The 230686-nt window shown below is 66.7% G+C and carries 203 protein-coding genes and 1 pseudogene (1 of these 204 cut by a window edge); 105 read left to right on the plus strand and 99 right to left on the minus strand.

Annotated features, from left to right (window positions below; all coding sequences use genetic code 11):
* Together N5D45_RS00005 and N5D45_RS00010 are read right to left on the minus strand one after the other, a co-directional pair.
* The coding region (locus tag N5D45_RS00005; RefSeq protein WP_279938343.1) for an AzlD family protein at positions 1–266 on the minus strand (266 nt) is incomplete at its 3' end.
* Complete coding sequence (locus N5D45_RS00010; protein ID WP_057503720.1) at positions 263–994, minus strand: AzlC family ABC transporter permease; 732 nt, start codon at positions 992–994, stop codon at positions 263–265. The genes N5D45_RS00010 and N5D45_RS00005, both read right to left, overlap by 4 nt.
* 126 nt (positions 995–1120) lie before the next feature.
* Here N5D45_RS00010 and N5D45_RS00015 point away from each other — a divergent pair, with 126 nt between their 5' ends.
* The 16 genes from N5D45_RS00015 (at position 1121) to N5D45_RS00090 (ending at position 29347) form a co-directional block, all read left to right on the plus strand.
* Positions 1121–1585, plus strand: coding sequence for an Lrp/AsnC family transcriptional regulator (locus N5D45_RS00015; RefSeq protein ID WP_005413654.1), 465 nt, complete (start codon positions 1121–1123; stop codon positions 1583–1585).
* 455 nt (positions 1586–2040) lie between these two features.
* Complete coding sequence (locus N5D45_RS00020) at positions 2041–2721, plus strand: STN domain-containing protein (protein WP_043396252.1); 681 nt, start codon at positions 2041–2043, stop codon at positions 2719–2721.
* A gap of 16 nt (positions 2722–2737) precedes the next feature.
* Positions 2738–3268, plus strand: coding sequence for a sigma-70 family RNA polymerase sigma factor (locus N5D45_RS00025; RefSeq protein WP_019337777.1), 531 nt, complete (start codon positions 2738–2740; stop codon positions 3266–3268).
* 69 nt (positions 3269–3337) lie between these two features.
* Positions 3338–4318 (plus strand): DUF4880 domain-containing protein, encoded by a 981-nt coding sequence (locus N5D45_RS00030; protein WP_279938344.1) that lies wholly within the window; start codon positions 3338–3340, stop codon positions 4316–4318.
* 58 nt (positions 4319–4376) lie between these two features.
* Positions 4377–4928 carry a hypothetical protein gene (locus N5D45_RS00035; RefSeq protein WP_049409471.1) on the plus strand — a complete coding sequence of 184 codons (552 nt, stop codon included), beginning with the start codon at positions 4377–4379 and terminating at the stop codon, positions 4926–4928.
* Positions 4929–5072: 144 nt separating this feature from the next.
* A complete protein-coding gene (locus N5D45_RS00040) occupies positions 5073–5633 on the plus strand; it encodes a hypothetical protein (RefSeq protein WP_227199361.1) in 561 nt (186 codons plus the stop codon).
* 57 nt (positions 5634–5690) lie between these two features.
* Entirely contained in the window at positions 5691–6128 is a 438-nt protein-coding gene (gspG, locus tag N5D45_RS00045) for a type II secretion system major pseudopilin GspG (RefSeq protein ID WP_164191067.1), read from the plus strand.
* 9 nt (positions 6129–6137) lie between these two features.
* Complete coding sequence (gspK, locus tag N5D45_RS00050) at positions 6138–7043, plus strand: type II secretion system minor pseudopilin GspK (RefSeq protein WP_197657047.1); 906 nt, start codon at positions 6138–6140, stop codon at positions 7041–7043.
* Positions 7040–8203, plus strand: a complete 1164-nt coding sequence (gene gspL / locus N5D45_RS00055; protein WP_164191072.1) for a type II secretion system protein GspL — start codon at positions 7040–7042, stop codon at positions 8201–8203. Before gspK ends, gspL begins: the two co-directional genes overlap by 4 nt.
* Positions 8200–8727, plus strand: coding sequence for a type II secretion system protein GspM (gspM, locus tag N5D45_RS00060; RefSeq protein WP_057502757.1), 528 nt, complete (start codon positions 8200–8202; stop codon positions 8725–8727). The genes gspL and gspM overlap by 4 nt, the downstream gene beginning before the upstream one ends.
* Positions 8724–11105, plus strand: a complete 2382-nt coding sequence (gene gspD, locus N5D45_RS00065; protein ID WP_164191075.1) for a type II secretion system secretin GspD — start codon at positions 8724–8726, stop codon at positions 11103–11105. Before gspM ends, gspD begins: the two co-directional genes overlap by 4 nt.
* A complete protein-coding gene (gspE, locus tag N5D45_RS00070) occupies positions 11102–12535 on the plus strand; it encodes a type II secretion system ATPase GspE (protein WP_057502759.1) in 1434 nt (477 codons plus the stop codon). The genes gspD and gspE overlap by 4 nt, the downstream gene beginning before the upstream one ends.
* Positions 12536–12542: 7 nt before the next feature.
* Positions 12543–13742 (plus strand): type II secretion system inner membrane protein GspF, encoded by a 1200-nt coding sequence (gspF, locus tag N5D45_RS00075; RefSeq protein ID WP_057502760.1) that lies wholly within the window; start codon positions 12543–12545, stop codon positions 13740–13742.
* A gap of 271 nt (positions 13743–14013) precedes the next feature.
* A complete protein-coding gene (locus tag N5D45_RS00080; protein ID WP_057502761.1) occupies positions 14014–15189 on the plus strand; it encodes a substrate-binding domain-containing protein in 1176 nt (391 codons plus the stop codon).
* A gap of 400 nt (positions 15190–15589) precedes the next feature.
* On the plus strand, positions 15590–16765 hold the full coding sequence (locus N5D45_RS00085) for a substrate-binding domain-containing protein (protein WP_057502762.1): 1176 nt from the start codon (positions 15590–15592) through the stop codon (positions 16763–16765).
* Between the two features lie 198 nt (positions 16766–16963).
* On the plus strand, positions 16964–29347 hold the full coding sequence (locus N5D45_RS00090) for a filamentous haemagglutinin family protein (RefSeq protein ID WP_279938347.1): 12384 nt from the start codon (positions 16964–16966) through the stop codon (positions 29345–29347).
* Between the two features lie 344 nt (positions 29348–29691).
* On the opposite strand, the gene N5D45_RS00095 is transcribed toward N5D45_RS00090, so the two are convergent.
* Genes N5D45_RS00095 through gspH form a run of 3 tightly spaced genes read right to left on the minus strand, consistent with a single transcriptional unit; the run spans position 29692 to position 31108 of the window.
* Positions 29692–30306 (minus strand): prepilin-type N-terminal cleavage/methylation domain-containing protein, encoded by a 615-nt coding sequence (locus N5D45_RS00095; RefSeq protein WP_057502807.1) that lies wholly within the window; start codon positions 30304–30306, stop codon positions 29692–29694.
* The gene (gene gspI / locus N5D45_RS00100) at positions 30303–30665 is read right to left on the minus strand and encodes a type II secretion system minor pseudopilin GspI (protein ID WP_057502764.1); all 363 of its coding nucleotides are present in this window, start codon (positions 30663–30665) and stop codon (positions 30303–30305) included. Before gspI ends, N5D45_RS00095 begins: the two co-directional genes overlap by 4 nt.
* A complete protein-coding gene (gene gspH / locus N5D45_RS00105; protein WP_049409494.1) occupies positions 30662–31108 on the minus strand; it encodes a type II secretion system minor pseudopilin GspH in 447 nt (148 codons plus the stop codon). Before gspH ends, gspI begins: the two co-directional genes overlap by 4 nt.
* A gap of 115 nt (positions 31109–31223) precedes the next feature.
* On the opposite strand from gspH, the gene N5D45_RS00110 reads away from it, so the two are divergent.
* Entirely contained in the window at positions 31224–31673 is a 450-nt protein-coding gene (locus N5D45_RS00110) for a hypothetical protein (RefSeq protein WP_057502765.1), read from the plus strand.
* A gap of 100 nt (positions 31674–31773) precedes the next feature.
* On the opposite strand, the gene N5D45_RS00115 is transcribed toward N5D45_RS00110, so the two are convergent.
* Entirely contained in the window at positions 31774–32109 is a 336-nt protein-coding gene (locus tag N5D45_RS00115) for a hypothetical protein (RefSeq protein ID WP_057502766.1), read from the minus strand.
* Between the two features lie 201 nt (positions 32110–32310).
* On the opposite strand from N5D45_RS00115, the gene N5D45_RS00120 reads away from it, so the two are divergent.
* The 6 genes from N5D45_RS00120 (at position 32311) to N5D45_RS00145 (ending at position 39095) form a co-directional block, all read left to right on the plus strand.
* Complete coding sequence (locus N5D45_RS00120; protein WP_164191083.1) at positions 32311–33927, plus strand: ShlB/FhaC/HecB family hemolysin secretion/activation protein; 1617 nt, start codon at positions 32311–32313, stop codon at positions 33925–33927.
* 38 nt (positions 33928–33965) lie between these two features.
* Positions 33966–35750 carry a MotA/TolQ/ExbB proton channel family protein gene (locus N5D45_RS00125; RefSeq protein WP_057502768.1) on the plus strand — a complete coding sequence of 595 codons (1785 nt, stop codon included), beginning with the start codon at positions 33966–33968 and terminating at the stop codon, positions 35748–35750.
* 10 nt (positions 35751–35760) lie between these two features.
* Positions 35761–36174 (plus strand): biopolymer transporter ExbD, encoded by a 414-nt coding sequence (locus N5D45_RS00130; protein ID WP_005409874.1) that lies wholly within the window; start codon positions 35761–35763, stop codon positions 36172–36174.
* A 39-nt stretch (positions 36175–36213) separates the two neighbouring features.
* Complete coding sequence (locus N5D45_RS00135) at positions 36214–36879, plus strand: cell envelope integrity protein TolA (RefSeq protein ID WP_164191084.1); 666 nt, start codon at positions 36214–36216, stop codon at positions 36877–36879.
* A gap of 42 nt (positions 36880–36921) precedes the next feature.
* Positions 36922–38667 (plus strand): putative porin, encoded by a 1746-nt coding sequence (locus N5D45_RS00140; protein ID WP_057502769.1) that lies wholly within the window; start codon positions 36922–36924, stop codon positions 38665–38667.
* Between the two features lie 98 nt (positions 38668–38765).
* The gene (locus N5D45_RS00145) at positions 38766–39095 is read left to right on the plus strand and encodes a hypothetical protein (RefSeq protein WP_049409507.1); all 330 of its coding nucleotides are present in this window, start codon (positions 38766–38768) and stop codon (positions 39093–39095) included.
* Positions 39096–39189: 94 nt separating this feature from the next.
* Here the strand turns inward: N5D45_RS00145 and N5D45_RS00150 are convergent, their stop codons facing one another.
* The 4 genes from N5D45_RS00150 to N5D45_RS00165 all read right to left on the minus strand — a co-directional run bounded on the left by N5D45_RS00150 (position 39190) and on the right by N5D45_RS00165 (position 41989).
* Positions 39190–39588 carry an OsmC family protein gene (locus N5D45_RS00150; RefSeq protein WP_049480979.1) on the minus strand — a complete coding sequence of 133 codons (399 nt, stop codon included), beginning with the start codon at positions 39586–39588 and terminating at the stop codon, positions 39190–39192.
* A gap of 84 nt (positions 39589–39672) precedes the next feature.
* Positions 39673–40314 carry a hydrolase gene (locus tag N5D45_RS00155; RefSeq protein WP_164191086.1) on the minus strand — a complete coding sequence of 214 codons (642 nt, stop codon included), beginning with the start codon at positions 40312–40314 and terminating at the stop codon, positions 39673–39675.
* Positions 40315–40369: 55 nt separating this feature from the next.
* Positions 40370–41050, minus strand: coding sequence for a hydrolase (locus N5D45_RS00160; RefSeq protein ID WP_164191088.1), 681 nt, complete (start codon positions 41048–41050; stop codon positions 40370–40372).
* 72 nt (positions 41051–41122) lie between these two features.
* Positions 41123–41989 (minus strand): pirin family protein, encoded by an 867-nt coding sequence (locus N5D45_RS00165; protein WP_197657041.1) that lies wholly within the window; start codon positions 41987–41989, stop codon positions 41123–41125.
* Positions 41990–42139: 150 nt separating this feature from the next.
* On the opposite strand from N5D45_RS00165, the gene N5D45_RS00170 reads away from it, so the two are divergent.
* The 11 genes from N5D45_RS00170 to N5D45_RS00220 all read left to right on the plus strand — a co-directional run bounded on the left by N5D45_RS00170 (position 42140) and on the right by N5D45_RS00220 (position 54409).
* A complete protein-coding gene (locus tag N5D45_RS00170; RefSeq protein WP_228354568.1) occupies positions 42140–43066 on the plus strand; it encodes a LysR family transcriptional regulator in 927 nt (308 codons plus the stop codon).
* Positions 43067–43219: 153 nt separating this feature from the next.
* Complete coding sequence (locus tag N5D45_RS00175; RefSeq protein ID WP_164191092.1) at positions 43220–43723, plus strand: RNA polymerase sigma factor; 504 nt, start codon at positions 43220–43222, stop codon at positions 43721–43723.
* Positions 43724–43805: 82 nt separating this feature from the next.
* On the plus strand, positions 43806–44762 hold the full coding sequence (locus N5D45_RS00180) for a FecR domain-containing protein (RefSeq protein ID WP_164191094.1): 957 nt from the start codon (positions 43806–43808) through the stop codon (positions 44760–44762).
* Positions 44763–44946: 184 nt separating this feature from the next.
* A complete protein-coding gene (locus N5D45_RS00185) occupies positions 44947–48066 on the plus strand; it encodes a TonB-dependent receptor (protein WP_279938349.1) in 3120 nt (1039 codons plus the stop codon).
* 27 nt (positions 48067–48093) lie between these two features.
* Positions 48094–48849, plus strand: a complete 756-nt coding sequence (locus N5D45_RS00190) for a Slam-dependent surface lipoprotein (protein WP_197657039.1) — start codon at positions 48094–48096, stop codon at positions 48847–48849.
* A 59-nt stretch (positions 48850–48908) separates the two neighbouring features.
* Complete coding sequence (locus N5D45_RS00195; protein WP_019659846.1) at positions 48909–49673, plus strand: Slam-dependent surface lipoprotein; 765 nt, start codon at positions 48909–48911, stop codon at positions 49671–49673.
* A 90-nt stretch (positions 49674–49763) separates the two neighbouring features.
* On the plus strand, positions 49764–51218 hold the full coding sequence (locus tag N5D45_RS00200) for a surface lipoprotein assembly modifier (RefSeq protein WP_228354566.1): 1455 nt from the start codon (positions 49764–49766) through the stop codon (positions 51216–51218).
* 136 nt (positions 51219–51354) lie between these two features.
* Positions 51355–51759, plus strand: coding sequence for a response regulator (locus N5D45_RS00205; protein ID WP_019337750.1), 405 nt, complete (start codon positions 51355–51357; stop codon positions 51757–51759).
* 9 nt (positions 51760–51768) lie between these two features.
* Positions 51769–53364, plus strand: coding sequence for a PAS domain-containing protein (locus N5D45_RS00210; protein ID WP_279938350.1), 1596 nt, complete (start codon positions 51769–51771; stop codon positions 53362–53364).
* Between the two features lie 70 nt (positions 53365–53434).
* Positions 53435–53776 carry a type II toxin-antitoxin system prevent-host-death family antitoxin gene (locus N5D45_RS00215; RefSeq protein WP_010485378.1) on the plus strand — a complete coding sequence of 114 codons (342 nt, stop codon included), beginning with the start codon at positions 53435–53437 and terminating at the stop codon, positions 53774–53776.
* Between the two features lie 3 nt (positions 53777–53779).
* On the plus strand, positions 53780–54409 hold the full coding sequence (locus N5D45_RS00220) for a hypothetical protein (RefSeq protein ID WP_057502780.1): 630 nt from the start codon (positions 53780–53782) through the stop codon (positions 54407–54409).
* A 99-nt stretch (positions 54410–54508) separates the two neighbouring features.
* On the opposite strand, the gene proP is transcribed toward N5D45_RS00220, so the two are convergent.
* The 3 genes from proP to N5D45_RS00235 form a co-directional block, all read right to left on the minus strand.
* Positions 54509–55996 carry a glycine betaine/L-proline transporter ProP gene (gene proP, locus N5D45_RS00225; protein ID WP_197657036.1) on the minus strand — a complete coding sequence of 496 codons (1488 nt, stop codon included), beginning with the start codon at positions 55994–55996 and terminating at the stop codon, positions 54509–54511.
* A 261-nt stretch (positions 55997–56257) separates the two neighbouring features.
* The gene (locus N5D45_RS00230; protein ID WP_256202341.1) at positions 56258–56386 is read right to left on the minus strand and encodes a hypothetical protein; all 129 of its coding nucleotides are present in this window, start codon (positions 56384–56386) and stop codon (positions 56258–56260) included.
* Between the two features lie 85 nt (positions 56387–56471).
* The gene (locus N5D45_RS00235) at positions 56472–56699 is read right to left on the minus strand and encodes a hypothetical protein (RefSeq protein ID WP_197657035.1); all 228 of its coding nucleotides are present in this window, start codon (positions 56697–56699) and stop codon (positions 56472–56474) included.
* 162 nt (positions 56700–56861) lie between these two features.
* Between N5D45_RS00235 and N5D45_RS00240 the strand changes: the two genes are divergently transcribed.
* The 3 genes from N5D45_RS00240 to N5D45_RS00250 all read left to right on the plus strand — a co-directional run bounded on the left by N5D45_RS00240 (position 56862) and on the right by N5D45_RS00250 (position 60055).
* A complete protein-coding gene (locus N5D45_RS00240; protein WP_019337746.1) occupies positions 56862–57278 on the plus strand; it encodes a host attachment family protein in 417 nt (138 codons plus the stop codon).
* A gap of 5 nt (positions 57279–57283) precedes the next feature.
* The gene (locus N5D45_RS00245) at positions 57284–57607 is read left to right on the plus strand and encodes a thioredoxin family protein (protein WP_019337745.1); all 324 of its coding nucleotides are present in this window, start codon (positions 57284–57286) and stop codon (positions 57605–57607) included.
* Between the two features lie 96 nt (positions 57608–57703).
* A complete protein-coding gene (locus tag N5D45_RS00250) occupies positions 57704–60055 on the plus strand; it encodes a GH92 family glycosyl hydrolase (protein ID WP_057502781.1) in 2352 nt (783 codons plus the stop codon).
* 127 nt (positions 60056–60182) lie between these two features.
* On the opposite strand, the gene N5D45_RS00255 is transcribed toward N5D45_RS00250, so the two are convergent.
* Positions 60183–61562, minus strand: coding sequence for a sensor histidine kinase (locus N5D45_RS00255; protein ID WP_197657034.1), 1380 nt, complete (start codon positions 61560–61562; stop codon positions 60183–60185).
* On the minus strand, positions 61555–62229 hold the full coding sequence (locus N5D45_RS00260) for a response regulator (protein ID WP_057502783.1): 675 nt from the start codon (positions 62227–62229) through the stop codon (positions 61555–61557). The genes N5D45_RS00255 and N5D45_RS00260 overlap by 8 nt, the downstream gene beginning before the upstream one ends.
* 62 nt (positions 62230–62291) lie before the next feature.
* Here N5D45_RS00260 and N5D45_RS00265 point away from each other — a divergent pair, with 62 nt between their 5' ends.
* The 3 genes from N5D45_RS00265 to N5D45_RS00275 are packed head-to-tail and all read left to right on the plus strand — an operon-like array spanning position 62292 to position 67818.
* Positions 62292–63539: a TolC family protein gene (locus N5D45_RS00265; RefSeq protein WP_057502784.1), complete on the plus strand. Its 1248-nt coding sequence runs from the start codon at positions 62292–62294 to the stop codon at positions 63537–63539.
* Positions 63536–64708, plus strand: coding sequence for an efflux RND transporter periplasmic adaptor subunit (locus N5D45_RS00270; RefSeq protein ID WP_057502785.1), 1173 nt, complete (start codon positions 63536–63538; stop codon positions 64706–64708). The genes N5D45_RS00265 and N5D45_RS00270 overlap by 4 nt, the downstream gene beginning before the upstream one ends.
* Entirely contained in the window at positions 64705–67818 is a 3114-nt protein-coding gene (locus N5D45_RS00275) for a CusA/CzcA family heavy metal efflux RND transporter (RefSeq protein ID WP_197657033.1), read from the plus strand. Before N5D45_RS00270 ends, N5D45_RS00275 begins: the two co-directional genes overlap by 4 nt.
* 139 nt (positions 67819–67957) lie before the next feature.
* Here N5D45_RS00275 and N5D45_RS00280 read toward each other — a convergent pair whose 3' ends face one another.
* Both N5D45_RS00280 and N5D45_RS00285 read right to left on the minus strand, forming a co-directional pair.
* Positions 67958–69781 carry a P-loop NTPase fold protein gene (locus tag N5D45_RS00280; RefSeq protein ID WP_057502787.1) on the minus strand — a complete coding sequence of 608 codons (1824 nt, stop codon included), beginning with the start codon at positions 69779–69781 and terminating at the stop codon, positions 67958–67960.
* Between the two features lie 110 nt (positions 69782–69891).
* Positions 69892–70635 carry an SDR family oxidoreductase gene (locus N5D45_RS00285; RefSeq protein WP_057502788.1) on the minus strand — a complete coding sequence of 248 codons (744 nt, stop codon included), beginning with the start codon at positions 70633–70635 and terminating at the stop codon, positions 69892–69894.
* A gap of 106 nt (positions 70636–70741) precedes the next feature.
* Here N5D45_RS00285 and N5D45_RS00290 point away from each other — a divergent pair, with 106 nt between their 5' ends.
* Positions 70742–71665, plus strand: coding sequence for a LysR family transcriptional regulator (locus N5D45_RS00290; protein ID WP_279938351.1), 924 nt, complete (start codon positions 70742–70744; stop codon positions 71663–71665).
* Here the strand turns inward: N5D45_RS00290 and N5D45_RS00295 are convergent.
* The 8 genes from N5D45_RS00295 to dkgB form a co-directional block, all read right to left on the minus strand.
* Positions 71654–73021, minus strand: coding sequence for a heavy metal sensor histidine kinase (locus tag N5D45_RS00295; protein ID WP_057502790.1), 1368 nt, complete (start codon positions 73019–73021; stop codon positions 71654–71656). The genes N5D45_RS00290 and N5D45_RS00295 overlap by 12 nt on opposite strands.
* Positions 73018–73716 (minus strand): heavy metal response regulator transcription factor, encoded by a 699-nt coding sequence (locus N5D45_RS00300; RefSeq protein ID WP_228354564.1) that lies wholly within the window; start codon positions 73714–73716, stop codon positions 73018–73020. Before N5D45_RS00300 ends, N5D45_RS00295 begins: the two co-directional genes overlap by 4 nt.
* A gap of 45 nt (positions 73717–73761) precedes the next feature.
* On the minus strand, positions 73762–74646 hold the full coding sequence (gene copD / locus N5D45_RS00305) for a copper homeostasis membrane protein CopD (protein ID WP_057502791.1): 885 nt from the start codon (positions 74644–74646) through the stop codon (positions 73762–73764).
* Between the two features lie 10 nt (positions 74647–74656).
* On the minus strand, positions 74657–75034 hold the full coding sequence (gene copC, locus N5D45_RS00310) for a copper homeostasis periplasmic binding protein CopC (protein WP_057502792.1): 378 nt from the start codon (positions 75032–75034) through the stop codon (positions 74657–74659).
* Between the two features lie 127 nt (positions 75035–75161).
* The gene (locus N5D45_RS00315) at positions 75162–75485 is read right to left on the minus strand and encodes a hypothetical protein (RefSeq protein WP_010485417.1); all 324 of its coding nucleotides are present in this window, start codon (positions 75483–75485) and stop codon (positions 75162–75164) included.
* Positions 75482–76420: a cyclase family protein gene (locus tag N5D45_RS00320; RefSeq protein WP_197657031.1), complete on the minus strand. Its 939-nt coding sequence runs from the start codon at positions 76418–76420 to the stop codon at positions 75482–75484. Before N5D45_RS00320 ends, N5D45_RS00315 begins: the two co-directional genes overlap by 4 nt.
* A 19-nt stretch (positions 76421–76439) precedes the next feature.
* Entirely contained in the window at positions 76440–77387 is a 948-nt protein-coding gene (locus tag N5D45_RS00325; protein WP_057502794.1) for a TIGR03571 family LLM class oxidoreductase, read from the minus strand.
* Positions 77388–77398: 11 nt separating this feature from the next.
* The gene (dkgB, locus tag N5D45_RS00330) at positions 77399–78202 is read right to left on the minus strand and encodes a 2,5-didehydrogluconate reductase DkgB (RefSeq protein WP_043396134.1); all 804 of its coding nucleotides are present in this window, start codon (positions 78200–78202) and stop codon (positions 77399–77401) included.
* Positions 78203–78320: 118 nt separating this feature from the next.
* Here dkgB and N5D45_RS00335 point away from each other — a divergent pair, with 118 nt between their 5' ends.
* Positions 78321–79223, plus strand: a complete 903-nt coding sequence (locus N5D45_RS00335; protein ID WP_010485424.1) for a LysR family transcriptional regulator — start codon at positions 78321–78323, stop codon at positions 79221–79223.
* Between the two features lie 97 nt (positions 79224–79320).
* Here N5D45_RS00335 and N5D45_RS00340 read toward each other — a convergent pair whose 3' ends face one another.
* Positions 79321–79794, minus strand: coding sequence for a MerC domain-containing protein (locus N5D45_RS00340; protein WP_049409545.1), 474 nt, complete (start codon positions 79792–79794; stop codon positions 79321–79323).
* Positions 79795–79826: 32 nt separating this feature from the next.
* Between N5D45_RS00340 and N5D45_RS00345 the strand changes: the two genes are divergently transcribed.
* The 8 genes from N5D45_RS00345 to N5D45_RS00380 all read left to right on the plus strand — a co-directional run bounded on the left by N5D45_RS00345 (position 79827) and on the right by N5D45_RS00380 (position 86460).
* Positions 79827–80360: a DUF2796 domain-containing protein gene (locus N5D45_RS00345; RefSeq protein ID WP_043396125.1), complete on the plus strand. Its 534-nt coding sequence runs from the start codon at positions 79827–79829 to the stop codon at positions 80358–80360.
* Positions 80357–81052: an ATP-binding cassette domain-containing protein gene (locus tag N5D45_RS00350; RefSeq protein WP_057502796.1), complete on the plus strand. Its 696-nt coding sequence runs from the start codon at positions 80357–80359 to the stop codon at positions 81050–81052. The genes N5D45_RS00345 and N5D45_RS00350 overlap by 4 nt, the downstream gene beginning before the upstream one ends.
* Positions 81045–82298, plus strand: coding sequence for an ABC transporter permease (locus N5D45_RS00355; RefSeq protein ID WP_043396122.1), 1254 nt, complete (start codon positions 81045–81047; stop codon positions 82296–82298). Before N5D45_RS00350 ends, N5D45_RS00355 begins: the two co-directional genes overlap by 8 nt.
* 2 nt (positions 82299–82300) lie before the next feature.
* The gene (locus N5D45_RS00360) at positions 82301–82852 is read left to right on the plus strand and encodes a DUF3299 domain-containing protein (protein ID WP_279938352.1); all 552 of its coding nucleotides are present in this window, start codon (positions 82301–82303) and stop codon (positions 82850–82852) included.
* Positions 82842–83462: a DUF3299 domain-containing protein gene (locus tag N5D45_RS00365; protein WP_057502797.1), complete on the plus strand. Its 621-nt coding sequence runs from the start codon at positions 82842–82844 to the stop codon at positions 83460–83462. The genes N5D45_RS00360 and N5D45_RS00365 overlap by 11 nt, the downstream gene beginning before the upstream one ends.
* The gene (locus N5D45_RS00370; protein WP_197656440.1) at positions 83462–84208 is read left to right on the plus strand and encodes a hypothetical protein; all 747 of its coding nucleotides are present in this window, start codon (positions 83462–83464) and stop codon (positions 84206–84208) included. The genes N5D45_RS00365 and N5D45_RS00370 overlap by 1 nt, the downstream gene beginning before the upstream one ends.
* 151 nt (positions 84209–84359) lie before the next feature.
* Positions 84360–85892, plus strand: coding sequence for an MFS transporter (locus N5D45_RS00375; RefSeq protein ID WP_053443116.1), 1533 nt, complete (start codon positions 84360–84362; stop codon positions 85890–85892).
* Positions 85893–85896: 4 nt separating this feature from the next.
* Complete coding sequence (locus N5D45_RS00380; protein ID WP_049409551.1) at positions 85897–86460, plus strand: TetR/AcrR family transcriptional regulator; 564 nt, start codon at positions 85897–85899, stop codon at positions 86458–86460.
* A 94-nt stretch (positions 86461–86554) separates the two neighbouring features.
* Here N5D45_RS00380 and N5D45_RS00385 read toward each other — a convergent pair whose 3' ends face one another.
* Positions 86555–87436, minus strand: a complete 882-nt coding sequence (locus N5D45_RS00385) for an AraC family transcriptional regulator (RefSeq protein WP_049455146.1) — start codon at positions 87434–87436, stop codon at positions 86555–86557.
* 106 nt (positions 87437–87542) lie between these two features.
* Between N5D45_RS00385 and N5D45_RS00390 the strand changes: the two genes are divergently transcribed.
* Positions 87543–88079: a peroxidase-related enzyme gene (locus N5D45_RS00390; RefSeq protein ID WP_109814220.1), complete on the plus strand. Its 537-nt coding sequence runs from the start codon at positions 87543–87545 to the stop codon at positions 88077–88079.
* 38 nt (positions 88080–88117) lie between these two features.
* Here N5D45_RS00390 and fdhD read toward each other — a convergent pair whose 3' ends face one another.
* A complete protein-coding gene (gene fdhD / locus N5D45_RS00395) occupies positions 88118–88966 on the minus strand; it encodes a formate dehydrogenase accessory sulfurtransferase FdhD (RefSeq protein ID WP_057502802.1) in 849 nt (282 codons plus the stop codon).
* 244 nt (positions 88967–89210) lie between these two features.
* Here fdhD and N5D45_RS00400 point away from each other — a divergent pair, with 244 nt between their 5' ends.
* Positions 89211–91496, plus strand: coding sequence for an FdhF/YdeP family oxidoreductase (locus N5D45_RS00400; protein ID WP_197656441.1), 2286 nt, complete (start codon positions 89211–89213; stop codon positions 91494–91496).
* 477 nt (positions 91497–91973) lie between these two features.
* Positions 91974–92513 carry a DUF411 domain-containing protein gene (locus N5D45_RS00405; RefSeq protein ID WP_010485452.1) on the plus strand — a complete coding sequence of 180 codons (540 nt, stop codon included), beginning with the start codon at positions 91974–91976 and terminating at the stop codon, positions 92511–92513.
* 115 nt (positions 92514–92628) lie between these two features.
* On the opposite strand, the gene blaL1 is transcribed toward N5D45_RS00405, so the two are convergent.
* From blaL1 to N5D45_RS00425, 4 genes are all read right to left on the minus strand, one after another.
* Positions 92629–93501 carry a L1 family subclass B3 metallo-beta-lactamase gene (blaL1, locus tag N5D45_RS00410; RefSeq protein WP_164191146.1) on the minus strand — a complete coding sequence of 291 codons (873 nt, stop codon included), beginning with the start codon at positions 93499–93501 and terminating at the stop codon, positions 92629–92631.
* Positions 93502–93596: 95 nt separating this feature from the next.
* Positions 93597–96026: a TonB-dependent receptor gene (locus tag N5D45_RS00415; RefSeq protein ID WP_279938353.1), complete on the minus strand. Its 2430-nt coding sequence runs from the start codon at positions 96024–96026 to the stop codon at positions 93597–93599.
* A 71-nt stretch (positions 96027–96097) separates the two neighbouring features.
* Positions 96098–96934 (minus strand): FecR domain-containing protein, encoded by an 837-nt coding sequence (locus N5D45_RS00420; protein ID WP_010485457.1) that lies wholly within the window; start codon positions 96932–96934, stop codon positions 96098–96100.
* On the minus strand, positions 96931–97455 hold the full coding sequence (locus tag N5D45_RS00425; protein ID WP_279938354.1) for an RNA polymerase sigma factor: 525 nt from the start codon (positions 97453–97455) through the stop codon (positions 96931–96933). Before N5D45_RS00425 ends, N5D45_RS00420 begins: the two co-directional genes overlap by 4 nt.
* Positions 97456–97656: 201 nt before the next feature.
* Between N5D45_RS00425 and N5D45_RS00430 the strand changes: the two genes are divergently transcribed.
* The 3 genes from N5D45_RS00430 to N5D45_RS00440 are packed head-to-tail and all read left to right on the plus strand — an operon-like array spanning position 97657 to position 99540.
* Entirely contained in the window at positions 97657–97923 is a 267-nt protein-coding gene (locus tag N5D45_RS00430) for a hypothetical protein (RefSeq protein WP_049448081.1), read from the plus strand.
* Between the two features lie 9 nt (positions 97924–97932).
* Positions 97933–99105 (plus strand): low temperature requirement protein A, encoded by a 1173-nt coding sequence (locus tag N5D45_RS00435; RefSeq protein WP_279938355.1) that lies wholly within the window; start codon positions 97933–97935, stop codon positions 99103–99105.
* Positions 99106–99147: 42 nt separating this feature from the next.
* Positions 99148–99540 (plus strand): DUF3224 domain-containing protein, encoded by a 393-nt coding sequence (locus N5D45_RS00440; RefSeq protein ID WP_057503983.1) that lies wholly within the window; start codon positions 99148–99150, stop codon positions 99538–99540.
* Between the two features lie 13 nt (positions 99541–99553).
* On the opposite strand, the gene N5D45_RS00445 is transcribed toward N5D45_RS00440, so the two are convergent.
* From N5D45_RS00445 to pip, 7 genes are all read right to left on the minus strand, one after another.
* Complete coding sequence (locus tag N5D45_RS00445; protein ID WP_197656443.1) at positions 99554–100195, minus strand: response regulator; 642 nt, start codon at positions 100193–100195, stop codon at positions 99554–99556.
* Positions 100188–101243: an ATP-binding protein gene (locus N5D45_RS00450; RefSeq protein ID WP_197656444.1), complete on the minus strand. Its 1056-nt coding sequence runs from the start codon at positions 101241–101243 to the stop codon at positions 100188–100190. The genes N5D45_RS00445 and N5D45_RS00450 overlap by 8 nt, the downstream gene beginning before the upstream one ends.
* A gap of 341 nt (positions 101244–101584) precedes the next feature.
* Positions 101585–102322 (minus strand): MgtC/SapB family protein, encoded by a 738-nt coding sequence (locus tag N5D45_RS00455; RefSeq protein WP_049430484.1) that lies wholly within the window; start codon positions 102320–102322, stop codon positions 101585–101587.
* 31 nt (positions 102323–102353) lie between these two features.
* Positions 102354–105113 carry a magnesium-translocating P-type ATPase gene (mgtA, locus tag N5D45_RS00460; RefSeq protein ID WP_279938356.1) on the minus strand — a complete coding sequence of 920 codons (2760 nt, stop codon included), beginning with the start codon at positions 105111–105113 and terminating at the stop codon, positions 102354–102356.
* Positions 105114–105176: 63 nt separating this feature from the next.
* Positions 105177–105476, minus strand: coding sequence for a hypothetical protein (locus N5D45_RS00465; RefSeq protein ID WP_005413574.1), 300 nt, complete (start codon positions 105474–105476; stop codon positions 105177–105179).
* 292 nt (positions 105477–105768) lie between these two features.
* Positions 105769–106068 (minus strand): hypothetical protein, encoded by a 300-nt coding sequence (locus tag N5D45_RS00470; protein WP_049437447.1) that lies wholly within the window; start codon positions 106066–106068, stop codon positions 105769–105771.
* 206 nt (positions 106069–106274) lie between these two features.
* Entirely contained in the window at positions 106275–107222 is a 948-nt protein-coding gene (pip, locus tag N5D45_RS00475; protein WP_197656446.1) for a prolyl aminopeptidase, read from the minus strand.
* Positions 107223–107336: 114 nt separating this feature from the next.
* On the opposite strand from pip, the gene N5D45_RS00480 reads away from it, so the two are divergent.
* Entirely contained in the window at positions 107337–108002 is a 666-nt protein-coding gene (locus N5D45_RS00480; RefSeq protein ID WP_134957677.1) for a TraX family protein, read from the plus strand.
* 250 nt (positions 108003–108252) lie between these two features.
* On the opposite strand, the gene N5D45_RS00485 is transcribed toward N5D45_RS00480, so the two are convergent.
* On the minus strand, positions 108253–110448 hold the full coding sequence (locus N5D45_RS00485; protein WP_197656447.1) for a TonB-dependent siderophore receptor: 2196 nt from the start codon (positions 110446–110448) through the stop codon (positions 108253–108255).
* A 244-nt stretch (positions 110449–110692) separates the two neighbouring features.
* Between N5D45_RS00485 and N5D45_RS00490 the strand changes: the two genes are divergently transcribed.
* The gene (locus N5D45_RS00490) at positions 110693–111277 is read left to right on the plus strand and encodes a TetR/AcrR family transcriptional regulator (protein ID WP_010485484.1); all 585 of its coding nucleotides are present in this window, start codon (positions 110693–110695) and stop codon (positions 111275–111277) included.
* 104 nt (positions 111278–111381) lie between these two features.
* Complete coding sequence (locus tag N5D45_RS00495; protein ID WP_057503990.1) at positions 111382–112470, plus strand: crosslink repair DNA glycosylase YcaQ family protein; 1089 nt, start codon at positions 111382–111384, stop codon at positions 112468–112470.
* Positions 112471–112638: 168 nt separating this feature from the next.
* On the opposite strand, the gene N5D45_RS00500 is transcribed toward N5D45_RS00495, so the two are convergent.
* From N5D45_RS00500 to N5D45_RS00520, 5 genes are all read right to left on the minus strand, one after another.
* Positions 112639–112917, minus strand: a complete 279-nt coding sequence (locus N5D45_RS00500) for a DUF3325 domain-containing protein (protein ID WP_057503991.1) — start codon at positions 112915–112917, stop codon at positions 112639–112641.
* Entirely contained in the window at positions 112914–114524 is a 1611-nt protein-coding gene (locus N5D45_RS00505; RefSeq protein WP_197656448.1) for a PepSY-associated TM helix domain-containing protein, read from the minus strand. Before N5D45_RS00505 ends, N5D45_RS00500 begins: the two co-directional genes overlap by 4 nt.
* Entirely contained in the window at positions 114521–114820 is a 300-nt protein-coding gene (locus tag N5D45_RS00510) for a DUF3649 domain-containing protein (RefSeq protein ID WP_057503993.1), read from the minus strand. The genes N5D45_RS00505 and N5D45_RS00510 overlap by 4 nt, the downstream gene beginning before the upstream one ends.
* A 52-nt stretch (positions 114821–114872) precedes the next feature.
* Positions 114873–117050 carry a TonB-dependent siderophore receptor gene (locus tag N5D45_RS00515; RefSeq protein ID WP_197656449.1) on the minus strand — a complete coding sequence of 726 codons (2178 nt, stop codon included), beginning with the start codon at positions 117048–117050 and terminating at the stop codon, positions 114873–114875.
* A gap of 195 nt (positions 117051–117245) precedes the next feature.
* Complete coding sequence (locus N5D45_RS00520) at positions 117246–118082, minus strand: siderophore-interacting protein (RefSeq protein ID WP_164191172.1); 837 nt, start codon at positions 118080–118082, stop codon at positions 117246–117248.
* Positions 118083–118252: 170 nt separating this feature from the next.
* Between N5D45_RS00520 and N5D45_RS00525 the strand changes: the two genes are divergently transcribed.
* Positions 118253–118867 carry a hypothetical protein gene (locus N5D45_RS00525; protein ID WP_057503996.1) on the plus strand — a complete coding sequence of 205 codons (615 nt, stop codon included), beginning with the start codon at positions 118253–118255 and terminating at the stop codon, positions 118865–118867.
* Between the two features lie 93 nt (positions 118868–118960).
* On the opposite strand, the gene N5D45_RS00530 is transcribed toward N5D45_RS00525, so the two are convergent.
* The 4 genes from N5D45_RS00530 to N5D45_RS00545 all read right to left on the minus strand — a co-directional run bounded on the left by N5D45_RS00530 (position 118961) and on the right by N5D45_RS00545 (position 122400).
* Positions 118961–119887, minus strand: a complete 927-nt coding sequence (locus N5D45_RS00530) for an ABC transporter six-transmembrane domain-containing protein (RefSeq protein WP_279938357.1) — start codon at positions 119885–119887, stop codon at positions 118961–118963.
* Between the two features lie 200 nt (positions 119888–120087).
* Positions 120088–121164, minus strand: a complete 1077-nt coding sequence (locus N5D45_RS00535) for an ATP-binding protein (protein ID WP_228354557.1) — start codon at positions 121162–121164, stop codon at positions 120088–120090.
* Between the two features lie 4 nt (positions 121165–121168).
* Positions 121169–121885, minus strand: coding sequence for a response regulator (locus tag N5D45_RS00540; protein ID WP_019337245.1), 717 nt, complete (start codon positions 121883–121885; stop codon positions 121169–121171).
* A 47-nt stretch (positions 121886–121932) separates the two neighbouring features.
* Positions 121933–122400 carry a hypothetical protein gene (locus N5D45_RS00545; protein ID WP_237707003.1) on the minus strand — a complete coding sequence of 156 codons (468 nt, stop codon included), beginning with the start codon at positions 122398–122400 and terminating at the stop codon, positions 121933–121935.
* Between the two features lie 326 nt (positions 122401–122726).
* Between N5D45_RS00545 and N5D45_RS00550 the strand changes: the two genes are divergently transcribed.
* The gene (locus N5D45_RS00550) at positions 122727–123908 is read left to right on the plus strand and encodes an efflux RND transporter periplasmic adaptor subunit (RefSeq protein WP_228354555.1); all 1182 of its coding nucleotides are present in this window, start codon (positions 122727–122729) and stop codon (positions 123906–123908) included.
* Positions 123909–123910: 2 nt separating this feature from the next.
* The gene (locus N5D45_RS00555) at positions 123911–125854 is read left to right on the plus strand and encodes a MacB family efflux pump subunit (RefSeq protein ID WP_279938358.1); all 1944 of its coding nucleotides are present in this window, start codon (positions 123911–123913) and stop codon (positions 125852–125854) included.
* Positions 125855–125881: 27 nt separating this feature from the next.
* On the opposite strand, the gene N5D45_RS00560 is transcribed toward N5D45_RS00555, so the two are convergent.
* The 3 genes from N5D45_RS00560 to N5D45_RS00570 form a co-directional block, all read right to left on the minus strand.
* Positions 125882–126475: a mechanosensitive ion channel domain-containing protein gene (locus N5D45_RS00560; protein WP_057504001.1), complete on the minus strand. Its 594-nt coding sequence runs from the start codon at positions 126473–126475 to the stop codon at positions 125882–125884.
* A 5-nt stretch (positions 126476–126480) separates the two neighbouring features.
* The gene (locus N5D45_RS00565) at positions 126481–127347 is read right to left on the minus strand and encodes a glucose 1-dehydrogenase (RefSeq protein WP_049450793.1); all 867 of its coding nucleotides are present in this window, start codon (positions 127345–127347) and stop codon (positions 126481–126483) included.
* Positions 127348–127447: 100 nt separating this feature from the next.
* Positions 127448–127831 (minus strand): sensory rhodopsin transducer, encoded by a 384-nt coding sequence (locus tag N5D45_RS00570; protein ID WP_279938359.1) that lies wholly within the window; start codon positions 127829–127831, stop codon positions 127448–127450.
* 59 nt (positions 127832–127890) lie between these two features.
* Here N5D45_RS00570 and N5D45_RS00575 point away from each other — a divergent pair, with 59 nt between their 5' ends.
* Positions 127891–128877, plus strand: a complete 987-nt coding sequence (locus N5D45_RS00575; RefSeq protein WP_164191178.1) for a TIGR03885 family FMN-dependent LLM class oxidoreductase — start codon at positions 127891–127893, stop codon at positions 128875–128877.
* On the opposite strand, the gene N5D45_RS00580 is transcribed toward N5D45_RS00575, so the two are convergent.
* Positions 128847–130433, minus strand: coding sequence for an alpha-amylase family glycosyl hydrolase (locus N5D45_RS00580; RefSeq protein ID WP_164191180.1), 1587 nt, complete (start codon positions 130431–130433; stop codon positions 128847–128849). The genes N5D45_RS00575 and N5D45_RS00580 overlap by 31 nt on opposite strands.
* A gap of 161 nt (positions 130434–130594) precedes the next feature.
* Here N5D45_RS00580 and N5D45_RS00585 point away from each other — a divergent pair, with 161 nt between their 5' ends.
* A complete protein-coding gene (locus N5D45_RS00585; protein ID WP_057504005.1) occupies positions 130595–131386 on the plus strand; it encodes an exodeoxyribonuclease III in 792 nt (263 codons plus the stop codon).
* On the opposite strand, the gene N5D45_RS00590 is transcribed toward N5D45_RS00585, so the two are convergent.
* The 4 genes from N5D45_RS00590 to N5D45_RS00605 all read right to left on the minus strand — a co-directional run bounded on the left by N5D45_RS00590 (position 131387) and on the right by N5D45_RS00605 (position 135087).
* Positions 131387–133105: a diguanylate cyclase gene (locus N5D45_RS00590; protein WP_164191183.1), complete on the minus strand. Its 1719-nt coding sequence runs from the start codon at positions 133103–133105 to the stop codon at positions 131387–131389.
* A gap of 120 nt (positions 133106–133225) precedes the next feature.
* Positions 133226–133420, minus strand: a complete 195-nt coding sequence (locus N5D45_RS00595; protein ID WP_134957701.1) for a hypothetical protein — start codon at positions 133418–133420, stop codon at positions 133226–133228.
* Positions 133420–134055: a DNA-3-methyladenine glycosylase gene (locus N5D45_RS00600; protein ID WP_164191189.1), complete on the minus strand. Its 636-nt coding sequence runs from the start codon at positions 134053–134055 to the stop codon at positions 133420–133422. Before N5D45_RS00600 ends, N5D45_RS00595 begins: the two co-directional genes overlap by 1 nt.
* Before the next feature lie 72 nt (positions 134056–134127).
* A complete protein-coding gene (locus N5D45_RS00605) occupies positions 134128–135087 on the minus strand; it encodes a cation diffusion facilitator family transporter (RefSeq protein WP_057504007.1) in 960 nt (319 codons plus the stop codon).
* 224 nt (positions 135088–135311) lie between these two features.
* Between N5D45_RS00605 and N5D45_RS00610 the strand changes: the two genes are divergently transcribed.
* On the plus strand, positions 135312–135566 hold the full coding sequence (locus N5D45_RS00610) for a hypothetical protein (RefSeq protein WP_057504008.1): 255 nt from the start codon (positions 135312–135314) through the stop codon (positions 135564–135566).
* Positions 135567–135613: 47 nt separating this feature from the next.
* Here N5D45_RS00610 and N5D45_RS00615 read toward each other — a convergent pair whose 3' ends face one another.
* On the minus strand, positions 135614–136258 hold the full coding sequence (locus tag N5D45_RS00615; RefSeq protein ID WP_057504009.1) for a TetR/AcrR family transcriptional regulator: 645 nt from the start codon (positions 136256–136258) through the stop codon (positions 135614–135616).
* Positions 136259–136372: 114 nt separating this feature from the next.
* Here N5D45_RS00615 and N5D45_RS00620 point away from each other — a divergent pair, with 114 nt between their 5' ends.
* Both N5D45_RS00620 and N5D45_RS00625 read left to right on the plus strand, forming a co-directional pair.
* On the plus strand, positions 136373–138670 hold the full coding sequence (locus N5D45_RS00620) for a TonB-dependent receptor (protein WP_279938360.1): 2298 nt from the start codon (positions 136373–136375) through the stop codon (positions 138668–138670).
* A gap of 17 nt (positions 138671–138687) precedes the next feature.
* Positions 138688–139584: a tyrosine-protein phosphatase gene (locus N5D45_RS00625; protein ID WP_197656453.1), complete on the plus strand. Its 897-nt coding sequence runs from the start codon at positions 138688–138690 to the stop codon at positions 139582–139584.
* A 98-nt stretch (positions 139585–139682) separates the two neighbouring features.
* On the opposite strand, the gene N5D45_RS00630 is transcribed toward N5D45_RS00625, so the two are convergent.
* From N5D45_RS00630 to N5D45_RS00680, 11 genes and pseudogenes are all read right to left on the minus strand, one after another.
* Positions 139683–139940, minus strand: a complete 258-nt coding sequence (locus N5D45_RS00630; protein WP_049409605.1) for a hypothetical protein — start codon at positions 139938–139940, stop codon at positions 139683–139685.
* Positions 139937–141289, minus strand: coding sequence for a TFIIB-type zinc ribbon-containing protein (locus N5D45_RS00635; RefSeq protein WP_197656454.1), 1353 nt, complete (start codon positions 141287–141289; stop codon positions 139937–139939). Before N5D45_RS00635 ends, N5D45_RS00630 begins: the two co-directional genes overlap by 4 nt.
* A 20-nt stretch (positions 141290–141309) precedes the next feature.
* Positions 141310–142449, minus strand: coding sequence for an SPFH domain-containing protein (locus tag N5D45_RS00640; protein WP_049455166.1), 1140 nt, complete (start codon positions 142447–142449; stop codon positions 141310–141312).
* Positions 142450–142550: 101 nt separating this feature from the next.
* Positions 142551–142979, minus strand: coding sequence for an NAD-binding protein (locus N5D45_RS00645; protein WP_306341177.1), 429 nt, complete (start codon positions 142977–142979; stop codon positions 142551–142553).
* A pseudogene (locus N5D45_RS00650) lies at positions 142968–143441 on the minus strand (NAD(P)-binding domain-containing protein); the annotation flags it as partial. The pseudogene N5D45_RS00650 and the gene N5D45_RS00645, both read right to left, overlap by 12 nt.
* A gap of 45 nt (positions 143442–143486) precedes the next feature.
* Complete coding sequence (locus N5D45_RS00655; RefSeq protein ID WP_197656456.1) at positions 143487–144779, minus strand: transporter; 1293 nt, start codon at positions 144777–144779, stop codon at positions 143487–143489.
* Positions 144780–144825: 46 nt separating this feature from the next.
* Complete coding sequence (locus N5D45_RS00660) at positions 144826–145575, minus strand: hypothetical protein (RefSeq protein ID WP_197656457.1); 750 nt, start codon at positions 145573–145575, stop codon at positions 144826–144828.
* A gap of 12 nt (positions 145576–145587) precedes the next feature.
* On the minus strand, positions 145588–146292 hold the full coding sequence (locus tag N5D45_RS00665) for a C39 family peptidase (RefSeq protein ID WP_019659781.1): 705 nt from the start codon (positions 146290–146292) through the stop codon (positions 145588–145590).
* 100 nt (positions 146293–146392) lie between these two features.
* A complete protein-coding gene (locus tag N5D45_RS00670) occupies positions 146393–147709 on the minus strand; it encodes a hypothetical protein (RefSeq protein ID WP_057504019.1) in 1317 nt (438 codons plus the stop codon).
* Positions 147710–147752: 43 nt separating this feature from the next.
* Positions 147753–148370, minus strand: coding sequence for a hypothetical protein (locus N5D45_RS00675; protein WP_134957719.1), 618 nt, complete (start codon positions 148368–148370; stop codon positions 147753–147755).
* Positions 148367–148897: a hypothetical protein gene (locus N5D45_RS00680; protein WP_228354551.1), complete on the minus strand. Its 531-nt coding sequence runs from the start codon at positions 148895–148897 to the stop codon at positions 148367–148369. The genes N5D45_RS00675 and N5D45_RS00680 overlap by 4 nt, the downstream gene beginning before the upstream one ends.
* A 396-nt stretch (positions 148898–149293) precedes the next feature.
* On the opposite strand from N5D45_RS00680, the gene N5D45_RS00685 reads away from it, so the two are divergent.
* Positions 149294–150649, plus strand: a complete 1356-nt coding sequence (locus N5D45_RS00685; protein WP_279938361.1) for a sigma-54 dependent transcriptional regulator — start codon at positions 149294–149296, stop codon at positions 150647–150649.
* On the opposite strand, the gene N5D45_RS00690 is transcribed toward N5D45_RS00685, so the two are convergent.
* From N5D45_RS00690 to N5D45_RS00705, 4 genes are all read right to left on the minus strand, one after another.
* On the minus strand, positions 150650–150958 hold the full coding sequence (locus N5D45_RS00690; protein WP_019337410.1) for a hypothetical protein: 309 nt from the start codon (positions 150956–150958) through the stop codon (positions 150650–150652).
* Positions 150951–151487 carry a DUF6151 family protein gene (locus tag N5D45_RS00695; RefSeq protein ID WP_228354550.1) on the minus strand — a complete coding sequence of 179 codons (537 nt, stop codon included), beginning with the start codon at positions 151485–151487 and terminating at the stop codon, positions 150951–150953. Before N5D45_RS00695 ends, N5D45_RS00690 begins: the two co-directional genes overlap by 8 nt.
* Positions 151488–151555: 68 nt before the next feature.
* Positions 151556–152437 (minus strand): hypothetical protein, encoded by an 882-nt coding sequence (locus N5D45_RS00700; RefSeq protein ID WP_228354549.1) that lies wholly within the window; start codon positions 152435–152437, stop codon positions 151556–151558.
* Entirely contained in the window at positions 152434–153474 is a 1041-nt protein-coding gene (locus N5D45_RS00705) for a hypothetical protein (RefSeq protein ID WP_010485551.1), read from the minus strand. The genes N5D45_RS00700 and N5D45_RS00705 overlap by 4 nt, the downstream gene beginning before the upstream one ends.
* A 92-nt stretch (positions 153475–153566) precedes the next feature.
* Between N5D45_RS00705 and N5D45_RS00710 the strand changes: the two genes are divergently transcribed.
* From N5D45_RS00710 to N5D45_RS00725, 4 genes are read left to right on the plus strand one after another with little or no spacing between them, the layout of a single operon-like run.
* Complete coding sequence (locus N5D45_RS00710; RefSeq protein ID WP_228354547.1) at positions 153567–154493, plus strand: LysR substrate-binding domain-containing protein; 927 nt, start codon at positions 153567–153569, stop codon at positions 154491–154493.
* Entirely contained in the window at positions 154490–154951 is a 462-nt protein-coding gene (locus N5D45_RS00715) for a helix-turn-helix transcriptional regulator (protein WP_049409629.1), read from the plus strand. The genes N5D45_RS00710 and N5D45_RS00715 overlap by 4 nt, the downstream gene beginning before the upstream one ends.
* 10 nt (positions 154952–154961) lie before the next feature.
* A complete protein-coding gene (locus tag N5D45_RS00720) occupies positions 154962–155387 on the plus strand; it encodes a VOC family protein (RefSeq protein WP_049409630.1) in 426 nt (141 codons plus the stop codon).
* The gene (locus N5D45_RS00725; protein ID WP_228354546.1) at positions 155384–155614 is read left to right on the plus strand and encodes a hypothetical protein; all 231 of its coding nucleotides are present in this window, start codon (positions 155384–155386) and stop codon (positions 155612–155614) included. The genes N5D45_RS00720 and N5D45_RS00725 overlap by 4 nt, the downstream gene beginning before the upstream one ends.
* A 7-nt stretch (positions 155615–155621) precedes the next feature.
* Here N5D45_RS00725 and N5D45_RS00730 read toward each other — a convergent pair whose 3' ends face one another.
* The 3 genes from N5D45_RS00730 to N5D45_RS00740 all read right to left on the minus strand — a co-directional run bounded on the left by N5D45_RS00730 (position 155622) and on the right by N5D45_RS00740 (position 158702).
* A complete protein-coding gene (locus tag N5D45_RS00730; protein WP_010485561.1) occupies positions 155622–156317 on the minus strand; it encodes an HAD family phosphatase in 696 nt (231 codons plus the stop codon).
* Positions 156318–156421: 104 nt separating this feature from the next.
* Entirely contained in the window at positions 156422–157162 is a 741-nt protein-coding gene (locus tag N5D45_RS00735) for a DNA/RNA non-specific endonuclease (protein ID WP_057504028.1), read from the minus strand.
* 289 nt (positions 157163–157451) lie between these two features.
* Positions 157452–158702 carry a hypothetical protein gene (locus N5D45_RS00740; RefSeq protein ID WP_231298656.1) on the minus strand — a complete coding sequence of 417 codons (1251 nt, stop codon included), beginning with the start codon at positions 158700–158702 and terminating at the stop codon, positions 157452–157454.
* Between the two features lie 208 nt (positions 158703–158910).
* Here N5D45_RS00740 and N5D45_RS00745 point away from each other — a divergent pair, with 208 nt between their 5' ends.
* The 3 genes from N5D45_RS00745 to N5D45_RS00755 all read left to right on the plus strand — a co-directional run bounded on the left by N5D45_RS00745 (position 158911) and on the right by N5D45_RS00755 (position 163041).
* Positions 158911–160485 (plus strand): alpha/beta fold hydrolase, encoded by a 1575-nt coding sequence (locus N5D45_RS00745; protein WP_279938362.1) that lies wholly within the window; start codon positions 158911–158913, stop codon positions 160483–160485.
* Between the two features lie 87 nt (positions 160486–160572).
* Positions 160573–162024: a S41 family peptidase gene (locus N5D45_RS00750; RefSeq protein WP_279938363.1), complete on the plus strand. Its 1452-nt coding sequence runs from the start codon at positions 160573–160575 to the stop codon at positions 162022–162024.
* 159 nt (positions 162025–162183) lie between these two features.
* Entirely contained in the window at positions 162184–163041 is an 858-nt protein-coding gene (locus N5D45_RS00755) for a retropepsin-like aspartic protease (RefSeq protein WP_228354542.1), read from the plus strand.
* A gap of 10 nt (positions 163042–163051) precedes the next feature.
* Here N5D45_RS00755 and N5D45_RS00760 read toward each other — a convergent pair whose 3' ends face one another.
* From N5D45_RS00760 to N5D45_RS00785, 6 genes are read right to left on the minus strand one after another with little or no spacing between them, the layout of a single operon-like run.
* Positions 163052–164071 (minus strand): sugar kinase, encoded by a 1020-nt coding sequence (locus N5D45_RS00760; RefSeq protein ID WP_228354541.1) that lies wholly within the window; start codon positions 164069–164071, stop codon positions 163052–163054.
* Between the two features lie 10 nt (positions 164072–164081).
* Positions 164082–165269, minus strand: a complete 1188-nt coding sequence (locus N5D45_RS00765; RefSeq protein WP_228354540.1) for a GDSL-type esterase/lipase family protein — start codon at positions 165267–165269, stop codon at positions 164082–164084.
* A 14-nt stretch (positions 165270–165283) separates the two neighbouring features.
* On the minus strand, positions 165284–166036 hold the full coding sequence (locus N5D45_RS00770; RefSeq protein ID WP_228354539.1) for a glucose 1-dehydrogenase: 753 nt from the start codon (positions 166034–166036) through the stop codon (positions 165284–165286).
* Positions 166037–166096: 60 nt separating this feature from the next.
* Complete coding sequence (locus N5D45_RS00775) at positions 166097–167401, minus strand: MFS transporter (protein WP_228354538.1); 1305 nt, start codon at positions 167399–167401, stop codon at positions 166097–166099.
* A complete protein-coding gene (locus tag N5D45_RS00780) occupies positions 167398–169626 on the minus strand; it encodes an oligoalginate lyase (RefSeq protein WP_197656467.1) in 2229 nt (742 codons plus the stop codon). Before N5D45_RS00780 ends, N5D45_RS00775 begins: the two co-directional genes overlap by 4 nt.
* Positions 169623–171062: a polysaccharide lyase 6 family protein gene (locus N5D45_RS00785; RefSeq protein WP_197656468.1), complete on the minus strand. Its 1440-nt coding sequence runs from the start codon at positions 171060–171062 to the stop codon at positions 169623–169625. The genes N5D45_RS00780 and N5D45_RS00785 overlap by 4 nt, the downstream gene beginning before the upstream one ends.
* A 241-nt stretch (positions 171063–171303) precedes the next feature.
* On the opposite strand from N5D45_RS00785, the gene N5D45_RS00790 reads away from it, so the two are divergent.
* Together N5D45_RS00790 and N5D45_RS00795 are read left to right on the plus strand one after the other, a co-directional pair.
* Positions 171304–174195 carry a TonB-dependent receptor gene (locus N5D45_RS00790; protein ID WP_197656469.1) on the plus strand — a complete coding sequence of 964 codons (2892 nt, stop codon included), beginning with the start codon at positions 171304–171306 and terminating at the stop codon, positions 174193–174195.
* Positions 174196–174297: 102 nt separating this feature from the next.
* The gene (locus N5D45_RS00795; protein WP_019336533.1) at positions 174298–175041 is read left to right on the plus strand and encodes a FadR/GntR family transcriptional regulator; all 744 of its coding nucleotides are present in this window, start codon (positions 174298–174300) and stop codon (positions 175039–175041) included.
* 68 nt (positions 175042–175109) lie between these two features.
* Here the strand turns inward: N5D45_RS00795 and N5D45_RS00800 are convergent, their stop codons facing one another.
* Positions 175110–176036, minus strand: coding sequence for a hypothetical protein (locus tag N5D45_RS00800; RefSeq protein ID WP_197601434.1), 927 nt, complete (start codon positions 176034–176036; stop codon positions 175110–175112).
* Between the two features lie 192 nt (positions 176037–176228).
* Here N5D45_RS00800 and N5D45_RS00805 point away from each other — a divergent pair, with 192 nt between their 5' ends.
* The 3 genes from N5D45_RS00805 (at position 176229) to N5D45_RS00815 (ending at position 179021) form a co-directional block, all read left to right on the plus strand.
* Positions 176229–176381, plus strand: coding sequence for a hypothetical protein (locus N5D45_RS00805; RefSeq protein WP_162292569.1), 153 nt, complete (start codon positions 176229–176231; stop codon positions 176379–176381).
* A gap of 84 nt (positions 176382–176465) precedes the next feature.
* A complete protein-coding gene (locus N5D45_RS00810) occupies positions 176466–177167 on the plus strand; it encodes a lasso peptide biosynthesis B2 protein (protein WP_099559312.1) in 702 nt (233 codons plus the stop codon).
* Between the two features lie 81 nt (positions 177168–177248).
* Complete coding sequence (locus N5D45_RS00815) at positions 177249–179021, plus strand: asparagine synthase-related protein (protein WP_279938364.1); 1773 nt, start codon at positions 177249–177251, stop codon at positions 179019–179021.
* Here N5D45_RS00815 and N5D45_RS00820 read toward each other — a convergent pair.
* The 4 genes from N5D45_RS00820 to N5D45_RS00835 are packed head-to-tail and all read right to left on the minus strand — an operon-like array spanning position 179018 to position 184954.
* Entirely contained in the window at positions 179018–179728 is a 711-nt protein-coding gene (locus tag N5D45_RS00820) for an ABC transporter ATP-binding protein (protein WP_228354534.1), read from the minus strand. The genes N5D45_RS00815 and N5D45_RS00820 overlap by 4 nt on opposite strands.
* A gap of 12 nt (positions 179729–179740) precedes the next feature.
* On the minus strand, positions 179741–181099 hold the full coding sequence (locus tag N5D45_RS00825) for an ABC transporter permease subunit (protein WP_164191258.1): 1359 nt from the start codon (positions 181097–181099) through the stop codon (positions 179741–179743).
* Positions 181096–182559 (minus strand): DUF3526 domain-containing protein, encoded by a 1464-nt coding sequence (locus N5D45_RS00830; protein ID WP_228354532.1) that lies wholly within the window; start codon positions 182557–182559, stop codon positions 181096–181098. The genes N5D45_RS00825 and N5D45_RS00830 overlap by 4 nt, the downstream gene beginning before the upstream one ends.
* Positions 182560–182569: 10 nt before the next feature.
* On the minus strand, positions 182570–184954 hold the full coding sequence (locus N5D45_RS00835; protein ID WP_228354531.1) for a TonB-dependent receptor: 2385 nt from the start codon (positions 184952–184954) through the stop codon (positions 182570–182572).
* A gap of 173 nt (positions 184955–185127) precedes the next feature.
* Here N5D45_RS00835 and N5D45_RS00840 point away from each other — a divergent pair, with 173 nt between their 5' ends.
* Entirely contained in the window at positions 185128–186777 is a 1650-nt protein-coding gene (locus tag N5D45_RS00840; protein ID WP_279938365.1) for an ABC transporter ATP-binding protein, read from the plus strand.
* Positions 186778–186914: 137 nt separating this feature from the next.
* Positions 186915–187514 carry an NADPH-dependent FMN reductase gene (locus tag N5D45_RS00845; protein ID WP_197656472.1) on the plus strand — a complete coding sequence of 200 codons (600 nt, stop codon included), beginning with the start codon at positions 186915–186917 and terminating at the stop codon, positions 187512–187514.
* Between the two features lie 19 nt (positions 187515–187533).
* On the opposite strand, the gene N5D45_RS00850 is transcribed toward N5D45_RS00845, so the two are convergent.
* Positions 187534–189180: a fatty acid--CoA ligase gene (locus tag N5D45_RS00850; RefSeq protein WP_057504047.1), complete on the minus strand. Its 1647-nt coding sequence runs from the start codon at positions 189178–189180 to the stop codon at positions 187534–187536.
* A gap of 129 nt (positions 189181–189309) precedes the next feature.
* On the opposite strand from N5D45_RS00850, the gene N5D45_RS00855 reads away from it, so the two are divergent.
* A complete protein-coding gene (locus tag N5D45_RS00855; RefSeq protein ID WP_057504048.1) occupies positions 189310–189984 on the plus strand; it encodes a response regulator transcription factor in 675 nt (224 codons plus the stop codon).
* 4 nt (positions 189985–189988) lie between these two features.
* Here the strand turns inward: N5D45_RS00855 and N5D45_RS00860 are convergent, their stop codons facing one another.
* The 4 genes from N5D45_RS00860 to N5D45_RS00875 are packed head-to-tail and all read right to left on the minus strand — an operon-like array spanning position 189989 to position 196913.
* Positions 189989–193318 carry a PAS domain-containing hybrid sensor histidine kinase/response regulator gene (locus tag N5D45_RS00860; protein ID WP_057504049.1) on the minus strand — a complete coding sequence of 1110 codons (3330 nt, stop codon included), beginning with the start codon at positions 193316–193318 and terminating at the stop codon, positions 189989–189991.
* Positions 193319–193354: 36 nt separating this feature from the next.
* Positions 193355–193831, minus strand: a complete 477-nt coding sequence (locus N5D45_RS00865; protein WP_164191269.1) for a MaoC family dehydratase — start codon at positions 193829–193831, stop codon at positions 193355–193357.
* The gene (locus N5D45_RS00870) at positions 193828–194706 is read right to left on the minus strand and encodes an alpha/beta hydrolase (protein WP_049409687.1); all 879 of its coding nucleotides are present in this window, start codon (positions 194704–194706) and stop codon (positions 193828–193830) included. Before N5D45_RS00870 ends, N5D45_RS00865 begins: the two co-directional genes overlap by 4 nt.
* Before the next feature lie 32 nt (positions 194707–194738).
* Positions 194739–196913 carry a TonB-dependent receptor gene (locus N5D45_RS00875; RefSeq protein WP_279938372.1) on the minus strand — a complete coding sequence of 725 codons (2175 nt, stop codon included), beginning with the start codon at positions 196911–196913 and terminating at the stop codon, positions 194739–194741.
* Between the two features lie 221 nt (positions 196914–197134).
* On the opposite strand from N5D45_RS00875, the gene N5D45_RS00880 reads away from it, so the two are divergent.
* The 4 genes from N5D45_RS00880 to N5D45_RS00895 all read left to right on the plus strand — a co-directional run bounded on the left by N5D45_RS00880 (position 197135) and on the right by N5D45_RS00895 (position 200182).
* Positions 197135–198139 carry a PHB depolymerase family esterase gene (locus tag N5D45_RS00880; RefSeq protein ID WP_043395915.1) on the plus strand — a complete coding sequence of 335 codons (1005 nt, stop codon included), beginning with the start codon at positions 197135–197137 and terminating at the stop codon, positions 198137–198139.
* 130 nt (positions 198140–198269) lie between these two features.
* Positions 198270–198581, plus strand: coding sequence for an excalibur calcium-binding domain-containing protein (locus N5D45_RS00885; protein WP_010485648.1), 312 nt, complete (start codon positions 198270–198272; stop codon positions 198579–198581).
* 134 nt (positions 198582–198715) lie between these two features.
* Positions 198716–199486 carry a trypsin-like serine protease gene (locus N5D45_RS00890; protein ID WP_279938366.1) on the plus strand — a complete coding sequence of 257 codons (771 nt, stop codon included), beginning with the start codon at positions 198716–198718 and terminating at the stop codon, positions 199484–199486.
* A gap of 123 nt (positions 199487–199609) precedes the next feature.
* The gene (locus N5D45_RS00895; RefSeq protein WP_228354527.1) at positions 199610–200182 is read left to right on the plus strand and encodes a hypothetical protein; all 573 of its coding nucleotides are present in this window, start codon (positions 199610–199612) and stop codon (positions 200180–200182) included.
* On the opposite strand, the gene N5D45_RS00900 is transcribed toward N5D45_RS00895, so the two are convergent.
* The 3 genes from N5D45_RS00900 to msuE are packed head-to-tail and all read right to left on the minus strand — an operon-like array spanning position 200139 to position 202834.
* A complete protein-coding gene (locus tag N5D45_RS00900) occupies positions 200139–201173 on the minus strand; it encodes a methionine synthase (RefSeq protein WP_228354526.1) in 1035 nt (344 codons plus the stop codon). The genes N5D45_RS00895 and N5D45_RS00900 overlap by 44 nt on opposite strands.
* Before the next feature lie 39 nt (positions 201174–201212).
* On the minus strand, positions 201213–202190 hold the full coding sequence (locus N5D45_RS00905) for a DUF1852 domain-containing protein (protein ID WP_109814153.1): 978 nt from the start codon (positions 202188–202190) through the stop codon (positions 201213–201215).
* Between the two features lie 56 nt (positions 202191–202246).
* The gene (gene msuE, locus N5D45_RS00910) at positions 202247–202834 is read right to left on the minus strand and encodes an FMN reductase (RefSeq protein ID WP_019337727.1); all 588 of its coding nucleotides are present in this window, start codon (positions 202832–202834) and stop codon (positions 202247–202249) included.
* A 75-nt stretch (positions 202835–202909) separates the two neighbouring features.
* Here msuE and N5D45_RS00915 point away from each other — a divergent pair, with 75 nt between their 5' ends.
* From N5D45_RS00915 to N5D45_RS00925, 3 genes are all read left to right on the plus strand, one after another.
* Positions 202910–203824 (plus strand): LysR family transcriptional regulator, encoded by a 915-nt coding sequence (locus N5D45_RS00915; protein WP_228354525.1) that lies wholly within the window; start codon positions 202910–202912, stop codon positions 203822–203824.
* Positions 203824–204708 (plus strand): methylenetetrahydrofolate reductase, encoded by an 885-nt coding sequence (locus N5D45_RS00920; protein ID WP_057504054.1) that lies wholly within the window; start codon positions 203824–203826, stop codon positions 204706–204708. Before N5D45_RS00915 ends, N5D45_RS00920 begins: the two co-directional genes overlap by 1 nt.
* A 275-nt stretch (positions 204709–204983) precedes the next feature.
* Positions 204984–205364, plus strand: coding sequence for a hypothetical protein (locus tag N5D45_RS00925; RefSeq protein ID WP_019337724.1), 381 nt, complete (start codon positions 204984–204986; stop codon positions 205362–205364).
* 61 nt (positions 205365–205425) lie between these two features.
* Here the strand turns inward: N5D45_RS00925 and N5D45_RS00930 are convergent, their stop codons facing one another.
* Positions 205426–206328: a LysR family transcriptional regulator gene (locus N5D45_RS00930; protein ID WP_010485668.1), complete on the minus strand. Its 903-nt coding sequence runs from the start codon at positions 206326–206328 to the stop codon at positions 205426–205428.
* Between the two features lie 109 nt (positions 206329–206437).
* On the opposite strand from N5D45_RS00930, the gene N5D45_RS00935 reads away from it, so the two are divergent.
* From N5D45_RS00935 to N5D45_RS00955, 5 genes are all read left to right on the plus strand, one after another.
* Complete coding sequence (locus N5D45_RS00935) at positions 206438–207559, plus strand: 4-oxalomesaconate tautomerase (protein WP_228354524.1); 1122 nt, start codon at positions 206438–206440, stop codon at positions 207557–207559.
* 75 nt (positions 207560–207634) lie between these two features.
* Positions 207635–208693 carry an ABC transporter substrate-binding protein gene (locus N5D45_RS00940; protein WP_197656478.1) on the plus strand — a complete coding sequence of 353 codons (1059 nt, stop codon included), beginning with the start codon at positions 207635–207637 and terminating at the stop codon, positions 208691–208693.
* A gap of 14 nt (positions 208694–208707) precedes the next feature.
* Positions 208708–209541 (plus strand): ABC transporter ATP-binding protein, encoded by an 834-nt coding sequence (locus N5D45_RS00945; protein WP_005416613.1) that lies wholly within the window; start codon positions 208708–208710, stop codon positions 209539–209541.
* Positions 209525–210301, plus strand: coding sequence for an ABC transporter permease (locus tag N5D45_RS00950; protein ID WP_005409726.1), 777 nt, complete (start codon positions 209525–209527; stop codon positions 210299–210301). Before N5D45_RS00945 ends, N5D45_RS00950 begins: the two co-directional genes overlap by 17 nt.
* 134 nt (positions 210302–210435) lie before the next feature.
* A complete protein-coding gene (locus N5D45_RS00955) occupies positions 210436–211869 on the plus strand; it encodes a porin (protein WP_228354520.1) in 1434 nt (477 codons plus the stop codon).
* A gap of 24 nt (positions 211870–211893) precedes the next feature.
* Here the strand turns inward: N5D45_RS00955 and N5D45_RS00960 are convergent, their stop codons facing one another.
* Positions 211894–213141, minus strand: a complete 1248-nt coding sequence (locus N5D45_RS00960) for an arsenic transporter (RefSeq protein WP_279938368.1) — start codon at positions 213139–213141, stop codon at positions 211894–211896.
* A 294-nt stretch (positions 213142–213435) separates the two neighbouring features.
* On the opposite strand from N5D45_RS00960, the gene N5D45_RS00965 reads away from it, so the two are divergent.
* Positions 213436–214617 (plus strand): serine hydrolase domain-containing protein, encoded by a 1182-nt coding sequence (locus N5D45_RS00965; RefSeq protein WP_228355366.1) that lies wholly within the window; start codon positions 213436–213438, stop codon positions 214615–214617.
* Positions 214618–214723: 106 nt separating this feature from the next.
* On the plus strand, positions 214724–214936 hold the full coding sequence (locus N5D45_RS00970; protein ID WP_010485683.1) for a hypothetical protein: 213 nt from the start codon (positions 214724–214726) through the stop codon (positions 214934–214936).
* Positions 214937–215032: 96 nt separating this feature from the next.
* On the opposite strand, the gene N5D45_RS00975 is transcribed toward N5D45_RS00970, so the two are convergent.
* Positions 215033–215593: a fasciclin domain-containing protein gene (locus N5D45_RS00975; RefSeq protein ID WP_043395883.1), complete on the minus strand. Its 561-nt coding sequence runs from the start codon at positions 215591–215593 to the stop codon at positions 215033–215035.
* Positions 215594–216012: 419 nt separating this feature from the next.
* Here N5D45_RS00975 and N5D45_RS00980 point away from each other — a divergent pair, with 419 nt between their 5' ends.
* From N5D45_RS00980 to N5D45_RS01015, 8 genes are all read left to right on the plus strand, one after another.
* Complete coding sequence (locus tag N5D45_RS00980; RefSeq protein ID WP_029380038.1) at positions 216013–219141, plus strand: TonB-dependent receptor; 3129 nt, start codon at positions 216013–216015, stop codon at positions 219139–219141.
* 130 nt (positions 219142–219271) lie between these two features.
* Complete coding sequence (locus N5D45_RS00985; protein ID WP_043395877.1) at positions 219272–220030, plus strand: SapC family protein; 759 nt, start codon at positions 219272–219274, stop codon at positions 220028–220030.
* A 3-nt stretch (positions 220031–220033) separates the two neighbouring features.
* Positions 220034–221056 carry a cupin-like domain-containing protein gene (locus N5D45_RS00990; RefSeq protein ID WP_109814146.1) on the plus strand — a complete coding sequence of 341 codons (1023 nt, stop codon included), beginning with the start codon at positions 220034–220036 and terminating at the stop codon, positions 221054–221056.
* A gap of 11 nt (positions 221057–221067) precedes the next feature.
* Entirely contained in the window at positions 221068–222600 is a 1533-nt protein-coding gene (locus N5D45_RS00995) for a tryptophan 7-halogenase (RefSeq protein WP_279938369.1), read from the plus strand.
* 162 nt (positions 222601–222762) lie between these two features.
* Positions 222763–224256 carry a xylulokinase gene (xylB, locus tag N5D45_RS01000; RefSeq protein ID WP_164191295.1) on the plus strand — a complete coding sequence of 498 codons (1494 nt, stop codon included), beginning with the start codon at positions 222763–222765 and terminating at the stop codon, positions 224254–224256.
* A 43-nt stretch (positions 224257–224299) separates the two neighbouring features.
* A complete protein-coding gene (gene xylA, locus N5D45_RS01005) occupies positions 224300–225634 on the plus strand; it encodes a xylose isomerase (protein WP_164191298.1) in 1335 nt (444 codons plus the stop codon).
* A gap of 44 nt (positions 225635–225678) precedes the next feature.
* Positions 225679–227088, plus strand: a complete 1410-nt coding sequence (locus N5D45_RS01010) for a sugar porter family MFS transporter (RefSeq protein ID WP_010485699.1) — start codon at positions 225679–225681, stop codon at positions 227086–227088.
* Complete coding sequence (locus tag N5D45_RS01015; protein ID WP_197656482.1) at positions 227085–229643, plus strand: exo 1,3/1,4-beta-D-glucan glucohydrolase; 2559 nt, start codon at positions 227085–227087, stop codon at positions 229641–229643. The genes N5D45_RS01010 and N5D45_RS01015 overlap by 4 nt, the downstream gene beginning before the upstream one ends.
* Before the next feature lie 8 nt (positions 229644–229651).
* Here the strand turns inward: N5D45_RS01015 and N5D45_RS01020 are convergent, their stop codons facing one another.
* A protein-coding gene (locus tag N5D45_RS01020; protein WP_019337710.1) for a LacI family DNA-binding transcriptional regulator crosses the window boundary here: on the minus strand, positions 229652–230686 show its 3' portion. Its footprint extends 24 nt past the window's final position; only the last 1035 of its 1059 coding nucleotides appear in the window; the start codon falls outside the window, past its right edge; its stop codon occupies positions 229652–229654.

Raw genomic sequence — 230686 nt, forward strand, 5'->3', positions numbered from 1 at the left:
ACCGTCGGCAGCATCGACAGCCGCGTGGCGGCCAGCAAGGTGATCGCCAGTGCGGCCAGGTCGGCCGGCTTGTCGGCGACGAAGTCCGGGGCGATCACCGAGATCAGCACGCAGCCCGGCGCGGCTTCCATCACCGTCACTGCGCGTTTGCTCAGTGTGCGGTTGCGCAGCGCGAGGAAACCGACAATGCGGGTCAGGTAGGTGGCGGCGGCCATCAGCACGATGGTCAGTACTGAAGTCCAGTGGATCAAGCCATTGAAGATCATGCTGCGTCCTCCGCGAGCAGCCAGGCTGCGGCCAGGCCGGCCAGTGCGCCGCTGGCCACGTACCACGCGCCCGGGATCAGCAGGTAGGTGGCGGCGGCCACGATCAGGCTGACCAGCCACGGCCGTGCTGCCTTCATGCCCTGCCACATGCCGCGCAGCAGCACCAGGAATACCGCAGGGAAGGCCATGTCGAAACCGTAGGCATGGATGTCGCCCAACATCGGGCCGACGATCGCGCCCAGTGCCGTGCAGGCCACCCAGACCGTGTACAGCCCTGCCGAAACGCCCAGGTAATAGGCCAGGCTGAAGCCGAGCGCACGGCGGCGCGCATCGGCCACGCCCATCGCCCAGCTCTCGTCGCACATGAAGAACAGCGCCGGCAGCACCCGGCGGCGCGGCAGATGCTGCAGCAGCGGGGCCAGGCTGGCGCCCATCAGCAGGTGGCGGCTGTTGACCAGCGCGGTGATCGCCACGATCAGTGCGATATGCGGCGGCGAGGTCCACAGTTCGACGGCGGCGAACTCCGAACCGCCAGCGAAGTTGAGGCCGGTCATCAGTGGCACTTCCAGTGCGCTCAGGCCCTTCTGGGCCGCCTGCGCGCCGAGCACCAGGGCGAACGGAATGAAGCCGATCATCACCGGCACGGCGGCACGCAGGCCGCGCAGGAATTCGGCACGCGGGGCGGTATCGCAGGTGTCGGGCAGGGGGAGGGTGGTACGGGCGTCCATGGAGCGGCACAACGAGGTGGGATGGCCCATGCTAGCGGTCCAATCGCGAAATCGGGTTGCGTTGATGCCACTTGATTCTGGATTATTGAAATTTCATACGGCTGAAGGCGTCAAGGGCGAAATTGCATGCAGTATCAACTCGACAACCTCGATCGGCGCATCCTCGACGCCCTGCAGCGCGACGGCCGCCTGCAGAACCTGGAGCTGGCCCGGCTGGTCGGGCTGTCGCCGTCGGCCTGCCTGCGGCGGGTACGGCTGCTGGAGGAGGGCGGCTACATCGACCGCTACGTTGCCCTGCTGAATGAGGCCAAGGTGGGCCGTGGCTTCACGGTGTTCGTGCGGGTCTGGCTGCGCGGGCAGGACGAGGACACCACCAACCACTTCATCAACAGCATCAAGTCTTTCCCGGAAGTGCTTGAATGCCATCTGATGGCGGGCGACTGCGATTTCCTGCTGCGGGTGGCGGTGGCGGACCTTGATGCCTACCGGCAGTTCCAGATGCAGCACCTGAACCGGATTGCCGGGGTGCAGAACACCAAGACCGAGATTCCGATGCAGCGGATCAAGCAGACGACCCAGCTGCCGCTTTGAGGGATGGGTGGTTGCGGCCGGGTTGCACCCGGCACCCGCGGGTAGTGCCGGCCGCTGGCCGGCAACCTCAGGCGCAACAGCAACAGCAACAGCGATTCTCCGTGGGGCGGCGGGGCGGTATGGCCAGGCAGGACACGCCGTGAACCCTTCCTTGGGGGCTCGATGGCGCCATCCATGGCGCCAACGGTCCTGCCTGGCCATGCCGCCCCGCCGCCTGACAGCTTCCGCGATCTGTCGGGGTCGGATCCCGTGCGCAGATGAACCTGTCTGCTCGGTTCATTGATTCCTGATGCATGACTGGCTCCACGGAGCCTGCCTCGGCGTCAGCCGTGGCGGCGGTCATCGCAATGACATCTGGCACCGGTACGTTTTGAGCCCGCTTGCGGGTCGCGCGCGGGCCGGGGTTCCGGCCGTGGTGCGCGTCCACTGCAGCTGCTGTCGCTGCCGAGGGTCATGTGTTCTACGTCAGGGGGCTGAATGGACACCATGCGGTCAGAACTTGGAAGGTGGCCATCGCCGCATGGCTGCTGCTGTCCTTTGCCGCCGCCGCGCAGGACGGTGTTCATGCCTACGACATCCCTGCGCAGCCGCTGGAACAGGCGGTCGAGCGCTTCAGCGTCATCAGCGGGTGGTCGGTGATGTACCCGGGCGATCTTGCCGCGGGTCGCAGCAGCCATGCGCTGCGCGCCAGCCTGCCGCCGCTGCCCGCCCTGCAGGCGCTGCTGCAGGACTCCGGCGTCGAGGCCGAGGTGATCGGCGAGCAGCGCGTGGTGCTGCGTCGGGGCATGCCCTCGGCCGCCGAACCCGGTGTTGGTGCCGAACTTCCCGAGGCCGAACGTCGGCGTCGTTATGGCGGCCTGCAACAGAGGCTGCGCGCGGCGTTCTGCGACGACCCCGAGATCGCGCCCGGCCGCTATGCCGCGACGCTGCGCTTCCGCATCGACGGCGCGGGCAAGGTGAGCGAGCCCGAGCTGCTGTCCGGCAGTGGCAGCGATCGCCGCGATGCTCACCTGCTGCAGGCAATGCAGGGCCTGGTGCTGGCGACCGAGACCGCCGCGCTGCCACAGCCGGTGACGCTGCAGATCCGTCCTTCCGGCACCGACCACGACTGTGGCGGGCGCGCGCCCCTTCCATGACTTCAAGGATTCGAACATGAGCAACGGTACGGCTGGGGCAGTTGACCTGATGGACCACCTTCTGGGTGCCTACGATGAGTTGAAGCGCCGGCTGGTGCGCAAGCTGGGCTCGGAAGAGCTGGCTGGCGACGCGTTGCAGGACACCTGGATGCGCCTGAGCGCGCGCCGTGACCGCCTGGACGCCGTGCAGAACCCCGCGGCCTACCTGCTGCGCATGGCAATGAACACCGTGATCGACCGCCAACGTGCTGACCACCGCCTGCTGAGCCTGGAGGAGGTGGATACGCTGATGGACATGGCCGACCCGGCACCCGGCCCGGCGCAGGCGGCCGAACTGGACTTCGCGCTGGAAGACATGGTCGGCCTGCTGCAGCGCATGCCCGAGCGTCGTCGCCGCATCCTGCTGGCGATCCGTGTCGACGGCCTGCAGCAGCGCGACGTGGCCGACCACCTCGGTGTGTCGCTGCGACTGGTGCAGCGTGAGCTGAAGGCGGCCCAGGATTACCTGGCCGAGCGCAGCGGGCAGGGGCGCCAGGTGCGGTTCTGAGCGACGGCATCCGTCTACACTGTGACGCCGAGCAGAACCCCGCAGCGTGCGGGTCCGGCATGAGCCCCCATGGATCCTGACGATCGCCCGCAACGCCCGTTGGATGCCGTTGAGTGTCAGGCGCACGCGTGGGTGGTGCGCCTGACCTCGGGCGAGGCGACCGCCGCCGACGGGCGCCGGTTCCGCGCGTGGTGCGAGTCCGACCCGCGTCATCGTGAAGCGTTCGGACGTGCGCGCCGGCAGTGGGAGCAGGTGCGGCTGGCCGGCGAGCAGCTGCCCGCCGCCGCGCGCCAACCGGTCGCGCCGTCGCCGGCCCAGCGCTGGAGCCGGCGTGCCTTCCTGGGCGCGGCGATTGCCGCGCCGGCCAGTCTGGTGGTGGTGGCGGCGATCCGTCCGCCGCTGGGATTATGGCCCTCGGTGACGGCGATGGCGGCCGATTTCCACACCGGCACCGGTGAACGGCTGCAGATTGCACCCTTGCCGCAGCTGAAGATCGAACTGGATACGCAGAGCAGCCTGCGCCGCCGCGCGGACGCGCAGGGCGAAGGCTTCGAGCTGGTACAGGGCCAGGCCGCGATCGAAACCGGGGCTGGTCTGCGCCTCGCGCTGTTCGCGGGCCCGGGTTGCGTGATTGCCGATGAAGGCGCAGTGCGCCTGGATGTGCGCAACACTCACGGCCAGGTACGGGTGACCTGCCTGCAGGGCAGCGCCCGCATCGAGCATCCGCAGGGGCGGCTGCAGCTGCAGCCGGGCCAGCAGACCCAGTACGACGAGCGCCTCAGTGGTGTGGTGGCCGAGGCCGTGGCCTCGGAAGTGAGTGCGTGGACCGAGGGCATGCTGGTGTTCCGCCGCGCACCGCTGCGTGAGGTGGTGGAGGAGATCAACCGTTACCGCCGCGGCAAGGTACTGCTGGGCGAATCGGCGTTGGCGCGCGCACCGGTCAGCGGTCGCTTCCGCATCGATGATCCGGATGCGGCGCTTGAGCAGCTGCGACTGACGATGTCGCTGGATCTGCGTCGCTTTCCGGGTGGCATCGCCGTCCTTGGATAGATGAAGACGCTGGCCGTGCGCACCGCGCAGGGCTGTTGCAAGCAAGGAGAAGCCAAGGATGCGCAACGAGACCATCGGTGTGCTGGATCTGCGTCGCAATCTGTCGGCGTTGCTGGAAACAACCCAGCGACGGCCGTTGATGGTGCACCGCTACGGATCGCCATGGGTGTGCGTGGTGTCCGACGCGCAGTGGCAGGAAAAGGCTGTGCTGCTGGACTTCGATCCGCAGTCGCACCCGCTGGCGATGCTGTTGCGCCTGCAGCAGCGGGTGTTGCCACTGGCTGAAACCGGTGCGTTGCCGCCTGCGGCGCTTGCTCGTGCGCTGTTGCTGATGGACATGCATGGCATCGGGGATCTGGCGCAGCTGCATGAGCAGGTGCTGCACCATCGGCTGTGGCACTGGTTCGTGGCCGGTACCCACGGTGTGATGGACAGCTGGCAATTGCCGGCGCTGCGCGTTGCGATGGGGTCATGGTGCGATGACGCGGAGATGACCGATGCGCTGGCCGCGTTCGCCGCGCGCAGCGATGTGGCGATACTGGCGCGCCGTTGCGGGGGCGACGCACCGCGACTGGAGCGCGAAGCCTGCAGGCAGATGACGCTGCGATGACGTTGGCGATGAAGCGCCACGCAGCGCACAGAGCTGCATGTGCGCTGTCGCTTCACCTGCCTTGCTGACGTCTTCTCCAGAGTACGGCGCACCACGCGTCGCGGAGCACGGGCGGCGCCGATGGCAGACAGTCGCAGGATCAGCATGCTGGAGCTGGATCGTCACCTGAGCCAGTCACTGGAGCAGGCGCGGCATACGCCATTGAACGTGCAGCGCTATGGGCACTCCTGGGTCTGGGTGCTATCCAGTGATGCCTGGGCAGATGCGGCGCGCTGGGCGGCACTGGACGGTAGTGCGCACCCACTGGTGGCGCTGCGAAAAGCCATCGATCTGCAGCTGCGGCCCTGGCCCGAAGCGGCCATGAGCCCGCTGCCGCTTGATGCAGGCGATGCGCGGCTGCTGCAACGCGCGGCCCTGCTGGTGGTCATGCGCGATCTGAATAGTGCCCAGCGCGTGTACGACGACCTGCGCTATCACCAGGCCTATCGGATGTTCATCGGCCTCGATCATGGAACAGCGTGGTCTCCGATGCAGTGCGTGCGGCTGTTGCAGGCCTGCGCGCATCCGTTGCTGCGCGGCTGCATCGACGATGCGCTGGCCAGCGTACCGCGGCATCTGTTCGAGTCTGCATGTGCACCGGCTGCGCGTGGTGCGCCCGTACAGGCACACGCGCAGCGAATTGCCGGCGGATGTTTATCGTACTGACACATGCACCGCTGACCATGGCGCAGCGGTCTCTTCCAGGATGACGAGGGCGGAACAATGGCAAGGCAGGTTCGTGGTCGCAAAGCTCCGCAGAAGGGTTTCAGCCTGATCGAGATCATGGTGGTGGTGGTGATCATCGGCATTCTTGCCGCGCTGATCGTGCCGCGCTTGATGGACCGTCCCGACCAGGCACGCGTGGTGGCGGCGCGCCAGGACATCGCCGCATTGATGCAGGCCTTGAAGCTGTTCAAGCTGGACAACGGTCGCTATCCCAGTGCCGAGCAGGGCCTGCAGGCACTGGTGAAGCCCCCGCAGGGCGGTGGCACGATGCCGGTCACGCCCTATCTGGATCGCCTGCCCAATGACCCGTGGGGCCATCCGTATCAGTACCAGATTCCCGGAACCCATGGCGACATCGATGTGTTCTCGCTAGGCGCGGACAGCAAGCCCGGCGGCGACGCCGGGAACGCGGACATCGGCTCCTGGCAGCTGTGAGGCAGGCCGATGTCAGCCCGGATGCGTTCTGTTTCGAGTGTCCGTCAACGTGGCATGGCGGTGATCGTCGCCCTGCTTGTGGTGGCACTGGTGGCGGTGATTGCCACGGCACTGCTGACCCGGCAGTCGGCGCAGCTGCGTGCGTTGCGTGGTGACCAGCTACGCGCGCAGGTGCGCATGGCGGTGGACGTCACGCTGGAGCGTGCGGCGCAGCAGCTGCGTGAGGATGTAAAGGAACAGCTGACCACGGTGCGCAGCGGGCGCTGGGCGCGCCCGTTGGAACTGCAGGCGCCGTTGCCGGTGCAGCTGCAACTGGTCGATGCGCAGTCGATGTTCAACCTGCGCAACCTGCTGGCACATGGCAGGCCTGACCCCGAGGCGCGGCGCGCGTTCATCGCGTTGTGTGCCGGGCAGGGGCTGGGTCAGGGCGCCTGCGCATCCGCCGCGGACCACATCCAGGCGCGCCTGCGCGATGGCGACATGCAGGCGCAGGCGCCGCTGCCGCGTGAATCACTGATCGAACAGGCGCTGGCCGGCGCTGACCCGGTAGCGCTGCAGGCGCTGGCGCGGCGCACCGTGGTGCTGCCGGCGCAGACCCTGGTCAACGCCAACACCAGCGACCTGCGCGTTCTGCAGGCGGTGACGCCTGCGGTCGAACCGGCACGGCTGCAGGCGCTGCTCGGTGAGCGCGACGCTGGTCATTGGCTGCTCAATCGCGGCGACATCGCCAATCGACTTCAACTGAGCAACGAACAGATGGCCGTGCTTCCCCTGGGTATCCATAGCGAGTGGTTCCTGGCCGTCGGCCAGGTGCAGGCTGACGGCAGCGCGGTTGATTTTCGCGCGCTGCTCTGGCGCGAGTACCGCGACGATGGCGTGCGTGTGCAACGCGTGTGGACGAGGATCGGCGCATGACCGTGCAGCTTCGGGTGCGCTTGCCGGCGCTTGAGTGTCTGCGCGCCGACAGCGCGGTGGACTGGGCGCAGCTGCACAAGGGCGAGGTGCTGGCTCACGGCCGCGACACGCTGGCGGCGCTGGGCCTGCGCCATCCGCAGGCTGCGGTGCATGCCTGCCTCGATCCGAACGACCTGATCCTGCTGGAACTGCAGTTGCCACCGTTGTCCGGGCGCCGTCTGCAGTCGGCGCTGCAGGGTGAGGTGGAGGCGATGCTGCTGGATGACCTGCAGGAGGTCGCGTTGGCCCACGGTGTGCAGGCGACGGACGGCACGGTTCCTGTGGCCTGGCTGGGCCAGCAGGCGCTCCTGCAGGCGCAGCAGCTGCTGGCTTCGTGTGCACTGCGGTTGCAGGCGCTGTATCCGACGCCGCTGCTGCTGCCCTGGCAGGACGGTCATGCCACGCTGCAGGTCAGCGGCGAGCACCTGCTGGTACGCAGCGGGCGCGACCGGGGTTTCGTTCAATGGTATGGCGGACGTGATGCCTGTGCGGTGATGCAGGCGTTGGCAGTGCGCCTGCAACAGGCCGGGGTGCGGGCCGTGCAATGGATCGACAGCGTACCGCCGGCGTGGCCGGACAGCCTGCCGGCCAGCGCCGTTGCGCATGAACAGCAGGCCTGTGGTCCGTTGCCGGGTTGGTCATTGCCGCTGCCCGGCGCAGGCCGTCAAGCGCCGCGACTGGCGATCGGCCTGGCACTGGCGGCGGTGCTGCTGGCTGCACTTGGCCTGCAGTGGCAGGTCTCGCGTTGGCGGATCGAGGGTGAGGCGCTGCAGCAGGGCATGGCACGGCAGTTCAGCGCACGCTTTCCGGAGGTCACCGATGTGGTGGACCCGGTGTTGCAGGCAAGGCGAGCGCTTGCGGTTCCACCGCCGACGCCGCCGTTGCCGGCGCTGCAACGTCAGATCGCCAGCACGCTGCACGCGGTTCCGGAGCTGGCGGGGCAGGTGCACAGCCTGCACTACCAAGCCGGGCAGGTGTACCTGGAGCTGGATGCCGATGCCCAGGCATTGGCCGATGATCCGCAGCGGCTTGAGCATTGGCAGCAAGCGGTCCAGGCGCAGGGCCTGCAGTTGACGCGCGAAGCCGGTGGACGCCTGCGGGTGAACGGGGCTGGACAGTGACCACCCGAACCTTGCGACTGGGCGAGGGACTGGCAGGCCTGCAGCAACGCTGGCAACGCCTGCCACCGCGCGAGCGGCTGATGCTGTGGGTGATGGTGCTGGCGCTGCTGGTGGCGGGTCTGTGGTCGTTGTGGCTGGAGCCGCTGCTGAAGCAGCGCACGCACTGGCAGGCCGAGCTACCGCGGCTGCAGGCACAGGCGCGTGTACTGGCACCACTGCTGCAGGCACGCGAGCGCCAGCAGCAGACGCAGGGGCAGCGCCCGACGATGGCCGGGTTGCGTGATGGAATCAAGTCAGCCGGCCTCGCCGACGGACTGCATATCGAAGCGCGCGACGGGCGTTGGCACCTGCAGGTGCACGCGGTGCCCGCTGACGCGCTGTGGAACTGGCTGCTGCCCGTGCTGGCCGATCCGGCCATCGAACTGCAGCAGCTGCAACTGACACGCACAGGGGATGCGAACATGCCGGCGGCACGGATTTCCGGAAACATCGTGATGGCGCTCAACGTGGGTGCCCATCCATGAGGGCGATGCGCAGCCTTGCCTGCAGTACCGCACTGGCCTTGATCGTGTGCATGGCCCACGCACCGGCGTCGGTGCTGGCGCAGGACGCCCGCGATGAGCCGGTGCAGTTGAACCTGGTCGACACCGATATCGGTGGCGTGTTGCGCATGGCCGCACGCTTCACCGGCCGCCAGTTCCTGGTCGACCCACGGGTGACCGGCAAGATGACAGTGGTTTCCGATGGCCCGGTCAGCCGTACCCAGGCCTACCAGTTGCTGCTGGGCGCACTGCGCATGCGTGGCTTCGCCGTGGTCGAGAACGGCGGCGTCAGCCGGGTGGTGCCGCAGGCCGATGCCAAGCTGTTGGGAGGACGCGTCGGCACTGGTGGTGCCGGCGGTGAGGTGACCACCCGCACCTTCGCGCTGCGCTACGAGAGCGCAGCGGCGCTGGTGGCGGTGCTGCGTCCGATGATCAGTCCGGACAATCCGATCACCGCCAATCCAGGCAACAACACCCTGGTGATCACCGACTACGCCGACAACCTGGAGCGCATCGCACGGGTGATCGCCAGCGTCGATACGCCGGCCGGCATGGACACCGATGTGGTGAAGCTGCAGCAGGGGATTGCCGTTGACGTCGCGGCGATGGTCGCGCCGCTGCTGGATGCGCAGGGCGCCGAGCCCACCCAGAAAGTGGTGGTGATGGCCGACCCGCGCAGCAACAGCGTGCTGCTGCGTTCCAGCAGCCCCGGGCGCACCCGCCTGGCGCGGCAGCTGGTGGAGAAGCTGGACCGCGCGCAGGACGAGTCCGGCAACCTGCATGTGGTCTACCTGCGCAATGCCCAGGCCAACCAGCTGGCCGGTGTGCTGCGTGGCGTGGTGGCCGGGCAGAGCGATGCAGCAGCGATGGGTAGCAATGAAGGCATCACGCCACTGCCGGGTGACGCCAATCGTTCCCCGCCAACGCAGCCGTCGCAGCCGCAGCAGGCCAAGACCGGAGGCAATGCGCTGGAATCGCAGCGCCTGGACCCGAGCCGCCGTGACCCGATCGATGCGGGAAGCACCGGCTTCAGCCAGAACGGCATCTCGGTGCAGGCGGACGTGGCCACCAACACCCTGCTGATCTCGGCACCGGAGCCGGTGTACCGCAACCTGCGGCGTGTGATCGACCAGCTCGACCAGCGCCGTGCACAGGTGCTGGTGGAAAGCCTGATCGTGGAGGTCAACCAGACCGACGCGGCTGAGCTGGGCGTGCAGTGGATGCTGGGCAATGGACGCACCTTTGGTGGCACCCACTTCGGTGGTGCCACCGGCGGCAGCGGGCTCAATACCGGCGCGCGTACCACGCTGGACGTGCTGCCCAAGGATGGCCTGAAGATCGGCGTGATCGACGGCACCATCAACCTGCCTGGTGTCGGCCAGATCCTCAACATGAAAGCGCTGGCCAACGCGCTGCAGAGCAAGGGCGGCGCCAACATCCTGTCCACGCCGAACCTGATGACGCTGGACAACGAGGCAGCCAGCATCATGGTCGGCCAGACCGTGCCGTTCGTCAGCGGCCGCTACGTCACCGACGGCGGTGGTGGCAGCAACAACCCGTTCCAGACCATCGTGCGCGAGGACGTGGGCCTGAAGCTGCGGGTGCGCCCGCAGATTTCCGAGGGCGGCACGGTGAAGCTGGACATCTACCAGGAAGTCAGCAGCATCGACGCGCAGAGTGCCAACAGTGCCGCCGGCATCATCACCAACAAGCGAGCGCTCGATACCAGCGTGCTGCTGGACGATGGCCAGATCATGGTCCTGGGTGGCCTGCTGGAGGACAACGTCAGCCATGGCCGTGATGCGGTGCCGGGCCTGGGTAGGATCCCGGTGCTGGGGGCGCTGTTCCGCAGTGATACGCGCAAGCGCTCCAAGACCAACCTGATGGTGTTCCTGCGCCCGCACGTGGTGCGTGACCCCGCCGCCGGCCAGCGCCTGACCCGCGACCGCTACGACTACATGCGCAACGCGCAGGCCAGCGCGCAGCCGGTACAGAGCTGGGCATTGCCGGCGCTGTCGGCACCACAGCTGCCGCCGCAGGACCTGTCTGTACTCGGCCAGGGCAATGCGCGCGACGGGCAGGGCCAGCCGCTGCAGAACACCAGCCTGGCAGCGTTGTATCCGGCCGATGACGGCAATGCGCAGCTGGTGCAGTTCGCGCAGGGGCTGGACCCGGCACGTGCCAGCCAGGGCGTGGCGCAGGTGCGGGCACTGGGCCTGCAGGCCTATGCCGAAGCGACGCCGGGCGAGAGCGGGCAGCGCCTGCGCGTGCGACTGCCGCGCGATCCGGCGACGCTGGACCCGGCATTGCAGCAGCTGCGCGGGCTGGGCTACACGCCGGAACTGGTGATCGGGCCGTGAGCGCCGCCGCGCCGCTGCCGTACGCCTGGGTGCGCAGCCATGGCGTGATGCTGTCCGAGGCCGGTGGCGAACCGGTTCTGCTTGGCACCGCCGACACCGCGGCGTGGGCCGTGGCCGAGCTGCGCCGCCGGCATGGCCCGCTGCCGTTTCATGCGCTGGATGCGGCGACCTGGCAGCGGCGGCTGGGTGAGCAGTACCGTGACGGCGGTGATGCCGCTGCCGTGGTCGGTGCCGCCGAAAGCGAAGTCGACCTGGACCGGCTGATGCAGGACATGCCGGAGGTCACCGATCTGCTGGATGCGCAGGACGATGCGCCGGTGATCCGCATGATCAATGCGCTGCTGGCACAGGCTGCACGCGATGGCGCCAGCGATCTGCACATCGAGCCGTTCGAGACCCATTCGGTGGTGCGCTACCGGGTGGACGGCACGCTGCGCGACATGGTGCAGCCCCGGCGCGCACTGCATGCGGCGCTGGTGTCGCGCATCAAGATCATGGCCCACCTGGACATCGCCGAGAAGCGCCTGCCGCAGGACGGGCGCATCGCGATCCGTGTGGGCGGCCGGCCACTGGATATCCGTGTCTCCACGGTGCCGACGGGGCATGGTGAGCGTGCTGTGCTGCGCCTGCTGGAGAAGGATGCCGGCCGGCTGCAGCTGCAGCGACTCGGCATGGCCGATGACACCCTGGCCACGTTTACCGGGTTGATCCGGCAGCCGCACGGCATCGTGCTGATCACCGGGCCGACCGGCAGCGGCAAGACCACGTCGCTGTACGCCGCACTGGGCCAGCTCGACAGCAGCACCAGCAACATCCTCACCGTGGAAGACCCGGTGGAGTACGACTTCGCCGGCATCGGCCAGATCCAGGTCAACGCGCGCATCGGCATGAGCTTTGGCACCGCGCTGCGCGCGATTCTGCGTCAGGATCCGGACACCATCATGATCGGTGAGATCCGCGACCTGGAGACCGCACAGATTGCGGTGCAGTCATCGCTGACCGGCCATGGCGTGCTGGCGTCCCTGCACACCAACGATGCGATCTCGGCGGTGACCCGCCTGGCCGACATGGGCGTGGAGCCGTTCCTGCTGGCTTCGTCGCTGCGCGGCGTGCTGGCGCAGCGGCTGGTGCGGCGGCTGTGCACGCAATGCCGGCGTGCCGAGGTGGATGGCGACGGCCGTACCGTGTGGCGCGCGGTGGGCTGCGCGGCCTGCGCCAACAGCGGCTATCGGGGGCGAACCGGCATCCACGAGCTGTTCGTGGTGGACGATCGCGTGCGTGCGCTGATCCATGAAGGGCAGGGCGAGCCCGCCCTGCGCGAGGCGGCGGGGCGTGCCGGCATGCGGACCTTGCGCCAGGACGGCCAGCGTTGGGTCGACAGCGGGGTGACCACGCTGGAAGAGATCCTGCGCGTCACCGGTGACGACTGAGGCGACGATGGCACTGTTCGATTACCAGGCCGCCAACGCGCAGGGCCGCATCGAGAAGGGCCAGCTGGACGCCGACAGCCCGCGCGGAGCGCGCCAGCTGCTGCGCGGGCGCGGGCTGACCCCCGTGCAAGTGAGTGCGGCGCGCAGTGCCGGCAGTGGTTGGGGGGCTCGCCGGCTGTCCGCCAGCGAGCTGGCCTGGGCTACGCGCCAGCTGGCCAGTCTGCTGGCCGCCAGCCTGCCGTTGGAAGGCGCATTGAGTGCGGTGATCGAGCAGGCCGAGCGCCCGCACGTGGCCCAGGCACTCACCGCGGTACGCGCCGACGTGCGTGCCGGCCAGCGCCTGACCATGGCATTGGCCGCGCGGCCGCGCGATTTCCCACCGATCTATCGGGCACTGGTGGGGGCAGGTGAAGACTCCGGCGACCTGGCGCGAGTGATGGAGCGCCTGGCCGACTACATCGAAGAACGCAACGCGCTGCAGGCCAAGGTGCTGACCGCCTTCATCTACCCGGCGGCGATCAGCCTGGTATCGGTGGCGATCGTGATTTTCCTGCTCAGCTACGTGGTGCCGCAGGTGGTGACCGCGTTCGTGCAGGCGCGGCAGACGCTGCCGATGCTGACCCAGGTGATGCTGGCGGCCAGCGCCTTCGTGCGCAGCTGGGGCGTGTGGGTGGGGCTGGGCATCGCTGCGCTGGTGGTGGCCTGGCGGCTGGCCCTGCGCCGGCCCGAGCTGCGCCTGCGCTGGGATGCGCTGTTGCTGAGGGTGCCGATGATCGGGCGCTTCGTGTTGGGCGTGAACAGTGCGCGTTTTGCCTCGACGCTGGCGATCCTGCTCGATGCCGGCGTGCCGCTGCTGCGTGCACTGGAGGCGGCGCGGCAGACCCTGGGCAACGTGCTGCTGGCGCGTTGCGCCGACGACGTGTCCGCGCGCGTACGCGAAGGCGCCGCATTGGGCTCTGCATTGAAAGTACAGAAGGTGTATCCGCCGATCCTGGTGCACCTGGTGGCCAGTGGCGAAAAGACCGGTTCGCTGGCGCCGTTGCTGGATCGCGCTGCGCAGACGATTTCGCGGGAGATCGAGCGTCGCGCGATGGCGCTGACCGCGCTGCTGGAACCCACCATGATCCTGGTGATGGGCGGCGTGGTGCTGACGATCGTGCTGGCGGTGCTGATGCCGATCATGGAAATGAACCAACTGGTGCAGTAGATCCACGCCATGCGTGGATGGATCACCAGACGCGCGGCATGGGCGGCACATCCACGCATGGCGTGGATCTACTGACAGCTGGATTCCTCCACACAATCCTCCACACCTTTTTCTGATCTTCCACAGGTTTCTTAAGCGGCCTGTCATCGGCGCGGACCAGCATGGACACGTCGCCGCAGAGTGGGCTGGGAGGCCCTCGGCGGCAGCAGGCGTGTAGTGACCGTTCCTCCCTTGGTGTTTCCCTTCGCAGTAAACCCTTCAGGAGAAGATCATGAACAAGTACAAGACCCTGGCCGCGCTGGTTGCCACCGCGCTGCTCGCTACCGTGGGCGCCGCCTCGGCGCAGACCGTTACCGGCGGCGGTGCCTCGCTGCCGGCCGACCTCTACAAGGGTTCGGCCGACAGCATCCTGCCGGCGAACTTCACCTACGCCGTGACCGGTTCGGGCACCGGCAAGAAGGCGTTCCTGGAAAACAACTCGGCGCTGTTCTCGACCACCGGCACCGTGCATTTCGCCGGCAGCGATTCGGTGCTGAGCAGCACCGAGCTGAGCACCTACACCACCAACTTCAACCAGCCGACCAATGCCAACCGCTACGGCGCCCTGATCCAGGTGCCGTCGGTGGCCACCTCGGTCACCATCCCGTTCAACAAGCCGGGTTCGGCCGTCAACCTGAGCGTGGCACAGATCTGCGGCGTGTTCTCGGGTGCGATCAGCGACTGGTCGACCATCGACGCCAACCGCAGCGGTCCGATCCGTGTGGTCTACCGCACCGAGAGCAGTGGCACCAGCGAAATGTTCACCCGCTTCCTGGCTGCCGCCTGCGCGGCCGAGCCGGCTGCGACCTCGAACTTGGTCGGCGGCACGTTCGCCGTGAAGTCGACCTTCGCCGACCTGTACAAGCGCGATGCCAACAACAATCTGCCGGCCTTCCTGGTTGCCGCGCCGGCCACGGGCGGCACCTCGCTGTACAACGCTGTCTATGCGGCGGATGGCCGCATCGGCTACGTCGGCCCGGACGTGATCCCGAGCCTGACCGATGCGACCAAGGTTGCCAAGGTCAAGGGCTTCTCGCCTGACCAGGTGAGCGTGCAGGCCACCCTGGATACCGTCGCTCCGCCGACCGGCACCGCCGCCGAGAACCCCGCCAACTGGGTGCCGGTGTTCGGCAACCCGTCGGCCGGCTATCCGATTGCCGGCTACACCAACCTGGTGATCGGCCAGTGCTACAAGGATTCGGCGGTTGCCACCAGCCTGCGCGGCTTCCTGGCCCGTCACTATCCGGCGACCTACCCGACGGCCTACGAGGCGTCGATCACCGGCCATGGTTTCATCCCGCTAACCAAGGCCTGGCGTGATGCGATCCGCAACCGCTTCGTGCTGGCCAGCAGCGCGGCCGGCCTGAACAATCCGAGCACCTGCTCGGGCATCGGCCGTCCGCTGTAATCCGCAGCACCGCGTGAACCCTGCTTGACCCGGCGCCGGCCCCTATGGCCGGCGTCGCCATTTCCGCCGTGCGGCGTGCAACGTCATGGTCCGCTGCACGCTGTCGGCTTCATGTCACGCGAACCGTCTATCAGTAGCAGGGCATGCGTTGCGCGTGTCTCCGATCACCGCCGCCAGTGCGGTCCAGTGCGCGGTCACTCGCATCAGGCGAATGCACGACGTCGGACGCCTCCAGCTGCGGTTGGCGGTCCGGCAACACGGGGCTGCGCTGCAGAGCTCGCGTAGGCACGAATGAGGATGGACGTGTCCTCATGCAGCGGGCTGGGAGATGACAGTAGGCGTGCAGTAACGGTACCTCCCTTGGCGTTTCCCTTCGCAGTAAACCCTTCAGGAGAAGATCATGAGCAAGTACAAGACCCTGGCCGCGCTGGTTGCTACCGTGCTGCTCGCTACCGTGGGCGCCGCCTCGGCGCAGACCGTTACCGGCGGCGGTGCCTCGCTGCCGGCCGACCTCTACAAGGGTTCGGCCGACAGCATCCTGCCGGCGAACTTCAGCTACGCCGTGACCGGATCGGGTACCGGCAAGAAGGCGTTTCTGGAAAACAACTCGGCGCTGTTCTCGACCACCGGCACCGTCCATTTCGCTGGCAGCGATTCGGTGCTGAGCAGCGCCGAGCTGAGTACCTACACCACCAACTTCAACCAGCCGACCAACGCCAACCGCTACGGCGCGCTGATCCAGGTGCCGTCGGTGGCCACCTCGGTCACCATCCCGTTCAACAAGGCCGGTTCGGCGGTGGACCTGAGCGTGGCGCAGATCTGCGGCGTGTTCTCGGGTGCGATCAGCGACTGGTCGACCATCGACACCAACCGCAGCGGCCCGATCCAGGTCGTGTACCGTCCGGAAAGCAGCGGAACCAGCGAGATTCTCACCCGATTCCTTGCCACTAACTGCGCCCGTGAGCGGGCTGAGACCTCGAACCTGGCGGGCGGCAAGTTCGCCATCAAGTCGACCTTCGCCGACCTCTACAAGCGCGATGCCAACGGCAGCCTGCCGGGGTTCCTGGTGGCCGCTCCGGCCACCGGGGACACCTCGCTGTACAACGCTGTCTACGCGTTTGAAGGCCGTATCGGCTACGCCGGGCCGGACGTGATCCCGAGCCTGACCGATGCGACCAAGGTCGCAAAGGTCAGAGGCTTCTCGCCGGATCGGGCGCAATGGGAATTCATCCTGACTGTTTTCGATCCTCCGTCCGGCATCGCTGCTCAGGATCCTGCCAACTGGGCTCCCTACATGGGCAATCCTTCAGTCATCTACCCCATCATCGGCTACACCTACCTGTTGATTGGTCAGTGCTACAAGGATCAGACGGTTGCCAACAAGCTGAGAGGTTTCCTGGCTCGCCACTATTCGGCGACCTACCCGGCCGCCTACGAGGCATCGATCACCGGCCATGGCTTTGCCCCGTTGCCCAAGAAGTGGCGCGATGCGATCCGCAACCGTTTCGTGTTGGCCAGCAGCACTGCCGGCCTGAACAATCCCAGCACCTGCGCCGGCATCGGTCGTCCGCTGTAATCCGCAGCACTGCTTGAATCCTGCTTGACCCGACGCCGGCCCTGGGCCGGCGTCGCCATTTCCGCGACGGTGCCGCCGCCGCAGTGTTTCGCTGTCGGCTTCGTGTCACGTGAACCGTCTATCAGTGGCAGGGCATGCGTTGCGCGTGCCTCCCCGATCGTCGCCGCAGCCGCGGCCCACCAGGTTGATGAGGTTCCGATGTCGCACCCGCTCCCGTCCGCTGTTCATCCGGCCGCGCCGATGCGCCGCAATCATCCGATGGCGTGGGCCATCGCGGTCGCCCTGGGCAGCGTGGTGGCCCCGGCCAGCCAGGCGCAGCAGGCGTTCAGCCCGGGCTGGTTCGCCGAGCGGGGCGCGGCCCAGGGCAGCGCGGCACAGAGTGGCCGGATGCCCAACGGTGTGCCGATCCAGTTCCAGTTGCCGGCCCAGCAGCAGGATGCAGCACGGCAGAAGCTGCAGCAGTCGATCGACAACCTCGGTACAGCGGCGCAGGCGATTGCCCTGCAGCAGCGCTTGCAGGAACAGGCGCGGCAGGCGCGCCGCGAGGCTGGCTTCATCGTTGCCGATGGCCTCGGCAAGGATGGCCTGAGCGTCGACCAGAACCCGCTGACCCGCGGCTGGCTCAATGCGCGCGACGCAATCCAGTCGCAGGGCAGCGACGGGCGGGTGCAGGTCACGGTCGAGCAGACCGCGGACAAGGCGATCCTGAACTGGGAGACCTTCAACATCGGCGGCAACACCACGCTGAACTTCCTGCAGAATCCTGACTGGGCAGTACTGAACCGCGTCAACGATCCGCAGGCGCGGCCCAGCCAGATCCTGGGCCAGCTGAAGGCCAATGGCACGGTGTTCGTGGCCAACCGCAACGGGGTGGTGTTCGGCAACAACAGTCAGGTCAATGTACGCAATCTGCTGGCGGCTGCAGCACGGATCAGCGATGCGCAGTTCCGCGACAATGGCCTGTACAGCCCCGACGCCAGCAGCAGCGCGCTCAGCGATGCATTTGGCAAGGTGATGGTGGAGCAGGGCGCCCGCATCGCGACCCATGAGCCGACCAGTGCGACGCGCGGCGGTGGCTACGTGCTGCTGGCTGGGCACAGCGTGGAGAATGCTGGTCATATCGAGGCGCGCAAGGGCCAGGCGCAGCTTGCTGCCGGTGACAGTTTCGTGATCCGGCGTGGCGTGGGTACGGCGACCAACACCAGCTCCACCACCCGGGGCAATGAAATCGCGCCGCGCTTCATCGCTGGCAGCACGGCTGGCAGCGTGCGCAACACCGGCCTGATACGCGCGCTCGAGGGTGACGTGACTCTGGCCGGGCGCAGTGTGGAGCAGGCCGGTGTGGCCGTGGCCAGCACCACGCTGGCACAGCGCGGCACCGTGCATCTTCTGGCCTCGGCCAGTGATACCGGCAGCAGCGTCACGCTTGCCGATGGAGCCACCACGGCGGTGCTGATCGAGGACGATGGCAAGGCCACGGTCCTGGATACGCAGCGTGACAGCCTCATCAAGGAGTCGGCAGAGCAGGACGCGATCCGCGCTGGCACTCGCTCGGCAACCTTCGACAATCTGTCCCAGCACAATGATCGCCGCGACCAGTCGCGGGTGGAGATCGTCTCGGGTGGCAACATCCGTTTCAGCGCGGATTCGCTGACGGTTGCCACGGGCGGCCAGATCATCGCCGATGCGGCGGCTCGCAGCTACGTAGACGACGCCGCGCGCGTGGACGTGTCCGGCGCAGTGGGCGTACAGGTGTCGATGGAGAGCAACAATGTCCAGGTCAAGGTGCAGGGCAACGAACTGCGCGATGCCCTGGACAACCGCGACAGCGGCAAGCTGACCAGCAGCGAAGTCTGGGTCGACCGCCGCAGGCTCGTCCACGTTCCGGCCGGTACCGGGGGCTACGAGGGTGAGCGTTGGTACGCTGCAGGCGGCCTGCTGGAAGTGGGTGGCTATCTCGACAACCAGGGGCACTCGATCGGCGAATGGGCCGCGCAGGGAGGCACCGTCCTGCTGGGCGGCAGGGAAGTGATCACGCACGGCGGTTCACGCATCAACCTTGCCGGTGGCAGCTTGGATGTGCAGAGCGGCGCGATCCGGCAGAGTTGGGTGCGCGGCGTCGATGGCCAGGTCTACCGCCTTGACGACGCGCCGGGCGAGATGCTGTTCGATGGCCTGTACAGCGGCCATGAAGTAAAGCAGGAGCGCTGGGGCATCACCGAGACCTTCCGTGATCCGATTGTATTCGCGGCGCAGCGTGTCGATAACGGATACACGGTCGGCCGCGATGCAGGACGCCTGATCATCTCCGCACCGACCGCGGTGCTGGATGGGCAGGTTGAGACTGCCACCTTCCAGGGCGCGCAGCAGAACCGCAGGCCGGATACCGCGTTGGACGGTTATGCGCAGGCGCAGACGGCGGTCGCGCGCAATGCGCAGCTGTACCTGGGGCGCTACGACGGCCAGGGCCGCAGTGGTGTGTTCGGCTCGGATGTGCGCCTGGATGACAAGGCGCCGACGAAGGCGGCATGGTCACTGCTGGCGCCGGTCAACGAGGAGCGGCGTGACACGGTGTGGCTGGATATCGCAGCGCTGAGTGCCCAGCAGTGGGGACGGATCGACCTGGCGACCGCCGATCGCATCCGCATCGACGGCAACCTCCGGCTTCAGGCAGGTGGACAGCTCAACCTGACCGGCAGCGAGGTGGAACTGGCAGGCGACATCGGCATTGCCGGCGGCCAGCTGTCGGCGGGCAACCTGCTGGATGTCCAGGGCCGGCCGACGGCGCTGCTGCACGATGGCCGCGCCCGCACCGCCATTGCCGACGGCACGCGGATCGATCTCTCCGGTGAATGGAGCAATGCAGCGCTGGGGGTGCCACTGGATGCGGGTGGTGCCTGGACGGATGGCGGCCGTCTGAGCCTGAGCAACAGCCATGACGTGAGGGTGGGTGCCGGGGCGACGGTCGACGTCGAGGCCGGCGCCGCGCTGGACCTGCGCGGCAAAGGTCGTATCGGCGCAGGGGGCAGCATCAGCCTGCAGGCGAACAGCAGCACGGTTGCAACGGACGGCAGCGGCCGGGTGCAGCTGGGCGAGGGCAGCCGGTTCAGCGGCCGTGGCCAGGGCAGCGGCACGTTCTCGCTGGGCACCGGTGGCCGGGTGCGGGTGGGCGATGCGGATCCGGCGGACCCAGCAGCGCTGCAGGTGGATGCCGGCCTGTTCGGCAGTGGCTTTGCCCAGTACGACATCAATGGCCATCAAGGGCTGGAGGTTGCCGATGGCACGCAGCTGGCAGCGCGCATGCCGGGCCTTCGGATGACCGCAGACGCGCGCGTCGCGACGGACCGGAAGGAGGCACTGGAGAGCTGGCTGGCACCGCTCTACAGTGCCGATCCGATGAGCGGGCTGGTCCGCCAGCGCAGCGGTGCCAGCGTGAGCCTGCGCTCGGATCGCAACAGCGTCGGCGGCGACCTGCGGGTGGGCAAGGCCGCACTGATCGAGGTCGACCCGGGGCAGGCGATCTCCCTGCTCGGCGCCGGCAACATCGATGTGGAAGGCACGCTGCGTGCGCAGGGAGGACGCATCAGCATCGACGATGTGCGCCTGCCGACCACGCTCTATGCCGGGCAGCGGAGCGAGCGGACCTGGCGGTTCGCCGACGGTGCGCTGCTGGATGCCAGTGCGGATGCGGTGTCACTGGCCGACGCCGGTGGCCGCCTGCAGGGACAGGTGCGGGCGGGGGGGCGCATCGAGATCGGCGGCGCGCTCGACTGGGAGAGCTCCGCGTCGGTGGACAACCGTCCGCCTGAAGCCTTCGTCGTGCTCGAGCGTGGCGCGCAGCTGCGGGCAGCGGGCGCCTCGGCGCCGTTGGATGTCGACGGGAAGGGGCGCACCCGGGTGGACAGCGACGGCGGGCAGATCGTGCTGCGTTCGGCCAACGCTCTGTATCTGGACGGCTCAATGGATGCCTCTGCCGGCGGCAGTGGCGCGCACGGCGGCACCTTGGGCGTGGCCTTTGGTGGCAGCGTTCATGCGCGCGGCGCGAGCGAGGAGGTGCTGCGCGCGCGCGGCATTACGCTCAGCCAGCGCAGCCCGGCCGACGCGGTGCTGCCGGACCGGCTGGAGTATGGGCACGCGGCGCTGTCGGTGGAGCAGATCCAGGCCGGTGGCTTCGACACCCTGTCCGTATTCGGTGACGTCCGCGCGGAGGGCGATGTCGACCTGCGCATGGGCCAGAGCCTGCGCATGTACGGACAGGGGCAGTCAAGCCTCGGCATGGCCTTGGCAGCACCGCAGTCCAGCGGCATTTCGCTGAGTGCTCCGCACCTGCTGCTGGCACAGTCGCACTGGCAGTCGCTGCCGGGTGAGAACCTGGTGGTCACCGATACCGTGGCGTCGGCTGCGGAAGGCGACCACGTGCTGTCGGCGAGGGCTGATCTGATCGACATCCGTGATGTCACCTGGCTGCCCGGCTTCAACCAGGTCGTGCTCGACAGCCGCAGCGACGTGCGGCTGCTCAACGCGGTGTCCAACGGCGGATCGATCAGTGCGTTGATGGCGAGCGGGTCGATGGACGTGAGTGCCGCCCGGCTGTACCCCACCTCCGGTGCGACGGGCTATCTGGTCGCGGGTGCGTCTGCGGCGACCGTGGCGACGCCCGGATACTGGTCAGATCCGGATGCGGTGCTGCGCATCCGGGGTACGGGTACGGCGGCGACCACTCCGCCCGAGTCAGCGCTGGGCGCGTTGCAGCTGGTGGCAGCCACCGTGCAGCAGGGCGGCAACGTGCAGGCGCCGATGGGGGCGCTGCAGCTGGGCGGCCTGGTCCTGGGCGGCACACGTGCCAGCCGGGTGGAGCTGCTGCCGGGCAGCATCACCTCCACCAGTGGCGCAGGTCTGGCGCTGCCCTACGGCGGTACCGTGGACGGTGTGTCGTGGAGAAGGGGCAGCAGCAGCCTGGAGTCACTGACGCCGGCCGGCATTGCGTCCAATGGCGTGACCCTTACCGCCAACGACGTGGATGTGCATGCCGGTGCGCTGCTGGACGTGTCAGGTGGCGGCGAACTGACCGGCGCGGCATTCGTCTCAGGCCGCGGTGGCTCCGTCGACGTGCTGCGCACCGCGTTGGCCGATGCCAACCCGCGCTATGCGTTCAGTGCCTCCGGCAACCCGGTGTACGCGATCGTGCCGGGACGTGCCGGCAGCTTCGCACCCAGCAGTGATGATGGTTTCGCTGCTCCAGCGGTGGGCCAGCAGATCACCGTACCCGCCGGCGTTCCCGGCCTGCCTGCGGGCACCTACACATTGCTGCCGGCGAGCTTCGCGCTGCAGCCGGGTGCATTCCGCGTCGAGCTGGGCGCGACGGGGACCTCCGGCGTGCCACAGCCGATCCAGACCGGCACCGGTACCTGGCGCGTGTCCGGCCGGCAGGGATCGGCACTGGGCGGGGTGGCGTCGCCGCTGCTCACCGACATCCTGCTGACGCCGGCGGCGGTGGTACGCCGGCATTCCGGCTACAACGAAACCAGCTACAACAGCTTCGTGCAGGCCACCGCCGACCGTCGTGGCGAGGCGCGCGGCTGGCAGACCATCGATGCGCTGGGCCTGACCCTGGCACTGGGTGAAGGCGCTGGTCGCGAGGGAATCGCGGCCATCGACTTCGCCGGCACGGCGCGTTTCTCCGCGGCCAATGAAAAAGGGCGCGGCGGTACCCTGGTCGCCACGCTCGCCAGCCCGGCCGTGGGTTCGCTGGAGGTCGCTGCTGCCGGCAGTCCGTCGCAGGCGCACGATCGCGGCGCGACCTTCACCGACGACGCACTCAATGCGCTGCGGCCGGAACGCATGGTGATCGGCGGACAGTTCAACGAGTCGGCTTCGCTGGTGGCGGTGTCCGGCTCGGTGCGCGATGTGGCGATCCGCTCCGGTGCGACCCTGCAGGCGCCGGAGATACTGGTGGCTGCGGCGTCCGGTGGCAGCGGCATCCTGGTCGAAGCCGGGGCGACACTCGACACCTTGTCTTTCGCACGCGACAGCGCGTCCGCGCCGACCGTGCCCTATCAGGTCAATGGCGGCCTGCTGGCCGTCTCGAACCAGCGCCTGAACCTGATCACCGGTACGACCGGTGTGGCGGCCGGGCCGGTCGCGATCGACATCGGCGGCTGCCAGACCGACTGCGAAGGCGAGGCACGGCTGGTGTCCGATGGCAGCATCGGGGTGGCCACCGATGGTGTGCTGCAGATGCGCGATTCCGCCCGTTATGGCACGCGCCAGCTTGGCGTGAGCATGGCGGCGCTCAACCTCGGCAGCGCCGAGGCGATCGCGCAGGCGGCGGCCGCAGGGGCGTTGCCAAATGGCATGACCATGAACCAGTCCGTGCTGCAGCAGCTGCTGCGCGGCAATGATGCCACCGGCGCACCGGCGCTGGATACGCTGAGCCTGGTCGCACGGGATTCGGTCAACGTCTTCGGCAGCGTCGACCTGGATGCGCGCGACAGTGCCACCGGCCGCGGTGGCCTGCAGACGCTGGTACTGGGCGCGCAGGCCATCCATGGCTATGGTGCGGCGAGCGACCGTGCGCGCATCCTGGTGGACACACTGGTCTGGGACGGTTCGCTGGCGGCGACGCAGGCGCCGGGCAGCGATGCGTCGGTGCCGCCGGCCGATCCGATGGTGGACCGGCTCGGCGCGGGGCAGCTGGACATCGTCACCCGCAACCTGCAGCTGGCGCGCGCCCCGTTCAGCCGTCCCAGCTCCGAGGTGCCTGCCAACCGTCAGGTACTCGGCTTCAGCGCCCTCAACCTCAGCGCGTCCGGGCAGCTGCTGTTTTCCGCGCTGGGCACGCTGGACGTGTACCAGCAGCGCGGCGACTATCTCGCGGACAAGGGCTGGCAGTACAGCGGTGGCAGCATCGGCATCGACACGCCGCTGCTGACGGCCGATCCCGGTGCGCAGCTGCGGGTGCGGACCGGCGGCGACTTCCGTCTGCAGGGCGGCCGCGGCACGACCGGCGGCGACGCGCTGGGCAGCGAACTGAGCATCGATGCGCAGCGGATCGCGCTGGACAGCTCGATCGCACTGGCCTCTGGCCGGCTGTCAGCGAGCGCGCGCGAAGGCATCGCGCTCGGCAGCCAGGCGGCGCTGGACCTGGCGGGGCGCAGGGTCACGCTGTACGACGTGGACAGGTACAGCTGGGGCGGCGACGTGCTCCTTTCCAGCGATACGGGGGACGTCAGCACTGATGCCGCCTCGCGCATCGATCTCTCGGCGCGCAACAACCGCGGCGGACGGCTGACGGTGAACGCGCTGGCCGGGCGGGTCGATCTGGCCGGCGGCATCGAGGGGGCTGCCAGTGGACGTTACGACGCAGGTGGCACCGTGGTGCCTTACGGCGGCGCAGACCTCGTGGTTCGCGCCGGCACGTTGCAGGACTTCGCAGGCTTGAACCAGCGCCTGAACGCAGGAGGTGTCACCGGCGGGCGCACGTTCCGGATCGGCGAGGGTGATCTGCTGATCGGTGACGAGGTGAAGGCGCGTAGGGTCGACATCAGCCTCGACGCAGGCAGCCTGCGCGTAGCGGGGCGCATCGACGCCAGCGGCGAACAGGTCGGTGCGATCCGCCTGTACGCACGTGACGGTCTGCAGGTGGAGGGCACGCTGGATACGCATGGCACCGGCCTGCGCGTGGACAGCCAGGGCAAGATCATCGACAGCCCGAACCGGGCTACGATCGAACTGGGCAGCGCCGCCGGCGGGATCGACATCGGCGCCGGCGCCCACATGGACCTGCGCGCGGGCACGGCTGTGGCGGCGGGCGGCGGCCGCGGGCAGAACGACGGCGTGGCCCGCGGCACCCTGAAGATCGATGCGCCACGCATCGGCAGCAACGATGCGGCGATAACGGTCGCCAGCGGACTGCGCGTCGAAGGTGCGGCCGATATCCAGGTCAATGCGGTGCGACGCTATGAGGACGCCCCCTTGGCGGACAGTGTCGACATCAACGGCAACCGCGCGCAGCGCGTCACTCAGCAATGGCTGGACCAGATCGTCGATCCGGACAACCGCACGTGGATGGACGGCGCGCTGGCCAATGCGGACCTCCGACAACGCACGGCTGCGCTGGGCGCGCACCGCCTGCGCCCGGGCGTGCAGATCCTCGCCCGCCGCAGCGAGGCCAATCCCGGAGGTGACCTGACCGTATCCGGTGACATCGACCTGTCCGGCTACCGCTATGGGCCCGATGCCGATCGCAGTGATCCGGCGCGGCGCGGCTTCGGCGAGTCGGCGTCGCTGGTGCTGCGCGCGGAGGGCAACATCAACGTGCACGGCAGCATCAATGATGGTTTCGCACCGCCGCCGTCCACGCCGGACGAGGGCGGTTGGCAGTTGTATGAGGCTCGCAATGGCAGCGCCGGGCACACCCCCTTCGGTGGCGACCTGGTGGTGCCGGTGGACGGGGTGAAGCTGCAGCCGGGCACCGAGTTCCAGGCCGGCACCCGCCTGAACTATGACGTGCCGGTCGAATCGGTAACGCTTCCGGTCGGTACCGTGCTGCCCGCGCCGATGGTGATCTCGCAGACCCTGCGCCTGCCTGCGGGCACGGTGCTGGGTGCGGCGGTGACCACCCAGTCCGGGCAGACGCTGGCGGCGGGCACCGTGCTGCAGGAGCCGCTGGTGCTGGCGGCCGGCGCGCGGCTGGGCGCCGGCTTCCGCCTGCGCAGCGCGGTCCAGATGGCGGCACAGGAGTGGCCCGCCGGCGCGGTGCTGCCGGTTGCGCTGCGCCTGGCGCGGGAAGTCGAGCTCAAGGTGGGCGCGTACATCCCATCGTTGACCAAGGTGGAGCTGCCCGGCGACACGCCGGTGAATCTGCGGCCGGCCGATGCCAACGGCAACCAGGGGCGCAACTGGGCGCTGGCGCCGATGCTGGCCGAGGGCACCACCTCCTGGGACCTGACCGTGGTTGCCGGTGCCGATTCCGGCGCAGCCGATCCACGCAGCCGGCGCTGGGGCAGCGAAGGCAGCGTGGTGCTGGCCGACACCCACCAGGGCTCGATCGGTACGGTCAAGACCGAAATCATCTGGGTGGGTGATCGTGCGTTGACCGAGCGGGCATCGCTGGACTGGATCGGCGACACCTCCTATGCGGGCCGTCCGATCGCGGAGCTGGCCGACATGTACGGCTTCACCGAAGATGAGTTCTGCGCGATGTCGGCCGACTACTGCGGCCCGGCCCCCCGCCAGGTGGCCGCGCAGGGCTCGCTGGATTACTGGGGTGACGAGTCCTACGTGGGCACCCCTGCGAAGGACTTCGCGGCGATGTTCGGCATGACCGAAGACCAGTTCTGCAGCACCGCACCCAGCTACTGCGCCGGCGGTGGCACGCAGACCGAAGTGACAACTTACGGCAAGCGCGCGGGCACGCCGGCCTGGAGCGTGCTGCGCACCGGCAAGGGGGACCTGGAACTGCTCGCTGCCGGTGATGTCGTGATGAAGTCCGGCTTCGGTGTGTACACGGCGGGCATTCCCACCACGCTGGGCGAGGGCCGCGACGCTGCCTTCAATTCGCCCCGTGCAGCAGCCCCCAGGAACACGGCACTGCTGGGTCCGAACCTGGTGCCGGGCAGCTATGATGCCGCGTTGGCCGGCTACCAGGCCTGGTATCCCGATCATGGCGGCAACCTGCGCGTCGAAGCCGGGCGAGATATCGTCGGTGACGTCTGGACCGGGCGCGCAGAGTCGGGCACCAGCGAGCGCGACTGGGCGCTGTACTCCAGTGCCGCGGTCGGCAATTGGCTGTGGCGGCAGGGAACCGGCAGCACCACCGGTGTGGAGCCGGTGCCGACCAGCTGGTGGGTGAACTTTGGCGCCTACACCAACGTGTCCGCTGCTGCTGGCGCCTCTCCGCGGATGGTCGGCTTCACCGGCTTCGGTACCTTGGGCGGCGGCAACTTGACGCTGGAGGCCGGGCGTGACGCCGGCGTGCGCGATGCGATAGGTGACGCGCTGGACTCGACGATCGCACCGCGCTCGGGTGCGATCATCGCGGCGGTGGGATCGACCGGCCGGGTCAGCGATGGCCAGCTGCACCTGACCGGCGGCGGCGACCTGCAACTGCGTATCGGTGGCGCACTGAATCCGAATCTGCGGGCGACGTTCTCCAGCCTCAATGCCTCCAGGGCGGGACAGAATCTCGACCTCAACGGTACCTTCAGCAATCTGCGTGGCAGCCTGCAGCTGGATGCGGGACGCATCGGTGCAATGGGCGTCACCCTGGAAAGCTACGCGACGCTGGGCCAGCTGCGTGCGGCCGATCTGTTCGCCGCCGACGCCGCTCGCCCGATGGGCGGGCCGGTGCTGGTGCTGGGCGATGCGGTCGCGCAGCTGCAGGCGCGGGGTGACGTCGTGCTCGGCGGCGTCGCCGATGCCGGTCGGGTTCCACTGGCCAACTACAGCGCGGTGGTGCAGGACAACGGCAGCCGCGCTGCGGGCAGCACCTGGTTCTCCCTGTGGACCGACACGACCGCCGTGGACCTGTTCAGTGCCGGTGGCGACCTGGCGCCGGGCCTGGCCGGGCCGGAGAACGTGACCGGCAGCAATCTGTGGCCCGAGCAGGTTGCGCTGGCACCGGGCAGCCGGGAGGAGCTGCTGAACTACTGGCTCTATCCTTCGCGCTTCAGCGCCGTTGCTGCGCGGGGCGACGTCAAGCTGGACCGGATCAGCACCACGCCGGGGACGCAGGATGTGATCCTGCTGGCACCCTCGGCGACAGGACGGCTGGACGTCCTGGCCGGTGGCGGCATCTTCGCCCAGCGTGGCGCGACCCAGATCGCGCGCTCCGCCAGCGACGCGCGCCTGCCGGGAGCCTTCGACCCTGCATTCATGGCCGAGCAGGGGGATTCCAGCGGCAATGTGACCCGCTCGCGTCACAACCTGTCGGTGGACGGCAACATTGCATCGCCGCAGGCATCGCTTCCGCTGTTCGCCTTCGGCCCCAGTACACCGCTGTCCACGGTCTCTGCGGCACTGGCACCGAGCCGCTTCTACGCGGTGCAGGGCGACATCATCGGTCTGGCCACCGGCGCCCAACGCACGCTGACTCCCAACGGGGGGCAGCGCACGCAGCTGAACTGGTTCGAGGCCGCCGGCGCCGTGCAACTGCGGGCAGGCCGGGACATCCTCGGGGTGTCGATGACCGCGTTGAACACCGCGCCCACCGACATCACGGTGGTGGCGGCGGGCCGCGACATCGTGCATCTGAACGCGACCATCGCCGGCCCCGGCAACACCGAGATCAGTGCCGGTCGCCAGCTGCGCCAGGAGGATGCGGGCAGCATCGTCAGCCTCGGTGGCATCGTGCAGGGCGATACCCGTCCCGGCGCCAGCATCGCGCTGACGGCCGGCAACCAGCAGATCGATTTCGCGGCCCTGCGTGCCCGCTATCTGGATCCTGCGAATCTGGCCGATCCCGCGCAATCGCTGGCATCGCAGTCGGGCAGGGCAGTCAAGGTCTACGACCAGGAACTGAAGCAGTGGCTGCAGCAACGCTTCGGCATGGCCGCCGATGGCGACGCGGCGCTGGCTGCGTTCGATGCGTTGCCGCAGGAACAGCAGCGCATCTTCCTGCGCCAGGTCTACTACGCCGAACTGCGTGAAGGTGGCCGCGAGTACACCGATGCCGAAGGTCCGCGTTTCGGTTCGTACCTCCGTGGCCGCGAGGCCATCGCCACGCTGATGCCGGACAAGGATGCGACGGGGGCGACGATCCAGCGCACCGGCGACATCCTGATGTACGGAGGCTCCGGCGTGCGTACCGAAGCCGGCGGCAACATCGAGCTGATGGCGCCGGGCGGACAGATCGTGGTGGGTGTGCAGGGTGTGGTGCCGCCGGCCAGTGCCGGGCTGGTGACGCAGGGGCAGGGTGACATCCGTCTGTTCAGCCAGGACAGCGTTCTGCTGGGGCTGTCTCGGGTGATGACAACGTTCGGCGGAGACATTCTGGCCTGGTCGGAGCAGGGTGACATCAATGCCGGTCGTGGTTCGCAGACCACGTTGTTGTACACGCCACCGCGTCGCGTCTATGACGGCTGGGGCAACGTGATCCTGTCGCCGCAGGCCCCGGCCAGTGGTGCAGGTATCGCAACGTTGAACCCCATTGCCGAAGTACGACCGGGCGACGTCGATCTGATCGCGCCGCTGGGCACCATCGATGCGGGCGAAGCGGGCATCCGCGTCTCGGGCAACATCAACCTGGCCGCGCTGCAGGTGCTCAACGCCGCCAACATCCAGGTACAGGGTGAAAGCAAGGGCCTGCCCGTGCTGGCCACGGTGAACGTCAACGCGCTGGCCTCGGCCAGTGCAGCAGCCAACAGCGCCAGCCAAGCGGCACAGGATGTGATGCGCAAGAGCCAGGATGATGCGCGGCGCAACCAGCCATCGGTGATCAGTGTGCAGATCCTCGGTTTCGGCAGCGGCACCAGCAGCATCAACCCGCCGGCGCGTGGCAATACTGCCAACGCTGGCTATGACGCCAACAGTGCCTTCCAGTTCCCGCAGGCAAGTCGCGACGAGGGCACGCAGCGCCGGTAGGCCTCTTGCAAGCGTGCCGACCAACGGTCGGCACCAAGGTAGATCCACGCCTTGCGTGGATGCGATCGGGCCGGAAGAACGGACAGCATCGGGCCAGCCGCCACGGAGCGGTGGCGGCCCCAGCCAGGACGGCACGGAGGGCAGGGAGCGGCCATCAGCGGTGAGGACCACCGACACAACGCCGCCGGGTGCAGGAGAGTGCCCGGCGGCAGGCGGGGGGATCCATGCAATGCGCGGATTCCGGAGCCAACAACAATGCCGACCAACGGTCGGCACCCACCAAGGCACGGTCGGCACCCACCGTAGATCCACGCCGTGCGTGGACGCTTTGCCTGGGAAGAATCCTAAAGCTCTAGCACCCGCCGGTAACTCAACGGCCCACGCCCATCGCGCAGGCCCAGCCGCAGTTCCAGCCCGGTGGCCGGCAGCACTTCGCCTTCGCTCGGCAACGGCGCCCAGCCGGCACCGGGCTGCCATGCCCGCACCTCGAACCGCTGTACCTCGCGCGCCACGGCAATGCCCTTCGACAGATCCGGCGCCGGCAGGGGATACCGATCCGTCGCTGCGCCGCTGGCCCGCCAAAGCGTACTTCCCTGCCGCCACCAGCGCACCCGCTGCCAGCGCAGCCCATCGCTGCCGACACTGCGGGTGATCTCCAGCGCGAAGCTCCCATCCGGATGCCGCTCGCTCACCAGCGAAGGCGGCAGCAGCCGCTGCGGTTGATCGGCCGGCCGCACTGCACCATTCATCAACGCATCGTCTGCGCGCATTTCGATATCACGCTGGAGCTGCTGCAGCACGCGCAGCGCCGTCGTGGTCTCGGCATCCGCCTGGCGCAGGCGCTGGTCGCTGTTGGCCACGCTGTCGAGCGCCCGCCAGCAGATCAGTGCCAGTACGCCCATGATGGTGATCGCAATCATCACCTCGATCAGGGTGAAACCGCGCACGGCGCGCGTCATTGCGCCGCCGTCCATGGCAACTGCATCCGCGCCAGCGACTGCCGGGGAGCATCTTCGGCAACCACACTCAGTTCCAGCTGCGGCTGGCCGTCGCTGCCCGTGCCCAGATGCTGAAGCACCAGGAAGCTGCTGCGCCCCTGCACGCAGCGCTGCCGGTCATACTGCGGTGCCTGTCCGCTCAGGCGCAGTTCCTGCCAGCGATCCTGCGCACACAACAGTGCCAGGCGACGGTCACGCAGCCGTGACTGATCGTCGGTCGCCACTGCCACCGAGCGCATCACCGCCGCCAATGCAATCGATACGATCGCCAATGCGATCAGCACTTCGATCAGGGTGAATCCGCGTGCCGCCTGCTTCATTGCACGACCTGCAACTGTCCGCTGCCATCATCACGAAGACGCAGTTTGCGACCATCCAGCGACAATCCAAGCTCCCAGGCGATACCGATCCACTCCGGGCTCAGCTCAATGGGGTTGGCGGGCTGCACCGCGATACCCGTTGCCTGCCACTTCTGCGGTCGCAGCAGATCATCGTGTTCAACGGTCACCCAACCGCTGCCTTCGCGGCGGCTGAAACGATAGCCGTTGGCGTCGGCCTGCCAACGCAGGGGGCGGCCATCGATGCGCGCCTCATCGCGCGCCACCTGCAGGCGCTGCGCCAACCGCTCGGCTTCCTGTCGCAGCTGCCGGCCCGGGTCGAGCAGGCTGCCCAGGCCCAGCCCGATTCCGGCCGTGCAGATGCCGATGATCACCAGCACCACCATCAGTTCCAGCAGGGTGAAACCACGCGGCACGCGCTGCATCGACGTTGCCTCCTGTCCGGGTCGATACCTGCCAGCGTAGGCCGACATGATGAAACAAAAGCGTCAGCCACAGCTGCTAGCGTAGGCGGACACGAACGTGGTGGCGGTGTGGAACATGGATGGCAGGCGCTGGGATCGCAATCGCATACTGACCCTGCTGGCGGCGACGCTGCTGCTGGCCGTGGTGGCCTATTGGAGTGTCACCCTGTCTGCCGTGGCGCCAGCGGCCGCGGCCAGCGAGGCGAAGGCCGTGGCGCCGGTACGGCCGATGTTCGATGCAGTGGCCAGCCTGCCGCTGGTGCGGCTGCTGTCCCCCGGTGCAGTGCAGACTGAGGTGGTGGTGCTGGGCGTGATGGCCGGTGACCATGCGCCATTGGCCCTGCTCTCGGTGGATGGACGCCCGGCGGAAGCGTATGCGCCCGGCCAACGACTCGGACCCTGCACGGTGCTGGCAAGCATCAGTGCCAGCGCGGTGGAACTGAACCAGGCAGGGCAATCGCGCAGCTTGCCGGTGCCTGAGCTGCCGCCGGTGCCGATCGATGGCATCGTGCCGGTTGCACTGTAGAGCCGAGCCTACGCTCGGCTGCTCCTGGAAGAACAGTCGAGCATGGCTCGACGCTACAGAATCCTGCCGGGCTGGGGCTCTGCACCGCGACTGTGCAGGCTCAGCGCGCCGGGCGCTGCGGTACCACCGAACGACCAAAGGCATCGCCCATGCGCTGTCGTGTGCCTTCCAGGTTGTACTGCATCAGTTGGTTGCCGGGCTGCCGCATCAGGCGTTCGGCCTCCGGCAGCGCCGGTGATTTCGCCGTTTTCGATGCCGGCGCAAGTTTGCGCTGCAGGCAGTCCCAGGCCGGAATGCGCTCGCCATTGACCTGTACTTCGACGCAGGGCGCGGCGCCTTCCTGCTTCTTCGCCTCTCCGGCGAGAACCGGGGCCAACGCCAGCAGCAACGCAAGGGTGAGGGCAGCGCGCAGTTCCACCATCAATGATTCACGCATCTCGAATCTCCCGCAGCAATCGACGTTCTGCAATGAAGACGTGTGGCGAAGGCAGGGCCCGCCTGCGTGCGTTGCGGCGCTGTCAAAAGATGACAGTGCTGTCATAAAACTGTTGGCGGTTTTGACGCGACGTGCACGTCCTGTTGGTAGACCCACGCGCCGCTCCATGGCCATTACCTTCGATACGTCGCGATGCCTTCGATGACTCCTGTTCCGTGCCGAACCGTCCGCCTTCCCTTGCGCCTGCATCCCCTGGTGCTGGCCCTGGCCGCGATGCCGCTGCCGTTGTTCGCGCAGGAGGCAGCGCCTGCGCCCAGCGTGAACATCAATGAATACATCGTACGTGGCAATACCGTGCTCGATCCGCGCCAGATCGAGCGCGCGGTCGAGCCCTTCCTCGGCCCGGGAAAGACCCTGGCCGATGTCGAGAAGGCACGCGATGCAGTCAATGCGCTGTACCAGCAGGCGGGCTACCAGTCGGTCTACGTGGAGCTTCCCGAGCAGCAGGTCAGTGGTGGCGTAGTGCTGCTGAAGGTACAGCAGACACCGATCGGCCAGCTGCGGGTCGTGGGAACGAAGCACGAATCGCCCGAGCGCATCCGCGAACGCGTACCAGCGCTGGCGGAAGGCAAGGTGCCGGACTTCGACCAGGCCCAGAAAGAACTGACCGCGCTGAATGAGGGCGGGCGTCGCCAGGTGATGCCGCTGGTGCGCGAAGGCCAGGTGCCGGGCACGATGGATGTGGACCTGCAGGTCGAAGAAAAGTCGCCGTGGCGTGCCAGCGCGTCACTCAACAACGACCACAGCGCCGACACCGAGAAGCTGCGCCTGAGTGCATCGCTGGCCTACGACAACCTGTGGAAGCGCGGGCACAGCGCCAACATCGGCGTGTATCTGGCACCGGAAGACACCAAACAGGCCAAGGTGTTCTCGGCCTCGTACACGATGCCGTTCGAAGGCACGCCGTGGAGCCTGGAAGCGTCCGGCTACAAATCCGACAGCCGCGTGCTGAACGCGGGTGGGCAGGTGGGTACCGGCACCGGTACCAACGTGATCGGCAACGGTCACTCGATCGGCCTCAAGCTCAACTATCGACTGGCCGGCAGCAGCCAGTGGTGGCGCCAGCTCAGCCTTGGTGTGGATTTCAAGGACACCGAGGAAGATACCCAGATGGGCAAGGACAGCCTGAAGACGCCGCTGAAGTACGCGCCTATCACGCTGGCCTTCGTGGGCGTTCGCCAGGGCGAGCAGGATCAGCTGAGCATCAATACCCAGCTGGTTGCCGGCACCCGCCGCCTGTTCGGCTATGGCAGTGACGCCACCGCCTTCGGCCAGAAGCGCTACTGGGCCGATCCGAGTTTCGTCGCCTTCAAGGCCGACGTGGCCAACACCCACACCTTCGGCAATGACTGGCAATGGTATGCGCGCGGCTCGCTGCAGGTGACCGATGCGCCGCTGGTGTCGGCCGAGCAGTTCGCCGCCGGTGGCATGTACACCGTGCGTGGCTACCTGTCGGCCGAGGCGATCGGCGACTACGGCGGCCTGGCCAGCCTGGAATGGCGCACACCGGCGTGGTCACTGTGGAGCGGCACCGACCTGCGTGTCTACAGCTTTGCCGACGCGGCCTACCTGCGCCTGCGCCAGCCGCTGCCCGAGCAGCGTGACAAGTACAACCTGGCCTCGGTCGGCCTGGGCGCGCAGATGCGCCTCGGCGAGCACCTGCAACTGCGCCTGGACTACGCCTGGCCTTATGCCGATGGCCCGGTCACGCGCAAGGACGACCCGCGCCTGCATTTCAACATCAGCACCAGTTACTGACCCTTCCCTTGAACATGCGTTCTCCGGAGACCCTTCGCATGGACCGTTTGCTTTCCCGAGTGTTGTTGCTGCTGGCCGCGCTGGTTGCGCTGCCGGTCGCTGCGGCCGATGCCAATTGGTGGCAGGCCGAATGGAAATACCGCAAGCCGATCACCGTCGACGCCGGCCCGCAGGGCGCGGGCCTGGCCGGTGACCCGGGTCGCACGCCGCTGCTGCTGCGCCTGCATACCGGCAACTTCGGTTTCGACGGCACCCAGGACGCGGGCAACGACCTGCGCTTCGTCTCGGGTGATGGCCGCACCGTGCTGGCCCACCAGATCGAACAGTTCGATCCCAAGCTGGGCCTGGCCCTGGTCTGGGTGGACGTACCGGCGGTCAGCGCCGCAGCACCGCAGACGATCTGGATGTACTACGGCAACGAGAAGGCCCCGGCCAGCGGCAATGGCCAGCAGGTGTTCGACCCGGACTACACGCTGGTCTACCACTTTGCCGAGGCCAATGCGCCGGCACGCGACACCACCGCCTATGGAAACAACGCCGGGGCCGTGGCACCGCCGTCGGAAGGCTCGGTGATCGGCCGCGGCGTTCAGTTGGGCGCAGCCCCGCTGCCGCTGCCGGCCAGCGCATCGCTTGCGCAGGAGGCGGGCGCGCCGCTCACCGTCTCGGCCTGGATCAAGCCGGGCAGCAACAACGCCGCACAGGCGATCTACGCCCGTCGTGACGGTGCTTCCGAACTGGTGCTGGGCATCGAGAACCGGGTGCCGTTCGTGCAGCTCAATGGCCAGCGCAGCACGCCGGCACAGCCGATTCCGGAAGGGCAGTGGGCGCATGTGGCGCTGACTGCGGAGAAGGGGGCTCTGCAGCTGTACCTCAATGGCCGCGTGGTCGCACAGCTGAGCGGCGAATTGCCGGCGCTGGGCACCGCCCCGGTAGTGGGCGCCGATGCTCCTGGCGCGATGCAGCCGCTGGCCAATTTCGAGGGCGCACTGGATGAGCTGCGTATCTCGCGCGTGGCACGACCGGCGGCACTGCTGCTGGCCGATGCCACCGCACAGGGCGCCGACTCGCGCCTGATCAGCTACGGTGCCGACGAGCAGTCCGCCGGTCAGAGCCACTTCGCCTTCATCCTCAAGGCAATGCCGTTCGACGCCTGGGTGGTGGTGGCGATCCTCGGCCTGATGATGCTGCTGTCGTGGGCGATCATGATCGCCAAGGGGCGCCACTTCGGCCGCACCAGCAAGGCCAACGCGGTGTTCACCGAGAGCTTCGGAAAGTTGTCCGGCGTGCCGCTGCGCACCCTGTCCGACATGGACCGCCAGGGCAAGGCGCCGACCGCGATGCACGACGGTTCGCTGTGGCGGATCTACCAGGTGGCCATCGATGAAATGCAGCAGCGCCACCAGCGCGATGGCAACAGCGGTTACCTCAGTGGCGCCACCATCGCCGCGATCCGCGCCTCGATGGATGCGGTGATGGTGCGCGAGCAGGAAGCGATGGCACGGCGCATGAACTGGCTGTCGACCACCATCGAAGGCGCGCCGTACGTGGGCCTGTTCGGTACCGTGATCGGCATCATGCTGGTGTTCGTGGTGGCGGCGATGGCCGGCGCGGTGGACATCAATTCGGTGGCACCGGGCATGGCCGCGGCGCTGCTGTGTACCGCAGCCGGCCTCGGCGTCGCGATTCCGGCGCTGTTCGGCTACAACTACCTGGGTGCACGTGCCGAGGCGATCGGCGCCGACATGGCGGTGTTCATCGACGAGTTCGCCGCGCGCCTGGCCGAAGAGCAGGACGGGCGCGGCCCGGCCGCGGTCCAGGGCTGAGGGGCGCGCCATGGGCCAGAAGGCGAAGTTCGGCATCAAGAAGCGCGAGAAGGGCATCAACGTAACGCCCTTCGTCGACGTGCTGCTGGTGGTGCTGGTGATCTTCATCCTGACCAGCAACGCCTCCATCCCCGGCATCGAGGTCAACCTGCCGAAGGCCAGCAACAGCGTGGCACTGGAGAAGCCGAAGACCAAGGCGATCACCATCGACCCCAGTGGTCAGGTGTTCCTGGATGCCTATCCGGTGACGATGGCCGAGCTGGAAGACCGCCTGCGCACCGAGCGCGCGACCACGCCGGATTTCCCGGTGATCGTGCGCGGTGACGCGCAGGTGCAGTACGCCCGCGTGGTCGAGGTGCTGGACCTGCTGCGGCGGCTGGAGCTGGCCCAGGTCGGCCTGGTCACCGGCAAGGCGCAGGGCTGAGGCATGACGGCCCATCAACCCCCTCGGCCGGAACCCGGCATGCGCGGTCGCCAGCTGCTGGTGACCGTTGCACTGGTACTGGCAGCCTTGCTGGTGCTTGGCATCGCCGTGTGGTGGATGCTGTTCAAGGACACCGCCAGCACCCGCAGGCCGGTGGTGCAGCCGCCGATGCTGGCATTGCCGCCCCCCCCTCCGCCGCCGCCACCGCCGCCGGAAAAGCCACCGGAGCCGGAGACGCCGCCGGAAGAAACGATGCCCGAACCGGAGCCGCTGGATCAGCCGACGCCCGCTGAAGAGCCCACGCCGACGCCGGACAATGCAGACCCGGTGACGATGAATGCCGATGCGCAGGCCGGTGGTGACAACTTCGGCATCCAGTCCGGCAGTGGCGGCGGTTCGTCCGGCGTCGGCCGTGGCGGCGCCGGCAATGCCACCTATGGGCGCTATCTCGGCTATCTGATGCAGCAGGCGATCTCGCGCGACGACAAGGTCAAGCGCCTGGCGTTCCAGCTGCAGGTGAATGTGTGGCTGTCCAACGATGGCCGCCTGGAAAAGGTCGAGCTGGTGCGTGGCAGTGGCAACGAGGAGGCCGACGCGGCCGTGCTCGATGCGCTGCGACGCATCGGCAAGGTCGACCAGGCACCGCCGCCGTCGCTCGATTTCCCCGCCCGCGTGCTGATCCAGGGCCGCCGGCCCGGGGCCTGATTCCCGACCTCCGTGATTTCCCTTCTTTCGATGAGAACCGTGATGAACGACCACGTCCGCGCACGAACCGACTCCCGCCGCCCGCGGCCGGCCCGACGGGCGCTGCTGTGCTGCGCCGTGCTGCTCAGCCTGGCCGCCCCGGCCGGTGCGATGGCCGCAGAAACCACCATGGTCAAGCTGATCAAGGGCCTGATCGCCAGCGGCGCGCTGAAGCCAGAAGACGGCCAGGCATTGCTGGTGCAGGCCGAGGCTGAAGCAGCGGCCGCATCGCGCACTACGACCACCGCACCTTCGGCCGCCAGCGGTGGCGTGGCCCTGGAGGCCGGCGACGTGCGCGTGCCCTACGTGCCGCAGAGCGTGCGCGACGGCATCCGTGACGAAGTGCGCCAGGATGTGATGGCGCAGGCCAGGTCCGAGGGCTGGGCGGCACCGAACGAAGTGGCTGAGTGGACCAAGCGCATCAAGGTCACCGGTGACATGCGCGTGCGCAGCGAGTCGCGCTTCTTCTCCGAACGCAACAGCGACATCGTGAGCAACTGGTCGTCGATCAATTCCGGCAACGGCTTCGACACCAACACCAACACCAACCTGCAGCTGCCGCCGCTGCTGAACACCCGCCAGGACCGCCGCAACCTGTGGCGCATCCGCGCCCGCCTGGGCATCGAGGCGACCATCGGCCAGCACACCACGGCCGGTGTGCGCCTGGCCAGCGGCAGCAGCAATGGCCCGGTGTCGACCACCGAGCAGCTGGGTGGTGGCCTGAGCAAGAAGGACGTGTGGCTGGACCAGGCCTGGCTGGCCTACAGACCGGCCGACTGGGTGACGGTGCGCGGCGGCCGCTTCGGCAATCCGTTCTGGACCAGCGATACGCTGTTCTCCAACGACCTGAACTTCGACGGCCTGGCCGCCAACCTGCAGTATGACTTTGACGGTGGTGACCTCGGCCTGTTCGCCAACCTGGCCGTGGTACCGCTGGAGTACACCTCCGACAGCGCGCCGAGCCAGAGCCGGGTCAAGACCCCGAACGAGAACAAGTGGCTGTCCGGTGCACAGGTCGGCATGAACTGGCGCTTCAACGACGACAATGCGCTGCGTGCCGCACTGGGCTACTACGATTTCAAGAACATCAGCGGCCGCCTGTCCTCGCCGTGCGCGCTATATGCGGGCGCGGTGGGCTGCGATACCGACTGGTCGCGCCCAGCGTTCATGCAGAAGGGCAATACCCTGATGCTGATCCGCGACATCGCGCGCAATCCGCTGGACCCGGCCAACACGCCGACCCCGCAGTATGTCGGCCTGGCCTCGGCATTCCGCCTGGCCACGCTCAACCTGCGCTGGGATACGCAGCTGGCCCAGGGCATCGGCCTGCGCCTGGATGGCGACTACATCCGCAACCTGGCCTACGACAAGCAGGCCATGTTCAGCCGCGCCAACAACGGCATCGTCAACAACTACGGTGCCGGTGGCGCCGCCAGCATCGATACCTTCCGCAGTGGCGACACCGCCTGGATGGTGCAGGCCACCTTCGGGGCCACCGAGCTGAAGGAAAAGGGCCAGTGGCAGGCGCTGCTGGGCTACAAGCACATCGAGGCCGATGCGCTGCCCGACGCCTACAACGATCCGAACTTCCACCTCGGCGGCACCAACGCCCGTGGCTACTACGTGGGCGGTGCCTACGCGCTGGATGCACGCAGCTGGATCAGCGGCAAGTGGATGGCGGCCAAGGAAGTGTCCGGTGCGCCGCTGTCGATCGACGTGTTCCAGCTGGAGTTCAATACCGGCTTCTGAGTGGCTGGCGTGATGCGGATCACGTCGTGCCTGGCGGGGGCGCAGCGATGCGCCCGTCTAAGGAAAGGAGACCACGCGTTGCACATAAGGAGGAGTGGATGAGCCGTCGCAAGCTGTTCGAGAGTCCCGAACCGTCCAGCCAGTCGCTGGGCATCGGGCCGGCCTACGTCTCGGTGGAGGGGTTGCGCCAGCACCTGGCGGAGTTCCTGCTGTATGCGGGACGACCGGTGGTGATCATGCGTGGGCGCAGCGAAGTGGGCTATTTCCTGCCGGCGCGCTGCTGGCGCCAGCGTGACGATGATCCGCTGGCGGCGGCCGCCGCCGACCAGCTGCTGGATGCGGCCGGTTTCCAGGCCGAAGACATCCAGCAGGTGGAGCAGGAATTCAATGCCATGCGCCAGCGCACCGTGCTGCATTCACGGCGCTGAGCGGAATGTAGAGCCGAGCCCACGCTCGGCTGCATGCTGCGGAGCCGAGCATGGGCTCGGCTCTACAGGAGATCCACGCCATGCGTGGATGGGGTTACGCTGCAGCTCCACGCTCACTGGTGATGCGTGCACCTTCGCGCATCACCAGGGTCACCGGGGTCTTTTCCACCACCTCCAGCAAGCGCTGCCACTGCGCATCGCTCAGCTCGGCGCTGGCATGCAGCACGCGGTGCACGTGGAAGCGTCCATCCGCGTCACGTTCCGAGCGCAGCTCGGCATGGAATTCGCCCAGCTCCCAGCCCTTGCGCTGCGCGTACATGCGCAGGGTGATGGCGGTGCATGCCGCCAGCGAGGCCAGGTACAGGTCGAACGGTGCGAAACCCTTGCCCTGGCCGCCCAGCGAGGCGGGCTCGTCCGCATCCACATCGAAGCTGCCATTGCTGATGTGGTGCAGGTAGTTGTCGGCGGTCGAAACAATGCGTGCGTAGGCCATCACGTTCTCCATCTGTCTATAGCGTCGAGCCATGCTCGACCGTTCCCAAGGGCGGCGCCAGCCAGGGTCGGCGCCGCCACGCAGTTACTCGGTACGATCGTACGAGAACTGGATGCCCGCCGTACCCCCGGTTTCAATGAAGAGGTTCATGAAGGCCGGCGCCGTTTCCGAACGGGCCCAGTCGCGCTGCAGCTCGCAGAACAGCTGCGGCACGCTGATCAGCTGGCCACCGGCCTGTTCGATGCGGCGCAACGCGGCATCATGCGCCGCCAGCGAGGTACCGCCGACGGCATCGACCACCACGTACACCTCATAGCCCTCCTTCAACGCATCCAGAGCCGGGAAAGTCAGGCAGGCCTCGGTCCACAGCGCAGTCATGATCAGCTTGCGGCGGCCGGTGGCTTCCACCGCCTTGCGGAACTCGACGTCCTCCCAGGAATTGATGGTGGTGCGATCGTAGGTAGGGTAGTCGCCCAGCACCTTGCGCAGCTGCGTAATCGGCGGCTTGTTCAGGCCGGTCTTGACGTTGACCGTCGAATGCACGATCGGCAGGCCGTAGGCCACTGCGGCCTTGGCGGTGCCGACGATGTTGTTGACCAGCAGCTGGCGGTCCATCGAGGCGATGGAGTTCACCTGCACCGGCTGGTAGTCGATGATGATGAAAGCGGAATTCTGCGGGGTCAGCAGGTGGTCGCTGGCCGGGTCGCGGATCGGTTCACTGGACATGATGGGTCTCCGGTTGGGAGGGGTGCCGGCGGCGGGCAGGCACCCCGGGGGCAGCTCAGCTGCGCTGCGAATCCAGCGGTTCATGGTTCTTCTGCACGCCCTGGGCCTTCAGGTAGCTTTCGATCAGCAGCTGGTAGTTCGGGAAGATCTTCGTGTAGACCTCGGCCCACTGCTGGGCATCGTCGCGGTTCCAGGTGCGCTGGATCTCCGAGGCCACCGCGGCGGTGTCCATCGGTACCACGCCGGCCTGCACCACGCGGGCCAGGGTGATCTCCTCGGCCATCTTCGAGTAGGTGCCGGACGCGTCGATGACCGCGAACACCTGGTAACCATCGGCGACGGCGGCGATCGACGGGAAGGCCATGCACACGCTGGTGATGGTGCCGGCAATGATCAGCTGCCTGCGGCCGGTGGCCTTCACCGCAGCAACGAATTCCGGGTTGTCCCAGGCGTTGATCTCACCCTTGCGCGCCACGTACTGCGCATGCGGGGCCGCGTCGTGGATCTCCGGGATCAGCGGGCCGTTCGGGCCCTGCGGAACCGAGGCGGTGGTGATCACCGGCATCTTTGCCAGCGTGGCCATCTTCGCCAGCGCGGTGGCGTGGGCACGCACGCTGGTGAACGGCATGTCACCGATGGTCTGGAACAGGCCACTCTGGTGGTCGATCAGCAGCATCGCGGCATTGTCCGGATCGATCACCGGGCGGGCACCGTTGAAGTTGGCGGGGGTACTCATGGTCAGTCTCCTGGAAAAAGTGGGCGATGGCCCGGAGGGTGCGGCGGGCCAGTGCCCGCCGCTTTGAAACGATCAGTGCGCGATCTGCCCGAAGCGGCCGCTGTTGAAGTCGTTGACCGCCTGCGCGATCTCGGCCTGGCTGTTCATCACGAACGGGCCGTAGCCCACCACCGGCTCGTCGATCGGCTCACCGCTGAGCAGCAGCACGGTGGCGTCGCTGTCCGCATCGACGAACACGTCTTCGCCGCTGCGGTCGAAGGTGACCAGCTGTGCCTCGCCGACTGGCTGGCCGCTGTTGAACCGCACCGTGCCCTTCAGCACCACCAACGCCAGCGTGCGGCCATCGGCCACCGGCAGCTCGGCGTGATGGCCCTGCCGCAGGCGGATGTCCCAGACATCCATCGGCGTGTGGGTACGCGCCGGACCGGCGTGGTTGTCGAATCGACCGGCGATGACACGCACGCGGCCGGCGCCATCGGGCAGTTCAACCGAGGGGATCTGTGCGTCAAGCAGGGTCTGGTAGCCCGGCGCACCCATCTTGTCCTGCGCGGGCAGGTTCACCCACAGCTGGACCATGTCCAGCGTGCCGCCGCGCCTGCTGAACTCCGGGGTATGGAACTCCTCGTGGAGGATGCCGGAGGCAGCGGTCATCCACTGCACGTCACCCGGGCCGATGGTGCCGCCGGCCCCGGTCGAATCACGGTGGGCGACCTCGCCCTCATAGACGATGGTGACGGTCTCGAAACCGCGATGCGGATGCTGGCCGACCCCGCGCGGGGTATCGCTGGGTGCGAAGCTGTAGGGGCCGGCATAGTCCAGCAGCAGGAACGGGCTCAGGTGCTGGCCGTGGGTGTTGTAGGAAAACATCGAGCGGGCGGGGAATCCGTCGCCCACCCAGTGCGGGCGGGGGGCGCTGTAGGTACCGGTGACACGCTTCATGGCGATCTCCTGGCCGGGGCTGCCGGCCGCTGTTCTTCATTGCGGAGACGATATCGCCGCGACAATTGAGCCGGTAGACGCCAATATTTGCCGTCATAGTTCTATCTGGTGAACAATGGTCGCAGGCCATGAGCCGCAGGAGATCGTCCCGTGTTCATCGCAGATATCCGCCGTTGTGACCTCAACGATCTGTTCTACTTCGCCATGGTGGTCGAGCACGGCGGCTTCTCGCAGGCCGGCCGGGCGCTGGCCATGCCGAAGTCGAAACTGAGCCGGCGCATCGCGCTGCTGGAAGAACGGTTGGGCGTGCGCCTGATCCAGCGTTCGACCCGGCGCTTCTCGGTCACCGAGGTGGGCCAGGACTACTACCGCCATTGCAAGGCAATGCTGGTCGAGGCCGAAGCGGCCGAAGAAGCGATTGCGATGTCACGCGCCGAGCCGCGCGGCACGATCCGCCTGGCGTGCCCGATCGCGATCCTGCATGCGCGCATCGGCACGATGCTGGCCGATTTCCTGGCCCTGCACCCGCAGGTGACGGTACAGCTGGATGCCACCAACCGGCGCGTCGACGTGGTGGGCGAGGGTGTGGACGTGGCGATCCGGGTGCGGCCGCCGCCGCTGGAGGACAGTGACCTGGTGGTACGCGTGCTGGCGCGCCGGGTGTGGTGCACCAGTGCCAGTCCGGCGCTGCTGCAGCGGCTGGGCACGCCGCAGGTGCCGGCCGACCTGGCGATGATGCCGACTGTTGCTCTGGCCTCGCCCAGTCAGCAGCATGTGTGGGAATACAGTGGGCCCGGCGAGGTCCAGGCCAGCGTGCATCACCGCCCGCGGCTGGTCAGCGATGACATGATCGCGTTGCGCGCAGCCGCGGTGGCCGGGGTCGGGCTGTTGATGCTGCCGCGGATGATGATCACCGATGAGTTGGCCAGTGGCGCGCTGGTGCCGGTGCTGCAGGAGTGGGTGCCGAGGCACGGCATCGTGCATGCGGTGTTCCCGTCGCGGCGGGGGCTGCTGCCAGCGGTGCGTGCGTTGATCGACTACCTCGCCGAGCGTTTCGATGCGTTGGACGAGCCCTAGGTCTTCCATCCACGCATGGCGTGGATCTACTGAACCTGCCATGCGTGGATGATGGTTTGGGGTGCGGCTTGCCGCCTGCGGCTGCGCAGCCCACAATCCACGTCCGGACCGTCGCCATCACGCCCATCATTCCCCGGTCCGGCCTTGGCACCTATGTCTCCCAATGCCCTGGCGCTGGTCGAGTTGCTGATCCGCGAGCGCCGTGCGTTGTCTCGCTTCATCGCGCGCTATCTCGACCCGGCCAGTACCGAGGACACGCTGCAGAACCTGTACCTGAAGGCCAGCAGCGTACCCGGCGATCCCCCCATCCTCGAGCCGCGCGGTTATCTGTACCGGATGGCCTACCATCACGCGCTCAACCGCAGCCAGGCGGATGCCCGCGAGCGGCGCGCGATGGCCGAGTACGCCACCGACATGGCCGAGGCGGGCCACGACGGCGAGGCCCAGGCGCTGGACCAGGCACAACTGCGCGAGATCACCCGGACCATCCTCGCGCTGCCGGCGCAGGTACGCGAGTGCTTCGTGCTCAACCGTTACCTGGGCCTGAGCGAGCGCGAGATCGCCGCGCGCCTCGGCATTTCCAAGAGCGTGGTCGGCAAATACGTAATGCGCGCGGCACTGTTGATCCAGCAGCACCAGCAGGCAACACGCCGATGAGCCGTGATTGCCGTGGGCAGATCGCGCCCGCCGTTGTCACAACAGGAAGGCGCACCCGTTCGCGGTGCGGCAGGCCACAACCATGACCACGTCCGAACCCTCGCCGCGTCAGGCCAGGCAGGCGTTGCGCTGGGTGATCCGGTGCAGTGCAGGCCCGCTGCCGGAACGCCAGCAACGAACCCTGCAGCGCTGGCTGCAGGCCGATCCCCGCCATGCGCTGGCATGGCGCCAGCAGCAGGCCTTCTGGCAGGGCCTGGATGCCGCCGGGCCCGAGGTGCTGGCCGCGCTGCCCGGGTTGACGGCTGATCGCCAAGGGTTGCGCCCGATCGCGTCGCGCCGCCGCCTGCCGTGGCTGCTGGCCAGTGCTGCCGCAGTGGTGCTGATGGTTGCCGCTGCGCCACACGCGCTGCTGCTGGCACGCAGTGACCTGCACAGCGGCGATGCACCGCGCATGGTGCAGTTGGAGGACGGCAGCACCGCGGTACTCGACGCCGGCACCGCACTGGCGATTGAATTCGATGGCCAGCAGCGCCACCTTCGTCTGCTGCGCGGCCAGGCCTGGTTCCAGGTAGCGCACGAGGCGCGCCCGTTCCAGGTGGAGGCGGCGGGCGGCCAGATCCGTGACATCGGCACCGCCTTCAGCGTGTCGATGCAGGACACCACGGTCCTGACCCAGGTCAGCGAGGGCGGGGTCGATGTGCGCCCGGGTGATGGCAGTGTGCAGCGCCTGCATGCCGGGCAGGCACGTGTGTTCCGTGACGGTCGCTGGCTGCAGCCAGTGCAGCTGGAAGATACCGCGACCATGGCACCGTGGCGGCGTGGCGAGGTAGTGATCGACGATCAGCCGGCCGCGCAGGCCATCGCCGATCTGGCGCGCTACCGTCGTGCTCCGGTCTGGGTACTGGGCGGGCAGGGCGCGAGCGTGCGGGTCAGTGGCCTGTTCCACCTGCAGCAATCGGAGACCGCCATCAATGCGGTGGCCGCGCAGGCAGGACTGCGTGTGCAGCGCTTGCCCGGCGGAGCGCTGGTGGTGTGGTGAGGTGCCTGCGGCACAGCGCACAGCGCCCCACATGGAAAAAAAACATGAAAAAACCGTGGGCACTCGCTGTGCCCTTCTGTCTATAGAGGTATAGCCAGAGCGAAACACCGTTTCTCCTCAAGCCAGACATGCCACCGGCACTGGATGTGCCCGTGGTTCCGCCACGCTTGAGGAGTTCCTGTCCATGCCGTCCACGGCATCCGCCTGTCATCGTCGCGCCACCGTCCTGGCTCTTGCCATCTCCACCGCATTGCTGCCGCTGGCCTGGGTGCCGGCCGTGCAGGCGCAACCGGTGGTCGTCGCACCGTTGCGCCAGTACACCATTCCGGAACAGCCCCTGGCCGACGCCGTGCGTGCCTTTGGCCGCCAGGCCGATGTGCAGGTGGTGTTCCGCAGTGACCTGGTGGAGGGCCGCCGCTCCAGTGCAGTGAGTGGTGAGTACAGCCAGATGCAGGCACTGCAGCAGCTGTTGCGCGGCAGCGGCGTGCGTGCACAGCGCGGCATGGACGGTACCTGGAGCCTGCGGGCCGCAGCGGAGGCGGGTGAGGGGGAAGGGGTGCGGGTGACCAAAACACTGGACGTGGCCGGTCGCCTGCAGTCGGAAGGGGGCGAGGCGCGTGATCGGCGCGGCTACGATGATGTGTTCGCGCTGGACCTGACCACGGCGTATTCGGGGCGCGACCGGGTGGAGCGCTATCGCGGCTCCAACCCGGCCGACGTGGTCAAGGATCTGGTCGGTGTGTTCAGTGGCGATGCGCGCAACAGCGGTGCGCTGGACATCAACATCCGCGGCATCCAGGGGCCGGGGCGGGTGCCGGTCAGCATCGACGGTGGCGAACAGGCGCTCACGGTCTGGCGCGGCTACAACGGCGTCAGCAACCGCAACTACATCGATCCCAACCTGATGGGTGGCATCCAGGTCATCAAGGGGCTAGGGCTGGTGCGCGATGTGCACAGCGGGATCGGTGGCGCGCTGGTGATCAAGACCATCGACGTCGATGACATCGTGGAAACGGGTGAGCGCTTCGGCGGGGAGCTGAAGATCGAAGGCAGCAGCAATGCGGTGGCGCCACGCCTGCCGCGGCTGCACACCGGCGAGGATTACCGCACCGTGCCGGGGTTCCCGCAGGGCTCGCCGAACTCGCCCTACGACGACCGCACCCTGGTGGTGCCGGTGAAGTCGCGCAGTGGCAACAACCCCTTCGATGGCGAGGACCAGGCCTGGCGCCTGGCGCTGGGCGTGCGTGGCGACAACGTCGACCTGATGGCCGCCTACGCCTGGCGCAAGCGCGGCAACTACTTCTCCGGGACCCAGGGCAGCGCCTACTACGACCAGGACCGGCGCGAGCAGTTCGAGTACCAGGGCATCGACTACATCACCACGCTGGCGCGCTACTTCAAGCCCGGCGATGAAGTGCCCAATACTTCCAGCGAACAGGAGTCCTGGCTGGTCAAGGGCAGCTGGCAGATCAACGATGACCAGCAGTTGAAGGCGACCTGGCGGCGAACGCTGTCGCACTACGGCGAGATCATGCCGTCGCGCATCCTGTCGGCACCGGACTATGGGCGCATCCAGTGGCCGCTCAGCCGGGTTGCGTCCGATGCCTGGAACCTGGAGTACCGCTTCCAGCCGGCCGCCAGCCGCTGGCTGGACCTCTACGCCAACCTGTGGCGCACAGAGACGGACAGCGATACCTACACCGCAGGCGGCTTTCCGAACTTCGCCCCGGGCAATCCGGACTGGAATGCCGGCGCCAGCCCGATTCTGCGCAACACCGCGCTGGCAAATGCGAGCAACGACCGGACCGGCCTGACCCTGAGCAACCGCTTCGCCCTGCATTCGACCCTGGACCTGACCGTGGGCGGCAACTGGCAATACGAGAAGCTCGGTTCGCGTGACCCGTATTTCGGCCCGTCCGACGGCTGGCGCATGTACCCGCGTGCCGGCCGTCGCCAGGAGGGCGAGGGCTACCTCACGCTGGAATGGCGTCCGGTCGACTTCCTGACCCTCAATGCCGGCGTGCGTTACAGCCGTTACTGGGCGTTCGACGACTTCCTGCAGGCCCACCCGGAACTGCAGACGACCTCGATCGTGCCGCGCGAAGCGCAGTACCGGGTGAATGAACTGCCGCCGCGGCCGGACAGCCTGCAGGGCGAGATCGACGCACTCGAGAGCGAGCGGGAATTCTGGGACAGCATCGGCATGGGCTGGATCGTCGATCAGTCGCTGGCCGACCTGCTGCGCAAGTACGAGACACCCAGGGAGGTCCAGCACGGCGTTCCCTGGTTGCCCGATGCAAACGGCAACTACAGCCGAGCCACCAATCCCTGCCTCAACGGCGAGGTCGCCGCCATCCCTGGGCTGCTGCCGATGGTCCTCGGCACCGACATCCGCTGCAGGATCGGGGGCGGGGCGATGCAGTCGGTGGCCGGGCGCAACGAACGGCACCGCGATCACGCCTGGTTGCCGACGTTCTCGGCGACGGTGCGTTTCTCGCCGGCCGCTCGTGCCTATCTGCGCTACAGCGAGGCGGTGCGCTTCCCCAGCATGTTCGAAAGCACCATTGCGTTCTCCAGCAGCCTCAATCCGCTGTATCCACTCAAGCCGGAGCATGCCTACAACTACGAGCTGGGGTACGTGCACAACCTTTCCGGGCTGTTCGGCAACACCGCCGATGCCGACGTCAAGCTGGCCTACTACGTGCACAAGACCCGCAATGTCATCGAGCGTGATGCGTACTTCATGTTCGACAACATCGACAAGCAGACCATCCGCGGCATCGAGCTGCAGGCGCGCTTCGACAACCGGCGCTTCTTCACCGATCTGGGCATCAGCCGCATCCTTGAAAACGAAGTCTGCGATGAAAGCTCGGCGGTACGGCTGGATGCGGACCAGGGGCGGGTGCCCAACTGCGTCCAGGATGGCTTCGTCAGCGGCTATCTGCTGACCCAGGCCACGCCGAAGCTGTCGGTGAACTGGTCACTCGGCACCCGCCTGTTCGATGAGCGCCTGGAGCTGGGCAGCCGCATCGTGCACTACCAGCGGCACGACAATCCGGACCTGCAGGCCTACCGCGACCGCCTGATCGCCGGGGGCAGCAGCCTGCTCTGGCAGAACGTGCCCTTCACCTGGGGAAACATCACCACGGTGGATGCCTACGCCCGCTGGCGCTTCAACCAGCACGCCAGCGTCGAGCTGGTCGGCAGCAATCTCGGCAACCGCTATTACGTCGACCCGGCAACACGCTCAACGCTTCCGGCACCGGGCCGCACGATCAAGCTTGGCATCACCGCGCGCTTCTGAGTCCGCATTCGACAGGGAGAATCAACCGTGAAACAGCCCCGCACCCTTGTACTTTCGATCGGCCTGCTGGCTTCCATGCCGGTCATGGCTGCCGACATCGCTGGCGGGCAGAGCCCGGCCCAGGACGGCGTCCATTACATCAACGCAGGCGAATCGACACTCAATGCCGGTCCGCACCGTTCCGGTCGCGCAGGCATTTCGTTGGGGCCGTATGCCAACGCGGCGCGAGTGGACGTGACCAGCCTTGTGCCCTACGCCACCACGGTGGTGCGTGGCGCAACCACGGTCCGCACGCTGGGCCCGGACGCAGGCCTGCCGTTCGCCACCGCTGGCGTGGGCCACTTCAGCTTCGTGCAGGTGGGCAATGCAGATGTCTGGTTCGGTGAATGGTCATCCAGCGGCGCGCAGGCGGGCTTCAATCACCGCCAGGTGTTCTTCGTCGGTGACCGTGCCGGTACTTCGCTGCCAGCAGGCATCGTGACCTACACCTTGGCTGGCATCAACCGCTTTGATGGCAGCGGCGTGCTGGAAGGTGCACTGCGGGCGAATTTCGATACCGGCACCGTCACCGCCGGCCTCGTCGGGACCGGATACAGGCTCGCCGCGAGCGGCACGCTGGATCGCGCCACCGGTGCGTTCAGCGGTTCGGCCATCGCCAATGGTTCGATCATCGGTACCAGCAGCGGCCAGTTCTTCGGCGCCGGTGCCAGTGCGGTGACCGGCATCGCAACCTTTGCCGGCAACAGCCAGTTCGATACGTCCTTCGGCGGTCAGCGCAACTGATCCGCCGCCGTTCCTTTTTGTGTTGTACCCGTAGTTCCCTCAACCCAAGGAGCAATACCATGAAAATGATCAACCGTTCCCTGTTGGCCGTCGCCGCTGCACTGGCCCTGGCCGGCACTGCGCAGGCGGCCGACATCGTCGGCGCTGCCAGCCCGGCGACCGACGCGCAGCTGTACGTCAAGGTGGGTGCGTCGGAAGTCAACGGCGGCCCGCACTCGGCTGGCAAGGCCGGTATCGGCGTTGGCACCGTGTCCAATGCCAAGCCGGTCGATTTCCAGGGCCTGGCGGCCTACTCGGCCCCGACCACCGTCAATGGTGTCACCGTACGCACACTGGCCATGCCGATCACCGGTACCCCGGGCAGCCATTCCGGCATGGGCCACTTCAACTTCGTCAAGGTCGGCAGCGGCGATGTGTGGTTCGGCGAGTGGTCCAAGGATGGCGCCGCTGGTGGCTTCAACAACCGCCAGGTCTATTTCGTCGGTGACCGTGCCGGCACCACGCTGCCGGCCGGCGTGGCCACCTACAGCGTGGCAGGCCTGAACAAGTTCAATGGCAGCAACCTGCTGTCGGGTACGTTCCGCGCCAACTTCGGCAATGGCACCCTGCTCGGTGGCCTGAGCGGTGGCGGCCTGTCGATCAACGTCAACGCCAACATCAACAGCGCCAACGCCTCGTTCGCCGGCACCGCCACCGCCAACGGCAGCGTTGCCGGCACCACCCAGGGCCAGTTCTTCGGCGCCAACGCGGCCACCCTGGCCGGTATCGCCACCTTCAGCGGCAACAGCCAGTACGACACCGCCTTCGGCGGCAGCAAGAACTGATCGCCACGCCCCTGACGGGGCAGGGCAGGGACAAGCCGCGATCCGCCAGTCCCTGCTTCGGTCCGCTGCATGCACCACCACGGATCGACCATGCGCCATTCCATCTTCCTTGTCGTACTGCTGTTGGCTGCCACCGAGGTGCGCGCCCAGCAGGACGATCTTCGTCGTGCGCTTGAACAGGGCACCGAACTGCGCCACCAGCAGCAGGACCAGCAGCGCCTGCAGCAGGCCGAGTCGGAGCGGCCGACCATCACCATCGACGGCCAGACGCTGCGCGTGGAGCGCACCGTCGATGATCTTGGCCAGGCCCTTTACCTCTCTCTGCAGCATCAGCAATGGCAGGCCGCCGCTGCGTTCCTCGATGAGTACATCGAACTGCCGGGGCATGACCCCCTGCTGCGCCACTATGCGCAGGGGGCGCTGGCGCGGGTGGCAGGCGACCATCGTCGCGCGGCGATGGAGTACGAAGCGCTGCTGGCGGCGCAGCCGGATTTCCTGCCGGCCCGCCTCGAGCTGGCACGTGTCTATGCGGAAGACCAGCGCGATCGCGATGCGGCCGCGCTGTTCACCGCCATCGCTGCAGGCATCAATGCCGATGATCCGGCCACGGCCGGCGTCCGCGCGCGCGTGGACGGTTACCTGGGCGCCCTGCAGGCGCGCCAGCGCTGGAAAGGCGCGCTGTCCGCCGGCCCGGCATGGAGTGACAACATCAACCGCAGTTCGGCCAGTCGCACCTGCCTGTTCGGCGTGGGCGACGCCTGCATCATCGAACGGAAACTGCCGGACGCCCAGCGCGCGGCGGGCCTCGACTACGACGCCAGCCTGGAACGGCGCTGGGTGCTCGGCGGGCATCATGGGCTGTACGTGCGCGGTCTCGCCTTCGGCCAGGCATGGCGCGGGCACAGTGCGTACAACGAGCTCAATGCCAACGTGCAGGCGGGTTACAGCTGGCGTAGTGCACGGCAGACCGTGATGCTCGCCCCCAGCTATGACTACCAGGCCCTGGGCAACCATGCGCTGCAGGGCGGCAGCGGCGTGCACGCGGAATGGCAGTACGCCCTGGATGCACGCAGCCTGCTCAAGCTGGAGGCTGACTGGAAGCGCCAGCGCTATCGCCAGCAGGGCCTTGCCAGCAACTACGACGGCGAGCTGGCATCGCTGTACGCCACCTGGTTCCGCGCGCTCAATCCACGCTGGACGGTCTTCGCCGGGCTGGATGTCACCGACAGAAGCGCAGCCGACCCGGCCAACGGCTACCGCCAGCGCGGCCTGCGGCTGGGCGCGGCGCGGCAGTGGAGTGGCACCACGGCCACCGTATTCGTGTCGCTGCGCCAGCGCGACTACGACACCTGGAGTCCGTTGCTGGAGGCGCGCAGGCAGGACGACGAACAGAACCTGATCGCCATCGTGCGCAGCGAGCGCCTGGCCGTGGCCGGGCTGGTACCCAGCCTGAGCCTGCGCTACGCGCGCATCGACAGCAACGTCGGCTGGCTGTACAGCCACGACCGCAGCCTGCTCAGCCTGAAGTGGGAACGGGCCTTCTGAACGCGGCGTTGCAATGCCGCGGTGAACGCGCCGTGGCCGCGACCTTCATCCATCATCACGCGCTCTTGTAGCCCGGTTCGCGCATCCTGCGGGCGTTGCGGCAGAGGTGGGCCGCGTGTATCGAGGAGCGCCGGTCGTGCTGGAAGCGGGCAACAAACCAGAGGGCCTGAAAGGGCTGCGTGTACTGGTGGCGGAGGATGAATTCGCCATCGCGATGTTCCTGGTCGACTATCTGGAGCTGAAAGGCGCACAGGTGGTGGGGCCTGCCGGTGACCTGCAGGCGTTGGGGCAGCTGGTCGATACCCATCCCATCGATGTGGCGTTGCTGGACATCAACCTGGGCGGTGAGCAGGTCTATCCGCTGGCCGATCGGCTGGCCGAAGCGGGTACGCCCTTCCTGCTGACCTCCGGTTACGACGACAATCTGCCCAGCCGCTTCGCCAGCGCGCCGCGCTGTACCAAGCCTTATCACATCGAAACCCTGGTGCAGCAGCTGGCCGGGCTGGTGGCGGCGCCGCAGGTCTCTGCGGGCATCGCCTGATTGCGCGGCATGTCGCGTCGTCCTGAAGGCATCCACGCCGCCACGCTGCGTGGCGGGATGCCACCTGCGCCGCGCCTGCATGCGCGCCACGATGGCATGGCCGCGCGTATCGCCCGCCACGACTGGTCATCCACGCCCTTGGGTGCCTGCGCGCAGTGGCCGCCCCACCTGCGCGCTACCGTGGACCTGATGCTGGCCCATGGCTTCCCGATGATCGTGCTGTGGGGCGAGCAGCTGGTGCAGCTCTACAACGATGGCTATGCCGAGATCCTGGCCGACAAGCATCCCGGTGGACTCGGCCAGCCGACCCGCGAGTGCTGGCCCGAGGTCTGGCACATCAACGGGCCGCTCTATACCCGGGTTTGGCAGGGCGAGACGCTCACCTTCGAGGACAAGCTGTATCCGCTGGTCCGCCGGGGGCGTCTGGAGGACATCTGGTTCACCATCACCTACAGCCCGATCCGTGGTGAGGAAGGGCGCATCAACGGCGTGCTGGTGACGATGTTCGAGACCACCGCCGCGCATCTGGCGCGGGCCGCGCGCGAGCGCGAGGAACTACGGCGGCGCGAGAGCGAGCGACGCCTGGAGCTGGCCTTCAGGATGCTGCCGGTCGGCCTGTGCATCGTCGATCTGCAGGGTCGCATGCTGCTGTCCAACGACCAGATGCGTGCCTACCTGCCCAGCGGCAAGGTGCCTTCCACCGATGAGGCCAACCTGCATCGCTGGCGTGGCTGGCATGCCGACGGTAGCGCCATCGGGCCGGAGGATTTCGCCATCGCCCGTGCAATGCGCGGCGAGACCGTGGTGCCGGGGCTGGAGTTCCAGTACCTGCACGACGATGGCCGCGCGCGCTGGACCCGGGTCGCGGCCGCGCCCCTGCGCGATGGCGATGGCGAGGTCAGCGGGGTGTTCGCCATCGCCGTGGACATCGACGATCTCAAGCGTGCCGCCGAGCGCCAGTCGGTGTTGCTGGCGGAGCTGCAGCACCGGGTGCGCAACATCATGTCGACCATCCATGCCATTGCCTGGCGGACCCGCGAGTCGGTCAGCAGTGTGGATGAATACGCCGAACGGTTGTGCGGGCGACTGATGTCGCTGGCACGCACGCAGAGCCTGCTGACCCGTGGCGCCAATGCCGGGGTCTGCCTGCGTGGCATGATCGATGAGGAGATCGCGGCGCAGACGCCAGCAGTGGCCGCCTACCGCCTGCAGGGCGAGGACGTGCTGCTGCCGCCGAAGGCGGCCGAAGTGCTGTCCTTGGCGATCCACGAATTGGCGACCAACGCCCTGCGGCATGGTGCGCTGACCCATGAGGACGGCCGGATCGACGTGTCCTGGCACCTGCAGGTGCAGGACGGGCAGCCGTGGCTGGGGCTGCACTGGTGTGAACGCCATGCCACCGTGGAAGACTGGGAGCTGCCCCGGCAGCGTGGCCTTGGCCGGGCGCTGATCGAGCAGCGCGTGCCGTACGAGCTCGCCGGCAGCGGCGAGCTGCGCTTTGGCCCACAAGGCCTGGATGCCTGGATCCGCTTCCCGCTGCGCGAGCGTGACAGCCTGCTGCAGACTGATGCTCCGGACGCAGCGGCGGACGGTTCCGGCAGGTAAAGGTCCATTTATCCCCAATTGGGCCAAATTGGGTATAGTGGCCATTATCCACCCTGCCCGGAGCCGTGCCATGACCCTGCCGCTGGATCTGCCTGGCCTCGAGAAGGCCCCAGCCTCGTCGGTGAAGACCCGGGGCTGGCCGAGCCTGATGCGTACCGTGCGCGAGAAGCAGGCGCTGGTCATCACCAACCACAACCACCCCGAAGCGGTGATCGTGGACATCCGCACCTACCAGGAGCTGCTGGCCAAGGCCGCTGGCAGCGATGCCGGTGAGCGCAGTGAAGAACTGCTGCGCCTGCGCGGCGAATTCGACCAGACTCTGGCTGGCCTGCAGCGCGGTGAGGGGCTGGGCAAGGTGCTGGGCCAGCCGATCCGCCGCGGCCGCAAGGTCACCCTCGGCCGTCCGCTCTGACCGATGGGGCGGATCCTGGTGCTGGCCGGCGTCAACGGCGCCGGCAAGAGTTCGCTGCTGGGAACCTGGCTGGAAGCCGAAGGGCTGGGCTGGTTCAACCCCGATTCGTTCACCCGCCGCCTGGTAGAGGCGGGCTGGCCGCTGCCCGACGCCAATGCCGAGGCCTGGCAGGAAGGCACCCGCCGCCTGCGCCAGGCCATGGCCGATGGCACGGACTTCGCCTTCGAGACCACGCTGGGCGGCAACACCATTCCGCACCTGCTGCGCGAGGCCTGCGAGCACCATCACGTCGCGATCTGGTTCTGTGGCCTGGCCACGGTGGACCTGCACATTGCCCGTGTTGCAGCGCGGGTGGCCGCCGGCGGCCATGACATTCCGGTGGAGAAGATCCACGCCCGCTTCGATTCGGCACGCGAGAACCTGCTGGAACTGCTGCCACACCTGGCCGAGCTGCATGTCTACGACAACAGCGCTCCCGCCGACGCCGACGGCTGCGTCGAGCCGCTGCCGGTGCTGGCGATGGCGCACGGCCAGCTGCAGTACCCGGTCTCGGTGGCCGAGCTGCTGCACACGCCGGACTGGGCCAAACCCATCGTGATGCGTGCGATGGAGTTGAACGCTGCGCGCGATTGAGGGCGCGTACGTTGTAGAGCCGAGCCCACGCTCGGCTGATCCCTCGAAAGGCAGCCGCGCGCGGGCTTGGCCGTACAACAACGCCGGCTTCGCCGAGCCTCAGGCCGGCTTTACCTGCTCAGGCTCCGCAGTCTCCGGCAGTGGCGGCAGGCTCGGGTCCACTGTCACCGGCACATCGCTCTTCAGCAGTGCGGCGGCTTCCTTGTCGCTGCCGACCGCCGGCGGTGAACCGCGCAGCGGCAGGCCGGCGGTTTCCTTCACGAACAGCATCGTGATCAGGCCGATCACCGCCGCGCCCATCAGGTAATAGGCCGGCACCAGCGGGTCGCCGGTACGTTCCACCAGCCATGCGGTCACCAGTGGCGTGGTGCCACCGAACAGCGACACCGACACATTGAAGGCGATCGACAGTGCGCTGTAGCGCACCGGGGTATAGAACAGCGCCGGCAGCGTGGACGGCATCGAGCTGGTGAAGCACACCAGTGCCAGGCCCAGCAGCATCAGGCCGAGGAAGATCAGCCAGTCGTTGCCGCTGCCGATCAGCAGCAGGCAGGGTACGGCCAGCACCAGCAGCGCGATGCAGGCACCGATGATCATCGGGCGGCGGCCAAGCTTGTCACTGAACAATCCGCCGACGATGTTCAGCGGCATCATCACCAGCATCACGATGATGATCAGCAGCAGGCCCTTGCTCTCGGCATAGCCCATGGTGACGTTGAGGTAGCTGGGCATGTAGGTCAGCAGCATGTAGTCGGTCACGTTGAACACCAGCACCAGGCCCATGCAGACCAGCAACTGGCGGCCATGTACCTGGAACAGCGCGGCGAGCCCGGGCCGGTCGTGCTCGCGCTTCTCGGCTTCCTCGGCGAAGGCGCGGAAGGCCGGCGTTTCCTCCAGTTTCATGCGCATGTACAGGCCGAGCAGGCCCAGCGGGCCGGCCACCAGGAATGGAATGCGCCAGCCCCAGTCCAGCATCTGTCCGCTGCTCAACAGCATGTGCAGCGCGGTCACGGCTCCGGCGCCGGCGATGTAGCCGCCCAGCGTGCCGAACTCCAGCCAGCTGCCCATCAGGCCGCGGTTGCGGTCGGTGGAATACTCGGCGATGAAGGTGGCCGCACCGCCGTACTCGCCGCCGGTGGAGAATCCCTGCACCACACGTGCCAGCAGCAACAGCACCGGTGCCCAGATGCCGATGCGCTCGTAGGAGGGAATCAAGCCGATCGAGAACGTGCCCAGCGCCATCAGGATCATGGTGAACGCCAGCACTTTCTGGCGCCCATAACGGTCGCCGAGCGGGCCGAACACCAGGCCGCCGAGTGGACGCACCAGGAATGCCACGGTGAAGGTGGCGAAGGCGGCGATCACCTGTGCCGTGGGGTTGCTGGACGGGAAGAACACCTGGCCGATGGTGACGGCCAGATAGCCGTAGACACCGAAGTCGAACCACTCCATGGCATTGCCAAGTGCGGCGGCGCCCACGGCGCGCTTGAGCATGGGCTTGTCGACGACGGTGATCTCATCGACCTTCAGGTGGCGGCGGCGTTTGAACCAGCCGAAGTGGGCATGGGAATCGGGCGTGTCCTGCATAGGGGCTCCCTTGTAGGTATGGAATAGGGGAATGGGTGCTGTGGTGTGTCCCGGAAATCGGAAACGGCGGTGCAGGCGCAAGTGGCGCAGGGGCATCGGAAGGCGGCGTGGGGGCCGGGGAATGTGTGCAGGCGCAACGCCACGCGCACGGCAAAGCACCGCCGCAGGGGCGGAGACGCGAAAACGGGATCACAGCGGCCGCGCAGTCAGCGGCCAGGTATCACATCAGCGTAGGGGGTGCAGGCAGAGCGCCTGCGGGCGTCATCCGCCGGGATCCAGCGCGAGGCGATGGAAATGCAGGGCGGGAGCATTCGTGGCAAGCGAAGCGCCGGTCGGCAGTGCTTCCCACGTAACAGGTGCGCCCGTCACGTAGTGGGTCGTGTCGATCATCCGTTCATCATAACGGCATCGGCGTGAGCATGCAGCGAAGCAGGCTGATCTGCACGCTGTGTTCCACCTCGCCTGTTCAGAAGGCTCAGGCCGACTTCGCCACCAAACCGAACACCGTGCAGGCCATCGCCAAGGCGCCCGGCAGTGCCAGTTTCCGCGTGACCAGTGCGGCGCCGATCATGGTGAGCACCGAGAGCATGATGGCCAGGGCGAAGAACGGTTGGCCCTGCAGGGACTGGTGAATGCAACCGGCACAGCCGGCAATCGCCAGGCTGGTGGCAAAGCAGACGTGAAACAGTGAGCCAGCGTACACAGAGGTTCCTCGCGATGATGGAGGCCATAGCGGCAGGCAGCCGGACAAATTTAGCGCTGATTGCAGATTGCGATGACGGGATCACATCCTGTACCCGCTCTGGTGACATCGGCGTGCATAAGGTGGAGCGCACACCCACTTTTCGGATTGATGGAGGATGCAATGGCGCGGACGATTCCCGAAGGAACCCTGATCGTGGTAGCCGACGGTGGTTCGGCGCGGGTGTTCACCAACGTGGGCAGCAACCACCAGTTGACCCTGAAGCAGGAAGGCGAACTGCGCCTGCAGGACATCAGCGAGCAGGGTGTATCCGGGCAGGGGCCTGCGGGTGCCGTGCCGAAGGACATGTCGGTCTCGCAGCTCAATGAGGCCACGTTCGCCAAGCAGGTGGCCGAACAGCTCAACGAAGATGCCTTGAAGAACCGCTATGCGCACCTGGTATTGATCGCCGACCCGACCACGCTGGGTCGCATTCGTCCGCTGCTGCATAAAGAGGTCCAAGCGCGATTGCTCGGGGATATTGCCAAGGATCTGACCAACGCGCCGCTGGAAGACATCCAGAAGGCACTGGCGGCGTAGCGCTCATGCCGTTCATGCGTGATCACCTTGCGAACGGGCCCACCTCTGCGGAGGTGGCGGCGCAGCCTGGCTGGCAGGTGCTGGAGTTCGGTGCGCCCTGGTGTGGTCATTGCCAGGCCGCGCAGCCCGCGTTGCAGGCCTTTGTCGAAGCGAACGATCTGCCGCATTGGAAGATCGAGGATGGCAAGGGAAGGCCATTGGGGCGAGCGTTCAAGGTGAAGCTGTGGCCGACGGTGGTGCTGCTGCGCGATGGAGAGGAGATCGCGCGGGTGGTAAGGCCGTTGGACAGCGCGGATCTCATGTCGTTGCAGAGCGCACTTCCCGGTTGAAGAGTAAACCCGGTGCGGGACACCGGGCAGTCGCACTGCAGCATGCGGCGTGACAGGCCCGGTGCTAGGATCCCGCTATCACCTGAATCGATCCAAATGCCGATGCCCACGCTGGACCGTCGTCTCCTGATCGCTGTCGCCGCCACGGCGATGTTCGCTTCCGGCCTGGCGTCGGCCGCGCCTGCCAGAACCGCCGCCGACAAGGCCTATGCCTCGGTCGACCCGTTCATTGGTACGGGTGGTGAAGGCCACACTTACCCGGGTGCCACGGTGCCGTTCGGCATGGTCCAGCTTAGCCCGGACACACGCATCCAGCCACGCGAAAAGGCCTATGGCTGGGCAGCCGGCTACCGCTACGACGACAGCAGCATCGTCGGCTTCTCGCACACGCATTTTTCCGGCACTGGCCATTCCGATCTGGGCGACATCCTGCTGATGCCGTTCACCGGCAGTCCCGGCCTGGAGCGTGGCGATCCTGAGAAGCCGGGCAGCGGTTACGCCTCACGGTTCCGCCACGCTGACGAGAAGGCCGAGCCGGGCTACTACGCGGTCACCCTGGACGACTACAAGGTGCGGGCCGAGCTGACCACCAGTACCCGCGTGGGCGTGCATCGCTATGCCTTCCCCAAGGGCGCCGACGCCAAGGTGCTGCTGGACATGCGTACCAGCATGTACGACTACCCGGGCAAGGTGCTGTGGTCGCGGGTGCGGGTGCGCGCCGATGGCACGGTGACCGGCTTCCGCGAGACGCGCGGCTGGGCGCCGGGTCGCCAGCTGTACTTCGCGATGCGTTTCTCGCGGCCGCTGGCCGGACATGAGCTGCACAACACCGAGCAGGACATCGTCTACAAAGGTTTCCCGCCGCCGGGCGAAAAGGACCCGGCGCAGCGCGCACAGGTCGAGGGCCGCCAGCTGGTCGGTACCTTCGCATTCGGCAAGCTGGATGCACCACTGGTGGTCAAGGTCGCGATCTCGCCGGTCAGCGAAGCCGGCGCCATTGCCAACCTCGACGCGGAAGTGGCCGACTTTGATTTCGACCGCGTGCGTGCGCAGGCGAAACAGGAATGGACGCAGGCGCTGTCGGTGCTCGATATCGATGCGCCCGAGCACGCCCGCCGCAGTGCCTATACCGCGCTGTACCACACCCTGCTGGGGCCGACGCTGTTCATGGATGCGGATGGACAGTACCGCGGGCCGGACAATGCCGTGCACAAGGCCGAGGGCTACACGAACTATTCCACGTTCTCGCTGTGGGACACCTACCGTGCGCTGCACCCGTTGCTGACGCTGGTGCAGCCGGAGAAGCGCAACAGCGACTTCGTCAATTCGATGCTGGCCCACCACGAGCACAGCCCCTACGGCATGCTGCCGGTGTGGTCGTTCCATGGCCTGGAAGACTGGTGCATGATCGGGTACCACGCGGTGCCGGTGATTGCCGATGCCTACGTGAAGGGCATTCGTGGCTTCGACGCCGACAAGGCACTGAAGGCGATGATCGAGACTGCCAACTACGGCCCCTATGACGGCATCGCGCAATACCGCGAGCTGGGCTATGTGCCGATCGACGAGGAAGGCGAGGCGGCCAGCAAGACGCTGGAGTACGCCTTCGATGACTGGACCATCGCGCGCATGGCGCAGGCGATGGGCAAGACCGATGTGGCGGCGACCTTCGACAAGCGTGCCGGCAACTGGCGCAATGCCTTCGACAAGGGCACCGGCTTCATGCGTGCGCGTAAGCGCGATGGCAGCTTCCGCACTCCGTTCGACCCCAGCGCCAGCGGCTATGGCACCGACTACACCGAAGGCAACGCCTGGCAGTATTCGTGGTACGTGCCGCAGGATGTTGCCGGACTGGCAGCAGCGCACGGTGGCAGCGACAAGCTGCTCGCGCGCCTGGACGAGGTGTTCAACGCCAAGGTGGATCCATCGATCTTCGAGCACATGGAAGACATCACCGGTCTGATCGGCTGGTACGCGCATGGCAACGAGCCCAGCCACCACGTGGCCTACCTGTATTCGTACGCCGGCCAGCCGTGGCGCACCCAGGCGCGGCTGAAGCAGATCATGGATACCCAGTATGCCGACCGTCCCGATGGCCTGGCCGGCAACGATGACGTCGGCCAGATGTCGGCGTGGTATGTGTTCACTGCGTTGGGGTTCTATCCGGTCGCGCCGGGCTCGGGCGAGTACATTCTTGGCCGTCCGTTCCTGCCGAAGACCGCGATGCGTCTTCCGAACGGCAAGACGTTCACCATCGTGGCTGATGGGCTGGATGACAAGCACACGTATGTTGGCAACGTGAGCCTCAACGGCAAGCCACTGCAGCGCACCTTCCTGCGCCACGACGAGATTCTTGCCGGTGGCGAACTGCGTTTCAGCATGCAGGCCGAGCCAAACAGGGCGTGGCCGGGGCAGGGCGCGCAGGCGCCGTATTCGATGAGCCGATGACGATGGGCGGCGCCGCATTGCCGCCGTCATTGCCCCGCACTTGGTAGGTGCCAACCTCGGTTGGCACGCGGGAGGTCAAGGGCGCCCACCAAGGTGGGCGTCTACCGGAATCGTCCGGTCCAGGACGTCAACGGAAACGGAACCGCACCCCCACCCGCGCGCCACCGAGCGGCGCCGTTTCGATCTTCAACATCGCACCATGCCGCTGCGCGATCTCGGCCACGATCGCCAGGCCAAGCCCGCAACCATCCCCCTCGCTGCTGGCCCGGTAGAAGCGTTCCGTGACGCGCGCGCGTTCGGCTTCGGCGATGCCGACGCCGTCATCGTCCACCCATACCTGCACGCCGTCGATCTCCTGCCGAACGCCAAGGGTGATCACACCGGGCATGGCGCCGTAGCGCAGCGCGTTGTCCAGCAGGTTGCCCAGTGCCTCGCGCAGCAGCGGTGGATCGCCCTGTACCTGCACGCCGTCGTCGGGCCCGTCGTAACCCAGGTCCACGCCCGCCGCCAACGCACGGTCGGCGTAGCGCTCCACCACGCCACGTGCCAGCACGGCCAGATCCACCGGCTGCAGCGGCAGCGCGCTGCCTTGGGGGTCCTCGGAACGGCTGAGCATCAGCAGCTGGTTGACCAGGTGCTGCAGCCGCGCCAGCCCGGCCAGCGTGCCGGACAGCGCCAGTTGCTGGGCCTGCGGATCGTGCTGGCGCAATGAACTCTCAAGCTCCACCTGCATCGCTGCCAGCGGCGTGCGCAGCTGGTGCGCGGCATTGCTGACGAAGCGCCGCTGTGCATCCTGCATCGCGTCCAGGCGCTGCAGCAGCGCGTTGTAGGCCTCCACCGCCGGCCACAGTTCGCGCGGAGCTTCCTGCGCCGGATCCAGCGGCGCCAATGGATCCGGCCGCGGGCTGGCCAGCTTCCGCGCAACCAGGTTGGCATGGCGTGCGGCAGCGCCTGTACCGGACCAGGCCAGCCATGCCGCCAGTGCCAGGATCGCAGCCTGGAACGGAACGCTGGTCAGCAGCAGCTTGCGCTCCAGCCGGTGCCGCTTGCGCAGTGTCTCGGCCACGCGCAGCCGGATGTCATGACCCGGCCCGGCGCTGACCACCACTTCGACCATGCGCACGGCCTGCCCACGCAGCCGCGCATCATAGTAGACCGGGTCGTCGCTGCCGGCGGACATCGACGGGCGCGGCAATGCCTCGGGCAGGTCGCCATACAGGCGCCCACCCGCGGCGTCGACCACCTCGCCATGCACTTCGTCGGCGGTGTCCCAGGTGAACATGCGCGACACCGCCGGGGTGATCTCGATGGACGCGCGGCCGTCCTGCACCGCCACCAGCTCGGACAACGACATCGCCGAATCCAGCAGCCAGCGGTCGTAGACCTGGCCGGCGTAGAAGCGGGCCAGCGCGAACGAGCCAACCGCGCTGCACAGCAGCAGCACCAGCAACGGCAGCCACAGGCGCCGCAGCAGCAGGCTACGCAGGCTGTGCACGCGCTCAGTCACCACCGGCTTCCATGCGATAGCCGAGGCCACGCAGCATACGGATGCCGACGCCGGCGTGGGCCTGTTCCAGCTTGCGGCGCAGGCGGCTGACGTGCACCTCGATCACCGACAGGTTGGCTTCGTGGTCCCAGCTGTACAGCGCATCGAACAGGCGCTGCTTGGTGACGGTGCGGCCGGGATGCTGCATCAGTGCATCGACCAGCGACAGCTCGCGCGCGGTCAGTTCGATGCGCTGGCCGTCCACCTGCACTTCATTGCGGACGCTGTCGAAGCACAACCGGCCCAGCCGCTTCTGCGCCGGTGCATCGCTGCGGCGGCGCGACAGCGCACGCAGGCGCGCTTCCAGTTCTCCCAGGGCGAAGGGCTTGGCCAGGTAGTCGTCGCCACCGCGGTCGAGGCCGAGGATGCGGTCCTCCACACCATCGCGTGCGGTCAGGATCAGCACCGGCAGGGTGACGCCGTCGTTGCGCAGGCGTGAGAGCAGGTCCAGGCCATCGACGTCAGGCAATGAAAGGTCCAGCACCATCACGTCATACGGTGCGCTGGCCAGTGCCGCCGGCGCGTGCAGCCCACGCGAGAGGTGGTCGCACAGATGGCCGGCGCCCTGCAGGGCGCGGATCAGCCCATCCGCCAGCGCGGCGTCGTCTTCGATCAGCAGGATTCGCATTGCAAGCTTCGTGCAAGGTTGGGGCAAGTTTGGCGCAAGTGCATCACCTTACCGTGACGTGCATGAATTTCTCCCCTCGTTTTGCGGCCGTGCTGGCCACTCTTCTGTGCGCGCCCACCGCTTCGGCGCTGTCCCTGCAGGAAGCGCAGCGCGCCATGGAAGCACACAACCCGGACCTGCGTGCGGCGGCACTGGAGCTGCGCGGCGTGCAGGGCGATGTGCAGACGGCGGCGTTGCGCCCGGCCACCGAGTTGTCGATCGGCACCAGCAAGATCAGCCCCAAGCATGGCATCGGCTCCGGACGCTGGCAGGACAAGCGGGTGGACAGCACCGTGGGCCTGGGCTGGACCTGGGAGCGCGGTGGCAAGCGTGCGTTGCGTATCCGCCAGGCCGATGCGCTGCTGGAAGTGGCCGGGCTGGAGATGCTCGATGCGCGGCGCCGCCAGCAGGTGGCGCTGCATGAAACCTATTTCGCTCTGAAGGGCGCACAGGAGCGGGCGCAGATTGCCGATGCCAACCGCCAGAGTTCGGCCGAGCAGATGGCGGCGGCGGACAAGCAGGTTGCCACCGGGGCGATGGCGCCGGTCGACCGCGCGCGGCTGGCAGTGGACGACCTGGCGGTGGCCGACGCGGCGCGCGAGGCGTCGCTGGATCTGCGCGATGCGCGGCATGCGTTGGGGCTGCTGCTCGGCCGCGACGACAGCCATGACCTCAGCGCCGATGATCCTTGGCCGGAGGCAAGCAGCGTGGCCAGCGTGCGTGCGTTCGATCCGCAGCAGCGTGCCGATCTGCGCGCGGCACGTTCGCGCCTGGCCGCGGCCGACGCCGGTGTGGCACTGGCGCGCAGTGAGCGCCACCGCGACATCCAGTTGGGCGTGGAGGCCGAGCGCGAGCCGGCTGACATCAGCGGCGTCACGTGGGGTGTGTCATTGACCATACCGCTCGGCGGCCCGTCACGTGCACGCGGCGCGATCCAGCGTGCCGAGGCCGACCGTGACAGTGCCGCGCTGGAGCTGCAGGTGCTGCAGCGCGAAGCGCGTGCCGAACTGGACCAGTTGCAGGCCAGCGCGCAGTCCGCCGCGCAGCGCCGGAGCGACTACGAAGGACTGCAGTCCGACGCCGCACGCAGGGCGGTGCAGGGCATCGAGCTGGCCTACCGCCGCGGCGCCGCCAGCCTGACCGATCTGCTGGATGCGCGCCGCAGCTGGCGCGAGTTCGAGGCCGCGTTGATTGAAGCGCGTGCCGACCATGCCATTGCCCTGGCGCGCTGGGAAGCGGCCACATCCGTTGCTGAAGGAGAGTCCCGATGAAGTCCACCGTCGCTTATCGACCGCAGGCGCGACGGGCCGTGCTGCCGGCCTTGCTGGCGCTGGCCCTGCTGGGCGGCTGCGGCCGCGAGCCGGCGTCGTATACCGAGGACGCGCCGAAGGTCAGTGCTGGCCAGATCCAGTTTCCTGCCGGTAGCCGCCAGCTGGACGTGCTACGCAGCGAGGCGGTCACCGCCGGCGCCAGCGCCAGCCTGCAGCTGCCGGGCCGGGTGGTCTGGGACGAGACGCGCTCCAGCGCGCTGCGTACGCCGTTGGCGGGGCAGGTGGCGCGCATCGAGGCACAGCCGGGGCAGAAAGTGAAGGCGGGCCAGGTGATCGCCTGGATCACGTCGCCCGAATTCGGCCAGGCCCAGGCGGAGGGCGTGCGCGGCCGTGCCCAGCTGCAGCAGGCGCGCAAGGAGCTGGAGCGCACCCGCGAGTTGCATGCGGCAGGTGTGGCGTCGGGGCGCGAACTGGACGAGGCCGAGGCCAATTTCGCCGGCAGCCAGGCCGATCACGCGCGTGCGACCGCCTTCGCCAAGGCCTATGGCAATGGCCAGCACGTCGACCAGCGCCTGCCGTTGCGCGCGCCGATCGATGGCGTGCTGGTGGAGCGGCGGATGAGCCCGGGCGTGGCGGTCAGCCCCGACAGCGAACAACCGTTGGCGGTGATTGGCGATCCTGACCGCTTGTGGCTGCTGCTGGATGTTCCCGAGAGTCTGGCCGGACGCTTGAAGGCGGGCATGCAGGTGAGCGTGCCCGGGGCCGATGGACAGCCGCTGCAGGCGACCCTGCAGCACGTGGATGACTTCGTCGACAGCGAACGCCGCGTGGTGCAGGCGCGCGCCGAGCTGGACAACCGCGCACGCGGTTTCAAGGCGGGGCAGTACGTGCGCGCCCAAGTGGCGTTGCCGGCCGAGGGCGGTGTCTCGCTGCCCGATGCGGCTGTGTTGTTGATCGACGGCAAGCAGGTGGTGTTCGTGGAGGAGGGCAAGGGCCGCTTCGTGCGTCACGCGGTACATGCCGAGGAGCTGGGCGATGGCCGGCTGTGGGCGCGTGAGGGCCTGGCCGCAGGCGCCAGGGTGGTGGTAGAAGGCGGCCTGCTGCTGCAGCAGCTGGCGGACAGCGCACCGGCCGCCGCCAGCACCGGCACGGGGCACGCCGCTCCATGATCGATCGCCTGATTGCCTACTGCCTGCGCCAGCCATTGATGGTGATGCTGGCACTGCTGCTGTTCATGGGTGCTGGCATTGCCGCGTTCCGTGTACTGCCGGTGGAAGCCTTTCCGGATGTATCCGACACCCAGGTAACAGTGGTGTCGCTGCACCCGGGCCGTGCCGCCGAAGAGGTCGAGCGCGAGGTGACGATGCCACTGGAAGTGGCGCTGTCCGGCATCCCGCATTCGGTGCGGGTGTTCTCGCATACGCAGTTCGGCCTGTCGATGATCATCCTGACCTTCGACGACAAGGCCGATGACTACTTCGCGCGCCAGCAGGTGCTGGAGCGCCTGCAGGGCGTGGAGCTGCCGGAAGGGGTGACCCCGGAACTGGAGGCGATGAGCTCGGCGGTAGGTGAGATCTACCGTTATGTGCTGAAAGGCCCGCACATGACGCCAACCCAGCTGCGCACCGTGCAGGAATGGACGATGGAGCGCAGCCTGCGCACCGTGCCGGGCGTGGCCGATGTGATCAGCTTCGGCGGCTTCGCGCGTACCTTCCAGGTCAAGCCGGACCTGGACAAGCTGCGGGACCGAGGCATCAGCCTCGGTGAGTTCGCCGAGGCGCTGGAGAGGGGCAGCTCGAATGCCGGCGGCGGCTACGTGGAGCGTGGGCAGCAGCAGTTCTTGATCCGTGGCGTGGGCCTGATGCGTTCGCCGGCGGACATCGGCAACGTGGTGGTGGCGCAGCGCGGGGGCACGCCTATCCTCGTGCGCGACCTGGCCGGCATCGCCGACACCGGCCTGCCGCGCCAGGGCCTGGTCGGTCAGGACGACAACGACGATGCGGTGTTCGGCATGGTGCTGATGCGCAAGGGCGAGAACCCGTCCGACGTGCTCGACGCCCTGCATGCGCGCATCGCCGAGATCGAGGCCAACCAGTTGCCGGCCGGGGTCAGCATCGAGCCGTTCTACGACCGCTCGTGGCTGGTCACGACCACGCTGAAGACGGTCTTCCGCAACCTGCTGGAAGGCGCGGTGCTGGTGTTCCTGGTGCTGTGGCTGTTCCTGTACAACGCCCGCGCCGCACTGATCGTGGCGGCGATGATGCCGCTGGCGCTGCTGTCGACCTTCCTCGGCCTGCATCTGTGGGGCGTGCCAGCGAACCTGCTGTCGCTGGGTGCGATGGACTTCGGCATCATCATCGATGGCGCGGTGATCGTCACCGAGCACATCGTCTCGCGATTGTCGAAGCTGCCACCTGCGGCTGATCGGAAGACGCGGTTGTCGACCATTCTGTCGGCCGCTTCGGAAGTGGGCCGGCCGACGTTCTTCTCGATGCTGATCATCATCGCCGCGCACATCCCGATCTTCACCCTGCAGCGCCAGGAAGGCCGCATGTTCGCACCGATGGCGTACTCGGTGACCTCGGCCCTGATCGGTGCGTTGATCCTGGCGCTGACCGTGGTGCCGCTGTTCTGCTACTGGTGGCTGCGACGGGACCGCATGCGCGATGGCAATCCGCTGATGGACCGCCTGACCGGCTGGTATCGGCCGATCCTGGAGCGTGCATTGGCCCGCCCGCGTGCGGTGGTACTGACCGCGGTTGCGCTGCTGGTCGGCACGCTCGCACTAGGCACCCGGTTGGGTTCGGAGTTCCTGCCCGAGCTGGACGAAGGCTCGATCTGGCTGACCGCCACGCTCGACCCGAGCACCAGCCTGGTCGAAGCGCAGCAGCAGTCGCGGCGCATCCGTGAGCTGGTCGGCACCTTCCCGCAGGTGTCGACGGTGGTGGCCAAGCTTGGCCGCCCGGAAGACGGCTCCGACGCCAAGGGCGCCAACCAGATCGAGGCGCTGGTGGCGTTGAGGCCGGAGAAGGAGTGGCCGAAGGGCGTGGACAAGCGGCAACTGGTGAGCGACCTGCAGCGCACGCTGGAGCAGCGCATCCCGGGGCCTGAGTTCTCGATCTCGCAGCCGGTGCGCGACAATATCCTGGAGAGCATCTCGCAGATCAAAGGCCAGGTGGTGATCAAGGTCAGCGGCTCGGACCTGGACGTGCTGAATCAGCAGGCGCAGGCGATCCTGGGTCAGGTGCGTGGTGTGGAGGGCGTGGAGAGCGCCTTCATTGACCGTGACGGGTCGTTGCCGCAGCTGCAGATCGAGATCGACCGCGACCGTGCCGCGCGCTATGGCCTCAATGTGCGCGACATCGACGAGGTGATCGAGACCGCACTGGGCGGGCGCCAGGTCGGTGAACTGTGGGAGGGCGACCGCAGGTTCCCGATCACGCTGCGCCTGGACGACGCCGACCGCGACCTGCAGCGGCTGCGCACGGTGCCGGTGGGCATCGGCGATGGCCACACCGTGACGCTGGCCGACGTGGCCGACTTCCGCATGGCCAGCGGCGCGATCAACATCTCGCGCGAGAACGCACAGCGGGTAAAGGCGGTGAGCATCTTCATCGCCGGGCGTGACATGGGCAGCGTGGTGGCCGACATGCGCAAGCGCGTGGAGGCCAGCGTGCAGCTGCCGGAAGGCTACCGGCTGGAGTGGTCCGGCGAGTTCGAGAACCAGCAACGTGCGATGAAGCGTCTGGGCTGGGTGATCCCGCTGTCGGTGCTGATCATCTTCGTACTGCTGTTCGATGCCTTCAAGGACGTCAGCAGCGCCGCGCTGATCCTGGCCAACGTGCCACTGGCGATGATCGGCGGCATCCTCGCCCTGTGGTTGACCGGCATTCCACTGTCGGTGTCGGCGGCGATCGGCTTCATTGCATTGTTCGGGCAGGCGGTACTGAACGGGGTAGTGATGCTCAGTCGCTTCGCGCAGCTGCGCGAGCAGGGCATGGACCTGCTGCAGTCGGTCGTGCAGGGCTCGCTGCAGCGCCTGCGCACCGTACTGATGACCGCACTGTTGGCGATGTTCGGCCTGCTGCCGATGGCGACCTCGCATGCGATTGGTGCCGAGACCCAGAAACCGCTGGCGGTGGTGGTGATTGGCGGCCTGCTGTCGGCGATGCTGCTGACCCTGCTGGTGTTGCCGACGCTTTATTATTGGGTGCATCGCCGGCGTACAAAGCAATGGCAGGTGCCATCATCGCAGTTTGCGGTTCAGTCTAAAGGCTGAGGTCGTATGATTGGGGCAGGTGAGCGGAAACTGCGCCTACTCTGTTTTTTGTAGCTCACCAAGCTGATCCAGGGCAGAGCAAGGCACTGCCCTTTTTCAGATATCCAACAGGCGTCGCGGGTTGAGAACTGAAGATGCTTCAGGGCGTGAGTTCCAGTGTCTCGCCTTCTGTGGAGCATGAGCTGTCTAGTAGGTCTCCGGTATCCGCCACCGAGGCCTCTGGAAACCCGGCAGCAATGAGATGAGTGCGAAGGACTTCTGCACGGCGGCTGTGTGGGTCGGCATCGATGACATCGAAGCAAGCCTCAGTGAACTTGTCCGCCGCATAGGACTGCGCATAACCCAGGGAAGGGTCAGGCTCTCCTGTGAGGATGAGTCCCGCGGCCAGTATGTTCTGTAGCTCCGTGCCCTGTGCTCGCCGAAGGTCGCTCCGAACCTGTTCTGTGGTCAGGTTGCTCATCAGGTAGTGATCACTCTTTTCCAGTGGAGTCCTGTGCACGATTGAGCTGCTGAGACTACTGAATGTGCGCGAATAGTTCTTCCAGTCCTGATACTCTGAAACAGCCTTGGAGATTTCTTCGTTCTTCAAGGCGCCTCTTGGCCATTGCATCACGAATGGCTCCTTGTCGTCTCTGTATTTACTCTCAAACTGACCGATCCATGCGGATGCCATTCTGCTGGCGAGGTCGCCTATGCCATTCAGAGTCCTTGCACGACTCAGTACTTCGTCGATCGTCTCAGCATCCAGATGCTGGACGTTGGGTAATAGTGCCTGCAGCTTCCCGATGAACTCGTGATCAGGAGTGTTCACTTCCCACGTATGTTCCCTTAGGAACCGAGCAGCGTTCTCAATCGTCTCGAGTCGAAGCGCCTGTGATGTGTACCTCTGAATGGCACCTGCAAGCAAATCGGTGTTCCTGGTCCTGCTGGCGATGTAGGCGGCAACTTCCTCCTCCAGTTCAGTCGAGGCATGAATTCCGAGATCGTCAAGCAGCTTGCTCCATGCGAGATTTTCGAACGACGCCTTCGATGTAGGATCTGTTGCGGGGCGACCATGGGCGAGTACGTACGCCGTAGTGGGGCCCTGAGGCAGGGCGAGGAGATCGATTGCACCGAGTAGAGTGATCGCTGTGACAAGGCGGCATCGCAGTGGGGTTGCCCTGACGTCCAGTTCCTCGACGAGATCCTCGACGTGGCGAGTCAGCTTCTGGATGACGCGGATGTTTACGATTCCACAGCGCGTAAGAGTGTCACCGAGAACTTTACGGTCAGGCGGAAGCAGAGGATGGCGCGTGTTTGCCACGGGCCTCTTGGTTGAACCCTTTGCCCGCGCTGTGTTCTTGAGATTCTCTTCCCTCTTCGCAGAGGCAATTTCTGCAGTTTCAAATGCCTCAGCTGGTGTGATTGATAGGGACACTTCCTCGTCGATTACCTTTTCCCGGAAAGCTTGCCAGACCGGGTCATCGGCAAATCGCTCTGCGTTGAGGATCAGGATAACTTTGCATTTCAGGGCGCGGGCGCAGTTGTCGACGAACCCGAGCAGCTCGTCCGCTTGGAGGTCTGCGTGCTTCCGTTCAAGATCGTCGATTACTAGCAGGCGGCCCTCAAGGAGCTTGGGTACGGCTAGATTGGTGAGCTCATCCAGGACTTCAAAACCTGGATGTACACTCTTCAGAGCATCCTTCATCCAGCGCCAGCTCGTAGCCACTTGCTGCCTGAGCTCCTCCGAATCTGAGCCCGTCAATATTTTCTGAGCTATGCGAAGGCCGAGCTCTCGAACGTTGCCTACGCCAAAGAGCGAGACGGAGACAGCTCGCATCACGATGGCGGTGTCGGATGTTTCACGAATACGATTCCAAAGGTGAGTCTTGCCTGTGCCCCAGGCTCCTGACAGAGCGATAACCTGTATGCGGTCATCACGAATAAGTTTCTCCAATCGCTGCTCGCAATCCTGATACGACACGTCTACCTTCCTTTGGCTCTGGTCTATGGAAACATCGTATCGTGGGCACTGCGCGGCAGAAAGCTGTCAATCTTTTGGCGGGCCGAATCCGGCCTGAGTACCGCCGAATCTCATGCCATCCCACCGTTGGCGCGCAGGACCTGGCCGTTGACCCACCCGCCATCGGCACCGGCCAGGAACCCCACCGCACCGGCGATGTCCTCCGGCGTACCCAACCGCTGCAGGGGGTTCATCTTCGCCAACCGCTCGATCAGTTCCGGTGACTTGCCGTCCAGGAACAGGTCGGTAGCGGTCGGGCCTGGGGCCACTGCGTTCACGGTGATGTTGCGCCCGCGCAGCTCCTTGCTGAGGATCGCGCCCATCGTCTCCACCGCTGCCTTGCTGGCCGCGTACACGCTGTAGTTCTCCAGCTTGATGCCGACCACGCTGGTGGACAGGGTGATCAGCCGGCCACCGTCGCGCACCCGTCGCGCGCTTTCGCGCAGCACGTTGAAGGCACCCTTGAGGTTGATGCCGATCACCCGCTCGAACAGGGCGTCGTCGGTGTCGGCCAGCGGCGCCAGCTGCAGCACGCCGGCGCTGTTGACCACCACGTCGATGCCGCCGAAACGCGCCTCGATGGCATCGAAAAGCTGCCGCACCGCCAGCGGATCGGCGACATCGGCCTGCAGCGCGATCGCCTGCGCGCCGGCTGCGTTGAGTTCGGCCGCCAAGGCTTCGGCGTCGTCCCGGCGGCCCGCATAGTTGATCGCGACCGCGTGGCCATCGTCGGCGAGCCGGCGGGAGATGGCGGCGCCGATGCCACGGGAGCCGCCGGTGACCAGGGCGACAGTGCGGGCGGGGGAGAGGGTCATGGTCGGTTCCAGCGGAGCGCGCCGGAATGGCGCAGGGCCATCTTCGTCATCTCTCCCGCCCGGATAATCATGCATAATCCGCCAACATCATCCGGGTAGCCGAACAATGGACCGCTTCACGGCCATGCGCGCCTTCGTCCGTATCGTCGAGCGCCGCAGCTTCACCCGGGCCTCCGAGGACCTGGACCTGCCGCGGGCCACGGTGACCGATGCGATCAAGGCGCTCGAACAGCGGCTGGGCGTGCGCCTGCTGCACCGGACCACGCGGCTGGTAGTGCCGACGCTGGAAGGCGAGGCTTTCTATGGCCGTTGCCTGCGCCTGATCGCCGACATGGATGATGCCGAGGCTGCGTTCCGTGACGCGCCGCCGCGCGGCCCGTTGCGTATCGAAGTGCATGGCACGCTGGGCCGGCACCTGCTGTTTCCGCACCTGCCGGAATTCCTGCAGCGCTACCGGGAGATCGAACTGGACGTCAGCGAGGGTGACCGCTATGTCGACCTGCTGCGTGAAGGCGTGGATGCGGCGTTGCGGGTGGGGACGCTGGCCGACAGCGATCTGGCGGCGCGACGGTTGACCATGCTGCGCGAGGTCACGGTGGCCTCGCCGGGCTATGTGCAGGCGCACGGCCTGCCCGATACCATCGAATCGCTGCAGGACGGCCACCAGATGGTCGGCTACCGCTCCAGCGCCACCGGCCAGCTGATTCCTCTGGAGTTCCAGCAGGGCGGGCAGGTGCGCTACGTGCCGCTGCCGGCACGGGTGCGAGTGTCCGGTGCTGACGCGTTCCTTGGTGCCGCGCTGGCGGGCCTGGGCATCATCCAGGCGCCGCGCTACCGGATGGACCCGTACATCGCGCGCGGACAGTTGGCGGGGCTGTTGCCCGAGACGCCACCGACGCCGAGTCCGCTGAGCCTGGTCTACCCACGCAACCGCACGCCGTCACCGCGCTTGCGGGTGTTCATCGATTGGGTGACCGGGGTGTTTGAGCAGACCAGGGTTGCCGGCCAGCGGCCGGGACTACCGGGCTGAGGTGCTCGGCAGCACCAGCTCGAACAGGGTGCCGGTGTCATCCGAGACAACACTCACGCTGCCGCCGTGCGCCTGTGCGATCGCGCGTGTGATCGCCAGGCCCAGTCCGGCACCTTCTTGGCGGCCACGCTCGCCGCGGTAGAAACGATCGAACAGGCGCGGCAGCGCCTCGCTGGCGATCGGCGTGCCAAGGTTGTGCACGCTGACCCTGCACACGCCATCGGCCTCGACCAGCCGCACCCGCACTTCGCTGCCCACGGCTGCGTACTTCAACGCGTTGGACAGCAGGTTGGCAATCGCCCGGTGCAGCATCAAGCGGTTGCCTTCCACGCTCGCCACACCATCGCGGCGCAGGGTCAACTGTCGGTCCTCGGCCAGAAGCTCGTAGAACTCCAGCAGCGAATCCACCACCGCATCCAGCGCCACTGGCTCGCGCGAGGGCAGTGCACCCGGCGCTTCGGCCTGCGCCAGGTACAGCAGGTCACCCACGGTCTGCGCCAGCTGCTGCAGTTCCTCGGCGCAGGACGCCAGCGTCTCGCGGTAGGCCTCGTTGCTGCGCGGGTGCGCCAGCACCACCTGCACCTGGGTCAGCATGTTGGTGATCGGTGTGCGCAGTTCATGGGCGAGATCACCGGAGAACTCGGTCAGCCGCGCGAAGTCCTGCTGCAGGCGCGCCAGCATGCCGTTGAGCGTCTGCGCCAGCTGCTCCAGTTCGGCCGGTGCGCTGCGTGCACTCAGTCGGCGCTGCAGCCGGCCGGCGGTGATCTGCCGGGCCTCATCGGCCAGCGTGCGCAGCGGCCGCAGCGTGCGCCGCACCACGTAGCCGCCGAGCAGGCTGCTGGCCACGGCGGCGCCGATGATGGCGATCGCCAGCAGATGGCGGAAGCGCTGCAGGAAATCGGCGTGGCGGTCGTCATCGATGGCCAGCAGGGTGACCAGCTCGCTGCCGTCGGCCAGGGTCTGGCGCAGGTGCAGGGCATGCATGCAGCGACCATCGGCGAGGATCCAGTCGTGCCGCAGTGGCGCGGCGTCGATCGGCTGGCTGCGTGCATGCTCGCGCAGTAGTGCCGGTGCGGTCGAGAAGAGCACTGCGCCGCTCCCATCAACAATGTGGAAGGCGATATCCGGATGGTGGCCCAGTGCCTCCGCCAAGCGCTGCCCGCGTGCGGACGCAGGTCCGTTGCCGGCCAGGTCACGGATCAACGCAACCTTGTACTCCAGTTCGCTGAAGTCCTGGGCCACCAGGTCGTGGCGGGCGCTGACATAGATCGCCACGCCCAATGCGGCCAGCACCAGCGTAGCCACGATGGCGAACAGCAGCGTGAGGCGTACCGCAATGGAACGGCGCAGGCTCATCCGTTGTTCACAGTGCCGTCGTCCGGTGCCTCGAGCACGTAGCCCATGCCGCGCACGGTGACGATCAGCTTGGCGTCGAAGTCATCGTCGATCTTCGCGCGCAGGCGGCGGATCGCCACGTCGATCACGTTGGTGTCGCTGTCGAAGTTCATGTCCCATACCTGCGAGGCGATCAACGAGCGCGGCAGCACTTCACTGCGTCGGCGCGCCAGCAGTTCCAGCAGGGTGTATTCCTTCTGGCTGAGGGCGATGCGCTGGCCGCCGCGTTCGACCCGGCGGCGCAGGGTATCCACCACCAGGTCGGCGATGACGATGCGCTCGGCCTGCGGCAGCGCCTGGCCACGACGCAGCAGGGTGCGCACGCGCGCCAGCAGCTCTGCGAAGGCGAATGGTTTGGCCAGGTAGTCATCCGCGCCCAGCTCCAGGCCCTGAACCCGGTCGGCGATGCTGCTGCGCGCGGTGAGGAACAGCACCGGCACCTGCCATCCGGCCTCGCGCAGCCGCGACAGCACGTTCCAGCCATCCAGGCCGGGCAGCATCACGTCGAGGATGACCAGCTGGTACTCGCCGCTGCCGGCCAGGTGCAGCCCGTCGACGCCATTGCAGGCGAGATCGACCACGTAGCCGGCCTCGATCAGGCCCTGGCGCAGGTAGTTGCCGGTCTTGGGTTCGTCTTCGACGATCAGCAGTTTCATGGTGTGCCCATCATCGCAGCTTGGGCCCGTGCTGGAACGGATGAGTCATGCCAATGGGTCCAGCATTCCGAGCACCGCGACGCAGGCCAGCACCAATACCGCCAGCACCGATTCACAGGCCAGGCTGTGGCGAAGTGAGCGCAGCGGCCTGGGTTGCCAGCCGCCGCGGATGGAGCTGGCCAGCGCTGGTACCAGCCGCCAGCGATGCAGCGCGGCAAGCCCCAGCATGCCGCCCACCAGCGCCAGCTTGAGCAGCAGCCAACGCCCATGCGCGGCGCCGGTCAGGGTCTGTATGGAACCGCCGAGATCGACATAGGTGTAGGTGCCGGTCATCGCCAGCAGGGCGACGATGATCGTGCCCGGCACGGCGAAGCTGTGCGCGGCCTGCCACAGTTCGCGGGTACGTTCGAGCAGGCGCAGGCCCTGTGGACGCAGCGCCAGCTGCAGGATGGCGGCGATCGCGCCGACCCAGGCACCGGCGGCCAGCAGGTGCACGATGCCGGCCACGAGCCGCAAGGTGCCGCCGAGCCCATCGCCTGCAGCGGCATGCCCGTTCCAGGACAGGCTGGCCAGAGCTACCGCCGTGAGTATCAGCAGCGCCAGACGGCGCAGGCCCTGCACCGGGCGATTGACTGCCAGCAGCGGCAGCATTGCCAGCAGCGCCAGGATGCGCAGCAGCCCCGCCTCACCCACCGGCGTACCGGTGAGGAACCAGTGCGCCGTTGCTGGGTCGATATCGGCTGCCGGGATGCCGAGCACGCCCGACAACCGGTTCACGGCATCGATGACGACCAGGATCAGCGCAACCACGGCGAGCGCCAGCGAGATGCCGCGTGGCAGCCCGGGGCGGACGAACAGCAGCCGCCCGAACAGCAGCATCAGTACCAGGTACAGCGCCAGCCGCAGCGCATACGGCGAGAGCTCGGCCATGGCGGCAGCCTTACTTTACGGTGAAGCGGTAGCTGCCGGTCATCGGATGACTGTCCTGACCCACCGCGCGCCATTGCAGTGCGTAGCTGCCGGCGGGCAGCGGCTTGGCGAAACGCGCGCGTAGCGTGTGGCCATCTTCGGAAATGTCCTGCGCGACGGTAGGCATGGCCATCTTCATGCGGCCATGGTCCATGCTCAGCTCGATGCGGGTGGCACGCGGCATCACCTTCTCGCTGAACTGCAGCGTGATCTCGGTCGCCGGGGCTACGGTGGCGTCGGCGGCCGGCGTCGAGCGCACCAGGCTGGGATGGGCCAGCGCCAGCGGCGCAACCGCGAGGCCGGTCAGCAGGACAGCAAGGACAGTGGAGCGGAGCAGGGAGCGGGCCATGCGTGGGACACCTGTGGAAGACGTGGCCCACAGGGTGGAGGGCAGCGCCTTTCGCTGCCCTGACCCGCACATTACCGATCTGTAATGTGCGGCCCACTAACAAGGTGATGCCGGCCGCTGGCCGGCATCACAGCGCGTGCAGCGGCCCCTGCATGCGATGGAAACTGCCATCGGTGGCGGTGAACCAGGCCAGCGAATGCCCGCCCACGAAGTCATCGACATGCACGACCGTTGCGCCATCGGCTTCCTGCCACGAAATGACATAGACCCCTTCGCTGATCTGCTGCCACTCGCAGGCGGCTTCGCCCTGCGCACCGGCATAGGTGCCGGAGATGATGGCGTACTGCACGTGGCGGCCATCGGCGCTGTAGACATTGTCGGCAGCCAGGCCGTCATAGCGGACGCGGAAGCGACGGCCGGCGAACAATGGCAGGGCGGAGGCGGCGTTCATCGGATCGCCACCGGGTTGATGTTGACCTGGGTCGAGCCGACGTACAGCGGCTGGCCGAGCACGAACAGGAATTCCCAGGCCTTGTCGCGCACCAGCGCACGGCTGTCGATCAGCTCCAGGTTGTAGATGCCGCGCTTGGCCAGCATGTACTGGTTGATCGGGAACTCCTCGGCACCGTCCGGGTTCGGGTAGACCTCCGAGGCCCAGGTGTCGCCACCGAAGGCGACGATGCCCTGGTCGGCCAGCCACTTCGCGGCCTCCATGCCGATACCCGGTTCCACTTCCAGGAACTGTTTGTCGTCCTTGCCGATCAGTTCCAGCCAGCCGGTGTTGAACAGCACCACGTCGCCCTTGCGCAGGCTCAGGCCCTGCTTCTTCAGCACGGCCTGGATGTCGGCCACGGTGAACTCGGTGCCGCCGGGCACGATCGCCTTGCCGTAGTACGCAGTCATGTCCAGCACGACGCCGCGGGTGACCATCGGCGGCACCTTCTCGACGCCGAGCTTGCGCACGCCGTCCACGGTGACGAAGTCGGCAGCCTTGTTGCCGTTGTAGTAGACGTTGTCGATGCCGATATGGCCGATGCCGTTGAGCTGGGTGCCAACGCCGGTCCAGGCGTTCACCAGTTCATCGTTGAAGGTGAACCTGTTGGGGCCCAGCGACTTGCCTGCCTGCTGGCCGACCTGCACGTTGTACAGGCGGAAGCTGCGGTGGCGGAACGCGGGCAGGTTCTTGTCCACCGGCACCGCCAGCGGATAGGTCTTGCCGGTCCTGACCAGCGATACCGCGTGCTTGACCACGTCCGCGGTCAGCAGGTTGGCCGCGCCGATCTCGTCGTTGGCGCCGTAGGCAGAGGGGTACCAGTCCTCGGCGGTGGCCTGGAAGGACAGCGGCAGGGTGGCCAGCGCAAGCGCGGCCAGGGTCTTCATTTTCATGGCAAAGCTCCGGTAACTGTCAGGCCGTCGCGGCGGCGCCGGCGTGGGCCGGGAAGTGCGGCAGCACGTACTCGGCGATTTCATGGAAGGTCTCGGCCAACGGCCGTTCGTTGCGGCGGAACTGCAGGCCGATGTGGTCGACACCGGCCGCCTGCATGGCGTGCAGCTCGGCCAGCAGGGCGTTGCGGCCGCCGCGCAGCCCAAAGCGCCAGCGCTGCAGCGGGGCATCGGCATCGGCCACCAGGTCCAGGTGGATGAAGCTGGCATACGGCTTGTTGCCGGCCACGGCGCGCCAGGCCGCCACGCGTTGCGCATGGTCCTGTGGCGTGCCCGGGTAGACCAGGCAGCCATCCATGTGCTGGCCGATCCACGCCGGCTGCTGCTGGGCCAGGCCTGCCACGAACAACGGCAGGGCCGGGCCGTCCGCGGGCAGCACGTCCAGGCCCTGCGGCAGGTGCGAAGCGGCGCCTTCGCGCAGCAGTGCGATCTGCTCGCGGAAGCGGCTGCCGCGGGTGTCGAAGTCGCGGCCGAACAGCGGGTACTCCACCGGGCGGTCGCCACTGGCCACGCCCAGCAGCAGGCGGTCACCGCTGAGCCGCTGCACGCTGCGCGCCGACTTCAGGGTCAGCAACGGCTCGCGGATCGGCAGCACCACCGCACCGGTGCCCAGCAGGATGTCCTTGGTGATGCCAGCCAGATAGCCGAGGTAACTGAATACCTCGAACACCTGTGCCGCATCACCGAAGGCCGGGTCGTACACCGGCACGTCGCGCACCCACAGCGCACGGAAGCCGAGGCGGTCGGCCAAGCGTGCCAGTTCTGCATGGCACTGCAGGTCCGGTTCGCCGGGCAGGCGTCGCGCGGCGCGTCGTGCCTGTTCGCCCAGCGGCGTCCAGTCATTGTCCAGCGGTGCTTCGATGCCGATGCTGAAACCACCGGCCTGCAACCGGGTCATCGCACTGCCCATGGCCTGGCGCCTCAGTCCCAGGCCGGGGCCAGGCCGGGCGGATCGACTTCGCGGCCGTTGCGGTCAAGCGCGGCGATCGCGGCCATGTCATCGGCATCCAGGCGCAGGTCCTGGGCGAGCAGGTTGCTGGCCAGGTTCTCGCGCTTGGTCGAGGACGGGATGACCGAGTAACCGCGCTGCAGCGCCCACGCCAGCGCAACCTGGGCCACGGTGGCCTGGTGCTTGCCGGCGATGGTGGCCAGCACCGGATCCTTCAGCACCTTGCCGTAGGCCAGGGTCATGTAGGAGGTCACGGTGATGCCCTGGTCCTGCAGGAAGGTGGTCAGTGCCGGGTTCTGCAGGTAGGGGCTCAGTTCGATCTGGTTGGTGGCGATCTCGCCGGCACCGACCACCTCGATGGCCTGCCGGGTCAGCTCGATGTTGAAGTTGGACACACCGATCTGGCGGGTCAGGCCCAGCGTCTTGGCGTCGGCCAGCGCGGTCATGTACTCGCGCAGTTCAACGCCATTGCCCGGCGCCGGCCAGTGGATCAGCAGCAGGTCGACATAGTCGGTGCGCAGCTTGGCCAGGCTGTCGCGCAGGCTTGGGATCAGCTTGTCGGCGGCGTAGTTGTCCACCCAGATCTTGGTGGTCAGGAACAGCTGGTCGCGTGGGACGCCGGATTCGGCGATGGCCTGGCCGACTTCGGCTTCGTTGCCATAGATCTGCGCGGTATCGACCGCACGGTAGCCGACCTCGAGGGCGTTGCGCACCGAGTCGATGACGGTCTGGCCGGTCAGGCGGAAGGTGCCGACGCCAAAGGAAGGAACGCTCATGATGGACTCCAGGGACTTCGTTGAGAGCCGGTGGGCTCGGGACAGGGCGAAGTGTGGGCGCTTTACATTTGTTGATTAAGCTGTGTATACGGGAAACGCTTTTGCGCCGAGGTAAAAAATGAAAACCACCCTGGATGAGCTGAAGGCCTTCGTGGCCGTGGTCGACAGTGGTTCGATCACGGCGGCGGCCGAGGCGCTGGAACTGACCATCTCGGCCACCAGCCGCACCCTGGCGCGGCTGGAAGACAAGCTGCAGACCACGCTGCTGCGGCGGACCACGCGGCGGCTGGAGCTGACCGAGGAAGGCGCGGCGTTCCTGGAGTACGCGCGCACGATCCTGGCCACGGTGGACGAGGCCGAGGAACAGATGGCCGCGCGGCGGCTGCAGCCGGTCGGGCGCCTGCGCGTGGACGCCGCCACGCCGTTCATGCTGCATGTGATCGTGCCGTTGCTGGAGGGCTTCCGCGAGCGCTACCCGCAAGTGGAGCTGGAGCTGAATTCCAACGAGGGCATCACCGACCTGATCGAGAAGCGCACCGACGTGGCGTTCCGCATCGGCGTGCTGCGCGATTCCACCCTGCATGCGCGGCCGATCGGCCACAGCCGCATCCGCGTCGTCGCCAGTCCCGAGTACCTGCGACGGCATGGCACGCCGACACGCGTGGAGCAGCTGCGCAAGCACGATCTGCTGGGATTTACCCAGCCCAGTTCATTGAACGAGTGGCCGCTGCACGATGCCGATGGCGGGCCTTTCGTGATCGCGCCGGCGATCGCTTCATCCAGTGGCGAGACGCTGCGGCAGATGGCGGTGGCGGGGCTGGGCATTGCGTGCCTCTCGGACTTCCTGACCCGCCAGGACCGGCGCGAGGGCCGATTGGTGCAGCTGTTCGGCAAACAGACGCAGGACGTGCGGCAGCCGATCAATGCGGTGTACTACCGCAACACCGCGCTGGCCGCGCGCATCACCTGTTTCGTGGACCACGTGACGCAGACGCTGGGACAGCGACCGTTCGACGAATAGAGAAGGGTAGAGCCGGCCGCTGGCCGGCTGCCGGAAGTGCATCAGTAGATCCACGCCACGCGTGGATGGTGTTTTTCCGTCCGGCCAGCGGCCGGCACTACCGTTTGCGCAGCGCCCGTCGGTTGCCGATGTGAGCGAACGCCAGCAGCGCGCCACCACTGGCTGTCGCTACGCCATGCCAGAGCAGCGATTCCTTCAGCGGCAGATACAGAGAGGCCGACAGCAGCAGGATGGCGCCGGCGCAGGCCAGCCGCAGGGGCTGCCAGCGCCCGTGCCGGTGCACCCCGGCCGAGGTACTCGCCAAGGCCAGCGAGGAGGCCAGCAGCGCGAACAGCCACTCCCAGCGCGACATCATCAGCAGCAATGTCATCGCGCCATGGCCGGGATGCTGGAACGAGCGCAGCGCCATCATCGCTGCCGGCACGAAGGCCAGCAGCAGGGGCAGGGCGATGCAGTGGGCGGCGCAGGCCAGGGACAGCCAGGCACCGGCAAGATCGAAGCGGGGGTGCCAGCGTGCCGAAGTTGGCGGCTGGGCCAGGGCCCTTGCGGGGGTCGTGGGAATATGGTCCATAATGTTACATAGTAACAATTGGAGTCTTTCCCATGAAGCTTCCCGCTGCTCTTTTCCTGCTGCTGGCTGCCAGCGCCGCGCAGGCCCATGACATCCGCCAGCACGCACCGCATGTGCACGGCCAGGCGACCGTCGATGTTGCGCTTGAACAGCAAACCCTGGAATTCGGCCTTCAGGCCCCCGGCATCGGCATCCTCGATTACGAGCGGCCGCCGGCCAATGCAGCCGAGCAGGCCGCGCTGGCACGGGCGACGTCATTGCTGAAGGGCGGCAACTGGGTCACCTTGCCCACCGCTGCGGGCTGCCGTCTGGCCACCAGTAAAGCCGATGCGGAGGGCTTCGACGCGACGGCCGCCGCGCCGCCGCCGGGACAGCACCGGCACGCAGGTTTCAGCGCAACGCTGCAGTACCACTGTGCCAAACCTGCCGCGCTGCGCGCCATCGTCGTGCGCCTGCCCGTACTTTTCCCGGGCCTGCACGAAGTCATCGTCAACAGCGCAACCGCCAATGGCCAAAACCGCAGTGTGCTGACGCCCGACAACTTGCGCGTGGTGCTGGCACCGTGAGCGCGGCACCGGTGATCTCGCTGGAAGACGTGCAGTTCGGCTACGGCACGCGGCTGGTGCTGGACATCCCGCAGTTGTGGGTCGAGCAGGGCAGCAGCGTGTTGCTGCGCGGAATCAGCGGTGGCGGCAAAAGCACCCTGCTGGGCCTGCTGGCGGGCGTGCTGCTGCCCGGCAAGGGCCGTGTCGAGGTGGCCGGCCACGCACTGCAGGACATGGGGGGTGCGGCGCGGGATCGTTTCCGTGCCGACCAGTTGGGCGTGATCTTCCAGCAGTTCAATCTGCTGCCGTTCCTCACCGTGCGCGACAACATCGCGCTGGGCCTGCGCTTCTCGCGCCTGCGCAGCGCACGCATCAGCGGGCCGCTGGATGCCGAGATCGCCCGCCTGCTGCAGGCCCTGCAGCTCAATCCTGAGCTGATGCAGCGGCGGGCGGGTACGCTCAGTGTCGGCCAGCAACAACGCGTGGCGGCAGCGCGCGCCCTGATCGGCCGGCCGGCGTTGCTGCTGGCCGATGAGCCCACCTCGGCGCTCGACCGCGAAGCGGCGAGCGCCTTCCTGCAGCTGATGTCCGCGCAGTGCCAGGCGGCCGGCACCACGGTGCTGGTGGTCAGCCATGACGACAGCCTGCAGCCGTTGTTCGATCGCACCATTTCACTGTCCGAGATCAACCAGGCAGGTGCCGGCCATGCTTGAGCTTGCCTGGGCCAGCCTGCGCAGCCGCGCGTTGAGCGTGGGCCTGACCGTGCTGGTCATCACCCTCAGCGTGGTGCTGCTGCTGGGCGTCGAGCGTGTACGCACGCAGGCGCACGAGGGGTTTGCCAGCACCGTATCGGGCACCGATCTGATCGTCGGTGCGCGTTCGGGACCGGTGAACCTGCTGCTGTATTCGGTGTTCCATATCGGCGACCCGACCAACAACGTGTCCTGGCAGTCCTACCAGGAGCTGTCCGCATTGCCGCAGGTGAAGTGGTCGGTGCCGTTGTCGCTGGGCGATTCCTGGCGCGGCTACCGGGTAGTGGGTACCACTGGCGGCTACTTTGAACACTATCGTTATGGTTCCGGCCACGCGCTGGCCTTTGCACAGGGGCGGCCCTTCGATGATCTGTATGACGCGGTGATCGGCGCGGAGGTGGCTCGCGCGCAGAAGGTCGGCCTCGGCGACGAGATCGTGCTGGCGCACGGCACCGGCGCGGTCACGCTGGCCACGCATGCCGACAAGCCGTTCCGCGTTGCCGGCATCCTGCAGCGCACCGGCACGCCGGTGGATTCGTCGCTGCTGGTCTCGCTGCCGGCCATCGAGGCGATCCATGTTGACTGGCGATCGGGCGTGCAGCTGCGCAGCCAGAGCGTCAGCGCCGAGCAGGCGCGCCACCTGGACCTGACCCCGACCAGCATCACCGCCTTCATGCTCGGCCTGAACTCGCGCACCTCCACGTTCTCGGTACAGCGCAGGATCAACGAGTATCCGGACGAGGCGATGCTGGCGATCCTGCCCGGCGTGACCCTGCAGCAGCTGTGGCAGTCGCTGGGCACCGCCGAGCGAGCCCTGCAGCTGATCAGTGCAATGGTGGTGCTGCTGGGCATGGTCTCGCTGGTGGCGCTGCTGGTCTCCACCCTGCAGGAGCGCCGACGCGAGATGGCCATCCTGCGTGCCACCGGTGCGCGACCGGGCTACATCGCGGGCCTGCTCGTGGTGGAAGCGGTGGCGACCAGTGCGGTGGCCAGCGTGCTGGCCCTGTCGCTGCTGGTGGTCGCCAGCATTGCCGGGCGCGGCTGGGTACTGGCCACCTTCGGTCTGTCGATCACCCATGTCTGGCCGGATGGCCGTGAACTGGCATGGGCAGCGGGCGTGCTGCTGATCAGCGCCGTAGCCGGGCTGGTCCCGGCGTTGCTCGCTTACCGGCGCACCTTGGCCGATGGCCTTTCACCGGGAGGTTGAGCATGCGATGGATGCGGGTAGTGGCAATGGTGCTGGCGCTGGCCGCCTGTGAGCGGCCGGTGGATACCGGCGTACAGGCCTTGCCACCCTCGCCGGTCGTCGACCGCGATGACCCTGCAGGCGCTGTGGAGCAGGAGCTGGACTGGTTGCAGATGATGCCCAAGGACGAGCTGGCCGCGCTGGAGCGGGGCGAGGGCCCGGAGGTCGAGCACAACGGCAACCGGCGCATGCCGCAGTTCGGTACCTTCCGCACGGTGGACACGGTCCTGCAGCGGCCGGTGCGCCTGCCGGGTTACGTGGTGCCACTGGCCAACGCGCAGGACGGGCGGCTGACCGAATTCCTGTTCGTGCCGTACTACGGCGCCTGCATCCACGTGCCACCACCGCCACCGAACCAGATCGTGCACGTAGTGCTGCCGCGCCCGATCGGGATGCCGGACATGTACTCACCGTTCTTCCTGGCGGGCACCCTGCGCGCCGAACGGTTGGATGACGATCTGGCCGGTTCGGCCTACACCATGCGTGACGCACAGCTGAGGCCCTATGAACCGTAGTCACCTGTTGCTGGCGGTGGGATGCCTGTGGTTGGCAGGCTGTACGGCGCCGGGCGGCGATGCCTTGGTGGTCGGGCCGCAGGATAAGCCGGCGCCCTCCGCCACGGCCGAAGCCCCCATCGACCGTTGGGACGCGTTGCGACCCGACGAAGTGAGCTACCAGCGCCCACCCCCGCAGATCGGCCTGTCACGCAATGGCATGGAGGGCGTGGGTGGCCTGATCGACGACACCGGCTCGGGCACGCCACCGGGGCTGGAGATCGACCATTCCAGCCCGGACCGGGCCAAGCAGTTCGGCTCCTCGCGCGTGGTCGACGCTGTCGACGGTCGCGCGGTGGATCTGGACGGCTACGTGGTGCCGCTCGGCACCAACGATGCCGGCCTGGTCGATGAACTGCTGTTCGTGCCGTTCTACGGCGCGTGTATCCATGTGCCGCCGCCGCCACCCAACCAGATCATCCACGTGACCCTGGCGACACCGATCGCGCTGGGCGATCTGTGGGATCCGTACCGGCTTGCCGGCCGCCTGCAGGTGAAGCGTTTCGACGCGGACATCGCCAGCGCGTCCTACGATGCCGCGGCCGCCACGCTGACGGCGATCCGCAACTGATGCGCAGGCGATGGCTCATGGCTACCGGGGTGCTGCTGGGCGCGGTGGTGCTGCTGGTGTGGTGGCAGCGGCAGCGCGCACCCACTGCGCCGCCTGCGGTCGCGTTTCCGGCACCGGCGTCCGATGCCAGCCAGCGTATCGAACAGCGTCTGGGTGATGACCCCGCGTTTCGCAACGACGTGCTCTTCCTGCTCGCAGCAACATTGCGCGACCGCTGCCAGCCGGCGCAGGCGGGGCTGCTGGTGCGCATGGCCAATCGTGCATCGCTGCCGGTGCTGGCGGCAGTCAGCGCGGTGACCCAGCAGGACCCATCGCTGGACCGGCCGATCTACCAGTACATCCAGCACCGCGCCGATGCGACGCCGTGCGGGCAGCCGCTGCAGATGCCGTTGGCCGGTAGGCGCAGCATGGCCGTGGACATCGAACAGTATGCGCGCACGTTTCCGGACAGCTACTTCGACCCGCAACGCAGCAGCGAACCGCGGGATTTTGGTGGACTGTCGCTGCAGCAGCGTGCCGGCAACGCCTGCAACAGCGTGGTGTATTCGGTGCTGCCGCTGGGTGGCGCCGACTGGCGGTGCAGCAGCCTGCGCGCGAATGCCCGTGCGCGGGTGCGCGGCCTGTGCGAGGACGAGCTGCGGCGCCAGCATGGGGGAACTGGCGGGGAACTGGACATGGCCGTGGGGAAGGGCATGCAGGCGGCGGTGGTATCGGCGATTGCCGCACTGCCGGAAGATTGCCGGTGATGATCCCTGACGCCGGGCACGACCCGGCATGAGGGGCACGACAACATGAACATTGCCCGGGCCCCAATCTGAATTGGTGGCGCTGTTTTCATAACTATACAGGACATCCTGTATAGTTATGGCCGTATTCCACCCCCGATCAGGTTCTCCCATGGCTTTGTCCCAGCCCTTGGCCGGTGCGCCGGCCCTGTCGCGTGCCCGTCGCTGGGCACTGTTGTTCACCGTCGCCGCTGGCCTGCTGCTGGTCACGCTCGACAACTCCGTGCTCTACACCGCGCTGCCCACCCTGACCGAGGAACTCTCGGCCAGTGCCGGCCAGGCGCTGTGGATCATCAACGCCTATCCGCTGGTGATGGCCGGCCTGCTGCTGGGTGCGGGCACGCTGGGCGACCGCATCGGTCACCGGCGCATGTTCCTGATCGGCCTGGTGGTGTTCGGCGTCGCCTCGCTGGCAGCGGCGTTCGCTGACACCGCAACGCAGCTGATTGCCGCGCGTGCATTCCTGGCGATCGGTGCCGCAGCGATGATGCCGGCCACGTTGGCGTTGATCGGACTGAGCTTCCACGAAGAACGCGAACGCAACATCGCCATCGCGATCTGGGGGTCGGTCGCCATCGTCGGTGCGGCGCTCGGCCCGATCATTGGCGGCTGGCTGCTGCAGCACTTCTGGTGGGGCTCGGTGTTCCTGATCAACGTGCCGGTGGTGGTGGTCGCGTTCGTGGCCACGCTGCTGCTGGCGCCGGAAGGACAGCGCGACACCTCGCGGCCATGGGACCTGGTGTCGTCAGTGCTGGCATTGGCTGCACTGTCCGGCCTGGTGCTGGCGATCAAGTCGCTGATCGCCACGCCGCCCTCATATGCGCTGGGCGCAGCCGCGCTGGTGTTGGCCGTCATCAGCGGTGCGGCGTTCGCGCGCCGCCAGCAGCAGCTGCCGTACCCGCTGCTGGACTTTGCGATCTTCCGTAATCCGGCGTTCCTGGCCGGCACGCTGTCGGCGGTGTTCACCCTGTTCGCGATGGCCGGCCTGCAACTGGTCACCACGCAGCGCTTCCAGCTGGTGGCAGGTTTCACGCCGCTGCAGGCGGGCCTGCTGGTGTCGGTGGCGGCACTGGGCAGCCTGCCCAGTGCGCTGCTCGGCGGCAGCATCCTGCACCGGGTTGGCCTGCGCCCGCTGATCTGTGGTGGCCTGGCCGCAGGTGCGCTGGGCGTCGGCGTGGTGGCGTTCGGCTTCCTGCACGGCCTTGGTTGGGTGGTGGCTGGCATGGCCATCACCGGCTTCGGTATGGGTTCGGCCATCTCGGTGGCGTCCACCGCCATCCTCAACAACGTGCCGGCGCACCGTGCGGGCATGGCCTCGTCGGTGGAAGAAGTGTCCTATGAGTTCGGTGGCCTGCTGGCGGTGGCGATGCTGGGCAGCTTGAGTGCCGCAATGTACAGCGCGTTCCTGCCAGTCTCGGCCGATATGCCCGCGCTTGCCCGCGAGGGTTTCACCCAGGCGCTGCATGCCGCGCGCGAGAGCGGGCAGGGCGAGTGGTTCGCACTGGCTGCGGCCGCGTATGACCGTGGCTACCAGATCGTGCTGCTGGTGATCATGGCGGTGCTGGCGCTGGGTGCGGCGATCATCGCGCGCCTGCTGCGCGGCCGCGTCGGCAGCCGCGAGGGCGCGGCCGATCGCGTAAAATGAAGCGATGAGAACCAGCAAGCGCGATCGCATCCTCGACGCCGCCGTCAACGTGATCAATCGTGACGGCGTGCGCGCGGTGACCTTTGAGTCGGTGGCGGCCGAGGCCCAGCTGACACGCGGTGGCCTGCTGTATCACTTCCCGTCCCGCGAGGCGCTGCTGCGGGGGATCGACGAACACCTGGTACAGGCCTGGGAGACGTCGATGGAAGCGTTGCTGGGCAAGACCGCCGAGCAGGCCACTGCGTTGGAGCGTTACCAGACCTTTGTGCGCGTGTCGGCCCAGAGCGCCACCCGTGCCGAGCTGATGTTCATGCTCGAATCGGCCGACCCGGACGCCGAAGAGCGCCCGTGGGGACCGGCGGTGCGTCGCTGGGCACCGCTGCCGCCGGAGGCGGGTACAGCGGAAGACAGCGCAGCGCTCGACAATTTCGTGGCGCGGCTGGCCGCCGATGGCCTGTGGATCTACGAGGCGATGTACGAAGGGCAGCTGGACGAAGGCGTACGTGCCCAGGTTGCCGAGCGCATCGCCGGGCTGCTGGCGAAGCCTGATGGGTCACCGCACTTGTAGCGTCGAGCCATGCTCGACTGCTCTCCGGTCAGGCAACGAAACCCCCGCGCTTCGCGCGATAGCTGACCCGCGGTCGACTCTACCCGTTACCTATTTACCCAGCCGGCGCTGCGCTCGCGGCCAACCACGCCCTCGGCGAGGCCCCCAACCGTTTGCGGAACGCTTTCGACAGTGACGCGGTATCGGCAAAGCCCACCTCGATCGCCACCTGCTTGACCGCCACGCCGGCCCTCAATTGCGCGCAGGCCAGGCTCAGCCGCCAGTCCAGCAGATAACTGGCCGGCGTTGCCTGCATCACGTCCTTGAACACGGCCGCGAACGCGCTGCGCGACATGCCGGCCGTCGCGGCCATGCGCGGCAGCGTCCATTCGTCCTGTGGCGCCTGGTGCATCGCCACCAGTGTGCGTGCCAGCCGTACATCGGACAGCCCCCGCATCAGCCCATGGCTGACGCCGGCCGCATCCGGGTGGTCCACCACCCAGCGCAGGATCTGGATCAGCGCGACCTCGAACAGGCGGTTGGTCAGCAGCCGTGAACCACAGCGCTGGCGATCGGCCTCGGCGAACAGCAGGTGCAGGGTGTCATCCAGTTCGCCGATCGCGGCCAGTGGCACCACCATCACCGGCGGCAGCGACTGCACGATCGGATTACGCGCGCCGCCATCGAAATCCAGCGTGGCGCAGGTGAAATCCGGGCCTTCCAGCGGTGCATTGAAGAACACATGGTGCAGCGGTTGCGGATACAGCAGCAGGCTGGGTGTGTCGATCTTCAACCGGGGCAGCGCGATATCGCCGTCGGGATGACGGACCTCCATTTCACCCTGGCGCAGGATGTGCAGGAAGGCACGACCGGGCTGCGGCTCGAAGACATGGCGCCCGCACAGCGGACCGCTGTGGAACAGCGCGGCCTGCACCCGGAAGCGTTCCAGCAGGGAGGAGAGACGGTCGGGTGGGGAGGTGTCGGTGGGCGTGCTCATGGATGAATGGACAACATGTGTGGCTGATTGCGCCTGAAGCGTCCAGCGAGTCTACCTAGGATGAGCGGGTCGCCCAATCCCGGGCGCTTTCCCAAGGAGATCCACCATGTCCCGTGTCCCCCTGATCGATGCCGCCAACACCAACGCCGACCGCCAGGCCCTGCTGGGTCAGGTCCACGCTGCCTTCGGCGCCACCCCCGCCATGTTCCGCGCCGTGGCCAACTCGCCAGCCGCCCTGCAGAGCATGTGGGGTTCGTTCGGCGCGCTGGGCGGCGGTCGCCTGTCGCCGCTGCTGGGCGAGCAGATCGCCGTGGCCATTGCCAACCGCAATGCCTGCGAGTATTGCCTGGCCGCACACACCGCGCTGGGCCGCAAGGCGGGTGCCAGCAGCGAGCAGATGGCCGCTGCACAGATCGGTCAGTCCAGTGACCCGGCTACCGCCGCTGCCCTGGACTTCGCGCTGAAGGTAGTCGAGCAGCGTGCGCAGGTCACCGATGGCGATGTGCAGGCGCTGCGTGCGGCCGGCTTCGACGATGAGCAGATCGTTGAGATCCTCGCCCACGTAGCGCTCAACCTGTTCACGAACTACGTCAACGTAGCGTTCGACGTGCCGGTGGACTTCCCGAAGGTGGCGCTGCGCTGAGCTGTGCCAGACCGGGGGCGTCGTGCTCCCGGTCGTTCTCAGTCGTCCCGGTTATCGTTCGCCTGCAGCCGCTCGGGATGGGTATACACGTTGAATCCGCGCTCCCGCGCGAACCCGACCAGGCACAGGCCTGCACTACGGGCAAGGTCGATCGCCAGCGCGGTCGGTGCCGAGACAGCAGCCAGTACGCTGACGCCGGCCCGTACGGCTTTGCTGACCATTTCGTAGCTGGCGCGGCTGGAAATCACCAGCAGCCCCCCCTCGATCGTGTGTTCATTGTGATGCAGGGCGCCGATCAGCTTGTCCAGCGCGTTGTGGCGGCCGACGTCTTCGCGCACCCAGCCGATGCGACCGCTGGCGTCGGCCCAGGCCGCGGCATGGGTCGAACCGCTCACCGCATTCATCGGCTGATGCTGCACCAGCGTGGCCAGCGCCCGTTGCAGGGCTGCTGGCGGGTAGGTTCGCCGTTCGCGCACCTCGGGCAGTGGCCGCAGCACTTCCTCCAGCTGGCGCGTGCCGCACAGGCCGCAGCCACCGCGGCCGGGCAGCAGGCGCCCGTTGGCCGGATCCAGGTCGGCACCGGGTGCATCCTCGGTCACGGTCATCTGCAGCTCGATGCCTTCCAGTTGCGGTCGTACCTCGATGGCCAGCAATTGGGCAGGCGTAGCGATCAATCCCTCGCTGAGCGAGAAGCCCAGCGCAAAGTCCTCCAGGTCGCAGGGTGTGGCCATCATCACCGCGAAGGCGGCGCCGTTGTAACGCAGCGCCACCGGCACTTCCTCAGCCACCACGTCGACCAGCGGCTGTTGCCCCTCGCTGCGCCAGCGCTGCAACGGGCGCAGGGCCGTGCCGGCAGGCGGGGTGTGCGGTGGGGTCGAATCAGGCATGCAGCGCGTCCGGACTAAGGAGATACGCAGGTGGTGGATCACCCACAGCGTCGAGAATAGCGCAGTGGCCATGCGCTGACGCGGGTGTAACCGTTGTCATGGCAGGCTGCGCTGAAAACAGCGTGCACCCACTGGCGAAGCCGTGCAGGCCGTGTTTGACTGTGGGGCTGGCCGTGCGATTGAAAGCGTCGCCGGACTGCGATATGCCCATTGTTGCCGCGTTCCTACCGTAAGGTCCCCGAACATGTCCGAGCAGAAGCCACCGCGTTACAAGCCGTACAACCAGCCGGCCGGTGGCTGGGGTGCCGCCGGTGCCACAGCCAAGGTGCTGCTGCAGCAAAGCGTGATCGGCAAAGGCTCGAAGGCGTTGCTGGCGATGAACCAGCCGGGTGGCTTCAAGTGCCCCAGCTGCGCGTTCCCCGACGCCGACGAACGCAAAAAGCTGGAGTTCTGCGAGAACGGCGCGAAGGCGCTGGCCTGGGAGGCCACCCAGTTCCGCGCCGGTCGCGAGCTGTTCGCCCAGTACACCGTCACCGAACTGATGGCGCAGACCGACTACTGGCTGGAGATGCAGGGCCGGCTGACCGAGCCGATGCGCTACGACGCAGCCACCGACCACTACGTGCCGTGCAGCTGGGATGATGCCTTCGCGCTGATCGGCCGCCACCTGCAGGCGCTGGACAGCCCGCACCAGGCCGAGTTCTATACCTCCGGGCGCACGCCCAATGAAGCGGCGTTCCTGTATTCGATCTTTGTGCGCGAGTTCGGTACCAACAACTTCCCGGACTGCTCGAACATGTGCCACGAGCCGACCAGCCGCGGCCTGCCGCCGGCCATCGGGGTGGGCAAGGGCACGATCGTGCTGCAGGATTTCGAGCACGCCGAGGCGATCTTCGTGATCGGCCAGAACACCGGCACCAATTCACCGCGGATGATGAGCAACCTGGTCGAGGCGCGCAAACGCGGCATCCCGATCGTGGCGGTCAATCCGATGCCCGAGCGCGCGCTGATCCGCTTTGCCGAGCCGCAGGACGTGGTGCAGATGGCCACGTTCGGTTCGACCGAGATCACCAGCGAGTTCGTGCACATCCGTATCGGCGGCGACCTGGCTCTGATCAAAGGCATGATGAAGGTGATGTTCGAGCGCGAGGCGCAGGGCGAGCGCGTGCTCGACCATGCGTTCCTGTCAGAGCACACGGTGGGCCTGGAGGCGCTGCGCGAAGACGTGATGGCGCAGGACTGGGACGAGATCGTGCAGGTGTCCGGCATTTCGCAGGCGCAGATCCGACGCTGTGCGGAGATCTACATCCGCTCCAAGGCCACCGTGATCTGCTACGGCATGGGGCTGACCCAGCACCAGTATGGCTCGCGCCTGCTGCAGCAGGTCGCCAACCTGCTGATGCTGCGCGGCAACTTCGGCAAGCCCGGTGCGGGCATCGGGCCGATCCGTGGGCATTCCAATGTGCAGGGCGACCGCACCGTCGGCATCGACGAGAAGCCCAAACCGGCCTATCTGGACCGCGTGCAGCAGGTGTTCGGCTTCGATCCGCCGCGTGAGCATGGCCATCATGTGGTTGAATCCATCGAGGCGATGCTGGACGGCAGCGCCAGGGTGTTCATCGGCCTGGGTGGCAACTTCATCCATGCGGTGCCCGATACGCCTCGCGCGTATGAAGCGATGCGTGGGCTGGACCTGACCGTGGGCATCGCCACCAAGCTCAACCGCGGTCATCTGGTTCATGGCCGCGATGCGCTGATCCTGCCGGTGGTGGCGCGCTCGGAGCGCATCGTCACGCCGGCCGGCGAGCAGTTCGTCACCATCGAAGACGCGATGTCGAACGTGACCGCCTCGCGCGGCGTGCTCGAACCGGTCAGCACCGAGGTGCTGCCCGAGGTCGAGATCGTCTGCCGCATGGCGATGGCTGCGCTGCCGCACAGCAAGGTCGACTGGGCGCGGTGCATGCACGACTATGCGCCCATCCGCGATCTGATCGCTGCCGTGTACCCGGAGATCTACACCGGCTTCAACGAGCGCATCCAGCAGCCACACGGCTTCCATCTGGACATTCCGCCGCGCCGCCGCGTCTGGCCCACGCCGAATGGCAAGGCCAACATCCTGGTGATGCCCGGCCTGGACGTGGACGATCCGGTGCACGATCCGGACATGTTGCGGTTGGCCACGGTACGCTCGCACGATCAGTACAACACCACCATCTACAGCTACAACGACCGCTATCGCGGCGTGTACAACGATCGCATGGTGCTGTTCATGAATATCGAGGACCGGCTGGCGCGCGGACTGCAGAAGGAGGCGCTGGTCAGCTTGGAGACGATCAGCGGCGATGGCGTGCAGCGGCGCATCGAGGGCCTGACCGTGCTGGACTACCCGATGCCGCGCGGCGCGCTGGCCGGTTACTACCCGGAGCTGAACCCGTTGTTGCCGCTGGACTACTACGACCGCATCAGCGGCACGCCCGCCGCCAAGTCGATTCCGGTGCGGGTGCAGGCGATGGCCGCGGCCATTGCGTAGCGCGCGCATCGGCTATCATCGGCGTGTGAACCTGTCTGGCCTGCTGCTGCGATGGATGTTGCTTGTCGCCCTGGTGCTGAATGCACCGGCGCTGGCGCTCGCCGCGTCTTCGTACAGCGGCCCGGCCAGCCAGGACCATTGCGCTGCACCGCATTCGGCGGCCATGGCCGGATGCTGCGACGATGCAGCATCAACGGTCTGCCAGAGCAATGAGTGCGAATGCCCGCCGGCCAGCCTCGGCATGCTGGCCTCCCTGAGCGGAACGCCCGCCTTGCCATGGCGTGAGGCGCCTTTGCCAGCCAGCGCCCAGCAACGCGCACCGCCGCCGTTGCCGGACCCATTACGGCCTCCCATCGTGTGATTCCCTGCAGGCCTCAAGTGCCTGCCATAGCTGCTCGACTCATTCTCGACTCTGCCTGTGCCTTCGATGCGCAGGCAGCGGGCCGCGTTGCCCGCATCTGCAAAGGAATCAACACCATGAACCGTTCTCTCTCCCTCGGCCTGCTGCTGGGCACCGTGCTGGCCACCACCGCCTGCGCGCGTGCCGCTGAAGAATCCGCCGCCACGCCGGTTGCCAGCGAAGCCCCTGCGGCACCGATCATGGCCGGTCCGTCGCAGGTGGATCCTGCACTGCCCATCGCCATCGTGCACAAGACTGCCAGCTGTGGCTGCTGCGGCATCTGGGTCGATCACCTGAAGGCCGAAGGCTTCCAGGTGGATGTGCGCGACACCGACGACATGAACCCGATCAAGGTCCGCCTGGGTGTACCGGTCGGCAAGGCCTCCTGCCACACCGCCGAGATCGGTGGTTACGTGGTTGAAGGCCACATTCCGGCCGAGGACATCAAGCGACTGCTGGCCGAGCGACCGGCGGTGCGCGGGCTTGTGCTGCCCGGAATGCCGGCTGGTTCGCCGGGCATGGAAATGCCCGACGGCTACGTGCAGCCATACACTGTCGAACTGGTGCGCACCGACGGCAGCACCGAGCCGTTTGCCCAGCACGGGCAGGGTGGCTGATGGTCGCAGGTGCCGGTCGCCCTGAGCGGCACCTTCCCACGTGTCCTGTGTAGAGCCGAGCCCACGCTCGGCTGTCTTCTTCCGGCAAGCCGAGCGTAGGCTCGGCTCTACAGGATCAGCGGTGTGCCGCAGTTTCCCTGGCCAGCTGCGCGTCGAACGTCTTCTCGGCCGCATCCGCGTAGGCGCTGCAGGTCAGTGCCTTGGCGCCGGCCTTGCTGCCGGCGGCATAGTTCCAGTTACTGGCACCCGGGTGCGGGGTCAGCAGCAGTTCGCAGGGCAGGCCGCGCACGGTAGTGAAGCTGCGCTTGTAGTCCTCGATCAGTCGCGGATAACGGGGATTGCCCTTCAGCTGGTAACCCGGCGCGCTCAGGCTGTCGGCGTAGGCGATGCGCACCGGCTTGCCGTCGCGCGTATCGGTCCAGGTCCAGGCGGTGCTGCCCGGGGTGTGCCCCGGCATGAAGTGCGCGGTGAATGCGATGCCGCCCACCGTGACCACTTCGCCATCCATGATGATGCGGTCGGCGCTGGTGGGCGGATAGGTGATGCCGTCGCCAAAGTGCAGGTCGTTGCTGCCGCCGCGCGCCAGCAGCACCGCTGATTCGGCATTGGCCACAACGTGCGCGCCGGTGCGACGCTTGAGCTCGGCCACCGGGCCGGCGTGGTCGGCATGCGCATGGCTGAGCAGGATCAGTCGCAGGTCCTGCGGGGCCACGCCGCGCACCTTCATGTTGTCCAGCAGGTGGCCGGCCATCTGTGGCATGCCGCCGTCCAGCAGCACTGCGCCCTCGGCGGTCTGCACCAGCAGCGCGGTCAGGTTTTCGGTACCGATCTGCCAGGTCTGGTCGGCGATCTGCAGCGGTGCCATCGGCTGCAGCCAGGAGGTGTCCACGGTGTAGGCCCGCAGCTGCGGCAGTGGTGCCTCGGCGGCACTGGCGTGCGCGACCGGAACAGCAGCGGTCAGGGCGAAGGCGAGCAGGGAACAACGCATGGTTCACGTCCGTTTGAAGGAGGCCCAGAAACTAGCATGGGCCCCCTTCATCGCGTCTCGCATAGATTTCATGGCTCCCATAAGGGCGCCATGGATCAGTACCGGTACTGCCACCCCAGCGTCAGCACCCGGCCGCGGCCGGAGAAATAGCTCGGATTCGACGGCGTGGTCTGCGAGTAGTAGCTGATGTACTGCTTGTCCGCCAGGTTCTGCACGCCCAGCGTGAAGGCGTGCTTGTCCAGCGTATAGCGCGCGACCAGATCCAGAGTGGTGTAACCCTTGAACTCCGCCACCTGCGCGCCACGCAGGTCGAAATCACGGTCGAAGGCATGGCTGGCCTGCAGGCGCGTGCTGAGCTGCGGCGTCCAGCTCTGTTCCCAGAACGCGGTCAGCCGGTTCGGTGCGATGTTCACGCCGGCGAGGTCGCTGTCGAGACGACCGTCGACGTCGGCGTCGTAGCGGCCGTTGGCGCGCGCATAGCCCAGGCCAAGCCGGCTGTCGCCCAACCGCAGGCGCAGGTTGCTTTCAAAGCCTTCCACGCGGGTGGCCTGGCGCTGCACCGCATAGGCATCGATGCCCGGATCGTAGATCAGTACCGAGCCGAGCTTGGATTCGGAGGTGTAGTAGGCGATGTCGCCGCTGAAGCGGCCATCGTCGTACTCCAGGCCAATCTCGCGGTTGTCCGACACTACCGGTGACAGGTCGATGAGGCTGTCCACGCGTTGTCCGTCGCGGTTGATCGCGCGCAGCACGCGGCCGACGTCGGCCACGGTGTAGCCTTCCGAATACGAGGCGTAGGCGTTGAGGCGATCGTTGATGTACCAGACCGCGCCGAAGTTGGGCAGGGTCTCGCTCATGGTCGGCTTGCCGCCAGCCACCTTGCGAGCGCCGTAGCGGGGCAGGGTGGTGTAGTCACCCACGTCCAGCTCGCCCTTCTCGTAACGCAGGCCGCCGGACAGCATCAGGTGATCGGTCGGCCACCAGTGCAGCTGCAGCAGCGGTGACAGGCTCTGGTAGGTGGTCTGCGGCACCCAGTTCATGCCACTGGCCAGCAGCACCTGGTGGGTGCGGTCGCGCAGGCCGTCCAGGCCCAGGGTCACGTCCAGCGTGGTGTCGGCGACGCGGGTCCAGCTCTGGGTCAGCTTGAAGCCGCGCTTGTCCGATTCGTTCTGGGTCTGGTCCCAGGCGGCGTTGGCGCCGGTGTTGCCCCACGGGTCCCACTGGCTGGCACCGTAGCGGCCTTCGAAATCCACCGCGAAGGCCTGCGCCTGAAAACGGCCACCGAGCAGGTCGGCGGCGCTGTAGTCCACCGTCAGCGAACGCGAGCGGTTCATCGGCGGATCGAGTGGCGTATCGCCGGGGACCGAAATGGTCGGGCGACCGGTCCGATAGTCACCGTTGATGGCCAGGTAGTTGTCCATCCCGCGCAGTTCGTAGCGGTTGGCCATGACCTGCAGGCGATGGCCCTCGGCAATGTTCCAGCCCAGCTTGGCGAACACGTTCGATGAGGTCGAGTCCATCAGCTCGCCCTGCGCGTTGGTGCCGATCGATCGGCCCTCGCCGTCGTGGTACAGGCCCTGCTTCTCATAGGCCAGGCCAGCCACCAGGTCGAACTGCTCGCCGCGCACGCCCACCAGGGCCGAGCCGCGCTGGCCATTGTCGTCGTGGCGGCTGGGCAGGGCAGCGCTGTAGCTGACGTTGGTGTCGAGCAGGAACGCGCCCGGCTCACTGGGCGCACTGCGGGTGATGATGTTGACGATGCCGCCGGTGCCGCCGATGCCCTGCAGCGCGTTGGCGCCGTGGATGACCTCGATGCGTTCGATCATCGCCGGGTCGATGGTGTGCGAATCACGCGAGCCATCGCGCAGCGGCGTGGACTGCGGCACGCCGTCGACCATGTACAGGATGCCGCGGCCACGCAGGGTTTCGCCGTAGTTGGACATCTTTTCGCGCGCCGGGGCAAATGCCGGGATCTGTGACGACAGCACCCGCGACACATCCGAACCCAGCGCCAGCTGCTGGGCGATGTCCTCGCGGGTCAGCACCGTGATGGTATTGGGCATGGCGGTCTCGCCCTGCGGCATGCGCGCGGTCGAGGCCGAGACCGTAACGCGGGCCAGCGACGTCGTCGTGGCGGATGACGGCGCCGATGATGCGGCCCGGGCCGGGGTGCGCGGCTTCGCCGGCGCTGGCGCGGCACTCACCACGAACACACCCGGCGAACGTTCCTGCATCGCCAGGCCTTGCCCGGCCAGCAGCCGCTGCAGGGCCTCACGCGGGGTGTAGCGGCCATCAACAGCCGGGGCGCTGCGGCCGCTCACGCTGTCGGCGGCGAACAACAGCTGGATGCCACTCTGCCGCGCCAGCGAGTTGAGCGAAGCCTGCAACGGGCCTGCCGGCAGGTGCAGCTCGATGGGCGCTGACGCAGCGGTCTGCGCCGTGGCGGGCAGGGCCGCACACAGGCAGGCAGCGAGCAGGGTGGGGGCCAGCCGGCGCAGAGCGGCAGGCGGAACAGGGCGGGTCATGCGGGGGTCCTTCGGAAGGGTTCAAGCACTTGCCGGATGGGACGGCGCGCAACCCACCCTCGGTGTGGCATTCAATCGCGGGCGCGCAGATGCAGGCTGCCATCGGTGCCGGCATGCACCTGCACCGGCAGGATCTCGGGCAGCAGCGCGAGTACGGTCTCGGCGCGGTCGGCATCGAAGACGCCCGACACCTGCAGGGGCCCCAGCGCTGGGTCGTCCAGCACGATGGGACGGTCGTGATAGCGCTGCAGGATGCGCAGGACCTCGCTCAGTGGCATGCGGTCGAACTGCAGGCGTCCGGTGGTCCAGTCCGCCTGCTCTGGATCGATGGCTTCCGGAGGTGACAGCGAACCGCGCTGGGCCAGCAGGCGCTGCCCTGGCTTCAGCCGCTGTTCGCTGCCGCCCTCGTCGACGCGCACGCCGACCTCGCCGCGCCACAGTGTCACTTCGCTCAGTTCCCCCTGGCGGTCGACGTCGAACACCGTGCCGTAATTGCGCACGTGGACCGGGCCGGCATCCACCCCGAAGCGTCGCCAGGCCGAGTGCTGCACCTCGAAGCGTGCCCGCCCTTGTTCCAGCAGCACCTGCCGGGAGCGCAGATGGCGGCGCACCTGCACGCGGGTGCCTGCATCCAGCTGTACCCGACTGCCGTCGGCCAGGACGAGTTCACGGCGTTCGCCCACGCCGGTCTGGTAATCGCGGACCTGCCAGGCCGGGTCGGCCACGAGTACGGCGCCGGCCAGCACCAGCAACACGGGCAGTACCCGCTTCGCGCCGCCACCCCGGCGGCGCAGCGTTTCCGGGTCGGGCAGCGGAAAGCGTTGCTTCAGGGCGTCCCGATGCTGGTCCAGGATCTGGTCGGTGCTGGGGACTTCGGGTGGCGGCGGTGGTGCAGGTGCATCGCTCATTGCAGCGTGCCCTGCTGGAGGCAATCGGCCATGGCCAGCCGCAGGTGACGCTCCACCGCCTTCAGGCCGATGCCCATGCGCTGCGCGACGTCGGCCTGCGGCAGCGCGTGGATCTTGTGCAGGATGAAGACCTGCCGGCGCCGGCAGGGCATGCGCTCGATGGTCGCGCTCAGGCGCTGCAACGCCTGCTGTCCCTGCGCCTGCTGCTCGGGGCCTGGGCGTGGGCAGGCGTCATCGGGCAGTTCGGCACGCGACTCCACCCAGTGCCGGCGCAGAGCCTCGGCGCGGCAGCGGTCCACCGCCGCATCGTGGGCGATGCGCCGCAGCAGTGCGATGGGTTGCCGTGCATCGTAGGCGGCGGGGCGTTCCAGCAGCCGCACGCAGACGTCGTGCACCACTTCACGGGCCAGCCCTGGCGACCGGAAACGGCAGCGCAGGTACTCCACCAGTTCCTCGTAGTGGCGCACCAGCGAGGACACCAGCGGCAGCGCAGGAGGGTGTGGGGAAGGTAGTTGGGACATCCGGACCGGAAGCAGGGGCAAGGGTGTGCACGGGGAGGGCGTCCCTGCGCGATGACGCAATACTAATGGGAACCGTTCGCGTTTGCTATGTGGTTCGGGGATCGGGATTGTTCGGCGAGGCTGGAAAGTGAAACCACGATCATCGGCTGGAGCGCAGAATCGGCCGCGGCTAGCCTGCCAGCAGGCTCAAGGAGATGGACCATGCACGTGCTTCTGGTGATGGTGGGTGGGGTGCTGTTGTTGGGGGTGTTCCTGCTCTTCGGGCGGCTGTGGAGCGTAGGCCAGTCACAGCTGCCCACGGCCCTGATCGCGTTCATCGCCACCTGGCTGCTGGTGACGGTGGCCAACATGTGGGTGGGCGTGAGCAGGGCCGGCTACGCCGTCCGGGAGGAGCTGCCGATCCTGCTGCTGGTGTTCGCGGTGCCGGCCTTGCTGGCCGGTCTGCTGTACTGGCGCCTGGCGCGCTGAAGGACGGCCATGAGCACACGACTGCGACTGCCTGCCCTGCGCCAGCGCGATGGCCACCACGCCCGCGTGACCTACGAAGAGCTGTTCTTCGACCTCGTCTACGTGTTTGCGGTTACCCAGCTCAGCCACCATCTGCTGCATCACCTGGATCTGGTCGGGGTGATGCAGACCCTGGTGCTGTGGTTCGCGGTCTGGCTGGGCTGGCAGTACGCCTGCTGGGTCAGCAACTGGTTCGATCCGGAGGCGCCACGCATCCGGAGCCTGTTGTTCGTCACCATGCTGCTGGCGTTGCTGATGTCCTCGTCCATTCCCGAGGCCTTCGCTGAACGCGCCTGGGTCTTCGCGGGGGCCTACGCCACCATGCAGGTCGGGCGCACAGTGTTCGTGCTGCTGGAGGTCGGGCGCAACCATCCGCTGGCGCCCAATTTCCGCCGCATGCTGGCGTGGGTGAGCGTGTCGGCCTGCTTCTGGCTGGCAGGCGCTGCTGCCGAGGGCAACCTGCGCCTGGCCTTGTGGGCGGTGGCGGTGGCCTGCGAGTACATCTCGCCGATGTTCGGCTTCGCGTTTCCGGGGTTGGGCCGTTCGCACACCCGCGAGTGGACCATCGAAGGCGGGCACCTGGCCGAACGTTGCCAGTTGTTCGTCATCGTCGCGCTGGGTGAAACGTTGCTGGCCACTGGCGGCGTGCTCAGCGAGGTCGAGCACTGGAGCGGCGATGTGGTCTCGGCGGTGCTGGCCACCTTCGCCGGCACCATCGCCATGTGGTGGTTGTATTTCGGCATCTCCAGCCGCGATGCCACCGCGGCGATCACCCATTCCGAGGACGCCGGGCGGATGGGGGCCAACTTCCACTACGTGCATGCGCTGCTGATCGCCGGCATCATCGCCACCGCGGTCGGCAATGACCTGGTCATGGACCATCCTGGCGCGACGGTGACCCTGGTCTACGCTACGGTGCTGGTTGCCGGACCGTTGATCTACCTGCTGGGCAGCGCCTTGTACAAGCGCATCGTGTACGGGCGCGCCCCGTATTCGCATCTGGTCGGTGCAGTGGCGTTGGTCGTGTTGGGGGTGGTTTTGCCGCACACCCATCTGCTGGGCGCCGGCTGGCTGACCAGCGCGGTGCTGCTGGCGGTGGGCTTGATGGATACGCAGTTGAAGCGTCGCCTGCGGCGCGCATGATCCGCACGCGCCGTTGCCGCATTATCGACGAGGGAGAGCAGGATGCAGGGCGAAGCGCGCGGAACCTTTGAAGTGAAGCTGCTGCCGATCGGTGGCAACGACGGCCCGATCGGGGGGATGTCGATCGACAAGGTCTTCCATGGTGACCTGCAGGGCAGCAGTGTCGGCCAGATGCTGGCATTCCGCAGCCCAGTGCAGGGCTCAGCGGGCTATGTGGCGATGGAACGGGTAACGGCCACGCTGGCTGGGCGTCAGGGCGCTTTTACCTTGCAGCACAACGGTCTGATGACTCGGGGAACGCCGGAGCTGAACGTGGTGGTGGTGCCCGATTCGGGCAGTGAAGGACTGCTCGGTCTGAGCGGCACACTGGAGATCTCCATCAGTGAAGGCCGCCACGACTACCGGTTGGTCTATGTGTTGCCGGAGCCGGAATAGACCGTTCCCGGAGTCAAGCGCTGCCGGCCTGCAGGCGGTCATACATCCGCACCAGGTCGACCAGGGTGCGTGCGCCCATCTTGCGCATCACCTGCGCACGGCGCACCTTCACCGTGATCTCGCTGACGCCGAGGGCGCCGGCGATCTGCTTGTTGAGGCGGCCGCGTACCACGCCATCGACCACCTCGCGCTCGCCCGCGTTCAGCGAATCCCAGCGTTGCTGGAGCGCGCCGAGCACGTCGCCCTCGCGGCGGCGCTGGCGGTCGATCTCAATGCCCTTGTGGATGGCATCCAGCAGTTCCTGGTCGCGGAAGGGCTTGGTCAGGAACTCGATGGCCCCGTCCTTGATCGCGTTGACGCCCATCGCGATGTCGCCGTGGCCGGTGATGAACACCACGGGCAGCTGCAGGCCGTGACTGCCCATCGTGCGATGGAACTCCAGCCCACTCTGGCCGGGCATGCGCACGTCCAGCACCAGGCAGGCCGGTGCATCTTCCAGTTCGTGTTCGAGGAACGCCTGGGTGGAAGCGAAGGCGCGCACCTGCAGGCCCATCGAGGCCAGCAGGTCTTCCAGTGCCGCGCGCACCGACGGGTCGTCGTCGACTACATAGACGATGGGTGCTGGGTCGATGGCAGGGGCAACGGGCTTACGCATGTTGAACGTCCGTGGCGATGGGCAGGTCGAAGACGAAACAGGCGCCGCCGCCTGCTGGCCGTTCGGCGCGGATCTGGCCGTCGTTGGCCTCGATCATCGAACGGCTCAGGCTGAGGCCCAGTCCCAGCCCGTGTGACTTGGTGGTCCAGAAGGCATCGAATACACGCTCGGGATGATCGGCGGGCAGGCCGACGCCGCGGTCGCGCACGCTGAGACTGACCCGCTGACCGTCACGTCGGGTCAGCAGCGACAGGCGTCGGTCGGCGGGAGGCACGGTTTCCATTGCGTCCACCGCATTGAGAATCAGGTTGCCGATCACCTGCTGCACCTGCACACGATCGGCCTGCACCGGGGGCAGGTCGGCATCCAGCAGCAGGGCCACGGCCACGCCGTGCTGGTCCAGTTCACTGCGTGACAGCGCCAGCATTTCCTCCACCGCGTGGTTCAGGTCGAAGGCGTGCCGTTCCGGAGCGGCGCCTTGGGTAAGTCCGCGGATGCGGGCGATCACGTCACCGGCACGGTGCGCGTCGGCCAGGATGCGGGCCACGGTCTGGCGTGCCTTGTCCACGTTCGGCGGATCCTGTGCCAGCCAACGCTGGCAGGCTTCGGCACTACTGGCGATGGCCGCCAGCGGCTGGTTCACTTCATGCGCGATGGAAGTGGTCAGTTCGCCCACGGTTGAGGCGCGCGCCACCCGCAGCAGACGGCCGTGCGCTTCCTGCACGGCGGCCTTGGCCGCTTCCATGTTCAGGGCGAGGTAGGTGGTGATGCCGATCACCAGCATGCCGATCACCGAGTTGACCAGGCCGATGCGATAGGTGCCGAAGCGGGTCAGGAAGAAGCTCAGCCCGGTCAATGCAATGCAGGCGACGGCCAGGGTGATCAGCCCGCGCGCGCTCATCACGCGTGATGCGGCGAGGATGACCGCTGCGTAGAAGCAGGCCGCCGCGACCGCGTAATCGGTGACGGTATCGATCAGGAAGATCGCCGCCATCACGACGATCAGGGCCAGCAGCATCAGCGGGCGGCGGGGCGACAGCGATGGCATCGGGATGGCTCCCTGGCGTGGGCGGAAAGGATAGCAAAGCCGGTATTGGTGGCTACCCACCTTGGTCGGCGTGCTCCTGCGCGGTGGGTGCCGGTTCCTGGTAGGTGCCGACCGTTGGTCGGCACAGCACTTGAACGGCGGGACGATGAGGGGTTGTGCCGACCAACGGTCGGCACCGACCAAAGCGATGCATGCGGGCTGTTGGTAGATGCCGACCTTGGTCGGCAGGCTCTCGCAGTAGGCATGGCATCGGATAGCTCTGTGCCGACCAAGGTCGGCACCTACCAGAGCGGTGCACGGTGTTGCCTGCCTGCCTGCCGGCGGGCGGCACTACCGAGCCGCTACTCCTCCAGGCTGGCGTTCCAGAACCCCTGCAGTACGCCGGGCGTGGTCGCCAGCGTGGCCAGCACGGCATCGAGCTCACCGGCATCCACCGTGGTGGCATACAGCACCGCTTCGATCTCCACGTCACGCTCGCCGAATGGCCGCTGGTCCACCGCGCGCACCGGGTACTGCGCCTGCTCAAGCAGCAGCAACAACCGGTCCAGCACCTCGGCCTGCTGCTCGCGCTGGCAGACCACGTTGATCGCATAGGTCGCCTCGCTGAAGGCTTCCGGCAGCGGCTGCCGCTGGATGCGGTTCACCACCGGCCGCAGCAGGGTATTGGCGGCCAGCACGAACACTGCCGCCAGCACCGCCTCGGGCAGCAGCTTGATACCGGCACAGGCACCCACCGCCGCCGAGCCCCACAGGGTGGCAGCGGTGTTCAGGCCGGACACCTGGGCGCCGTCCTTCATGATCGCGCCGGCGCCGAGGAAGCCGACGCCGGAGATCACATAGGCCACCACGTGCAGCGGCGAGGGTGGACCACCGTACAGGTCATGGAAGCGCACCGCCAGATCGACGAACACTGCCGCGCCCACCGCCACCAGCGTGTTGGTGCGCAGGCCTGCGGTGCGTTGGCGCAGCTGCCGCTCCAAGCCGATGATCGTGCCCAGCACAAACGCCACCGACAGGCTGATCAGCGAGCTGAGCGTGGCGCCGGCGTTGAAGGCCGGCAGGTTGGGATTGATGTCCATTGTGTTTCTCCCTGGACCAAGCGGCGGGCGCTTATTGCCAGCCGTAACGGCGGATGTAGAACCGCTTCAGCGCAGTGGTCAGCACCGCATAGCCGAACAGGATCGCCACCAGGAACGGCCAATAGCCGGCCGGCAGTGCCTGCAGTTTGAAGTAGCCGGCCAGCGGGCTCATCGGCAGGGCCACGCCGATGGCCATGATCAGGCCGGTCATCAGCAGCAGTGGCGGCGCGGCGATGCTCTGCAGGAACGGTACCTTCGGCGTGCGGATCATGTGCACGATCAGGGTCTGGGTCAGCAGGCCGACCACGAACCAGCCGGACTGGAACAGGCTCTGGTCGCCGGCGGTGCGCGCATCGAACACGTACCACATCAGCGCGAAGCAGGTCAGGTCGAAGATCGAGCTGATCGGCCCGAAGAACACCATGAAGCGGCCGATGTCCGCCGGGTTCCACTTCAGCGGCCTGCGTACCAGCTCCTCGTCCACGTTGTCGAACGGAATGGCGATCTGCGAGATGTCGTACAGCAGGTTCTGCACCAGCAGCTGCAGCGGCAGCATCGGCAGGAACGGCAGGAAGGCGGAGGCCACCAGCACCGAGAACACATTGCCGAAGTTGGAACTGGCGGTCATGCGGATGTACTTCAGCATGTTGTTGAACGTGCGCCGGCCCTGGATGACACCTTCCTCCAGCACCATCAGGTTCTTTTCCAGCAGGATGATGTCGGCGGCCTCCTTGGCGATGTCCACGGCACTGTCCACGCTGATGCCGATATCGGCCGCACGCAGTGCCGGGGCATCGTTGATGCCGTCACCGAGGAAGCCGACCACCTTGCCTTGGGCGCGCAGCTCGCGTACCAGCCGTTCCTTGTGTAGCGGCGTCAGCCGCGCGAACACGCGGTGGTGGTGCAGTGCCCGTGACAATGCGCCATCATCCATGCGCTCGATCTGAGGGCCGGTCAGGATGGTATCGGCGTCCAGCCCCACCTGCGCGCAGACGCGGGCGGTCACCAGTTCGTTGTCGCCGGTGAACACCTTGACCTCCACGCCATGCGCGGCCAGCGCCTGCAGCGCCTGCGCTGCCGATTCCTTCGGCGGGTCCAGGAAGGCGACGTAGCCGACCAGGGTCAGGCCGCACTCGTCGGCCTGTGAGTAGGCGGTCTGGCTGGCGGCGGTCTCCTTCATCGCCACCGCCACCACGCGCAGACCCTGTTCGTTCAACTCCTCGGTGGTCTGCCGGACCCGCGCCAGGCGGCGCTCGTCCAGCGGCATGTCCTGGCCGTTCTCGCGCACGGTGCTGCACACCGCCAGCATCTCTTCCACCGCGCCCTTGCAGATCAGCTCATGATGGTCCTCGCGCTCGGACACCACCACCGACATGCGGCGGCGCTCGAAGTCGAACGGGATCTCATCCACCTTGTGGTAGTCCTGCGACAGCCGCAGCGAGCTTTGCAGCTCCACGTGCTCCAGCACCGCACGGTCCAGCAGGTTGATCAGCCCGGTCTGGAAGTGGCTGTTGAGATAGGCGAACTTCAGCACGTCTTCCGAATCGTGGCCGAACACATCGGTATGACGCTCCAGCGCGATCCTGTCCTGGGTGAGGGTGCCGGTCTTGTCGGTGCACAGCACTTCCATCGCGCCGAAGTTCTGGATTGCATCCAGGCGCTTGACGATCACCTTGCGCCGCGACAGCAGCACCGCACCCTTGGCCAGGGTGGAGGTAACGATCATCGGCAGCATTTCCGGCGTCAGGCCCACCGCCACCGACAGCGCGAACAGGAATGCTTCGGTCCAGTCGCCCTTGGTCCAGCCGTTGATCAGCAGCACGAACGGCACCATCACCAGCGCGAAGCGGATCAGCAGCCAGCTGACACTGTTGACGCCGGCCTGGAACGCGGTCGGCGCACGGTCGGTGGCGGTGCTGCGCAGGGCCAGCGTGCCGAAATAGGTGCGGTTGCCGGTGGCCAGCACAACGGCGGTGGCAGTGCCGGACACCACATTGGTGCCCATGAACAGCAGGTTGTGCTGTTCCAGCAGGCCAGCCAGGCCGTCGCCCGGGTGCGCGAATTTCTCCACCGGCAGCGACTCGCCGGTCATCGCGGCCTGTGCCACGAACAGGTCCTTGGCAGTCAGCACGCGGCAGTCGGCCGGAATCATGTCGCCGGCCGACAGCACGATGTGGTCGCCGGGCACCAGTTCGCGGATCGGCAGGTCCAGCAGGCGCGCCGGGCGCCGGCTGTGCAGGTGCGCACCGAAGTACTGGTCGGCCACATCGGCGGCCTCGGTACCGGGATTGCGGCGCAGCACGCGCGCGGTATTGCCGACCAACGCCTTCAGCCGCTCGGCTGCACGGTTCGAGCGGCCCTCCTGCACGAAGCGGATCAGCGTGGACAGCAGCACCATCGCACCGATCACCATGGTGGCCTTGATGTCCTCGGTCAGCCAGGACACCGCCGCCAACACGGTCAGCAGCAGGTTGAACGGATTGCGGTAGCACTGCCAAAGGTGCCGCCACCACGGCAGCGGCTTTTCGTGATCCACCTCGTTGGGGCCGAGCGTCGCCAGCCGGTCCTCGGCCTCATGCGGGCTGAGGCCATCGGCATGCGACCCCAGCGTGGCCAGCAGCTCGGCTTCCTCCTGCTGGGCCAGGGTGACCAGGCCGGTGGTGAGCGCGAACGGTGCCGCGTCGGCGCTGCCCGGGCCAAACCCGGCTTCGGGCATCGCACGGCGGCGGAACAGGTTGCCCGCGCGACGGCTGCGCAGGAAGGCATTGAACCAGGCGTTGAGCAGGCTCATGGGACTCTCCTCGAATGTCAGAGCCGGCCGGGGCCGGAACACGAACGGAACGGATGCAACCGATCAGGCGTGGCGCATCGCCAGCACCGCCGGCGACCACGGCTGCATGTGCAGGCGCTGGCTGCCGCCGATGCACAGCGGCTTCATCGCATCACGCAGCGGATAGGGCAGATGACGCAGCACGGTGATGCGCTCGCTGATCGGCAGCAGCGACAAGGCGTCGGCCACCACGCGTGGCGACCCGAGTGACAGCGAACGGGCAAACATCACGGGGCCGTGCTGCAGCAGCTGGCTGCGCAGCGCGGCAACATCGCGCTCGCCGATCAGGCGGCGCAGGGTGATGTAGAGGATCTTGTAGGACATGGGGGTGCTCTCCAGGCAAACGGCGCCTGGCGGCCCCCCGTCACTCAGGCAGGCAGGGGCCGGCTGGCAGGCGCCAGGAACAGGCAACAAGCGGTCATCCGGGGCGCGGTGCGCCCGGCAGGGTCGGGGTCCATCTGCGTCTCCATGAGGGGAGGGTGCCGGCCAGGATTGCCCTGGCCAGTGGCGCTATTGTCCGCCCCTGAATGGGACGGGCCTAGAGGCTCGTGGGTTAGCCCGGCTATACCTTGGTATAGCCGGCATGCGCAGCGCCAGTCGAGGGCTCAATGATGGATCAATGCGAAGCGCTGGTCTGCTTGCACACGTCGTACTCGCCGCGGCTCAGCGTCTTGTTGCGGTCGGTGTCGCAGGCGTGCAGTCGTTCGGCCCAGTCCGGTGCCACGGCATCCACCTCGGACAGCGTGACGATGCCGTCCTTGTCCTTGTCCAGCGATTCGTAGGCAGGGATGAGCTTCACTTCGGTCACGTCCTCGGCGGCGGTGGCCTGGCTGGCCTCCTGGGGCTTGGAGCAGGCGCCCAGCAGCAGGCCCCCACATAGCGAGAGAGCGATGGAAAGGCAGCGATAACCGGTCATGGTGTGCTCCTGGGGAAAGGGCGAACCACCGGTGCGGTGGTCACCGCCGGATCTTCTGCGCGGAGCTGTAAGCGGGCTGCGAAGAATGGGGCCGTGGACCGTTGCCGGTGGGTCGCCATTCACCTGGCCGCGCAGCAGCGATTGCGCGGAGTCGGCGCTACCCTCGAACGGTGGGATGCCGGCCAGCGGCCGGCACCACCATCTGCTCAGAAACGGTCGGCAAAGGCGTCCGTCGCCCGCACCAGCGCATCCACCGTGGCCGGCTCGTTCGCGCTGTGGCCGGAGGTCACCATCTCCAGCCGGGCTTCCGGCCAGGCCTTGGCCAGATCCCACGCACTGCGCGGCGGGCAGATGATGTCGTAGCGCCCCTGCACGATCACGCAGGGCAGGTGGCGGATGCGATCGATATCGCGCAGCAGCTGGTCCGGCTCCAGGAAGATGCTGTTGCGGAAGTAATGCGCTTCAATGCGGGCCTTTGCCAATGTGTCCAGCGGGTCGTCGGTGGATTGCGCATCCACGTCGTGCTGCAGGGTGGCGGCGTTGTCTTCCCAGCCCAGCCAAGCCTGCGCGGCTTCGATGCGGGTCGCTTCATCCGGGCCATCCATGCGCGCCCAGTAGGCCGCGATCATGTCGCCACGCTCGGCTTCCGGTATGTAGGCCTCATAGCGTTCCCAGCGTTCGGGGAAGATCCAGCGCGCACCGCCGTTGGCCTCGGCGAACCAGCGGTTCTCCATCTCGCGGCCGAGGAACACGCCACGCACGATCAGGCCGGTGGCGCGTTCGGGATGCGCCTGCGCATAGGCCAGCGACAGCGTCGAACCCCATGAGCCGCCATAGACCAGCCAACGCTCGATGCCCAGGTGCCCACGCACCTTCTCGATATCGGCCACCAGATCCTGCGTGGTGTTGTCGCGCAGTTCGCCGAACGGTGTGGAGCGGCCGCTGCCGCGCTGGTCGATCAGCACGATGCGGTACCGCGCCGGATCGAAGAAGCGGCGGTGGGTGGGCGAGATGCCAGCACCCGGGCCGCCGTGCAGGTACACCACCGGAATGCCCTCTGGCGTGCCGCACTCTTCGATGTGCAGCGTGTGCAGATCGCTCACCTTCAGGGTGAACTCGCGGTACGGCTCGATGGCGGGGTATAGGGTTCGCACGGCGGACGTCTCACAAGCAGGGGCGGCCAGCATAGCGCCCCCGCCTGCTGCCTGCAGCGTCGTGCTCCTGCGCGGCGCTGGAAATGGGCTGGCCGATGCGCATAAGCTTCCGCGATGCAAGCAACCACGACCGGGACGTCAACCTTCAACTTCACCCTCCGCAGCGGCGCGCGCGAGCTGCTGAAGTGGATCGCACTGCTGGCCATGACGGGTGACCACGTGGCCAAGGTGGTCTTCGGCGGCTACGTGCCGGTGGTCAGCGAACTGGGGCGCATCGCCTTTCCGCTGTTCGCGCTGGTGATGGCCTGCAATCTCGCCCAGCCCGGGGCCGACCTGCGCAAGTCGATGCGCCGGCTCGCGCTGTGGGGGCTGATCGCACAGCCATTGCACGCATTCGCGTTTGGTTCCTGGCTGCCGCTCAACATCCTGCTCGCCTTTACATTTGCAGCAGTAGCCGTACATGCGCTGGCGAACAATCGGCCGGTGCAGCTGTTGCTGGCTGCCGGCGTGCTGCCGCTGTTCGTGGACTATCAGTGGGCCGGGGTTGGCAGCGTGCTGCTGGCCTGGATCGCGCTCCGGCACCGGGCGTGGTGGCTGTTGCTGGTTGGGCTTGCAGCGGTGTGCTGGGCCAACCACAACGGCTGGGCACTGCTGGCTATTCCGCTAGTGCTGCTGGCGGCGCGGGTGCCGTGGCAGCTGCCGCGCTGGCGGTGGGCGTTCTACGGGTATTACGTGGGGCATCTGGCGGTGCTGGCGTTGGTTGCCCATCTGCTTGTGTAATGGCGGAACTGGCATGTCGAGTGTCTTGAATGCCGGATGCGGTCAAGGAATGCGCGTCGCAGGTGGGGGTGAAGCATGCCGCCATCGGTGTGTGTAGAGTCGAGCCATGCCCGACTCAGCGGGCGAACCGGAGCCGAGCATGGCTCGGCTCTACACGTTCTGGGAAATCCACGCCATGCGTGACCGGCAAAGCGAGCCGAGCATGGCTCGACTCCACAGGTGATGCATGTCTGGCGTGGAGGCGCCTGCCTCAGAAGTCCATCGTCGCCGACACCAGCACCGTCCTCGGTGCACCCAGCGCCAGGCTCGACAACAACGGCATGCCCCAATACGCCTTGTTGGTCACGTTGTTCACACTGGCTCTCAGCGCAAGCGGTCGACCCGCCACGGTGGTGCTGTAGCGCGCCCCGACATCGAACAACGTGCGGCCCGGCACCGACAGGCTGTTGTCGGCACTGATGTAATGCTTCGACATCGTCGTGGCATTGCCGGTCAAGGTCAGGCCCTGCAAGGTCGGTACATCCCATTCCACCCCCAGCTTGGCCTGCCGTTGCGCTACGGCGGTGGCGATGCGTCCCTCATTCACGCCACCGGCCGTGCGGGTCAGTTTCGGCTGCACGTAGGCCACGCCACCGAGCAGGCGCACGCCATCCAGTGGCGTGCCGAAGAAGCCCCATTCCACGCCGCGATTTCGTTGCTCGCCACCGAACGAGAAGATATTCGTGACCGGGTCGGTGTAGCTGCTGGGCCGCTTGATTTCATACACACTGAAGGTGTGCGCGAAGCGGCCCAGGTCCAGCTTCAGGCCCAGCTCCTTCTGCCTGGTGCGGAACGGTGCGAACACATCACCGGCATTGGCAGCGGTCATCGGCGCGGTGGCGCCCTGGCTGAGGCCTTCGATGTAGTTGGTATAGAGGGAGACCTTGTTGGTCGCCTTCACCAGCAACGCCGCTGCCGGCGTGTTGGCGCTCTCGTCGTAGCGCGAGGTGCGCGCACCGCTGGCGACATTGAAGGTCTCACTGACCACCTGCTGGCGGCGCACGCCCAGGGTCAGCTGCACGCGGTCATCGGCGAAGGCGAGGGTGTCGGCGAAACCGAGGCTGTCCAGCCGCAGCTCGGTGTGCGAGATGTGCGGCGCTACGAACGGTGCCGCCGGGCCCCATGCCGGGTTGTACAGATTGGTGGTCCAGTCCCAGCCCGGCACGCTGCGGCGGCCGTAATCGTTCTGGGTGTGCTGGTAGTGGGTCACGTTGGCGGCCCACTGATGGCTGACGCTGCCGGTGTGGAACGAGCCGCGCAGGCCGGCATCTGCGGACTGCTTCTTGATATCGAAGGCGAGCTGGCCGATCACTGTGGTGAAGTCGCCGGCTGGATTGAGGATCTGCGCGCTGATCGAACCATTGTAGCGGTAGTCGGTCTTGCTGATGCCGTAGGCCAGGTAGGCCATCAGGGTGTCATTGATGTCCAGCTCGCCCCGCAGCATCGCGCCCTTGTCCTGGCTGTCCACGTAGGCCCAGTCCGGGTTGATCAGCGTATCGCCACGCGGCGGCCGCGGAATGGCCACGCCCGGTGCCAGACCGACGCCGCGTGCCGGGCCGTCCACGCGGTCATCGGCGCTGTACAGATCGGCCGACAGCCGCGCACGTTCGCCGCGCCAGTCCACTGCCAGTGCGCCGAGCTGCACCTTCTTGCTCTGCTTGCCGACCGCGCCATCACCATCACGGTACGCGCCGTTGAAGCGGATGCCGAACTGCTTGTCCGCGCCCAGGCGACGCCCCGCATCCACATGGGCGCCAAACTGCGCATCGGAGGCGAAGTTGGCACTGACCCGCAGCAGCGGTTGATCGCCGGCACGCTTGGGGACCAGGTTGACGCTGCCACCGACCGAGCCGCCCGGCGGCATGCCATTGAGCAGCGCGGAGGGGCCTTTCAGCACCTCGATGTGTTCGAACATTTCCGGTGAAGTGCGGTAGTACGGCGCCATGCCGCTGAGGCCATTGAAGGTGGTGTCGCTGGTGTTGGAGGCAAAGCCTCGGATCGCGTAGTTCTCGCTCCACGAACCGGTGACGCCGTTGCTGAACACCGTGGGGTCGGTGGCGGCGATGACGTCGGTGAGGTCCTTGGCCTGGCGGTCGCGGATGAAGGACTCGGTGTAGCTGACCGTATTGAACGGCGTGTCCATGAAGTCCTTGTCGCCGAGCAGGCCGACGCGGCTGCCAGCGGCCACTTGCCCGCCCGCATAGTCTGCAGTGACCCGGCGCTGTTCCTGCACCTGCACCGAGGGCAGGGTGGACGGCGCGGAGTCGGCCAGCGCGGCAAACGAGGCCAGCAGCCCTAGCGCGAGGGCCGACATCCGGTAGCGCCGGGCGATGCCTGGTGGATGCATCAGGCCGGAAGATGCGGCGGCAGCGCGATGCTGCAGAGAAGAGAAATTGTACACGGTCATGCCAGATTCCTGTGAATCGCAGGCGCGAGCGCGCCTGGCGCGCTGCCGACGGCAAGCACGGGGAGAGGGCGCAGCGCAGGGTTGTTGGCTGGGTGGGGACCTGGCGGAAGGTGAGCCATGGGCTCGACTACGGGCAGCGTGCTGGACGCATTCCGAATTAGTTGAGTAAATTAAACTAAATCAATCGAAGCGGACAAGAGGGTCCCTTTGCTGGCACCCTCAGCAGGGTATGAGCACGCACCGTATGAGCCCTCACTCCGATCCAACGGCGCCGACCCGTGGCCGCCCGCCCACCATCACCCCGGAGCGCCTGGCCGACATCGGCATCCGCCTGGGCCTACCCAACCTGACCATGGCCAACGTGGCCGCCGAACTGGCGGTGACCCAGGCGGCGCTGTACAAGCGCGTGGCCAACCTGGAGGCGTTGAAGCGACTGGTGGCGGAGGCGGTATTCCAGCGCTGGCAGATTCCGCGCGCGTCGGTCGACGCACCGGGTGGGCTGGAGGCCTACCTGATGCGGTTCGTGGAGTCACTGTGCGAGGTGGTGAAGGCACATCCCGGGCTGCCACCGTACCTGCTGCGGCGCACGGTGGCGACTGCGCCGATGCTGGAAAAGATCGCCTCGCACCAGGCGCACGTGGCTGATGTGTTCGGCCTGCCGGTGGACAAGGCGCGCTGGCTGCTGGCCACGATCGCCTTCTACTGCATCGCCGGCGCCGATACGATCTACGCGATTGCGGACGATGAAGAAGGGCAGGTGATCACCGAGTTCAAGCAGGGCATGCGGGCGCTGGTGATCGGTTCGCTGGAGGTGTCGCGGCTTCGGTAGATGCATGCCATGCGTGGACGATCCTGGCCGTTCACCCTGACGCCAGCCAGGCATGGCCTGGCTCTACTGGACGGATCGCGTGGTGTCGAGAATACAATGCGGCCATGCCTGCCACGCCTACTCTCGATGATCTTCGCCGCTACGCGGTGGCGCGCACCCTGTTCAAGCCGACCACGCTGCTGACCGCGATACGACGGCTGGGCTTCGTGCAGGCCGACCCGATCAGGGCACCGGCGCGCGCACAGGACCTGACCCTGCGCCACCGGGTGAAGGACTACCGCGCAGGCGATCTTGAGCGGCGCTACACGCGCCTGCCGGTGGAAGAGGATTGCCTGGTGAACTACGGCTTCCTGCCGCGCGAGCATCTGGCACTGATGCACCCGCGCGTGTCCAAGCGCGAATGGGACGCCGAGACCCATCGCCGTGCGGCCGACGTACTGGCCTTCGTGCGCGAGCGCGGCAGCGTGCACCCGCGCGAGGTGGACCAGGCGTTCGCGCATGGGCGGGTGACCAATTACTGGGGCGGCACCAGCAACGCAAGCACGCATCTGCTTGACGGCATGCACTACCGTGGCCTGCTGCGGGTGCAGCGGCGCGACAGTGGCACCCGCATCTATGCAGTGGCCGAGCACGCCGAGCCGGACGCCAGCGAGCAGGCGCAGGTTGAACGGGCCGCCGCCCTGATCGACCTGGTGGTGCGCAAGTACGCGCCGCTGCCCTCGGCCAGCCTGACCTATCTGGTGCGCCTGCTGGGCTATGGCGCCCCACATCTGGCCGAGCAGACCCGGCAGGCGTTGGCGTTGGCCAAGCAGCAGCTGGCCAACTGCACGCTGGAGGGCACCACCTGGTACTGGCCGACCGACGAGAATCCGCGTTCGCGCCGCCATGCACCGGACGAACAGGTGCGCCTGCTGGCGCCGTTCGACCCGGTGGTGTGGGACCGCCGCCGCTTCGAGCTGCTGTGGGGTTGGGTGTACAAGTTCGAGGCGTATACACCTGCACCGAAGCGACAGTATGGGTACTACGCTCTGCCGGTGTTGTGGCACGACCAGGTGGTGGGCTGGGCCAATCTCAGCGTGCACGAAGGTGAGTTGGCATCGAGTGTGGGCTATGCCGGCAAGTCGCTGGCCCGCGACAGGGTGTTTCGTGGCGCGTTGGACGACGAGCTGCAGCGCATGGCGGCTTTTCTGTAGAGCCGAGCCATGCTCGGCTGTTTTTCGCGCGGGCCAGCGAATCGAAGCAACGTTCATCGCGCCCGGTAGCTGCCAACTTTGGTTGGCACCGGCTTCCATCGGTGCCCACCAAGGTGGGCATCTATCAGAGCAACGCCGCTCAGGCCCGGTGCCCACCAAGGTGGGTATCTACCGATTCAGCCGCCCATGCGCCACCATCGCCAGCACCACCACACCGGCGGCGACGCTGGTGTGACCGGACAGCGCGGCCAGGCCGAAACCCACGCCCAACGCGCGCATGGCAAACACTGCGCTGAACATCAGCAGCGCCCAACCGACTGCGCGCAGTTGCTGAACGGCCTGCGCGTTCAGTACACGGCGCAGCACATCGCGCTGATGGCGTTCCATCGCCAGTGCCAAGCAACTGAATGCGGCCAGTGACAGCACAAACAGAATGACGTGGATCATGCACTGGCCTCCGGTACTGCAGTGCGTGGTGCGGTAGGCGGGCGTGCACGCTTCACCTTCGGTGCGTGCTTCCAGATGCGCCACGCCAGCACTGCATGCAGGACGGACAATGCCAGCAGGGTCAGATCGGTACCGGCGAACGCCCAATCACCTGCGGCCAAGGTGCGCCACAACGGATGTGCCGTCGTCGTCGCCGTGAGTGCCGGCAACAGCGCCAGCAACAACGCCCCCAGCACGAACTGTTCGATCCACGCACGCTTGGGTGTGCGCAGCGTGGCGTGCACGAACATCGCTGCCGAGGCCAGGAAGAACACATGCACCTCCCACGCCGCACGCCCGTCCATGCTCGCGGGCAGCAGGCGGTTCGCCCACAGATAGGCCGCCATCGCCACCGACAGGCCAGCAATCGTGGCGATGTTGAGGCGCTCCACCAACCGGAAGCCGAAGTAGGGCCGTTGCAGGTCAGGCAGCTGGGTGCGGCGCTTCATCGTCCACAGCACCAGTCCGGTGCCGACCATGGCGGTGCCGGCGAGGCTGACGATGAAGTACAGCCAGCGCAGGGCGGCGTCGGCAAAACGCCCCAGGTGCAGGCCATACAGCACGCCCTGGGTATCGGCGGCGACGCCCGAGTGCTCCTTGAGCTGCAGCAGCTGCCTGCCGCCGCCATCGAACAGCAGGTAGTTCGGCGTGGTCGAAACGCGGCTGGACTGCGCACGCACCACAGCCACGCGTGCGTTCTCGTCGCCGGGGTTCTGCACCTGCACGCTGCCCACCGCGCCGGTTCCCCACCGCTGTTCGGCCTGCCGCACCAGTGCGCTGATGTCGGTAAGTGGAGCGGCGTGCCCCGCGGCTTTCTGCGGCGGCAGGAACAGCCGCATCTCGCTGACCACCTCGGCCTGCTGGCGCTTGTCCGGCAGTTTGGCCAGGCCCCACGGCATGTACAGCACCGCCAGCATCACCAGGCCGCTCCAGGTGATCATGAAGTGGAACGGCAGGCCCAGCACCGAAAGGGCCGCGTGACCATCCAGCCACGAGCGCTGGCCCTTGCCCCAGCGGAAGGTGAAGAAGTCCGCGAAGATCTTCTTGTGGGTGATCACGCCGCTGACGATGGCCACCAGCATGAACATCGCGCAGACGCCCACGATCCAGCGACCCCACATGGCTGGCATGTAGTGCAGGTTGAAGTGGAACGCATAGAAGAAGTCGCCACCGCCGGTATCCCGCGCTTGCAAGGGCGCGCCGGTGCTGGCATCGAACAGGCCTGAATCGAAGCCATGTCGGCCGCGCCCACCCGGGCTGGCCCACATCGCAGACACCCAGGGCATGCGCGTAGTTGGCAGGCTCAGGTTGATCTGGGTGGCTGCCGGTGTCTCGGCAATGATGCTGGAGACCGTGCGCTGCGCGACCATCGCCGCCTCCGGCAACGTGGAGGGCGTGGCGATCTCAGGGCGTGTGTAGCGCGAGAGCTCGTCGCGGAAATAGCTGGCGGTGCCGGTGAGGAACATCGCGTACAGGATCCAGCCGGCCAGCAGGCCGACCCAGATATGCAGGTCGGACATGGTCTGGCGGATGCCGCGTGGCTTCGCGGTGCGATCGATCTTGCTCATGCAGCGCCTCCGTTGGCGACCGATTGCGCAACCAACCACAGTGGCAGGGCGATCACGATCAGGCCGATCCATGCGCGCCGCGCTGAGCGCACCGCGAACACCCAGACTACGGCGCTGGCGTACAGCAGGAAGCTGGCCAGCATGCCGGTGAACACGGCCTGGCGACCATCGATGGGCAGCGCCAGCGCGGCGATGCTGCACAGCGCGGCGAGCACATAGCCGCCGAACAACGCGGCGATGATGCGTGAGACCAGGGGCAGCCAGGCCAGCACGGAAGCGGTACGGGAAACGGTCAAGGCACTTCTCCGGGGCACCACGCGCGATGGCGCGGTGCCCTTGAAACCAGGATCAGAAATCGACGGTGGCCGACAGCAGGGCAGTGCGCGGCGTGCCCAGGCCGGAGCCGAGGCTGCCGGCCCAGTACGCCTTGTTGGTCACGTTCTGCACGGTGCCGCGCAGTACCAGCGGATGGCCGGCCGCCTGCGTCGCATAGCGGGCACCGAGATCGAACACGGTGCGGCCTGCCACCCACTGGCTGTTGTCAGCATTGATGTAACCCTTGGACAGGCTGACCGCGTTGCCGGTGAGGGTGAGGCCGGCCACGGCTGGCACGTCCCATTCGACGCCCAGCTTGCCCTGCCATTGCGGTGTGGCCGTGGCCAGCCGGCCTTCGTTGATGCCGCCCTGGGTGCGGGTCAGCTTCGGCTGCAGCCAGCCGATGCCGCCCAGCACGCGCAGCTGTTCGGTCGCCTGGCCGAACACGGTCCATTCCACGCCACGGTTGCGCTGCTGGCCGCCGAACGAGAACACATTGGTGGCCGGGTCGGTATAGGAACTGGGCTTTTCGATCTCGTACACGCTCAATGCGCTGGCCAGACGGCCGAAGTCGAACTTGGCGCCGACCTCACGCTGGCGGGTCTTGAACGGCGGGAACACCTCGCCCGCATTCGCTGTGCTGACCGGGGCGGTGCTGCCCTGGCTCAGGCCTTCAATGTAGTTGGCGTACAGCGACAGTCGATCGCTGGCCTTGAACAGCAGTGCAGCGGCCGGGGTATTGGCGCTGGCATCGTAGCGTGTGGTGCGCTTGCCGGTGCTGCCGTCGAAGGTGTCGCTGAGCACGGTCTGGTGACGGATGCCCAGGGTCAGCTGCACGCGGTCATCGATGAAGGACAACGTGTCGGCGATGCCGAAGCTGGTGGTACGCACTTCCGCGGTCTTCGGCAGCGACGCATCACTGAAGCTGCGATCGATGGCCGGGCCCCACTGTGGGTCGTACAGGTTGGTCACCCAGTCGCGGGCCAGCAGATTGCGCTTGAAGCCGAATTTCTGGTCGTGCTGGTACCAGGCGGCACTGATCGCCAGCGCGTGATTGACCGCGCCGGTGCGGAAGTGTGCCGAGAGGCCGGCTTCGGCGGTGTCCTTGCTGTAGATGAAGCGCTGGTGGGCGAAGTTGTTGCGGAAATCGCCGGCGGTGTTGGTGATCAGCGTGGTGGCGCTGGCGATGGAATCGAAATCGGTATGGCCGTGGCCGTAGCTGGCGTGAGCCTGCAGATGGTCACTGATGTCGAACGACCAGCGCAGCGCGGCGGCCGAGTCCTTGACGTTGCTGAAGGTCCAATCCGGTGCGAACAGGATGCTGGTCTTCGGCGGGCGGGGCACGACCAGGCCGGCTGCCAGCGAAACGCCACGATTGAGGCCATCCACATGGTCACGGCTGCTGAACAGGTCCAGCGAGACCTGCGAGCGTTCACCCCTCCAATCCAGGCCCAGCGACGCCAGCTGCGTCTTGTGCTGCTGGTGGTCGGTGGCGGTGTCGCCATCGCGATGCACGGCATTGAGGCGCACACCGAGCTGCTGCTGCGCGCCGAAGCGACGACCAACATCCAGATGGCCGCCGAACTGCGCGTCGCTGCTGTAGCTGGCCGTGAAGCGGGTCAACGGCGTATCACCTGCGCGCTTGGGTACCAGGTTCACCGCACCGCCCACCGAGCCACCCGGCGGCATGCCGTTGAGCAGTGCCGATGGCCCCTTGAGTACTTCGATGCTCTCGGCCAGTTCGGGGGTGACTCGGTAGTAGGGGATCAGGCCGTAGAGTCCGCCGAAGCCGATATCCGACGAGGCAACACCGAAGCCACGGATGTTGAAGTAGTCGGTGATGCCACCGCTGGATCCACTGCTGTAGACGCTGGGATCGGTCAGCGCGATCACCCTTACCAGATCCGGTGCCTGGATGTTCTCGATGAACCCGGCGGTGTAACGGGTGGTGTTGAACGGGGTGTCCATGAAATCGAGCTCACCGAGCAGGCCGACGCCACTGCCGCGGGCGACCTGGCCGCCGGCATAGGCATCGGTGGGCGTGGTCTTGTCGGCGCGCACGTTCACCGTAGGCAGCTGGCGGGCACCGTCGGGCGCGCCGTCAGCGTGGGCGGCGGTGGCGATCAGCAGGGTGGGCAGCAACGCGGTACGTGCGGCCAGGGACAGCGCGGAGCGGCGTGGGAGGGACAGGGATCGAAGGGGGAGGGACATGGCAGTTCTCGTGTGATGGGTCGTGCAATCGGCCAGCACGGCGCCGTCGATGACCTGCACGGGCAGGACGACGCGGGCTGTGGAATGGCTGGCAGAGGGCACGGCACTGCCGCTGGGGCAGTGCTGCACGCGAGGTGCGTGGGCGATCTGTGGCTGGGTGGAACGAAGCGCAGGGCGCGGGTGGTGCGAGGTGGATCAGATGTCGTCGGCGAGGTCGTCGAGGTCCTGCAGTCCGCCGCCGCGCGCCAGCAAACGCTCGTAGTTGCGACGGCGGCGCTGGTCGGTCTCGGTGGTGGTCTGGCCGTGTTTCCAGTAACCGGCCACGGCGACGTCTGCGCGCGGCAGACCGCACGCTTCAAGGAAGTAGCGGCGCAGGGCGCGCATCTCTTCGCGTTCGCCTGCGGCCCAGACGGTGTTGTTCGCCCCCGTGCGCAGACGGCGTGCCTGCTGCAGCAACGGCGTAGCGCCCGTGGCCAGGCGCTGCATACAGACGCCGTCGACGGCAGGCAGTTCGTCTACCGGGAAGGGATCATCCGAAGCGATCCAGGCCTGCGCGCGAAGGCCGCTGGGCCACTGCTGCAGCAAGGCGGACAGTGCCGGGATGGCGCTCTGATCGGCGAACAGCAGGGCAACGCTACCCTCGCGGTGCGGCACCTGCAGATGCGGGCGCGGACCGGTGAGATCGAAGGCGTCGCCGGGCTGCAGTGCGCGCACCCAGGCCAGCATCGGCCCCGGAGCCTCGTGCAGCACCACGTCCAGTGTGAAACGGCGCGCCTGCGCGTCGACGCTGCGCACGGTGTAGATCCGTGACACATCGGCAAACGCGGCACCCAGCTGGATGCGAACGGCGGTGTTGGCACGCTGCCAGGATGCCAGCTCGGCCTGTGGCGGCAGCTGTACGACCAGCCGAAGCAGGCTCGCGCAGGGCTGCGTGACGTCAACCACGTGGACGCGCAGCGCCTGCAGGCCACGGTCGTGTTCGGCGCCGCGCAGCGGCCCGGCCGGGGTGGTGGAAAGGGTAGGCGCGGACATCGACAACGATCCAGAAGGCTGCGAATGCGAATTAGTTACATCATAGTAAACTAAATTGATCGTCCCGCAACCCAGGCCTGCTGGAAGCGTATCCAGCGCGTTGACCATTGCGTTGCCGCAGACCACCATGACAGGCCTTGCCAGCGCGCCGCGCAGGAACCGCAACCGCAATGGCTGCACCGAAGAAGACCGCTGCCCGTGGGCGACCACCCACCATCACCCGAGAGCGCATCGCCGACGCTGGCATCGCGATGACGCTGCCGGGGCTGAGCTTCGTGGGCGTGGCCGCAGCGCTGGGGGTCAGCCACATCGCGCTGTACAAGCACGTGGCGAATCTGGCGGCGCTGCGCGAGCTGGTGGCTGAAGCGATCTTCGAGCGTTGGCAGGCACCGCCGCTGGATGCCGGCGCGGGACGTAGCATCAACGACGATCTGTACGCGTTCCAGCGTTCCCTGCGGATGCTCGTGGACGAGAACCCCGGCCTGGCCCCGTTCCTTGTGAGCCACGGCGCGAAGACCCCGGAGATGGTGGCGCGCATCCAGCGCCACCATGCCGAGTTCAGTCGAGTGCATGATCTGCCGCAGGAACAGGCAGCATGGTTGCTGTCGACCGTGGCCTATCACGCTGTGGCCTTGGCTGACACCGTGTATTCGCGGCACGCCGTGGCGGACACCGCGCGGCGGCCACTGGACCGTGCGGCGCAGGATGCCGAGTTCGACCGCAGCATGCAGGCATTGATCATGGGTGCTTTGACGATGTGTGGGCGCCCCGCTGCCGCGAGGTAGCCGTCAACCATGGTTGGCCCCGTTGCCCCGGTAGTCGCGAACCTTGGTTGGCGCCGCGATACACCGTTGCCCACCAAGGTGGGCATCTACCGGTCAAGCGGCGTCCTGGTGCTCCGCGTCGTCAATCCCGGGGCTGACTCGCCGGCCAATGTCCTTCAGCCGCGCCAGCTGGTCGACCATTGACGGTGCATCGTCCAGGCTGCCGACGAAGGTCCACAGATAGGTCATCACCGCGTAGACGTGGCCCGGCGTGACACCCTCAGTGGTGGCGAGGCGGCCGATGGTCAGCGCGAACAATGCCGCGGCAGCCAGCCCGATCACCACGTAGGCGCCCGCTTCGCGGTCTGACAACAGGATGCGCAGGCGCGACAGCGTGGTGTAGTGGCGGCGCAGCACCGAGGGACTGACCCGGTCGACCAGCCGGATTTCGTGTTCCAGGCGGTTGTTCAGGCGGCCATGCAGCTGCTCGTTGCGGCGTGCGAACGAGGGCAGCACCAGCAGGGCGCCGAGCAGGGTGACCAGGCCAGCGGCACCGACCATCGGCTCGATCGCCAGCAGCATGGCCACCGCACCGAACATCGATGCCAGCGCGGTGGCGATGATCGGCACGTGCTTTTCAAAAAAGTCGACGAACTCGCGGGCCAGCACCACGCGTGCCGCCGAGGTGGACGTGGCCTGGCCCAGCCGACGCTGCGCCTGCACCACGTTCACCGCCAGATCGGCATAGATGCGGGTGAAGGTGCGTGTATCGACCGCTCGACGGGCGGCACCGACCAACCAGAACATCAGTACCACGCCGGCATAGGAGACGGCATGGCCGATGTTGCTGCTGATGATCGCGTCCACCGCGAAGTCGGCGAACAAGGGATAGGCCAGCAGCAGTGTGTTCTCCAGTGCCACCAGCGAGAACGTGCCGGTGAGCTGCCAGGGGTAGGTGCGCAGGATGGCCTTCAGGGTGGCGGCCGCATTCTGCTGGCCGATGCTGCCGGCGGCGGCCGCTGGATCGTGGGGGTGTTTCATGGGGTGCCTGGGTGGGTCGGGGACAGGGCAGGGGACGATGCCTGCCATCTCCCGGGTCGCGCCCAGTATCTGCAGCCCTTTGGAGCGGGCATGGAAGGACGATGGAGATTGCGTGGAGAAACCGGCGGCGTTCAGCGGAGGGCGTGGTGCCCAGCAAGGTGGGCCGGTACCAGGGCAGCGTCTGCCGCAACGCCGTGCTCTCAACGACGCGCGTGCACCGGCCAGCGTATTTCGAAGGCACTGCCGCCACGTTCGGTCGCCCGGCATCGCGCGGTTCCGTGATGGGCCACGGCAATCGCCCGCACCACCGCCAGGCCGAGACCGGAGCCGCCGCTCTGCCGGGAACGCGATACATCGGTGCGCTGGAAGGCTTCAAAGATGCTGTCGCGAAGGTCGTCCGGCACACCGGGGCCACCATCCTCAACGGTTACGGTGCAATGGCCTTCAGCCAGCGTCACGTGTACTCGCAGCGGGCAGGGAATGGCATGTCGGCGAGCGTTTTCCAGCAGTGCCAGCAACGCCTGGCGGATGCGCGCCGGGTCGCAGTCGGCCAGTGAAGAACGCGCGTCCAAGGTTACCGAGAAACCACTCTCGGTCAGCGCCTCGGACATCGCTTCCACTACTGCGGCCACCTGCACGCTGACGTCGCTGCGCTGCAGGCGCAGATCGAGGTGGCCGCTCTCGGCAAGGCTGACCACGCGCAGGTCCTCGATGATGCGGGTCAGGCCCTCCAGCTGGGTGAGCATGCTGTTGAACTGCTCCGGCCCGGGCTCGAACACGCCTTCGGCGATGCCCTGCAGGCGGCCGCGCAGGATGGTCATCGGCGTGCGCAGTTCGTGTGCGATCGCCGCGTTCCAGAACACGCGGTTCTCCGACATCCGGCTCAATCGCTCGGCCATGGAATTGAAGTCGCTGACCAGCGCGGCGGCCTCGGTCATCGAGGTGTCACCGCCGCGCGCACGCGCCTCCAGATCACCGCTGGCGACGCGACGCAGGCTTTCGGCGACCGAGTTCAGCGGGGTGATGATGCGCCGGGTCAGGCGCGAGGCGATCAATGTGGCCAGCGCAACGACCACGGTGGCGGTCAGGCCGATCCACAGCCATTCCAGGCCTGACGGCATGATGGTTTCCGGTTCGTCGTACCAGCGTGGATAGAACACCTCCATCAGGTAATAGAACAGGTAGAAACCACTGATCGACAGTACGGTTGAACACAGCGACGCGACCGTGATGGAGAGCGTGATCTGGCGCCCGATACTCTTGCCTTTGGGGTTCATCGGCTCAGTCCAGGAAGCGGTAGCCGACACCGCGGATGGTGGCGGGAATGCCGATGACGCCTGCTTCCTCCAGCTTGCGGCGCAGCTTGCTGACGTGGCTGTCCACGGTGCGCTCCTGCGCATCGCCTTCCGGCAGGCAGGTCTGGAGCAGATCCAGCCGGCTGTGCACCATGCGCGGTGCGCGCGCCATGTGTACCAGCAGACGGAACTCGGTGAGCGTGAAACTCAGAGCATGCACGTGGTCATCGGTGCGCACGGTGACTTCATGGCTGCGCAGGTCGATCTCGAACGGCCCCTGCCGGATCAGCCCGTTGGGCTCTTCTGCAATGGGCTTCGCGCTACGGCGCAGTACCGCCTGGATGCGGGCGACGATCTCGGCGGGATTGAATGGCTTGGCCACGTAGTCGTCGGCACCGACGCGCAGGCCAGTGAGCTTGTCCACGTCCTGGTCCAGTGCGGTGAGCATGATTACCGGGGTGTTGCCGCGCCGGCGCAACTCGCTCAGCACCTGCCAGCCGTCCATCTTCGGCATCTGCACGTCCAGCAGCACCAGGTCGGGGCGCAGCTGGCGGTGGCTGGTGAGGGCGGCTTCGCCGTCGGCGGCGCGGGCGCTGCGCAGCCCGGAGCGGGCCAGGTAGGCGCCGAGAATGTCGGCGATTTCGCCTTCATCTTCGGCAATGAGCACCAGGGGCGCCAGGCGCGTGCGGGCATCGGATTTCATTGCATGCTGCGGTTTCAAGTAAGGAATGGGAAACGCCGGCGACGGTGTCATCGTGGCCGTTCCAGGGTCTGCGCTTCTTCGTGGGCGGCCCAGGCCAGGGTGGCCAGCACCAGCGTGTGCTGCAGGGCGGGCGCCAGTGTTGTGGTGGCGCGCAGGTGCTGTGCGAGCAGGGTCGATACGGCCGCAGGCAGCTTGCTCCACCGCGATTGCATGCCCGTTGCGTCCACCCGGTCCTGCAGGCGACGGGCCATGCGGACCACGGCCCGCAGGCGCAGGGCAAGCAACGCAGCCACCAGGACAGCCGCCATCCCTGCTGGCATGAGGCTCACGTCAGCGGCCGAGGCGGACCAGGCCGCGAGGCCGATCAGCGACGCCGACGCCAGGGTGCCCGCGCGCGCTGAATGACCGGGGCCTTCGCTGCGGAACCACACCAGCGCGGCAGCACCGGCGCCCGCCAGCAGGGGCGGCGCCGGGTTCGCGCTGGCAAGCATCCAGGCACTGGTTGACGTCAGCACCAGCGCAAGCAGCCACGGCGAAGGCGCGCACCAGGCAAGGTAGGCGCGGCGGACATCGATGGGAGGCAGGTCTGGAAACGGGAAGGACACGGCGGCGGAGCAGTCGGCGAGGCCGACAAGGCTAGGGGCCGTTGATGGAGACTTGGTCGAGATTGTGTCGAGATTTCGTGGACGCGATCCGTGCCGTTCAGGAGGGGGGCCCGTGCCTGAACGGATGCGCGGCCTCCATGCAATCTCCACAGTGGCTCCAAGAAACATCCACCACCACCTTACAGACTGCGGCTTCTGCAGCCACATCCGGTGGCTGCGTGCATGCGAGCCTTTCGATGAACAATCGCAGGACCTGGATCATTGCCGTAATCGTTGTACTTCTTGCAGGCGGCACCGGCGGGTGGCTGTTCGTCGAAGGTGATGATGCCGCGCTGATCACGGCCCCGGCAAGGGTGGCGGACCTGGAAAAGACCGTGCAGGCCGTTGGCCGGGTCAACCCCAAGGAACTGGTGGCGGTGGGCGCGCAGGTGTCGGGCCAGGTCACGCGCCTGCATGTGGCGCTGGGCCAGCGTGTGCACGCTGGCGACCTGATTGCCGAAGTGGATTCGCAGCCGCAGCGCATCGCCCTGCGCAGCGCCGAAGCAGCTGCCAACACGCTGCGTGCCCTGCACGCGGCCAGCCAGGCGCGCTACAGCCAGGCCCTTCGCACGTACGAGCGCCAGTCGCAGCTGGTGGCATCGCGGCTGGTCTCGCAGGAAGGCTTCGAAGCGGCCCGTGTGGCGCGCGATGCGGCGCGCGCGGAGGCCGCCGCGTTGCAGGCGCAGATCGACCAGGCGGTGACCCAGGTGGAGACCGCCCGTATCAACCTCGGCTACACCCGCATCGTCTCACCGTCCGACGGCTACATCGTGGCCATCGTCACCAAGGCCGGGCAGACGCTGAACTCGATGCAGACCACGCCGACCATCGTGATGCTGGCACAGATGGACACGATGACGGTTCGCACCGAGATCGCGGAGGCCGATGTGGAACTGATCGCGCCTGGCCAACCTCTGTGGTTCTCCACGCTGGGGCCGGGCGGACGCCGCTACGAATCGCATCTGCAGCAGCTTGAACCTGCGCCGTCGTCGATTGCCGACGTGGCCACCGGCAACACCGGCGGATCGGCGCAGACGCCGAAGGCGGTGTACTACGCCGGGCTGTTTGACGTGCCCAATCCAGGCCTGAAACTGAAGCCGTCGATGACGGTGAAGGTGACGATCCAGCTGGCGCGTGCCGCCAATGCGCTGCAGGTGCCGTTGACGGCAGTGTCCGAGCGCGACGACAAGGCGGGCAACCGTGCGACCGTCCAGGTGATCGATGCCAAGGGCCGCGCGCACGAGCGGGCGGTGACGACCGGCCTGCGCACCGCGACTGCGGTGCAGATCCTGTCCGGCCTCAAGGCAGGCGAGAACGTGGTGATCGGGCAGGCGCCCAGCGGCGCGGAAGCCGAGTCCGCCAGCCTGCTGGGGATGTGAGCATGGTCGACGCGCTGCTGGAACTGTATGGCGTATCGCGCGCCTATCGCTCGGCCGCCGGCGAGGTGGTGGTGTTGAAGGACGTGTCGCTGCGCATCGAGGCGGGCGAGTTCATCGCCATCATCGGCCCGTCCGGTTCGGGCAAATCCACGCTGATGAACATTCTGGGCTGCCTGGACCGGCCAAGCGAAGGCAGCTACCGGGTGCAGGGCGCAGCAACCGAGCAGATGTCACCCGATGAGCTGGCGCACCTGCGTCGCGAGCATTTCGGCTTCATCTTCCAGCGCTACAACCTGATGGAGAACCTGAACGCCACGGAGAATGTGGCGTTGCCGGCGGTCTATGCCGGCGTGGATGCCGATGCGCGCACCGCCCGTGCGCGCATGCTGCTGGAAACGCTGGGGTTGGGTGAGCGCACCACGAACCGGCCCAGCCAGCTGTCCGGCGGCCAGCAGCAGCGCGTTTCCATTGCGCGTTCGCTGATGAACGGCGGCGCCATCGTGCTGGCCGATGAGCCGACCGGCGCGCTGGATCATGCCAGCGGCAGGCAGGTGATGGCGGAACTCAAGCGCCTGCATGCGCAGGGCCATACCGTGATCCTGGTGACCCATGATGCGGCGATCGCCGCGCACGCTTCACGCGTGATCGAGATCGCAGACGGCCAGGTCGTATCCGACCGTGGCATGGGTGATCCTGCGGTTGCACGCAGTGCCGCTGTGCCCGAGCGCCGTCCAGAACCGGCCACCGAGCGCCGCGCGCGCCTGGATGCAATCAGGGAAGCTGCACGGATGGCGGTGCGTTCGATGCTGGCCCACCGGCTGCGCACCCTGCTGACCATGCTGGGCATCATCATCGGCGTGGCTGCGGTGGTGACCGTGGTCGCGTTGGGCAAGGGCGCACAGGCACAGGTCGAGTCACAGATCAACGAACTGGGTGCCAGCACGCTGGACATCTTCCCGGGCGCGGACTTTGGTGACCCGCGCTCGGCAGAGATCGAAACGCTGGTCGTGGACGATGCCGATCACCTGGCCGCATTGAGTTACGTAGACAGCGTAAGCCCCAACCTGAGCGGTTCGGTGGCGGCACTGCAGGGCAACCGGCGCGCCAACACGCAGGTGCTTGGCGTGGGCGCTGATCTACCGCGTGTGCGCGGGCTGCGCCTGAAGGCGGGCCGGTTCTTCACCGATGCCGAGGTGGAGGCACATCGCGCGGTGGGCGTGGTCGACCAGAAGGCGGCCAAGGCATTGTTCAGCGGCAATCCGATCGGCGGCACGGTGCTGCTGGGCGGCATGCCGGTGGAAGTGATCGGCGTGGTTGGTCCCAACGCATTCGCCGGCGGAGCGACGCCGACGGTGTATGTGCCGTACACCTCCGCGTCCTCGCGTCTGCTGGGCAGCCAGCGGCTGGAGAGCATCACCGTACGCGTGCGGGATGACGTGCCAACCACCGCCGCGGAAGCCTCGCTGGGTGCGGAGCTGCAACGCCTGCACGGCCGGCGTGATTTCTTCATCTACAACGCCGACCAGATCCGCAAGGCGGTGATGAAGTCCAGCCAGACCATGGCGGAACTGGTTTCGGCCATTGCAGCGGTGGCGCTGGTGGTCGGTGGCGTGGGGGTGATGAACATCATGCTGGTGTCGGTGAGGGAGCGCGTGCGCGAGATCGGTGTGAGGCTGGCGGTGGGTGCCCGTCAGGGCGACATCCTGCGCCAGTTCCTGATCGAGGCCGTGTTGATCTGCCTGTTCGGCGGGGTACTCGGGGTGTTGTTCGCGTTGGCTGTGGGCGCCTTGTCCAGCCTGCTGTCGCTGGGGGTGCCGTTCCTGTTCACGCCTGGGCCGGTGCTCGCCGCGCTGGCATGTTCGTCTGCCATCGGGCTCGGTTTCGGCTATTTCCCGGCGCGCAGTGCCGCACAGCTGGACCCCATCCAGGCGTTGGCGGCGGAGTAGGGTCGCCCGCCGTGGCGCTACAGCGACTCAGCGCGCCTTGCCCTTTATCGGCAGGCTGCCTGGCAGGTGCGAATAGCCGCTGTCGCCCCAGTGCCGGGTGATGCGCTGGAAGAACAACGAGTTGGGCACGCGCAGCAGGCAACCACGCGCGCCTTCGCCACGATCACTCAGCGTGGTGTAGATCAGGTTGATGTCCACCACCTGACCACACAGGCCCGGCTTGTCCACGCTTTCCAGCACTTCGATGGTGTCATTGATGCGGAACGGGCGCGTGGCGACGATCAGGAACGAACAGAACAGGTTGGACAACACGCTCCATGCGGCAAAGAACGCCACCGCACCGACGGCCATGAACCCGGTCAGCGCGGTCCACAGCACCGAGCGCGAAACGCCCAGCCGCTCCAGTATCAGCAGCGCAGCCGCCAGATACAGCAGCAAAGCACCGCCGCGGTGCAGGCCCACATGAAGCTCTGGCGCCAGCCTGCCGCGCTGCCGGGCCTGCACCAGCAGCCACGCCAGTGCACGCACCATCACCCATGCGACGCCGAGGATGGCCAGCACCTCGGCCACCGGCACAACCACGCTTAGCCAATCCTCGATCCAGGCAGGCAATCCGGTCATGGAGGCTACAGCGTCGCCGCGCCGCCAGAAATGGTCAGCAGTGCACCAGAGGTATAACTGGCGCTGTCCGAAGCCAGCATCACATAGGCCGATGCCAGTTCGGCTGGCTGGCCGGGGCGGCCGAACGGCGTCTGCGAGCCGAACTGCTCGACCTCCTCGGCGGCCATGCCTGCCGGAATGAACGGCGTCCAGATCGGGCCGGGCAGCACCGCATTGACGCGGATCTGGTGCTCGGCCAGCAGGCCCGCCAGCCCCAGCGTCAGGTTGGCGACGGCGCCCTTGGTCGCGGAGTACGGAAGGATGTTCGGGGTCGGCCGCTTGGAATTGACCGACGCGGTGTTGATGATCGCGCCACCCCCGCGCAGGTGCGGGACGCACAAACGTGTCAGATTGAACACGGCATGGACGTTGGTGTCGAACGTCCGCTTCCAGTCATCCAGGGTGATGTCGTCGAAGTGCTCGTAGTAGCGCTGGTAGGCCGCGTTGTTCACCAGGATGTCGAGACCGTCCAGCTCGCTGGCCACGCGGTCCACGAGCGAGCGCGCCTGTGCCGGGTCGCTGATGTCACAGGGCACCAGCACGGCCTTGCGCCCGGCCTGTTCGATCTGCTGCTGTACATGGCGGGCATCGTCCTGCTCACCATCGAGGAACGCGATGGCAACGTCGGCGCCTTCGCGCGCAAAGGCGATGGCCACGGCTGCGCCGATGCCGCTGTCACCGCCGGTGATCAGTGCCTTCTTGCCCTGCAGCAGGCCATGGCCGCGGTAGCTGTCTTCGCCGTGATCCGGACGCGGTTGCATCTGCGTTGTCTTGCCGGGGAAGGATTGCTGTTGGGCGGGGAAGGGCGGGCGTGGGTAGTCGGGCAGGGCCATCGTCACTCTCCGGTAGGAAACCGGCGCCAGTCTCCCTCCATGCCGGTAAACGACCGGAGGGCACGGTGTCATTGCAGCGTGGACGCCTGCGCGCAGGACTTCACAACGGGTGGGCGATGGTGGTCATGATGCTGTTGGCCGGTTGCCGTGAATCCAGCCGCGTGTGCTGGACGACGATCGGCTGGTCGGATTCAACGAGGGTGGCAAAGCCGGTGCCGCGCGGCACCGGCGCCGGATCCTGCAGGTCGTTGAAGCGCAGGTGACAAGTGCGTCGCGCCGGCACGGTGACCCGGTAGGGGCCCACCGGATCACGGTCTTCGAAGTAGAGGGTCAGCGTGACATGCGCGTCCTCGTTGCCGGCATTGAGGACGCAGCAGGTTTCGTGATTCTGCATTTCCGGTGCTGGGCCGTTGCTCCAGGCTGGAATGTAACCCTCGGCGATAGCCCAGCGTCGATGCCCGATGCAGGAAGCATTCGTTTCCATGACGCCGTTTTAGCTGGAGGGGTGTTGCCATCGTGTCCAGTCCCCGCACGGAATCCGTGATGACCATCGGCTACCACGCATCGCATGAGCAGTTCCCGCCCGCCACCTTGCTGAGCCTGGCGCTGCGCGCCGAACAGGCGGGATTCGAGGCCCTGATGTGCTCCGACCATTTCCACCCATGGACGACCGCACAAGGGCAATCGGGCCACAGCTGGGTGTGGGCCGGCGCGCTGGCGGTGCAGAGCGCATTGACCCTGGGCATGGTGACCTGCCCGATGCTGCGCCAGCACCCGGCATTGGTGGCACAGGCAGCGGCGACGCTGGAGCAGTTGGCGCCGGGCCGGATCTGGCTGGCGCTGGGTACCGGCGAGGCCCTGAACGAGCGCATCACCGGCCAGCCGTGGCCAGCCAAGCGGGAGCGGCAGAAGGCGCTGCGCGATGCGGCCGAGGTGATGCGGCGGCTGTGGGGTGGCGAGCAGGTCGACCACGACGGTGGCTTCCAGGTGCGCAAGGCACGCCTCTACAGCCGACCGGCGCTTCCCCTGCCGCTGCTGGGTGCAGCGGTCACGGAGGAGACTGCACGTTGGATGGGGGGCTGGGCCGATGGCCTGATCACCATCAGCCAACCGCTGGCGCAGTTACAGCGTGTGGTGGCAGCGTTCGAGGCAGGCGGTGGCAGGAGCAAGCCGATGTACCTGCAGGCCAAGCTCTCCTACGCGCGCGCCGAACAGGCGGCGCTGGAAGGTGCGATGGAGCAATGGAGCGCCAACGTGCTGCCACCGGAACTGGCCGAAGGCCTGGACCAGCCCGAACAGTTCGAAGCACACGCCCGATCGGTAAGCGCCGAGGTGGTGCGCGAGCACGTGCATGTCTCGGCAGACCTCGGCCAGCATCGGGCCTGGCTGCAGGAACTGCAGTCACTGGGTTTCGATCGCATCTACCTGCACAACGTGAACCGCGAGCAGGACCGCTTCATCGATGATTTTGCCGAGCACGTACTTCCCGCGCTGCGTACTCAGGCGCCCTCGGCGGCCAGCCACGTATAGCCATGGCCCTGCAGGCAACAGCGGCGATCCTGCAGCCTGGCGCCGTGGCCCACCAGCGTACGCAGCGGGCCGTGCAGGGGCACCTCTACCTCAACCGGGTCGTCGCCGAAGTTGATCAGTGCCAGTGCCTGGTGGGGTGCCTCGCCGTAGCGGAGCATCAGCAGCGCAGGTGAAGGTGGGTCGAGCGTGTGAGGACCCTGCTGCAGCACGGGATGTGCATTGCGCTGCTGCAGCAGCTCGCGCACCCGCAGCAGCAGTGAGCCCGGCGTCGCGCGTTGCGCCTCGACATTCACCGTGCGGTAACCGTAGGCGCCGTCTGCCGGAGGCACGCGCCAGGCATGCCGTGGCTGATCGGTAAACCCCGCCCCTGGGCGGTCGTGCCAGTGCATCGGCATGCGCACGGCGTTGCGCTCGGGCAGTTCCAGGCAGTCGCCGAGGCCGATTTCCTCGCCATAGCGGATCACCGGCACCTGGCCCAGCGACAGCAGTGCGGCCCAGGCCATGGCCTGCCACGCGGTGTCGCCGTCCAGCATGGACGCCAGCCGGCGGCGGATGCCGCGGCGATAGATGCGCATGCCAGGTTCGGGCGCGAAGCGCTCCATCACTGCCTCACGTTCGTCCGGCTCCAGCTGCTCCAGGTCAAGCTCATCATTGTTGCGCAGCCAGGCGATGCGGGTGTGCGGCGGCGCCTGCGGTCCGTATTCGGCCATGACCCGGGCCACTTCGCTGGCGTCGCCGCGCGCGAGGGCCAGGAAGAAATGATTGTTGAGATGGAAATCGAGCAGGTGCGAAAGCCGCCGCCCCTGGCACAGGAAGTCGCCGTAGCGGGGCGCGCTGACATCCGCTTCGCCGATCAGCGGCAGGCCTGGCTGTTGCGCATCTGCCGTGGCGCGCATCGCCTCCACCAGCCACAGCCCGTCGTCGCGCGGGTCCGCGTGGCGGGCGCGCTCGACCATGTACGGGACCGCATCCACGCGGAAGCCGGCCACGCCGCGCTGCATCCAGAACGTCATCACCCGCAGTAGTTCGTCGCGTACTGGCGCATGGGCCAGCTCCAGGTCTGGCTCGTGCCGGTAGAACATGTGCCGGTTGAACGCGCCGGCCTCGGCGTCCCATGTCCAGGCAGACGCCTCGATCGGCGGGAACATCGGCTGTAGGCCGTCGTCGGGCACGTGGTCGCTCCACAGGTACCAGCGGCGCCATGCCGGGTCGCCCCGCTGCGCGGCGACGAACCATGGGTGGGCGCTGGCAGTGTGCTGCATCACCAGCTCGACGATGATGCCGATACCGCGTGCGGCGGCAGCATCGACCAGGCGCTGGAACGCCGCCTCGTCACCCAGGCGTGGATCGATGCGGTAGTGATCGGTGACATCGTAGCCACCGTCACGGCCGGCGTTGCAGTAGAACGGCAGCAGCCACAGGTGGCTGACACCGAGCCACTGCAGGTAGTCCAGCTTTTCGGTGATGCCATCCAGGGTGCCCCAGCCGCGCCCATTGCTGTCGCGGAACAGGTAGGGGTCGACCTGGTAGATCGCGCGCAGCGGACGTACCGCCATGGGGCTTCTCCAGCACCGTTCACGGGTGACCAGCCTGCTGTGCGCCGTGGCAGCGGTTCGTGAACCGAATGGCACCGCACCATGACGTGGCATCCACGGTCCCTGCATGCCTGGGCGCGCAGAGTGAATGCTCGTCCCGCTGCGCCGAGGAACCTTTGTCCATGCCCCGCCGCAAAACGCTTCGTATTGCGACGTTCAACGTCAACGGCATCGGCACGCGCCTGCCGCAGCTGCTGGACTGGCTGCACAGGGAATCGCCGGACGTGGTTGCCCTGCAGGAACTGAAAGCCACCGACGCCGCGTTTCCCGCCGCGGCATTGGAAGAGGCCGGCTACGGTGCGCTCTGGCAGGGTGAGGCGCGCTGGAACGGCGTGGCGCTGCTGGCCCGGGGCACCATGCCGGTCGAGAGCCGCCGCCGATTGCCGGGTGAACCCAAGGATACGCAGAGTCGCTACCTGGAGGCGGCGGTGCATGGCATTGTGGTGGGCGCACTCTACCTGCCGAACGGCAACCCACAGCCCGGGCCCAGGTTCGACTACAAGCTGCGCTGGATGGAACGCCTGATCCGGCATGCGCGCAGCCTGGTCGAGCTGCCGCACCCGGCGCTGCTGCTGGGTGATTTCAACGTGATTCCCACGGACGCCGACGTCTATGACCCGAAGGCCTGGCGCCGCGATGCGCTGTTCCAGCCTGAAGTGCGCGATGCCTTTGAACGACTGCTGGCGCAGGGCTGGACCGATGCGGTGCGGGAGGTGCACGGCGACGCCACGATCTATACCTTCTGGGACTATTTTCGCCAACATGCCGAGCGCGACCGTGGGTTGCGCATCGATCATCTGCTGTTGAACCCCGTACTGGCGGAGCGACTGAAGGACGCTGGCGTCGACCGTTGGGTACGCCTGCAGGAAAAGGCCAGCGACCACGCGCCGGCCTGGGTGACGGTAAGGGCTTGATCAACGCGCGGCAGGGTCTTCGCGTCGCTCGCGGCGTACCCGTGCGCGGGTGCGGTACAGGCGGCTGTCCGCTTTCTGGATGGTGTCGGCCACCGGTTCGCCAGGCGTGTTGATGGCTGCACCCATCGAGAACGCGCTGGGCGAGAGCGCTGCGTGGTCCTGGTACCAATGCTCCAGTTCGCTTAACCGGCCGTCCGCAGGCGCGACCAGTACCACCATGAACTCGTCGCCACCCAGCCGTACCACGGTCTCGTCCTTGCCCAGCGGCGAGCGCAGGAACGTGGCGAACTCGACAAGCACGGCATCGCCACGGCGGTGGCCCTGGGTGTCGTTGATGTGCTTGAAATGGTCCAGATCGAACATCACGCAGGCCCAGCGCTCGTCAATCAGTTCATCCAGCCGGTGCAGGTAACGCCGGTTGTAGCACTGGGTGAGCGGATCCTTGAAGGACATCTCGCGCAGCTGCTGCTCCTGCATCCGCAGCGCGGTGACGTCCTGGGCATGCCCCAGCACATAGGGTGGGCTGGCTTCGTTGTCGAGCACGTTGTGGTACGCCCAGTAGTGACGCGTACCATCGGCGGCAATCAGCTCGATCACGCCAGCGTCGGTGTGGTTTGCCTGGATCCGGGCGAGGTAGGCCCTGAAACCTTCACGTTTTTCCGGCGGCATCAAGTCACACAGGCTGCGCCCGATCATCTGGCTTTCCTCGAAGCCCAGCGATTGCACGGCCGCCGGATTCACCGAGGTCAATGTGCCGTCCAGCGTGTGGGTGCAGATCAGGCCCAGGCTGTAGTGGAACAGCCGACGGTAGCGGGTTTCGCTCGCTTCCAGCGCGTCCAGCGCGGCTCGTTCGTCCGTGATGTCCTGGATCGCCCCGACCAGGCGCGGATGGCCGTCGACCTGTTGCCGGCTGCCGACCACCCGGGTCCAGATCGCACGACCGTCGGCCGTGGTCATCGGTAGCTGTACTTCCCAGGAAGCGCCTTCGTCGATACAGCGCTTTACCGCAGCCTGGATGATATTGCGGCTGTCCTCGCGATAGAACGAGAGTGCGGTCTCCAACGTAGGTTCGAAGTTGCTGCGTACGCCATGCAACTGCTTGGTTTCCCGTGTCCAGCGCACCTCGTTGGTCAGCAGGTCCATCTCCCAGCCGCCTACCCGTGCGGCACGGTTGGTACGCTCCAGGAAGTCCTCGCTGCGTTTCAGCTCGCGATGCAGCGCCTTGGCCTGGCCCACCTGCGCCATCAGGGTGCTGCGCTGTTCCAGCACCTGGGTGGTGACCCGCGCCAGATGCACCATCAGTTCGCGCTGGGAGGGGGACAGCACACCGGGCATCGGGTCGAGCAGGCACAGCGTGCCGATACGTGCGCCGTGCGCCGAGCCCAGAGGGATGCCAGCGTAGTGGCGGATGCGCGGCCCACCCGTCACCAGCGGATTGGTGGAAAAGCGTGGGTCCTGGCGCGCGTCGGGTATCTCGAACAGCTGGTCCTGGCGTATGGCATGGGTGCAGAAGGAGATCTCGCGGGCTGTCTCGCTGACGCCCTCCAGGCCGATGTTGGCCTTGAACCACTGGCGGTCTTCGGCCACCACGGTGATCAGGCCCATGGTCAGGCCGGTCGCGGCGCGGGCCGCGGCGACGATGGCATCGAACACCGGCTCCGGGGGCGTATCCAACAGGTGCAGTCGTTCGATTTCGAGCAGTCGTTCGGCTTCGTCCATGGCGCTTTTCAGGGCTGGTTGGCGAGGGCGGTTGCGGCGGCTGTCTGGCGCTACGCTAGTGCGCGCGCCGTTATGTATCGCCACGGCGGGGTGATGCCGATGTGAGGTGGGCGCGCTGGCTCAGTGTTGTTGGAGCGATGCCTGCAAGGCGGCGGCCAGCGCCGCGTCTCCGGATACCAAGTCCTGCCAGCGTAGGATGATGCCCTTGCGTCGCCCCTTCTCAACCAGCTTGAGGCCTTCGGGGTCCACGGTGAGGGTATAGGGGAGGCCATCAATGTGCACTTCGCGGCGCAGTGGTTTGTCGAGCGGGGTCATCATCGTTTCCTCGCAGGGGCGGAAGCGCGACGTGGCTGGATCGATACGTGACGGTGATCACGGATGTGCCATCGCCAGGGGAAATCAACAGCGCGGCTGATGCCGATGCGGGGCCCGACCACTGGATCCTCCGGGGGCCGCACGCCATCGCTGGCGATGACAATGCCGTGGCTGCCAGTCACCAGGTCGGCGCCGTCGAAACTGCGGTCCAGCCCGAATGCCTGCGAGAGCTTGCCGGGGCCGCTGGCCAGATCGTGGTCCCGGCGCGCGGCGGGGCGCAGCTCGTGCATGCGCTCAAGGCCCGCCGGCGGCTCGACGGCCCGCAGCAGCACCGCCACCCCTTCACCGACCTCTCCGCAGACCACGTTGCTGCCCCAGTGCATGCCGTAGGTGAAGTAGACATACAGGTGCCCGGCCTCACCGAACATGCTGGCCGTGCGCGGCGTCTGCCCGCAATAGGAGTGCGCCGCCGGATCGGCGCTGCCCGCGTACGCTTCGACTTCAACGATGCGACCCGTTCGGCCATCGTCACGGACCAGAAGTTTGTTGAGCAGCTCGGGCGCAACCTCGACGGGTGGGCGCCGGTAGAAGCTGCGGGGGAGGATCTGAAGAGCGGCGGGCAACCAATCCGGCACGGTAGAGGCAGGCTCGGGCAAACGGTGATGGCACTGTGGCACCAAACAGGTGAAACGGGCGCAGACGCAGTGTCATTCCTGCGCAGGCGGAGCGGCCAGTGCCGCTCTCCGTGCGGCATAGACCTCCGGTGTCTGTGGCTTGATGAACAGCGCCACCAGCTCCGGATATTCGCGCTTCACGGCTGATTCGATGCGGGTGATGCACGCCTCGATCTGGGGTGTCTTCCGGTCATCCTCGAATTCCGCGCTGAGCATGGCCACGACCTGTTCGGGGCCCATCTGCATGGTGGTCACGCCATTGGCGCGGCGCAGGTCCGGATCGGTTTCGGCCACGGCCATGATCCGCTCAGCCACCGCAGGATGGGCCGGCTCGCCCACCAGCAGTCCCTTGGTTTCGCGTGCGAGAAGAAAGGCGGTGGCGGCAAGCACGCCGGCGATGCACAGCGACGCCACACCATCAAGCACCGGCATGTCCAGGACCTGGGCGGCCACGAGCCCGATCAGTGCGAAACCCAGGCCCAGCAGGGCCGCGCTATCCTCCAGCAGCACGGTAAAGGTGGAAGGATCCTTGCTGCGGCGGAACGCTTCGAAGTAGCCGAGCTTGCCCTTGGTGCGCCGGAACTCGCGCAGCGCCACCCACCATGAAGCCCCTTCGAACAGGATGGAGATGCCCAGCACGCTGTAGCTCAACGCGTGGTTGGTGGCCGGCTCCGGCTGGCGGATGTGCTGGATACCTTCGTAGGCCGAAACGCCGGCGCCGGCAGCGAACACCAGCAAGGCGACGATGAAGCTCCAGAAGTACAGTTCGCGGCCATAGCCGAACGGATGTACCGGGTCCGGCGCCTTGCCGGCGCGACGCAGCCCGTACAGCAGCAGCACCTCGTTGAGGGTGTCGACCAGCGAATGCACGCCCTCGCTGAGCATGGCCGAGCTGCCGGAGATGCCGGCGGCAATGAACTTGGCGATGGCAATGGCCAGGTTGCCCGCGAGGGCGGCATAGATGACCAGGCGGGAACCAGTGGGGGCAGACATGAAGGCAAGGGGGAGGGCAGGTGGCTCCCTGATCTTCCGGACGGGCATGTCCCCGGGATGTGCAGGTGCCCGATGTGCCGGGGCCGGGCAGGGCCTAAGTGCCGCCGTGATCAAGCCGGTTAGGCGACGTGACTGCGGACGCCAGGCCCTACGCTGGATCAGTCCTCGTTGCCGATCCTGTTCGAAACGACGTTGGCTATTTTCCCTGACCTGAAGAGACATCGATGAATCACAAATTTCCCTGGTACGCCCTTATCAGCCTGGCGCTCTGCGCTACCGTCGCATCGATCTCCAGCACCCTGCTGTACATTGCGGGTCGCACGTTTGTTGCAGTGGCAGGTGCAGCCCCGATCGCAAGCTGGGGACGCCCTGGATACGGGCTACTGATCGTCATCGGGTTCCTCGCGCTGGCGACCTGGTACTTCGGCGCGCGCGCGAAGGCCGCGCAGAAGGCTCTGCCGGTCCGCTTCTTCATCTGATACCACCGTTTGGGCCCGGGGTGCCAGCCAGCGGCCGGCACTACCGTTCAATCCCCCATCACCCGCCCGATGGCATCGGCCAGCAGAGTGCGCACCCGCGCCGGCGGCAGGTCCGGATCGCGCACCGCACGCATCGCCAGGCCCTCCACCAGCAACCGCAGCAACAGGGTGCGGCCGGCAATCCGTTCTTCGTCCAGCGCCCGGCCAAGGCTTGCATCACGCTGTCGCAGCCAGGCCTGGATGGCGGCGCTGGTCTGGTTGTCGTGGGTACGCAGCACAGCGGCCAGCTCCGGATCGCGATGGGCCTCGGCATTGATCTCCGCATACAGCGCAACGCTGGCAATCGCGTTGCCGTGAATCGGCAGCACCTCACCGCGCGCCCATTGCTGATAGCACTCCAGCAGCCCGTCGACCAGGTCGGAGGCCGCCGGCATCTCGCTGATCGAGGCCTGGTCGTGGCGCAGTTGGCGTTCGATCAGGGCCAGGATCAAGGCGCGCTTGTTGGCGAAATAGCGGTACATCAGCCCCTGGCTGATCTCGGCCTCGGCGGCGATATCGCCGATGGAACCGGCATGGAAGCCGCGGGTGATGAAGCACTTCTGGGCGGCGTCGAGTATGCGGCGGCGCTGGGCCTCGGCATGGGCCGCAGTGGGATCTTCGGAGGTCGGGGCTACGGCGGATTTCGGCGTCATTGCGTGAGGTCAGGGCGTCCAGAGGCGGGATAGTACGTCACAAAAGAAGTGAATGAACGGTCATTCATTTGTAATTCCCGCCTCCCAGACTGCGCCGGCCTTCTCCTTCCGCGAATGAGTCCGATGCGCCACGCCACGTTGCACCGCCCGTTGCTCACCCTCGCCATCGCTGCCGCTCTGCCGGCGCTGGCCCATGCCGAAGAAAGTCCAACTGCGGATGCCAGCGCATCCGCTGATGCAGCGCGCACCGTGGTCGCCCTCGAGCAGGTGATGGTGACCGCGCAGAAGCGCGCTACCAACCTGCAGGAGACGCCGATCTCGGTGTCGGTGGTCGATGCCGAAGCGCTGAAGGATCGCAGCGCGATCTCACTCGGCAGCCTGTCTGATGGTTCCATCCCGTCGCTGCGGGTCACACCGTTCGCCACCCGCAGTTCTGCACTGAACATCGGCATCCGTGGCGTCGGCGCCTCCGGCGACGCCAACCAACCCGCACGCGATGCCGGCGTCGGCATCTACGTCGACGGTGTGTTCATGGGCCGTGCGCAGGGCCTGGGCAGCATGCTCTACGACGTGGAGCGCATCGAAGTGCTGAAGGGCCCGCAGGGCACGCTGTTCGGCCGCAACACCGAAGGTGGCGCGGTGAGCATCGTGACCAAGGCACCGACCGGCGAGTTTGGCGGAAGCGTCAGCGCGGGTGTGTCCAACTTCAGCGGCTACAACAGCGCGCTGCACCTGGACCTGCCCAAGCTGGGCGATGTCAGCTTCAAGATCGACGCCGTGCAGGCCAAACGCGGCGGCACCACCGACAACCCGATGCGCGGTGAGCGCGACTTCAACAGCTACGACAAGCGCGGCGCACGCCTGAGCGCGTTGTGGCAACCGAGCGATGACTTCTCGCTGCTGTACGCGTTTGATCGCTCCTACGACGCCACCACGCCGTACCACACCCAGGTGCTGGTGCCGGGCGCCTACCTCAGCCCGCTGCAGAAGGCCGGTGCCAGCCAGGACCGTCGCGACAGTGCCATCCTGGGCGGACCGCAGAAAGACAACATCGGCCGTACCAGTGGCCATCTGTTGAGCCTGTCATGGACGTTGAGTGACGCCCTCGAGTTGAAGTCGATCAGTTCCTACCGCGAGTTGACCCAGGGCCAGTTCGACATGGGCCTGGTCGACGCGATCTCTGCCTATGGTGGTGCTGGCACGCCGTTCGGCCGCTACAGTCTGGCGCAGGTCTACCAGCACCAGTACAGCCAGGAGTTCCAGTTGATCGGCAACACCTCGCAGGTGCAGTTCCTCGGCGGCGCGTTCTATTACCACGAAACCGCAGGCGATAACGCGCAGACGCCGAACATGCTGGTTTGGGGGCCGGGCGGCAACAGCTATACGGTGAACCCGGCGACCAGCCCGCTGGATCTTTCCCGTGTACGGATCGACCGCGCCAGCAAGGCGTGGACCGACAGCCTGGGCGTGTTCGGCCAGGCCACGTGGACGCCCGAAGCGCTGCAGCGACTGCACCTGACTGCCGGCGGTCGCTACACTCGTGACGACAAGAAGGGCAGCCTGTACATCGTCAATGGCGCGGCAACGAACCTTGCGTTCAAGGACCGCTGGAGCCGCTTCGACCCGATGGTCAACATTGCCTATGACCTCGGCGAACACGCGATGGTCTATGCCAAGTACAGCACCGGCTTCAAGGCCGGTGGCGCCAACTCGCGTTCGACCAATTACTCGGCATTCGGTCCAGAGGAAGTAGCGGCCTATGAGCTGGGCTTCAAATCGCAGTTCTGGGACAACCGTGCGCGCCTGAACCTGGCGGTGTTCGATTCGACCATCGCGCACAAGCAGATGGACTTCTCGCTGCCGTTCGACCCGAACAGCGGTGAAACCCGCACCACCATGGTCACCACCAATGCGCTGAGCGATGGAAAGTCGCGGGGTGCGGAGCTGGAGTTCAACGCGATGCCGGTGGACAACCTCACGCTCGGCCTCAACTACGCCTACACGAAGATCGATTCGCAGACCGCAACAGACCCGTTCGGCGGCGGCGTGCAGGTGACCGTGCAGCCGCTGCTGGCCCCGAAAAATGCAGGAAGCCTGTCGGTGGACTACCTGGTGCCGTTCGCCAACTTCTCGGCACTGAAGTTCCATGTGGATGGCAACTGGTCCGATGGCTACTACACCAGCGAGTACGACCAGATGCTCACCGACAGCTCCTTCGTGGTGAATGCACGGGTGGCACTGGTGGATGTGCCGGTCAACAGCACCGGCGCCACGATGTCGTTCTCGTTGTGGGCACGCAACCTGCTCGATGAGCAGCACCTGTTCTACAAGATCAACAGCGCGGCGCTGGGCCAGAGCGGCATCTTCAACGACCCGCGTACTTTCGGCCTGGAAATGGCCGTCAATTTCTGATTCGAACGGAGAGCCCCATGAAGATCCGCCATACCGAACTCGCCCTGGCCCTGATGCTGAGCCTGCCGATGGCCGCAACCGCGGTTGCCGCCGACGCATCGCAGGCGGCTTCCACGAAGGCGACGACCGCCGCCAATGTGAAGCCTGTCGCCGCCGACGCACAGCGGGTGATTCCGCTGCAGGGCGCCTGGAACGTACGTACGTTCGCCGGCCTGCAGGGTCGCCACGGCCGGATTCCAGCCAATGCGTTCGTGCGTACCGCCGACCTCGGCCGCCTCACCGATGCCGACCGTGATGCCCTGGTCGCCGCGGGCGTGAAGCTGGACATCGACCTGCGCACCGCCGATGAGGAAGCACAGTCGCCGGACCTGCTGGCCCGCGATGATCGTTTCGATTATCAGCGCATCTCGCTGATGGGCACCGAGAAGATGGACCTGCAGAAGATGATGGCCAGCTTCCCGGATTCGTTGGGCGAAGCCTATGTGCAGTGGCTGGACCACAGCCAGCCGCAGTTCAAGCAGGTGTTCCGGCGCATCGCCGCGCAGCAGGATGGTGCGGTGCTGTTCCATTGCACGGCCGGCAAGGACCGCACCGGCATCATCGCCGGCCTGTTGCTGGACCTGGCCGGCGTGTCGAAGGCCGAGATCGTGCACAACTACGCGATCTCCGCGCATTACCTGGAAGGGCAGCCGAAGGACAGCGCGATGAACGCGCAGCTCATGGCGCTGGTCAAGCAGAACCCGGAGATCGGTCGCAAGATGGCGGGCATGGCAGGTACTGCGCCGGACAACATGGAGCAGTTCCTGGCGGCGCTGCACAGCCAGTATGGTGGTGCGGAGGGTTACCTGAAGGCGATCGGGGTCAGCGAACAGGAGATCCAGCAGTTGAAGGTGCGGCTGGGGCAGGCCGGCTGATAGGTAGTGCCGGCCGCTGGCCGGCTCCCCTTTGACGTCCAGAGACCGAAGGAGTGCCGGCCAGCGGCCGGCATTACCCGCAGCCTGGCGGCCTGGCTCTACTGATCGGGTTTCACCCTGACCACCCGTTTCCGGTACTCATACACATTGTCACCACGGATGCGCTTGTCCTCGGTGCCGGTGATCCGGTCGACCTTCTGGTCCGAACCGGTCACGGGCTGTGCCTCGATCTCGGTCTCGTGCTCGAAGGAGTGGGATTTGTCGGTGTTGCGGTAATAGCGGTACAGCGCCCAGTACAGCGCGGTCGCGCCGGCTGGACCTGCCGCCAACAGCCAGAGGCCACTGTCGTCACTCATGTCGATGCCACCAGGAAGGCAATTGCGAGGGCTTCAATGACGGTGCCGGTGGCCAGGGCCGCCAGCAGCATCTTCCATTGCTGCACGGGCACGCTGCCCATGGTTTCGCCGGTACGGCCGTTCACTGCGATGTAGTGCAGCATGCCGCCGTTCTTGCCGGGCTGGTGGTACGAATACAACCACACCGGCAGGTACATCGACACCCAGCGGGTGCCATGCACCTCCAGCTGCTCCTGCTCCCAGCGCACGCCACGGTTGTAGCGCTTCACCGAACCTTCCACCTGTGCGCGGGCAATTGACAGCAGCTGGTCTTCCAGCCGCGGCCGCAGCTTCTCCACGTCGAGGTTGCGCTTTTCAGAGGTGAAGCCGGCCAGGTACGAAGCGTTCCATTTCACCGCGTTCTTGGTATCGAACGGCAGGATGGTGTTGATGATGTTGTTGGTGTTGGCGCGGGTATCCAGATTGCCGCGCTCGGCCGAGGATTCCAGCGGAAGGTCATCCACGGTGAAATCGACCTGGCGTTCGACCTGGTAGACGTCGGCGTCATACAGGGTGCGCTTGTTTTTCTCGCTGCCTACGGTGTACTGCCGGGTCTGGATCTCGCCCTTGCCGGCCACGGCCGCGCTGACATTGCTGTCGACGATCATGTAGGGCAGGAACACGCCCACCACGTTCTCCGGGGTGAACTGGTCCTTGAATGCCTTCAGCGCGAACATGCGGCGCTTGTCGACGAACTGGCGGATGCGCGCGACCGCATCGTCCTTCTTGATATGGAAGGGCAGCACCGCATCGGGCACCGCGCCGTTGGCGATCTGCTCGTTGACGCCGAAGACGTGGCGGCACCAGTGGCAACGCGCCGTCATCGTACTCTCGGTATTGACCGTGACTTCGGCGCCGCAACCGGTGCATTTGAACGTCATCAGTGCCGAGGTGTCGGCATCGATGTCACGCGCGCCGGAGGCGATGACCGTACCGCGCAGCTGGTCGATGGCTTCGCCAAGGCCGAATTCTTCCTCGACCCGCGCGCCATGCCATTCGTGACGGCAGTACAGGCAGACCAGGATATCGGTCCCGGCTTTGGGCCGGATGTCGGTGGCGCCGCACTTCGGGCAGCGGTTGAGACCGTCCTTCAGCTCGCTGGCCGAGGTATCGATGGCAACAGGATCGGGCGCTTCCACTTCATCGCGGATGGCCTGCGGCAGTTTGGAGGTGTCCAGCGGGAAGCTGCCGGGCAGGGGAGGGGCGTCCTGCGGCGAACCGGGCCCATCCAACGACGCCGCCGGCAGGGGCGGCGGCGTCGCGGGCGCGGATCCGGGCAGCGGCGGTGGGCCGTTTCGGGGATCGGACATGTTGGGTGTGCGTCCTGCCGTTACAGGCCCAGTGCCTTGGCCTTGAGCGCGTCGTAATCGCTCTGGGTGATCAAGCCCAGATCGAGCATTTCCTTGGCCTTCTTCAGCTTGGCGACCGGATCGTCGGCCGCCGGGGTGGCCGGCTGCTGCATGCCGCCGACACCGAACATGCCAGACGCCATGCCGACACCGACCAGACCTGCCGCGCCGCCGTTTTCGCCGGCCGACTGGATGCCCTGGGCGACGCTGGCCTGCAGGTTGGAATTGCCGCGCGAACCGGACAGCGCATCGGCGCGCTGCACGGTCTTCAGCAGCTCGCGGGTGTTGGCGTCGTACTCGATCGAGACGATGGCGGTCTTGACGATGGCCAGGCCGCGGTCGGACTTCCACTGGTAACCCTGTTCGACGGCGGCCGACAGGCTCTGCGCGAAGCCCAGCGAGTCCTGCTGCAGCTTGGTGATGCGGTTGCCCTTGCCCGGATCGTTGGTATACAGGCTGAAGGCCGGCGCCAGCGAACCGACCACTTCATTGAACAGCTGGCTGGCGGCGGCGTTGTCCAGATCGGTGAAGTCGAACACCTGGCCCGGCTGCAGGTAGCTGGCCGGCACGAAGTTCTTCACAAACAGGATCGGGTCGACGATCTTCAGCGTGTACGAGCCACGGGTGACCGCGCCTACCTGGGTGTTGAGGAAACCGTCGTCCCAGTAGATTTCCGACTGGGTGCCGAAGCGGTTGTCCGGCAGTTCCTTCAGCGAGACGAAATAGGCCGCCTGCTGCGAACCCGGCTGGCCGCCGAACTTGAAGCGTTCCCAGCTCTGCTTGATGAAGGTGCTGACCAGGCCGTCGCCGGCGAAGATCGACTGCGAGTTCAGATCGTCCGAGCGCCACTCGTAGCCACCCGGTTCGGCGACGAACGCGGTGATCGCGCCGTCCTGGAACAGCAGCAGGCCGTAGCCCTCCGGCACGATGATCTTCGAGCCGTTGCTGATGATGTTGGACGAGCCGCTGGTGTTGGAGCCGCGGCCGGCGTTGGTGCCCTGCGGCACCGCCGCGAACAGGGCGGCCGTGGACGGCAGGCCCGCCGGCACGGTGTAGAAGTCCTTCCACTGGTCGGCCAGCACACCGCCAACCGCACCCTTCACCGCCTGTACCAGACCCATGACCAACTCCCTGTGATTCGAAGGCAGGCACCATGCCTGCCGAGCTGGACTGAATATAGCAGCGGTGGAGGACGGCAGTAGTGCCGGAACATGAATCCGGATCAGCGCCGGCCAGTGCCGGTTGGCCCGGCCCGTACCGCCTGCAGCACGGCCGCCATGTCCAGCGCCCCCGATCCGGACGCCAGTGCCTGTGCGAACAGCGCGTCGCTGGCGTCGATCAAGGGCGCATGCATGCCCACCTCATGGGCGGCAGCGGCTACCAGCCCACTGTTCTTGCGCACGTCGGTGATCGACGCCTGCACGCTGAAGTCACCACGGATCATTTTGTCCAGCTTGATTCGCGATACTTCGCTGGCCATCGGCCCTGCGTTGAGCACCTGCGCGAAGCGGTCAAGCTCGATGCCGTGGGCTTCGGCGAAGTACACCGCTTCGGCCAAGCCGGTGACCAAGGTGATCAGGTACAGGTTCACCGCCAGTTTCATGCGCAGTGCGGACGGCACTGCACCACAGCACACCGTTTGCCTGCCCATCGGTGCAACCAGTGGGGCGGCTGCCGCGAGGTCGACATCGGCACCGGCCAGCAGGATCACCAGCTGCGCCGCTTCGGCCTGCACGCGTGAGCCAGACACCGGCGCTTCCACGTAGCGGCCGCCCGCGGCGCGGATCTGTTCTGCCAGCGCCTGTGAGTACGCTGCCGAGCTGGTACCCATGTTGATCAGCAGGCGGCCCTCGACCCGCTCGCCAAACGCCGCGCCATGCCGATCGAGCACGTTGTCGATGGCATCGTCATTGGCCAGCATCAGGATGAGGGTGTCGCAGGCCGCGAATACCTCGTCCACCGCCTCGCAGACGTTGATGCCGGCGGTGCGCGCGGCCGCATGGTTGCGGTCGGAGCGCGACCAGCCGCATACCTTGTAACCTGCGCGAGCCAGATGGGCCGCCATGGGCGTTCCCATCACTCCAAGTCCCAGGAATCCGATGCGCATGATGGACGTCCGCTGGCCGCAGAGCGCCCATCATGCCATGGGCAGTGGCCGCTAGAGCATGTAAGGAATCTTGAACGCCAGCGTGAAGTCCGGTGCGTCCGGGGTCAGTCCGATGCCCAGCAGTGTCACCAGCGTGGTGTGCTGGTTCAACGCATAGGTCACGCCCAGGTTCAGTGATGCCGCATTGGCGTCACTGCCGATCACCTTCATCCACTTGCCGCCCTGGAAGCGGGTGGAGGCGCGGGCGCTGATGCGGTCGCTGAAGGACAGGCTCAGGCTGGTCCGCTCGTTGAATGCGAAGGCAACACCTGCACCGAAGTACACCGAGCCGCCCAGCTTCACGTCGCCCGGGTTGACCGTATCCGGATTGCTGTCGATGTCGCTGAAGCCGCGAGGGATGGAGTGCACGTACCCGATGTTGGCGAACAGGATGGCCGGGTCAGCGGTCTTCACCATCGACAGGCCGAGGTTGGCCTGCCATACGCCGTTGCCGGTGGGTTGCTCGCGCGGCACGGCGAAGCGGATGTAGTCGTCGTCATCGCGCTCGATCACCTTCCAGTCCAGGCCGTAGGGTGCGCGCCCGGTGGGGGCGGTGACACCGGCCGTGAGCACGGTCTCCGGGCGCCAGCCGCGTTCGCCGAACAGCCGGTAGTTCGCGCTCACGGCAATGTCGCCCAGGCCGTTGCCGTTGGTCTGCTCCTGCGCGATGGCGGCCGCTGCACCGCCGGCGCCGCCTTTCTGGTATACGGTGCGCCGCGCCAGGTAGGGCACATCCAGGTTGAGGGTCAGGTTCGGGCTGACGCCCCAGCGGGCCGCCACGTTATAGGTCAGCGAGTCGGACTCCACGTTCTCGATGGCGATATTGCCTAGGAAGATGGCGTCCAACGCGAGGAAGCCGTTGAGGGTGAGCTGCTTGCGGTCATAGCGGGCGTAGGTGAGGCTGTTCTCGATGGTGAAGCGACGGGAGAACAGGGCCGATTGCTGCTGCTTCACGTCGTCCACGCTGCGCCGCGACTCCTGCTTGGCCTGTTGGGCCTCGGCAGCGGTACTGGCGTAGCCCTCGCTGCTCGGTGGAACCGCGGCGGCCGCCGCCTGCGCCAATGGCGCGGCGGGTGGGGTCGAGGCTGGGCCAACCCGCCCGCCCAAGCGTGCCTGCATGGCCTGCACCTGCATGTCCAGTTCGCGCAGCCGCCGCACTTCCTGTGCGTAGTTGGCTTTCAGCTGTTCCAGCTGGTTGGCCAGGGCCTGCACGTCTGCGCCATCGTCAGACGTCGGCGGCGCGGCAAGGGTGGTGCCCGCCAGCGCCGCCAGCGCCAACGGGGTGATTCTCATCAGGGTGTGCATGTTCGTGTCCTGCGTTGTGGAGCGTTTCCCCCAATGCCAGGCCCTGCTACTGGCCCGGCCCCATGCCGCGGTTCAACGCAATCGCCTGGGCCACGTTCTGGCTCAACGGCAGGTTGCCGCCCACGGCGTTGCGCACCAGCTCGAGCCGCAGCTGGTTGCTGGCGATCTGGCCGTCACCAGCGAGGGCGATGCCCTGGCCGACGCTGCCATTGCGGATCCACTGCTGCACCAGCCCCTGGCCATCCACCTGCAGCAGCAGGCGTGCCTGGTTGCCTTCCAGCACGGCCGTCGCGCTGGCGCCGGCCTGCTGCGCGGTGATGTTGCCTGCGCTATCAGAGAGAACAGCCGGCACGCCACCTTCGCGGACGGTCAGCGTGGTGACGTTGCGCGCGACATTGCCATCGCCGGCCACCTGCACGCTCTGCACCAGGCCGCTGGCATTGGACAGGCCGCTGCTGTCGATGCTGCGTCCGTGGGTATCGGGCAGCGGCGCATCGGCTGCCGTGACATGCACGCTGGGCTGGAAGCTGAGCTTCGGCGCGCCACCACCCCGGAAGTCCATGCCCAGGGTCAGGCTGCCCTGCAGGGTCGTGCCGTTGCTGGCCTGCCACTGCGACACCATGGTGACCCCGAACCAGGCAACGTTGTTGCCACCCACGGTGTAGCGCCCCCGCATCAGGCTCAGCTCCGGGTCGGGGATTTCCGTGAGTCCACGCCCGGTCCTGCCGTCGGCGGCCTGCAGGGGCAGGGCAGGAGCCACCAGCAGCAGAGCCATCCATACGTGTTGACGGAACATGGTCGTACCTCCTCAGAACAGGTCGGCGTGGCTGAAGCCGAAGTCGACCAGTTCGGCATCGGTGATCGGCCCTTGCCGCGCATAGAGCGCGCGGGCACTTGGCCGTTCGCTGGGTTGCAGAAGAACGGTGTTGCGATCGAAGTCGCTGCCGATCACCACGAAGACCGCGCGAGATGGCCAGGCAGCCAGGAACTCCGGCAGCGCCAGGCTGCGGTTGCCGAGGATCGGGTCGGCCACTTCCACGATGCCGTTGCGGACCTGCTTGAGCACCACGAAATGGCGGAAGCCGCGCACATCCATCAGCACCAGTCCTGGCACGCGAAGGGTGCGCAGTCGTGTTTCATCGATGCGGTAGCCCCGGCCACGCATGCCCAGCGATTCCACGTAGCGCTTGATGTCGAGCAGGGAGAAGCCGCGTTCGGCCACCAGCGCTGGATCGGAAACCCCCATCATTCCTTCGATCACCGTCGCTTCGTCGGTCTGCAGGTGATAGGCATGGCGCAGGATGGTCGCCAATGCGGCCGCCCCGCAGCTGTAATCGGTGTGCTGGCGCACCACGTTGCGGTAGCGCCGCTCCTGCATGCTTTCCACCTTCTGCTGCAGCAGCGCGCCATTGGGCAGCACGCCGGCGAAGTGGACCTCGCCCGCCCATGCCGATGCGGTGCCCATCAGCAACAGGAAGGCCAGCAGGCGCATCGATGGAGGGCAACGGATCATCTACGTTCTCCGGCAGCAGGGGGGAGCCCCTGTCCCAAGGGGGAGGAGGAACAGGGGCTCCCGGGGACCCGGCCATTGGCGGACGGCCGGGGTGTTGCGCTTACTCGCCGCTGCCACCACCGCCGCCGGTGCTGGGCTGGGCGACTGCCAGGGCCAGGCTGTTGGCCTGCAGGTTGCCGGTGCCCGCGGCAACGTTCACGCCGATGTTGCCGGAGGCGCCCGAGAAGGCACTGCCGGACAAGGCCGAGGTGTTGGTCGCATTGACGTTCACCCAGCGCGTGGTGCTGACCGTGCCGCTGAGGCTGGCATACAGGTCAGCCACGCCCAGTTCGACGAACTGGCTGGTGCCACTCTCGCGCGTATCGAAGCCCAGGCCGCCCACCCCCGGCCGGTTGGGGTTCATCGTGGCGTTCTGGATCTGGTTGTCCAGATCGATATGGCCGGTGCTGTTGCCACCCGGGTGCGGCAGCTCGCCACTCCACGTATCCAGGTAGTAGTTGGCCATCTGGTAGGCGTTGCCGGTGCCGCGGTAGGTGCCCGCGCCATAGGCCAGTGTCAGGCCGCTGACGCCGCCACGCATGCCGACCTGCACGGTATCGGTGTAGGACTGCACGAAGCCGGCGTTGCTGACCGTGTTGCCGGTGGAGACCTGGTTGGAGCTGATGCTCGACTGGGCCACCGCCGTGGTCGCTACCGACGCCGCGAGCGCGTTCTTCTGCTCATTGTTGTTGCCCGAGGCGATGTTCACGCCGATGTTGCCGGACGCGCCGCCAAAGGCGTTGCCGCTGAGACCTGCGGCGTTGGTGACACCGGAGTTCATGGTGGCGTTGCCGAAGCCGGCCTGGTTGACGAACACCTCGGCGTCGGCCATGCCGAAGCTGAAGGACGCATCGGCCGCAGATAGTGAGGCCGCGTTGTCCTGCGCATTGTTGTCGCCGGAGACGACATTGAAGCCTAGATTGCCCGAGGCACCGGCGCCGACGCTGTCACCGATCGACGCGCTGTTGGTGACCAGGCTGTTGCTGGTGGCGTTGTTGCTGATCGACTGCCGGTTGTCGATCACGGCAATGGCCGCCGAGTCGAGGTCGATGTCGCCGGTGATGTTCGGGTCGCCGGAGAAATTGATGTCGGTGCTCAGGCGCAGGTCCTTCTCCAGGTTCACGTCGACGCCGTGGTTGTTCTTTTCCTTGCGTTCGTCGGCCTGGATGTTGCTGTGCTTCTGCACATTGACGTTGACGGTGCGGTTGCGCACGTCGTTGTCGGTGTGGTTGTGCGTGTCGTTGCGGGTCTCGCTGACGGTGTGGTTGTGGTTGATGTTCGCGTTGGCGTTCTGGTTGTCCCAGCCATTGGCCGCAGCGGCGGTCGAGGCAGTGGCAATCGCCATGGCGAGCATGGTCTGTTTGACGGTCGCTTTCATGGTGCCCTCTCTCTCATCAGGTGGTGCATCGGTTGGGTGGTTGTCACGGGCGGTCCTGCACGACCAGGCCCAGTACGTTGGCCGTCTCGTTGCCGTTGCCCGCGATCTGATTGAGTTGCAGGACCCCGTCGAATCCCCGCAGTGCGGTGCTGGCTACACCGGCGCTGCGGGTGCCCGTCGCGACGCCGCGACCGGTGTCGTCCCGCCCCCCTGCCAACGCGGAACCCTCGGCGGCCAAGGCCGTATCGTCGGTTTCGCGTATGCCCTGTCGGGCCAGCGTCGCGCTGACGACGTTGAGCGTCGTGTTGGCGATGCCGCTGGCCTGGTTGATGGATGCGATGCCACTGGCACCGGCCAGTGCGTCACCGCCAATGAACGCGGTGGCCTGCAGCGGCCCGGACAGCACGCGGTTGCCCTGCTGCAGTTGCCGGGCATTGATCGCCACGTCGGCGCGATCGCCCTTGGCGATACCCCGCAGGTTGGCCTGCACGTTGAGGTCGCCGGCGGCTTGGTTGACGGCGATGGCACCCGTCGCCCCGGCCAGTGCGTGGCCGTCGATGCGGGCCACGTCGAGATAGGCGAGCATGCCGCCGTAGTCATCGGCCCGGGTCGCCCAGGGCGCGGCAGCGAGCAGCAGAAGCAAGCCGTGCAGGGCCTTCATTTTCCACCTGCCGGGGCCGTGCCCTGCAGGGGGAACTGGGCCAGTGCGCCGCGCACGGTATCGGCGATACCGCGGGTGCTGCTGCCGACCGCACCAAGCGGACCGCTCATGGCGCCCCCGAGGTTGCTGCCGACCATGCCATCACCACCGCGGCCAAGCGTGCCGCCCAGGGCCTGCTGGGTGACCCGTTCAACGGTAGTGCCGCCCGGTGTCGCGACGGACGCTGCCTGGCCGGCACCCATGCCGGCATAGTCCTCATCGCTCAACTCGTCCATGCCGTTCGTCGTGCCACCGGCGCCCAATGCGGTGGCGATCTCGCGCTGTGGCTTCGGGTCGGCAATCAGCGCCATGCCCGGAGGTGCCATGCGATAGGCCGGCCGCGCGGATACGTCCCGCAACAGGACGATTTCGCCCGGCTGTGCCCTCACGCCCTGGCGGGCGCCGGACGCGGATGCGCCCGCGCCAACCAACAGCAGGGCGGTTGCCAGTGCTGCGGCCAGGCAGCGAATCAGGGTGGTGCCGTCCATGCCGATCTCCCGCGATGGGTGCGGCGGAACCACGCATCAACCGTGCCAACCTGGAAGTGCCCACCCGCCAATGTCGGGACCGTGCAGCACCTGACCGTGCTGCTGCCACGGTGTTACAGGCACGTCGCGGAATCGTTGGGATTTCGAAGCCCCAGGCACCGCAGGGCAAGGGCGGCGGGCAACTGTCGCATGGGTGTTACAGGTGGCGCCGCCGTCTGCAACGGTGCCGGTTCAGCCACGAATTTCTTGACGCATTGCTCATTGCGCCGCCGTTTAGGGAAGCGCTAGGATCCGCCCAACAAAGGCCGCCCCGGTGGCCGTAGAGGTCCCGGCGGGGGGCGGCACGCCGGCGATTGCCTGACAGTCCGCCGACGGTGTCCGGATGCTGGGGGAAGCATGGCAGCGGTCCCGGAGGCTTCTACATCACGTTGCGTGCTCTGGTTTGGCGAGCCGTTGGCGAACGAGCGCAGTGCGCTGGCGGCAGCAGGCTGGTATGTGCGCAGCATCCATCCCGATCCCGCCATGGCGATAGGCCTGCGTGGGCGCGATCGATTGCTCGCCGTACTCGATCTGCGCCATCTCGATGCGGCGTCGCTGCAGCTGCTGGCACCGTGGATCGAGCAGCACCAGCATCTGCCCTGGCTGGCGGTACTGCCACCGGGCGCCGGACCCACATCGCCGGCCTGGCTGCCGTTGCTGCAGCGATGCGGCGCGCGCTTCACGCTGCCGTTCGGCCTGCAGGACCTGGTCTGCGCAATGCGCCAGCAGTTCGATGCGGATGATCCGCCAGTCGATGCAACCTGCAGTGGGTACGGACCGCACGCATTGATTGGCGAAAGCGCTGCGCTGCATGCGGTGCGCACGGTGCTGCACAAGTTCGCGCCGGTGGAACTGCCGGTGCTGGTCACCGGCGAAACCGGTACAGGCAAGGAACTGGCTGCACATGCGCTGCATGCGCTGTCGGGGCGCGCCGGCAGGCCTTTCATTGCGGTGAACTGTGGTGCGATTCCGGCCAACCTGGTGCAGTCGGAGCTGTTCGGCCACGAACGTGGCTCGTTCACCGGGGCCGACAAGCGGCAGATCGGCGTGTTCGAATCCGCCCATGGCGGTACGGTGTTTCTTGATGAGGTAGGCGATCTGCCGGCAGAAGCGCAGACCAGCCTGCTGCGCGTGCTGCAGGAGGGAACCTTCGAGCGCGTGGGCAGCAGCCAGCCGCTGCGCGCGGACGTGCGGGTACTTGCCGCGACCCACGTCGAACTGGAACACGCGGTGGCGCAGGGGCGGTTCCGCAGCGATCTCTACTACCGCCTGAACGTGCTGCGCCTGCTGATGCCACCGCTGCGCGAGCGCGGTGCCGACGTGCAGCTGCTGGCCGAGCACTTCCTGCGCTGCTTCCGGTTGCGCCACAGCGTGCGTGCACGCGGCTTCGCACCGGCCGCACTGCAGGCGATGCGGCGCTTCGACTGGCCCGGCAACGTACGCGAACTACTGAACCGTGTGCAGCGTGCAGCGATCATGGCCGAGGGCGAGCTGATCAGTGAGCGTGACCTGGAGCTGGGCGCATCGGTAGCGGTCCTGCCCGCGGCGGTGCTGCACGACGCGCGCGGCCAGGCCGAGCGCGATGTACTGCTGCAGATCTTGCGCCAGACCGGCTACAACGTCTCCGAATGCGCGCGGCAGATGCAGATATCGCGGGTCACGGTGTATCGCCTGTGCCGCAAGCACCGGTTGGAACTGCCTGCACAGCGCTGATCAGCCGGCCGCCAGGTGCTTGAACAGGCGCAACGGTTTGCCCGCGACGCGCTCGATCACGCCCTTGGCTTCCAGGTCCAGCTGCACGGCCTTCAACCACCAGCCGGCGGTGGCACCTGCCGGGAACAGCGCGGCGGGCAGGTGTGGCAGCAGTGCCTGTTTCGCCTGCGCGACAGTCAGGCCGGGCGGTTGCGCGGGCAGCGCCCGCAGCAAGGCATGGCGCATGGCGAGGTACTTGGCGCGATCCACGCGCTGGATGTGCCCGGGCGTGGTGATGCTTTCGATCTCGATCCGTCCGGGCTCAGGCATGGGTATCTCCCGCGACCTCGATGCGTGGGCTGCGGAAGCCCATGGCGATCCACGCCTTCATCAACCGCGCATAGAAGCGCAGCGACCGGGTCTTCAGGTTCGGCACATCGTCAGGAAGCACAGACGCATCAGGAAGATCACTGACCATGGTCCGCATCTCCACGGCAGGTCTTGTCGATGCCGGCCACAACAGGCCATACAGGCTCAGCCAATGGCCGCCGCTGAACTCCAGGAAGAGCGGCGTATTGCAGCAGCCCGCCAGCACGCGGCGGCTGCCGCCCCTGCTGGACAATCGCAAGGCACGCAGCATGGCATGCCCGGCATCGATGCTGACGCGATCCTTGCGGTGCATTACGAAGAGCGTCTGGCCGTGCGGGCCCAGCACGGCCGGTGCTCGGGGCATCGACTGCAGCATGGCGCCGGCCTTGCTGCAGCTGTCGCAGCAGCATTCGACGGTGGCAATCGGTTGGCCCGTGGCGGTCAGGCGTACCTGGCCGCAGGTGCAGGCAAGGGGCTGGTGTGAGGCCATCTGCGTTTTCTCCTGGGGTAGTCATCCTCTCGACGAACCGGGGCGCCGAAAATCGACAACATCTGCCTTCAAGGGCGCATCATCCGATAGCGGATGCGGTACAGGTCCAACCCTGCACCGTCCGCGCGCCGCGCCGAATAGGTCAAGGTGTCGGGTTGCGATCCATCCAGCATCGCGCCGTAGCTGTCGCCGGAGGCCTCGTTCAAGGGCGAGGGCAATGCATGGCCTGCGTCATAACGGCCTCCACGTGCGTAGGCAATGAACTGGCGCACCGGTGCACTGCCGAAGTTCTGGGCGCGGGCAAACACCACCGTTCGGCCGTCGCCCAGGAAGGTGGCATCGAACTCCTGCGCTGCGGTATTGAGGTCTCCCGGCAGCGGCCGTGCCGGCTGTGCCATGCCACGGACCATCGCTGCGACGTAGAGGTCATGGCCACCCGCACCGCCTGCGCGATCGCTGGAGAACAGCAGCGTGGCTGCGTCCGGCGAGAGCATCGGCGCGAATTCATCGGCCGCGCTGTTCACTGCCGGGCCAAGATTGACCGGCTCCCCGAATCGACCGTCGCTCCCCATGCTGACCCGATACAGATCGTCGCCGCCCTGGCCGCCTGCGCGATCCGAACAGAAATACACCACGCGGCCATCGGCGGAAAAGGCGGGATCGAAGTCGCGCCCCTGCGTGTTGAACGGCACCGGCGTCGCCGGCCGCCAGCGCTGCCCATCGTTGCGGGAGACCCAGATGTCATACCCGCCCGGACCGCCGGGCCGGTTGCGGCTGAACCACAGTGCGGTTTTCCCGTCCGGACTCAAGGTCAGTCGAATCTCGTCGTATTGCGTGGATGCAACGCCCGGGGCAAAGCGCTCGGCGGGGCCGACGATCCGCAGCACCCTTGATGGAGACGCGGGAGGCGACGCAGCAACCAGCAGCATCACGGCCAGCAGCGCCTTCATGCCTGTCGCTCGAAGTCGCTGACCCAGTTGGTTTCCCAGCTGCGCCCGCCATCGGCCGAGGCCGCCTGTTCCCAGCGCGCCGAACGCGGGGTAATGCGTGACCAGATCACCCGTGTCTGGATTGATCGACCGTCGTGCTGGTCTTCGCCGAAGAAACGGCCGACACCGGCTTGGAACCCACCACGCAGTGGCGCGCCGATCCGGGTCGGCTCGCGGCCATCCAGCCACCAGCTCAGCCAGTGCTGCTCCGCCGCATTCCAGGCACGGATGCCCATGCCGCGCAGCGGTGCTCCAGGCACGTCCATCAGGTTGTCACCCACGTTGCCGAATCCTCCCAGGACCGGCCAGTTGTGCAGGGTGCCGTTGAACGCGTCCCACGCATCGCTGCCTGCCAGCCGAGCGCGCAGGCGACGATGGCGCACGTTCCAATGGCCCACCAGGAAATCAAAGTCGCCCGGTGCATCCGGCAGCTTCGGAAGCGGAGAGGGGGCCGCAGCAGTTCGGCGGAACCAGTTGCGCCAGTTCACTTCCCAGTGCGCACCGGCATCGTCGGAGAACGCCTGTTCCCACCACGGCTCCTCGCCGTGGATGTCATGCCAGCGGAACCACACATCGATGGGGCGCCCGTCGATCCGGTCGGTGCCACGGAAGCTGCCGGCATCGCCCTCGAAGCCCCCGCGCACGGGGGCTTCGATATGGGCAGGATTGCGGCCATCGATCCACCAGATCGACCACGTGGAAGACACTGGATCAAATGCACGCACGCCCAGGCCCCTGTAGGGGCCCGAAGGCAGCGCCATGACGTTGTCATCGATGGTGCCGAGTCCGCCCAGGGTGAGCCATACCGCGCTGGAGCCGGTGAAAGACTCCCAGCGGGTATCGCCGACCAGGCGCTCCTTCAGGCGTTGGTGCCGGACCCGCCAGTTGCCCTGCAACCATGTCCAGTCTTCGCTGTGGCTGGCCAGGGCCCACCCGGAGGGCAGGGCGGTGGACGCTGCCGCGGCGGCCAAAGTGGCCAGGAACTGCCGTCGATCCATGTGCGTGATCCCCTACCGAAGGTGCCTCCATCGTTGCGGGCACGAGGGGGGATTGACCACGCAGATATCGGGGCTCAGGCTAAGCCACACTTATGGTGACCCAACGCCAGCTTCCGTCGCTTGCCGCCATCCGTGCCTTCGAGGCGGCGGCGCGGCTGGGCAGCTTCGCGCGTGCCGCCGAAGAGCTCGACACCAGCGCGGCATCGGTGAGCTACCACGTGCGGCGGCTGGAGGCCCAGACCGGTACCTGCCTGTTCCTGCGCCATGCACAGCACGTAGAACTGACGGCGACGGGGGCCAGCGTCGCGCAGGAGGCCACCCGGGCATTCGATGCACTGCGCGCCAGCTTCATGCGCGCCGCAGACATGGATGCGGCGCGACTGCGCCTGTCTGTACTGCCCACGCTGGGCACCAGTTGGCTGACGCCGCGGCTGGGCACGTTCCGCGCCCGCCACCGGCAGTTCGTGCTGGAGCTGGACCTGTCGGCAGCGCCGCAGGATCTGGCCGCCGGTCACTTCGATGCGGCCATCCGCAATGGCCAGGGCGAATGGCCAGGTCTTCAGGTAACTCCTTTGTTTCCCAGCGTGTTCACACCGTTGTGTGCGCCGGCGCTGCTGCCAGCGGCCCGTGGGCTGGGCAGCAGCGCGCTGGAAATTCCCCTGCTCGGGCGGCCGGACTGGTGGGCCCTGTGGTTTGCCGCGCACGGGGACCTTCCACCGCCGGCACCGGAGAGTTTCGTCGCGCCCTTTGCCGTCGAGCATCTGGATGTCGGCGCCGCGATCGCAGGGCAGGGCATCGCCATTGGTTCGCCGATCCTGTTCCAGGCCGAGCTGGACAGCGGGCGTTTGGTGCAGGCGCATCCGGGGGTGGCCAGCGACGGTCGCAGCTTCTGGTTCGTGGCACCCACGGCGCGAGGTGGCAGTGCCAAGGTCATTGCATTCCGTGACTGGCTGGTCCAGCAGGCCGCCGAGGCGCGGCATGCAGCCCGCCATTACCTGGCCCGGGCGGTAATGCCATGAGCCAGAGCCCCGAACTGCTGCGGCGACTGCTGCGCGCCAAGGACCGGATGGATCGGGCCAGCCATGAGGAATGGCCCGTCGCGCGCCTGGCTGAGGTCAGTGCGGTGTCGCCGGCGCACTTCGCCCGCTCGTTCAAGCAGGCCTTCGGGCTGCCGCCGCACCGTTATCTGCTCAGCCGCCGCATCGAACGGGCGGTGGCGCTGCTGCGTGATACAGATCTGGCGGTGACCGAAATCGCCGCGCAGACCGGATGGCGCAGCCTGGGTACCTTTGGCCGCATCTTCCGTGACATCACCGGTGACAGCCCGGGCACTGTGCGCGAGCGTGAGCGTGCTGGCCAGGCGGCGTCGGCCAGTGTGCCGGAATGCCACGCACGCGCCGCGCAACGCCCGGACCTGAAGATCGCAGTTTTGGAGAAGCGCCGCCGTGAGGTGGTTGCTAACGTGGACCCCACCTGAGGGAGGTCCCATGACGAATTCTGTGAACACGGTCGGCCTGTATGTGCGCGACCAGGATGAGGCGCTGGCGTTCTACGTCGGCAAGCTCGGTTTCGAAGTGCATACCGACGTGCGCAATGGCAGCTACCGCTGGCTGACGGTACGCAGCCCAGGCCAGGATGGTTTCCAGCTGGGCCTGTTCGTGCCGGGTCCGCCCACCCACGATGCGGCCACCGCGCTTTCGCTGCAGCAGCTGGTGGCCAAAGGCGCAATGCCGCCCCTGGTGCTGGCTGTGGATGACTGCCAGGCGCGTTACACGCAGTGGTTGGCACAGGGCGTGGAATTCACCCAGGAGCCGATCGAGCGCTTTGGCGCCGTCGACGCCGGATTCCGCGATCCATCGGGCAATGGCTGGAAGATGATCGAAGCCCGTTCCGAAGCGAGGCGCCGGCAATGAGCCGCGGTGGCTGGGCACGGCCCGTGCATCGTTGGACCTCGATCGTGTTCACCCTGGCGGTGATCGCCAACTTTGTGGTGCGCGGGCTGGGGCAGGGCGAGCCTGCGGCGTGGATCACCTATTCGCCGCTGCCGCCGTTGTTCCTGCAGCTGTTCACCGGGTTGTACCTGTTTGCGCTGCACTACAGCGGCAGGTGCCGCAGCGCCGCGCAGGGCGCTGCGGGTTGACGCCGGGTCAGGCGGCAGCGTCGGCGGTGTAGGCCGCCAGCAGTGCGGGAAGATCTTCCATGCGCTGGAAGATCACCTGGGCACCGGCCGCGCGCAGAGCCTCGGGCGTGCTGTGGTGCGGGCCGCCCTCGCTGAAGCCGAACACGGTGGCACCTGCCGCCACACCGGCGGTCGCACCGGTCACGGTGTCTTCAATGACCGCGCAGCGCTTCGGATCCACACCCAGCGCGGCAGCGGCCGCCAGGTAGACGTCCGGGTGCGGCTTGGTGTTCGGCATGTCCTGGCCGCTGTAGACGTGGTCGCCGAAGGCATCGAGGATGCCGACCTTGCCCAGCTGCAGTTTCACCTTTAGCAGATCGGCGCCGGAGGCGCAGGCGATCCGCCCACCGGTGGCCGCAGCGATCGCACGCACGGCCTCGGGTGCCCCCTGGATCGCTTCCAGGTCACGTTCCAGTGCCCGGTTGCGCTGCTGGCGGAACTCTTCAAGCCACGCCTCGGTGAACGGCTTGCCGGTGCGTTCTTCGATCAGTCCGGCCAAGTGGGCAACGGATTGGCCAAGGAAGACTTTACCCGCCTGTGCCGGAGTCAATGGCCAGCCACGTTCGGTCAGCATCTCGGAGAGGACGCGGGCCACCAGCGGCTCGGAATCAACCAATACGCCGTCGCAGTCGAACAGCACGGCATCGAAGGGAAAACGGGACATCTACAGCTCCAGGGGGCAATGTGGTGGTGCAATTGCCCGTCATTTTCCCACAGCCATCCTTGGGTGGCACCCGCGCAGGGTGCCACCCATTCCCGGCAGGCCGGTCAACCCAGATCACACCCCGCCGGCTGCGGCCAGGTGCTGGCCGGCAGCATGTTCTTCAGCGAGGCAGGTGCGTTGATGGCCACGTAGCTGGCACCCAGCAGTTCCTCCAGATCGGCGATGGTTACCAGGTAGCTGTCCAGGCTGCCCAGGTTCGCTTCATTGGGGATGATCCAGCTGATCGCCTTGGCCGTGCCGGTGTTCGGATCGCGGGTGATGATCGTCTTCCAGAAGAACTCCGGTGTCGGAATGCCGTGGCTGGAAAGGAAATAGTCGTTGGAGGCGTCGCCGTAGACCACGCCGCCATAGACATCAACCGGCGCGATGTCGCGATAGCACTCGGCCACGTTCTCGGCCTTCACCCAGATGCCCTGGTTGAAGCTGGAGACCTGCGGAACGATGTTGGTCATGTAGTTGGCGCGGCGGATGTAGGTCGCGTTGTAGTCCATGTGATTGGAGGTCACCAGATGACCACGGTCATAGCCGGACTTGATGCTGGCGTAGGAGGCGGTGCTGGTCTGGCCGAGGCAGCCTGCCGGCAGGTCGGGGTCCTTGTAGAAGCTGGACGGCCGGGCAGCCGAGCCGGTGTCGGCGGTCAGGGTGTATTCGTAGCGGGTGGCGCTGTGGATGCTGCAATCGTAGGTGAGCACGAAGCCGCCCTTGTTGAGGGTGACGACCTGGGCTTGGGCAGCGCTGGCGAAGGCACTGAGGACGAACGCGAAGAAGAAGCTTGCAAGGCGCATTGCGGTTCTCCAGCAGAAGTTCAGGGCGCAGCCGTCCGCCACGACCTAGCAGGGCGAGGTCATGGGGAGACGGTGCGGAGTCGGGTGCAGCGGATTGCGGTGGGACGTGACCGCGTTGTTGGGCTGTGGAGGCCCTGCGGTGTCGTAAGCGTCACAAGCTGTCGTCTTTCGGTCAACGACGAAAAGACGAAGCTGTGACCGCCCGCAAGCACTGGAGAGGTGTCAGATCACACGGCGCGTGGGTGACATGCGCGCGTGCTAGGGGGGGCGGTCTGCTTCGCCACCAGGCTCAGGGCTGTGCCCGCAACACGTAGTCGCCGCGGCGCGCTCCAGGTGCCAGCGACCATCCGGGCGCCAGGCTCAGCGTCCATCCATGATCCTGCAGGGGCAGTTCGCCCGATGCAGGCGCCTGCACGAACACGGCCTTCCAGTCGTTCTGCATCAACGCTCCGTCGGTGACCGTCAACGTTCCCCATACGTCGCTCAGCCGCATCGTGGGATACACCGTGCCGCTGCCAGGCAACGGCTGCATGTTGCCTGGGTCGAACTGGATGCGCATGCTGCGAAGATCCAGCCGCAGTACCGGGCCGGTTACAAAGCGGGCCTGGTTGCGTTCAAGCTGCGCAAGGCGCTGCTGTTCCCGCTGCACTTCCGTTTCGCGCAGCGCAGGCCCGTCATAACGCGCTGCCGTGGTGAGCAGTGCAGCTTCGCCGGTGAGTGGAGTGGTGTGCGTGCGCTCTGCCAGAAGTGAACCGAGATCCCGGGCGGGGTGGACAAGATTGCGATGCCATCCGGGCGCAACCTGGTCCAGCAGCAGGCCATAGGCCGGGCCGGTCGCGTAGGCGAACGAACGGACGAAGCTGCGATCACCCACTTGGGCGTGAAGGTCATGAAGTGCAGCTTCGATGCGCGCAGCGCGAGTTGGATTGCCGACGAGAACGCCGGTGTACTCGGCCAGGCCTTCATTCAACTCCAGCGCGGCCTCGTCCCGAGAGGCGGCTGGGAAGTGACGGTAACGCTCAGCACGGAACGCGAGCGCATCGTTCAACGCGTTGCGCTGTGCGCCGGGGTCGGTTGCGGACAGTGCGGCGGCAAGTGCACGCCATTCCAGCTGCAGCCAATAGCGCCCTTCGAGCGTGTCGAGGTGCTCATTGCCGCCTTCTGCCGGCGTTTCGATCGACAATGCGGGTTGCAGGCGATGGAACATCTCGTGGGCCAGCAGCGTGCGTCGCCGGCTTTCGTCCTGTGGCAGCGGCCAGAGCAGCTGCGTCCAGCGGGTGCCAGACCATTCGACGGCGGTGTTGGCGATGATCGCGTCCGGCGGAAGCTGGCCGACGAAGACCTTTCCACGTACCTGCAGGCGGCCCTGTGCATCTGCATGGGATGCCGTGACCCGTCGACTGGTCCGGTCTACCAGCATCATCGGCCCACACAGCGACGCTCCCCAGAGCCGACCGTTGTCGGCCTGGCACAGCGCTTCCGCCTCTTCAAAAACTGCGCCGGCGGCGACGTCGGACAGCGCGGGTCCGTCCGCAGACACGGGGCCGACTGCACCCAGCATCAGGGCGACAAGTGAGAGTGGCCGGGGCCTCATGGTATCTGTCCATCCTTGGGAAGTACCCCGTCATAGCATCGATCCAAAGGCTGCGACAATGCAGCAAACGTCATGCTGCGCCGCAAGGTGCCTGTCACCATTCGCACTGGTACGGTCCGATCCGTTGCACCACCACCGACGGGGAGAGACCACGATGCGCAAGGTATTGCTGCTGTTGATCCTGCTGACCGGGCTGGCGCCCACCGCCTGGGCGACCACGGTCAAGACCACCCATCGCACCATTCCCAGCTGGGATGGAACGCCTCTCGGGGCCTTCGTCATCGAACCGCAGGACGCGGGCAGCGGGCGGTTTCCCTTGCTGGTGATGCCCAGCAGCTGGGCGGTGCCCAGCGTGGAATACGTGGGCGTGGCGCAGTCGCTGGCGCGGCGTGGCTATGTGGTCATCAGCTACAGCTCGCGTGGCTTCTGGGAATCCGGCGGCAGCATCGACATCGCCGGGCCGGCCACGGTCGAGGACGTCAGTGCGCTGATTGACTGGGCGCTGGACAACACCCGCGCCGACCCGTCACGAATCGGCGTTTCGGGCATCTCCTACGGCGCCGGCACCAGCCTGCTGGCGGCGGCGCGCGATCCGCGCATCAAGGCAGTGGCTGCACTGAGCGGCTGGGCCGATCTGCAGGCCTCGCTGTACAGCAACGACACCCCCAGCGCGCAGGGCATCGCGCTGCTGGTGGCCGCGGGCCTGGCCACCGGTCGCCCGGGACCGGAACTGACGACCATCAATCGCAACGTGCTGGTCGGCAACTACCAGGGCGCGGTGGACTCGCTGTTGCCGGTGGCGGCGCAGCGCAGCCCCGGGTCCAGCATCGATGAGATCAACGCCAACCAGCCAGCGGTGTTCCTGGCCAACGCCTTCAACGACAGCCTGTTCCCGCCGGGCCAGCTGGTGGACTTCTTCAACCGTCTGAAGGGCCCCAAGCAGCTGCAGTTTCGCCATGGCGACCATGCGCTCAACGAAGCCTTTGGCGCATTGGGTATTCCCAACGAGGTCTACGATTCGGTGGGCGACTGGTTCGACCATTATCTCAAGGGTGAGGCCAATGGCATCGACCGGCAGCCTGCGGTGCAGCTGAAGTCGCAGAAGGGCAGCTGGAGCACCTACCCGAACTGGCAGGCGACCAATGCGGGCGCCGTCAGCTATGCGCTGACCGCACCCAAAGGCCTGCTGCTGCCGACGGGTGGGCTGGCGGAGAACGGTGGCAGCACCGGCTGGAACTACCGTATCGGCAGTGGCCTGCTGACCGCTGCCAACTCGGGCGTGGCGATGGCCTCCGGCGCGCTGCAGATGATCAATCTGCCGCCAGGCGCCTATGTTCCGTTCGTGGGCCGCAACGCCGCCGGCGTCTGGCAGGGGCCGGTCCAGTGGAGCGCACGACGCCTGGACGGCGCGCCGGAGGTGCGCCTGACCGTCACGCCCAGCCGCGCCAACACCACGCTGTATGCCTACCTGTATGCCGAGGATGTGCTGGGCAACGGCCAGCTGATCAGCCACAAGCCCTACACGCTGCGTGGTGCCACGCCGGGCCAGCCGAAGACGCTGGACCTGCGCCTGGAAGCGAGCAGCTGGAACATTCCGGCCGGCAGCCGCCTGACCCTGGTGGTTGATACGGTGGATCTGCGGTATGCGGGCATCAGCCAGTTGGGAGGCACGGTGACCTTCAGCTCGCCGGCCAATGCGCCTTCGGTGTTGAAGGTGCCGCTGCATTGATGTGCGTCCGCGCCCGTTGCGGCGGGCGCGGGTTGCCGGGCTGGAAAACTGCGAGACTGGAGATCGATCCAAGGGAGGGATGTGGGCATGATCATCGCAGGGCTTCTGATGGGCGCGGTGCTTGCCACACCCATTCCGCAAGGCGTTCCAACCGACTGGTCGCGCACGTTGCTGGCAGATCTGGATGCAGCGGATGCAGCCATGCGCGACAGTCATCCGGGCACGGTCGACCGGCGCAATCCCGGCTTCGTTCCCCAGTTGGAGGTAGCCTCGGCGCTTGCCCGCTCGCGCGCGGGCAGGGTCGACAGCTTCGCGGGCTACTGGTGGGCCATGAAGGGTTACGCGGCCTCCTTCAATGACGGCCACGTCAGCCTCAACGCGCTTGCCGACGCTCCCGATCTTCCAACGCAATGGCCCGGGTTCCTGACTGGCTTCGACGGCGATGCGCAGGTCGTCATGACCGTGGACGGTGGTCCGGGCCATCCGCCGCTGGGGGCTCGATTGCTGTCCTGTGATGGCATCGATGCGCAGACACTGGCTGCACGCCGGGTGGGGGACTTCAGCGGGCGTTGGAACCTGCAGGCCAGCCGCATCCATGGTGGTGGCGAAGTGCTGCTGGAGCAGGGCAATCCGTTCGTGCCCATGCTGAGCAGCTGCGTTTTTCGTGTGAATGGTCGAGAACAGCACCATACGCTGCGCTGGGTTGCACTCGATCCGGGAAGCCGGAAGGAACGCCTGGCCGATACCCGTCGCAGCTTCCGCCCAGCCAATGGCTGGCACACGATGCCAGGCGGTGGCTACTGGATCACCACCAGCAGCTTCAACGCCGATCCCGCTGCGGCCAATTTCCAGGAGCTCACCCGGATGCTGCAGCAACTCACCCCGGCGACCGACGCGTTGCAGCAGGCGCCCCTGATCGTGCTCGATGTGCGCGGCAACAGCGGCGGTGCGTCGCACTGGAGCATCGCGCTGGCGCGGTTGATCTGGGGGCGCGAGGCCGTCGATGCAGTGCGTGACGACAGCTGGGTGGAGTGGCGGGCGTCCGAACCCAACATCGCCCAGCTCCGTGGTTTTCTGCAGAAACTGGAGCAGGCACCTGACGCATCACCGGCGCTGCTTCATATGCTGGAGTCCGTAACCGCAGGGATGGCGCAGGCAAGGGAGCAAGGCCAGCCATTGTGGCGGGAACCCGCCAATGATCCGGCCGCCGTTCTATCGCAACCAGAGCGGGCCGGGTCCGGACGCAAGGGCAGGGTGGTGGTCGTGGCTGACGCGACCTGCGGCTCGGCCTGCCTCGATGCATTGAATCTGTGGAAGCGGCTGGGCGCGCTGCAGGTGGGCGTCGAGACGTCGGCCGACAGCCTCTACATGGATGTCCGGCCGGAGCGGCTCCCGAGCGGCCTGGCCAGGATCTCCGTACCGATGAAGGTTTTTCGGGGCCGTGTGCGCGGTTCGAATGAACCGCATGTTCCTGATCGTCGCTATGACGGCGACATGCGGGACACCGCAGCACTTGAAGCGTGGATCTCCGGACGATGATCCGGTCCTGGTGGCGTGCCGGTGACGCAGCACGGATGCATTAAACCTTTTCACCGGCGGCGGCATCCAACCCGCAATGAGCACGGCACCCGCTGCGGCTCTACTGACGGAAGGAGCTCTCGGATGTGCGGACTGCCTCGTACTGCGCTTCAATGCGCGATGTCGATCATGCTGGTGCCTCTCGCAGCCGGTGCTGCGGTCACCGAAATTCCCTTCGAGCAGGGCAAGGATCACCGGATCTATGTCGAGGGTACGATCAATGGTTCACGACCACTGCGCTTTCTCGTCGACACCGGTGCGTCGGCCACGGCGGTTGCCAGGCATGTCCAGCAGGACGCGAAGCTGGTCATTGATGATCAGAGTGAGAACACCGGTTCCGATGGCGTCACGCTTCTCGACTACAGCACGCACAACGCGGTCCGGATCGGCAGCCTGCAGCGACCGATGGGAGCGGTGGTGATCGACTACAAGGGGCGCCCCTTCGATGCGGTACTGGGCTGGACCTTCTTCCAGGGCAAGGTCCTGGAAATCGACTACGGCCGCAGTCTGCTGCGCGTGCACGACGATGTTCCCGATCTTGCCGGGTATGTCCGGGCCAACGTGCGCTGGATTGACAACGTCCCGGCCATCCAGGTCTCGCTCGGCAACGGCAGCCGCACCTTTACGCCCTGGCTTGCCCTGGACACCGGCAGCAACGGCAACGTCGACCTGTCCTACGCCTTCGGCACCGCACACCGCCTGCAGGAGGCGTTCCCGGAACGACTTGGAACGTCTCAGTTCAGCGGCAGCGCGGGCCGGAAGATACGCGCGGTGGATGTGCGTGTGCCCGAGGCCAGCATTTCGACCCTGCAACTGAAAGGGCAGAAAGCCTCGATCACTGTCGATGACGAAGGCTCCACGGGCGACGGCACGCTTGGCAGCGAAGTATTGCAGCAGTTCAGTGTCCTGCTGGATGCCCGTTCCGGCAGCATCTATCTGCGCCCCAATCGTCGCTTCGCCACCGCGCCGGCGGAGTGATCACGCGCGCTCAGCGCCGGACATCCGCGCCTGCATTGCCCAGCAGAGCCAGCACCTGCGCCTCCGCTACCGGGCTGAAGTCGCCGGGAATGGCGTGCTTCAACGCGCCCGCAGCCAGTCCGAAGCGCACGGTGCTTTCTGCGTCGAGCCTGGACAGCAATCCGTGCAGGATGCCGGCGGCAAAGGCATCGCCACCACCGATGCGATCAACGATACCGGGCAGCGCGCGCGGTGGTGCCTGCGCCCGCGTGCCGTCGCGCCCCAACAGCAGCGCACCCAGGATGTGATGATCTGCACTCACCACGTCGCGCTGGGTGGAGGCCAGCCACTGCAGGTGCGGGAAGGCGGCAAAAGCGGCCGCCGCAGCGGCTTCGGTCCGAGCGACCGCATCGTCCTGCGGAAAGTGCAGCCCCAGCACCAGTTCGATGTCCCGATGATCGGCAAACGCAATGTCGGCCTCGGCGAAGATCTCACGCAGGATCACCGCTGCGTCGCCACCCCAGCGTCGCCACAGTGAGGGACGGTAATTGCCGTCGAAGGACACCTGGACGCCGGCCGCGCGAGCCGCACGCACGGCCCCCCTCACCGACTCGGCCACGTTGGCGCCCAGCGCCGGACTCACGCCCGAGACATGCAGCAGGTGCGCGCCGGACAGCAGAGTGGGCCACGCATGATCCTTGGCACTGCTGTTTGCGAATGCAGAGCCCGCCCGGTCATACACCACTTCACTGGCGCGCTGCACCGCACCGGTGGCCAGGAAGTACAGCCCCATGCGGTCGCGATCCACTTCACGAACATCGTCCACACCTACACCATGCCGCCGCAGTTCGGCCACCGCATGCTGCCCCAGCGCATTGCCGGGTACGGTGCTGACCATCTGCACGTCATGGCCCAGGCAGGCCAGCGAGACCGCCACATTGGCCTCGGCGCCTCCCACATGAACCTGCAGATGCGGCGTCTGCAACAACAGCTCGCGGCCAGGCGCTCCCAGCCGCAGCAGTAATTCACCGAAACAAACGACGCGGCTCATCGGTTCTCTCTCAGTCGGTGGCGGTGCAGCCCAGCATGCGCAGATCGATGGCATCGGCCATGCGCCGGTAGCCTTCGTCGTTGGGATGCAGATGGTCGCGGGTGATGTCGTTGGGCAACGATTCCGCCGCTTTCGGATCACGCAGGGCGGCATCGAAATCGATGATGCCATCGAACCCGGTCTGCCCACCGCGTGCCCACTGGTTGATCGTGGTGCGGGTGGCTGCGGACACGGGCTCATAGCGCTCGGAACCGCCGAATGGGGTCAACGTACCCAGCCAGGCGCGGATGCCATGCGCATGCAGCCGCGCCGCAACCTGCTGATAGCCCATCAGCATGTCCGCCGCGTTGCGGCCAGGCAGCGGCTGCGCGCCACCACCGTGGCGGATGTCATTGATGCCTTCGAACAGGATCACCTGATCGGCATCGGCCGCCGCGATCACATCGCGATCCAATCGTGACAGGGCGCTGTGGCTGCGGCCATGGTCAAGCAGCTTGTTGCCGCTGATGCCCTGGTTGAGCACCACGAACCGGTTCGGGCAGGCCTGCTGCAGGCGCTGCGCCAACCGCTCCGGCCACTGGTTGAAGGTCCCGCGACGGGCTGTGGCACCTTCCGTGATGGAATCGCCCAGCGCCACGATCACCTGGGGACGATCTGCGCGCTGCACCATCACCGCCGAGAACACGTTCTGCTGGTAGCTCAGCCGCACGCTGTCGGCAACGTTTGCCTGCCTGCCGTCCGCTACCCGCAGCTCGGTGCGGCGCACGGCGGGACGGGTGGGCTGCGGGAAATAGGCACTCACGCTGATTTCCTGCAGCGCCGCCACCGGCATCCGCACCGGATCGCTCAGCAGCACGGCACCCACCGGCACCTCGATGACCGCGCGGCCATCCACCGTTACCGGCAGCGGTGCGGCCTTGCCGTTCTTGACTCCCACGCGAAGGTCCTCGACCCGCAAGGGCACCGTGCCGAGCTCGTTGCTGATGCGCAGCCGCAGCGCATCGCCACGGCTGCCGATACGCATGTCCTGGCGCACGGTCTGTGCGGCGAACTGTACGGGTGCATCGGCGGTGCCATCCTTGCGGTCAGGTGCCGGCGAGGCGGTCCAAGCGGTGACCCAGACCGGTGCAGCCAAAGCGGCAGGCGCGGCCGCGGCGGAACAGATCGTCAATGAAAGCAGGAGCGTCCAGCGCTGCATGAGCAGGATTCCAGTCAGGAAAAGTAGGTGCCGCCGTTGACGTCCAGATTCGCACCGGTGATGAACGCCGCCGCATCCGAGGCCAGGAATACAGCAGCGTCAGCGGCTTCGTCCGGCGCACCCTGGCGGCGCAGCGGGGTGGCGCCGGCAACGGCCGTGCGCACTTCCGGCTTGGTGAACTCGTCGTGGAAGCGGGTGGCGATCATGCCGCAGCACAGTGCGTTCACCCGGATACCCTTCGGCCCCAGCTCCTTGGCCATGGCGCGGGTGAAGGTCATCACCGCCGCCTTGGCGGTGGCGTAGATCGATGCGCCCGGGCCGCCGCCATCACGACCGGCCTGCGAGGCGAAATTGACGATGGCTGCGCCTTCGCGCATGTGCGGCACCGCCGCGTGCGTGGTGAGATAGGTGGAGGTGATGTTGAGGTCCATCACCGTGTGGAAGAACGCCGGGTCGATCTCGGCCAGCGGGCGACGCTGCACCATGCCACCGGCCACGTTCACCAGCAGGTCGATGCGCTCACCGAACGCGGCCTGTGCCGCAGCGACCAGGCCGGCGACGGCAGCGGCATCGGTGACGTCGGCGCGATGCACGATGGCCTGGCCACCGGCCGCCTGGATCTGCGCCAGCGTTTCCTGGGCACTGGCTTCATCATTGGCGTAGTTGATGCAGACGCGTGCACCGGCGGCAGCCAGTTTGATCGAAACGGCGCGGCCGATATCGCGGCCGCCGCCGGTGACAATGGCCACCTTGTCCTGGAACGACATGCGGAAAACTCCTTGGTTTGCGGGGGAATGGATGTACTTGGAAAAGAAGGAGACCCAGGCTCAACCGGCGCGGCGGTCGAGCTTCTGGATAGGCCCGGTCCACCACCACAGCGCAGCCAGCGACAGCGGCACCAGCGCGGCAACGAGGATGAAGATCGGAGCGTAGGAATGGCGGGTCAGCACCGGCACCAGCCAGGTGGTGATCAAGGTGCCGGCCACGGCGGCCAGGCCCCCCAGGCCCGCCAGCGTGCCCACCGAGCGGCCGTCGAACAGATCGCCGGGGAGGGTCTGGATGTTGCCGATGGCCACCTGGAAGCCGAACAGCACGGCAGCGATCGCCAGCACCGCCAGCAGCGGCTGGTTGGCCAGCACGGCAGCCAGCAGGGCAGGGGCCATGATCACGCAGCCCAGCGTGATGGCCAGCTTGCGGGCGCGGTCCACGCTGTGCCCGGCGCGGATCATCCGCCCGGACAGCCAACCGCCGCTGAGGCTGCCCAGCATCGCGCCAACGAACGGCACCCAGGCGAACAGGCCGATCTGCTTGATGTCGAAGCCGAAGGTTTCGGCCAGGTAGATCGGCAGCCAGGACACGAACAACCACCAGATCGGGTCCAGGAGGAAGCGGCAGGCGAGCATGCCCCAGCTCTGCCGGTGGGCCAGCAGCTCACGAACGCTGGCCTTCGGTGCCACCTCTGCCTGCTGCCCGGCCTGGTCTTCCTGGATCAACCGGCGCTCGGCATCGCTCACCCACGGATGCCTGTCCGGCCCGGCGCGGTAGACAAACAGCCATGGCAGCAGCCACAGGAAGCCGATCGCACCGACCAGCACGAAGGTGCCGCGCCAGCCCAGCCACAGGTACAGGCCGGCGATGGCCGGTGCGGAGACAATCGCGCCGATCGATGCACCTGCGTTGAACACGCCCTGCGCCAATGCGCGCTCGCGTGCCGGGAACCACTCGGCATTGGCCTTGACCGCGCCGGGCCAGGCACCGGCCTCGCTGATGCCGAGCATCGCCCGCACCAGGCTGAAGGACAGCATCGAATGGGTGACCGAATGCAGGGCGATGGAGATCGACCACACGCTGATCGACAGAGCGAAACCCAGGCGCGTTCCGATCATGTCGAACAGGCGCCCGAACAGGAACTGGCCGGCGGCATAGAACAGCATGAACACCGTCACCAGCAGCGCGTAGTCATCCTTGGTCGCGCCCACTTCCTTGGCGATTTCCGGCCACATCACCGCCAGTGCGTTGCGGTCGATGTAGTTGATGACCGTAGCCACGGCGATCAGGCCCACGATCAGCCAGCGCACTGTTGAACGCACCGGCACCTTGCGCAGGTTGGCCACCACCGCAGGGCCGTTCATTTCGCGTCATCCTTGCTGCGGTCCATGCGCGCGTGGCTGCCGCTCCAGCCGTAGGCATGCCCGTCGACGGTCACGCTGTGCTCGCCCTTGGCGCTGCTGTCATCGGCCACGCCCAGCGCGATGCGGGCTCCACTGGCAAGGCGCAGTTCGATCACCTCGGCATCGCTGCCACGGGTGCGCACGATGTCCTTGATGCGGCTGTCGGCGCCGTGCACGTACTCGGCGGTGCCGTTGTACTCGCCGTGCGGCTCCAGCACGCTGAAGAAGGTCACGTCCTTCTGGCCTTCCACGCGCTGCAGCAGGGCCGGTTCGCGGCGCAGGTTGAATTCCGGGTCGTTGGCACCGCTTTCCACCAGCAGCGCCTGCGCGGGTGCGCTGCTGCCGAAGCGGTAGGTGTAGAAGCGGCCGTCCAGCAGCCAGGCCAGCGAACGCGGTTCGCTGCCGGGTTTGCTGCGTGCATCCAGCCACAGGTGCTGGTAGCCGTTGTCCTTGCCCAGCACCGGGCGCTGGGCGGGGAAGTGTTCGGCCTCGAAGCCGGTGGTGACGATGTGACCGTTGAAGTGCAGCGGCAGGTCGTAGCGCGCGGCCTTGTTACCGTGCACCTGCAACAGATCCAGCACCACTGGCAGACCCAGGTCGGGGTGGCGCAGCAGCGCCTGGGTGCGGGTGAAGATCACGCCTGGATACGCATCGCGCATGGTTGCCGAGGCGACCTGGGTATCGGCATCGGCCTGGAAGAAGCGCACCTGCGGGGCATGCTCCTCGCCGCGCTTCCAGTCGCCCTTGAAGTGGCTCTGCTCGTCCACCACCAGGGTGTTGTGGGCCACGGTCTGCTTGGCCCAGCTGCGGTTCTCGGCCAGGTAGATGCCGCCGCGCTTGGCTTCCACGTTGAGGAAGCGGGCCGCGCCGTAGTCGGTCACCACCGGGTTGCCGTTGTCGTAGAACAACCAGTTGAGCTTGTCGAAGTGGCCGTGGCCCATGCCCTGCATGGTGGCCTTCTGCACCAGCGCCTGGCCGCGCTCGCCGTTCATGCGCAGAATGGCCAAGCCGCCGCGGTCGCCGTCAGGGCCGTCGCGCAGCAGCATCGGCCTGTAGTCGAAAGGCTTGGCCTTGTTCGCCGCCAGCGCCTGCGCCACCTCCAGCCCTTCGGGCGAAAGCAGCAGGCGCTTCTGCTGCTGGGCCACGGACAGCAGGCGGTCATCACCGGTACGCGCATAGGCGATGCCGATGCCGGCCACCAGCTCTTCGGTGTCGATGCCTTTGTCCAGGATGGCGTCGTTGATCGGGAAGAACAAGCCGTTGTAGCTGGACTGCACCAGCACATCCACGGCCTTCAACAGCACGCCGTCACGGCGCGCGAAGATCTTCCGCTGAGGTTCGTTGCGTTCTATGGCATTGGCGAACAGCAGGAACGGCGCCAGTGCATAGCGCTGGTAGTAGGGGCCTTCCTCGTAGTAACCATCGGGCGAGAACAGCAGGTCGATCTGCCGAAGAAAGCCGAATTGATCGTCCTTCCGACTGCCGCGCAGGGATTTCTCCACCAGCTCAGGGTCGCGCAGCACGTAGCCGGTCATGCCGGTGGCGGCCACCGCCCAGGTGGCGTGGTTGTGGATCTGGTCGTAGTTCTTCGGCTCGCTGACGAGGAACTCGGCCATTGGCCGGAACACCTTCGATTCGATGGTGTTGCGGTCGTTGGCGGACAGCGCGTCGCGGATCGCGTCGTAGCCCTGGATGGCGTTGACCAGCCATACCGAATCGTTGAGCACCTGCCAGAACACGCGCCCGGGGATCTGCCCACGGCCTTCCGGGTGCGGGCCCAGCGTCGGGTAGAGCTGGGCATACTGCAGCAGCATGTCGCGCGCATAGTCCACGTAGGCCCTGTCGCCGGTCAGCCGGTACAGCGTGCCCGCCGCCAGCAGCGCCTGGTAGTTGCGCTTGTGCTGTTCATGGGTGCGCCCGCCGCCCTTGTCCTTGGGTACCGGCACGTCGATACCGGCTTTCATCATCTTCTTCAGCGTCGCCTCGGTGCGCGCCTGTTCCTTGGAAAACCACGGGTAGCGGCGGCCTTCGCTGGCCATCTGCTGCCACTGTGCGGCGGTGACCAGCACCGGCGCGGCCTCGGCCTGTCGCACGGCAGCAGTGGGGGCTGCGAACAGCGATGCGCTCGGCAGCAGGGCGAAGGGGGCGGCCAAAGCCAGGGAAATGAACAGCGGCTGCAACCTCATCGATCAACTCCATTGGGGGTGCGTGGCAGGGCAACTTCGCCCACCTTGGGATACCAGGCAACGCCGGTCGCCTCGCGCGCGGTCATTGCCAGGGCAGGATCGGCACCCACGGCGGGCAGGGCAGGCGTGGCAACCCACAATCCGCTATCAGCCTGCTGCAGGCTGACACCACGGCTCTCTACGCCTCCCGGGAACACAGTGCTGGCTGCCGGCGACTGCACGTTGCCACTGAAGTCGATACCGGCCAGCGAACTGGCGGCATTGGGCGGGTTCCTGCTGGTGCGGTTGACGATCAGGTTGCCGGTGAAGCGGCTGTTGCTGGCGGCCACCACGATGCCCTTCGCCTCATCATGGCCGACGCCGAAACTGATCTTCGCCACGTCCACGAAGGTGTTGCGGCTGATCGTGGCATTTACCACCGGCGCATAGCCGGACAGCGGCGGATTGGCCTGCGCATCCATCACCGCCAGTGCCGAACGGTTGCTGGACCCGGCCAGCCGTTCAAAGTAGTTGTTGCTGACGGTCTGGTCGGCGTTGATGATGCGTACGCCGCCGGTGCCGGCCTTGTCATCGCCGAGGAAGACATTGTCGATCACCCGGTTGCCATTGCCGTGGCGCAGGGTCAGTGCTCCGGCCGAACGATAGAACACGTTGCCGCGGTAGGTATTGCCGCCAGACTTGTTGGAGACGATTTCGGTCTCGCCGTCGCAGCCTTCGAACCAGTTGTTCTCCACCGTGCTGTTGGAATTGCTCAGTGAGGTGTCACTGGTGCCGACGCGAATCGTTTCACCGCCGTTGACGCCCAGCGCTGGGCGTGGGCCGAACCAGTTGTGGTCGATGCGGTGCTGGTTGTCCAGGCCCTGGGTGGCATCGCGCACCACCACCACGGTCGGCCCGGCATTGGTCTTGCCGCGCAGCTGGCTGTGATCGAGGCGGTTGTGGCTGCCATAGAAGGAAACCCAGTAGTCCTGGTCGCTGGCATTGGGGTTGGTGTAGTCGTCGATCACCAGGCCGGTGACGCGGCTGTTGCTGGCGACGGCCTTGCTCGATTCGCGGAATGCCACCACCGCATCACCCGGTGCGTAGCCGTTGCGGAACACCAGGTTGGACACCTGCAGGTAGCTCCCTGCCAGGCGCAGGTCCGAGCGCCCGCTGAAGACGACCTTGCCGGCGGTCTGCGCGCGCAGCGTGATCGGCGCGGCTGCCGTGCCCTGGCCCTTCAGCAGCAACCGGGCGTCGGTCCAGATGCCGTCAGCCAACACGATCTCATCGCCGGGCTGCAGCGCCGAGGCGGCGGTAGTGAACTCAGCGACATCGTGGACGAGCCAGCTGGTAGCACTTGCCGCTGAAGTGGTCAGGCACATGACCAGACCAGTGGCCAGGCAAAACAGTGATGGATAGTTGGACGGGTGACGTGCCAGCGAGTGAATGCGCATGAAATCCTTCCAGGGACGGCCCGGCCGTCGTTTCAGGGTGGGTCTGCATACCACTTTCGGGTCTGTTGTAAGCCAGCTTTCGCGCAAAGTCATGCTGCATAAGCACATTAAATTGCGATCAACTGGTATGGATCAAAGGCATTTGAACACTCACATACCAATTGGTTGACATTTTCATGTCGCCGTGCCGAAGCTGCGTCCCACGCCTGGCATGCAGGCGATCCTTTGGGAGGAGGAAACCATGCGGCGACCCGCCGGAGCAGTGCATAGCATCTCGTTGTCCCCCACACCCCTGATCGTGGCGCTGCTTGCCGTGCTGGCGGGCCTGCCCACGGCCCAGGCGCAATCCAGCAAGGAGGCAGCAGGGCAGGATCCCACCACGCTGGACCAGGTGCAGGTCACCGGCATCCGCGAATCGATGCAGAGTTCGATCAACAAGAAGCGCGACGACACGGTCATTGCCGATGTGCTCTCGGCCGATGACATCGGCGACCTGCCGGCGCCCTCGCTGGCCGACGCGATCGAGACCCTGACCGGCGCCGCCTCGACCCGCGACAAGACCGGGGCCTCGGAAATCTCCATCCGTGGCCTGGGCGCCTTCCTCAGCAGCACCAACTTCAATGGCCGCGAGATCACCAACGGCAGTGGCGACCGCTCGGTGAACTTCAACATGTTCCCCGCCGAGCTGATCAATACGGTCGCCATCTACAAGACCCAGCGCGCCGATATCATCGAAGGCGGCGTGGCCGGCACCATCGGCCTGGAAACAGTGCGCCCACTGGAGTACGGCAAGCGGGCGGCGCAGATCGATCTGCGTGGCAGCTGGGCCGAGTATGACAAGAAGTACCGCGACGACGACGGCATCGGCTACCGCGGCACCGCCAGCTACATCGACCAGTTCGAGTTCGGCAACGGGCAGAAGCTGGGCATTTCGCTGGGTTTCCAGCGCCTGGACGGCACCGATCCGGAAGAGAGCATCACCAGCGGTTCCACCTGGTATGCCTGCGATGGCACGCAGAACGTGGGTAATGCCAACTGCAATGAAGTGTCCGCGCAGGCCATCGCCAACGGCGCACCTTACTACCTGGTGCCCAGCAGCCGCATCTACCGGCTCAAGCAGGAGCGCAACGACCGCCAGAGCGAGTTCGCTGCCCTGCAGTGGCGGCCCAATGACGTGGTTGAAGTGAATCTCGACTTCGAACACACCGAGCGCAACTGGTACGAGAACCGCAGCGATCTGAGCCTGTCCAACGCACGTCGCGGCATCACCCAGCGCGACGTGGACGCAGAGGGCATCGTGCGCCACCTGCATGGCAGCACCTCGATCGACTCCACCTCCAACCGCTACTGGCGTGGCGAGGAATACACCGGGGGTGGCCTGAACCTGATCCTGCGACCGACCCCGGCCTGGGAGCTGTCCACCGATCTTTCGTACTCGCACACCAATCGCCTCGATAGCGAGCGCATGACCCGCCTGCGCGCGAACCAGCGCGACGTCAACAATGCCGTCGTGCCCGGCATCAGCAGTGGTGCCACCGGCTACGTGGACTATGACTGGGACTGGCACGGCGAAGTGCCCAGTGTTGCGCTGGCCCCGAACTTCGACCCCACCAACTGGGACGCCTACACCGGGGCGGCGCGGGTGACCTCAAGCGCAACGGAGAACGACCACAAGATCAAGGCCGGCCGCTTCGATGCCAGTTTCATGCCCGAGTCCGGTTTCTTCACCCGCATCAAGGGCGGCGTGCGCGCCAGCCAGGCCGACTACCGCCTGCGCGACAACACCCTGGTAACCGACTACGACCAGCGCGTGGCGGCCGACAAGGCGAAGATCATCGCTGCCAACCAGGCCTGCCGCGCACCATTCCCCCAGGATGACTTCATGGATGCCGCCAGCGGCAACACGATCTCCTCGTGGGCGTACTTCGATCCGAACTGCCTGTACCAGTCGTTCCGTGGCAGCCTCGACAGCGGGCTGGATCCGGGTTTCCAGGATCCGAACAATGTCGATATCACCGAGAAGACACGCGCGCTCTATCTGCTGGGTGAGTTCAGCAGCAGCCTGTTCGGTTTGCCGGTGACCGGCAACCTCGGCCTGCGCTGGGTCAAGACCGATGTTCGCTCCGAAGGCGTGCGTACCGGCCTGCGTATCGAGGACAACGGTGACGGGACGATCCGCCTGCAACCCACCGGCGAGTACAGCACGCAGGTGTTCAAGGCGGGCAACGACAAGCTGCTGCCCAGCCTCAACGCGGCCTTCGAACTGCGCCCGGACGTGTTGCTGCGGGTCGGTGCATACCGCGCGATGTCACGGCCGGACATCGCCGCGCTGGGTGCGGGGCGCACCATCAACGTGAGCAGTGATGCCACCTACGGCAACCTGGCCGGTGCGCTGGATGACATCAGCGCCAGTGGCAACCCGGCGGCGCAGCCGCTGATGTCCTGGAACGGCGACCTGTCACTGGAGTGGTACCCGAACCCGGACACGATGCTGGCCGGCGCGGTGTACTGGAAGCAGTTCAACGGCGGCACCGCCACTGCGCTGATGCCGGAGACCTACACCATCGACGGCCAGAGCGTGACTGTGCCGGTGCGGCAGCAGGTAACCACCGACGAGGACAGCACGCTGACCGGCTTCGAGCTGACCGCCACCCATCGACTGTCGTACCTGCCCAAGCCGTTCGACGGGCTGGGCTTCAAGGTCAGCTACAACTACGCCGATGCCGACTACCGGACCCAGGACTCACGACTGGGCGAGCAGCTGGCCAGTGATGGCACGATCATTCCGGCGATCGTGCCGCCGGCGGGTCTCAGCGGCTTCTCGCGGCACGTCCTGTCCGGCTCGATCTACTGGGACGTCGGGCGCTTCAACATCCAGGCCATCGGCAAGTTCCGCTCGCACTACTACCAGGACTTCACCGGCAACACCGCGCAGCAGAACCGCTACTATGATGACAACACCAGCGTGGACCTGCGCCTGCGCTACCGGGTGAACAAGCAGTTGTCGCTGTCGCTGGAGCTGATGAACCTGACCAACGAGCCGCGCGTGGCCTACCAGCCGCTTTATGGGAACTTCCGCGAAGTGGTGACCTACGGGCGGCGTGCGTATTTCGGTGTACGATACAAGTTCTGAACAGGGCGGCGCGGCCAGTGGTCGCGCCGTCGCTCCAACCGGACCCTTGCCGGCCGCGGTGGCAGGGCAGGGACCCGGAGGGAATCGCCAAGGGTCAGCCGCATGTCCGCCAACCGCCTTTACCAGACCATCGCTGCCAAGCTCCGCAAGCTGATCGAGGACGGCGAATTTCCGCCGGGCTCGCGGCTGCCGGGCGAGCGTGAACTGGCCGAACGGTTCGGTGTCAGCCGGGTCACCATCCGCGAAGCCGAGATCGCACTGGAAGCACAGGGCTGGATCGCCATCCGCATCGGTTCGGGCGTGCATGTGAAGCCGCGCCCGACGCAGGCGTCCGGTGGGCTGCCGGATGTCAGCGCCTTCGACCTCACCGCTGCCCGCGCGGTATTCGAAGCCGAGGCTGCCGCGCTGGCTGCCAGCAATCTGGATGATGCCGGCATTGCCGAATTGCAGGCGTTGGCCGAAGCGCTGTGCCGTCGCGACCTGAGCGACGCCGAAGCCGGCGAGTACGACCGCCGTTTCCACCTGGCCATCGCACGGCTTTCCGGCAATCCGGTGGTGGAATTTTTCGTGCAGCAGATCTGGCGCATGCGCAGCGAACTGCCGCGGGTGAGCGAGGTCTATGCCCGGGTCTGCCACGATGATGGCGCCAGCCGTGCCGACGAGCACATGGCCATCTTCGAAGCCCTGCGTGCGCGTGATCCGGTGGCCGCACGCAATGCGATGCGCCATCACTTCCAGCGCCTGTTCGAAGCCATGCTGCAGGCGACCGAAAGCCAGGCGCTGGAGGAGATCCGCCGCCGCACGCAGCAGGACCGCGAACGGTTCATGGCGACGACGCGTATCTGAAAGGCGTTCTGCGGGCGACGACCTGATGTGGCTGGCTACCGCCGTCGGGCTTGATGCCCACGGCCTTTCTACACCGCTGGAACCGTGATCCGCTGCAGATCCAGCTTGGCCCTGAGCGCATAGTGCTTGCGGGTGACCGGCACGGTGCAGGTCAGGCGTGGATCCAGGTAGTCCTTGAACATCGGCGGTCGCGAAGCGCCCAGATAGAACGGCCGATCCTGCTTCACCGCGGCGGGCAGCAACACGTCGGACAGATCGCTGTCGGACGCATCGGTCACCAGGCAGGGGGCATGGCGGAAGCCGAGCCTGCGCAGCAGGTACAGCCGGTGCGAGCCGTTGGTCAGGATGATCCGGCGGCCAATGCGTGTGGCGCTGATCAGGTTGTCGCTGAAACCGAGATAGACGACAAGGGCGTGGCTGGCTGCGCCGAACGGCTCGTAACCGGCGATGGTGCGAGGGTCGATCGTCGCCACGTCGAGGAAGCGCAGGTCGTTGGACGCAGATGCGAACGTGTAGATGCCATCGGACTGGGTAAAGCGCACATCCGGATGTGTGTGGCGTCCACGTCGCGCCACCAGCTCCATGATCTCGCTTGCATCGGGTGACGCGGCCGTGGCCGCTGCAAGCTGATCGATGTGGCGCAGGTTGATGCACTCCTGGAAGACCACCAGCCGGTCGATCTCCACCATCTTCCAACTGCGTGGGACCATGCTCGTCATGCGGTGCATCGAGGGTTGGCGAAGCGCCTGCTCGGCCAGTGGCCGCATCTCTTCGGGCAGGTCGAGGACGTCCATGGCATCGGCGTGGTCTGCTTCGTCGTGATGAAGGCGACGCACCAGGGCGCGGGCTTCCCGCCACTGCTCCACCAGCATCGCTTCATCAAAGCTTCCTGGTGGGCAACGCTCCCGGACGAAGCGGATGAACTTCGGCAGTGGAAACAGGCCCTTCAGCAGAAGGGTGGAATCAAGGCCATCGTCATTGATCTCGGTGGGCATCCATCTCGCTCTCTTGGGAGTCGCTGCAGCGCCGTCCGATCACGGTCGGCCGTCACACCAAAATAATATGTTATATCGTAACATTTACGTGCCTTGGCGGCAATCGTCCTGAAACACGTGGGGCGAGGCTGGCCTGGCCGCTGTGCATCCACTGCATCGCGTGGGTGCATCCACTGACTAGAGGAGATGTTCATGAACGAACTGATTGAGCTGGGCGTAGTGGCTGGAGAGCAGAATCACGAAGACCAGGGTGAACTGATCGAGCTGGGCTCGGTGGTTTCCGAAACGAAGGCGCACAACCACGGCACGTTGTGGGATGGCGTCTTCCCGACCACCTCGCCCTGATCCATCGCACCCTGCATGACCTGCGGTGCATGCCCCCCGCATGCACCGCTCTGATGCCTGCAGCAGCATGAGATCACGCTCGCGATGGACCAGCCTGAAACCACCTACTTCCTTTCGAAGCACGCACATGTCTGTGTGACCGGTGACGCAATGGTCATTCTTGATCAGGCCTCCGGCAGCTATCTCTCCATCGATCGGCGCGGAGCGGCGGCGCTTGGCGGGCTGGTGCAGGACTGGCCCCTGGCCTCCGATGGAGCGCCGAGGCCGAGGATGCTGCAGTCGCTGCTTGATCGGCGCCTGATCACCCAGGATCCGCTGCGTGGCAAATCCGCAGCAAGTGCCGAAATCGCGTTGCCCCTGCACTGGGTGCGCGAGGGCGAGTCCCGAGGATGTCCGCCGATCACGGCCTGCGATGTGCGCCGCTTCCTGGCCTCGGTCACGCGCGCGGCCTGCAGCAGGACGTTCCTGCCTTTCAACTACACGGTGTCGGCAGCCCGTAGGCGCGGTCAGGCCTCCATGCCGGGCGAGGTGGATCTGCAGCAGCTGGCCCTCCTGGTCCGGGTGTTCGATTGGTTGCGACCGATCGCCTTCAGGAAGACCGATGAGTGCTTCCTCTACTGCCTGGCCATGCGTGAGTTCCTGTCGCGGTACGGCATCGTTCCCGCGTGGGTGTTCGCGGTGCGCACCCAGCCGTTCGCAGCGCATTGCTGGTTGCAGCACGGCGACCAGGTCCTGACCGACATCCCCTTCAATCTGCGCCGGATGACGCCCATCCTGGTGCTGTAACCGGCTTGAGGCATGTACCGATACATCGCTCTGTTCTGGAACGAACATTCCGAATCCGCTCGTGCGCAGGCTTTGCAGGCCATGGAACGGATCGAAGCGGGCCGCCCCGGCATCGCCTGCGTGATGAAGGGCTGCGGCGGCGCCATCTATGCCCAGACCGACAACCCGGGCTACTTCGAGTACAGCCGGTCCGGTCCGCTGGTGGTACTCGGCAAGCTGTTCCACAAGGTGTTCGCCGCCGATACCGTTCCCGCAAGGGCATTTCCCGATGCTGCATCGGCAGACAGCGCCTGCAGTACGCAGGGCAGGAGCCTGGTGGAGCAGTACTGGGGGCGCTACGTTGCCGTGGGCTACCAGCCGGATACCACCCGCTGGTTCGTGCTGCGCGATCCGACAGCGGAGATTCCGTGCTACATGACCACGGTCGATCAGTTGACGGTGGTCTTTTCGAGCATGGAAGACTGCCTGCTGCTGGGAGTGGGTGACTTCAACGTCGACTGGTCGTTCCTGTCCTATTCGCTGCTGTTCCCGTTCCGTGACGGCCTGCAGACAGGCTTCGAGGAGGTCACCGCGCTCGAAGCGGGCGAGGCAGTGACGATCCGTGATGGCCGGCCGATCGGCCGGCACTACCAGTGGGATGTGGTGCGGCAGGCCAGTGAAGCGCCCATCGAAGATCTGGAGGAAGCCGTGCAACTGGCACGTGCAACGCTGCTGGGCTGTATCGGTGCGCTGGCGAGCCAGCATCGATGCATCCAGCTTCAGTTGTCCGGCGGGCTGGACTCCTCCATCGTCCTCGCCGGCCTGCTGCATGCGCCCTCCGCACCGGAGGTGAAGTGCGTCCATCACTACGATGCCGGCATTGGTGCCGATGAGCGCATGTTCGCGCGCATGGCCGTTGCCGGTGCCCGTGAATCCTCCGGAAGGAGCTGCGAGTTCGTCGAGTACCAACGGCAGCCGCACTGCTCGCTGGAAGAGATCATGGACTTCCCGCGAACCGCGCGTCCTGCGCATTGCTCGGGTTACCTGCTGCATCGGCGCGACGTGGATGTCGACGTGGACACGGTGCAGTTCACCGGTGTCGGCGGCGATGCGGTCTTCCTCCGCTTCAAGGGCAATGCCGCTGCCATCGACTATGCGTGGCGGCGTGGGATCGACCGTGACTTTTTCCGTGTTGCGTTCGAAACCGCGCAGTCGGGTGATTCGCTGTACGGGGTATTCAAGGATGCCTTCGTCCACGGCGTGCTCAAGAAGCCGGGCAACATCAATGGCCGCTGGGGCAACCCGTGCGAATGGGTGAAGGTGGATGCGTCAGAACAGGATGGCGTGCCGCCGGCCTGGCTGCGGCAGGCACGCGCACAGGGGCACAGGCTCTCTCCGCACAAGCTGGCGCACATCGGCCGGATGATCTTCCCGACCAGCGTGCTCGATCCCTTCGAGGGCGCCGGACGCTGGCACGGCGTATCACCCATCAGCGCGCAGCCTGTGGTGGAACTGTTCGCCCGCCTGCCGCTGCACCTGCTGATGGCCGGCGCGGAAGACCGGACGATCGCGCGTCGCGCACTGCAGGGCCTGCTGCCGCAGGCGCTGCTGTCGCGCAAGGTGAAGTCCTACCTCGACGATCACTCGGTGGCGGTCACCCAGCGGCATCAGCAGTTCATCAGGGGCCTGCTGGTGGATGGCCTGCTGGCGCGGCGGGGCTACATCGACAGCGCATCGGCCGACGCGGGCATCCGCAGGGTCAGCCCGGATCACTCCTCCCAGGTGCTGGGCATCTTCGGTCCGCAGGTCAACATCGAAGCCTGGCTCAGGCGCTGGATGGGCCGGCCAGGCGCGCCTGCGGTCGGCGTGGCCTAGCCGCTCCGGCTCATTTCCTCAAGGTAGAGGCTCTCCAGGTCATTGGCGGTGATCGTGCTGGCATCCAGTGTCCTGCGCAGCCTGCCGGCTTGCATCAGCCCGATGGTCGTCGCCACTTCGCGGGCACGGAACAGATCGTGGGTGGCCATCAGGATCGCCGTGCCGCGGTCGCGCTGGCGCACTATCAGCTCGTGGAATTCGGCCGAAGCGGTCGGGTCCAGGCCGGACGTCGGCTCGTCAAGGAGCAGTGCCCTGGCTTCCTTGATGATGGCCAGCGCGATGCCCACCTTCTGGCGCATGCCCTTGGAGTAAAGCCCGACGCGTCTCCCGAATGCCTCGGGCGCCAGCCCGGCAGACCTGAGCGCTTCCTTCAGCCGTGCGGGCGAACGCTGCTCCACCGCAGCCAGGCGCGCGAAGTAATCCAGGTTTTCATAGCCGGTCAGTTCGTCATACAGCGCCACGTTCTCCGGGATGTACAACAGGCGCCGGCGTACCTCCTGTGGCCGCTGCCAGGCACTGAGCCCATCAACCTCGGCGGATCCGGAGGTGGGTTCGAGGAAGCCCAGGAACAGCTTGATCGTGGTCGACTTGCCGACCCCGTTGGCACCCAGCAGGCAGAAGATCTCGCCGGGAGCTACCGTGAAGCTCACATCATCCAGCGCCCGATGCGTGCCGTGTTCCTTGACCAGATGCGTTGCAGTCAGCATGAGTGGTGTACCTCAGGGGGTGGCCAGCCGACGCCGCATCGACCAGGCTGCGATCAGCAGAAGCAGGGTGGCGACCGCCAACGCGGCCAGGTCGATCAGTACACCGCGTTGCAGGGCGCCCGCCGTGTCCTGGAATTCGAAACGGGGCAGGGCGTCGTACTCGGCCAGCGTCTGTGGCACGTCACGGTCCAGATAGTCCTTGTGCAGCTGCCGACGTGCGTGCCAGTACATGAGGACCTGCTGCTGGAACGCCAGCGCCCGGTCGGCGTCGGATCCGGCGAGGCGGTCCAGTGCATCCTGCACCGCGACCGACGGCAGCAGCAGGCGCGCCCGGTCGAGTGCCCGGCGTCGCACGTCCTCAGCCTCCGTATGCGCGGCGATCAAGGGCGCGATGGCCTGATCGGCCTGGACAAGATCGGCATAGGCCACGCGCACGGCGTCCGCAATGCGCGGTGCTGGCGAACGCGTGGCGGGGGAGGCTGCCGCGTGGCGCAGCTGCTGCTGGCGGGCAGTGTCGGCCAGTTGCGCCTTCAACGCGGTGGCCAGCTGCATCTGCGAGGGCGGTGGAACCCTCAGGTTCACCGCTGCCAGGACCAGTGACGGGGCCATGACAACGATCAGCAGCCACAGTGCGCCGGAAGCGATCGCGGCCTCGGTGGTGCGCCGGGCGAAGCAGCCGATAAGCACCGCCAGCGCCAGCCAGACGCTGCCGTAGGCGAGCACGATCAGGGCAAGCGCGGCCAGGCCGGAAGGACTCGTGGCCCCCGAACCAGCGGCAACGGCAAGGATGATCGCCAGCGCAGGCAGCAGCACGATGGCAGCGCGGGCCAGCGCCTTGACCGCGATCAGCCGTCCCGCCGCGATGGGCTGTGACAACATCAACGCGGTGATGCCGCGCTCGCGTTCGCGCGACCAGAGGTCGAAGGTGGTCGCCAGGATGACCAAGGGCAGCAGAAAGACAATGACGAAGGCCAGGTCGAATCGGCCAGCGGCCTGCACGGCAGGATTGCCGATGTCGGACCACACATGCCTGAGCAGCTGGCTACGGTCGCCCAGCGCAACCACGTCGGCGGTGTAGGGGTAGGCGTCCGCCTGTCCAATCGACAATGCCGCCATCGGGCCGGGAGGGAGCACCGGCTGGACGCGGGGCAGTACCGACGGTGCCTTGCCAACGAATCCCCGGCTTCGGTCCCTGGCATCCTGTTCTTCCGCGTTGATCAGGCTGATGGCTGCCTCGCGCTGCCCGACCCACGCACTGCCATTCCATGCTGCAAAGGCCGCCAGCACCGCCAGCAGGCCAAGCAGCACCGGCAACGCCCGGTCACGCAGCAGGCGACGGATCTCATGCCCTGCGATCGACAGGCTGCTCATGGGGCACTCCCGAGATGCCGCGCCGACGTGAACACCAGCCCCAGGGCCAGCAGCACCCAGGCCAGCAGGATGGCGAAGTTCACCGACTGTGCCGCGGCGATGTGGCCCAGCGGGGGTTGTTGCGGGCTGTACGCCACGGAGCGGGTAAGGGTCGCGATATCGGCCAGATGCTTGCTGCCGTTCGCGGCCTTGTGCTGTTTCACTTCCAGGTTGAGTGCCTGGATCAGCCGGTAGCGATAGTCCTCGACCCCGCGCAGGAACGCCAGATGTGCAGGGAAGTCGGTGCGCGCCAGTGCCCGTGACACGGCCTGCAGCGCGAGGGTGGGGGACAGCGCCGCAAAGGCGCGTTGCGTGATCGCCTGCCGCTGGTAGGTGGCGTAGATGCGCTCGAAGTGGCGGTTGTAGGTCTCGGTGGAATTCGCTTCGGCGAACTCCAGCGCCACACCGCGGAAGTTGACCGGAAGATCGTCCACGTCCTTCACCTGGTAGCGTGCCAGCATCTCTGCTTTCAGTGCGTCCAGCCGCTTGTCCGCCGGGTCGTGACCATCAGCGCCGTGCTCCGCGTCCTCGGTGACCGCCGCCCGGAACGCGGGTGCAGTAGGCGTGGGATACAGCGATTCGGCCAGTGCGGGGGCCACCCGCGGCGCGAGCAGGGTGGCCACCACCCAGAAGCCGAGCAGCACCACCAGCGACGTGCGTGCTGCGCTGAAGCGCGCCGAGACACCGATGGTGATGGCGCAGAACACCAGGAGATAGAGCGCATACGCCGCGAACATCGCAACGAGCGCCGTGATGTCGGCCGTGCCGAGGGTGCGGCCGACCATGCCCGGAAGGCTGACCGCCAGCAGGGCGAGGACCAGCAGCAGCGATGCCGTTGCCAGCGCGATCAGGCGGCCACCGATCAGCACGTGGGCCGATGCACCACTGCCGAGCTCCTGGCGGAGGGTCTCGCGGGTGACATCGCCGGAGAGGCTGGCGAATCCGGCAAGGATGATCAGCAGGGGCGCCACGACCTGCAGCGCCCATGCGACGGAGAAGCCATCGAACCGGCTGAGCGCGGTGCCGGCGTCGATGGGTCGGTGCCGGGCCGGGTTCTGCGCATGGCCTTCGATGAACACCGAGGTGCCGACGAAATCCGTGATGCCCGGGTCGAGCGCCGCCAGCGGCCGCACCGGCGCGGGAATGGCGCGGCCGACGTGCGCGGCAGCATGCGGGTCGATCGTGCCCTGGCTGTCCCACAGCCCGGCCTCCTGCTCCGCTACGATCTGACGCTCCTGGGCCTGCTGGGCCAGCCGTGCTGCGCCCGTGGTAACCGACGCTCCCGCAAGCAGCAGCAGGGTCAGCGCGAGCCACAACAGGCGCCGTTCGCGCCACATCAGCTTCAGCTGGGTCGCGGCAACGGCCAGCGCCTGGCGCAGGGCGGATGCGGGTCTGGAGAGGGCGGGGGAGGCATCGCTCACGGCGGGCGCTCTACCAGCGATGGGTCAATGTCATGGACAGGAAGCGGCCGAGCGCCGTTGCATTGGTCGGGTCGAAACCGGTGTTGATGCTGTTGACGATGAAGGGCGGATTCCTGTCGAACAGATTCTGCACGTTGAAGGCCAGCGAGGTGCCCTGGCCGGTGCCGGCAGAACCGCTGAAGTCATACCTGAGATTGAGGTCGACCGTCGTCCACGAGTTGACATGGGGGTCGGCGCGGTTGGCGGGATCGCGATAGCTGTCCACATAGTTCACGAACAACCCACCGGCGACCTGCCGGTGGCTTACGGCGAGGCCACCGCGCACCTTCAGGTCGACCGGGAAGTACACCGCGTTCACCGCGTCGACCTCGGGCGAGGTGGCGGTCACGCGGCGCTTGGAATCGATGATGTATTGGCCGGCAAGGTTCAATGCGATACGGGTCTGGCCGGCGTCGAAATCGTAGGAGGCATTGAAGTCGACGCCGCGCTGCGAAGTGAACGCGTTGTTGCGGAAGCGGTTGTCGAGGATGACCTCGCTGCTGGTTTCATCGGTTCCTGGTGTCAGCGCATAAGGGCCCACCCGCGATACGAACAGTCCCAGGCCGGAGGCACCCAGCTGGCGCGCCTGCTGGATCTGCTGCGGCGTCGGGTTGACGGTCAGCAGGTCCGCATAGGGCACGGTGGATTGCAGGAACAGCGACGGGAAACTGCCGCCGAAACCGCTGCCGATCCTGTCGGCATACTCGATGTGGTAGTAGTTCGCGTCGATCTTGAGGCCCGGCAGCGACGGGGGCGCGAACGAGAAGCCGCCGGTCCAGGTCTTGGCACGTTCGGGCCCCAGGTCCGGGTTGCCGTTGGAGAGCATCATCAGCACCGTGCTTCCGTTGGCCGCGCTCGGGTTGGGTACCTTGGCCACCACCACGGTGTTGTTCAGTTGCATGTCCTGGTAGACCGGCGCCCGGTAGGAGCGGCCGTAGCTGGTGCGGAATGAAAGACCTTCCGTTGCTTCCCACAGCAGGCCGAGCTTGGGGTTGAGGGTGGAACCGAAATCGCTGTAGTCGTCGTAGCGTGCGGCCGCAGTCAGCGACAGCCGGCGAACGCCAGGCATGTCTGCCAGCAGCGGAATGTTGAGCTCGGCGAAAGCGGAACGGATCGTGCGCTGCAGATCCAGCGGCTTCTCAAGCCCACGGTGATCGAGCAGTTCATAGCCATCGCGGCGGTAGCCCGCACCGAATGCCGCGCGTACGCCGCCGGCCGGAAGATTGAACAGCTCGCCGTCGGCGATCATCTCCAGGTAGCGCGATTCGGAATGGGTATCCGTCGGCGGTGCGGTGCTGACCGAGCTGCCGGTGATGGTGGTTCTCTCGTAGGAGACGTCGCTTCTGCCGAATCCGGAATTCAGACGGGCCTGCCACTGGCGCGGAAGCTCGAGGGTAAGGCCGGCGAACACATCGAACTGCCGCGTGTGCGGGAACAGGCGGGTCTCGTCGGCAGTGCCGGAAATGGTGGTGTCCATCTCGCGCTTGGCAAAGGAGCCGGTCAGGTTGAGCGTCAGCACATCACTGAGCGCCTGCACGCCGTCCAGATACAGGCTGTGCCGCTTCGAGCCGGGATAGATGTCGTACGGCCTGACCGTGACGTTCCTGGAAAAGTCCTTGTCGACCGCGGCGAGGTTGGACTGCTTCAGGAACTCGTAGCTGGCCATCAGGTGGCCACCCTCCCACGACCAGCCGGCCGACTGCGATGCCTGGTACTCGTCCATGCTGCCGCGGGTGACGCTGCCGTAGCGCAGCGAGGTTTCATAGCCGGTGAAATCGCGGCGCAGGACGATGTTGACCACACCGCCGACGGCGTCGGTGCCGTAGATGGCCGAGGCGCCATCGGTGAGGATCTCCACGCGCTCGATGGCACTCAGCGGAATCAGCGAGATGTCGACGTACTGATAGCGGTTCGAGGAGGTCACACGGTGGCCGTTGATCAGCGTCAGCGTGGTGCCCGTGCCGAGGCCACGCAGGTTGATGGCGGTGCCCTGGCCGAAGTTGTTGCCGGTATCGCGGTCGACGCCGAGGTTGCCGACGTTGGCGCCGTTGGCACCACCGCCGAAGTTCTGCGGCAGCTTCTCGAAGAGCTGCTGCAACGAGGCCACCCCGGTTCGATCAATGGCCTCCCGGTCGATCACGATGACCGGGGAGGCGCCGCCGCCAATGGCATCGCGGATGTTGCTGCCAATGACCATCACCTTGTCCAGCGTGGCGGTATCGGATCGCCGGTCGCCCTGGACAGGACTGCCGGGAGCGCTGGCATCCTGCGCCATTGCCGAAGCGTTGAGCTGCAGAGCGGCGGCCAGGCTGGCGACCACCAATGCCGCCGGCCTGGCGGTGGATGCGTTGTTCATGCCCCGGTCCATCGATCTCATCGGATGTTGGTCTGCGGCACGAGCCATCGCGCCTTCAATAAAGATGTTATATCATATCATTCAGGATGCGCGACGATCTCTTGCTGTGCCGAGGGGCGACGGCAGGCGCACCGCCACACAGGAGCCACTGCACCGATGCCGGACCGACGCTGATGAGAATGTTCGCGCTGCCGCCGCCGGTCACCGAGATCCTCACCGCGTACTGGAAGGCGGACCGCAGGCTGCTGCTGTTGATTGCCGCCATCGTCGTGCTTTCCAGCCTGGCCACGGTGGCAGCGCCGTACCTGTTCTCGCGCCTGATCGACCGCATCAGCACGGAAGGCATCCGTGAACTGACGGGAGGGTTCCTGCTCTACGCGGTGATGCTCGGTGCCGCCAGCATCCTGCAGAACACCGTGCAGTACCTGTCGTTCCTCAGTGGCGAGAACCTGGGTTTCATCACCAGCACCCGCTACTTCGCGCGGCTGCTGAAGAAGACACACAGCTTCTTCCTGGATTACAACGCAGCCGAACTGCAGGTGGCCGGGGAGAAGGGCCGCAACGCCCTGAAGATCGTGGTGCAGCTTGGCCTGGTGGTGTTCATTCCCAGCGCACTGCAGATCCTGCTGACCCTGCTGACACTGGGTGCGCTGATCAACCTGCAGATGGTGGCGATCGTGCTGGGCTACGGTTCTGTGGCCGTCACGCTCTCGGCCATCGCTACCCGGCGAGCACGGATCCATCGTGAGGCGGCGGTCGAAGCGGGCCAGCAGAATGCGCGCTTCGTCGGCAATGCGATGAACGCGATGGAGACGCTGCGCCAGTTCGGCGGCAGCGCGTGGATGATCCAGCGCTTCGAACAGAAGGCCCAGGAGGTGCGCGACAGCTGGCGGGCCTACGTGCTGCAGCGGGTCGGCTTCATCGCGCTGCTGGGCATCGGCCTGGCGGTCGAGTTCATCGTCACCTTCGCACTGCTGCTCCCGCGCTATCAGAGCGGTGACCTGAGCGTCGGCGATATCGTGCTGTTCAACCTGCTGTTGCTGCAGCTCAACATGCCCTTTGAAATGATCGCGCGCTCGATCGATGACGTTGCCCGTTCGTGGACGCTGCTGACGCCGCTATCGTCCCTGTGGGCGGCACCCGAAGAGCGGCAGGCAGCAAACGCCGGCCGATTCCACGGAGAATGCGGCCGGATCGAGTTCCAGCATGTCAGCCATCGCTACGGCAATGGCCGTGGCGTCCGGGATGCGTCCTTCCACGCCGGGCGCGGCGGCATCAACTTCCTGATGGGGGAGACCGGGGCAGGGAAGTCGACGCTGTTCAAGCTGGCACTGAAGTCGATCGAGCCCCAGCACGGTCGCATCCTGGTGGATGGCATCGACCTGGCCGACATCGACCGTGCCGCGTGGCACGCCGTCGTCGCCGTCGTTCCCCAGGATGTCATCCTGCTCAACGAGAGCCTGGCCGACAACATCCTGCTGGGGCGCCCGCGCGACGACGCCCGGTTGCGCCGCGCGACCCGCCAGGCGTCGATCCTGGCCTTGATCGACGCGCTGCCCGAAGGCTTTGAAACCACCGTGGGCGAGCGTGGCCTGAAACTTTCCGGCGGCGAACGGCAGCGCATCGCCATTGCGCGTGCACTCTACGGAGCGCCCGCCATCCTGTTCCTGGATGAAGCCAGCTCGGCGCTGGACGAGGCGACCGAGCGCGAGATCATGGGCCATATCCGCGCGCTTGCCGGTGATGTCACGATCGTGGCCATCACCCATCGCCGCAGCGTGGTGACCGCAGCCGACCAGGTGATCGTGCTGGCCACGGGCTGACGGGACCTGGCGGACACCTGCACCTGCAGCTGGGGCGCGATGCTTCTGGGGTACGCTGTGCGCGACCGTTCCCGGTGCCACCTGTGCAGTCGACGCCTGGCCCGTGACCCCGCACCGACTTATCCCAGGAATCCCGCATGCCCGACAACCCTTCACCGCTGAACATCCTGGCGTTTGCCGGCAGCCTGCGTGGCAACAGTTACAACCGTCGCCTGATCAGGGCCGCGGCAGGCGCCGCGCCTGCGGGCCTGCTGCTGACCGTGCATGACACCATTGCCGATATTCCGCTGTTCGACGAAGACCTGGAAGCCGCCGATCCGGCCGGTCCTGCCGGGGTCAAGCGCCTGCGCGCGGCCATTGCAGCCGCTGACGGCGTGCTGATCGCCACGCCGGAGTACAGCCAGTCCCTGCCCGGCGTACTCAAGAACACGCTCGATTGGCTGTCCCGCGAGGATGCCGAATACCGCACGGTCCTTTCGGCCAAGCCGGTGGCGATCATCGGCGCCACGCCGGGTCACTGGGGCACCAAACTGGCACAGTCGCAGCTGCGCCATACACTGACCGCCATGGGGGCATTGACCATGGCCTCGCCACAGCTCTATGTGGCCGAAGCAGCGGCCGCCTACAACAATGACGCGGACGATTTCGACGCGGCGACGCGCATGCGCCTGCAGCGCTTCCTGGAGGGATTCCAGGCCTGGGTCCAGTTGCTGCAGGGCAGGGCATCGCGCGGTTGAGTCGTGCCGGCAGAGGGCGTCAGCGCCCGCCGGTGCCAGCGCCCGGATCATGCAGCCCGCGCAGTTTTTTCTTGTTGATCTTGCCCACGCTGGTCCGCTCGATCGCATCCACGAAGCTGACACGCTCCGGAATCGCATAGCGTGAGATGTCTCCGGAACGGCTGCGCGCTGCGACCAGTTCGATGATCTCCGCCTCTGACACATCACGGCCGGGCTGCCTGACCACCAGTGGCAGCGGCCGTTCGCCCCATTTCGCATCGGCGATACCGATCACCGCGACCTCGCTGACCGCCGGGTGCAGTGCGATGATGTCTTCCAGCGCGAGCGAGGAGATCCATTCGCCACCGGTCTTGATCACGTCCTTGATGCGATCGGTGACGCGCAGGTAGCCACCTTCATCGATGTTGCCGATGTCGCCGGTGTGCAGGTAGCCGCCCGCCCACAGCGCTGCCGAAGCGTCCGGATCGTGCAGGTAACCCTGGGTCAGCCAGGGGGCTCGTGCCACCACTTCGCCGGTGGCCACGCCATCGTGGACGACATCGCCCATGTCCGGGTCGACAATGCGCAGGTCCACCAGTGGCACCGGAGTGCCGGCCTTGGTGCGCAATGACAGCACCTCGTCGGCATCGGTCATGCTGTCCACGTCGATCTGGGCGATGGTGAGCAGAGGGCAGGTCTCGGACATGCCATAGCCGCCGAAGATGTCGATGCCCCGTGCCAGTGCACGCTGCGCCAGAGCACGGGGCAGGGCCGCACCGCCGATGATCACCTTCCAGCCCTCCAGGTCGGTCTGCGCCGCGTCCGGATGCTCCAACAGCATGTGCAGGATGGTTGGCACACAGTGCGAGAAGGTCACCTTTTCGCGCGCGATCAACGCCAGCAGCTTCGCAGGCAGGTAGCGCCCCGGATAGACCTGCCTGATGCCCATCGCGGTAGCCACGTAGGGCAGGCCCCACGCGTGCACATGGAACATCGGGGTCATGGGCATGTAGACGTCGTCACGGTGCAGGCGGCCCTGGCGGGGGGCGCCGCCGAGCGCGGCCATCGCCGCCAGCGAATGCAGCACCAGCTGCCGGTGGCTGAAATAGACCCCTTTGGGCAACCCGGTGGTTCCGGTGGTGTAGAACACCGTGGCACGGGCATTCTCGTCGAAGTCCGGGAAGCGGACGACCGGCGTGGCATCACGCAGGCCCGTTTCGTACTCGGTGGCGAAGCCTGGCGGCAGCGGGCCATCGGCATCGTCTAGCAGAATGCGGGTGCGCAGGTCCGGCAGCTGCTCGTCGATGGCGTCCAGCAGCGGCAGGAACTCGCGGTTGGCCAGGATCGCCCGCGCGCCGCTGTGGTTCAGCGTGTACGCGATCTGCTCGGGGGCCAGGCGCACGTTCACCATCATCAGCACCGCACCGATCATCGGCACCGCGAAGTAGGCCTCCAGGTAGCGGTTGCTGTCCCAGTCCATCACCGCCACCGTGTCGCCGTGGCCGTATCCCAGCGAGGTCAGCAGGCCTGCCAGCTGGCCGATGCGCGCGTGCAGGGTGCGGTAATCGAACCGTACCTGGTCGCCGTAGACGATTTCCTGTCCAGGGCTCACCGCCAGCGGCATCAGCAGCAGCTGCTTGATCAGCAGTGGATAGGCATGGGCATCGGGAGTGGGGGCGGATGACATGGCATTTCCTCGTGGACGGCGTTGCGGTCGCCGGCCTTCTCCGCCCCACACTAGCAAGCCCTTCCTGCTGTACCAGCGTACCTAGGTACCTGTTCCCGCGCGCAGCCGATTTGATAATCTCGCCAGGACATGCCAACCCTGCTCATCGCCGATGATCACCCCTTGTTCCGTGCGGCACTGCATCGCGCGGCGGAAGAGGCGGTTGCCGATCTGCAGATCAGCGAGGCTGATTCGCTGGACGGCGTGCTGGAGGTGATCGAGAACCAGTCGATCGACCTGATGCTGCTTGACCTGCACATGCCCGGCAACCATGGGCTGGCCGGGTTGGCCACGATCCGTGCCCTGCAGCCGGGCCTGGCGATCATCATCGTCTCCGCCAACGAGGAGCCGCAGGTCATCCGGCGTGCCATCGACCTCGGCGCCGCGGGCTACCTGCCCAAGAGCTCGGGCTTGAACGAACTGCAGTCCGCGCTGCAGTCCGTGCTGGAGGGTGAGCGCTGGATTCCAGCGTTGCTGCGCGAGCCGGTGGCGCGGGTGGCACCGTTCAGCAGGGATACCGACCTGGCCGCACGCCTGGCCAGCCTGTCGGCACATCAGTACAAGGTGCTGGGGCTGGTGGCCGAGGGCCTGCTCAACAAGCAGATCGCCGACCGGCTGGGCGTACAGCTGCGCACGGTCAAGGCACACATGACACGCATCATGGAGCGGCTGGGCGTGCGCAACCGCGCGCAGGCCATCCGCGTGCTGCACGAAATGGGATTGGCCGATCCGTCCCGGCAGATCGAAGAGCTTCCCGAGCCCTGATGGGTCAGGGCGTGGCAGTGGTCGCCAGCAGGTGGTTGATCGCCCAGCGCAGCGCCAACGGCTTGAACGGCTTGTTGAGCAGGGACAGCCCAACGCCGCGCACCGCCTCGCGCGTATCGCTGCCGGTATCGGCACTGAGGATCACCGTCGGCCGCGGCCCATGCATGCCCGTCAGCCGCTTCCACAGCGCAACACCGGTATCGCCATCATCCAGGTGATAGTCGAACAGCCACAGCGCCGCCTCGTGCGCTGAGGATCCGATGTCATCGGCGTTGCCTGCCGCGATCACATCGCAACCCCAGGAATGCAGCAGCTGCCGCATCGCCTCCAGTGCGTCCGGGTCGTTGTCCACCACCAGTACACGAATTCCCTTCAGGGCGCTGCTGCCGCCCGTCGGTGGTGGACTGCGCGGGGTCACAGGGGGTGCTGCGCGTTGCACGCTGATCGAGAAGGCCGAGCCATGCCCGGGTACGCTGCGCAGGTGCAAGGGTGCATGCAGCAGGTCGGCAATGCGGTGCGCGATGGTCAAGCCCAGGCCCAGTCCTTGCCCGTTGCTGCGATCGATCCGGTGGAACTCCTCGAACACCACCGCCTGCTGCTCCGGAGCAATGCCGGGGCCGGTGTCATGCACGCCGATCATCAGTGCCTGCCCCTGGCGGCGCACACCCAGCAAGACACCGCCATGGCGGGTATAACGAATGGCGTTGGCCAGGAAGTTCTGCAGCACCCGGCGCAGCAGCAGCGGGTCGCTATGGACCCAGGCCTGGCTCCGCACGTGGCGGAACTGCAGGCCACGCGCCGCCGCCAGCACCGCGAACTCCTGCGCAAGCGGATCCAGCACGGTCGACAGCGCGAAGGGGCGCGGATCGGCCACCAGCCCACCGGCTTCCAGTCGCGAGATATCCAGCAGGCCGGACAGCAGGTCATCAGTGGAATCCAATGCGCCGCGGATCTGCCGCAGGAAACTGTCGAGGAACTCGGACTCGATGTGCTGCGACATCGCCTCGGTCAGCAACTGGGCCGCATGCAGGGGCTGGATGAGATCATGGCCGACCGCCGTCAGGAAGCGCGTTTTTGCCGCGTTCGCGCGCTCGGCCTCCTGTACCGCCTGCTGCAGCCGCGCGGTGCGGTCCTGTACCCGGCGTTCCAGATTCTCATTACTGCGCTTGAGCGCATCTTCCGCGCGGCGGAACGCCGTGACATCGGTGAATGTGGCTACATAGCCACCGCCCGGCATCGGGTTGCCGCGGATCTCGACGATGGTGTCATCGGGGAAAATCCGTTCGGAAAGGTGTGGCGTGCCACGGCGCATATGCGCGACGCGGCGCTGCAATGCCTTGGTCGGCGTGTCGCCAGGGCCGTCGCCGATCTTCAGCTGTCCCAGTGCCCATGCCGTGAGGTTGACCACCGGCTGCCCGACCTGCAGCAGCTCCGGCGGGAACCTGAACAGCGCGGCGTAGCGGCTGTTCCAGGCCACCAGCTGCAGCTGCGCATCGACCACGCTGATGCCCTGGCTCATGTTCTCCAGCGCAGCTTCCAGCAGGCGCTGGTTGAAGCGCAGCACCTGGGTGGCCTCGCCGACGGCGCGGGTCACCGCGTCCAGCGGCGCGGCGCCGCCCTCGCGTGCGGCTTCGACCAACAGCCGTGCCATGCCTGCGCCCACCACGGCCGTCAGCTCACGCTCGACGGCGGTGACCCGGTCGTCATCCAGCATCTGCCCGGCGTGGCCCTCCAGCAGCTGGCGCGCACGCTCCTGGCCAAGGAAGCGTCCGGCGGTCCTGCGCAGGGACGCCGCAGCCACCGCATCCCGCCTCCGCGGCAAGGACGGACGCACGGCCCGCGACACCAGGGCCACGGCCAGCAGGTTGACCGCCAGGCTGGCCCCCATGCTGATGGCGATATGCCCCGGCTGCACGCGCAGCGAGACCACCGACAACCAATGCAGCCCGTCGGCGTCGACCGACGGCGTCGCGGCCGGGATCACCATCGGCAGCAGTACCAGCCACAGCCAGGCCAACGAGCCCAGCACGATGCCGGCCATGATGGCCGCGGAGGGCGTACGTGGGCGATACACCGCCAGCAGCACAGCCGGTGCCAGCTGCGAGAGGGCGGTGAAGGACATCAGGCCGAAATCGCTGAGTGCCTCGGTGTCGCTCATCGCGCGGCTGTACAGCCACGACATCAGGAACACGGCGAGGATGCCGGCACGGCGGAACGCCAGCACGCGCGGGCGCAGATCGGCGTTGGCCACGCCACCCTCGATGCCGCCGAGCAGGCGCGAACCGAATCCGTGGTTGCCAAGCATGATCGACAGGGTCAGCCCGGACAGGATCATCATGCCCGTGGCCGCGCTCAGGCTGCCCAGATAGGCCAGCAGCGCCAGCAGATGATGGCCACCGGCCTGCGGCAGCGCCAGCACGTACAGGTCCGGTGATACCGAGGCCGGCAGCTGCGCGGCACCGGCCAATGCCATCGGCACCGACGGCAGACCGATCAGCAGCAGGTAGACCGGGAACATCCAGCGTGCCGTCTTCAGGTCCGAGGTCTGGCGAAGCTCGACCACGCCGACGTGGAACTGGTGAGGCAGGGTGAACGCGGAGATCGCCCCCAGCGCGACCATGGTGAGATAGTCCGGCACGATGGCCGGTGGCGGCAGCTGCGCCATCTTCTCCAGCAGCGGCGTGCCGGCTTTGTGCACGGACAGCGCCGCATACAGGCCAATTGCCAGCAGTGCGACCAGTTTCAGCACCGATTCCAGGCCCAGCGCGACCACGATGCCGCGGTTGGGCTCGGTAGCCGAGGCCTTGCGTGCACCGAACAGCAGGGTGAACGCGGCCATCGTCAGCGCGAACCAGAACGACATGTCCAGCTGCGCACCGGCAGGCGCAAACCGATCACCCAGCAGGGCACCCAGCCCCTGGCTGACGGCTTTCAGCTGCAGTGCGATGTAGGGAATGATGCCGAACAGCGCCACCAGGGTGATAGTGAAGCCGAGGCCGCGATCGGCACGCAGTCGTGCAACGACCAGATCGGCGATGGTGGCACTGTTGTGCTGCTTGGCCAGCCGCCCGAGGCGGAGCAGGAACGGCAGGCCCAACGCGAAGATCAGCGCCATGCCGGCCAGGGTCGGTGGAATGGGGAAACCCCATTGCTGCCCCTGCGAGGCCGCACCGTAGTAGGTCCACGCGGTGCAGTGCACGGCCAGCGACAGTGCATAGATGAGCGGCCAGGCCTTCGAAAGCCGGTGCCCGCGGCGCTCGCCCCACAGCGCCACGCCAAACAGCAGTGCGGTCCATGCAATGCAGGCGAAGAGGACGATGGAGGGCGTCAACATCGCTCCAGTGTAGGGAGAGAAGCGGGCAGGGTGGTGCTAGGCGGCGATCACGATCAGTGACAGCTGCTCAGCGACCAGTGCCAGCTCGCCATCGGCGACCCGCTCGACGGCCTTGCGCTGGGTCAGCAGCCACTGGCCGTGCTGGCGCGCATCCAGTGACACCAGCTGCGAGCGTACCCGCACCTCGGACCCGCTCGGCACCGGCGCCAGGAAGCGGACCTTGTTCAAGCCGTAGTTGAGCGCATGGGCGATGCCGGGGAAGCCGGCGAGGGCGGCCACATCGTCCTCCACCGTCAGCGAGAGCAACAGGAAGCCATGTGCGATGGTATGCCCACCCGGCATCTGCGCCTGCGCCCGCGCTGGATCGACATGGATCCAGTTGTGGTCACCGGTGGCGTCGGCAAAAGCATCGATGCGCGCCTGGTCCACGCGGGTCACGCCACTCAGCCGCTCACTGGCGGCCCACTGCTGCAACGCCAGCAGGGCGGGAGGCAGGTCGCTGTCCGCACTCACGCCACACGCTCCAGCAAGGTCAGGATCGCGTCACGCGCCTCTGGCTCGGACAGCATCGGCGCGTGCCCCACATCGGGCACCTCCACCAGGCGGGCACTTTCCGAGGTGGCCGCCATCTGCCGCGCGACATCGGCCGGCAGAATGTCGGACAGCGCACCGCGTACCACCAGCACCGGCACCCGTGCGGTCAGCCCGCGGACCGCACGCCACAGCAGCGGACGCAACAGCCACAGCAACCATGGCCGGGTAGTACGGATCACTGCCGGGTCGTAGTCCAGTTCCAGCAGGCCATCGCTGCGCGGGCGGAAGGTGCGCACCGCCATCTGTCGCCAGTCGTCGGTGCTGAAGCGCGGGAACGCAGCCTTGCCGATGGATTCCACGTAGGCCGTGGCCTGCACCAGGTCCATCGGCGGGACCGGCTTGCCGGCGTACTTGCCGATCCGTGCCAGCGCCTCGCGTGGCACCTTGGGGCCGGCATCGTTGAGCACCGCCCCGGAAATCCGCCCGGGCGCGCGCGAGGCGAGGGTGATGGTCACCAGCACGCCCAGCGAGGTGCCGATGAACACCGCCTTGTCGATGTTCTGCGAGCGCAGCAACGCAACCATGTCATCCGCATAGGCACGCGGGTTGTAGCTGGACGGGTCATATGCGCGTTCCGAGCCTGCACGACCACGCAGGTCGACCGCGATCACGCGCCAGCCCTCGGCGGTGAGTACATTGGCAAGCGCATCGAAGTCGGCACCATTGCGGGTCAGTCCTGGAATGCAGACCACTGTGCCACGCGCTGCCTGCCCCGCATCGGGTGCATGGTCGCGCGCATGCAGGCGCAATCCATCATTGCTGTTCCAGTACAGGTCGTCGTAAGACTGCGTCATGCAGAAGCTTCCTGAAGATCGTAACGGATGCGCTAGAAACCGTAACGGACGCTGAGGCTATATTCGCGTGGTGGGCCATAGAAGCCAATCAGCGTGCCGACCGCCGGGATGTTGTAGCCGGTGGTGCGGTATTCCTTGTCGGCCAGGTTGGTGCCCTGCAGCGAGAAGGTCCACGCGTCATCCAAGCTCCAGATGACGCCGGCATTGACCAGCCCGTAACCCTGCTGTCGGATCACCGGGCTGAGGTCGGTGGTCGGCCACACTTCGCTCTGGTAACTGTAGCTCACCCGTGCCGACAGGTTGCTGCCGTTGGCCAGGTCGGTGCGGTATTCCACGTTGAACGCACCAGAGAATTCCGGGGCATTGGTGAACTTCATCTGCCTGGCCACGTTGATGCCGCGGTCCATGTACTCGTCGTACTTGGTATCCAGCCATGCCAGGTTGCCGGAAATCAGCCAGTGCTGGCTGGGCAGGTACTGATACTCGACTTCCAGGCCTTTGACGGTACCGGCGCCGGCGTTGGTGAAGTCGCCGAAGAAGGAATCGTCGATGCCATCGCCGTTGGTATCCAGGCCGGTGAACACCGACAGCTGGATGTCCTTGTACTTGTTGTAGAACGCCGACAGGTTCAGGAACAGGCGCTGGTCGAGGAAGGCCATCTTGCTGCCGACTTCGTAGCTGTCCACGGTCTCGTCATCGAACGGCTCCGCCGAGCGCGGTACCGCCGCCGCGTTGGCACGGATGTTGTAGCCACCGGACTTGAAGCCACGCGTCGCCAGGCCATAGACCATGATGTCCGGGGTGATCTGGTAGTCCAGCGAGACCTTGGGCGAGACGTTCTTGAAGTTGGTCTTCTTGTCGAAATCGGCGGTCACCGCCACCGGCCGGCTGAAGCCCGGGTCGGCGTAGAGGCGGTTCAGCACGATCGCGCGCTTGTCCTCGTCGGTGTAGCGGGCGCCGACATCGAGCTTCAGTCTGCTGGTCAGGTCGAAGGTCCAGTCCGCGTACAGCGCGATGCTGTCGGTCAGCACCTTGCCCTGGTTGTCGGCGAACTGCGCACTGAAGTAGTTGTTCTGGATCTGCCCGCCAGCTTCGCCGCTGAACTGGTACAGGCCGACCACGCCGCGCATCCGGCCGCCGGCATCGTAGTTCACCTGCACTTCGTTGCTGACCTGGTCGTCGTGGTAGGTGCCACCCACGTCGGCGAGCTTGACCGGCGCGGTATCGAAGTCGATGTTGGCCTCGCTGTCCGATTCACGCTTGGCGATCACGTACTTCAGTGCGATGTCTTCGTTCGGCCGCCAGTTCACCGTGGCCGAGGCGCCCTTGCTCTCCACGTTGTTGAGGTTGCGCATGCCCGAGCGGATGTCATAGCGGCTGTCCATCGGCGGGTAGGCGCGCAGGAACGGATTGGGCGCCAGCATCTTCGAGCCGCGCATGCCGGACTGATCGTCGATCCAGTCCAGTGCGAACTGCACGTCGAAGTCATCGCCCGCATACGCGCCCAGATTCAGGCGTGCCGCGTTGATCTGCTTGTCGCTGACCGGCTGGCCGTTGAAGGTGTTCTCGCCAAACCCGTCGTGGTTCATGCTGGCCACCGCCACACGGGCGCGCAGGCCGCTGTCGGCACCGCCGATCGGGCCACCGATGGCCGCCTTCGCATCCAGCTGGCTGTAGTTGCCCACGGTGATCTGGGCGAAGCCCTCGGTCTGGGTGGGCAGGCCGCGCGAGATGTACTTGATCGCGCCGCCGATGGTGTTCTTGCCATACAGCGTGCCCTGCGGGCCGCGCAGCACCTCGATGCGCGAGACATCGAACACATCCAGCAGCGCACCCTGCGGACGCGCGATATAGACGTCGTCCAGGTAGATGCCCACGCCCGGATCGGCGCCCCAGGTGGGATCGGACTGGCCGATGCCACGGATGTAGGCGGTGACCGTGCTGCTGGCGCCGCGGGCAGCGTAGATGGTCAGGTTGGGCACCTGCGCATCCAGGTCGCTGATGTCCTGGACATTCATCTTGTCCAGCGCCTCGGAGGTAAACGCAGTGACGGCAACCGGCACCTCCTGCAGGGTTTCCTCGCGCTTGCGTGCGGTGACCTTGATGCTGTCCAGGTTGGTGGGTGATGCAGTCCTGCCCACCGTCGGCGTGGCCTGGGGCGCTTCCTGTGCCAGTACCGGCCCGGAGGCCAGCAGCGCGCCGATCATGAGACTCAAACAATTCCGTTTCATTCGGTCCTCCCCCAGGCAGGTGCTTGCAGATGGCCCATTGCCACCCCTGCAGCCAAGGCTAGCGGTGTCATCGGGGAGCGGCGAGTGGACCTAGGTCCAGTCGGCAGCGGCCGCCGGATGCGGATACTGGGCGCGCCCCCAGCCGGAAGCGCATCCCGGTACCCCTTCATCCACGACTCACGCATGAGGATCTGGCCATGAAATCCGGAATCGATTCGATCAAGGTTGTACTGCTGATACTGTGCAGTTGGCTGGCGATGGCGGGCAGCGCCGTTGCCGCAGGCCCGGCCGGGCATTGGGACATTGGCCTGTACGGCAATCTGTTCGGCGCCCGCGAATACCAGGTGTGGGTGCCCGCCGGCTACGACGACACACAACCGCTGCCTCTGCTGCTGGTGCTGCACGGCTGCGTGACCGGGCCGAACCTGATGGGCGAGGCCTCGGGCTTCAACGATGTGGCCGACACCGAAGGCTTCATCGTGGTCTACCCGCGGCAGAACGTCACCTCCAATCCGGCCCGCTGCTGGAACTGGCAGCTGCCGATCAACCAGGCACGCGACAGTGGCGAGCCCTCGCTCCTGGCCGGCATCGTGGAAAAGGTGAAGGCGGCTTACAGCGTTGATCCGCATCGCGTGTACGTCACCGGCATTTCGGCGGGCGGCGCGATGACCTCGATCATGCTGGGCTGCTATTCGGACGTGTTCGCCGCAGGTGCCATCCATTCCGGTGGCATGTTCAAGGGCGCGACCACGATTTCCGGCAGCGCCTACGCACTGTTGGCCGGCAGCATCTACTCGCCGGACAGCAACGGTCGCCTGGCATGGCAGTGTTCGGGTTCGCCGTCGCCGCGACCGCTGCCGGTGCTGGTGTTCCATGGCAGCGCCGACCTCACCGTCAACCCGGTGAACGGGCAGCAGGCCGTGCGCCAGTTCCTGCAGACCAATGACCTGGCCGACGACGGCATGGACAACGATTCGGTGAAGTACGTGCCGACCAGCACCTATCACGGCCAGGTGCCGGGCGGCCGCGCGTATACCGTCGACACCTACGCGTACGGCGGCAGGACGCTGGTCCAGCACTATGTGGTGCAGGGCATGGGGCATGCCTGGAGCGGTAGCCAGTCGGGCCTGCCATTCACCGACCCGAAGGGGCCGGATGCCACCTTGATCACCTGGTTGTTCCTGAAGGACTACCAGCGCTGAGTGGTCGCCGCTGCAGCGTCAAGCCTGGCGGTCGAGACACCATGCTAGCCTTCCCTTTGGCAGGATTGCCTGACAGGGGGGAGGCATGGATACCCGGCGCCGAGATTCCATCGTATTGGCTGCATCCGGCATGCTCGCACTGGCACTGTCCGCCAATGCGCTCGCGCATCCGGGTGGGCTCGACAAGCAGGGTTGCCACACCAACCGGAAAACGGGTGAGTATCACTGCCATCGAGGCGCTCCAGCCGCCCCTCGATACGTCGACACCCCGCGCAGCAGTTTCGCCCCCGCCCCCGCGCGCGGTTCCCGGGCATTTGCCAACTGCGCGGAGGCCCGCGCCGCCGGGGTTGCGCCGGTACGGCGTGGTGATCCGGGGTATGGCCCGCACCTCGATCGTGACAATGACGGCGTGGGCTGCGAACCCTATCGGGGCCGCAGGTAGGGCATGGCCCACCTGGCTTCAACTCCCGTTTCCCCGGGTTCGTCGGCCATCGCCGGGAGTGGTCGCACGATCTCCCCGTATTGCAGGGATATCCCCTAGGCTGTTGTGATTGAACTGCAAGGATGAAAGCAATCATGAACCGCTGGATTTTCCTGGCATTGGCCACGCTCCCGTTCGCCGCCGGTGCCGTGGTCATCCGCGATGATGTTGACGATGCCAGGTACCGGATCGACGCATCGGTGTTCCCGGCACTGGCAGACATGCCGGGCGAGGGGCACGGCGTCCTGATCGCACCGCAGTGGGTGCTGACTGCCGCGCATGCCGCGCCGATGGAGGGGATGGATGCCACGATCACCATCGATGGGAAGGGCTACGGCGTCGAGCGTGTCTTCCTGCACCCCGGCTACCGGAGGATGCCCGAGGCGCTGGGCAAGGAAGCGATGGCAACCGGGAGCGCATCGAAAATCCATGCGTTTCTGGCAGCGTCGGACGACATTGCACTGATCAGACTTGCCGCCCCGGTGAGCGGTGTGCCGCCGGTCGCACTCTACCGTGGCGCCGACGAGGTCACGCAGGTCGCCTCCCTGATAGGGAAAGGCGCCACCGGCAACGGTGCCGTGGGGCTGGCGCCCGGCGGGTCGCATCGTACGACGCTGCGGCGAGCCCGCAACGCGATCACCGGCGGCAACACGCGCTATCTCTGGTACCGGTTCGATCCACCTCCGCAGGGCCTTCCCCTTGAGGGCGTGCTCGGCAACGGCGACAGCGGCGGCCCGCTGCTGATCAGTAAGGAAGGGACCTGGCAGCTGGTGGGCCTCGGCTCCTGGATCACCGCCGTTCCCGAGCATGCGCTAGAGGCGGGCTTCTATGGCCAGGTGGTTTACAACGTCCGCGTGTCCCGCTAACTCAACTGGATCGAAAGCATCATCGAGCGTGATGCGTCACGTTAATGGTGCATCCGGGCAGCCTTCCGCGCAGGTGTTCGCCCGGTCTCAAGTCATGCGACGGGTGTTCGTATCCTTCCCGCCATGGCCTCTTCTTCGTTCAAATTCCCTGCGTGCATGACCGCCTCCCGGCCATCCGGGTGGGTGCAGAGCGGCGAGCGCTGGGATCTGTGGTGGAACGGCCGTTCGGTGGCCCGTATCGTGCCGCATGCCGCGCTCGGGTTCCGCCTGTACCTGGACGCACGCAAGATGTCACAGGCCAAGGTCGTGTCCGCCACCAGCGCCCGTCAGGCCAAGCGCTACGCCGAGCGCTGGTGTGCTGCACGGCTCTGCCCGCAGTTGCCTCTGCGCGATGCGGTGGCGCGGTTGGTGGCTGTTGCGCCCGGCGCGGGCGCCGTGCCCTCGCAGGTGCTGACGCGGGAGCAGCGGCAGCAGGCCCGGCGCCTGGCTGAAGCCGGGGCAGGGGAGATGGGGCGGATCAAGGAAGCGCTGGCACCACGGCCGCGCATGATGGCTGCCAGGCCCGAGGTGCAGGGACGAGGTGGAACCTGGTCTGTACCCGGCCAGGTTCCATCCTCCCCGCGCCGAAACGGGAACACATCCCCAGCCAGGACTACGCCGAAAGCTCCTCACGCACGATCCGGGCCCCTTCGCTGAGCGCACGCAGCTTGCCCCGTGCCACTTCACGGGCCAGCGGCGCCATGCCGCAGTTGGTGCTTGGGTAAAGCTTGTCGGCATCCACGAACTGCAGGGCCTTGCGCAGGGTGTTGGCTACTTCATCGGCGGTCTCCACCGTGCTGGACGCCACGTCGATGGCGCCGACCATCACTTTCTTGCCACGCACCAGCTCGATCAGGTCGATCGGTACGTGCGAGTTGTGGCATTCCAGCGAGATGATGTCGAGGTTGGAGGTCTGCAGCTTGGGGAACGACTCTTCATACTGCCGCCATTCCGACCCCAGCGTCTGCTTCCAGTCGGTGTTGGCCTTGATGCCGTAGCCGTAGCAGATGTGCACGGCGGTCTCGCACTTCAGTCCTTCGATCGCACGCTCCAACGCGGCTACGCCCCAGTCGTTCACTTCGTCGAAGAACACGTTGAAGGCCGGCTCGTCGAACTGGATGATGTCCACGCCAGCGGCTTCCAGCTCCTTTGCTTCCTCGTTGAGGATCTTCGCGAATTCCCAGGCCAGCTTCTCACGGCTCCTGTAGTGCGCGTCGTACAGCGTGTCGATCATCGTCATCGGGCCAGGCAGTGCCCACTTGATCGGCTGCGTGGTCTGCCGGCGCAGGAACTTCGCATCCTCCACGAACACCGGCTTCGGACGGCTCACTGCGCCGACCACGGTCGGCACGCTGGCATCGTAGCGGTTGCGGATGCGCACGGTCTCGCGCTTCTCGAAATCAACGCCGCTGAGGTGTTCGATGAAGGTGGTGACGAAGTGCTGCCGGGTCTGCTCGCCGTCGCTGACGATATCGATGCCGGCATGCTGCTGTTCCTGCAGGGACAGGCGCAGGGCATCCTGCTTGCCTTCAGTCAGGCCTTCGTCCTGCAGCTTCCAGGGCGACCAGAGCTTTTCGGGTTCTGCCAGCCAGGACGGCTTGGGCAGGCTGCCGGCGGTGGAGGTAGGGAGCAGTTTCTTCGTCGACATTGCGTCTTGTTTCCTGGGGGCGAATGGAAAATCGATGGATCAGCGGGCAGCCCACTGCTCAAGCACGGCGCGATACGGCTTGATGAAGTGTTCTTCGGTGAACTTGCCCTGCTTGACCGCCAGCTGGCTGCGCTCTTCGCGGTCGTAGACGATGCGGGTGGACGAATAGTCCTGGTGCTTCAGGCTGGGCTGGTAGACCTTGCCGGCCACAGAGTTGGCGTTGTAGATCTCCGGGCGGTAGATCTTCTGGAACGCTTCCATCGTGCTGATGGTGCCGATCAGTTCCAGATTCGAGTAATCCCCCAGCAGGTCGCCCTGGAAGTAGAAGGCAAGCGGCGCCACGCTGCCCGGTGGCATGAAGTAGCGCACCTGCAGGCCCATCTTGTCGAAATACTGGTCAGTGGGAGAGAACTCGCCCTGGCGGTATTCCACGCCCAGGATCGGATGGTGGTTCTCGGTGCGGTGGTAGGTCTTGCTGCTGGATACGCTGATGCAGATCACCGGCCCCTTGCTGAAGTTGGCACGGTAGGCGTCAGACTCCAGGAAGTGCTTGAACAGCTTGCCATGCAGGTCGCCAAAGCCTTCCGGAATGCCGAAGGTGGCCTTGCCCTCGTTGCTGGCCGGCAGCACCACGCTGAAATCGTAGTCGCGCACGTAGGACGAGAAGTTGTTGCCGACGATACCCTCGGTACGCGCACCGGTCTGCGTGTCGACAATGGTTGGGCGCAGGACCTCGATCAACGGGAACGGATCACGGCCATCGCTGCCGTCGATGTGCATCTCCACCGAGATGATGTCCAGCTCGACCGCATAGCGATCCGCGCTCGGGTTGTCCCAGTGCGCCAGATCGTTGAAGCGGTTGTTGATCATGCTGATCGTGTTGCGCAGGTTCTCCTGCCGGGATGCGCCGCGCGCCAGATTGGCGAAATTGGTGGTGATGCGCGTGCCATCGGCGGGCTGGTAGTCCTCGTTGAAGGGGATGCGCGTGATGCTGAAGGTGAAGGTGTCGGTCGTCATGGGCGGCGTTCCGTGTTGCGGGGTGGCATCCGGATGCGGGCGAGGGCATCCGGCATTCAAAGCGCTGCGGCGGTCTCAAGGGCGGTGGCACGATGGCGGGGCAGCGCCAGCAGCGGCATGGCCCGCCGTACCGCCAGTCGCGCCCGCTCGATCAGGGCGTCGCTGTGCACGCGGCCGTCGGCGAAATCGCGATCGGTGGCGTAGACACCCAATGGCAGGGTGCGCGCCTGGAAGAAGCTGAAGAGCGGGCGCAGCTGATGGTCGATTACCAGCGAGTGGCGCTCGCTGCCACCGGTGGCGGCCAGAAGGATGGGGGTGTCGACCAGTGCGTCCTGGTGGATGAAGTCGAAGAAGTGCTTGAACAGCCCCGTGTACGAACCGCGGTAGACCGGCGTTGCCACCACCAGTACGTCGGCCTGTTCAACAGCAACCAGCTGCCGCTCCACAGCGTCGGGCAACTGTGAGCGCCACAGTGCGCCGGCCAGCTGCGGCGCCAGCTCGCCCAGTTCGATCAGGTGTTGCTCGCAATGGATGTCCTCGCCGATCAGGTCCAGCAGATGCTCGGCCAGCGTGGCGGCCCTGGAAGGGCGTTGCAATCCGCCGGAGACGGCGACGATTCGAAGGGGGTGGGCAGGTGAAAGCATGACCCGATCCTAGTCAGTGCCTTCCATGACGTAAAATGGTATTACTTCACCAATCCATGAGCGAGATTCATCGTCATGCTGGAACGGATCCACCTCAGCATCGTGCAGCAGGTTGAGCAGCAGGGCTCGCTCACCGCCGCGGCCGGCGTGCTCAACCTGACCCAGTCAGCCCTGAGCCACAGCATGAAAAAGCTGGAGCAGCAGCTCGGCACCGATGTGTGGCTGCGCGAAGGCCGCAGCCTGCGGCTGACCCAGGCCGGGCAATACCTGCTGGCAGTCGCCAACCGCGTGCTGCCGCAGCTGGACTTGGCCGAGGAGCGGCTGGGCCAGTTCGCACAGGGCGAGCGCGGCGCGCTGCGCATCGGCATGGAGTGCCATCCCTGCTATCAGTGGCTGTTGAAGATCGTCTCACCGTACCTGGCGGCATGGCCGGACGTGGATGTGGACGTCAAGCAGAAGTTCCAGTTCGGCGGCATCGGCGCGCTGTTCGGCTATGAGATCGACCTGCTGGTCACCCCCGACCCATTGCTGAAGCCAGGCCTGAAGTTCATTCCCGTGTTCGACTACGAGCAGGTGCTGGTGGTGGCCAGCAACCACGCCCTGGCCAAGGTGGACTACGTAAAGCCGCGCCAGCTCGGCCAGGAAGTGCTGATCAGCTACCCGGTGCCGTTCGAGCGCCTGGACATCTACAACCAGTTCCTGCTGCCGGCCGGCATCACGCCGCGGCGCCACAAGGCCATTGAAACCACCGACATCATGATGCAGATGGTGGCCAGCGGCCGCGGCGTGGCCGCCATGCCGCGCTGGCTGGTGGAGGAGTACGCCGCGCGCATGGACGTCGTGCCCGTCCGCCTGGGCGCCAAGGGCATCCCCAAGCAGATCTATCTCGGCGCGCGCGAGGCCGATACCGGTATCGACTACCTCCAGGCCTTCATCGAGCTGGCCCGTAACGGCTCGCCGCTTGCCGGCAATGTGGGCGGAGCGCGTTGATGTCGGCAGGCATGTCACTGCGGGCGGACGCCTTCCTCAACGCCTTTTCACTGGAAGTCAGCGCGAAAGCCATGCCTGCGCTGCGCGCCGAGGCGGCCCGCATACCGCGCGGCACAATCATCTCCATTCCCTGGCTGGCCAGCGAGGACGACGATGCACGCCTGGCCGCCGCATGCGCGGTGCGCGAGCTCGGCTTCGAGCCGATGCCGCATCTCTCCGCGCGGCGTATCGGGTCACACGCAGCGCTTGAACGCTTCCTGGAACGTGCCGCCGGCGAAGCCGGGGTCGCGCGTTGCCTGCTGATCGCGGGTGACCTGGCCACGCCCATCGGACCATTTGCAGACAGCGCGTCGATCATCGAGACCGGTCTTCTGGAGCGACACGGTATCAAGGTCGCCGCCATCGGCGGGCATCCGGAAGGCCACCCGGTAATGAGCAGTGACGAACGCTGGCAGGCGCTTCAACACAAATGCCAGCGCATAGAAGCACGCGGCATGGCCCCCTTGATCGTCACCCAGTTCGCGTTCGATGCCGATACCGTGCTGACCTGGCTGGATGCACTGCGCACGCGTGGCATCACCGTTCCGGTGCTGGTCGGTGTGCCGGGTCCGGCCAGCATCACCCGCTTGCTGCGTTATGCGGCGATGTGCGGCGTAGGCGCCAGTGCATCGATGCTCGCCCGGTATGGCATCTCGATCGGCCGCCTGCTCGGAACGGCGGGGCCGGAGGTTTTCGTCGATCGCCTGGTGAAGGGGTTGACCAGCGCGCATGGCCAGGTCAGTCCGCACCTGTTCCCGTTCGGCGGTGTTGCGCCCTCGCTGGAGTGGATCGAGCGGTACCGGCAGCGTGTTCGCGGTGCGCGCGGCGTAATCCACGAAGACTGACAGCTGTCACTGGCCGCCATTGGGGCGGAAGCGAATAGTGAGCGCCAAGGCGAGGGCCCCTCGCCACCTTCACCAAGGGACCGCTCATGTTCGTCGGCAAGTACTGCCGGTACCTGGCCTCGTTGCGGATGGATGCGGCAGGCAAGGGGCTGGAAACCGCAGGCTGATTGACCTGGTAGTGCCGGCCGCTGGCTGGCTTCCCCATGCAGCGTTGCGCGGGGCTGGCGCAGGCGTCACGATGCCCGCCACTGGCCAACACCGGAAACGCTGACGTCATGAAGACCACATCCTGGTTCTGGATCAACGTGGCCAGTCACTTCGGCATTGTCGCAGCCCTGGCTTGGCTGCCCGCCCGGTGGACGGGGCAACTTGTGGAAGCCCTGGCCGGGACTCAGCCGGCTATCGGCGACACCCGCCATTTGGCCTTCATAGGCTCCATGTTCGGCTTCTGCGTGACCGCACTGATCCTGATGGGGGTGTTGACTGTCACCGGCGAACTGCTGGGTTTCTCCAGGCCCTATGCGCGACGGTCGGAGGCCCAGAACGAAGCGCAGGCCGTCCACCGGAAGGTACTGCTGACTGCATTCGCCACGCTCTCATGGGTGGCCGTGGGATCGCTTGCAGGTATTGCGTCGATCTTCGCGGCCTCGTCATGAAGGGCGACCCTGTCAGCGCCCAGTGTGCCGGAACGGATGGGTGCGTGAACTGCGGGGCTGCTCACGCCTCCCCACGCCACTGGCTCATCAGCATCTGCAGGAATCGCTCCGCCGTGGGCGAGAGCAGGGCGCCGCGGCGGCGGACGATGCCGATCGTGCGTGACACCACCGGGTTGCCGATCGCGCGCGTCACCAGGGTGGGGTGATCCCCATCTGGCGTAGCCATCTTCGGCAGCACCGACACCCCGATGCCCGCCTCGACCATGCCCAGTGACGTCGACAGGTGGGTCACTTCGTAGTGCCAGCTCAACTTGAGGTTCTCGCGCGCCAGCGCACCATCCAGCAGCGTGCGGTTGCCGCTGGTGCGATGCACGGTGATCAACTGGTGCTCGGCCAGGTCGGCCCATTCCACCTTGCGCTTGCGCGCCAGCGGATGATCGCGACGGCACGCCAGCACGAACGGGTCCTCTGCCAGTACGTCGAAATCGAGATTCGGATCGTTGGCGCCCATGAAGTTGATGCCGAACTCCACTTCGCCACGTTCCACTGCCTGCAGCCCCTCCGTGGCCGGGATATCCAGAATGCGGAAGCGCACGTTCGGGTGCGCTTCGTGGAAACGCGCCATCACGCTGGGCAGGAAGTAGAACGCCGCCGTCGGCAGGCAGGCGATGGTCACTGTCGCGCCGCGGGTGTCTTCGCGGCCGCGCAGCGAGAACAGTGATCCATCGAATTCCTCCAGCATGCGGCGCACCAGCGGCAGCAGGTTCTCGCCGACAGCGGTGGTACTGACGCTGCGCGTGGTGCGCTCCAGCAGCGGCGACCCCACCGCCTGTTCCAGTTTCTGGATACGCCGGCTGAGTGCTGGCTGGGAGACGTGCAGGATTTCCGCGGCGCGATGGAAGCTGCGGGTCTCCGACACCAGCAGGAACGCACGCAGATCCAGGATTTCGCAATTAATGCTCATTGGGTATCAATCATCCAAAAATCAGCAATTCACAGATCAATTGGGGTCATGCCAGTATCGAATCACAGAGGGGTCATTCATCCCCCACGCGCATCAATCTAGCACACGTATGTCCAACGATCTGCTCAGCATTCCCTGCGTTCTCATGCGCGGCGGTACCTCCAAGGGCCCGTTCTTCCTGGCCAGCGACCTGCCGGCGGACACCGCCGAACGCGATCGCCTGCTGCTGGAAGTGATGGGATCGGGGCATCCGCTGCAGATCGATGGCATCGGCGGAGGCAACGCGCTGACCAGCAAGGTGGCGATCATCGACCGCTCCAGCCGTCCGGACGCCGATGTCGACTACCTGTTCGCCCAGGTACGGGTAGAGCAGCAGGTGGTGGATACCTCGCCGAACTGCGGCAACATGCTGGCGGCCGTAGGCCCGTATGCCATCGAGCGTGGGCTGGTGCAGGCGCAGGATCCGCAGACCGAGGTGCGCATCCACAACCTCAACACCGGCAAGCTGATCGTCGCCACGGTGGAAACGCCCGGCGGCAACGTGGTGTACCGAGGTGACACGCGCATTGCCGGCGCGCCGGGCTCGGCTTCGCCGGTCAGGCTCTCCTTCCTTGATGCGGCAGGTGCCCGCACCGGCAAGCTGCTGCCCAGCGGGCACGCGCAGGAGACCATTGATGGCGTGCCGGTCAGCCTGGTGGACTGCGCGATGCCGATGATGCTGGTGCGTGCCGAAGACCTGGGCGTGCGCGGCGATGCCCCGCCCGCCGAACTGAACGCGGACGCGGTATTCATGCGCCGGCTGGAAGCGCTGCGTATCGAGGCGGGCGCCCGCATGGGCATCGCCGACGCTGGCAACAAGGTCATTCCGAAGCCGGTGCTGCTGTCGGCGCCGCAACATGAGGGCGATCTGCAGGTGCGCTATTTCATGCCGCATCAATGCCACACCGCGCTGGCCATTACCGGTGCGGTTGGCCTGGCCACCGCCGCCGTTACGCCGGGCACGCTGGCCCACACTTTGGTCGGATGCCTGTCCGTTCCCGGCCGCATTACCCTCGAACATCCGAGCGGGGCCCTGGAGGTGGGCCTCAGTCGCAGCTCGGGCGATTCGCCGGTGATTGCCAGCGTGGTCCGCACCGCGCGCCGCTTGTTCGAGGGGCGCGTGTACGCGACTTCGCCCGCGCCCACCACGGCCAGTGCCACCCAAGCCCGCCAATGGACGTCAGCGGCATGATCTGAACCCGGACGGGCCGGCGTAGACACGCATGCCCGCCATTACAACGTAGATGCTTCACTCCTGGGAGGGATGATGTACAAGCAGTTCCTGATGGCCGCGCTGTGCGCGGCTGGTCTGGCCGCGGCCGGATGCAGCAACAGCGGGCGCACCGAAGGCGCATCCGCCGGCGGTGGTGACAATGCACCGGTACGCATCAGCGTCGGCTCCTACAACCTCAACAACCTGCCGTTCTTCATCGCCGACGCAAAGGGCTATTTCAAGGATGTCGGTCTCGAAGTGAAGACCGAGAACTTCGCCCAGGGCGGCTCCAAGGTATTGCAGGCGCTGGTGGCCAATTCCACCGACGTGGCCGTCGGCTTCTACGACCACACCATCCAGATGCAGGCCAAGGGCAAGGACGTGGTGGCCTTCGTGCTGCTCTCGCGCAACTCCGGCCTGGTGATGGCCGGCCGCGAGGATGCCAGCTTCGATCCGGCCCGCCCGGACACCATCAAGGGCCAGAAGGTCGGCATTACCGCACCGGGCTCCTCGTCAGACTTCTTCGTCCGTCACTTCCTCGCCCAGCATGATATTCCGGCCGACAGCATCTCGCTGATCGGCGTCGGCTCCGGTGCTGCGGCGGTCGCCGCGCTGGAGCAGGGCAAGATCGACCTGCTGGTCAACTACGACCCGGCCGCTACCCTGATCACTGAGCGCAAGGTCGGGAAGATCCTCCTCGACGCGCGCAGCGATGACGGCGCCCGCCAGGTCTATGGCGGCCTGTACCCGACCTCGGTGATGTATGCCAACCAGAGCTTCCTGGACAAGCGCCCCGAAGCGGCCGAGAAGATCGCCCGTGCCGAGCAGATGGCATTGAAGTTCATCGCCGACAACAGTGCCGAAGAGATCGTTGCCGCGCTGCCGGACAGCTACGTCTCCGGCGACCGCGCCACCTATGCCCGCGCGGTGGAGAACGCCCGCGCGATCTTTACCCGGGACGGTCACTTCACGCCGGCCGACCTGGAAACCCCACTGAAGGTGCTGCGCGAGTTCAACACGGATGTGGCCAAGGCCAACATCGATCTGTCCAGGACCTACACCAATGCCTTCGTCGAGCGTGCCAACGCTGCGGCGCCGGCGGCCCAACCGTAAGCGGAGGTAACCCCATGGCCCTCAATGCCACCGTGCGCCAGCTCAACGGCGCACCGCAGCTGGAGCCTGCACAGACCATGGTTGCCCTCAACAAGGTGACCATGTCCTTCGGCGAATTCACCGCCGTGCGTGATGTCGACATCCAGGTGGGTGACGGCGAGTTCCTTGCCATCGTCGGGCCGACCGGCTGCGGCAAGAGCACCATCCTCAATTCCGTGGCGGGTCTGCTGAAGCCGTCTTCCGGGCAGGTCAGCATCGACGGCCGCGCCGTCAGCGGTGTGCAGGAGTCGGTCGGCTACCTGTTCCAGCAGGATGCGCTGCTGCCGTGGAAGACGGCTTACCAGAATGTTGAACTCGGCCTGCGCTTCCGCGGCGTGCCCGAAGCCGAACGCAAGGCCAAGGCCAACGCGTGGCTGGCCAAGGTCGGCCTGGCCGGTTTCGAGCATCGCTACCCCCACCAGCTGTCCGGTGGCCAGCGCAAGCGTGTGCAGATGGCGCAGGCGCTGATCGTCGAGCCGAAGGTGATCCTGATGGATGAACCGTTCTCGGCGCTGGACATCCACACCCGGCACCTGATGCAGAACGAGCTGCTGCGTCTGTGGCAGGAGGACCGGCGCTCGGTGATCCTGATCACCCACGATCTGGAAGAAGCGATCGCCCTGGGGGATCGCGTGGTGGTGCTGTCCTCCGGCCCGGCCAGCCGCGTGGTGCGCAGCTTCGACGTGGATCTGGAGCGTCCGCGCAATGTGGCCGAGATCAAGCTGGATGACCGTTTCACCGACCTGTACCGCGACATCTGGGCCTGCCTGCGCGGCGAAGTGGAGAAGAGCTATGCACGCCAAGACTGACAAGTTCATCCAGCTCGCGCTGGTGGTCGCCGTGTTCGGTGGCTGGGAAGGCGGCATCGCGCTGGGCGTGATCGATCCGTTCTTCTTTCCTTCGCCAACAGCGATCGTGCAGCAGGCCTGGACCTGGCTGTCCGATACCTCGTTCTACCAGCACGTCTACATCACTCTGACCGAAACCGCGCTGGGCTACATCATCGGCACCGGCCTGGGTGTGGCTGGCGGCGTGTGGCTGGGCCTGAGCCGACGCTCGGCGCGCATCCTCGACCCCTTCATCAAAGGCTTCAACGCAATTCCGCGCGTAGTGCTGGCGCCGATTTTCGTGTTGTGGCTGGGGCTGGGCCTGTGGTCGAAGGTGGCGCTGGCGGTCACCCTGGTGTTCTTCACCACGTTCTTCAATGCCATGCAGGGCGTGCGCGAGGTGAATCCGGTGGTGCTGGCCAATGCCCGCATCCTGGGTGCAAGCCGTAGCGACCTGCTGCGCCATGTCTACTTCCCTGCAGCAGCCAGCTGGATCCTGTCCTCGCTGCGCACCTCGGTGGGCTTCGCGGTGGTCGGCGCGATCATCGGTGAGTACCTTGGGGCCTCGGCGGGCCTGGGTTACCTGATCGCGCAGGCCGAGGGCAACTTCAATGCCGTGGGCGTGTTCGCCGGCATCATCATCCTGGCCGCCTTCGTGCTGGTCATCGACGCCCTGCTGGACGTGGTCGAGAACAAGCTGATCACCTGGCGTCCCAACGCCCAGGCACAGGCCACCAGCTGAACCGGCCGCGCTGAGCCGGCCCGCCGCGCCGCCGGACCGATCCGGCGGCGCGCACTTCCTCCCCCGACCTTCCCCCGCACCACCGCAACAGGCCAGCGCCGGGCCAGGGGGCCGGCTGGCCGGAGAGAGAGCCCATGAATCATTCCACCGTGCTGCCGCTGGCAGTGCTGCCGGTCGCGCTTGGCCTGCTGTTGGCCAGTGGCCATGTTGGCGCCCAGGCTGTTTCGTCCCCTCCCGCACCACTGAGCCAGGCCGAACTCTCACGCCTGGTGCAGCAGCAGGCGCTGCAGATCCAGCAGTTGGAGGCGCGCCTGCGTGCCGTGGAAGGCGGGCGCGGCACTTCCGGCGCGGCGGTCGCAACGCAGGCTCCCGCGCTGGACACCCGCATTGCCGCACTGGAATCCAGCCAGGCCAAGGCGCCCAAGGTCACCTGGTCCAAGGGCGCACCGGAATTCAGCAGTGCCGATGGCAGCGTGGTGTTCCGTCCGCGCGGACGCCTGTTCGTCGACGCATCCAGCACCGATGGATCCTCAGTGAGTGACCGCAACATCTCCGGTACCGAGATCCGCTCGGTGCGGTTGGGCGCCGAAGGCCGCTACGGCATCCTCGGCTGGGCGGTGGAAGGTGACTTCGCCGACAACGCGGTGGCGTGGAAGTCGGTCTACGCCACCGTGGACCACCGCCTGTTCGGGCTGCCGGCCGACCTGACCGTGGGCAACCGCCTCAACGACCGGGGTATCGACGGCTCCAGCAGCACGTCCAACACGCCGTTCCAGGACCGCAACGTGGTCGGCACGCTGATGCTGCCGCAGCGCGGCCTGTTCGGTGTCGGCCTGACCGAGCGCGTGTACGGCAAGGACTGGCATGCCAGCCTGTCGGTGGCCGGCAACGATCTCAACAACACCGGCAAAGACAACGATAGCCAGACCTGGGCCACGCGCGTGCATTGGAACCCGGTGGCCAACGATGCGGTCACGGTGCACCTGGGGGCCTGGGTCTTCCACGAGGAGATCGCCGCAGGCGCCAGCGGCGTCGTCCGCAGTTCGGCCATCGCCGGGCACTTCAACGATCTGGTCAAGATCGCGCCGGGCACACTGCTGGGCGCCGAGCGCAGCACGGCCCATGGCGCGGAACTGGCAGGCTTCTTCGGGCCGGCCTGGGCGACCGGCGAATGGGGTACGCGCAACCTGCGCGGGGCCGACGCCAGCGGGCGCTACGATCTGGACCACCAGGCCTGGGCGATTTCGGCTGGCTGGTTCCTGGCCGGTGCAAGGCCGGCCTATTCGGGCAAGGCCGGCACCTGGGGCCGGGTCAAGGTGGCCGATCCTGTCACCCGCGGCGGCGCCGGGGCATGGGAACTGAAGGGGCGCTACGAGGATGTGGACTATGCCGAGCTGCCCAGTGGCGGTACCGGCCACGCGTGGACGCTGGGTGCGAACTGGTATCTCAACGACTTCAGCCGCGTGATGTTCGAGGCGATCCGTTGGCAGGCCCGCAACCGCAGCGGCACCGGCCAGGGCAGGGATGAAGGCACCACCTTCAACACCCGCCTGCAGGTGGCCTTCTAGAAGCGCATGCCGCTCGTGCGCCGATCAGAGCAGCAGCAGTGCTCCGATCAACGCCGGCGGCATCACCAGCGCGCCGACGCGCAGGAAGTCGAGCGCGCTGACATGCTCGCCCTCGCGGCGCAGCGCCACCAGCCACAGCATCGTCGCCAGCGAACCGGTGACCGACAGGTTGGGCCCCAGATCCACGCCGACCAGCAATGCGGCACGGGTCTGCGCCGGCAGGTCGGCCATCTGCCCCAGCGAACCGGCGGCCAGGCCGACCGGCAGATTGTTGGCCACGTTGCTCAGCAGCGCGGCCGCGCCACCGGCCAGCCAGCTGGCCTGGCGGGGAGATGCCTGCGCCACGGCCTGCAGGGCGCCGGCCGCGCTCTGGATGACACCGGTCTGCGCCACCGCTTCCACCAGCACGAACAGTCCCGCCACCAGCGGCAGCACGCCCCAGGACACGTGGCGCAGCAGTGGCAGCGGGCTGCGCCGCTGACGGATCGCCACCACCGCCACAGTCAGCGTGCCCGCGCAGAACGTGGTCAGGCCCAATGGCCCGTTCAAGGCGGACGTGACCAGCAACACGGTGCCGGTGAACAGCACGCCCAGTGCGCTCAGCCGGCCGCCGTCGGTCAACGGGCGATGCGCCGGCGCGGCCACCAGCGGCTGGGCGATCTCGCGCCGGTGCACCCAGCGCAGGACCAGGTAGGTGGCACCGATCGCCGCCGCCGACGGCAGCGCGAACTGCGCCAGCCACTGCAGCAGCGGCGGCATGTGCTGGCCGTACACCACCAGGTTGGCCGGATTGGAAATAGGCAGCACGAAGCTGGCCGCATTGGCGATGAATGCACAGACGAACAGGTAGGGCAGGGGATTGGCGCGCGCCGCCTTGCAGGCGGCGTAGACCGCCGGGGTCAGCACCACGGCCGTTGCATCGTTGGACAGGAACACCGTCACCAGCGTGCCGACCAGGAATACCAGGTCGAACAGGCGTCGCCCGGATCCGCCCGCATGCCGGACCGCGTACAACGCCACCCAATCGAACAGGCCTTCGCGCCGCGCCAGTTCGGCCAGCATCATCATGCCGACCAGGAAGAGGTAGACGTCGCGGCCTTCGGCCACCGCGCCCCATGCGGTGTGCAGCGACACCGCGCCCAGCAACGGCAAGAGGGCGGCAGCGCACAACGCCCACACATATTCGGGGATGCGGAAAGGACGGAACAGCAGGCCGATGGTGGCAACGGCGACCGCTGCCCAGATCACGAGGGGGGCTTGGGGGGCGAGCATGGAGTGGGGCTTCAGCGGCACCGGCAGCGACCCCGGCGCAGGGGGTCCTGGCGCGCGCGATCAGCGGATGGGCGGCCGCTGCAATCATCGCAGGTTCCGGGTCGCCGCATCATACCGTGCGGCGCGGCATGGCGACCGCTGCAGTCGACCGCGCTGCAGGTGGGCCGGGGCGGCGCCCAGCCCACCTTCAGCACTCAAGCGCGGCATGACTTCAGGCACTGCAGTTTGACTACACATGTAGTCAAACTGCACACACGCTCATTGGACGAGATTGCGATGCCAAGATCCTACTGGTTGTCCTGCGCCCTGGCCCTGGTGTTCGGCATCGCCGGGCCCACCCAAGCGGCGACGCGTGCCGAAGCCCTTGCCGCGATCGAGCGCAACGCGCGCGGCGCGCATTCCGATGCGGTCCTGGTAATGCACGACCGGGAGACGCTGCTTGAGCTGAAGCCCGCCGCGGGGCAGGAATCGGTTCACCTGATGTCGGCCACCAAGTCGGTCGTCGCGCTGGCCATTGCGTTGCTGCTGGACGAAGGAAAGCTGGCTTCGATCGATACGCCGGTCAGCCAGATCTATCCCGAATGGAAGCAGGGCAGGAAGAGCGCCATTACCGTGCGCATGCTGCTGGACCATACCTCGGGCCTGCAGAACGTGCCGAACGCGGGCGAAGAGCTGGAAGGGGCTCCGGACCTGGTCAGGCTGGCACTGGCCGCCGAGCTGAGCGATGCCCCGGGTACCGTGTTCTCCTACAACAACAAGGCCACCAACCTGCTGCCCGGTATTGTCGAGCGCCTGGCAGGCGAGCCGCTGGATGCCTATGTGGACGCGCGCCTGTTCAAGCCCCTGGGCATTGCCCACTACACCTGGATGAAGGATGAGGCAGGCACCCCGCTGGGCATGGCCGGGCTGTCCCTGCGCGCGGCCGATCTTGCCGCCATCGGGCAACTGTTGCTGGAAGGAGGCGTGGCGCCGGATGGCAAACGTCTCCTGAGTGAGCAGTCGGTCGCGTTGATGACGACCGAAAGCGCCCGTGCGCCAGATGTCGGGCTGCTGTGGTGGCGGGTACCGGCCTGGGAACGCTACCAGCTCAAGCCCCGGCTACAGGATCTGCTGGTGCAAAGGAGGGTGGACGACGACGTGCAGCGCGCACTGCAGGCCAGTGCAGGGCGTGCATTCGAAAGCCGCAGCGCGCTGGTGGCCTTCCTTGCCGATCAGTTGGGCGCGGACTGGTCGCAGCGTTACGGCAGCCAGATCTCCGGGCGAGGGCTGAAGCTTGCCGATCTCTACGACATCACACGGGGGCCGGTCGTCGGCTTCGCCGCCAACGGCTACCTGGGCCAATACATGATGATCATTCCGGAACAGCGTGTCGTCGCAGTGCGCCTGATCCACCGGCGCGAGAGCCACAACGCTCCACAGGACGACTATCCCTCCTTCTTCGCCGATGTCCTGCAGTTGGCGCGGACACTGCAATAGGCCCTGTCGCCATCATGTCCACGCGCGCTGAACATCTTCCTGGAGCGTTCTTCACTGTCGTGCCGCCTAAAGTGGGATGACATCTTGGCCGCACACCTACTGAAGCATGTTTGATTATCAGGACTGGACCTTCCACGCCAATGGCCGAACGGTAGTGGCGCGGGTAGCGCTGGACGGTGAAGGTGGCGGCACCATCAACCGCTACCAGCTGGTGCCGGGACCGGCACAGTCGGGGTTGTGCATCAAGGTCGCCTCCCAGGACGAGGCCGCGCAGAAACTGGAGGCCGAAGTGACGAAGCTGCTGGGACCGGTGTGGTAGCCACTGCGCCATGCCGGCCGGGCATCCGCATGCTGATGGCGGAATGACCGGCCCGGGCAACGGGCATCGCGCCGGATGCCCGTTGCATGAGGACGCCTACTTGGGCATCAGCACGGTGTCGACCACGTGGATGACGCCGTTGGACTGGCTGACATCTGCAACGCTGATGCCTGCCTTGCCACCCTCTGCATCGATCACCCAGAGCTTGCCATCGTGGAGCGCCACGGTGAGAGGCTCACCCTGCACGGTCTTCAGGGTGGCCTTGCCGCCGTGCTTGCGGGCATCGGCCAGAAGCTGGGCCGAACTGTAGCTGCCCGGGACGACGTGGTAGGTCAGGATCCGGGTCAACCGTGCCTTGTTTTCCGGCTTCACCAGCGTATCGACAGTGCCTGCAGGCAGTTTTTCGAAGGCCGCATTGGTGGGCGCGAAAACAGTGAAGGGCCCGGTGCCGTTGAGGGTGTCGACCAGGCCGGCTGCTTTGACCGCTGCAACGAGCGTGGTGTGATCCTTGGAATTGACGGCGTTCTCGACGATGGTCCTGGTGGGGTACATTTCTGCCCCGCCCACGATGACGGTGTTGGCGGCGAAAACTGAGGAGCCGGACGAAACGAGTACGGCGAAGCCGACTGCGGCGGCGATGCGCTGAAGAGCGTTCACGGTGCGTTCCTTTCTGGATGACCCACAAGTGCGGGCATCTTTCCTACGTCGGGTGAGCGTGACCGGATGCAGCAGCCGGGTCATCGGCTGTGTCGCGCGCTGCTGGTTTGCTGCGCTGCATGGTGACAAGCGCGAACCGGGGTGATTACTCTCCGCTGCAACGCGATGGTAGCGCTACCAGTCGGACGGGGATCCAGGGTCCGGGAGGCTGCCTTCTTTGCCGCGTGTTTGTCCTGGCAGGCTTGAAAAGCAAGTGTAAGTCGCGGCGTGCCCGAGCACCCGTGCTGTTCGGTTTGGAATGCGGGCCACGCCCGTGCGTGCCCCTGGGAGGGGGCGGTACATCCATTCGATCGTATGTCAGAGGGGACTTTCATGAGCACCTGCAGTTTCCGTGGCACCCCGGGCCCGAGGTCCGGTTCATGAGCCGCGCGTTGGCGAAGTTCCGGTCCCGGGCCATGTTCACCTTCGTGGGTGGTGCCCTGGTCATCAATCCCGCCTTTGCGCAGGACGCCGCACCGGCGACCGGGCAGCAGCCGCAGAGCCAGTCGCAACCCACCCAGCTTGATGCAGTGCAGGTCACGGGCATACGCAACAGCCTGAGCCAAGCCATGGATATCAAGCGCGACTCGGCGGGCGTGGTCGATGCGATCAGCGCCGAGGACATCGGCAAGTTCCCCGATACCAATCTTGCCGAGTCGTTGCAGCGCATCACCGGCATCTCCATCGAGCGCCGTGACGGCGAGGGCGCGCAGGTGACCGCGCGTGGCTTCGGTCCGCAGTTCAACATGGTCACGCTCAACGGTCGGCAGATGCCGGGCGCGGACGCGTTCGGTGCCTCCGGACAGGTGGCCATCGGCGGTGTCGACGGCGGCACCCGCGCCTTCAATTTCGCGCAACTGGCCGCCGAGGCCATCAATGGCATCGAGGTCTACAAGACCAGCCAGGCACAGGTGCCCAGCGGTGGCATCGGCGCGACGATCAATATTCTGACCTCGCGCCCGCTCGATCACGCCGGCATCGTGGCCAACGCCGGGGCGAAGCTGGTCTCCGACCAGAGCCAGCCGTTCGACAATGACCTGACACCGGAGCTGTCGGGCATCTTCAGCTACAGCAATCCGGAAAAGACCTTTGGCGTCAGCCTCAGCGCGAGCCAGCAGAAGCGCAAGGGTGGCTCGGTGCAGGCCACGGAGAACTATTGGAACGTGCAGCCGTGGACAGGGTCGATGCCGGGCAACCCGACCGTGGTCAATGCCCCGGCCGTCGGCCAGCTTTACGCGCGGCCCAACGACCTGCGCTACGCGTTCTCCGAATTCGAACGCGAACGCGTCAACGGCCAGGCCGTGCTGCAGTTCGCACCGACGGACAGCCTGACCCTGACCGTGGATTACACCTACTCGACCAACGAAATCACCGAGAATCGCGGCGAGCAGGGCATGTGGCTGCAGAACAGCAACTACACCAACGTCGAGTTCGACACCAGTGGCGCCGTCGCGACGCCGGTATACATCCGTGAAATCGCCGGCACCAAGGATTTCGGCCTGGAACAGCAGCGCAGCATGCAGGAATACAAGCTGGGTTCGCTGGGTTTCAATGCCGTCTGGAATGTCAGCGACCGCTTCAAGCTCAGCTTCGATGCGCACAACTCGAAGAACGAGAGCCGCCCGAATGACCCGCTCACCGGCGGTGGTTCGATCTTCATGAGCATCGCCGGCACCAACAACTGCACCCGTGGCCCGCATTGCGGTGGCTCCTGGGTGCAGGAGTTGAACTTCAACAATGGCCTGCCGGTTGGCACCCAGGTCTGGTATCCCAGCACCGCCGATGCGGTCGCCGGGACCAATGGCGTGGTCAATCCGGGCTTCCAGGAAGGCGAGGTTGGCACGCAGGTGCTGCGCGTCAACGCGCAGACCCAGATCAGCGAGATCAAGCAGGCGCGCGTCGATGGCGAATGGAACTTCGACCACGGCCGCTTCCAGTTCGGCGTGGACACCAACAAGTCCACCACCCACCGCATCCAGGCCGCCGAGGCCTACTCCACCCTGGGTGACTGGGGCGTGGCCAACGTGGACCGGGATACCGCCGCGGGCCTGATGGACCTGCTTCAACCGGTCAGCATCGTCGGCTTGTTCGACGACTACAGTGCAAACAGCTGGCCGGCCTGGCGCGGCAATGCCGGGCAGCTCGCGCAATGGGCGTCGCGCGAGTACGGCGTTGGCCTGGGTGTGAACCCGCAACGCGCGGCCGACAATTTCGTGGAAGAGAAGACCAAGGCGGCGTACTTCCAGGTAGAGCTGGACGGGGAACTGGGCGGCATGCGCACCAACACGCGCCTGGGAGTGCGCTATGAAACCACCGACGTGGTGTCGACCTCGGTCATTGCCGTTCCCGAGTCCATCGAGTGGCAGGCCAACAACGATTTCCGCATCGTGCTGTCCGATGAGCAGCAGCCCTTCACGGAAAAGGCGCGGTACAGCTACATCCTGCCCAACCTTGATTTCAGCATCGACCTCACCGAGGAACTGAAGGGCCGTGTGTCGTTCGGCAAAAGCATCGCCCGCGCGCCTTACGGCAATCTCTATGCAGGACCCGGGGCCCAGCAACCGTTCGGCTCGGTGCTGATCGATCCCTCGTCCCGCGCCAGCGGCAATTCCCAGAACCCGAGCCTGAAGCCGCTGGAATCGGACAACCTCGACCTGGGGCTGGAGTGGTACTTCGCCGATGCCAGCTATGTGTCATTGACCTACTGGAACAAGTCAGTCAGCAACTTCATCGGCAACACCGTCGTCCAGGAAAGCCTGTACGGCCTCACCGACCCGACCTCCGGGCCGGATGCGCGGGCGGCGTTGGACTTCCTGACCAGCGGCGCCTGCGTCGCCCAGGTCGGGCCGGCCAACGCAGCCGCCTGCTCGGCCAACGACACCTCGCTGTTCACCGCACTGGCGTTGCTGCGCAACAATCCTGCCGGCCTGGGCGCCTACAACGGAACCGATGCGCAGGTCCTGGCCACCGAAGCGGCCTACGATCTGTATGGGCAGGCCAACGATCCGCTGTACCAGTTCAACGTCAATCGCCCGATCAACCAGAACAAGTCCAAGCTGCACGGCTGGGAGCTGGGCGGTCAGTACTTCTTCGGTGACACCGGGTTCGGCGTACTGGCCAACTACACGGTGGTGAAAGGTGATGTCGGCTACAACAACGGCGGCGATCCGGGTATCGACCAGTTCTCGCTCACCGGCCTGAGCGACACCGCCAACGCCATGCTGATGTACGAGAAGTACGGGTGGTCGGTGCGACTGGCATGGAACTGGCGCGATCAGTACCTGATCCTGGCCAACCAGGGCTCCAGCCGCAATCCGTACTATGTGGAGCCGTACGAGCAGTGGGATCTCAGCGTCAACTACGCGCTCGATGACCACTGGTCCTTCAGCCTGGAGGCGATCAACCTGACCGGTGAGGATGTGCGGTGGCGCTCGCGCACGTCGCAGATGATCGTCAAGCTGGCAGACCAGAGCCCGCGCTACATGCTGGGCGTCCGCTACAAGTTCTGAGCCTGGTTGCCGACGCGTCCGGCACGGCACCGCTGCCCGCCAGCGGTGCCGTGCCGGGACGGTGTCGCCGCACCTGTCGCGCCTGCGCTACCCTGCTGTCCAGCCACCCCGCGCTGGACTGGATATCCTGATGGCCCGCTATGAAATGCTCAACAACATCGCGCATCGGGACCTGAAGGTCGCCACCGGCTTCGGGCCGCAGTTCGGCGATGCGGTGGGCATGGTGCCGGCCTATCCCAGCGAGTTCGCTGAACTGCAGCGTGAGTATCCGATCTTCCTGCGCAGGGAGACCGGGACGGAAGCGTGGCAGTCCGTGGCCCTGCTGGGTTTCGAACAACACGAGAACCTGTTCCTGCAGGACGGGCGCTGGAATGCCTCCTACCTGCCTGGCGCGGCCGCCAAAGGGCCTTTCCTGATCGGGTTCCAGGAGCACTACGTGGATGGCGTGCTCACCCAGGATGCGGTGATGCACGTGGACCTGGACCATCCGCGCGTCACCGCCGGCGCCGGTGAGCCGGTGTTCCTGCCGCAGGGCGGCAACACGCCCTACCTGGACCACATCGCCGGCGTGCTGCGCGGCATCCACGAGGGGAGTGCCTTCGCGGCCAATATGTTCACGATGCTTGACGACTGCGGGCTCATCCAGCCGGTCACGCTTGATGTGCAGCTCGCGCCGCATCACCGCGTGGGCGTGAGCGGATTGCACGGCATTGACCGCGAGCGCCTGGCAGCGCTGGACAGTTCACGCCTGGCTGCGTTGAACCGCGCCGGTTACCTGGAAGGTGCATACCTGATGCTTGCCTCGCTGCATAACATGCGCCGCCTGATCGCCGAGAAGCAGCGCCGTCTCCGCGTCCAGGACGGCACCACGCAGGCGGTCAGGAACTGACCGGTGCACGCCAGCCTGCCGATGCGGATCCTGGAAGGCATCGATCCTGCCGCGTTGCCATTGGCTGACCTGGTGGACGCCGGTGAGCCGGTCGTACTGCGCGGCATCGCCAGCGGTTGGCCACTGGTCCAGGCCGGACTGGGCGGCGTGCACGACGCGATGGTGTACCTTTGCAGCGTCGATGCGGGTGCGCCCATCCAGTACTCGTTCGGCGGCCCCGAGATCGCAGGCCGCCCGTTCTACAGCGCGGACTTCACCCGGCTGAACTTCGAAGTGCGGCGGGGCCTGCTGGCCCAGGTGCTGGAAGAGATCGCCACGACGCTGCATGCGCCGCGGCCGCCAACCTATTACGTGGCCTCGCTGCCGATCGAGCGGGCCCTGCTCCCGGCATTCGCGCAGGCCAACGACGCCGGGCTGGCGAAGCAGGGCATCGACGCCACCGCCAGCATCTGGATCGGCAACCGGGTGACGGCCTCGTGCCATTTCGACACACCCGACAACCTCGCCTGCTGCGCGGTGGGGCAGCGCGAGTTCACGCTGTTCCCGCCCGCCCAGATCGACAACCTCTATCCGGGTCCGCTCGATCCCACGCCGGGTGGACAGGTGGTCAGCGTGGTGGACTTCGAACACCCCGACTTCGGTCGGCATCCACGCTTCCGTGACGCGCTGGCGCATGCACGCAGGGCGGTGCTTGGGCCGGGCGATGCGATCTTCATTCCCAGCATGTGGTGGCACCATGTACGCAGCCTGGAACCGTTCAACGTGCTTGTGAACTACTGGTGGCGAAGCTCGCCGGCCTGGCTGGGGGCGCCTCTGGCGGCGCTACAGCACGCGATGTGGTCCGTGCGCGACCTGCCAGCGCGTGAGAAGCAGGCCTGGGAAGGGCTCTTCCGATACTACGTATTCGGCCCCGGCGAGCGCGCCGGGCAGCACCTGCCTGACACGGCGCGCGGGGATCTGGCACCGTTCGACGAGCAGCGCGCCCGCCGCATGCGCGCGATGCTGCTGGGCAGGCTCAACCGTTGAGAGAGGGCACCGTGTTGGATACCGAGAGCACGCCTGCAGGGCGCATCCGTAAAGTGGTCATTGCCGGTGGCGGTACAGCGGGATGGCTGGCCGGCTGCGCGCTGGCGCATCAGTTCCGTGACCAACTGCAGATCACGCTGGTCGAGTCCGAGCAGATCGGCACGGTCGGCGTCGGTGAGTCCACCGTGCCGCCGATCCGCACCTTCCATCGCTTCCTGCAGATCGACGAGCAGGAGTTCCTGCGCGCGGTGGCCGGTACCTTCAAGCTGTCGATCTCGTTCGAGAACTGGCGGCTGCCGGGGGATCGATTCTTCCATCCGTTCGGCACCATCGGCCATGGCACCTGGGCGGCTCCCTTCCATCACTTCTGGCTGGACAGCCTGCGCCGCGGCATGCCCTCGGACCTGGGCGACTTCTGCCTGGAGAGCATCGCCTCGCGTGGCGACCGCTTCTCGCTGCACACCCAGCCGCAGGCCAGCTATGCATATCATTTCGATGCCAGCCTGTATGCGCGGTTCCTGCGCCACAGGGCCGAGGCCCACGGCCTGCGCCGGATCGAAGGCAGGATCGCCCTGGTCAGGCAGCACGCACACGACGGCTCGGTGCAGGCGCTGGTGCTGGACGACGGCCAGGTGATCGAGGGCGATCTGTTCATCGACTGCACCGGGTTCCGTGGCCTGCTGATCGAGCAGGCGCTGGGCACCGGCTACGAGGACTGGCACGAATGGCTTCCGTGCGATCGGGCCGTGGCGGTGCAGACCGAAGCGGTGGCGCCGCCGGTTCCCTATACCCGCGCGATCGCCCATGAAGCGGGGTGGCGCTGGCACATCGCGCTGCAGCACCGCGTTGGCTGCGGGCTGGTGTATGACAGCCGCCACCTGTCCGATGACGGGGCCGCAGCGAAGCTGCTGCGCGATGCCGGGGCCCCACCTTTGCGCGATCCATGGAAGGTGCCGTTCCGCAGCGGGCGCCGGCTGAAGGCCTGGAACGGGAACGTGGTGTCGCTCGGGCTGGCCAGCGGTTTCATCGAACCGCTGGAGTCGACCAGCATCCATCTGACGATCAGCGCGGTGGTGCGTCTGATCCAGTTGTTCCCGTTCGACGGCATCCGTGCGTCGCTGGTGAAGCTGTACAACGATGTCAGCCGCCAGGAAATGGAGCACGTGCGCGACTTCATCATCCTGCACTATCACGCAACGCAGCGCACCGAACCGATGTGGAAGGCGTGTCGCGAAATGCGCGTGCCCGAATCGCTGCAGCAGCGGCTGCAGGCGTGGCGCGAGCGCGCACACGCCTGGCAGGACCCCGGCGAGCTGTTCCGCGTGGAATCGTGGACCAGCGTGCTGCTCGGGCAGGGCATCGCGCCCGGTCCTGCCCACCCGCTGGCGCGGGCAGTGAGCGACGCCGATCTGCGCACCCTGTTGAAGGGCATCCAGCAGCCGGTGCAGCAGGCCGCCGCGCAGATGCCGACGCAGGCGGAGTTCATCGCGCAGTACTGCAGGTCCGGCGTTGACGTGTGGCGTTCGACGGCAGCAAACGCGTAGCAGGGTTTTGCGTTGCAGCACGCTTTTTCCGCTGCAGCTGGTTACAGTGCGGCAACACCGGTGGCGATGACGCGAGCGGTGGCAAGGAGGGGCTGAACATCACGCCCCTTTTTTGAGTCCACGGAATGTTAGCGCTACCTTTTTTGAATGGAGGCGGTTTCGATGGGTCTGGTTGCAGGAATCGATGCAGGGACGCAGAGCCTGAAGGTGCTGGTCTATGACCCGCGGAAGCAGGCGGTTGTGGCCTCGGCCAGCGCGCCGCTCGCGCTGGACAGCGGCACCGACGGCAGCCGTGAACAGGCGCCTGCCGACTGGGTGTCGGCCCTGCGCGACTGCTTTGCCCGGATCGATCCCTCGCTGCGCGCTCGCATCGTCGCGCTGGCGGTATCGGGCCAGCAGCATGGGTTCGTGCCGGTTGATGATGCTGGTGAAGTACTGGCGCCGGCCAAGCTGTGGTGCGACACCAGCACCTCGGCCGAGTGCATCCAGATCATGGACGCCGTGGGCGGGTTGCAACGGACCATCGCGTTGGCGGGCAACCCGATCCTGGCCGGCTACACAGCGTCCAAGCTGCCCTGGACCCGGATCCACCGTACCGACGCCTACGCGCGGATGGCGACCATCCTGCTGCCACACGACTACCTGAACTTCGTGCTGACCGGGCAGCGGTTCTGCGAGCTTGGCGATGCGTCTGGAACCGGTTGGCTGGACGTGCGCACACGCACCTGGTCGCAGCAGCTGCTGCGCGCAACCGACCCTGATCGTGATCTTGCCGCCTGCCTGCCGCCCATCGCATCACCCGATGCGCTGTTCGATATCGCGCCTGCTGCGGCAGCCGCGCTGGGGCTGCCGACGGCGGTGAAGGTGGCCGTTGGCGGCGGCGACAACATGATGGCGGCGATCGGCACCGGCTGCGTCACGGAAGGTCGGCTGGCGATGAGCCTGGGAACCTCCGGAACGCTGTTTGCCTACTCCGGATCGCCGGTGATCGATACCGACGGCGCCTGGGCAGCGTTCTGCTCGTCGACGGGGGGCTGGCTCCCGCTGATCTGCACCATGAACTGCACCGTGGCGACCGAACAGGTGGCCCGTGCCTTCGGCTTCAGCACTCGCGACGGCGATGCGCACCTGCGCGCGACGCCACCGGGAGCAGGCGGGCTGGTGATGCTGCCGTTCCTCAATGGCGAACGTACCCCTGACCTGCCGCTGGGCAAGGGCGTGCTGGCTGGCCTGGACACCGCCAATTTCACCCCGGCGCATGTGTACCGCGCCGCCATGGAGGGCGCGACCTACAGCCTGAAGTACGGCTACGACGCCTTTGTCCGCGCAGGCATGCAGTTCGATCGCATCGTGCTCACCGGCGGTGGCAGCAACAGCGCAGCCTGGCGTCAGCTGGTGGCTGATGTGTTCGGCCTGCCGGTGGACGTCCCGGTGCATGCGGAAGGTGCGGCATTTGGAGCGGCGCTACAGGCGTTGTGGGCGTTCGCCAGGGCGCAGGGAGACGCCACCCCGATCAGCGACATCACCGCGCGCCACGTCACCGTCGATCCCGCGCTGTCCGCACGGCCGGATCCGGACCGCAGCGAAGCCTATGCACGGGCCTACGCACGCTTCCTCAGCCATCTTGATGCCATCACGCCGCTGCAGCACGGCTGATGGCTCCTCCACGACACCCCGTACAACGACAGGAGCACGCACCATGAGCACGCAGCCCTTCATCGGCGCCAAGGAGTACTTCCCCGGCGTCGGCCGCATTCCGTTCGAGGGCAAGGGCTCGGACAATCCGCTTGCCTTCAAGGTCTACGATGCCAAGCGGGTCATCGGCGGCAAGACCATGCAGGAGCATCTGCGCTTCGCCGTGTGCTACTGGCACACCTTCTGCAATGCCGGGCACGATCCGTTCGGCCCGGGCACCCGGCAGTTCCCGTGGGAGGCATCGTCGCCGCTGGCCACGGCCGAGGCAAAGGTGGACGCCGCGTTCGAGTTCTTCACGAAGCTGGGCGTGCCGTACTGGTGCTTCCACGACATCGACCTGGCGCCGGATGCCGATGACATCGGCCAGTACCAGAAGAACCTCGCGCACATGGTGGGCCTGGCCAAGGCGCGCCAGGAGGCCACCGGCGTGAAGCTGCTGTGGGGCACGGCCAACCTGTTCTCGCACCCGCGCTACATGAACGGCGCATCGACCAATCCCGACTTCGCGGTAGTCGCGCGTGCAGCCGTGCAGGTCAAGGCTGCACTGGAAGCGACGGTCGAGCTGGGCGGCGAGCATTACGTGTTCTGGGGCGGACGCGAGGGCTATGCGTCGCTGGCCAATACCCAGATGAAGCGCGAGATCGAGCACTTCGCACGCTTCCTGACCATGGCCCGCGACTACGGCCGCAGCATTGGCCTGAAGGGCAACTTCCTGATCGAGCCCAAGCCGATGGAGCCGATGAAGCACCAATACGACTTCGACAGTGCCACGGTGGTGGGTTTCCTGAAGGAGCATGGGCTGGACAAGGACTTCAAGCTCAACATCGAGGCCAACCACGCCACATTGTCCGGGCACACCTTCGAGCACGATCTGCAGGTCGCGTCCGATCACGGCCTGCTGGGCAGCATCGACGCCAACCGCGGCAACGCGCAGAACGGCTGGGACACCGACCAGTTCCCCAGCGATCTGTACGACACCGTCGGCGCGATGCTGGTCGTGCTGCGCCAGGGTGGGCTGGAGGGCGGGTTGAACTTCGATGCGAAGGTGCGCCGCGAGTCGACCGACCTGGAGGATCTGTTCATTGCCCACATTGGCGGCATGGACGCGTTCGCACGCGGCCTGGAGGTTGCCCATGCACTGCTGACCGAGTCGCCCTGGGAGCAATGGCGCAAGGAGCGCTACGCAAGTTTCGACAGCGGTGCCGGCCAGGATTTCGAGCGTGGCACGCTCAGCCTGCCGGACCTGGCGGCACTGGCCTCCCGGCTCGGCGAACCGCGCCAGACCAGCGGCAAGCAGGAGCGTTACGAAAACCTGCTCAACCAATACCTGCTGCGCTGAGCGCGGCAGGCGAAGGGCGCAACGGTGCACTCAAGGGGACGGGGATGAACCAGGCAGCAGGCAGCGGTGAAAACACACGACTGATCGTACTGATCAGCGTGGTAGCGACGATTGGCGGTTTTCTGTTCGGCTTCGACAGCGGTGTGATCAATGGCACCCAGGATGGCCTGCACCAGGCGTTCCGGTCCGGCGAATGGATGCAGGGCTTCGAGATCGCGTCGATGCTGCTGGGCTGTGCGGTGGGCGCGTTCAGTGCTGGACGGCTGGCCGACCGCCTCGGCCGTCGCAACGTGCTGATCCTTTCGGCAGTGATGTTCCTGCTGTCGGCGCTCGGTGCCGGGGCGGCGGTCTCGTCGGGCTGGTTCATTGCGGCGAGGGTGGTGGGCGGATTCGCGGTAGGCGCGGCCAGCGTGATCTCGCCGGCCTACATTGCCGAGGTCGCTCCAGCCCGCTATCGCGGCCGACTGGCTACGGTGCAGCAGATCGCCATCATCACCGGGCTCACCGCTGCCTTCCTGTCCAACTACCTGCTGGCGGCTGCAGCGGGCGCGTCGACCGAACCGCTGTGGGGTGGGCAGGCCGCCTGGCGCTGGATGTTCTGGATGCAGGCCGCGCCATCGCTGCTGTTCCTGCTGCTGTTGCTGACCATTCCTGAGAGCCCGCGCTACCTGGTGGTGAAGCGGCGCAAGGACGATGCACTGCGGGTGCTGACCCGGCTGCTGGGTAGCGACAAGGCCCGCGCCACGCTCGAGGAGATCGATGCCTCGTTGTCCAACGACCATCATCGCCCTCGCCTGTCCGACCTGAAGAGCCGGGCGACCGGGCGGATCCGCCCGATCGTCTGGGTCGGCGTCGGGCTGGCCTGCTTCCAGCAGCTGGTCGGCATCAACGTGGTGTTCTATTACGGCGCCGTGCTGTGGCAGGCGGTCGGCTTTTCCGAAAACGACGCGCTGCTGATCAACGTGCTGTCCGGCGCGCTGAGCATCGGTGCATGCGTGGTCACGGTACTGCTGATTGACCGGATCGGCCGCAAGCCCCTGCTGTGGTTCGGCTCGGCAGGGATGTCGCTGTCGCTTGCACTGGTGGTGGTGGCCTTTGCCAGCGGTTCGCTGGCGGACGGGCACCTGCAGCTGCCCGGTCGCATGGGCACGCTGGCGCTGGTGGCGGCCAATGCCTACGTCGTGTTCTTCAATCTGTCCTGGGGGCCGGTGATGTGGGTGATGCTGGGCGAGATGTTCCCGAACCAGATCCGCGGTTCGGCACTGGCGGTCGCTGGCGCAGCGCAATGGACCTCCAACTTCGTGGTCACGGTGACGTTCCCGATGCTGCTGGCCGCGGCAGGGCTGGCAGCCACCTACGGCATCTACCTGGTGGCTGCCGTGATCTCGGTGATTTTCGTGGTCCGGCATGTGCACGAGACCAAGGGCAAGGAACTGGAGCAGATGGAAGGATGAGCGCCATGACATCGCAGGCCTTGGTAATCCGCAGCGGCGCGTTGGTCGCCGCACTGATGCTGGGATTGCTCGGCTGCCGCGGCCAGGACCGGGCTGCCGCCGCCGCAGCTACCGACAATGATCCCTGGCCGAAGGTCGCCTGGCCGCTGGCCGCGGATCCGGCACTGGAGAAGCGCATCACCGACCTGATGGCCGGCATGACGGTGGAGGAAAAGGTCGGCCAGCTGGTGCAGGGCGACATCGCCAGCGTCACCCCCGACGACGTGCGCCGCTACCGCCTCGGCTCGATCCTGGCCGGAGGCAACTCCGATCCTGGCGGCCGCTATGACGCCTCGCCGGCCGAATGGCTGGCGCTGGCCGACGCGTTCTACGACGCCTCCATGGATACGTCCAAAGGCGGCAAGCCCATCCCTCTGCTGTTCGGCATCGATGCCGTGCACGGGCAGAGCAACATCATGGGTGCCACGTTGTTCCCGCACAACATCGGGCTGGGCGCCACGCGCAATCCGGAGCTGCTGCGGCAGATCGGTGGCATCACCGCGCTGGAGACCCGCGTCACCGGCATGGAGTGGACGTTCGCGCCGACCGTTGCGGTACCCCAGGATGATCGCTGGGGACGCACCTACGAAGGCTACTCCGAATCGCCGGAGGTGGTGGCCAGCTATGCCGCCGCCATGGTGGAGGGATTGCAGGGCAGGGTGGGAACACCGGAGTTCCTCGATGGCCGCCATGTAATCGCCTCGGTGAAGCACTTCCTGGGCGATGGGGGCACCACTGACGGCAAGGACCAGGGCGACACCCGTATCAGCGAGGCAGATCTGGTGCGCATCCACGCGGCCGGATACCCGCCGGCAATCGCCGCCGGCGCGCAGACCGCAATGGCGTCGTTCAACAGCGTCAACGGTGAAAAGATGCATGGGCACCGGCATTACCTCACCGATGTGCTCAAGGGCCGCATGAACTTCGGTGGCTTCGTGGTGGGTGACTGGAATGGTCATGGACAGGTCAAGGGCTGCACCACCACAGACTGCCCGGCCACCATCATCGCGGGCCTGGACATGGCGATGGCTTCGGACAGCTGGAAGGGCTTCTACGAGACGACGCTGGCTGCGGTCAAGGACGGCCGGATCACGACGCAGCGGCTGGACGATGCAGTGCGCCGGATCCTGCGGGTCAAGTTCCGCCTTGGGCTGTTCGAGGCCGGCAGGCCATCCACGCGGGCCGTCGGCGGGCAGTTCGCACTGATCGGCGCGCCGGCACATCGCGCGGTCGCCCGGCAGGCCGTGCGCGAATCGCTGGTCCTGTTGAAAAACCAGGACCACGTCCTGCCGCTGTCTCCGAAGCAGCGGATCCTCGTGGCCGGCGACGGTGCCAACGATGTCGGCAAGCAGGCGGGCGGCTGGACGCTCAACTGGCAGGGCACCGGCACCACCGGCAAGGACTTCCCCAATGCGGACACGATCTATGAGGGCATCGCGCGCCAGGCCAGCGCGGCGGGTGGTGAAGCCGTGCTTGCCGTTGACGGTCGCTATGCAGTGAGGCCCGATGTGGCGGTGGTGGTGTTTGGCGAAGCCCCCTATGCCGAGTTCCAGGGAGACCGGCCGACGCTGGCCTACAAGCCCGGCAACGAAACGGACCTGGCGCTGCTCAAGCGGCTCAAGGCCGAAGGCATACCGGTTGTTGCGGTTTTCCTGAGCGGGCGGCCGCTCTGGGTGAACCGGGAAATCAATGCCGCCGATGCCTTCGTGGCTGCGTGGCTGCCGGGCTCGGAAGGCGCCGGCATTGCCGATGTACTGCTGCGCGGAAGCGATGGCCGCGTGCAGCACGATTTCAAGGGCAAGCTCAGTTTCAGCTGGCCGCGCACCGCCACCCAGTACGCCAACAACGTTGGCCAGAAGGACTACGATCCGTTGTTTGCGTTCGGCTTCGGCCTGACCTACGCCGACAACGGCGACCTGGCCGCGCTGCCGGAGGCATCGGGCGTGACCGGCAACGAGGGCGCGACCGGCGTCTACTTCGCGCGTGGTGACGCAGGCCCTGGCATGGCGCTGCGACTCGAGGATGCCGCTGGCCAGGGCCTGACCGTGACCCGCGTACCGGACGCATTGCCAGATGACCGGCTGAAGATCACCGGCGTGGATCATCTGGCGCAGGAGGATGGGCGACGCCTGGCCTGGTCAGGCAAGGGCGAGGCCGTCGCTGCACTGCAGTCGCACACGGCGCTGGACCTGCAGCGCGAATCCAACGGCGACCTGATGCTGCTGACCACGCTGCGGGTCGACGCTGCGCCGCAGGGTGAGGTGTGGCTGTCGGTCGGTTGCGGCGCGGGCTGCTCGGCACGCATCGCCATCGGGTCGTCGCTGGCGGCGCTTCCACAAGGCCAGTGGAAGCGTGTTGGCGTGCCGCTGAAGTGCCTGGCCAAGGCGGGCGCCAAGCTGGACGCGATCGACCGACCGTGGTCGGTGGTGACGGGCGATGCGATGACGATCTCCGTGTCACGCGTCGCGCTGGGTGCGCTGAACGAAGCCGAGGTCACCCTCGGATGCGGAGCATGATGCCTGCGCTACCGCCGCCGGGGTGGCGCGGCGACCGAATCGCGTGCGATCAGCCGATGCGGCATCACATGATCGCGCAGCACCGTTGCGTCCGCCGCCGGACGGCGGATGGTGCGCAGCAGGATGTCGACGGCCGCGTTGGCCATCGAGGCGATGGGCTGGTGGATCGTGGTCAGTTCCGGCCACACGGTGGTGGCGGCCGAGGTGTCATCGAAACCCACGACCGACAGGTCGCGCGGCACTTCCAGCCCGCGCCGATGCGCCACCGAGATGGCGGCGGCGCCCATGTCGTCGTTGCTGGCGAAAATCGCCGTCGGTGGCCGGCGTTGGGACAGCAGCTTCTCGGCCGCGGCCAGGCCGGACCGGTAGGTGTAGTCACCGTGCTGGACCAGGCCAGGGTCCACCGCCAGCCCGGCCTCGCGCAGGGCGGTGACGAAGCCGTCGTAGCGGAGCGCACTTGCGCTCAGGTCATCGCGCCCACGGATGAAGCCGATGCGGGTGTGTCCCTGCCGGAGCAGGTGATCGGTCATTTCCCTGCCCGCACTGAAATCGTCGATGCGGACGCAGGACAGGGCCTCGCTCAGGCGCCCCGATGCGATGGCCACCACCGGTATGCCAGCCTTGACCAGTTCGCTTACGGCGGCCTGCGATTCGCACAGGGGCGGCGGCAGGATCACCCCGTCGACGCGTCCGGCGAGCGCGCGCGCCGCCCTGCGTTCGGATTCGGCATCCAGGTTGTCCCAGTAGTCGATGACCAGCTGGATGGCGGAACTGGAGGCGACGCGCAGCAGGCCCACCAGCAGTTCACGCAGGTAGGCGCCGCTGGGGTTGGTGTAGATCAGCGCAATGCGCGTGTGCTGTGCGGCGGCCAGCGAACTGGCGGCAAGATTGGGCGTATAGCCCAGCTCACGCACGGCGCGCAGCACGCGCTCGCGGGTGACGTCGCGCACCTTGCCCTGGTTGATCACCCGCGACACGGTCATCGGCGAAACGCCGGCAAGGGCCGCAACCTCGTCGATCGTCACGCCTGCGGTTCTGCGGCG

The organism is Stenotrophomonas sp. GD03819 (assembly GCF_029841665.1).
Lineage (GTDB): Bacteria > Pseudomonadota > Gammaproteobacteria > Xanthomonadales > Xanthomonadaceae > Stenotrophomonas > Stenotrophomonas geniculata.

Coding starts and splice junctions, on each gene's coding strand:
- N5D45_RS00010 (WP_057503720.1), bottom strand. CDS start 994: ATGGACGCCCGTACCACCCTCCCCCTGCCCGACACCTGCGATACCGCC.
- N5D45_RS00015 (WP_005413654.1), top strand. CDS start 1,121: ATGCAGTATCAACTCGACAACCTCGATCGGCGCATCCTCGACGCCCTG.
- N5D45_RS00025 (WP_019337777.1), top strand. CDS start 2,738: ATGAGCAACGGTACGGCTGGGGCAGTTGACCTGATGGACCACCTTCTG.
- N5D45_RS00030 (WP_279938344.1), top strand. CDS start 3,338: ATGGATCCTGACGATCGCCCGCAACGCCCGTTGGATGCCGTTGAGTGT.
- N5D45_RS00035 (WP_049409471.1), top strand. CDS start 4,377: ATGCGCAACGAGACCATCGGTGTGCTGGATCTGCGTCGCAATCTGTCG.
- N5D45_RS00040 (WP_227199361.1), top strand. CDS start 5,073: ATGCTGGAGCTGGATCGTCACCTGAGCCAGTCACTGGAGCAGGCGCGG.
- gspG (WP_164191067.1), top strand. CDS start 5,691: ATGGCAAGGCAGGTTCGTGGTCGCAAAGCTCCGCAGAAGGGTTTCAGC.
- gspK (WP_197657047.1), top strand. CDS start 6,138: ATGTCAGCCCGGATGCGTTCTGTTTCGAGTGTCCGTCAACGTGGCATG.
- gspL (WP_164191072.1), top strand. CDS start 7,040: ATGACCGTGCAGCTTCGGGTGCGCTTGCCGGCGCTTGAGTGTCTGCGC.
- gspD (WP_164191075.1), top strand. CDS start 8,724: ATGAGGGCGATGCGCAGCCTTGCCTGCAGTACCGCACTGGCCTTGATC.
- gspF (WP_057502760.1), top strand. CDS start 12,543: ATGGCACTGTTCGATTACCAGGCCGCCAACGCGCAGGGCCGCATCGAG.
- N5D45_RS00080 (WP_057502761.1), top strand. CDS start 14,014: ATGAACAAGTACAAGACCCTGGCCGCGCTGGTTGCCACCGCGCTGCTC.
- N5D45_RS00085 (WP_057502762.1), top strand. CDS start 15,590: ATGAGCAAGTACAAGACCCTGGCCGCGCTGGTTGCTACCGTGCTGCTC.
- N5D45_RS00090 (WP_279938347.1), top strand. CDS start 16,964: ATGTCGCACCCGCTCCCGTCCGCTGTTCATCCGGCCGCGCCGATGCGC.
- N5D45_RS00095 (WP_057502807.1), bottom strand. CDS start 30,306: ATGACGCGCGCCGTGCGCGGTTTCACCCTGATCGAGGTGATGATTGCG.
- gspI (WP_057502764.1), bottom strand. CDS start 30,665: ATGAAGCAGGCGGCACGCGGATTCACCCTGATCGAAGTGCTGATCGCA.
- gspH (WP_049409494.1), bottom strand. CDS start 31,108: ATGCAGCGCGTGCCGCGTGGTTTCACCCTGCTGGAACTGATGGTGGTG.
- N5D45_RS00110 (WP_057502765.1), top strand. CDS start 31,224: ATGGATGGCAGGCGCTGGGATCGCAATCGCATACTGACCCTGCTGGCG.
- N5D45_RS00115 (WP_057502766.1), bottom strand. CDS start 32,109: ATGCGTGAATCATTGATGGTGGAACTGCGCGCTGCCCTCACCCTTGCG.
- N5D45_RS00120 (WP_164191083.1), top strand. CDS start 32,311: ATGACTCCTGTTCCGTGCCGAACCGTCCGCCTTCCCTTGCGCCTGCAT.
- N5D45_RS00125 (WP_057502768.1), top strand. CDS start 33,966: ATGGACCGTTTGCTTTCCCGAGTGTTGTTGCTGCTGGCCGCGCTGGTT.
- N5D45_RS00130 (WP_005409874.1), top strand. CDS start 35,761: ATGGGCCAGAAGGCGAAGTTCGGCATCAAGAAGCGCGAGAAGGGCATC.
- N5D45_RS00135 (WP_164191084.1), top strand. CDS start 36,214: ATGCGCGGTCGCCAGCTGCTGGTGACCGTTGCACTGGTACTGGCAGCC.
- N5D45_RS00140 (WP_057502769.1), top strand. CDS start 36,922: ATGAACGACCACGTCCGCGCACGAACCGACTCCCGCCGCCCGCGGCCG.
- N5D45_RS00145 (WP_049409507.1), top strand. CDS start 38,766: ATGAGCCGTCGCAAGCTGTTCGAGAGTCCCGAACCGTCCAGCCAGTCG.
- N5D45_RS00150 (WP_049480979.1), bottom strand. CDS start 39,588: ATGGCCTACGCACGCATTGTTTCGACCGCCGACAACTACCTGCACCAC.
- N5D45_RS00155 (WP_164191086.1), bottom strand. CDS start 40,314: ATGTCCAGTGAACCGATCCGCGACCCGGCCAGCGACCACCTGCTGACC.
- N5D45_RS00160 (WP_164191088.1), bottom strand. CDS start 41,050: ATGAGTACCCCCGCCAACTTCAACGGTGCCCGCCCGGTGATCGATCCG.
- N5D45_RS00165 (WP_197657041.1), bottom strand. CDS start 41,989: ATGAAGCGTGTCACCGGTACCTACAGCGCCCCCCGCCCGCACTGGGTG.
- N5D45_RS00175 (WP_164191092.1), top strand. CDS start 43,220: ATGTCTCCCAATGCCCTGGCGCTGGTCGAGTTGCTGATCCGCGAGCGC.
- N5D45_RS00180 (WP_164191094.1), top strand. CDS start 43,806: ATGACCACGTCCGAACCCTCGCCGCGTCAGGCCAGGCAGGCGTTGCGC.
- N5D45_RS00185 (WP_279938349.1), top strand. CDS start 44,947: ATGCCGTCCACGGCATCCGCCTGTCATCGTCGCGCCACCGTCCTGGCT.
- N5D45_RS00195 (WP_019659846.1), top strand. CDS start 48,909: ATGAAAATGATCAACCGTTCCCTGTTGGCCGTCGCCGCTGCACTGGCC.
- N5D45_RS00200 (WP_228354566.1), top strand. CDS start 49,764: ATGCGCCATTCCATCTTCCTTGTCGTACTGCTGTTGGCTGCCACCGAG.
- N5D45_RS00210 (WP_279938350.1), top strand. CDS start 51,769: ATGTCGCGTCGTCCTGAAGGCATCCACGCCGCCACGCTGCGTGGCGGG.
- N5D45_RS00215 (WP_010485378.1), top strand. CDS start 53,435: ATGACCCTGCCGCTGGATCTGCCTGGCCTCGAGAAGGCCCCAGCCTCG.
- N5D45_RS00220 (WP_057502780.1), top strand. CDS start 53,780: ATGGGGCGGATCCTGGTGCTGGCCGGCGTCAACGGCGCCGGCAAGAGT.
- proP (WP_197657036.1), bottom strand. CDS start 55,996: ATGCAGGACACGCCCGATTCCCATGCCCACTTCGGCTGGTTCAAACGC.
- N5D45_RS00230 (WP_256202341.1), bottom strand. CDS start 56,386: ATGATCGACACGACCCACTACGTGACGGGCGCACCTGTTACGTGGGAA.
- N5D45_RS00240 (WP_019337746.1), top strand. CDS start 56,862: ATGGCGCGGACGATTCCCGAAGGAACCCTGATCGTGGTAGCCGACGGT.
- N5D45_RS00245 (WP_019337745.1), top strand. CDS start 57,284: ATGCCGTTCATGCGTGATCACCTTGCGAACGGGCCCACCTCTGCGGAG.
- N5D45_RS00250 (WP_057502781.1), top strand. CDS start 57,704: ATGCCGATGCCCACGCTGGACCGTCGTCTCCTGATCGCTGTCGCCGCC.
- N5D45_RS00260 (WP_057502783.1), bottom strand. CDS start 62,229: ATGCGAATCCTGCTGATCGAAGACGACGCCGCGCTGGCGGATGGGCTG.
- N5D45_RS00265 (WP_057502784.1), top strand. CDS start 62,292: ATGAATTTCTCCCCTCGTTTTGCGGCCGTGCTGGCCACTCTTCTGTGC.
- N5D45_RS00270 (WP_057502785.1), top strand. CDS start 63,536: ATGAAGTCCACCGTCGCTTATCGACCGCAGGCGCGACGGGCCGTGCTG.
- N5D45_RS00275 (WP_197657033.1), top strand. CDS start 64,705: ATGATCGATCGCCTGATTGCCTACTGCCTGCGCCAGCCATTGATGGTG.
- N5D45_RS00285 (WP_057502788.1), bottom strand. CDS start 70,635: ATGACCCTCTCCCCCGCCCGCACTGTCGCCCTGGTCACCGGCGGCTCC.
- N5D45_RS00290 (WP_279938351.1), top strand. CDS start 70,742: ATGGACCGCTTCACGGCCATGCGCGCCTTCGTCCGTATCGTCGAGCGC.
- N5D45_RS00295 (WP_057502790.1), bottom strand. CDS start 73,021: ATGAGCCTGCGCCGTTCCATTGCGGTACGCCTCACGCTGCTGTTCGCC.
- N5D45_RS00300 (WP_228354564.1), bottom strand. CDS start 73,716: ATGAAACTGCTGATCGTCGAAGACGAACCCAAGACCGGCAACTACCTG.
- copD (WP_057502791.1), bottom strand. CDS start 74,646: ATGGCCGAGCTCTCGCCGTATGCGCTGCGGCTGGCGCTGTACCTGGTA.
- copC (WP_057502792.1), bottom strand. CDS start 75,034: ATGGCCCGCTCCCTGCTCCGCTCCACTGTCCTTGCTGTCCTGCTGACC.
- N5D45_RS00315 (WP_010485417.1), bottom strand. CDS start 75,485: ATGAACGCCGCCTCCGCCCTGCCATTGTTCGCCGGCCGTCGCTTCCGC.
- N5D45_RS00320 (WP_197657031.1), bottom strand. CDS start 76,420: ATGAAAATGAAGACCCTGGCCGCGCTTGCGCTGGCCACCCTGCCGCTG.
- N5D45_RS00325 (WP_057502794.1), bottom strand. CDS start 77,387: ATGGGCAGTGCGATGACCCGGTTGCAGGCCGGTGGTTTCAGCATCGGC.
- dkgB (WP_043396134.1), bottom strand. CDS start 78,202: ATGAGCGTTCCTTCCTTTGGCGTCGGCACCTTCCGCCTGACCGGCCAG.
- N5D45_RS00335 (WP_010485424.1), top strand. CDS start 78,321: ATGAAAACCACCCTGGATGAGCTGAAGGCCTTCGTGGCCGTGGTCGAC.
- N5D45_RS00340 (WP_049409545.1), bottom strand. CDS start 79,794: ATGGACCATATTCCCACGACCCCCGCAAGGGCCCTGGCCCAGCCGCCA.
- N5D45_RS00345 (WP_043396125.1), top strand. CDS start 79,827: ATGAAGCTTCCCGCTGCTCTTTTCCTGCTGCTGGCTGCCAGCGCCGCG.
- N5D45_RS00355 (WP_043396122.1), top strand. CDS start 81,045: ATGCTTGAGCTTGCCTGGGCCAGCCTGCGCAGCCGCGCGTTGAGCGTG.
- N5D45_RS00360 (WP_279938352.1), top strand. CDS start 82,301: ATGCGATGGATGCGGGTAGTGGCAATGGTGCTGGCGCTGGCCGCCTGT.
- N5D45_RS00365 (WP_057502797.1), top strand. CDS start 82,842: ATGAACCGTAGTCACCTGTTGCTGGCGGTGGGATGCCTGTGGTTGGCA.
- N5D45_RS00370 (WP_197656440.1), top strand. CDS start 83,462: ATGCGCAGGCGATGGCTCATGGCTACCGGGGTGCTGCTGGGCGCGGTG.
- N5D45_RS00375 (WP_053443116.1), top strand. CDS start 84,360: ATGGCTTTGTCCCAGCCCTTGGCCGGTGCGCCGGCCCTGTCGCGTGCC.
- N5D45_RS00380 (WP_049409551.1), top strand. CDS start 85,897: ATGAGAACCAGCAAGCGCGATCGCATCCTCGACGCCGCCGTCAACGTG.
- N5D45_RS00385 (WP_049455146.1), bottom strand. CDS start 87,436: ATGAGCACGCCCACCGACACCTCCCCACCCGACCGTCTCTCCTCCCTG.
- N5D45_RS00390 (WP_109814220.1), top strand. CDS start 87,543: ATGTCCCGTGTCCCCCTGATCGATGCCGCCAACACCAACGCCGACCGC.
- fdhD (WP_057502802.1), bottom strand. CDS start 88,966: ATGCCTGATTCGACCCCACCGCACACCCCGCCTGCCGGCACGGCCCTG.
- N5D45_RS00400 (WP_197656441.1), top strand. CDS start 89,211: ATGTCCGAGCAGAAGCCACCGCGTTACAAGCCGTACAACCAGCCGGCC.
- N5D45_RS00405 (WP_010485452.1), top strand. CDS start 91,974: ATGAACCGTTCTCTCTCCCTCGGCCTGCTGCTGGGCACCGTGCTGGCC.
- blaL1 (WP_164191146.1), bottom strand. CDS start 93,501: ATGCGTTGTTCCCTGCTCGCCTTCGCCCTGACCGCTGCTGTTCCGGTC.
- N5D45_RS00415 (WP_279938353.1), bottom strand. CDS start 96,026: ATGACCCGCCCTGTTCCGCCTGCCGCTCTGCGCCGGCTGGCCCCCACC.
- N5D45_RS00420 (WP_010485457.1), bottom strand. CDS start 96,934: ATGAGCGATGCACCTGCACCACCGCCGCCACCCGAAGTCCCCAGCACC.
- N5D45_RS00425 (WP_279938354.1), bottom strand. CDS start 97,455: ATGTCCCAACTACCTTCCCCACACCCTCCTGCGCTGCCGCTGGTGTCC.
- N5D45_RS00430 (WP_049448081.1), top strand. CDS start 97,657: ATGCACGTGCTTCTGGTGATGGTGGGTGGGGTGCTGTTGTTGGGGGTG.
- N5D45_RS00435 (WP_279938355.1), top strand. CDS start 97,933: ATGAGCACACGACTGCGACTGCCTGCCCTGCGCCAGCGCGATGGCCAC.
- N5D45_RS00440 (WP_057503983.1), top strand. CDS start 99,148: ATGCAGGGCGAAGCGCGCGGAACCTTTGAAGTGAAGCTGCTGCCGATC.
- N5D45_RS00445 (WP_197656443.1), bottom strand. CDS start 100,195: ATGCGTAAGCCCGTTGCCCCTGCCATCGACCCAGCACCCATCGTCTAT.
- N5D45_RS00450 (WP_197656444.1), bottom strand. CDS start 101,243: ATGCCATCGCTGTCGCCCCGCCGCCCGCTGATGCTGCTGGCCCTGATC.
- N5D45_RS00455 (WP_049430484.1), bottom strand. CDS start 102,322: ATGGACATCAATCCCAACCTGCCGGCCTTCAACGCCGGCGCCACGCTC.
- mgtA (WP_279938356.1), bottom strand. CDS start 105,113: ATGAGCCTGCTCAACGCCTGGTTCAATGCCTTCCTGCGCAGCCGTCGC.
- N5D45_RS00465 (WP_005413574.1), bottom strand. CDS start 105,476: ATGTCCTACAAGATCCTCTACATCACCCTGCGCCGCCTGATCGGCGAG.
- N5D45_RS00470 (WP_049437447.1), bottom strand. CDS start 106,068: ATGACCGGTTATCGCTGCCTTTCCATCGCTCTCTCGCTATGTGGGGGC.
- N5D45_RS00480 (WP_134957677.1), top strand. CDS start 107,337: ATGCAAGCAACCACGACCGGGACGTCAACCTTCAACTTCACCCTCCGC.
- N5D45_RS00485 (WP_197656447.1), bottom strand. CDS start 110,448: ATGACCGTGTACAATTTCTCTTCTCTGCAGCATCGCGCTGCCGCCGCA.
- N5D45_RS00490 (WP_010485484.1), top strand. CDS start 110,693: ATGAGCCCTCACTCCGATCCAACGGCGCCGACCCGTGGCCGCCCGCCC.
- N5D45_RS00495 (WP_057503990.1), top strand. CDS start 111,382: ATGCCTGCCACGCCTACTCTCGATGATCTTCGCCGCTACGCGGTGGCG.
- N5D45_RS00500 (WP_057503991.1), bottom strand. CDS start 112,917: ATGATCCACGTCATTCTGTTTGTGCTGTCACTGGCCGCATTCAGTTGC.
- N5D45_RS00505 (WP_197656448.1), bottom strand. CDS start 114,524: ATGAGCAAGATCGATCGCACCGCGAAGCCACGCGGCATCCGCCAGACC.
- N5D45_RS00515 (WP_197656449.1), bottom strand. CDS start 117,050: ATGTCCCTCCCCCTTCGATCCCTGTCCCTCCCACGCCGCTCCGCGCTG.
- N5D45_RS00520 (WP_164191172.1), bottom strand. CDS start 118,082: ATGTCCGCGCCTACCCTTTCCACCACCCCGGCCGGGCCGCTGCGCGGC.
- N5D45_RS00525 (WP_057503996.1), top strand. CDS start 118,253: ATGGCTGCACCGAAGAAGACCGCTGCCCGTGGGCGACCACCCACCATC.
- N5D45_RS00530 (WP_279938357.1), bottom strand. CDS start 119,887: ATGAAACACCCCCACGATCCAGCGGCCGCCGCCGGCAGCATCGGCCAG.
- N5D45_RS00535 (WP_228354557.1), bottom strand. CDS start 121,164: ATGAACCCCAAAGGCAAGAGTATCGGGCGCCAGATCACGCTCTCCATC.
- N5D45_RS00540 (WP_019337245.1), bottom strand. CDS start 121,885: ATGAAATCCGATGCCCGCACGCGCCTGGCGCCCCTGGTGCTCATTGCC.
- N5D45_RS00550 (WP_228354555.1), top strand. CDS start 122,727: ATGAACAATCGCAGGACCTGGATCATTGCCGTAATCGTTGTACTTCTT.
- N5D45_RS00555 (WP_279938358.1), top strand. CDS start 123,911: ATGGTCGACGCGCTGCTGGAACTGTATGGCGTATCGCGCGCCTATCGC.
- N5D45_RS00560 (WP_057504001.1), bottom strand. CDS start 126,475: ATGACCGGATTGCCTGCCTGGATCGAGGATTGGCTAAGCGTGGTTGTG.
- N5D45_RS00565 (WP_049450793.1), bottom strand. CDS start 127,347: ATGGCCCTGCCCGACTACCCACGCCCGCCCTTCCCCGCCCAACAGCAA.
- N5D45_RS00570 (WP_279938359.1), bottom strand. CDS start 127,831: ATGGAAACGAATGCTTCCTGCATCGGGCATCGACGCTGGGCTATCGCC.
- N5D45_RS00575 (WP_164191178.1), top strand. CDS start 127,891: ATGACCATCGGCTACCACGCATCGCATGAGCAGTTCCCGCCCGCCACC.
- N5D45_RS00580 (WP_164191180.1), bottom strand. CDS start 130,433: ATGGCGGTACGTCCGCTGCGCGCGATCTACCAGGTCGACCCCTACCTG.
- N5D45_RS00585 (WP_057504005.1), top strand. CDS start 130,595: ATGCCCCGCCGCAAAACGCTTCGTATTGCGACGTTCAACGTCAACGGC.
- N5D45_RS00590 (WP_164191183.1), bottom strand. CDS start 133,105: ATGGACGAAGCCGAACGACTGCTCGAAATCGAACGACTGCACCTGTTG.
- N5D45_RS00595 (WP_134957701.1), bottom strand. CDS start 133,420: ATGACCCCGCTCGACAAACCACTGCGCCGCGAAGTGCACATTGATGGC.
- N5D45_RS00605 (WP_057504007.1), bottom strand. CDS start 135,087: ATGTCTGCCCCCACTGGTTCCCGCCTGGTCATCTATGCCGCCCTCGCG.
- N5D45_RS00610 (WP_057504008.1), top strand. CDS start 135,312: ATGAATCACAAATTTCCCTGGTACGCCCTTATCAGCCTGGCGCTCTGC.
- N5D45_RS00615 (WP_057504009.1), bottom strand. CDS start 136,258: ATGACGCCGAAATCCGCCGTAGCCCCGACCTCCGAAGATCCCACTGCG.
- N5D45_RS00620 (WP_279938360.1), top strand. CDS start 136,373: ATGAGTCCGATGCGCCACGCCACGTTGCACCGCCCGTTGCTCACCCTC.
- N5D45_RS00625 (WP_197656453.1), top strand. CDS start 138,688: ATGAAGATCCGCCATACCGAACTCGCCCTGGCCCTGATGCTGAGCCTG.
- N5D45_RS00630 (WP_049409605.1), bottom strand. CDS start 139,940: ATGAGTGACGACAGTGGCCTCTGGCTGTTGGCGGCAGGTCCAGCCGGC.
- N5D45_RS00635 (WP_197656454.1), bottom strand. CDS start 141,289: ATGTCCGATCCCCGAAACGGCCCACCGCCGCTGCCCGGATCCGCGCCC.
- N5D45_RS00640 (WP_049455166.1), bottom strand. CDS start 142,449: ATGGGTCTGGTACAGGCGGTGAAGGGTGCGGTTGGCGGTGTGCTGGCC.
- N5D45_RS00645 (WP_306341177.1), bottom strand. CDS start 142,979: ATGGGCAGGCAAACGGTGTGCTGTGGTGCAGTGCCGTCCGCACTGCGC.
- N5D45_RS00655 (WP_197656456.1), bottom strand. CDS start 144,779: ATGCACACCCTGATGAGAATCACCCCGTTGGCGCTGGCGGCGCTGGCG.
- N5D45_RS00660 (WP_197656457.1), bottom strand. CDS start 145,575: ATGTTCCGTCAACACGTATGGATGGCTCTGCTGCTGGTGGCTCCTGCC.
- N5D45_RS00665 (WP_019659781.1), bottom strand. CDS start 146,292: ATGATCCGTTGCCCTCCATCGATGCGCCTGCTGGCCTTCCTGTTGCTG.
- N5D45_RS00670 (WP_057504019.1), bottom strand. CDS start 147,709: ATGAAAGCGACCGTCAAACAGACCATGCTCGCCATGGCGATTGCCACT.
- N5D45_RS00675 (WP_134957719.1), bottom strand. CDS start 148,370: ATGAAGGCCCTGCACGGCTTGCTTCTGCTGCTCGCTGCCGCGCCCTGG.
- N5D45_RS00680 (WP_228354551.1), bottom strand. CDS start 148,897: ATGGACGGCACCACCCTGATTCGCTGCCTGGCCGCAGCACTGGCAACC.
- N5D45_RS00685 (WP_279938361.1), top strand. CDS start 149,294: ATGGCAGCGGTCCCGGAGGCTTCTACATCACGTTGCGTGCTCTGGTTT.
- N5D45_RS00690 (WP_019337410.1), bottom strand. CDS start 150,958: ATGCCTGAGCCCGGACGGATCGAGATCGAAAGCATCACCACGCCCGGG.
- N5D45_RS00695 (WP_228354550.1), bottom strand. CDS start 151,487: ATGGCCTCACACCAGCCCCTTGCCTGCACCTGCGGCCAGGTACGCCTG.
- N5D45_RS00700 (WP_228354549.1), bottom strand. CDS start 152,437: ATGAAGGCGCTGCTGGCCGTGATGCTGCTGGTTGCTGCGTCGCCTCCC.
- N5D45_RS00705 (WP_010485551.1), bottom strand. CDS start 153,474: ATGGATCGACGGCAGTTCCTGGCCACTTTGGCCGCCGCGGCAGCGTCC.
- N5D45_RS00710 (WP_228354547.1), top strand. CDS start 153,567: ATGGTGACCCAACGCCAGCTTCCGTCGCTTGCCGCCATCCGTGCCTTC.
- N5D45_RS00715 (WP_049409629.1), top strand. CDS start 154,490: ATGAGCCAGAGCCCCGAACTGCTGCGGCGACTGCTGCGCGCCAAGGAC.
- N5D45_RS00720 (WP_049409630.1), top strand. CDS start 154,962: ATGACGAATTCTGTGAACACGGTCGGCCTGTATGTGCGCGACCAGGAT.
- N5D45_RS00725 (WP_228354546.1), top strand. CDS start 155,384: ATGAGCCGCGGTGGCTGGGCACGGCCCGTGCATCGTTGGACCTCGATC.
- N5D45_RS00730 (WP_010485561.1), bottom strand. CDS start 156,317: ATGTCCCGTTTTCCCTTCGATGCCGTGCTGTTCGACTGCGACGGCGTA.
- N5D45_RS00735 (WP_057504028.1), bottom strand. CDS start 157,162: ATGCGCCTTGCAAGCTTCTTCTTCGCGTTCGTCCTCAGTGCCTTCGCC.
- N5D45_RS00745 (WP_279938362.1), top strand. CDS start 158,911: ATGCGCAAGGTATTGCTGCTGTTGATCCTGCTGACCGGGCTGGCGCCC.
- N5D45_RS00750 (WP_279938363.1), top strand. CDS start 160,573: ATGATCATCGCAGGGCTTCTGATGGGCGCGGTGCTTGCCACACCCATT.
- N5D45_RS00755 (WP_228354542.1), top strand. CDS start 162,184: ATGTCGATCATGCTGGTGCCTCTCGCAGCCGGTGCTGCGGTCACCGAA.
- N5D45_RS00760 (WP_228354541.1), bottom strand. CDS start 164,071: ATGAGCCGCGTCGTTTGTTTCGGTGAATTACTGCTGCGGCTGGGAGCG.
- N5D45_RS00765 (WP_228354540.1), bottom strand. CDS start 165,269: ATGCAGCGCTGGACGCTCCTGCTTTCATTGACGATCTGTTCCGCCGCG.
- N5D45_RS00770 (WP_228354539.1), bottom strand. CDS start 166,036: ATGTCGTTCCAGGACAAGGTGGCCATTGTCACCGGCGGCGGCCGCGAT.
- N5D45_RS00775 (WP_228354538.1), bottom strand. CDS start 167,401: ATGAACGGCCCTGCGGTGGTGGCCAACCTGCGCAAGGTGCCGGTGCGT.
- N5D45_RS00780 (WP_197656467.1), bottom strand. CDS start 169,626: ATGAGGTTGCAGCCGCTGTTCATTTCCCTGGCTTTGGCCGCCCCCTTC.
- N5D45_RS00785 (WP_197656468.1), bottom strand. CDS start 171,062: ATGCGCATTCACTCGCTGGCACGTCACCCGTCCAACTATCCATCACTG.
- N5D45_RS00790 (WP_197656469.1), top strand. CDS start 171,304: ATGCGGCGACCCGCCGGAGCAGTGCATAGCATCTCGTTGTCCCCCACA.
- N5D45_RS00795 (WP_019336533.1), top strand. CDS start 174,298: ATGTCCGCCAACCGCCTTTACCAGACCATCGCTGCCAAGCTCCGCAAG.
- N5D45_RS00800 (WP_197601434.1), bottom strand. CDS start 176,036: ATGCCCACCGAGATCAATGACGATGGCCTTGATTCCACCCTTCTGCTG.
- N5D45_RS00805 (WP_162292569.1), top strand. CDS start 176,229: ATGAACGAACTGATTGAGCTGGGCGTAGTGGCTGGAGAGCAGAATCAC.
- N5D45_RS00810 (WP_099559312.1), top strand. CDS start 176,466: ATGGACCAGCCTGAAACCACCTACTTCCTTTCGAAGCACGCACATGTC.
- N5D45_RS00815 (WP_279938364.1), top strand. CDS start 177,249: ATGGAACGGATCGAAGCGGGCCGCCCCGGCATCGCCTGCGTGATGAAG.
- N5D45_RS00820 (WP_228354534.1), bottom strand. CDS start 179,728: ATGCTGACTGCAACGCATCTGGTCAAGGAACACGGCACGCATCGGGCG.
- N5D45_RS00825 (WP_164191258.1), bottom strand. CDS start 181,099: ATGAGCAGCCTGTCGATCGCAGGGCATGAGATCCGTCGCCTGCTGCGT.
- N5D45_RS00835 (WP_228354531.1), bottom strand. CDS start 184,954: ATGAACAACGCATCCACCGCCAGGCCGGCGGCATTGGTGGTCGCCAGC.
- N5D45_RS00840 (WP_279938365.1), top strand. CDS start 185,128: ATGAGAATGTTCGCGCTGCCGCCGCCGGTCACCGAGATCCTCACCGCG.
- N5D45_RS00845 (WP_197656472.1), top strand. CDS start 186,915: ATGCCCGACAACCCTTCACCGCTGAACATCCTGGCGTTTGCCGGCAGC.
- N5D45_RS00850 (WP_057504047.1), bottom strand. CDS start 189,180: ATGTCATCCGCCCCCACTCCCGATGCCCATGCCTATCCACTGCTGATC.
- N5D45_RS00855 (WP_057504048.1), top strand. CDS start 189,310: ATGCCAACCCTGCTCATCGCCGATGATCACCCCTTGTTCCGTGCGGCA.
- N5D45_RS00860 (WP_057504049.1), bottom strand. CDS start 193,318: ATGTTGACGCCCTCCATCGTCCTCTTCGCCTGCATTGCATGGACCGCA.
- N5D45_RS00870 (WP_049409687.1), bottom strand. CDS start 194,706: ATGACGCAGTCTTACGACGACCTGTACTGGAACAGCAATGATGGATTG.
- N5D45_RS00875 (WP_279938372.1), bottom strand. CDS start 196,913: ATGATCGGCGCGCTGCTGGCCTCCGGGCCGGTACTGGCACAGGAAGCG.
- N5D45_RS00880 (WP_043395915.1), top strand. CDS start 197,135: ATGAAATCCGGAATCGATTCGATCAAGGTTGTACTGCTGATACTGTGC.
- N5D45_RS00885 (WP_010485648.1), top strand. CDS start 198,270: ATGCTCGCACTGGCACTGTCCGCCAATGCGCTCGCGCATCCGGGTGGG.
- N5D45_RS00890 (WP_279938366.1), top strand. CDS start 198,716: ATGAACCGCTGGATTTTCCTGGCATTGGCCACGCTCCCGTTCGCCGCC.
- N5D45_RS00895 (WP_228354527.1), top strand. CDS start 199,610: ATGGCCTCTTCTTCGTTCAAATTCCCTGCGTGCATGACCGCCTCCCGG.
- N5D45_RS00900 (WP_228354526.1), bottom strand. CDS start 201,173: ATGTCGACGAAGAAACTGCTCCCTACCTCCACCGCCGGCAGCCTGCCC.
- N5D45_RS00905 (WP_109814153.1), bottom strand. CDS start 202,190: ATGACGACCGACACCTTCACCTTCAGCATCACGCGCATCCCCTTCAAC.
- msuE (WP_019337727.1), bottom strand. CDS start 202,834: ATGCTTTCACCTGCCCACCCCCTTCGAATCGTCGCCGTCTCCGGCGGA.
- N5D45_RS00915 (WP_228354525.1), top strand. CDS start 202,910: ATGCTGGAACGGATCCACCTCAGCATCGTGCAGCAGGTTGAGCAGCAG.
- N5D45_RS00920 (WP_057504054.1), top strand. CDS start 203,824: ATGTCGGCAGGCATGTCACTGCGGGCGGACGCCTTCCTCAACGCCTTT.
- N5D45_RS00925 (WP_019337724.1), top strand. CDS start 204,984: ATGAAGACCACATCCTGGTTCTGGATCAACGTGGCCAGTCACTTCGGC.
- N5D45_RS00930 (WP_010485668.1), bottom strand. CDS start 206,328: ATGAGCATTAATTGCGAAATCCTGGATCTGCGTGCGTTCCTGCTGGTG.
- N5D45_RS00935 (WP_228354524.1), top strand. CDS start 206,438: ATGTCCAACGATCTGCTCAGCATTCCCTGCGTTCTCATGCGCGGCGGT.
- N5D45_RS00940 (WP_197656478.1), top strand. CDS start 207,635: ATGTACAAGCAGTTCCTGATGGCCGCGCTGTGCGCGGCTGGTCTGGCC.
- N5D45_RS00945 (WP_005416613.1), top strand. CDS start 208,708: ATGGCCCTCAATGCCACCGTGCGCCAGCTCAACGGCGCACCGCAGCTG.
- N5D45_RS00950 (WP_005409726.1), top strand. CDS start 209,525: ATGCACGCCAAGACTGACAAGTTCATCCAGCTCGCGCTGGTGGTCGCC.
- N5D45_RS00955 (WP_228354520.1), top strand. CDS start 210,436: ATGAATCATTCCACCGTGCTGCCGCTGGCAGTGCTGCCGGTCGCGCTT.
- N5D45_RS00960 (WP_279938368.1), bottom strand. CDS start 213,141: ATGCTCGCCCCCCAAGCCCCCCTCGTGATCTGGGCAGCGGTCGCCGTT.
- N5D45_RS00970 (WP_010485683.1), top strand. CDS start 214,724: ATGTTTGATTATCAGGACTGGACCTTCCACGCCAATGGCCGAACGGTA.
- N5D45_RS00980 (WP_029380038.1), top strand. CDS start 216,013: ATGAGCCGCGCGTTGGCGAAGTTCCGGTCCCGGGCCATGTTCACCTTC.
- N5D45_RS00985 (WP_043395877.1), top strand. CDS start 219,272: ATGGCCCGCTATGAAATGCTCAACAACATCGCGCATCGGGACCTGAAG.
- xylB (WP_164191295.1), top strand. CDS start 222,763: ATGGGTCTGGTTGCAGGAATCGATGCAGGGACGCAGAGCCTGAAGGTG.
- xylA (WP_164191298.1), top strand. CDS start 224,300: ATGAGCACGCAGCCCTTCATCGGCGCCAAGGAGTACTTCCCCGGCGTC.
- N5D45_RS01010 (WP_010485699.1), top strand. CDS start 225,679: ATGAACCAGGCAGCAGGCAGCGGTGAAAACACACGACTGATCGTACTG.
- N5D45_RS01015 (WP_197656482.1), top strand. CDS start 227,085: ATGAGCGCCATGACATCGCAGGCCTTGGTAATCCGCAGCGGCGCGTTG.